Source organism: Endozoicomonas sp. 8E, assembly GCF_032883915.1.
Lineage (GTDB): Bacteria > Pseudomonadota > Gammaproteobacteria > Pseudomonadales > Endozoicomonadaceae > Endozoicomonas_A.
Genome location: NZ_CP120717.1, coordinates 6083930 through 6297500 on the forward strand (window position 1 = coordinate 6083930; position 213571 = coordinate 6297500).

Below are 213571 nucleotides of genomic sequence, written 5' to 3' on the forward strand. Positions count from 1 at the left end.
CACAAATCGAGTGGTTACCGGGTAAAAACAACCATCATTGAGTCAATTTCGTGGCAGTGGCTTTACACCACGAATCTGCTGGTTGCTTACGAGCTGATCCTGACAACCAAAACCTCCCCACTGAGCTCTGGCACTTATTTTTCGGTACCTGTAGAGGTGGTTGTTGCTGTCGGCTGGCTTTTGAAAAGTTACTGGAACCTCGATTCACCCCTGTTTAACCCGATGCAACAACTCAGTCTGAGCAAACAACAAGAGGCGACACTTTTGTTGAAACAGCAGGACCATCCGTTTGCGTCCATCATTACAATCTACGGCTCTGGATATACCCCAACGCAATATCCGCCTCCAGAGTCATCCGGCCAGCAACCCCCACAAACCACTCACCTGCCAATAGGCTCTCACACTAATCCGCTGTATTCTGGCACTGGCGATGGTAATGGGAGTCCTGAACAAATCCTGCATACTTTAGGTTTAAATTGTTTCGTCTACCCCTGTCATGGCGTTTGTCAATTCCGACCATCACCCGAAAGCAGTGGGGCCGATGAGTGGCCACTCAATGATGATGCGCCAATGTCAGGGCATTTGCCTATCTCTTCTGATGACTGGGCTATGGTTAAAGGGTTACTCAATCTACGTGGTCACAGTCTTCCTGGAGAAACCGGGATTTTCTGTACACCTATACCTTCAATAGGGACTTCGGTAGCACAACCAACAAGGCAATCATTCCAATCGGGCCAAAGTCCACCTCATCTTTCCCAGACAAGCAAGTTACAAGCCCCGGAAGCACTTGAAAAGGTTTTACTCACGACATCAAACAACAAAACCTCTCAAACGGACACGCTTGAATTAGCAGCAACTTCACCTTCAGGTTATTTTCCTTTTAAAGGAGATACCCACTGCCGACGTGCCCTGTCGAACCACAAAAGAAAAAAAAATACCGTGCAACAAACCTGTAACCTGACCATTATCGGGAAGAATGGCCAGCAGCAACCATGCAGAAGTAACTGCAAAAATGCCAAGGCTCTGTCATCTCACAAAAGCAAAAGCCATAGCGGGCAAAAAGTCTGTGACGTGCCCCTGGTCGGGGAGGATGGCAAACAACGAACTTGTGGAATTGTCTGCAAGAATGCCAGAGCCCTGACGAATCACAAAAGTAAAGTGCACACGGGGGGAAAAACCTGTAACGTAACCGTGACCATGGAGGATGGTCAGCAGCGGCCATGCGGGACAGCCTGCAAGAATGCTCTATACCTCCTGAAGCACAAAAGAAACGCCCACACCGGGCTACAAACCTGTAGCATGACCATAGTCGGGAAGAATGGCCAACAGCAACCATGCGCAAAAATCTGCAAGAGCGCTCAAGCCCTGTCGGTTCACAAAAGCAAATACCACAGCGGGAAAAAAACCTGTGACGTGACAGAGCCCGGAGAAGATGGTCAGCAGCAGACATGCGGAAAGATCTGCAAGAATGCTCAAGCTCTGTCGGATCACAAAAGCAGAATCCACGGAGGACAAAAAGTCTGTGATATGACCGTATTTTTGGGGAATGGTCAGAAGCGGCCGTGCGGAAAAGTCTGCAAGAATAAACTACGTCTCCTGGAGCACAAAAGAAGTGCCCACGCCAAACAACAAACCTGTAATGCGATCATAGTCGGGAAGGATGGTCAGCAGCAGCCATGCGGGACAGTTTGCAAGAATGCCAGATGCATCTCGGAACATAGAAGAAGCGCCCACACCGGACTACAAACCTGTAGCGTGACCGTGGTCGGGAATGATGGCCAGCAGCGACCATGCGGAAGTGTTTACAAAAGTACCAAAGCCCTGTCGGATCACAAAAGTAGAGTTCACAGCGGGCGAAAAACCTGTAACGTGATCATAATCGGTGAGGATGGTCATCAGCAGCCATGCGGAAGAGTTTACAAGAATCTGGGAACCCTGCAGGATCACAAAAGAAGAATGCACAGCGGGCGAAAAACCTGTAACCAAAAAGTGGTCGGGGAAGACGGTCAGCAACGGCTATGTGGAGGGGTATGTCAGAATGTTCAAACCCTGTCAAAACATAAAAGAATACATCGAAAACGCAAGCCTTTTGATGCAGGCCTCGACAATGATCTCAACCCTTGATCTGATGCCTGCCCTTTCATAAGAAAGACACAAAAACAGACTTGTTTACTTGATCTATCCTTCCTCTCTGTATGCCAGAAAACAAGGATAGAACCATTAAACACTCACTCTTTGTGGCAGCACCGATGTTACTATTTTTGTTGTCTGTCGTCTGTCATGCAGAACGATGGACGGGGCGTTTTACTGTCGAGTTTGAAGAGAATAATGGTTCTCAAAAACAAAACTTTTATATCAGTCGTTACCATCGGACACTAGCAGACACTCCGTCAGACATTGTCGACACTAACGAATACTCAAGATCAACTTCATCGTCCGATGCTAAAAGACACAAACCCGTTGGTTGCGTGGTCAAAACGACGATTATTGAGTCGATTTCGTGGCAATGGCTCTACGCCACGAATCTGCTGGTTGCATACGAACTGACCCTGACCACCAATGACACTCCCCTGCACCCCACCCCTTATTCATGGTTAACTGTAGAGATGGTTGTCGGTTGGCTTTTAAAAAACTATTGGAACCCCGATTCGGGGCGGGTTAACCCGATTGAACAGCAGGCAGTATCTATATCGAGACAGGGGACTCATCCATTTGCGACCATCACTACAATGTTTGGTTCCGGACATAACTCGCCACAATCCCAACCACCAGAATCTTCCGGACAGCAGGCGACACAGACCACCACCCAATCTATAGGTTATTTCACTCATCTTATGCATTCTGACTCTGGCGACGGTAACGAGGGCTCTGAACAACGCTCACATACTTTGAGTTTAAATTGTCTCATACATCCCTGTCATGGCGTTTGTCGATTCCGACCACCTGATGGCAGAGAGGCCGCTGAAAAGCCACTCAATAGTGATGAGCCAAAGTTCGGGCAATTACCTGTTTCCTCTGACGACTGGTTAATAGTCAAGGGGTTATTCAATCTACGCGGTCACAGTCTTCCCGGAGAAACCGGGATTTCCTGTACGCTTACCCATTCAACATCCTCAACGGGGACTTCAGCAACACAACCAACAACAGAATCATTTCAATTAAGCCAAAGCGCATCTCATCTTTTACAGACAGCTGCAATACAAACCCTGGAAGCACCCGACAAGATTATATTCACGACACCAGACAACGAAAGCTCTCAAAAATACGCACTTGAATCGGCAGGCACTTCACCTCCGGGTTGTTTTCCTTTCAAGGGGACTAATCATTGCCAACCAGCCCTGTCGAAAAACAAAATAAAAAACGACACGAGGCAAAAAACCTGTAACCTGACAGTAGTCGGTGAGGGTGGCCAGCAACGTCTATGTGGTAGTATCTGCAAGGATATCAGAGCCCTCTGGAATCACAAAAATAGATACCACACAGCGCAACAAACCTGTAACCTGACCATAATCGGGGAGGATGGCCAGCAACGAACATGTGGAAGTATCTGCAAAAATGCCAGAGCCATGTTGACTCACAAAAACAGATACCACAGCGGGCAAAAAACCTGTAACCGGACCCTGGTCGGGGAAGATGGCCAACAGCGCCCATGCGGAGCCGTATGCAAGAATACACAAACTCTGATTCTTCACAAGAACAGAGAGCATACCGTACAAAAAACCTGTAACGTGACTGTAGTCGGGGAGGATGGCAGGCAGCGACCATGCGGAAGAGTTTGCATGACTGCCAGAGCCTTGTCGGATCATGGAAACAAAGAACACACTGGGCAAAAAATCTGCGACCTGACCGTGGTCGGAAAGGATGATCAAAAGCAGCCATGCGCAATAATCTGCAAGAACAGACTGTCCCTGCTGCAACACAAAAACAGAGTGCATAGCGGGCCACAAACCTGTGGTCTGACAATAATCGATGAAGGTGGACTGCAGAGGTCATGCGGAACGCTCTGTAAGAACTATCTGGCCCTGTCTAATCACAAAAGAAGACACCACTCCGGACAAAAAACCTGTGACATAACCGTGGTCGGGGAAGATGGTCTGCATCGGCCATGCGGAACGGTTAGCAAAAATGCCGGAGCCTTTTCAAATCACAAAAGCAGATTCCATAGGAATCAACAGTCCTGTGCAGTAAGAGTTGTAGGGGCAGACGGCCAGCAGCGGCTATGCCGAACAGCCTGTCATAATGCTCAAATCCTGTCTGAACATAAAAGAATGCATCTAAAACGCAAGCCTGTTGATGCGGACCAGGCCAATGACATCCCCCCCTGATCTGACAACTGCCCCTTCATGAGGAGGACACAAAAACACATTTCTTTTCTTGATCTATCCTTCCTCTCTGTATACCAGAATGCAGGGATAGAATTATTAAACACTCACTCTATTCGGCATCACTATTACTGCTACTGCTACTGCTACTGCTGCTGCCGGTCGCCTGTCAGGCCGAACCATTGGCAGGGCGTTTTACTGTCGAGCTTGAACAGATAACTGTCTCTCAAAAACAAAAATCTTATATAAATAGCTTTCGCCGTATATTGCCTGAAACCCCGAAAGATATTTTCGACACAAACCACTTCGCAAGATCATTTTCATCATCTTATTATAAACGACACAAACAACTCGGTTGCAGGGTAAAAACAATCATCATTGAGTCGATTACCTGGCAATGGCTCTACGCCAGAAAGCTGCTGGTTGCTTACGAACTGGTCCTGACTAGTAAAACCTCCCTTCTAAACTCCAACCCTTATTATTGGCTACCCGTAGAAGTGATTGTCGCTGTCGGCTGGCTTTTAAAAAACTATTGGCCCCCTGATTCTCCGCTTTTTAACCCGATCGAACTACAGGCGGCATCTATGTTGACACAGGATGATCACCGGCTCTCAAGCATCATTACAGTGCATGGCTCTGGAGATAACCCGGAACAATATCAGCCTCCAGAATCATCGGGTCAGCAAGCCCCACAAGCCACTAGTCATCCTGCAGGCTTTTTCACTGGTTTCCTTCATCCTGATTCAGACGGCGGTGACGGAGGTTCTGAACAACAATCACACAGTTTAGGTTTAAATTGTTTCATCCATCCCTGTCATGGCATTTGTCAATTCCGACCATTCTCCGCTGCCAGAGGGGCCACTGAATGGCCTCTGAATTCCGAAGAAAGTACAACAGGCCGCACAGGAGAAACATCCGGACAAAACACACGCCCCCATTCAACTGATGGACACTGCCTGAGCTGCATACATAATTTTGATTCTTTAAATACTGCAGATGCCCGACAAACCCCGCCTTTAGAAACATTGAATAATCCTCCTGCAATTCAACGCCAATGTGCTTCTTGCCAACAGTTTCAGCCCCAGCCTCATCAACCTGATGATGCGCGAATGACCGGGAATGTGCCTCCCACCCCTGATGATTTGATTATAATCAACGGGTTACTCGATCTGGGTAATCATAGTCCTCTCGAAAAAGCCCTGACTTCTTCTACGCTTACCCGTTTCCCTGCTCCGATAGTGGCATCAGAAACACAACAAGCAAAAGCAGGATCAACCGGACTGGGTCAACCCCCTCTTCATTTTGCCCGCACAGGCAGAGTACAAAACAAGGACAAAAGCGGGCAACAAACCTGTGTCTTGACCATAGTCGGGGAAGATGACCAGCCACGGCCATGCGGGACCACCTGCAAGAGTGCTGATGCCCTTTCGGTTCACAAAAGCAGATATCACAGTGGGCCAAAAACCTGTGACGAGATAATGGTCGGGGAAGATGGTGAGGAGCGACTATGCGGAACAATCTTTAAGAATCGCAGTGCCCTGACAAATCACAAAAGGATAAACCACAGCGGGCAACAAATCTGTGACGCGCCAGTGGTTTGGAAGGATGGCCTGCTGCAACCGTACGGTAAGATCTGCAAGAATGCTAAAACCATGTCGAATCACATGAGAGGAAAACACTCCGGGCAACAAACCTGTTCTGAAGCCCCGGGCGGGGTAGACGGCCAGCAGCAGCGGTGCGGGAAAGTCTGCAAGAACAATAGCGCCCTCAGGGATCACAAAAGAAAAGAACACAGCGGGCAAAAAATCTGTGGCGAAACTGTGGTTGGAGAGAATGAACAGCCGGGGCCATGCGGGGTGGTCTGTAAGAATGTAAGAGCCCTGATAGAACACAAAAGAATGGACCACAGCGGGCAACGAACCTGTAGCATGATCGTGGTCGGGGAGGATGGCCGGCCGCAGCCATGCGAAAAGACCTGCAAGAATATTCAAGCCCTCTACTCCCACAGAAGCAAATACCACAGCAGCCAACGAACCTGTGGCGCGACCATGCTCGGCGAGGACAACCAGGAGCGAATCTGTGGAAAGCTCTGCAATAATTCTAAAATCCTGTCGGATCACAAAAGAAGAGTCCATGGCGAGCAGCAAGCCTGTGATTTGACAGTAGACGAAAAAGATGGGAAGCAACGACCATGCGGGAAGATCTTCAGCGATACTCGCACCCTGAGGAATCACAAAAAATATGCCCACAGCGGGCAAAAAACCTGTGATCTAACAGGAGTCGGCAAAGATGGCCAGCCAAGACCCTGTGAAGTAGTCTTCAAAAATCTTCAATCTCTTTCATCTCACAAAAACAGAGTCCACAGCGGGCAAAAAAAATGTGACGTGACCTTGGGAGGAGAGAATGGCCAGCAGCAGCCATGCGGTAGGATCTGCAAGAATGCTCAAGCGCTGTCGGATCACAAAAGAAGAGATCACACCCGGCAACAATCCTGCAATATGATCGTGATCACAGAGGAGGGTCAGCCGCGACCATGCGGGATGCTCTGCAAAAATGCTCAGGAACTGTCGAATCACAAAAGAGCGCACCGAAAACGCAAACCTGCTGATGCCGACCGGAACAATGAGTTCAGTCATCAAGAAGATAAAGTGAATAAGTAAAGATCTGACTCCAGCCCATTCATGAGGTTTTACCCTGTGCAGCCTTTGATTTCTAGCAGAAGGTTTTGATAGCAAAACACGTTTATTTTCTTGATCTATCCTTCCTCTCTTTAAACCGGAAAGCAAGAATAGAATTATTAAACACTCACTCTTTGTGGCACTGCTGTTGCAGCTACTGTTGTTATCTGTCATCTGTCAGGCGGAAGTATTGACAAGAAGTTTCATAATCGAGCTTGAACTGAATGCAGGTTCTCCAAAACAGAACTTCACTATAAAACGTGGCCTGAATACATTGCCGGGTTGCCAGTCAGACATTACTGAAACAAACGGCTATTTGAGATCAGACATACCGCCTGACGACAAACCACACAAACCCGGCAGTTACGGCGTAAAAACGAACCTCATTGAGTCGATTTCATGGCAGTGGCTTTACGTCACGAATCTGCTGATTGCTTACGAACTGATCCTGAGCATCAAAGACACTCAACCGAACTCCACCCCTTATTCATGGCTGCCTGTAGAAGTGGCTGTGGCTGTCGGCTGCCTTTTAAAAGGCTATTGGAACCAGGATTCACTTTTGTTTAACCCGATTGAACGACAGGCTACATCTATGTCGACACACAAGAATCACCCGTTTGCGACCATCATCACAATGTTTGGCTCCGGATGTAACCCATCACAACAGCCGCCGTCAGAATCATCCGGCCAGCAAGCTCCACCAGCCACCACCCGGGTTATGAGCTGTTTCAGCCACCTCCTTTTTCCTGATTCAGGCGACGGTAGTGAACGCCCTGAACAACACTCACACACTTTAGCTTTAAATTGTTTCGTCGATCCCTGTCATGGCGTTTGTCAATTCCGGGCATCATCCACTGGCAGAGAGCCAGCTGAATGGCCACTTGATAATGCGCAGACGCCCGGGATTCCGTCTGCCATCTCTGATGATTTGATCATAATCAATGGATTAATCAGTCTAAGTAAGCCTGAGCTTCTCAAGGAAACCGGATGTTCTTCCACGCCTGCCCACTCCCCCCCAATGGGGACTTCAGAAACACAAGAAACAACAGGATCATCACCATCAGGTCAAAGCCCGAGCCCTCTTTCCCAGAAACGCCCAAAGCAAGCCACAGACGGCAGCAGGCAACTAATCTGTGACCTGACACTGGTCGGTAAGAATGGCAAGCAGCGACCATGCTGGTCGGTCTGCAAGAGTACTCAAGCCCTGTCAGTTCACAAAAGCAGATACCACACCGGGCTCAAAGCCTGTAAGGCAATAGTCGTCGGGAAAGATGGCAAGCAGCAGCCATGCAGAAGGTTATTCATGAATACATACGCCCTGCTGTATCACAAAAGAAGAGACCACACCGGACAACAAATCTGTGATGTAACCGTGTCCGGAGAAGATGGCCAGAAACGCTCATGCGGAAAGACCTGCAAGAATGCTCAACATCTTCTGGATCACAAAAGAATACACCACACCAGACAACAAACCTGTAACCTGACCGTGGTCGGGAAGAATGGCCAAAAGCGACTATGCGGGACGATCTGCAGAAACACTAAAGTCCTGTCGGTTCACAAAAGCAAGTACCACACCGGGCAAAAAACCTGTGAACTGATAGTAGCCGGTGACGATGACCAGTCGCACCCGTGCGGAAAGGTCTGCAAAAATGCTAAAGCTCTTTTGGATCACAAAAGAAGAGCGCACACCGGGCAACAAACCTGTGACGTAATGGTGGTCGGGCAGGATGGCCAGCAACAGCCATGCGGTACAATCTGCAAGAATGCCGGAGCCCTGTCGTGTCACAAAAGCCTCAGGCACAGGAAGCCAGAAATCTGTTACTTAACAGTTATCGGACAGGATGGGCAGCCACAACCATGCGGAAAAGTCTGCAAGAATCCCCAGGTCATGGCGAATCACAAAAGAGCGCACCGAAAACGCAAACCTGTTGATGTCGATCGGAACGATGACCTCAGTCATCAAGAAGGTAAAGTGAATAAGTAAAGATCTGACTCCAGTCCATTCATAAGGTTTGCCCTGTATGGCCTTTGATTTCTGACAGAAGGATTTGATAGCAAAACACGATTATTTTCTTGATCTAATCTTCTATCTTTAAACCAGAAAGCAAGGATAGAATTATTAAACACTCACTCTTTGCGGCACTGCTGTTGCCAATACTTTCGTTATGTGTCCTCTGTCAGGCTGAAGTGTTGACAAGAAGTTTAATAGTCGAGCTTGAACAGAGTGCAGGCTCTCCAAAACATTCCTTCTCAATAAAACGTGACCTGGATACATTGTCAGGCCACCCATCAGACATTACTGACACAAACGGCAACTCAGGATCATACTCACAGTCTGATAACAAACTACACAGGTCCGGTTATTACGAAGCAAAAGCAACCATCATCAAGTCTATCTCTTGGCAATTGCTTTACGCCACGAACCTGCTGGTTGCTTACGAACTGATCCTGACCAACAGAAAAGCTAATCCAGACTCCAATTCTGATTCATGGCTACCTGTAGAAGTATCGTTTGCTGCCGGTTCGCTTTTAAGAAGCTGTTGGAACCAGAATTCACTACTGTTTAACCCCGTTGAACAACAGGCAAAGTCTATGTTGACACAGGGAAAACACCCGTTTGTGACCATCACGACAATGTTTGACTCTGGACATAACTCACCAGAATACCCACCGCCAGACTCTTCCGGCCAGCATGCTCCACAAGCCACCACTCAGGCTGTCTTTTATTTCACTTATCTCTTGCATTCTGACTCTGGCGACGGTGACGAAGCTCCTGAACAACACTCACACACTTTAGGTTTAAATTGTTTCGTCGATCCCTGTCAGGGCGTTTGTCGATTCCGTGTATCTTCCGATAACAGAGAGTCGGCTCAATCGTCGCCTGATGATGTGCGAATGCCCGGGAACGCGTCCGTCACCTCTGATGATTTGGTTATAATCAGCGGGTTACTCAATCTGCGTAATCGTAGTTCTCTCGGAGAAACCGGAATCCCCTTTACACTTAGCCATTTCACACCCCCAATGGGGACTTCAGAAATACTACAAACGGCAACGGCATCGACCCAATTGGATCAAAGCCCACCTTATCTTTCCAAGACAGGTACAAACCTGGCAAGACACAGCGGGCAACGAACCTGTAAGGTGCCCCTGATAGAGGAAGATGGCCAACATCGACCATGCGGCAAGACCTGCAAGAATGCTCGCGCCCTGTCGGTTCACAAAAGCAGATACCATACCGGGCAAAAAACCTGTACCGTGATAGTGGTCAAAGAGGATGGTCAGGAGCAGCTATGCAGGACAATCTGTAAGAATGGTAAAGCCTTGTCAGAGCACAAAAAACGAGACCACACCGGACAACAAATCTGTGATGTAGCCGTGGTGTGGGAAAATGGCCAGCTGCAGCCATGTGGGGCTGTCTGCAAGAATGTGAAAAGCCTGTCGAATCACATAAGAAGATACCACACCAGACAACAAACCTGTGACATAACAGTGGTCGGAGTAAATGGCCTGCAGCGACCATGCGGAAGGTCCTGCAAGAATGCACAAGCTCTGTCGGTTCACAAAAGCAGAGTCCACACCGGGCAACGAACCTGCGCCCTGACAGTCATCGAAAAGGATGGCCAGCAGCGGTCATGCGGGACTCTCTGCAAGAACGCTCAGGCCCTATCGGATCACAAAAGCAGATACCACAGCAGACAGCGAACCTGTGACGTAACCCTGATCGGTGACAATGGTCAACAGCAGCCATGCGGGAAGGCTTGCAAGAATACAAAAGCCCTGTCATCTCACAAAAACAGAGAGCACAGCGGGCAAAAAACCTGCAACACATCCGTGCTGGGGGAGGATGGCCAGCCACAGCCATGCGGGAAGGTCTGCAAAAATGCTTCAGACCTGTCGAATCACAAAAGAATACATCGAAAACGCAAACCTGATGATCTGGACCGGAAGGATGACCTCAGTCTTCAGGCAGATAAAGTGAAATAATTAGCTATCTTATCTGAGCTTTCAAGAAGTTTTGCCCAGTGTAGCCTTTGATTTTTAACAGGCGTTTTTTAACAGAAAAACACACTTATTTTCTTGGTCTATCCTTCCTCTCTGTAAACCAGAACACAAGGATAGAATTATTAAACACTCCCCCTTTGCTTCACTGCTATTGCTGCTACTATCTTTTTCTGTCGCCTGTCAGGGCGAATTGTTGGCAGGATGTTTTAATGCTGAGCTTGAACAGAACCCAGTTTCTACAAGGCAGAACTTTTACATAAAGAGTGATCGTCGTACATTTTCGGAAGACCCTACAGAAGTTGCCCGTACAAACGCCTATGCAGGATCAGATTCGCTGCCTGATGACAAACGGCACAGACCGTTCGGTTGCGAGCTAAAAACAACCATCATTGAATCTATTTCATGGCAATGGCTTTACACCACGAATCTGCTGGTTGCTTACGAACTGATCCTGATTACCAGAGACACTCCCAGGTATTCCAAACCTTATTCATGGCTACCTTTAGAAGCGCTTATAGCTGTCGGCTTGCTTTTAAAAAACTATTGGCACCCCGATTCACCTCTGTTTAACCTGGTTGAACTACAGGCGGCATTTATGTTGACACCGGGGAACCGTCCGTCTGCCACCATCAGTACAATGTTTGGATCTGAACATAACCCGACACAATACCAGCCTCCAGGACCAAACGGCCAGAAAGCCCCACAAGCCACAACCTCTGCTAACGGCTATTTCACTCACTCCATCTATTTTGACTCTGGCAACGGTAACGAAAGCCCTGAACAACGCTCACACACTTTAGATTTAACTTGTTTCGTCCATCCCTGTCATGGTGTTTGTCGATTGCGTACATCATTCGATAGCAGAGAGTCTACTCAATGGCCGCTTAATGATGCGCAAATGCTCGAGAATATACATCTCACCACTGAGGACCTGATTTTAATCAACGGGTTACTCAATTTAGGTAATCACAATCTTCACGATGAAACCGGAATGCCCCATACACTTGCCCATGCCTTAACCCCAATGGGTACTTCAGAAACACAACAAACAACAGGATCATTCCAGTCGGATCACAAAACCGGGCAACATGTTTGTGACAGGACAGTGGTCAGTCAAGATGGCCGGCAGAGGCCTTGCGGTATGATCTCAAAGAATGCTAAAACCCTGTCGTCTCATAAAAGTAGATACCACACCGGCCAAAAAACTTGTGACCTGACTGTGGTCGGGGACGATGGCAGACAGCAACTATGCGGGAAGGTCTTCAAGAATGCAGCAAGTCTGTCGAGTCACAAAGGCGGACATCACACCGATAAAAAAATCTGTGACGTGGCAGTGGCTGGGGAAAATGGTCAACAACGACCATGCGAGAGGCTCTGCAAAAGTGTTCAAGCCCTGTTCGATCACAAAAGAAGAAACCACACTGGGCAACAAACCTGTAACATGACAATCATTGAGGATGATGGCCAGCAGCGGTCATGTAGAAAAGTCTGTAAGAGTTCTAAAAGTCTGTCGAATCACAAAAACAGAGAACACTCCGGACAAAAAACCTGTAACATGACAATGGTCGAGGAGGACGGCCAGCAGCGACCGTGCGGAAAGATTTGCAAGAATGCTCCATCTCTGTCGGTTCACAAAAGCAAATACCACAGTGGGCAAAAAACCTGTTACATAACCTTGGTCACAGAGGATGGCCTGCAGCGGCTATGCGGGAAGGTCTGCAAGAATACTCAAGCCCTGTCGGCACACAAAAGAATGCATCAAAAACGCAAATCCGTCGATACGGAGCAGGACAATGATCTCAGCCTTCAAAAAAGTAAAGTGAATAAGTAATACCCGATCTGATAACAGACCATGAGGTTTTGCACATTGCAAACTTTGCTTTTTAACAGAAGGTTTTAAAAAAAGGTCTTTGACATAACAAAAACGCTTATTTTCTTGATCTATCCTTCCTCTCTGAATACCAGTATACAAGGATAGAATTATTAAATACCTAATCTATGCTACATCGCTTTTGCTGCTACCGTCATTGTCTATCATCTGTCGGGCTGAACCTTTGAGAAGTCATTTTGTTGTTGAACTTGTACAGGATGCTGGTTCTCCAAAACAGAACTTTGCTACAAAGCCTGGGCGGCGTACATTTTCGGAAGACCCGTCAAACATTGCCGACACAGACGGCTATACAGAACCTGACCTGCCACCTGATGACAAACGACACAGAGTGGGCGATTACCGAGTTAAAATGACCAGCATCGAGTCAATACCCTGGCAATGGCTTTATGCCACGAATCTGCTCGTAGCTCACAAGCTGGTGGTGACCATCAAAGACTCCCCTGCGAACTCCAATCTTTATTCATTGTCCGTAGAAGTGGTTGTCGCTGTCAGTTGGCTTTTAAGCAGCTATTGGAAGCCGGATTCATCGCTGTTTAACTCGATTGAACAACAAGAAGCAACATCTATGCTGACAAGAAGAGGGCACCTGCCTGCAACCGTTACCAGAATGTTTGGCTCCAGACATGACCAACCACAACACCCTCCGTCACAATCATTCGGCCAGCACGCTCCAAAACCCACAAGCCAACCTGCAGGCTATTTCACTTATCTCCAGTATTCTGACTCTGCCGACGATAACGAAGGCCCTCAACCTCAATCACACACTTTAAGTTTAAATTGTTACATCTATCCCTGTCATGGCGTTTGTAGATTACGACCATCACCCGATAATACACATTCAATGAGTGCAGAGGCAGCAATTACTAATCCTTCCGGGCCAATCAATGATGCTGCACCAACACTCCGGAGTTCGCCTGTCACCACTGATGATTGGGTTATAATAAAAGGGTTACTCAGTCTGCGTGGTCACAGTCTTCCAGAACAAGCCGGTATTTCCTTTACGCCTTGCCATTCCAACCCCTCAATGGGAAAGTCAGAAGCACAAGAAACAAAAACAGAAGCATTCCAACCGGCCTCAAGCACAACTCATCTTTCCCGGATATCTCCAATAAGAGCGACAGACCAGAGTACGCAACCAACCTGTGAAATGACGGTGGTCGGGGAAGATGGCCTGGAATGGCGATGCGGAAAGGTTTGCAAAAATGCCAGAACCCTGCGGGATCACAGAAGAAAAAACCACACCGGGCAACGAACCTGTGAGGTAAGCGTAGTCGGGGGTCATGGCCAGCTGAGACCATGCGGGAAAGTTTGCAAGAATGCCAAAGCCCTGTCGGCTCATAAAAGCAGAAACCATACCGAGCAAAAAGCCTGTGATGTGTTAGTGTTCAGGAAAAATGGCCAGCAATGGCCATGCGGAAGGATCTGCAGAAATGCTGGTGCCCTGTCGGATCACAAAAGTGGACACCACTCCGGGCGAAGAACCTGTGACGTGCAAGTAGTCAAGGAGGATGGACTGTCGCAGCCGTGCAGTAAGATCTGCAAGAGTACTAAAATCCTCTCGGATCACAAAAGAAGATACCACTCCGGGCAACAAGCCTGTGACCTGAAAGTGATCGGGGAGGATGGTCAGCTAAGGACATGCGGCAAGGTCTGCAATAGTTCACATGCTTTGACGGAACACAAAAGGATACATAGAAGGCGAAAGCATGTAGATATGGATCAGGACAATAACTTCAGTCATGATCTGACACCCAGCCTTCCATAAAATTAATCAGCAGCAATCTTTACCCTTAAATATTGGTTCTTTTTCAAAAGGTTTTTGACAGAAAAACAGGCTTATTTTTTTGATCTATCCTTCCTCTTTGTAGACCAGAACGCAAGGATATAATTATTAAACACATACCCTCTACGTTTCTGCTGTGGACGCTTCTGTCGTTTTGCATCATCTGTCAGGCCGAATCATCGACAAGTCACTTTATTGTCGAGCTTGAACAGAATGCAGACTCTCCAAAAAAGAACTTTGCTATAAATAGCCACCGTCGTACATTACCGTGCAAACCGTCAGATATTGCCGACACAAAAGGCTATTCAGGATCAGATCTGCGACCTGAAAACAAATGCCGCAAGTCTGGCGCTTTTCGGGTAAAAACAACCATCATTGAGACTATTTCGTGGCGACTGATTTACGCCACAAATCTGCTGGTTGCTTACCAACTTATCCTGACCACCAAAGGTCCACCTCTGAACTCCAGCCCTTATGCATGGCTACCGTTAGAAGTGGTTGTCAGTTGGCTTTTGAAAAGCCACTGGAATCCCGATTCATGGCTGTTTAAACCGATTGAACAACAGGCGAGTCAGGGTCTCCCGTTTGCGTCCATCACTATAATGTTTGGCTCTGGACAAAACCAGGAACAATATTCGCCATCAAAATCATCTTGCCAGCAAGCTCCGGAGACAACCACTGCCCGTAAAGCCTCTTTTGCCCCCTCGCGCAATACAGACTATGCCGGCGGCAACGAAGACCCTCAGCAACCCTCACATAGTTTGGATTTAAATTGTTACGTTTATCCCTGTAACGGCGTTTGTCGATTCCGATCATCATCCGATAGCACCGAGCCCCCTCTGTGGACAATGAATGACGGAGAAAGCTCATGCCCCCACTTGGCTGATGGACAATGCCTGAGCTGTATAGGTCATTTGAATCCTCTACACATTACAGACTTCCAGAAAAACTCACCTTTCAAAACATCGAGTGATCTTTCTGAGATTGAACGCCGATACAATTACGACCCACAACCCGTTGGCATTGATAGCGACACTGACGGGGTCGCCATAGACAGGGTCGCCTGTACATCTGACGCCATTGTGCCACTCAACTATGACGCACCAATACCGGGAGAACGGCCTTCCACCGATAATGATTCTGTGCTTGAAGGCTCACTCGAAATGCAGAGCCATCACGGAGAAGACAAGATTATCTTTAAACTTGCCCATTCAGAAACACAAACAACAACCACTGAATCATTCGTATGGAATCAGTACCAACCTCATCACTCACAGACAGCGGCAATGCAACCTGAAGGCCACAACAGGCAAAAAACCTGTGATGCGACTGTGGTCGGGGAGGATCGCAAAGAACGGCCATGCGGGATGATCTGCAAGAATGCTCAAGCCCTGCGACATCACAAAAGAAAAACACACACCGGGCAACAAACCTGTGACCTGACCGTGGTCGGGCGTGATGGCCAGCCGCAGCCATGCGGAAGGCTCTTCCAGAATATTCAATCCCTGGCAACACACAGAAGTAGCCAGCACACAGGACAAAAAACCTGTAAAGTGATCGTGGTCGGTGAGGATGGCCTGCAGCGACCATGCGGGGCGGTCTGCAAGAATGCTAATTCCCTGACGAATCACAAAACCAGAGTCCACAGCGGGCAACGAATCTGTATCGTAAACGTAACTGGGGAGGATGGCCAGCTGCGTCCGTGTGGAGCGGTCTGCAAGAGCACTAAAGCCCGCTCGGATCACAAAAGAACCGTCCACAGCAGTCAACAAACCTGTAACATGACCGTTTTAGGGCAGGATGGCCAGGAGCGGCCATGCGGGATGGTCCTGATGAATCTACATACCCTGACGACTCATAGAAGCTATTACCACACAGGAAAAAAAATCTGTAGCGTGATCCTGACCGAGAGGGATGGCCAGCCGCGGCCATGCGGGATGATCTGCAAAAATTCTCAAGCCTTGTCGGCTCACAAAAGAAGAAACCACACCGGACAACAAACCTGCGATGTCAACGTGGCCGCTAAAAATGGCCAAGCGCGGTCATGCGGGATGATCTGCGAAAACTCTCACGCCCTGATGATTCACAAAAAAAAACATCGAAAACGCAAGCCTGTTAATGTGCAACAGAACGATGACTCAGCGGACAGAAAAAGAAAACCGTACAAGTGACACTCCCCGCCTTGTCGAGGGTGTCGCAAAACTCCAACAGCTTGTTCCCATGCTCAGAGGTCGTCATTCCCGCGAAGGCGGGAATCCAGCGCCAACGGTGGATCTCTGCCTTCTCGGGGATGACAAGGCCAAGGGGGCATCGGGCAGTATGGTTCTGGTGGTGAGTCTGTGTGGATTCCCGCCTTCGCGGGAATGACGAGAATGAAGTCGGGAATGACGAGAATGAAGTCGGGAATGACGGGAGTCAACTCGTTCCCTCGCTGGAGAGGGTTTTGCGACAGCCTCGACAAGGCGGGGAGTGTCACCAGAAGATTTTTAACAATGGAACATGCATATTTAGTGCCCGTCCGTAAACCCTCAAATACTTGAAAATAGCGACTCATAGCCTAATTTAAGGAACGAAGATCTTCCAAAACAGGCCGTTTCCGAACTTATACGCCAGACCATTAATCCACAAATGCAGCTTGGCGAGGTTGATATTTCTGCCATTACATTCAATCTCAGGTCAAGGGTTAAAAACAGTTCGCAGAAATCTATTATAATCTAAAATTATCTTATAAAATCTCAAGCATGGATAAGTGATTAGTGAAGATAGGTGAGGCAGCTCGTTTACTTGGTACAGACCCAATAACACTACGGAAATCGGAAAATACAGGTGAGCTGCTTCCTGCCAGAAAGACCAAAGGCGGAGCTCGTTACTACGACGTGTCTGAATTGATGGGCTACAGTAACGAAGCTGCGCCTACGCTTTGCTATTGCAGAGTATCCGGTCACGACCAAAAGCCAGACTTAGACAGGCAGCAAGAGTGACTGGAAGCCTGCTGTTCTGCAAAAGGTTGGCGAACTCAGGTTATACGAAAAAATGCTTGAGACTTTGCGAGATGTTGTTAGCTCACAAGATTGAACTCAGCCCGACAAAACAACAAGCCGATTATCTTGATAGAGCTTGTGGTTCTCGTCGTCATGCGTTCAATCAACTGTTAGCCCATTTCAATAAAGAAGGCGTTAAATGGTCAAAGAAGGCTGCGAATGAAAAATACCAGGAACTCAGGCTTGAGTTTCCCTGGTATGCCGAAGTCAGCCAACGTGTCACCAGGAACACAATCGACGATCTTCATGACGCCTTTACTCACTTCTTTCGTCGGGTGAAGAAAGGAGAAAAAGCAGGTTATCCAAGATTCAAGAAGCGAGGACTACACGACAGTTTTTCTCTCAGAGAAAAACCCAAGTTTGATGTTGATGGCAGAACACTTCGCATTGAGAAACTGAAAACCCGCATCAAGATGCGCCAGGAGCTGAGGTTCACAGGAACACCCTGTCAGGTGACGATCAGTAAGCGAGCCGGAAAGTATTTCGCTTCTATTTTGGTAGACACTCAGGATTACGACCTAAAAGCACAAAGCAATGAGTCTGTGGGCGTTGATTTTGGCATCAAAGATTTAGCTATTTGTTCGAATGGCAAAACCTTTGCTGCTAATCAGAAACTGAAAGGCTCTCTGAAACGCCTTAACAGGAAACAGAGGGCGTTAAGCCGCAAAACAAAGGGAAACAACCGCTATGTGAAAGCCAAGCGAGCGGTTGCCAAACTGCATTACCGGATAAGTAACCAGCGATCAGCCGTACTACATGAGGTAAGTGATTATCTGACGTCAAGATTCAAAATAATCACCCTCGAAAATCTGAATGTCAAAGGCATGGTAAAAAACCGCAAACTGGCAAGAGCAATCAGTGACGCAGGTTTCGGTAAGCTGAGAGAACTGGTTGAATACAAGGCAGAGCTGCGAGGATGTCAGGTTGTGATTGCAGATCGGTTCTTTCCCAGCTCGAAGAAATGTGCAGTTCATACTTGCGACTACATAAATGACAATCTCACCCTGTCTGATCGTGAGTGGCGGTGTCCAAAATGTAAAACTCTGCATGATAGGGATTACAGTGCGAGTTTGAACCTTGATAATTACGGTCGAGACAGGTTACAGCTCGACGGGGTCGCCCAGACCCTAAACCCTACGCAAGAGTGGAGTTAGACACGATTCGTCGTGCATCCATGTCGACGGCGTAGATAAGTCTACATAATTACAGATTATGTTAGATTTTTAGTAGCGGATGACATTCCCCGCTTGCATGAAAGCATCACTCATAATGAGAAGGTTTTTTCTTTGTTCGATCGTCATACCGAATGGATCAGCAACGGTAAGGCTGTAACCCCTGTAGAGCTTGGCCTCAGAGTCTGCGTATTACAGGATCAGTTTGGCTTTACCCTGCATCATCTGGTCATGGAAAAACAGACGGACGACCAAGTGACTGTACCTATTGCGGAAGGTGCCAAACAGCGTTTTCCCCAGGTATCACAAGTCAGTTATGACAGGGGTTTCTGGTCAAAAGAAAACTCGGTCATAAAATCTGACATAATCTGTAATTATCCAGACTTATCTACGCCGCCACCATGGATACACGACGAATCGCGTATAACCCCACTCTCGCGTAGGCTGTCCCGGTAAAGCCTGCACAGACGTTGGCTCTTTACTCTGGGCATCCTGCTGCTGGTTAACCGGCAACCGGAACGGCCTTCCGACACGATCTCGAAGTCTTACCGCCTCTTCAAATACGGTGTGCACATCTTGACTCATATTGGCCAGCAGGCCAGTGTCAAAAGGCTCCCAATCCAGCCCCCGGGCAACATCAGCACAGGCTTTTTCCAATGAGGCGACCATGGATGTCCCTGAACCATGTTGCAACAGCCTCTTTTAAACGAGGGGGTGAATCACTCAGGCTATAGATTCAACAATATGGCCAGAGAGGCTATGACCCCCAAAGCATTGGTCACTGGGGTTGTTTCCGCTGATGAAGTGGAAACCGGGCTGTTACTGAAAGTCATATTGGTAACAGAAGCAGAGGATTAAGGCTCTGTCGTGCAAACAGCTGAGTCAAAGTAGAACTGACCCTCAACGTTGGTCAGTCCAGTCAAAGCAGTGGCTTTGGAATCATTGATGGGAGTCCAGCTATTCACGATCTGGCAAAGTGTCGGTGCACTGGTCGTTGCCGGGCCGACGGTTGAACTCTCGGTTCTTTGGCACTCACCTGCCAGTGGCAATGGATCAACGGCTTTCAGGGGGAAATCTTCGTTGTCTACTTTCCACAAAGTCATTCCCCCAAAGCGGTTACAGGCCAGTGCCAGATCAAGCTTGTCATCGATAGTTAAAGCTGTCGTTGTGACTCCGATAATGTTACCAGCCATATTAATGAGAGGCGCTTTGCTATAGGCAGACGAGGAGAGACCCTTTAAAGCGAACCCTCCACTTCGGGTTTTAATTCCTGTACGAATTTCGCCACGTGTCTTGCCTTTATTGTCAATAACAACACTGTTTCTGAAGATATTAATATTGCTTCCGGATCCAATTGCAATCTGAGCCAATTCCGAGATTTTGCCCTGGAATGTGTTACCAATTATTTCGAGTTTGTTTGACAGGTTATTGATGTTGCGAAGATTAATGAATATTGCTTTCTCGGGAATCATACTGAGTTTTGTTGTGCGGATGGTTTTACCAATGACGTAGTTATTAGCGAAACGTAAGCCCGGGCTCGGGAGCGGGAGCAAATCACTGGTGGATGCATCCAGATTCGCAGAACAATTAATGTTAACTGCGGCCCGGACAGGGAGATAAAAAACGTTGTTCTCTATAGATAATGTCCGGCTATAGCAGTTTGTGTGGACAATAGCGTCAGTTTGAGTATCTGGATTAACTCCGGTTGGCTGGAAAGTAATGTGTCTTATATGATTGGTTAATGTTTCTCCAAAATTGAATTCGTCATCGTAGTGAACGCCAACCCCGATCATGTATCTACTTGTAAAGTTATCATGAAGCTTGATAACAATTTCAAAACCGTCATCAGCAGCCCCGATGATGTCCTGACCGTTCTTCAACGTTATTGCATTGGCGATAAGATATTCAACAATGGGCTTACCTGTCACGGGGGCAACGGTTGGAGAAGTTGTTTTGGAGGAAAGCAAGATAACAGTGTTCTCGGGAATCTGTTCTATCAACTCACTTAAATCATATGCGGGGTCGGCACTGAGGACAACGCACTGTCGTCCGCTAACAAGATCACTGTATTGGTTAAGCCGTTGAGTAACCCCTACCGTTTGACCTATGAGAGCGTCGCATAATACCGTTGGAGGGAAAGTTGCAGTAGTAGGAGCTTCAGTAGCATTGGTGCTTGAACCATCGGCAATGGATGTAGCGGTATTTACCGGGCAAGCATCACTGTACGACAAGTCCAATGCATCCAGAAATTCTGTTCGCGCAGAGCAATTGGCTGTTAACACACGTGGGTCGGCTTTTTGGCAAAGAAGCTGATTATTGGCGACAGATTCAGTATTCACTTTAGTGCCATCGACATAGCTGTTCACCGCCGTGGTGTTGGCAACCGTTCCACCATTTAACCTCCCCCCCCCGATGTCGGCGCGTGCAAGTTTACCCGAGGTTTCGACCCTGCTGTTCACTGCCGTGGTGTTGGCAACCGTTCCTATAACGTATCCCCCTCCGATGCCGGCGTCTGCATAATCATCCGAGGTTGTGACATGGCTGTTCACCGCCGTGGTGTTGGCAACCGTTCCTCCAGCTCTAACGAACCCCCCCCCGATGCCGGCGTATGCAACTTTACCCGCGGTTTTGACCCTGCTGTTCACCGCCGTGGTGTTGGCAACCGTTCCTGAAACGTACCCACCCCCGATGCCGGCGTCTGCATAAACATCCGAGGTTGTGACATTGCTGTTCACCGCCATGGTGTTGGCAACCGTTCCTGCCTTGTCAACCTGGCCCCCCCCTATACCGGCGCATGCACTCTGACCCGTGGTTTCGACCGTGCTGTTCACCGCCGTGATGTTTGTAACCATTCCTCCACCGTCAACCACGCCCGCCCCAATGCCAGCGTGTGCATTGTCACCCGAGGTCGAAACATGCACATTTTCGGCCCGGATATTACTGACTGTGCCAGTATCATCAACAACACAGGCTGCTAACCCAGTCGGCTTCCCGGAATTTTTTATATTGGCACGAGTAAACTGAAGGTCACTGATGCTGCCTTTCAGAGTGTCAACAAAACAGTTAGACAGGCCGCTGATGGTACGGCACTGCCCATCGTAATCGCCGGTGAATGGATGGGTAACATTGCCAATGGATTGATAGTCTTTAGTGACAACAATATCCGCTATCTGTTGATAGGTACCGTTTAGTGGATGGTCGCGAAGTCGGCCAATCTTGCCCAGGTCTTTTGCATCATTAATCTTTATGGGTGTTGATGCTGTAGTGGCTGTTGATGCTGTAGTGGCTGTTGGTGCTGTAGCGGCTGTTGATGCTGTAGTGGCTGTTGGTGCTGTAGCGGCTGTTGATGCTGTAGTGGATGTTGACTCTTTAGCGGCTGTTGGCACTGTAGCATTATTTACCGGGCAAGCATCACTGTACGACAAGTCCAATGCACCCAGAAATTCGGTTCGCGCAGAGCAATTGGCTGTTAACACCCGTGGGTCGGCTTTTTGGCAAAGAAGCTGATCATTGGCGACAGATCCAATATTCACTTTATTGCCATCGACATAGCTGTTCACCGCCGTGGTGTTGGCAACCGTTCCTCCACGGGAAACCATGCCCACCCCGATGTCGGCGTGTGCATATTTACCCGAGGTTTCGACCGTGCTGTCCACCGCCGCGGTGTTGGCAACCGTTCCTGCCTGGTCAACCAAGCCCCCCCCGATGCCGACGTGTGCATGTTTACCCGAGGTTTCGACCGTGCTGTCCACCGCCGTGGTGTTGGTAACCGTTCCTAAAACGTACCCACCCCCGATGCCGACGTGTGCATAATTACCCGAGGTTGTGACATTGCTGTTCAGCGCCGTGGTGTTGGCAACCGTTCCTCCATATAAAACCCCCGCCCCGATGCCGGCATCTGCATAATCATCCGAGGTTGTGACATTGCTGTTCACCGCCATGGTGTTGGCAACCGTTCCTCCAGCGTTAACCTTGCCCCCCCCGATGCCGGCGTTTGCAAGTTTACCCGAGGTTGTGACCCTGCTGTTCACCGCCATAGTGTTGGCAACCGTTCCTCCATCTAAAACCGCCCCCCCCCCGGTGCCGGCGTTTGCAATCCCGCCCGAGGTTTTGACCCTGCTGTTCACCGCCGTGGTGTTGGCAACCGTTCCTAAAACGTACCCCCCCCCGATGCCGGCGTCTGCATTCCAACCCGAGGTACCGACCGTGCTGTTCACCGCCATGGTGTTGGTAATCATTCCTCCACCGTCAACCACCCCCGCCCCAATGCCGACGTGTGCATTGTCACCCGAGGTGGAAATATGCACATTTTCGGCCCGGATATCACTGACTGTGCCATCGGCAGTACAGGCTGCCAACCCGGTCGTCTTCGCTGAATTTATATGGGTATCAGTAAAGCCAAGGTGACTGATGTTGCCTTGTTTCAGAGTATCAACTAAACAGTCAGACAGGCCGCTGATGGTACGGCACTGCCCATCGTAATCGCCGGTGAATGGATGGGTAGCATTGCCAATGGATTGATAGTCTTTAGTGACAACAATATCTGCTGTCTGTTGATAGGTACCGTCCAGTGGATAGTCGGGATGTCGGCCAATCTTGCCCAGGGTTTCTGCATCATTAATCTTTATGGGTGTTGATGCTGTAGTGGCTGTTGATGCTGTAGTGGGTGTTGACTCTTTAGCGGCTGTTGACGCTGTTGACGCTGTAGTGGGTGTTGACTCTTTAGCGGCTGTTGGCTCTATAACCGCTGTTGACGCTGTAGTGGGTGTTGACTCTTTAGCGGCTGTTGGCTCTATAGCCGCTGTTGACGCTGTAGTGGGTGTTGATGCTGTAGCGGCATTTACCGGACAAACCGATAAATCCAACGCATCCCGAAATTCAGTTCTCGGAGAGCAATAGGCTGTTAACACACGTAGGTCTGCTTTTTGGCATAAAAGCTGATCATAGGTGATAGTTCCAAGATTCTTTTTATTGCCATTGACAAAGCTGTTCACTGCCTTGGTTTTGTCAACCGTTCCGGAAACCTGGCCCCCCCCGATGTCGGCGTCTGCATGGTCACCCGAGGTTGTAACATGGCTGTTCACCGCAGTGGTGTGGGCAACCGTTCCTTCATTGTAAACCAGCCCCCCCCCGATGCCGACGTCTGCATGGTCACCCGAGGTTGTAACATGGCTGTACACCGCCGTGGTGTTGGCAACCATTCCTTTAACCACTCCCCCCCCGATGCCGGCTTTTGCATATCTACCCTCGGTTTTGACATTGCTGTACACCGCCGTGGTGTTGGCAACCATTCCTAAAACCCCCCCACCTCCGATGCCGCCGAATGAACCATAACCCGAGGTTGTGACACGGCTGTTCACCGCCATGGTGTTGCCAACCGTTCCGTCAACCCGCCCACCCCCAATGCCGCCTTCTGCACGCCAACCCAGGGTTTCGACTCTGCTGCTCAACGCTGTGGTGTTGTCAACCTTTCCTCCCCTTTTAACTCCCCCGATGCCGGCCATTCCATTCTTACCCGAGGTTTCGACCCTGCTGTTCATCGCTGTGGTGTTGGCAACCGTTCCGTCAACCCCCCGATGCCGGCGTATGCACGTTCACCCTTGGTTGTGACATGGCTGTTCACCGCCGTGGTGTTGGCAACCGTTCCTCCAGCTCTAACCTGCCCCCCGATGCCGGCGAATGAACCATAACCCGAGGTTGTGACATGGCTGTTCACCGCCGTGGTGTTGGCAACCGTTCCTCCAGCTTTAACCTCCCCCCACCGATGCCGGCGTCTGCAAGCCAATCCACGGTTTCGACCGTGCTGTTCACCGCCATGATGTTGGCAACCATTCCTTTAACCCGCCCCCCCCCGATGCCGGCGTCTGCATAGTGACCCCTGTTGACAATATGAACATCTTTCGCCCGGATATTACTGACTGTGCCAGTACCATCAACAACACAGGCTGCTAACCCGGTCGGCCTCGCGGAATATTTTATATTGGCACGAGTAAACTGAAGGTCACTGATGCTGCCTTTCAGAATGTCAACAAAACAGTCAGACAGGCCGCTGATGGTACGGCACTGCCCATCGTACTTCCCGGTGAATGGGCCCAAGAATGTGCCCCAGGTGGATATGCCAATGGGTTTATGGTCTTTATTGACAACAATATCCGCTGTCTGTTGATACGTACCGTTCAGTGGATAGTTGGGATTTCGGCCAATCTTGCCCAAGTCTTCTGCATCATTAATCTCTATGGGGGCTGTTGACGCTGTAGTGGGTGTAGATTGAGTGGTCAGAGCCAGTAACAGAAATACAGGAGCGATGAACAGGACCGAATAGTGCCGCAACTTAATCATTTTCAGGACTCCTCGGAAAAGTCGATAGGAAGCCTAGTCGCTGTGTTTATAGTTTTCCATTAATAGGTTTAAGGTGTTGCAAGAAAATAGATGGATCTTTTTGTCAATCCTCTCTTTAGTGCTGCTACTCAGGGTATTAGCCATGACTCCTGAGCCGTTCATATACAGGGCAAGGGCGCTGCAACAGCCTCTTTTAAACGAGGGGTTGAATCAGCTCAGGCTATAGATTCAACAATATGGCCAGAGAGGCTATGACCCCCAAATGAGCAGGCTAAATTTCAATCAAAAAATTTTGGCTGTTGTCTGCTGAATCAGATTATTTGTGGGTTTACGGGCAGGCACTATTTACATGATCTAACCTTTCTCTCTGGAAACCACAATGCAAGGATAGAATTATTAGACGTTCACTCTCTGCGGCACCGCTGTTAATTCTACTGTTGCTCTCTGTCGTCTGTCAGGCAGAACCGTGGACAGGACGTTTTACTGTTGAGTTTGGAAAAGATGCAGGCCGTCCAAACCATGGCTTTTATATAAAGTCTGACCTGATTAAATTGCCAGACAACCCATCAGACATTACCGATGCAAACCACTTTGCAGGATCGGTTGAAAAACGACACAGACCTTACGGTTACATAATTAAAGCGGCCATTATTGAGTCGATTTCGTGGCAATGGCTTTATGCCTCGAATCTGCTGGTTGCTTTCGAAATACCCCTGATCACCAAAGACAATCCTCTAAGCTCTGGCCCTGATTCGTGGCCACCGTTAGAAGCGCTTGTCGCTATCAGTTGGTTTTTAAAAAGCTATTGGAGCCCTGATTCCTCTGTGTTCAAGCCAATTGAACAACAGGCAGCCTCTCTGTTGACACAGGGAGATTTTCCGTTTTCGATCATCGCTGCGATGTTTGGCTCTGGAGACAATCCGCAACAGTATCCACCATCAGAATCATCCGGCCAGCGAGTCCCGGCAGCCAGCATCCAGGTTACAGGTTATTTCACTAACCTTTTGAATTCTGGCTCTGGCGACGGTAACGGAGGCTCTCAAAAAGACTCACATACACTGGGTTTAGATTGTTTCGTCTATCCCTGTCGTGGCGTTTGTCGATACCAACCATCATCGGTTAGCGGAGGACTCGTTGAATGGCCACTGAAGTCCGAAGAAAGTTCAACTTCAGGCCCGGTCGCCTATACAAATGACACCGCCGGATCATGGGTTTATGACTGGGTGAGGTTCGATAGCCAGCCTTTCATCACGAGTGATTTTGAGGTCTTTAATGAGAGGCTTGATCCACAGTGTATTCTCGAAGAAGACGAGATGTTCATTACGCTTGACCAATCAGAGATACAACCGACAACCAGTGAATTATTCCGATTGGATCAGAGCCAACATCATCCTTCCGGGACAGGAAAATTAAAAGCCAGAGCTGACAGTGAACAAACAGCCTGTAACGCAATAATAATCGGAGAAGATGGCAAGCTGCGGCCATGCGAGAAAGTCTGCAGTAATGCTCGTGCCCTGTCATCTCATAGAAGCAAATACCACACTGGGCAAAAAACCTGTCAGACGATCCTGGTCGAAGAGGATGGTCAGCAGCGAATTTGCGGGACGGTTTGCAAGAATGCTCGTGCCCTGTCATTTCATAGAGACAAATACCATACCAGGCAACGAATCTGTGACGTAACAGGGATCAGGAAGAATGGCCAGCCTGAGCTGTGCGGGACGGTCTGCAAGAATAGTAAAGCTCTCTGGAATCACAAAAGAAAAAAGCACTTCGAGCAGAAAACCTGCGAACTGACATTGGTCAGGGAGGATGGCCAACAGCAGCAATGTGGGAAAATCTTCAAAAATGCCAAAGCCCTGTCAGATCACAAAAGAAGAATCCATGACGGGCAACAAAGATGTAGCGAGACTGTGCTCGGGGAGAATGGCCAGCAGAGGTCATGCGGGACAATTAGCAAGAATTCTAAAGCTCTGTCAACTCACAAAAGAAGAGCCCATACCAAACAAGTAACCTGCGACGTCAAATTGGTCGGAAAAAATGGCAAACCGCGGTTATGCGGGAAGGTCTGCATAAATGCTCTGTATCTCTCGATTCACAAAAGTAAAGCCCACGGCGGCCAAAGAATCTGTGACGCGACTCTGATCGGAGAGGATGGCCAACTGCAACCCTGCGGAGCGGTCTGCAAAAATCCCGGAGCGCTGTCATCTCACAAAAGTGGGCACCACAGCGGAAAAAAAACCTGTGACCTGCCACTGATTGGGGCGGATGGTCAGCCTCAACCATGCGGGAAGGTCTGCAAGCATGCTAAAGCCCTGACGGATCACAAAAGAAAAGAGCACAGCAGACAACAAACCTGTGACGCGACAGTGGTCGGGAAAGATGGCCAACAGAAGCCATGCGGGAAGATCTGCAAGAATGCTTATGCTCTCTCGGGGCACAAAAGAAAACATCAAAAACGCAAGCCCGTTAATGTGGACGAGAGTGATGATCTCAGCCTTCAAAAAATAAAGTGAATAAGTAATGATCCTTTCAGATATCCGTCCTTTCATGGGGTTTTTCCCGGTGTAACCTTTGGCTTTTAGCAAAGAAACACGCTTACTTTATTGATCTAATACCAAGCGTGCTTTCTAACTCCCGTGATGAGCATGGAGGTTTGAGCCTTAAGACAAGGCGGCGTGAGGAGTCATAGCCTTAGCTATGGCGACGATCGCCAACGCAGGATTAAGGCTCAAATCTTCAGCGCAATAGGGAGTTAGAAAGTTCGATTGGTATAACCTTCCTCTCTGTAAACCAGAATGCAGGGATAGAATTATTAAACGCGTACTCTCTGAGGCTCTACTGTTACTTCTTATTTCGACATCTGTCGTCTATCAGGCAGAACCGAGAACAGAACGCTTTACTGTTGAGTTCGAAAAGAATGCAGGCAACCCAAACCATAGCTTTGCTATAAAGCGCGAACTGAATACATTACCGGGCAAACCTTCAGATATTGCCAACACAGAGTGCTATGCAGGATCAGGTGAAAAACGACACAGACCTGACGGTTACGGAGTTAAAACAACCATTATTATTGAGTCGATTTCCTGGCAATGGCTTTATGCTACGAATCTGCTGGTTGCTTACGAACTGATCCTGATCACCAAAGACCATCTCCTAAGCTCAAACCCTGATTCATGGCTACCGGTAGAAGCGGTTGTCACTGTTGGCTGGCTTTTTAAAAGTTATTGGAACTTCGATTCCTCCCTGCTCAAGCCGATTGAACAACAGGCAGCATCTATGTTGACACATAGCAATCTCCCGTTTGCGATCATCACCGCAATGTTTGGCTCTGGAGACAATCCACAAGATTACCCGCCATCAGAACCATCCGGCCGACGAGTCCCGGCAGCTACCACCCACGGCTCTTTCACCAACCCAATGCATACTGGCTCTGGCAACGGTAATGGCGGCCCTCAACAACACTCACATACTCTGGGTTTAAATTGTTTCGTCCTTCCCTGTCATGGCATTTGTAAATTCCGACCATCACCCGATAGCATAGAACTGGAGGAATGGCTGCTGAATGTCGTGGAAAGTTCAACAAACCACACAGAAGCAACACCCGGGCAAAACTCATGCCCCCATTTGGCTAATGGACACTGCTTTAGTTGCCTGGATCATTTTAATCTTGGTGAACCCTTTGAGCTACAGCAGCATAACATTGACAGCCATGCAGCCAATAGCGACAACCCTTTAGAAAAGGTCGCCCCCGACTCAATGAGAGCATGGGCAGCTCATACGGCTGACGCTACCGTGCCACTCATTGATGAAGAATCAGAGTCCTGGAATGGCTTTTTTCCTCCCGGTGGGACGCCTCCCGAAGTAGCTAAACATTGCCAACAATCCCTTTCAGATGGCAAAAAAGTCTGTGACGTCAAATTGGTCGGGGAGGATGGTCAGCCGCAACCATTTGGAAAGGTCTGCATGAATGCCAATACCCTGTCCCATTACAGAAGAACCAATCATACCTCGCAAGAAACCTGTATTGTCAGAGTGATCGGGAAGGACGGCCAGCCGCGGCCATGCGGAGAGGTCTGTAAAAATGCTCGTGCCCTGTCTTCTCACAAAAGCAGAAAGCACTCCAGGCAACAAACCTGTGACGAAGCAGTGGTCGGGAAGGATGGCCAGCTGCGCCGATGCGGAGCCGTCTGCAAGGATGCTCGAGTCCTGTCGGATCACAAAAGCAGAGAGCACGCGGGGCAACGAATCTGTGGTATGCCAGTGACCGGAGAAGATGGCCAGCGACGACCATGCGGAAAGGTCTGCAAGAGTGCCCGAACCATGTCTTCTCACAAAAGCAGATACCACAGGGGGCTAGAAACCTGCGAAGTAACACGGGTCGGTGAGGATGGCCAACCGCGACTATGCGGGACAGTCTGCAGGAATGCTCAGGCTCTGTCGGATCACAAAAGAAGAGATCATAGTGGCCAACAAACCTGCAGTCTGCCAGTAGTCGGGAAGGATGGCCAGCAGCGACAATGCGGGAAAATCTGTAAGAATGCTCAAGCCCTGTCGGATCACAAAACCAGATACCACTCCGGGCAAAAAACCTGTGACGTAACAGTGATCGCAGAGGATGACCAACCGCAGCCATGCGGGAAGGTCTGCGATAATACCCAAGCCCTGTCAGAGCACAAAAGAAAACATCGAAAACGCAAGCCTTTTGACATGGATCAGGATTAACAGAAGGTTTTTAACAGAAAAACACGCTTATTTTCTTGATCTATCCTTCCTCTCATAAACCAGAATACAAGGATAGAATTATTAAACGCTCACTCTCTGAGGCACCGCTGTTACTTCTACTATTGATATCTGTCGTCTGTCTGGCAGAACCTTGTACAGAACGTTTTACTGTGGAGTTTGAAAAGAATACAGGCTGCCCAAGCCATAGCTTTTCTATAAAGCACGAACCGAATACATTACCGGGCAATCCATCAGATATTGTCGACACAGACGGCTACGCAGGATCAGATAAAAAACGACACAGACATTACGGTTACAGACTCAGAACCACTACCATTGAGTCGATTTCGTGGCAATGGCTTTATGCCACCAATCTACTGGTTGCTTACGAACTGATCCTCATCACCAAAGGCAATCCTCTGAACTCGAACCCTGATTTATGGCTACCGGTGGAAGTGTTTATTGCTGTCGGCTGGCTTTTAATAAGCCATTGGAACCCCGATCCCTTCCTCTTTCTGTTTAACCCAATTGAACAACAGGCAGCCTCTGTATTGAAACAGGAAAATTTTGCGTTTGCGATCATCACTGCGATGTTTGGCACTGGAAAAAATCCACAACAGCACCCGCCATCAGAACAATCCGGCCAGCGAGTCCCGGCAGCGAGCACCCAGATTACGGGCTATTTCTCCAGCCTGCTGTATTCTGGCTCTGGCGACGATAACGGAGGTCCTCAACTGAACTCGCACACTTTGAGTTTAAATTGTTTCGTCCATCCTTGTCGTGGCATTTGTAGATTCCGACCATCACCCGGTAACACAGAGCCACCTGAAAGGCTGCTGAATACCGTGGAATGTTCAATGGGTCACACACAGGCAACACCCGCACAAAGCTCATGTCCCCATTTGGCTGATGGACACTGCTTTAGTTGCATAGATCATCTTGATTCTGGTCAACTATTTGAGCTAAAGGTGCATGACATTGATGGCCATCCGGCTAATAGCAGTAACCCTATAGAAGGGGTCGCTTCAGAAAGGATCGCCCCGGGCCAAATGAGTCCATGGGCAACTCATACAGCTGACGCTACCGGACCACTCAATGATGGATCAATAAACGGGAATAGCTATCTTCCTTTCGCAAGAACGACACATTGTCAAAAATCCCTCTCAGATCAGCAAAGAATCTGTGACGTCAAACTGGTCGGAGAAGATGGCCAGCCTCGACTGTGCGGGAGGATCTGCAAGAATGCAAATACCCTGTTGGCTCATAAAAGGGGATACCACAGCGGACAAAAAAGCTGCGACCAGACACTGGTCGCAGAGGATGGCCAACAGCGGCCATGCGGGAAAGTCTGCAAGAATGCTCAAGCCCTGGCGGATCACAAAAAAAGAGACCATAGCGGGCAACAATCCTGTAATCTGTCAGTAGTCGGGATGGATGGCCAGCAGCGGACATGCGGTAGAGTCTGCAAAAACATGAAGGCTCTAATGAATCACAAAAGAGCTGCCCACACTGGACCACAAACCTGTGACTTAACCGTGCCAGAGAAAGATGGTCAGCCACGACCATGCGGTAAGCTCTGCAAGAATGCTCAAGCCCTGTCGGATCACAAAAGAAGAGACCATAGCAAGCAACAATCCTGTGGTCTGTCAGTAGTCGGGGTGGATGGCCAGCAGCGGACATGCGGGAGAATCTGCAGAAGTACCCAGGCTCTGATGTCTCACAAAAGAGTTGCCCACACTGGACCACAAATCTGTGACTTAACCGTGGCAGAGAAGGGTGGTCAGCCCCGGCCATGTGGAAAGCTCTGCAAGAATGCTCAAGCCCTGTCGGATCACAAAAGCAGATACCATTCCGGGCAACAAACCTGTTATGTAACCATAACCGGGGAGGATGGCCAGCAACAATTATGCGCAAGGGTCTGCAAGAGTGCTCGAGCCCTGTCTTCTCACAAAAGCAGATACCACTCCGGGCAACAAACCTGCGGAACAATACTGGTTGGGGAAGATGGCCTGCAGCGGCCATGTGGCGCAGTCTGCAAGAATGCTCAAGCCCTTTTGGACCACAAAAGAAGAGAACATACCGGGCAACAAACCTGCACTCTGTCAATAATCGAGAAAGATGGCCTGCAGCGACCATGCGGGAAGATCTGCAAGAGTTCTCTGGCCCTGGTATATCACAAAAGAATCTTCCACTCCGGTCAAAAAACCTGTGACGTGAACGTAGTTGGAGGAGATGGCCTGTCAAGGCCATGCGGGAAGATCTGCAAGAATGCTCAAGCCCTGTCTTATCACAAAAGCAGACACCACTGCGGGCAAAAAACCTGCTACATAAAAATGACCGGGGAAGATGGCCAACAACAACTATGCGGAAAGATCTGCAAGAATTCTCGAGTCCTGTCATATCACAAAAGCAGATACCACTTCGGGCAACAAACCTGTGAACAGACAGTGGTCGGGGAGGATGGCCAGCGCTGGCCTTGCGGAAAGGTCTGCAAGAATGCTCAAACCCTCACGAATCACAAAAGAATACATCGAAAGCACAAGCCAGATGATGTGGACCAGGAATAGCAGAAGGTTTTAAACACAAAACACCCTTGTTTTCTTGATCTATCTTTCCTCTCTGTAAACCAGAATACAAGGATATAATTATTAAACGCTCACTCTCTTCGGCATCGCTGTTACTTCAACTGTTGCTGTGTGTCGTCTGTCAGGCAGAACCGTGGACAGAACATTTTACTGTTGAGTTTGAAAAGATTGCAGGCTACCCGATCCAAGGTTTTTCTATAAAATGCGATCCGAATACATTGCCTGGCAAGCCGTCAGGCATTGCCGATACAGACGGCTATGCAGGATCAGATGAAAAACGACACAGACCATACGGTTACAGAGTTAAAACGACCATTACTGAGTCGATTTCGTGGCAATGGCTCTATGTCACGAATCTGCTGGTTGTTTACGAACTGACCCTGATTACCAAAGACAATCCTCTAAGCTCCAGCCCTGATTCATGGCCACCGGTAGAAGCGGTTGTCGCTCTCGGCTGGCTTTTAAAAAGCTATTGGAACCCCGATTCCTTCCTCTTCCTGTTTAACCCAATTAAACAACAGGCAGCATCTGTATTGAAAAAGGAAAATTTTGCGTTTGCGATCATCACTGCGATGTTTGGCTCTGGAGACAATCCACAACAGTACCCGTCATCAGAATCATCAGGCCAGCGAGTCCCGGCAGCGAGCACCCACATTACGGGTTATTTCACCAACCTGCTGTATTCTGGCTTTGGGGACGGTAACCGAGGCCCTCAACAACACTCCCATACTTTAGGTTTAAATTGTTTCGTCTATCCCTGTCATGGCGCTTGCAGACTCCGTACAACACCTTATAGCACAGAGCAAGCTGAATGGCTGCTGAATACCATAGAAAGTTCAACAGGTCAGACAGAAGCAACACCCGGGCAAAGCTCATGCCTCCATTTGGATACTGGCCACTGCTTCAGTTGCATAGATCATTTTAATTCTGGTCAACTATTCGAGCTACAGGCGCATGAGATGAATGGTAATCCAGCTAATAGCGACAACCCTTTAGAAGGAGTCGCCATAGAAGAAGTCGTCATAGAAGGGACCATCCCGGACTGGGTCGCCCCGGGCTCACTGAATGCATTGGCAGCCCAGGTAGCTGACGCTACAGGACCACTCAATTATGTTGGATCATTGCCCAGGTATGGTTTTTTTCCTCCCATAGGAATGCCTCCCTCTGGAACTGCAGATTTACAACAATCCCTGTCAGATCACCAAAAAACCTGTAATGTCACAGTGATCGGGAGGGATGGCCAGTCATATCTGTGCGGGATAGTCTGCAACAGCACCCAACATCTCTCAACTCACAAAAACAAGGCCCATACTGAGCAACACATTTGTGACCTCAAGGTGGTCGGGGAGGATGGCCAGCCGAAACTATGCGGAATGATCTGCAAGAACGTCGCGGCTCTATGGGAGCACAGAAGCAAATACCACAGAGGGCGACAAACCTGTGACATAATCGAAACCGGCGAGGATGGCCAGCATCGGCCATGCGGGAAGGTTTGCAAGAATGCACAAACCCTGTCGTGTCACAAAAAGAGATGCCACAGCGGGCAAAAAGCCTGTGACGTGATAGTGGTCGGGGAAGATGGCCAGCGTCGGCCATGCGGGAAGGTCTGCAAGCATATCCAAGCCCTGTCGTATCATAAAAGAAGGGAACACACCGGGCAACAAACCTGTGACATGACAGTGATTGGGAAAGATGGCCAGCTGCGGCCATGCGGAAAGATTTACATGAATGCTGATAGCCTTTGGCATCACAAAAGAAATATCCACACTGCGCAACAAAAATGTGATATCAAAGTGGATGGAGAATACGGCCAGCCAAGGCCATGCGGGAGAGTCTGTAAGAATGTTCAAGCCCTCTCGGAACACAAAAGAAGCGCACACACACGGCAAAGAAACTGTGACGTGCCCTTAGTCGGGAAGAATGGTCAGCCGCAACCATGCGGGCGGCTCTGCCTGAGTGCTAAAAAATTGGCAGATCACAAAAGAATAGCCCACACCGGACAGCAAACCTGTGAAGTGACTGTGGCCGGGGAGGACAACCAACTGCGGCCATGCGGGACGGTGTGCAAGAATGTTCAAGCTCTGATAATTCACAAAAGCAAATACCACAGGAAGGAGAAAACCTTCGACTAGGAGCCTGACCGAGAATAGCGCCCGTAGCGAGGACGGCAGAAAATTGAGGATGAAAATTCGGTTTTGTGAGGAGAATAGCGAGCTATTTGACGAACAAAAGCGGATTTTCAGACCGATTTGCTGCCGCCGCACGACTGCATGGATGCAGGAGCTAGAGCAACGCAGGAGCAGTTGCCGCGTAGGGCAGTCTATTCTCGGTCAGGCTCCTAGGAGCCCGGTCGCAGAGAATGGCCAACCGGGGGCGAGGGTGGCGAAAAAACGCAGACCTGCTGATGTGGATCAGAACGATGACCTTAGCCCTAAAAAATAAATTGGATGAGTAATGATCTGGTCTGAAATCCGGCCATTCGTGAGGTTGTTCCCAGTGCAACTCAACTTTTAACAGAAGTTTTTAAAAGAATAATACGCTTATTTTCTTGATCTATCCTTCCACTTCTGTAACCCAGAATGCAAGGACAGATTTATTAAACACTCATGCTTTGTCGCACTGCTGCTGTCGGTACCTATGGTCTGTCAGCCCGAAACCTTGACAAGACGCTTTATTTTTGAGCTTCAGCAGGATACAGGTTTTCTAAAACAGAACTTTTCTATAAAGTCTGTCCGGCATATATGGCCGGGCAGCCCGTCAGACATTGTCGACACCAATGGCTACCCAGGATCAGATTCTCAGCCTGATGACACACGACACAGACCTGGCGGTTACAGAGTTAAAACGACCATTACCAATTCGATTTCGTGGCAATGGCTTTATGCCACAAATCTGCCGGTTGCATACGAACTGATCCTGACCTCTAAAAACGCCCCTTTGAGCTCCAGTCCTTATTCATGGCCACCAGTGGAATTGTTTATCGCTTTCGGCTGGTATTTAAAAAACTATTGGTGCCCGGATTCAAAGCTGTTTAGCCCCATAGAACAACAAGAGACGTCGCCGACCCTGACACGGCTAGTTCAACTGTTTGCTGCCATCACTACCATGTTTAGCTCCGAACACAACGCACAACAATATCAGCCATCAGGATCATCGGGGCAGCAAGCCTCACAAACCACTTCCCTTATTACAAACTCTTTCACTCTTCTGCTGAATACTGATTATCGTGACGGTAGCGATTACCCCAAAGGCGACCTGCATACTTTAGGTTTCAATTGTTTCGTCCATCCCTGTCGTGGCGTTTGTCGATTCCGATCATCATCCAATAGCAGAGGGCCTGCTGAATTACCGCTGAATTCTGAAGAAAATTCAACAGACGACACAGAATTAATACCCGGACAAAGCTCGTGCCCTCATTTGGCCACCGGATACTGCTTTAGTTGTCTGGTTCAAACTGATCCTTTAAACACTGCAGATATCCAACAAAACTCGCCTTTCGAAACATTGATTCAGTTCCAATACGATTCTGACCCATTATTTATGCCAGAGATTTGTAGCATTGACGGTGTCCCGACCCATAACTGCAAACCTATAGATAGGGTCGCCTCAGACGGGGCCGCCTCAGACGGGATCGCCTCGGACTCAACAGGTGAAGGAAAAGCTTATACAATAGACCCTGTCGGATGCACTAACAGTGTCGTCAGAATAGACGGAGAGGATGGCCAGCAGCGACCATGCAAAATGCTCTGCAAGAATGTCTGGAGCTTTTCGGTTCAAAATTACAGAGCCCAAAGCAAAAAAAAAACCTGTGAGGAGATCGTCATCGGATGGGATCTCCAGTTGCAGCCATGCGGGGTGGTCTGCAAGACTTCTAAAAGTCTGGCGCTCCACAAAAGAAAAGAGCACACCGGACAACAAGTCTGTGACGCAATCGTTGTCGAGGAAGATGGCCAGCAGCGGCCATGCGGAAAGGTCTTCAGAAATGTTCACACCCTGCTGAATCACAGAAGCAGAATCCACTCCGGGCAAAAAAACTGCGACCTAACAATCATCGGGGAGGATGGGCAGCAGAGGACATGCGGGGCTGTCTGCAAGAATGCTCGAGCATTTTGGGATCACAAAAGCAAAGCCCACTCCAAACAAAAAATCTGTGACGCGGCAATCCTCGAAAAGAATGGTCAGCTGCGGCCATGCGGGACTGTCTGCAAGAATATTCGAGCCTTTTGGGATCACAAATACAAAATCCACACCGGGCAAAAAACCTGTGACGTGACCGTGACCTCGGAGGATGACCAGCCGCGGCCATGCGGAGCAGTCTGTAAGAATTCTCAAGTTTTGTCGGACCACAAAAGGAGTGTGCATAGCAGCCCAAAAATCTGTGACGTAACAGTGGTTGGGGCGGATGGCCAATCACAGCCATGCGGAAAGGCCTGCAAGAGTGTCGGCGATCTGGCGAATCACAAAAGAAAACATCGAAACAACAAGCCCGTTGGTAATAAGCAGGAGAATGATCATGGTCCTTGATACAGGCCCCACCCTTTCATAAGATTTTGCCCGATGCAGCCTTTGACCTTTAACAGAGTTTTTTTAGCCAAAGGTCTTTGACACAAAAACACGCTTATTTTCTTGATCTATCCTTTCTGTCTGTAAACCAGAATGCAAGGATAGAATTATTAAACATTCACTCACTGCAACACTCCTGTTGATGCTACTGTCGTTGTCCTTCGTCATCCAGGCCAGACCTCTGACAAGACTTTTTATTGTCGAGTTTGAACAGGATACAGGCTTTCCAAAACAGAACTTTTCTGTAAAGCCTGATCGGCATACATTGCCAGAGAACATGCCAAATCTTGCTGGGACAAGCGGGTATGCAGAACCAGTTCCGCCCCCTGACAACAAACGACAAAAGACTGACAGCTACAGGCTACGAACCACCTTTGCAGAGTCGGTTTTATGGCAATTACTTTACACCACTCAACTGCTGGTTGGTTACGAGCTGATCCTGATGAGCAAAGGTACCTCCCCATGCTCTGGCTCTGATTCATGGATACCTGTAAAAGCGGTTGTCGCTGTCTGCTGGCTTATTAAAAGCTATTGGAACCCCGGCTCCCCCCTGTTTAATACGATTGGACAACAGGAGACAACATTTATGCTGGCGCAGTCAGATCATCCGTTTGCGATCATCACTGCGATGTATGGCTCCGGGAATAACCAACAACACCAGCCACCAGCATCATCCGGCCAGAGAGCCCCAGAGACAACTATCCACCATAGAGGCTCTTTCATAAGCCCTATATATTCTGACTCTAACGACAGTAACAGAAACCCTCAACAACACTCACACACTTTAGATTTAAATTGCTTCGTCAATCCCTGTAATGGCATTTGTAGATTCAGACCAGCATTCGTTAGTAGAGAACTCGCTAAGTCGACACTAAAAACTCATTCCCAACAAAACCAGCCCTTCGAAACATTGAATTATCCCCCTCCTATCAGACTCCAATATGCTTCTGGCCACCCCTTTCAGCCACAGGCGCATCAACCGCAGACCAATGGCATTGATGGCAATCCGATAAATAACTGCAACAATTCACCCTCAATGGCTACATGGCCCGCATATACTGACCACACGAGACCACTGAACGATAATGCAGGAACGCTTCGGTATACGCCTGTCACTAATGATGACTTGGTTATAGTCAACGGGTTGCTCAATCTGGGTGCTCATAGCCATCCAGAAGCAATCGGGACTTCCTTTAGACTCAATCCTTTAACACCTCCAGTGGAGACATCAGAAACACAACAAACAACAGGATCACCCCAGTTGGATCAAAACCCACCCCATCTTTCCCAGACAGATACAATGCGGGCAATAAACAGCAGGCAAGTAACCTGCGGCGCAACTTTGGTAGGGGACGACGGTCAGGAGCGACAATGCGGGAAGATCTTAAAGAATTCTAATGCTCTGACGGACCACAGAAAAAGAAACCACAGCGGAAAAAAAGTTTGTGACGTAACCTTGTTCCCAGAGGGTGGCCAGCAACAACCGTGCGGGATAGTCTTCAGGAATGCTCAAGTCTTGGTGGACCATAAAAGGAGACACCACGGTGGGCAAAAAATCTGTGATGTAATCGTGTTCGGGAGGGACGGTCAGCAGCGGCCATGCGGGAAAGTCTTCAAGAATGGTCAAACCTTGTACTATCACAAAAGAAAAGACCACAGCGGAGAAAAAAGATGTGATATGACAGTGGTCAGGGAGGATGGCCAGCTGCAACTATGTGGGACAGTCTGCAAGAACGTTCTGGTCCTTAAGAATCACAAAAAAAGAGACCACAGCAGACAAGAAATCTGTCAGGAAACCGTGATCGGGAAGGGTGGCCAGCCGCAACCATGTGGGATCATCTGCAACAATGCGCCGTCTCTATCGCTTCACAGGAGAAGACACCACACAGGGCAACAAACCTGTGACCTGATCATTGTTGGGGAGGATGGCCAGCCGCAGCGTTGCGGGACGGTCTGCAAGAATGCACCATCCCTGTCGGTTCACAAAAGCAGATACCACACAGGGCCACAAGCCTGTAACCTGACTGTAGTCGGGAAGAATGGGCAGCCGCGGCCATGCGGAAAAGTTTGCAAGAATGCTCGAGCCCTGTATGACCACAAAAAAACACATCGCAAACGCGAGCCTGTTGATGAGAAGCAGAACAATGAAATCGGTCCTTGATCTGACACTCTTTTCGTGAAGTTCTGCCCTGCGTGCCTCGGGTTTACAGCAGAGTTTTTTTTAATGAAGATCTCTGATCGAAAAACAAGCTTATTTTCTTGATCTATCCTTCCTCTCTGTAAGCTAAAATGCAGGGATAGAACTATTAAACACCCACTCTTTATGGCACTTCTCCTACTGTTACTGTCGTTGAATGTCATCTGTCCGGCCAAACCCCTGACTAGACGTTTTACAGTCGAGCTTGAGCAGGAAGCAGGCTTTCTAAAACAGAGCTTTTCTGTAAAGCATGACCAGCATATATTGCTGAACAACCCGTCAAACATTGCCGACACAAACGGCTACGCAGAGCCAGATTGGCCTCCTGACGAAAAACAACAAAAGTCTTACAATTTCAGACTGCCCCCCCCCCTTACAGAGCCGATTTCCTGGCAATTACTTTACGCCACTCATCTACTGGTTGCTTACGAACTAATCCTGACGACCAAGGGTGCAGCTCTGAGCTCAAGCTTTTATTCATGGATACCCTTAGAAGCGGCTGTCGCTGTTGGCTGGCTTCTAAAATGTTATTGGAACCCCGATTCCCACCTGTTTAGCACGATTGAACAACAGCAGATAAATCAGGATTACCCATTTATGGCTATCACTCTGATGTTTGGCTCCGGACGTGACCAACCAGGATACCAGCCATCAAAATCATCCAACCAGAAAGCCCCAGCGACAGCTACCCGCCTTACGCGCTCTCTCATCAGACTCCAGAATACTGACGGTGGCGGCGGTAACGGAAATCCTCAAAAAGACTTACACACTCTGGGTTTAAATTGTTTCGTCCGTCCCTGTAATGGCGTTTGTAGATTCCGATCATCATCCGATAGCAGGGAGCCCGCTGAATGGCCGCTGAATACTCACTCCCAATATAACCCGTCTTTAGAAACATTGAATGATTTCCCTGCCATCCAACTCCAATGCGCTTCTGATCAACCCTCTCAGCCGCAGACACAGCATCACGGCGTGGATGGCAACCCGACAAGCTGCAACCATTCACTCACAATGACCACAGAGGCAGCATATACTGGCCACAGCGTGGCACTTAATGGTCATTTACGAATGCCTCGAAATATGTCCATCACCGATGATGACTTGGTCATAATCAACGGGTTGCTCAATTTACGTGGTCATAGTCTTTCAGAAGCAATCAGGATTTCCTTTACGCTCAACCATTTAACATCGCCAGTGGCGACTTCAGAAACTCAACAAACAACAAGACCAACCCAGGTAGGTCAAAACCCACCCCATCCCTCCCGGACAGGAGAAGTACAAGCCTCAGACTACAGCGGGCTGGAAACCTGTGACGCGACCGTAGTAGGAGACGACGGCCAGCAGCGACAATGCGGGAAGATCTTCAAGAGTTTTCACTCCCTGACAGGTCACAGAAGAAGAAACCACGGCGGACAAAAAGTTTGTGATGTAACTCTGTTCTCTGAGGATGGCCAGCGGCCATGCGGGACAGTCTGCAGAAATGCTCAAGCCCTGGCGGATCACAAACTGAGAATCCACACCGGGCAACAAACCTGTGGAGTAATCGTGGTCGCGGAAGATGGCCAGCTGCAAACATGCGGGAAGATCTTCAAGAATGCTAAAGCTCTGACATCTCATAGAAGCAAATACCACACCGGGCAAAAAACCTGTGACACGATCATGGTCAATGCGAATGGCCAGCAGCGACCATGCGGAAGGATCTACAAGAATAACCAGGCATTGTGGGACCACAAAAACAGGGAACACAGCGAGCAAAAAATCTGCACCATGACTGTGGTCGGGAAGGATAACCAGCAGCGGCCATGCGGTAAAGTCTACAATAATGCTCAAGCCTTTTCATCTCACAAAAGCAGAGTGCACAGCGAGCAAAAAACCTGTGATGTGGCCTTGGCCGGGAAAGATGGCCGACCAGAGTTGTGCGGGGCGGTCTGCAAGAACATTGGATCGCTGATGGCACACAAAAGAAAAGGACACTCCGGGCAAAAAACCTGTGCAGTAAGAGTGATCAAAGAGGATGGGCAGCGACGACGATGCGGAAAGGTCTGTGAGAATGCTCAGGTCCTGTCGCATCACAAGGGAATACATCGAAAGCGCAAGCCTGTTAATCCTGATCAGGACGATGGCTTCAAACCCTGATCTGGCACACGCCATTTTATGAGGTTTACCCGATGCAGACTTTGGTCTTTAACAGCCGTTTTTTGACGAAACATCGTAACAGAAAAACACGCCTGTTTTCTTGATCTATCCTTCCTCTTTGTAAACCAGAATGCAGGGATAGAGTTATTAAACACTCATTCTTTGCGGTACTTTTTGTTGCTGCTGCAGTCGTTTTCTGTCATCTGTCAGGCCAAAACTTTGACAGGACGTTATCCAGACGAGTTTGAACAGGATGCAAGTTTTCTAAAACAGAACTTTTCTCTAAGGCGTGAACAGCATACATCGTCGGTCAATATTTCAAACATTGCCGATATAAACGGCTATGCAAAAGAGGATTGGCTATTCGGAATAAAACGACACAAGTCTTTCTATTTCAGAGTGAAAACCAACTTCGCTGGGTCGATTTCATGGCAATTTCTTTACGCCACTCATCTGCTGGTTGGTTGCGAACTGAAACTGACGAGCAAAAATGCATCTCTGTGCTCCAGTCCCTATTCTTGGATACCCATTACAGAAGCAGCTATCACTGCCGTTTGGCTTATAAAAAGCTAATGGAAACCAGTCTCAACGCTGTTTAATCCATATGTACGACATTGTTATTATATATTAGCACAGGTGGATTACCTATTTGTGACCATCACTATGATGTTTGGCTCCGGACATGACCTACCACAAGACCAGTCATCAAAATCATCCACCCAGAAAGCCTCGCAGACAATTAACCACTGCACACACTCTTTCACTGGCACCATAAACCGGGATGATGGCTTCATTCCTCAAGAAGACAGAGCTATTTGCAGCGATTTTTTTGACCGGCGATGCCTTTGGTTTTTAACAGAAAATCTTCAAAAGAAAAACACACTTATTTTCTTGATCTATCCTTCCTCTCTGAATATCAGAACGCAAGGATAGAATTATTAAACACTTACTTTTTTTAGCGCTGCTACTGTCGTTATCTGTCTTCTGTCAGGACGAACCATGGGCAGCACGTTTTATTATCAAACTTGAACAGGATGCAGGTTCTCCTGAACAGAGCTTTTCTATAAAACGTGACCGACGGACATTGCCGGACAGCCTGTCAGAGATTGCCGACAAAAACAGCTATGCAGGATCAACTTCGCCACCTGATAAAAAACGACAAAAATTGTATGGTTCTGCAGTAGCAACGACCCTTTTTTACTCGATAACCTGGCAATGGCTTTACGTCACTAACCTGCTGACTGGTTTCGAACTGACCGTCAAAGACGCGACCCTGAGCACCTTCCCTTATTCGTGGCGACTTTCAGAAGCAGTTATCGTTCTCGGTTGGCTTTTAAAAAGCTATTGGAACCCCGATTCACCGATACTTAAGCCGACTGAACAACTCAATCTGATTGAGCAACAAGAAGTAACATCTATGCTGACACAGCGGGAAAGTTCCTTTGCGACCACCATCGCAGTGCTTGGATCCGGGTATGACCAGACACAAGACCGACCATCAGAACCACCCGCTCATCAGGCCCCTCAAACCACCACCCGCACTAAAGGCCATTTGACTCATCTCCCGAATTATGACTCTGGCGAAGATAACAGAGACCCTCAACAACACTCGCACACTTTAGGTTTAACTTGTTTCGTCCACCCCTGTCATGGTGTTTGTCGATTGCGATCAGCATCCGATGGCAGAGGGCCCGATGATTGGCCGCTGGATTTCGAAGAAAATTCGACAGGCCTCACAGGAGCAACGCCGGGACAAAGCTCATGCTCTCATTCGGCTAACCAACACTGCAATAGTTGCATGGGGTATTTTAAGTCTGAAGAGGTTCCAGATTCCCAAGAAAAATCGCTTTTAGAACTATTGAATGATTGTTCTGGCATTCAGCACCTACTCGATTCTGACCCACTGTCTGAGCTACTGACGTATGACATTGGTGGCAATCCTGCCGATGGCATCGACTCTGTGGACGGGGTCGCCCAAGACGAGGCTACTTGTAGCACTGGCTCTGCCAAGGTATTCCATCATGAATTGCGAATGCCCGGAAATTTAACTCCCACCGCTGATTTTGCGGCCAATAATGATTCACTCTATTTACTTAGTCTTCTCGGAGAAATCGGGGTTTCCATTTCTCATTCTGAAACGCTTGTAGTAACTTCTGAATCATCCCATTCAAATCAGTGCCAGACTGACTTTTGCCAGACAGGCACAGTAGAATCCGAGTCCGATCAAAAAATAAGAGACCACAGCAACCAGATGACCTATGACGTCAACATCGTCAGGGAAGGTGGCCAGCTTCGCCCATGCGGGGCAGTCCGCAAGAACGCCCAGAGCCTGAGATCTCACAAAGGCAGTCACCAGACAGGGAAAAGAACCTGTAACATGACTGTGATCGGTGAGGATGGCCAGCCACATACATGCGGGACGGTCTGGCCGAATGCTAAAACCCTTTATAATCACAAAAGAAGCTTCCACAGCGGGAAAAAAACCTGTCAGCGGACCCTGGTCGGGAAGGATGGCCAGCCGCGGCCATGCGAAAAGGTCTGCAAGAGCGCTACGGCCCTGTCGGATCACATAACCAGAAGCCACAGCGGACAAAAAACCTGTTATCTGACTCTGGTCACAAAGGATGGCCTACAGTATCCATGTGGAGCAGTCTGCAACAGTGCTGCGGCCCTGTCGGATCACAAAAGAAGATGTCACGGTGAACAACACACCTGTGACGCAACCGTGGTCAGGAAGGATGGCCTGTCGCAACTATGTGGGAAGCTCTACAATAATATCGGAGCCCTGAGGAGGCACAAAAGCGCAAACCACAGCGGGCAAAAAACCTGTGACCTGACCGAGGTCAAAGAGGATGGCCAGCGGCGGCCATGTGGGTTGGTCTGCAAAAATATTCAAGCCCTGAGGGATCACAAACGCAAACACCACACCGGGCCACAAATCTGTGACCTGACTGTGATCGGGATCAATGGCGAATCGCAACCATGCAGGAAGGTCTGCAGTAGTAGCAAAAGTCTGGCGGATCACAGAAGAAGAAAACACCTAAAACGCAAGTCTGTCACTATAAAACAGAATCCCGATCAGGATCTTTAATACCCCCCGCACAGGTCAGGCCATTTCGCGGCGACATTTTGTCCGTTGCAACCTTTCGCTTTCAACAGAAGTTTATTAACAGAAAAACTCGCTTACTTTATTGATCTATCCTTCCTCTCTGTAAACCAGAATACAAGGATAGAATTATTAAACGCTCACTCTTTGCGGCACTACTGTTACTGCTAATGTCGTTGTCGATCATCATTCAGGCCGAACCTTTTACAAGACGTTTTGTTGTCGAGCTTCAACAGGATGCAGATTTTACAAAACAGAAATTTTCTATAAAGCCTGATCGGCCTTCATTGCAGTCCAATGCGTCAAACATTGCCTGCTATACAAAACCAGATTTACCACCTGATCACAAACGACACAAACCTGACAGTTACAGGCTAAAAACAACCCTGATTGAGTCGATTTCCTGGCAATTATTTTACGCCACTCATCTGCTGGTTAGTTATGAACTGATCCTGATTAACAAAAGCACTCTTGCGGGTTCCAGCCCTTATTCATGGATACCTGCAGAAGCGGTTATAAGTGTTGGCTGGTTTTTAAAAAGCTTTGGGAACTCTTACTCACCGCTATTTAACCCGATCGAACAACAGGAAACCGGGTCTATGTCGACACCGTTTGCGATCGTCACCGGGATGTATGGCTATGGAAATTACCAACAACAATACCGACCATCAGCATCATCCGTCCAGCAAGCTCCAGGGACAACTACCCAGCCTACAGGCTTTTTTACCAGCCCACTGAATACTAACCATGGCGAAGGTAACGGAGCCCCTGAAGAACGCCTGCACACTCTGGGTTTAAATTGCTACACGTATCCCTGTATGGACGTTTGTCTATTTAGACCATCATCTCTTGGCAGAGAGCCCACTGAATGGCCACTGAATTTGCAAGAAAGCTTGACAAGTCACACAGCAGCAACACCCGGACAAGGCTCATGTCCTCATTTGGTTAATAGCCAATGCCATCAATGTATAGGCTACTTTGATTCTGAAGGGGCTATACATGCCGAAAAAAACTTGCTTCTCGAGGCATTAAAACATCCTACTGACATTCAACTCCCATTAGATTATGCCCAAGTATTCGAGTCACAGGCTCATCAACCAGAGCCCCATGACAGTAATGGCAAGCCAGCCAATAGTTGCAACTATACGAATTTAGCCGTTTATACAACGACCCCTGTCAGGCCACACAATGATGATCTTCCAATGACCTGGAATATGCCCTCCACCACTAATGATTTTACGGGCAATAATGAAGCAATGAGCCTTCTGGGCTTTACCGACCAAACCGGGATTTCCTTTACGTTTTCCCATTCAGAAACACAAAAAACAACCACTGAATCACCTCAATCAAGCCAGAGTCCGGCTCATCTATTACAGCCAGTCACAACACAAGCTCCGGTAGTACCCGAGAATATTACTCCCGGAACGACGCATTGCCAGCAAGCTCTGCCGAATCGGAAAAGAAAAAAAAGCAGTAAGTCACAAACCTGCGACGTGACGGTAATCGGGGAGGATGGCCAGCAGCGGCTATGTGGGGTAGTCTGCAGGAATGCTCATTATCTATCATCTCACAAAAATAGCTCCCACTGCGGACAACAAACCTGTGACGTGACAGTGTTTACTGAGGATGGCCAACGACTGCGATGTGGGTCGGTCTGCAAGAATGCTCGCATCCTTGCGTGTCACAAAAAAAGAATCCATAGTGGGCAAAAAACCTGTAAAACGACAGTATCCGTGGAAGATGGCCAGCGGCAACCATGCGGGAAGATCTGCAAAAGTGCTCAAGCCCTGTCGGATCACAAAAGAACAGCCCACAGCGGGCAAAAAACCTGCAAGGCGTTAGTGGTCACAGGGGATGATCAACAGCGACCATGCGGGAAGGTCTGTCAGAGCGCCAAAGCCCTGACGCTTCACAAAGGCAGATACCACACCGGGCAAAAAACCTGTAACAAGAACATGATCGGAGAGGATGGCCTGTCGCGAATATGCGGGAGAGTCTGCGAGAATGCTATGAAACTGTCGGCTCACAGAAAAAGAGACCACAGCGGACAATACGCCTGTGACAAGATTGTGATCGTAGAGAATGGCCTGTCGCGACCATGTGGGAAGATCTGCATCAATACCATAGCCCTGTCGGATCACAAAAGAAGAAACCACAGCAGGAAACAAACCCGTGACGAGACAGTGGTCGGTGACGATGGACTGCCGCGACATTGTGGGTTGTCCTGCAAGAATACTCAAGCCCTGAGCGATCACAAAAGCAGACACCACACCGGGCAACAATCCTTTGATATAACAGTGAACGGGAAGGATGGCCAGTCGCGATCCTGCGGGACGGTCTACAAGAATGCTAAGCCCCTGAGAAAGCGGAAGAGTGGACACCTAAAGAGCAAGTCTGTCAATCCGAATCAGAACTAAGACCTCAATCTCTAATAACCCAGCGCAAGGCAGGCCAGTTCAGAGATATTTTTTCCCTATGCAACCTTTGGCTTTTAAGAGAGTTTTTCAGAGAGGATCTTGAAGAGAAAAGCATGCCTGTTTTCCTGATCTATCCTAACTCTCTCAGGATCAGAATACAGGGCTAGAATTATTAAACACTCACTCTTTTGGGCACCACTTTTGCTGCTACTGTCGTTTTTTTTCACCGGTCAAGGCGAACCGTGGACAAGTGGTTTTACTGTTGAGCTCGAACAGAGTGCAGGTTCTCCAAACCAGAGCTTTTCTATAAAGCATGACTGGCGCACACTACCGGGCAACCCGTCAGATATTGTTGACTCAGATAGCTGTGCAGAGTCAGATTCACGGTCTGATGAGAAATCACTGAGATCGTGCGGCTACGAGATAAAGTCAAACTCTATTGAGTCGATTTGCTGGCAATGGCTCTACTCCACTCGCCTTCTGGTTGCTGACGCCCTCAAACTGAAAAACAATGATGCCAATTTGGGCTCCAGTCCTTATTCATGGGTAGCTGGAGAAGCGATTATAATTCTCTGCTGGCTTTTAAAAAGCTATTGGAACTCCGACTCACCGCCGTTTAACCCGATTGAACAACAAGAGACGGTATCTTTGTTGACACAAGGAGGTCTTCCGTTTGCAACCATCACTGCGATGTATAGCTCTGGAGATAACCCGGCACAACACCAGCCATCAGCATCACCTGGTCAGAAATCCCCGGAAACATCCACCCACCGAACAGACTATTTCACCGGTCTCCTGTTTTCTGATTCTGCTGGCAGTAACAGAGGCCCTCAGCAACACTCACATACTTTGAGCTTAAATTGTTTCGTCTATCCCTGTAATGGCGTTTGCAGGTTCCGACCATCATTCAATAGCAGCGGCTCCACTCAATGGTCTCCTGATTCAACAGACAGTTCGACAAGCCATACAGAGCCACTCAATTATGATGTGCCAATGCTCAGGCACCTGCCTGTTACCTACGATGACATGGTTATAGTCAATGGCTTACTCACTCTTCGTGATCGTAGTCTTCTCGATGAAAAAGAAATGTTCTGTAAACTTACCCATGTCACCCCTCCGGTGGGGACTTCAGAAACACAACAAACAACAGGAACAGCCCAATTGGGCCAAAGCCCACCTCATCTTTCCCGGACAGGTACAAGACAAACCAACCACACAGTAGAACTAACCTGTGACCTGCCTCTGGTCAGAAAAAATGGCCAACTGAAGTCATGTGGTAAGATCTGCAAGAATGCTAAAACCTTCTCGACTCACAAAAGCAAATACCATAGCCGACAAAAAGCCTGTAAAGAAACCGTGGACGGGGAAGATGGTAAGCAGCGTCCATGCGGGACGGTCTGCAAGAATGCCCCAGCTTTTTGGGCTCACAAAAGCAAACTCCATACCGGGAAAAAAACCTGCGCCACGAATGTGGTCGGCGAAGATGGAAATCAGCAGCCCTGCGGGAAGGTCTGCAGAAATGCTCAATCACTGTCGTATCACAAAAGAAAATACCACACCGGACAACAAACCTGTAACGAGATCCTGGTCGGGCAGGATGGCCAGTCGCAGCCATGTGGGAAGATCTGCAATAATGCTGGAGCATTGACGGCTCACAAGAGCGGATGTCACACAGGGCAAAAAGCCTGTGAAGTAACAGTGACCGGGGAGGATGGCCAGCAACGACCATGCGGAAAGTTCTGCAACAATGCCCAAGCCCTGACGGATCACAAAAAAAGATTCCACTCCAATCAAAAAACCTGTGACGCAACCGTGGTCGGGAAGGATGGTCAGCAGCGACCGTGCGGGAGGGTCTGTAAAAGTGGTAAAGCCCTGTTGGATCACAAAAGAGCACATCGAAAACGCAAGCCCGTTTCATTGAATCGCGACGACGACCTGTGCCATCAAAAGGCAAAGTGAATACAATGTTTGGCTCTGGACACAGCCAATTAAAATACCAGCCAGAAGGATCATCCAGTCAACAAGACCTGAAAGCCACCACCCGTCCTACAGGCTATTTCACTCATCTCATGCATACCAACTCTGGCGATGGTAACAGAGACCCCCAACAACGCCGTCATACTTTGGGCTTAATTTGTTTCGTCTATCCCTGTCATGGCTTTTGCAGTTTCCAACCATCATTTAATAGCAGACGCTACACAGAATGGCCGCTGAATTCCGAAGAAAATTCGACAGGCCAAACAGATTTGCCCGGTGCAGCTTTTGGTTTTTAACAGAAGGCCTTTAACAGAGAGTATTTATCAAAAGATCTTTGACAGAATAACATGCTTACTTTCTTGATCTATCCTTCCTCTCTTTAAACCAGAATGCAAGCATAGAATTATTAAACACTCAATCTTTACGGCACTACTTTTACTGTCGTTATCTGTCGTCTGTCAGGCTGAACCGTTAAAAAAACGTTTTGTTGTCGAGTTTGAACAGGATTCAGCTTATACAGGCAGGTGTTTTTATATAAAGCATGACCTGCATACACTGCCGGACAAGCTATCAGGCATTGCCGGAGCAAAAGGCTATGCAGATTCAGAACTACCGCCTTATAACAAACGACACAGTTCATTCAGTTACGGGTTAAAAACGACCAAAATAGAATCGATTTCCTTGCAGTTGCTTTACGCCACTTATCTGCTGGTAGCCTTCGAACTGACCCTGACCACTAGAGACGTCCCTCTGGGTTCCAACCCTTATTCATGGCTATCGATACAAGCGGTTGTCGCCGCCGGTTGGCTTTTACAAAACTATTGGAGCATCGATTCGCCGCTGTTCAGCTCGATCGAGCAACAGGAAACGAGTCAGAATCACCCTATTGCGGCCATCACTATGCTGCTTGGCTCTGGACATGACCAATCGCTATACCAGCCACCAAAGTCACCGGGGCAGCATACCCCACAACCCATCACACACACTAAAAACTATTTCACTAATCGCCTGTATTCCGGTTCTGGCGGCGGTGACCAGGGCCCTCACCAACACTCGCATAGTTTTGATTTAAATTGTTTCGTTTATCCCTGCAATGGCCTGTGCAGGCTCAGACCCCCAGCTGATAGCAGGGTGTCCGCTGAATCGCCGCTAAATTATAAAGACAGTTTTACAGACCGCAGAGGAGCAGCACCCGAACAAAGCTCACGCCCTCAATATACCAATGCTTACTGCCTTGATTGTGTGGGTCATTTTGATTCTATATACACTATCAATTGCCAACAAAATCCGCCTGTCGAAACATGGGCTCCCACCTCTGGCATACCACTGCAATACATTTCTGGCCAACTCATTCAGCCACAGGCGCACCAGCCAGAGTCTGAGGGCATCAGTGGCAACCCGGCCGACAACTGCAACCATGCAAACTCGACTACAGGGACAACATATATTGACCACACCGATACACTCAATGATGATGTTTCAATGCATGAGCATTTGCCTGTCAACACTGATGATTGGGTTATAGTCAACGCTCTACTGAATCTGGGTGAGCGCGTTCTTCTCGAAAAAAACGGAACTCCATTTACACTTCCCCCTCCCCCAATGGAGACTTCAGAAACACAACAAACGACAACAGAATTATGCCAATTGGGTCAAAACCAAACTTACCATTCCTGGACAGATAAGGCGCAAACTGCAGATCACAGCAAACAAAGAACCTGTAACCTGAGCATAATCGGAAGGGATAACCAACAACGACCATGCGGAGCAATCTGCAAGGATGCTAAAGCCCTCTCGTCTCACAAAAGCAGATACCACACCGGACAAAAGACCTGTCAAGTGACCGTGATTGGTGAGGATGGCCAGCAGCGACCATGCGGATCAGTCTGTAGGAATGCTCGAGCCCTGTCATGTCACAAGAGCAAAATCCACTCCGGGGAACAAGTCTGTGACCTGACCGTGATCAGGGAGGATGGCCAGCAGCAGCTATGCGGCAAAGTCTGTAAAAACTCTCAAGTTTTTTCGTCTCACAAAAGCAAATACCACAGCGAGCAACAAACCTGTGATGTGACCATGGTTGGACAGGATGGTCAACAACGGCCATGCGGGAAGCTTTGCAAACATTCTCGAGCCCTGTCATCTCACAAAAGCAAAAACCACCGCGGGCAACAGATTTGTGGCATAACAGTAGTCGAGGAGGATGGTCATCGGCGGCCATGCGGGAAGCTCTGCAAGAGTTCTCAATCCCTTTCAGATCACAAAATCAGAAAACACAGCGGGCAACAAGCCTGTGACGTGATCGTGGTCGAGGAAAATGGTCAGCAGCAGCCATGCGGCATAGTTTGCAAGAATGCTAAAGCCCTCTCATATCACAAAAGCAGAAACCACTCCGGGCAGAAAACCTGCGAGGTTTCGGTGGTCAGAGAGGATGGCCAACAGCAACCATGTGGGGCGGTTTGCAAAAATGCTAAAGCCCTGTCATCTCACAAAACCAAACACCATCTCAAGCAACCAACCTGTAACGAAACAGTGTTTGGAGAGAATAGCCAAGAGCAATCATGCGGGAAGATCTGCAAGAATGCCAGTGCTCTGTCGGATCACAAAAGAAGACACCATACCGGGCAACAAATCTGCAACGTAACCGTGGTCGGAAAAGGTGGTCAGACGCTGCCGTGCGGGCAGGTCTGCAAAAATATCAGATCCCTTTCGGATCACAAAAGCAGAAACCATACCGGGCAAAAAACCTGTAGCATAATCATGGTCGGGGGGGATGGTCGGCAGCAACAATGCGGGAAGACCTGCAAGAATGCCAGGGCCCTGTCGGATCATAAAAAAAGAGACCACGCCAGGAAAAAAATCTGTGAAGAAACCATAGCCGGGGAGGATGGTCAGCCGCGCCCATGCGGAAAGGTCTGCAAGAGTGCTCAAGCCTTGTCGGAGCACAAAAGAGTGCATCGAAAACGCAAGCTTGTTGATTTGAACCAGGGCGTCCCCTGATCTGATGCCTGTCCTTTCATGAGGTTTTGTCCGGTGCAGCTTTGGTTTTTTAACGGAAGGTGTTTAAGAGAAAACACCCTTACTTTCTTGATCTATCCTTCCTCTCTGTATACCTGAAGGCAAGGATAGAATTATTAAACGCTCACTCTTTGCGGCACTGCTGTTGCTACTGTGGTTGTCTGTCATCTGTCAGGCCGAACCGTTGACAGGACGTTCTATTGTCGTGCTTGAACAGAGTGCAGGTTCTCAAAAAAAGAACGTCTCTATAAATCATGACCGGCATAAATGGACGGGCAGGCCATCAGGCATTGCCGACAAAAATGACTGCGCAGAACTCCATTGGGAACCAAAAAAAAAACGACACAGAGATTACAGTTACGGAATGAAAACCACCTTCATTGGGTCTATTTCGTGGCAATGGCTTTATGCCACAAACTTACTGATTGCCTACGGACTGATCCTGACCAGCGAAGACACCCCTCCAAGCTCCACCCATTCCTTATGGTTTCTCGTTGTCGGCTGGCTGCTAAAAAGTTATTGGAACCCCGATTTATCGATGTTTAACCCTATTGGACATCAAGAGGCGGCATCTATTTTGACACAGGTTGATCACCCGATTGCAATCAACACTATGAAGCCTGGCGATGAACATGACCAACAACAAGGCCAGTCATCAGAATCATCCGGCCAGCAAACCGCACAATCCACCACTCACATTACAGGCTATTCCACCAGCCTACTGTATTCTGACTCTGCCGACGGTGAAGAGGCCCCTGAGCAGTATTCACATACTTTGGGCTTAAATTGTTTCGTCCATCCCTGTCACGGCATTTGTCGATTCCGGCCAGCTTCCGATTCATCCAGTTGCAACGCTACTAATGGGGTCGCCTCAGACTCAACGGGTGCAGGCGTACCTCATGCAACTGACCCTTACGGTCAAGTAACCTGTAACGTGATCCTGATTGGAGAGAATGGCCAGCTGCTGCAATGCGGGAAGGTCTTCAAGAACGCTGAATCTCTATCAAGACACAAAAAAAGATTACACACGGGGCAACAAACCTGTGATGTGACAGTAGTTGGGGAGGATGGGCAGCAGCAGTCATGCGGGATGGCCTGCAAGAATGCTAAAGCCCTGTCGAATCACAAAAGAAGAGACCACTCCGGAGCGCAAACCTGCCCTGAGTGCCAAAAGACCCTGCCAAACGCTCAAGCCCTGTGGGATCACAAAAGAAGAGATCATACCGGAGCGCAAACCTGCCCTGAGTGCCAGAAGACACTGCCAAACTGGAAAGCCCTGCATGTTCACAAAAGCGCATACCACACCGGGCAACAAACCTGCCCTAAGTGCCAGAAGACCCTGCCAAACGCGAAAGCCCTGTATGTTCACAAAAGAAGAGACCATACCGGAGCGCAAACCTGCCCTGAGTGCCAGAAGACCCTGCCAAACGCGAAAGCCTTGTCGGTTCACAAAAGCGAATACCACACCGGGCAACAAACCTGCCCTGAGTGCCAGAAGACCCTGCCAAACGCGAAAGCCTTGTCGGTTCACAAAAGAAGAGACCACACCGGAGCGCAAACCTGCCCTGAGTGCCAGAAGACCCTGCCAAACGCGAAAGCCCTGTCGGATCACAAAAGAAGAGACCACACCAGAGCGCAAACCTGCCCTGAGTGCCAGAAGACCCTGCCAAACGCGATTGCCCTGTCGGATCACAAAAGAAGAGACCACTCCGGAGCGCAAACCTGCCCTGAGTGCCAGAAGACCCTGCCAAACGCGATTGCCCTGTCGGGTCACAAAAGAAGAGACCACACCGGAGCGCAAATCTGCCCTGAGTGCCAGAAGACCCTGCCAAACGCGAGTGCCCTGTCGGATCACAAAAGAAGAGACCACTCCGGAGCGCAAACCTGCCCTGAGTGCCAGAAGACACTGCCAAACGCTCAAGTCCTGTCGGGTCACAAAAGAAGAGACCACACCGGAGCGAAAATCTGCCCTGAGTGCCAGAAAACCCTGCCAAACGCGAATGCCCTGTCGGTTCACAAAAGAAGAGACCACACCAAAGCGCAAACCTGCCCTGAGTGCCAGAAAACCCTGCCAAACGCGAGTGCCCTGTCGAATCACAAAAGCGAATACCACACCGGGCAACAAACCTGCCCTGAGTGCCAGAAGACCCTGCCAAACGCGAAAGCCCTGTCGGTTCACAAAAGAAGAGACCACACCGGAGCGCAAACCTGCCCTGAGTGCCAGAAGACCCTGCCAAACGCTCAAGCCCTGTCGGGTCACAAAAGAAGAGACCACACCGGAGCGCAAACCTGCCCTGAGTGCCAGAAGACCCTGCCAAACGCTCAAGCCCTGTCGGGTCACAAAAGAAGAGACCACACCGGAGCGCAAACCTGCCCTGAGTGCCAGAAGACCCTGCCAAACGCTCAAGGCCTCTCGAGTCACAGAAGGCAACACCGAAAACGTAAGATTGCTGATCTGGTCAAGGACTATGAAATCAGTCCTCCGGCAGATAAAGTGAATAAGTCTGATTACCGGGAGAAACTGTCGGACTAATAGCTGTCAACGCCTTATCAGTCTCTGGTCTTGTGACGACTACAAACTATCCTTCCTCTCTGTAAACCAGAAGACAAGGATAGAATTATTAAACGCTCACCCTTTGCGGCACTGCTGTTGCTACTGTGGTTAACTGTCATCTGTCAGGCCGAACCGTTGACAGGACGCTTTATTGTCGAGCTTGAACAGAGCGCAGGTTCTCTAAAAAAGAACGTCTCTATAAATCATGACCGGCATAAATGGACGGGCAGGCCATCAGGCATTGCCGACAAAAATGACTGCGCAGAACTCCATTGGGAACCCAAAAAAAAACGACACAGATATTACAGTTACGGAATGAAAACCACCTTCATTGGGTCTATTTCGTGGCAATGGCTTTATGTCACAAACCTACTGATTGCCTACGGACTGATCCTGACCGGCGAAGACACCCCTCCAAGCTCCACCCATTCCTTATGGTTTCTCGTTGTCGGCCGGCTGCTAAAAAGTTATTGGAACCCCGATTTATCGATGTTTAACCCTATTGGATATCAAGAGGCGGTATCCATTTTGACACAGGGGGATCACCCGATTGCAATCAACACTATGATGCCTGGCCATGAACATGACCCACAACAAGGCCAGTCATCAGAATCATCCGGCCAGCAAACCGCACAATCCACCACTCACATTACAGGCTATTTCACCAGCCTACTGTTTTCTGACTCTGCCGACGGTGAAGAGGCCCCTGAGCAGTATTCACATACTTTGGGCTTAAATTGTTTCGTCCATCCCTGTCATGGCATTTGTCGATTCCGACCAGCTTCCGATTCATCCAGTTGCAACGCTACTAATGGGGTCGCCTCAGACTCAACGGGTGCAGGCGTACCTCATGCAACTGACCTCTACGGGCAAGTAACCTGTAATGTGATCCTGATTGGAGAGAATGGCCAGCTGCTACAATGCGGGAAGGTCTTCAAGAACGCTGAATCTCTATCAACACACAAAAAAAGATTACACACGGGGCAACAAACCTGTGATGTGACAGTAGTTGGGGAAGATGGGCAGCAGCAGTCATGCGGGATGGCCTGCAAGAATGCTAAAGCCCTGTCGAATCACAAAAGAAGAGACCACTCCGGAGCGCAAACCTGCCCAGAGTGCCAGAAGACACTGCCAAACTGGAAAGCCCTGCATGTTCACAAAAGCGCATACCACACCGGGCAACAAACCTGCCCTAAGTGCCAGAAGACCCTGCCAAACGCGAAAGCCCTGTATGTTCACAAAAGAAGAGACCACACCGGAGCGCAAACCTGCCCTGAGTGCCAGAAGACCCTGCCAAACGCTCAAGCCCTGTCGGATCACAAAAGAAGAAATCACACCGGAGCGCAAACCTGCCCTGAATGCCAGAAGACCCTGCCAAACGCGAAAGCCTTGTCGGCTCACAAAAGAAGAGACCACACCGGAGCGCAAACCTGCCCTGAGTGCCAGAAGACCCTGCCAAATGCTCAAGCCCTGTCGGTTCACAAAACAAAATACCACACCGGAGCGCAAACCTGCCCTGAGTGCCAGAAGACCCTGCCAACCGCTCAAGCCCTGTCGGGTCACAAAAGAAGAGACCACGCCGGGCAAAAAACCTGCGAAGAGACCATAGTCGGGGAGGATGGACAGCCGCGCCCATGCGAGAAGGTCTGCAAGAGTGCTCAAGCTTTATCGGAACACAAAAGAGTGCATCGAAAACGCAAGCTTGTTGATTTGAACCAAGGTGTCCCCTGATCTGGTGCCTGTCCTCTTATGAGGTTTTGCCCTGTGCAGCTTTGGTTTTTTAAAAGAAGGTTTTTAACAGAAAAAAACGCTTACTTTCTTGATCTATCCTTCCTCTCTGTAGGCCAGAACACAAGGATAAAATTATTAAGCACTCAATCTTTGCGGCACTGCTGTTACTGTCGTTATCTGTTGCCTGTCAGTGCGAACCCTTAACAAGACGTTTTATTGTCGAGCTTAAACAGAGTGCAGGCTCTCAAAAAAAGAACTTCTCTATAAATCATGACCGGCATAAACGGACGGGCGGGCCATTAGGCATTGCCGACAAAAATGACTGCGCAGAACCACATTGGGAACCCAAAAAAAAACGACACAGAGATTACAGTTACGGAATCAAAACCACCTTCATTGGGTCGATTTCGTGGCAATGGCTTTATGCCACAAACCTACTGATTGCCTACGAACTGATCCTGACCAGCAAAGACACCCCTCCAAGCTCCATCCATTCCTTATGGTTTCTCGTTGTCGGCTGGCTGCTAAAAAATTATTGGAACCCCGATTTATCGATGTTTAACCCTATTGGACATCAAGAGGCGGTATCCATTTTGACACAGGGGGATCACCCGATTGCAATCAACACTATGAAGCCTGGCGATGAACATGACCCACAACAAGGCCAGTCATCAGAATCATCCGGCCAGCAAACCGCACAATCCACCACTCACATTAGAGGCTATTTCACCAGCCTACTGTTTTCTGACTCTGCCGACGGTGAAGAGGCCCCTGAGCAGTATTCACATACTTTGGGCTTAAATTGTTTCGTCCATCCCTGTCATGGCGTTTGTCGATTCCGACCAGCTTCCGATTCATCCAGTTGCAACGCTACTGATGGGGTCGCCCCAGACTCAAGGGGTGCAGGCGTACCTCATGCAACTGACCCATACGGGCAAGTAACCTGTAACGTGATCCTGATTGTAGAGAATGGCCAGCTGCTGCAATGCGGGAAGGTCTTCAAAAATGCTGAATCTCTATTAACACACAAAAAAAGATTACACACGGGGCAACAAACCTGTGATGTGACAGTAGTTGGGGAGGATGGGCAGCAGCAGTCATGCGGGATGGCCTGTAAGAATGCTAAAGCCCTGTCGAATCACAAAAGAAGAGGCCACACCGGAGCGCAAACCTGCCCTGAGTGCCAGAAGACCCTGCCAAACGCGAGTGCCCTGTCGGATCACAAAAGAAGAGACCACTCCGGAGCGCAAACCTGCCCTGAGTGCCAGAAGACCCTGCCAAACGCGAAAGCCCTGCATGTTCACAAAAGCGCATACCACACCGGGCAACAAACCTGCCCTGAGTGCCAGAAGACCCTGCCAAACGCGAAAGCCCTGTATGTTCACAAAAGAAGAGACCACACCGGAGCGCAAACCTGCCCTGAGTGCCAGAAGACCCTGCCAAACGCGAAAGCCCTGTCGAGTCACAAAAGAAGAGACCACACCGGAGCGCAAACCTGTCCTGAGTGCCAGAAGACCCTGCCAAACGCGAAAGCCCTGTCGAGTCACAAAAGAAGAGACCACACCGGAGCGCAAACCTGCCCTGAGTGCCAGAAGACCCTGCCAAACGCGAAAGCCCTGTCGGTTCACAAAACAAAATACCACACCGGAGCGCAAACCTGTCCTGAGTGCCAGAAGACCCTGCCAAACGCTCAAGCCCTGTCGGATCACAAAACAAAATACCACACCGGAGCACAAACCTGCCCTGAGTGCCAGAAGACCCTGCCAAACACGAAAGCCCTTTCGGATCACAAAAGAAGAGACCACACCGGAGCGCAAACCTGCCCTGAGTGCCAGAAGACCCTGCCAAACGCTCAAGCCCTGTCGGATCACAAAAGAAGAAATCACACCGGAGCGCAAACCTGCCCTGAATGCCAGAAGACCCTGCCAAACGCGAAAGCCTTGTCGGATCACAAAAGAAGAGACCACACCGGAGCGCAAACCTGCCCTGAGTGCCAGAAGACCCTGCCAAATGCTCAAGCCCTGTCGGTTCACAAAACAAAATACCACACCGGAGCGCAAACCTGCCCTGAGTGCCAGAAGACCCTGCCAACCGCTCAAGCCCTGTCGAGTCACAAAAGAAGAGACCACGCCGGGCAACAAACCTGTGAAGAGACCATAGTCGGGGAGGATGGTCAGCCGCGCCCATGCGGGAAGGTCTGCAAGAGTGCTCAAGCTTTATCGGAACACAAAAGAGTGCATCGAAAACGCAAGCTTGTTGATTTGAACCAATGTGTCCCCTGATCTGGCGCCTGTCCTCTTATGAGGTTTTGCCCTGTGCAGCTTTGGTTTTTTAAAAGAAGGTTTTTAACAGAAAAAAACGCTTACTTTCTTGATCTATCCTTCCTCTCTGTAGGCCAGAACACAAGGATAAAATTATTAAGCACTCAATCTTTGCGGCACTGCTGTTACTGTCGTTATCTGTTGCCTGTCAGTGCGAACCCTTAACAAGACGTTTTATTGTCGAGCTTAAACAGAGTGCAGGCTCTCAAAAAAAGAACTTCTCTATAAATCATGACCGGCATAAACGGACGGGCGGGCCATTAGGCATTGCCGACAAAAATGACTGCGCAGAACCACATTGGGAACCCAAAAAAAAACGACACAGAGATTACAGTTACGGAATAAAAACCACCTTCATTGGGTCGATTTCGTGGCAATGGCTTTATGCCACAAAGCTGCTGATTGCCTACGGACTGATCCTGACCAGCGAAGACACCCCTCCAAGCTCCACCCATTCCTTATGGTTTCTCGTTGTCGGCTGGCTGCTAAAAAGTTATTGGAACCCCGATTTATCGATGTTTAACCCTATTGGACATCAAGAGGCGGCATCTATTTTGACACAGATTGCAATCAACACTATGAAGCCTGGCGATGAACATGACCCACAACAAGGCCAGTCATCAGAATCATCCGGCCAGCAAACCGCACAATCCACCACTCACATTACAGGCTATTTCACCAGCCTACTGTATTCTGACTCTGCCGATGGTGAAGAGGCCCCTGAGCAGTATTCACATACTTTGGGCTTAACTTGTTTCGTCCATCCCTGTCATGGTGTTTGTCGATTCCGACCAGCTTCCGATTCATCCAGTTGCAACGCTACTAATGGGGTCGCCCCAGACTCAACGGGTGCAGGCGTACCTCATGCAACTGACACTTACCGGCAAGTAACCTGTAACGTGATCCTGATTGGAGAGAATGGCCAGCTGCGGCAATGCGGGAAGGTCTTCAAGAATGCTGTATCTCTATCAAGACACAAAAAAAGATTACACACGGGGCAACAAATCTGTGATGTGACACCGGTTGGGGAGGACGGTCAGCAGCGGTCATGCGGGATGGTCTGCAAGAATACTATGGTTCTGTCGAATCACAAAAGAAGAGATCACACCGGAGCGCAAACCTGCCCTGAGTGCCAGAAGACCCTGCCAAACGCTCAAGCCCTGTATGTTCACAAAAGAAGAGACCACTCCGGAGCGCAAACCTGCCCTGAGTGCCAGAAGACCCTGCCAAATGCTCAAGCCCTGTCGGGTCACAAAACAAAATACCACACCGGAGCGCAAACCTGCCCTGAGTGCCAGAAGACCCTGCCAAATGCTCAAGCCCTGTCGGGTCACAAAACAAAATACCACACCGGAGCGCAAACCTGCCCTGAGTGCCAGAAGACCCTGCCAAACGCTCAAGCCCTGTATGTTCACAAAACAAAATACCACACCGGAGCGCAAACCTGCCCTGAGTGCCAGAAGACCCTGCCAAACACGAAAGCCCTGGCGGATCACAAAAGAAGAGATCACACTGGAGCGCAAACCTGCCCTGAGTGCCAGAAGACCCTGCCAAACGCGAAAGCCTTGTCGGTTCACAAAAGCGAATACCACACCGGGCAACAAACCTGCCCTGAGTGCCAGAAGACCCTGCCAAACGCGAAAGCCCTGTCGGTTCACAAAAGAAGAGACCACTCCGGAGCGCAAACCTGCCCTGAGTGCCAGAAGACCCTGCCGAACGCGAAAGCCCTGTCGAATCACAAAAGCGAATACCACACCGGGCAACAAACCTGCCCTGAGTGCCAGAAGACCCTGCCAAACGCTCAAGCCCTGTCGCGTCACAAAAGAAGAGACCACACCAAAGCGCAAACCTGCCCTGAGTGCCAGAAGACCCTGCCAAACGCGAAAGCCCTCTCGAGTCACAAAAGGCAACACCGAAAACGTAAGATTGCTGATCTGGACAAGGACAATGAAATCAGTCCTCCGGCAGATAAAGTGAATAAGTCTGATTACCGGGAGAAACTGTCGGACTAATAGCTGTCAACGCCTTATCAGTCTCTGGTCTTGTGACGACTACAAACTATCCTTCCTCTCTGTAAACCAGAAGACAAGGATAGAATTATTAAACGCTCACTCTTTGCGACACTGCTGTTGCTACTGTGGTTAACTGTCATCTGTCAGGCCAAACCGTTGACAGGGCGTTTGATTGTCGAGCTTGAACAGAGTACAGGTTCTCTAAAAAAGAACGTCTCTGTAAATCATGACCGGCATAAACGGACGGGCAGGCCATCAGGCATTGCCGACAAAAATGACTGCGCAGAACTCCATTGGGAACACAAAAAAAAACGACACAGAGATGACAGTTACGGAATGAAAACCACCTTCATTGGGTCGATTTCGTGGCAATGGCTTTATGCCACAAACCTACTGATTGCCTACGAACTGATCCTGACCCGCAAAGACACCCCTCCAAGCTCCATCCATTCCTTATGGTTTCTCGTTGTCGGCTGGCTGCTAAAAAGTTATTGGAACCCCGATTTATCGATGTTTAACCCTATTGGACATCAAGAGGCGGCATCTATTTTGACACAGATTGCAATCAACACTATGAAGCCTGGCGATGAACATGACCCACAACAAGGCCAGTCATCAGAATCATCCGGCCAGCAAACCGCACAATCCACCACTCACATTAGAGGCTATTTCACCAGTCTACTGTATTCTGACTCTGCCGACGATGAAGAGGCCCCTGAGCAGTATTCACATACTTTGGGCTTAAATTGTTTCATCCATCCCTGTCATGGCGTTTGTCGATTCCGACCAGCTTCTGATTCATCCAGTTGCAACGCTACTAATGGGGTCGCCCCAGATTCAACGGGTGAAGGCGTACCTCATACAACTGACCCTTACGGGCAAGCAACCTGTAACGTGATCCTGATTGGAGAGAATGGCCAGCTGCTGCAATGCGGGAAGGTCTTCAAGAATGCTGAATCTCTATCAACACACAAAAAAGGATTACACACGGGGCAACAAACCTGTGATGTGACAGTAGTTGGGGAGGATGGTCAGCAGCAGTCATGCGGGATGGCCTGCAAGAATGCTAAAGCCCTGTCGAATCACAAAAGAAGAGACCACTCCGGAGTGCAAACCTGCCCTGAGTGCCAGAAGACTCTGCCAAACGCGATTGCCCTGTCGAATCACAAAAGAAGAGACCACTCCGGAGCGCAAACCTGCCCTGAGTGCCAGAAGACCCTGCCGAACGCGAAAGCCCTGTCGAATCACAAAAGCGAATACCACACCGGGCAACAAACCTGCCCTGAGTGCCAGAAGACCCTGCCGAACGCAAAAGCCCTGTCGAATCACAAAAGCGAATACCACACCGGAGCGCAAACCTGCCCTGAGTGCCAGAAGACCCTGCCAAACGCGAAAGCCCTGTCGGGTCACAAAAGAAGAGACCACACCGGAGCGCAAACCTGCCCTGAGTGCCAGAAGACCCTGCCGAACGCGAAAGCCCTGTCGAATCACAAAAGCGAATACCACACCGGGCAACAAACCTGCCCTGAGTGCCAGAAGACCCTGCCGAACGCGAAAGCCCTGTCGAATCACAAAAGCGAATACCACACCGGGCAACAAACCTGCCCTGAGTGCCAGAAGACCCTGCCAAACGCTCAAGCCCTGTCGCGTCACAAAAGAAGAGACCACACCAAAGCGCAAACCTGCCCTGAGTGCCAGAAGATCCTGCCAAACGCGAAAGCCCTGTCAGATCACAAAAGAAGAGACCACACCGGAGCGCAAACCTGTCCTGAGTGCCAGAAGACCCTGCCAAACGCTCAAGCCCTGTCGAATCACAAAACAAAATACCACACCGGAGCGCAAACCTGCCCTGAGTGCCAGAAGACCCTGCCAAACGCTCAAGCCCTGTCGAATCACAGAAGGCAACACCGAAAACGTAAGATTGCTGCTCTGGACAAGGACAATGAAATCAGTCCTCCGGCAGATAAAGTGAATAAGTCTGATTACCAAGGGAAACTGTCGGACTAATAGCTGTCAACGCCTTATCAGTCTCTGGCCTTGTGACGACTACAAACTATCCTTCCTCTCTGTAAACCAGAAGACAAGGATAGAATTATTAAACGCTCACTCTTTGCGGCACTGCTGTTGCTACTGTGGTTGTCTGTCATCTGTCAGGCCGAACCGTTGACAGGACGTTCTATTGTCGTGCTTGAACAGAGTGCAGGTTCTCAAAAAAAGAACGTCTCTATAAATCATGACCGGCATAAATGGACGGGCAGGCCATCAGGCATTGCCGACAAAAATGACTGCGCAGAACTCCATTGGGAACCAAAAAAAAAACGACACAGAGATTACAGTTACGGAATGAAAACCACCTTCATTGGGTCTATTTCGTGGCAATGGCTTTATGCCACAAACTTACTGATTGCCTACGGACTGATCCTGACCAGCGAAGACACCCCTCCAAGCTCCACCCATTCCTTATGGTTTCTCGTTGTCGGCTGGCTGCTAAAAAGTTATTGGAACCCCGATTTATCGATGTTTAACCCTATTGGATATCAAGAGGCGGTATCCATTTTGACACAGGGGGATCACCCGATTGCAATCAACACTGTGAAGCCCGGCGATGAACATGACCCACAACAAGGCCAGTCATCAGAATCATCCGGCCAGCAAACCGCACAATCCACCACTCACATTACAGGCTATTTCACCAGCCTACTGTTTTCTGACTCTGCCGACGGTGAAGAGGCCCCTGAGCAGTATTCACATACTTTGGGCTTAAATTGTTTCGTTCATCCCTGTCATGGTGTTTGTCGATTCCGACCAGCTTCCGATTCATCCAGTTGCAACGCTACTAATGGGGTCGCCCCAGACTCAACGGGTGCAGGCGTACCTCATGCAACTGACACTTACCGGCAAGTAACCTGTAACGTGATCCTGATTGGAGAGAATGGCCAGCTGCTGCAATGCGGGAAGGTCTTCAAGAATGCTGAATCTCTATCAAGACACAAAAAAAGATTACACACGGGGCAACAAACCTGTGATGTGACAGTAGTTGGGGAGGATGGGCAGCAGCAGTCATGCGGGATGGCCTGCAAGAATGCTAAAGTCCTGTCAAATCACAAAAGAAGAGACCACTCCGGAGTGCAAACCTGCCCTGAGTGCCAGAAGACTCTGCCGAACGCGATTGCCCTGTCGAATCACAAAAGAAGAGACCACTCCGGAGCGCAAACCTGCCCTGAGTGCCAGAAGACCCTGCCAAAAGCGAAAGCCCTGTCGGTTCACAAAAGAAGAGACCACACCGGAGCGCAAACCTGCCCTGAGTGCCAGAAGACCCTGCCGAACGCTCAAGCCCTGTCGAATCACAAAAGCGAATACCACACCGGGCAACAAACCTGCCCTGAGTGCCAGAAGACCCTGCCAAACGCGAAGGCCCTGTCGGTTCACAAAAGAAGAGACCACACCGGAGCGCAAACCTGCCCTGAGTGCCAGAAGACCCTGCCGAACGCGAAAGCCCTGTCGAATCACAAAAGCGAATACCACACCGGGCAACAAACCTGCCCTGAGTGCCAGAAGACCCTGCCAAACGCGAAAGCCCTGTCGGTTCACAAAAGAAGAGACCACACCCGAGCACAAATCTGCCCTGAGTGCCAGAAGACCCTGCCAAACGCGAAAGCCCTGTCGAATCACAGAAGGCAACACCGAAAACGTAAGATTGCTGATCTGGACAAGGACAATGAAATCAGTCCTCCGGCAGATAAAGTGAATAAGTCTGATTACCAAGGGAAACTGTCGGACTAATAGCTGTCAACGCCTTATCAGTCTCTGGCCTTGTGACGACTACAAACTATCCTTCCTCTCTGTAAACCAGAAGACAAGGATAGAATTATTAAACGCTCACTCTTTGCGGCACTGCTGTTGCTACTGTGGTTAACTGTCATCTGTCAGGCCGAACCGTTGACAGGGCGTTTGATTGTCGAGCCTGAACAGAGTGCAGGTTCTCAAAAAAAGAACGTCTCTATAAATCATGACCGGCATAAACGGACGGGCAGGCCATCAGGCATTGCCGACAAAAATGACTGCGCAGAACCACACTGGGAACCCAAAAAAAAACGACACAGAGATTACAGTTACGGAATAAAAACCACCTTCATTGGGTCGATTTCGTGGCAATGGCTTTATGCCACAAAGCTGCTGATTGCCTACGGACTGATCCTGACCAGCGAAGACACCCCTCCAAGCTCCACCCATTCCTTATGGTTTCTCGTTGTCGGCTGGCTGCTAAAAAGTTATTGGAACCCCGATTTATCGATGTTTAACCCTATTGGACATCAAGAGGCGGCATCTATTTTGACACAGATTGCAATCAACACTATGAAACCTGGCGATGAACATGACCAACAACAAGGCCAGTCATCAGAATCATCCGGCCAGCAAGCCGCACAATCCACCACTCACATTACAGGCTATTTCACCAGCCTACTGTTTTCTGACTCTGCCGACGGTGAAGAGGCCCCTGAGCAGTATTCACATACTTTGGGCTTAAATTGTTTCGTCCATCCCTGTCATGGTGTTTGTCGATTCCGACCAGCTTCCGATTCATCCAGTTGCAACGCTACTAATGGGGTCGCCCCAGACTCAACGGGTGCAGGCGTACCTCATGCAACTGACCCTTACGGGCAAGCAACCTGTAACGTGATCCTGATTGGAGAGAATGGCCAGCTGCTGCAATGCGGGAAGGTCTTCAAGAATGCTGAATCTCTATCAAGACACAAAAAAAGATTACACACGGGGCAACAAAGCTGTGATGTGACAGCAGTCGGAGAGAATGGTCAGCAGCGGTCATGCGGGATGGTCTGCATGAATGCTAAAGTCCTGTCGAATCACAAGAGAAGAGACCACACCGGAGCGCAAACCTGCCCTGAGTGCCAGAAGACCCTGCCAAACGCTCGAGCCCTGTCGGTTCACAAAAGCGAATACCACACCGGGCAACAAACCTGCCCTGAGTGCCAGAAGACCCTGCCAAACGCGAAAGCCCTGCATGTTCACAAAAGAAGACACCACACCAGAGCGCATACCTGCCCTGAGTGCCAGAAAACCCTGCCAAACACTCAAGCCCTGTCGGTTCACAAAAGCGAATACCACACCGGACAACAAACCTGCCCTGAGTGCCAGAAGATCCTGCCAAACGCGAAAGCCCTGCATGTTCACAAAAGAAGAGACCACACCGGAGCACAAACCTGTCCTGAGTGCCAGAAGCCCCTGCCAAACGCGAAAGCCCTGTCGAATCACAAAAGCGAATACCACACCGGGCAACAAACCTGCCTTGAGTGCCAGAAGACCCTGCCAAACGCTCAAGCCCTGTCGGATCACAAAAAAGAGACCACACCGGAGCGCAAACCTGCCCTGAGTGCCAGAAGACCCTGCCAAACGCGAGTGCCCTGTCGAGTCACAAAAGAAGAGACCACTCCGGAGCGCAAACCTGCCCTGAGTGCCAGAAGACCCTGCCAAACGCTCAAGCCCTGTCGCGTCACAAAAGAAGAGACCACACCGGAGCGCAAACCTGCCCTGAGTGCCAGAAGCCTCTGCCAAACGCGAAAGCCCTGTCGGATCACAAAAGAAGAGACCACACCGGAGTGCAAACCTGTTCTCAGTGCCAGAAGACCCTGCCAAACGCTCAAGCCCTGTCGCATCACAAAAGAAGAGACCACACCGGAGCGCAAACCTGCCCTGAGTGCCAGAAGACCCTGCCAAACGCTCAAGCCCTGTCGGATCACAGAAGGCAACATCGAAAACGTAAGATTGCTGATCTGCACAAGGACAATGAAATCAGTCCTCCGGCAGATAAAGTGAATAAGTCTGATTACCATGGGAAACTGTCGGACTAGCTGTCAACGCCCTATCAGTCTCTAGCCTTGTGACGACTACAAACTATCCTTCCTCTCTGTAAACCAGAAGGCAAGGATAGAATTATTAAACGCTCATCCTTTGCGGCACTGCTGTTGCTACTGTGGTTAACTGTCATCTGTCAGGCCGAACCGTTGACAGGGCGTTTGATTGTCGAGCCTGAACAGAGTACAGGTTCTCAAAAAAAGAACGTCTCTATAAATCATGATCGGCATAAATGGACGGGCAGGCCATCAGGCATTGCCGACAAAAATGACTGCGCAGAACTCCATTGGGAACCCAAAAAAAAACGACACAGAGATTACAGTTACGGAATAAAAACCACCTTCATTGGGTCGATTTCGTGGCAATGGCTTTATGCCACAAACCTACTGATTGCCTACGAACTGATCCTGACCAGCAAAGACACCCCTCCAAGCTCCATCCATTCCTTATGGTTTCTCGTTGTCGGCTGGCTGCTAAAAAGTTATTGGAACCCCGATTTATCGATGTTTAACCCTATTGGACATCAAGAGGCGGCATCTATTTTGACACAGGGGAATCACCCGATTGCAATCAACACTATGAAGCCTGGCGATGAACATGACCCACAACAAGGCCAGTCATCAGAATCATCCGGCCAGCAAACCGCACAATCCACCACTCACATTACAGGCTATTTCACCAGCCTACTGTTTTCTGACTCTGCCGACGGTGAAGAGGCCCCTGAGCAGTATTCACATACTTTGGGCTTAAATTGTTTCGTCCATCCCTGTCATGGCGTTTGTCGATTCCAACCAGCTTCCGATTCATCCAGTTGCAACGCTACTAATGGGGTCGCCCCAGACTCAACGGGGGCAGGCGTACCTCATGCAACTGACCCTTACGGGCAAGTAACCTGTAACGTGATCCTGATTGGAGAGAATGGCCAGCTGCTGCAATGCGGGAAGGTCTTCAAGAATGCTGAATATCTATCAAGACACAAAAAAAGATTACATACGGGGCAACAAACCTGTGATGTGACAGTAGTTGGGGAGGATGGGCAGCAGTCATGCGGGATGGCCTGCAAGAATGCTAAAGCCCTGTCGAATCACAAAAGAAGAGACCACTCCGGAGCGCAAACCTGCCCTGAGTGCCAGAAGACCCTGTCAAACGCGATTGCCCTGTCGGATCACAAAAGAAGAGACCACTCCGGAGCGCAAACCTGCCCTGAGTGCCAGAAGACCCTGCCAAACGCTCAAGCCCTGTCGGGTCACAAAAGAAGAGACCACTCCGGAGCGCAAATCTGCCCTGAGTGCCAGAAGACCCTGCCAAACGCGATTGCCCTGTCGGTTCACAAAAGAAGAGACCACACCGGAGCGCAAACCTGCCCTGCGTGCCAGAAGACCCTGCCAAACGCTCAAGCCCTGTCGGGTCACAAAAGAAGAGACCACACCGGAGCGCAAATCTGCCCTGAATGCCAGAAGACCCTGCCAAACGCGAAAGCCCTGTCGGTTCACAAAACAAAGTACCACACCGGAGCGCAAACCTGCCCTGAGTGCCAGAAGACCCTGCCAAACGCGAGTGCCTTGTCGGATCACAAAAGAAGAGACCACTCCGGAGCGCAAACCTGCCCTGAGTGCCAGAAGACCCTGCCAAACGCTCAAGCCCTGTCGGGTCACAAAAGAAGAGACCACTCCGGAGCGCAAATCTGCCCTGAGTGCCAGAAGACCCTGCCAAACGCGATTGCCCTGTCGGTTCACAAAAGAAGAGACCACACCGGAGCGCAAACCTGCCCTGCGTGCCAGAAGACCCTGCCAAACGCTCAAGCCCTGTCGGGTCACAAAAGAAGAGACCACACCGGAGCGCAAATCTGCCCTGAATGCCAGAAGACCCTGCCAAACGCGAAAGCCCTGTCGGTTCACAAAACAAAATACCACACCGGAGAGCAAACCTGCCCTGAGTGCCAGAAGACCCTGCCAAACGCTCAAGCCCTGTCGGATCACAAAAGAAGAGACCACACCGGAGCGCAAATCTGCCCTGAGTGCCAGAAGACCCTGCCAAACGCGAGTGCCCTGTCGGATCACAAAAGGCAACACCGAAAACGTAAGATTGCTGATCTGGACAAGGACAATGAAATCAGTCCTTCGGCAGATAAAGTGAATAAGTCTGATTACCGGGAGAAACTGTCGGACTAATAGCTGTCAACACCCTATCAGTCTCTGGCCTTGTGACGACTACAAACTATCCTTCCTCTCTGTAAACCAGAAGACAAGGATAGAATTATTAAACGCTCACTCTTTGCGGCACTGCTGTTGCTACTGTGGTTAACTGTCATCTGTCAGGCCGAACCGTTGACAGGACGCTTTATTGTCGAGCTTGAACAGAGCGCAGGTTCTCTAAAAAAGAACGTCTCTATAAATCATGACCGGCATAAATGGACGGGCAGGCCATCAGGCATTGCCGACAAAAATGACTGCGCAGAACGACATTGGGAACCCCAAAAAAAACGACACAGAGATGACAGTTACGGAATGAAAACCACCTTCATTGGGTCGATTTCGTGGCAATGGCTTTATGCCACAAACCTACTGATTGCCTACGAACTGATCCTGACCAGCAAAGACACCCCTCCAAGCTCCATCCATTCCTTATGGTTTCTCGTTGTCGGCTGGCTGCTAAAAAGTTATTGGAATCTCGATTTATCGATGTTTAACCCTATTGGATATCAAGAGGCGGTATCCATTTTGACACAGGGGGATCACCCGATTGCAATCAACACTGTGAAGCCTGGCGATGAACATGACCCACAACAAGGCCAGTCATCAGAATCATCCGGCCAGCAAACCGTACAATCCACCACTCACATTACAGGTTATTTCACCAGCCTACTGTTTTCTGACTCTGCCGACGGTGAAGAGGCCCCTGAGCAGTATTCACATACTTTGGGCTTAAATTGTTTCGTTCATCCCTGTCATGGTGTTTGTCGATTCCGACCAGCTTCCGATTCATCCAGTTGCAACGCTACTAATGGGGTCGCCTCAGACTCAACGGGTGCAGGCGTACCTCATGCAACTGACCCTTACGGGCAAGTAACCTGTAACGTGATCCTGATTGGAGAGAATGGCCAGCTGCTGCAATGCGGGAAGGTCTTCAAGAATGCTGAATCTCTATCAAGACACAAAAAAAGATTACATACGGGGCAACAAACCTGTGATGTGACAGTAGTTGGGGAGGATGGGCAGCAGCAGTCATGCGGGATGGCCTGCAAGAATGCTAAAGCCCTGTCGAATCACAAAACAAAATACCACACCGGAGCGCAAACCTGCCCTGAGTGCCAGAAGACCCTGCCAAACGCTCAAGCCCTGTCGGATCACAAAACAAAATACCACACCGGAGCGCAAACCTGCCCTGAGTGCCTGAAGACCCTTCCAAACGCTCAAGCCCTGTCGGATCACAAAAGAAGAGACCACACCAGAGCGCAAACCTGCCCTGAGTGCCAGAAGCCTCTGCCAAACGCGAAAGCCCTGTCGGATCACAAAAGAAGAGACCACACCGGAGCGCAAACCTGCCCTGAATGCCAGAAGACCCTGCCAAATGCTCAAGCCCTGTCGCGTCACAAAAGAAGAGACCACACCGGAGCGCAAACCTGTCCTGAGTGCCAGAAGACCCTGCCAAACGCTCAAGCCCTGTCGAGTCACAAAAGAAGAGACCACACCGGAGCGCAAACCTGCCCTGAGTGCCAGAAGACCCTGCCAAACGCTCAAGCCCTGTCGGTTCACAAAAGAAGAGACCACACCGGAGCGCAAACCTGCCCTGAGTGCCAGAAGACCCTGCCAAACGCTCAAGGCCTGTCGGTTCACAAAAGAAGAGACCACACCAGAGCGCAAACCTGCCCTGAGTGCCAGAAGACCCTGCCAAATGCTCAAGCCCTGTCGGTTCACAAAAGAAGAGACCACACCGGAGCGCAAACCTGCCCTGAGTGCCAGAAGACCCTGCCAAATGCTCAAGCCCTGTCGGTTCACAAAAGAAGAGACCACACCGGAGCGCAAACCTGCCCTGAGTGCCGGAAGACCCTGTCAACCGCTCAAGCCCTGTCGGTTCACAAAAGAAGAGACCACACCGGAGCGCAAACCTGCCCTGAGTGCCAGAAGACCCTGCCAAATGCTCAAGCCCTGTCGGTTCACAAAAGAAGAGACCACACCGGAGCGCAAACCTGCTCTGAGTGCCAGAAGACCCTGCCAAACGCTCAAGCCCTGTCGAGTCACAAAAGAAGAGACCACACCGGAGCGCAAACCTGCCCTGAGTGCCAGAAGACCCTGCCAAACGCGAAAGCCCTGACAGATCACAAAAGAAGAGACCACACCGGAGCGCAAACCTGCCCTGAGTGCCAGAAGACCCTGCCAAACACTCAAGCCCTGTCGAATCACAGAAGGCAACATCGAAAACGTAAGATTGCTGATCTGCACAAGGACAATGAAATCAGTCCTCCGGCAGATAAAGTGAATAAGTCTGATTACCAAGGGAAACTGTCGGACTAGCTGTCAACGCCCTATCAGTCTCTAGCCTTGTGACGACTACAAACTATCCTTCCTCTCTGTAAACCAGAAGGCAAGGATAGAATTATTAAACGCTCACCCTTTGCGGCACTGCTGTTGCTACTGTGGTTAACTGTCATCTGTCAGGCCGAACCGTTGACAGGACGCTTTATTGTCGAGCTTGAACAGAGCGCAGGTTCTCTAAAAAAGAACGTCTCTATAAATCATGACCGGCATAAATGGACGGGCAGGCCATTAGGCATTCACGACAAAAATGACTGCGCAGAACTCCATTGGGAACCCAAAAAAAAACGACACAGAGATGACAGTTACGGAATAAAAACCACCTTCATTGGGTCGATTTCGTGGCAATGGCTTTATGCCACAAAGCTGCTGATTGCCTACGAACTGATCCTGACCGCCAAAGACACCCCTCCAAGCTCCACCCATTCCTTATGGTTTCTCGTTGTCGGCTGGCTGCTAAAAAGTTATTGGAACCCCGATTTATCGATGTTTAACCCTATTGGATATCAAGAGGCGGTATCCATTTTGACACAGGGGGATCACCCGATTGCAATCAACACTATGAAGCCTGGCGATGAACATGACCCACAACAAGGCCAGTCATCAGAATCATCCGGCCAGCAAACCGCACAATCCACCACTCACATTACAGGCTATTTCACCAGCCTACTGTATTCTGACTCTGCCGACGGTGAAGAGGCCCCTGAGCAGTATTCACATACTTTGGGCTTAAATTGTTTCATCCATCCCTGTCATGGCGTTTGTCGATTCCGACCAGCTTCCGATTCATCCAGTTGCAACGCTACTAATGGGGTCGCCCCAGACTCAACGGGTGCAGGCGTACCTCATGCAACTGACCCTCACGGGCAAGTAACCTGTAACGTGATCCTGATTGGAGAGAATGGCCAGCTGCTGCAATGCGGGAAGGTCTTCAAGAATGCTGAATCTCTATCAACACACAAAAAAGGATTACACACGGGACAACAAACCTGTGATGTGACAGTAGTTGGGGAGGATGGTCAGCAGCAGTCATGCGGGATGGCCTGCAAGAATGCTAAAGCCCTGTCGAATCACAAAAGAAGAGACCACTCCGGAGTGCAAACCTGCCCTGAGTGCCAGAAGACTCTGCCAAACGCGATTGCCCTGTCGAATCACAAAAGAAGAGACCACTCCGGAGCGCAAACCTGCCCTGAGTGCCAGAAGACCCTGCCAAACGCTCAAGCCCTGTCGGTTCACAAAAGAAGAGACCACTCCGGAGCGCAAACCTGCCCTGAGTGCCGGAAGACCCTGCCAAACGCGATTGCCCTGTCGGATCACAAAAGAAGAGACCACACCGGAGCGCAAACCTGCCCTGAGTGCCAGAAGACCCTGCCAAACGCGATTGCCCTGTCGGGTCACAAAAGAAGAGACCACTCCGGAGCGCAAACCTGCCCTGAGTGCCAGAAGACCCTGCCAAACGCGAGTGCCCTGTCGGATCACAAAAGAAGAGACCACACCGGAGCGCAAACCTGCCCTGAGTGCCAGAAGACCCTGCCAAACGCGATTGCCCTGCATTTTCACAAAAGAAGAGACCACACCGGAGCGCAAACCTGCCCTGAGCGCCAGAAGACCCTGCCAAACGCGAAAGCCTTGTCGGTTCACAAAAGCGAATACCACACCGGGCAACAAACCTGCCCTGAGTGCCAGAAGACCCTGCCAAACGCGAAAGCCCTGTCGGTTCACAAAAGAAGAGACCACACCGGAGCTCAAACCTGCCCTGAGTGCCAGAAGACCCTGCCGAACGCAAAAGCCCTGTCGAATCACAAAAGCGAATACCACACCGGGCAACAAACCTGCCCTGAGTGCCAGAAGACCCTGCCAAACGCGAAAGCCCTGTCGCGTCACAAAAGAAGAGACCACACCGGAGCGCAAACCTGCCCTGAGTGCCAGAAGACCCTGCCGAACGCGAAAGCCCTGTCGAATCACAAAAGCGAATACCACACCGGGCAACAAACCTGCCCTGAGTGCCAGAAGACCCTGCCGAACGCGAAAGCCCTGTCGAATCACAAAAGCGAATACCACACCGGGCAACAAACCTGCCCTGAGTGCCAGAAGACCCTGCCAAACGCTCAAGCCCTGTCGCGTCACAAAAGAAGAGACCATACCGGAGCGCAAACCTGCCCTGAGTGCCAGAAGCCTCTGCCAAACGCGAAAGCCCTGTCGGATCACAAAAGAAGAGACCACACCGGAGTGCAAACCTGTTCTCAGTGCCAGAAGACCCTGCCAAACGCTCAAGCCCTGTCGCGTCACAAAAGAAGAGACCACACCGAAGCGCAAACCTGTCCTGAGTGCCAGAAGACCCTGCCAAACGCTCAAGCCCTGTCGAGTCACAAAACAAAATACCACACCGGAGCGCAAACCTGCCCTGAGTGCCAGAAGACCCTGCCAAACGCTCAAGCCCTGTCGGATCACAAAAGGCAACACCGAAAACGTAAGATTGCTGATCTGGACAAGGACAATGAAATCAGTCCTCCGGCAGATAAAGTGAATAAGTCTGATTACCGGGAGAAACTGTCGGACTAATAGCTGTCAACGCCTTATCAGTCTCTGGTCTTGTGACGACTACAAACTATCCTTCCTCTCTGTAAACCAGAAGACAAGGATAGAATTATTAAACGCTCACCCTTTGCGGCACTGCTGTTGCTACTGTGGTTAACTGTCATCTGTCAGGCCGAACCGTTGACAGGACGCTTTATTGTCGAGCTTGAACAGAGCGCAGGTTCTCTAAAAAAGAACGTCTCTATAAATCATGACCGGCATAAATGGACGGGCAGGCCATCAGGCATTGCCGACAAAAATGACTGCGCAGAACTCCATTGGGAACCCAAAAAAAAACGACACAGAGATGACAGTTACGGAATGAAAACCACCTTCATTGGGTCGATTTCGTGGCAATGGCTTTATGCCACAAACCTACTGATTGCCTACGAACTGATCCTGACCAGCAAAGACACCCCTCCAAGCTCCATCCATTCCTTATGGTTTCTCGTTGTCGGCTGGCTGCTAAAAAGTTATTGGAATCCCGATTTATCGATGTTTAACCCTATTGGATATCAAGAGGCGGTATCCATTTTGACACAGGGGGATCACCCGATTGCAATCAACGCTGTGAAGCCTGGCGATGAACATGACCCACAACAAGGCCAGTCATCAGAATCATCCGGCCAGCAAACCGCACAATCCACCACTCACATTACAGGTTATTTCACCAGCCTACTGTTTTCTGACTCTGCCGACGGTGAAGAGGCCCCTGAGCAGTATTCACATACTTTGGGCTTAAATTGTTTCGTTCATCCCTGTCATGGTGTTTGTCGATTCCGACCAGCTTCCGATTCATCCAGTTGCAACGCTACTAATGGGGTCGCCCCAGACTCAACGGGTGCAGGCGTACCTCATGCAACTGACCCTTACGGGCAAGTAACCTGTAACGTGATCCTGATTGGAGAGAATGGCCAGCTGCGGCAATGCGGTAAGGTCTTCAAGAACGCTGAATCTCTATCAACACACAAAAAAAGATTACACACGGGGCAACAAACCTGTGATGTGACGCTGGTTGGGGAGGACGGTCAGCAGCGGTCATGCGGGATGGCCTGCAAGAATGCTAAAGTCCTGTCAAATCACAAAAGAAGAGACCACACCGGAGCGCAAACCTGCCCTGAATGCCAGAAGACCCTGCCAAATGCTCAAGCCCTGTCGGGTCACAAAAGAAGAGACCACACCGGAGCGCAAACCTGCCCTGAGTGCCAGAAGACCCTGCCAAACGCTCAAGCCCTGTCGGGTCACAAAAGAAGAGACCACTCCGGAGCGCAAACCTGCCCTGAGTGCCGGAAGACCCTGCCAAACGCGATTGCCCTGTCGGTTCACAAAACAAAATACCACACCGGAGCGCAAACCTGCCCTGAGTGCCAGAAGACCCTGCCAAACGCGAGTGCCCTGTCGGATCACAAAAGAAGAGACCACACCGGAGCGCAAACCTGCCCTGAGTGCCAGAAGCCCCTGCCAAACGCTCAAGCCCTGTCGGTTCACAAAAGAAGAGACCACACCGGAGCGCAAACCTGCCCTGAGTGCCAGAAGACCCTGCCAAATGCGAAAGCCCTGTCGAATCACAAAAGCGAATACCACACCGGGCAACAAACCTGCCCTGAGTGCCAGAAGACCCTGCCAAACGCGAGTGCCCTGTCGGTTCACAAAAGAAGAGACCACACCGGAGCGCAAACCTGCCCTGAGTGCAAGAAGACCCTGCCAAACGCGAAAGCCCTGTCGGTTCACAAAACAAAATACCACACCGGAGCGCAAACCTGCCCTGAGTGCCAGAAAACCCTGCCAAACGCGAGTGCCCTGTCGGTTCACAAAAGAAGAGACCACACCGGAGCGCAAACCTGCCCTGAGTGCCAGAAGACCCTGCCAAACGCTCAAGCCCTGTCGGTTCACAAAAGAAGAGACCACACCAGAGCGCAAACCTGCCCTGAGTGCCAGAAGCCCCTGCCAAACGCGAGTGCCCTGTCGGTTCACAAAAGCGAATACCACACCGGGCAACAAACCTGCCCTGAGTGCCAGAAGACCCTGCCAAACGCGAAGGCCCTGTCGGATCACAAAAGAAGAGACCACACCCGAGCGCAAACCTGCCCAGAGTGCCAGAAGACCCTGCCAAACGCGAAAGCCCTGACGGATCACAAAAGAAAAAACCACACCGGAGCGCAAACCTGCCCTGAGTGCCAGAAGACCCTGCCAAACGCTCAAGCCCTGTCGGGTCACAAAAGAAGAGACCACACCGGAGCACAAATCTGCCCTGAGTGCCAGAAAACCCTGCCAAACGCTCAAGCCTTGTCGGATCACAAAAGAAGAGACCACACCCGAGCGCAAACCTGCCCTGAGTGCCAGAAGACCCTGCCAAACGCGAAAGCCCTGTCGAATCACAGAAGGCAACACCGAAAACGTAAGATTGCTGATCTGGACAAGGACAATGAAATCAGTCCTCCGGCAGATAAAGTGAATAAGTCTGATTACCAAGGGAAACTGTCGGACTAATAGCTGTCAACGCCTTATCAGTCTCTGGCCTTGTGACGACTACAAACTATCCTTCCTCTCTGTAAACCAGAAGACAAGGATAGAATTATTAAACGCTCACTCTTTGCGGCACTGCTGTTGCTACTGTGGTTAACTGTCATCTGTCAGGCCGAACCGTTGACAGGACGCTTTATTGTCGAGCTTGAACAGAGCGCAGGTTCTCTAAAAAAGAACGTCTCTATAAATCATGACCGGCATAAATGGACGGGCAGGCCATCAGGCATTGCCGACAAAAATGACTGCGCAGAACTCCATTGGGAACCCCAAAAAAAACGACACAGAGATTACAGTTACGGAATGAAAACCACCTTCATTGGGTCGATTTCGTGGCAATGGCTTTATGCCACAAACCTACTGATTGCCTACGAACTGATCCTGACCAGCAAAGACACCCCTCCAAGCTCCATCCATTCCTTATGGTTTCTCGTTGTCGGCTGGCTGCTAAAAAATTATTGGAATCCCCATTTATCGATGTTTAACCCTATTGGATATCAAGAGGCGGTATCCATTTTGACACAGGGGGATCACTCGATTGCAATCAACACTGTGAAGCCTGGCGATGAACATGACCCACAACAAGGCCAGTCATCAGAATCATCCGGCCAGCAAACCGCACAATCCACCACTCACATTACAGGCTATTTCACCAGCCTACTGTTTTCTGACTCTGCCGACGGTGAAGAGGCCCCTGAGCAGTATTCACATACTTTGGGCTTAAATTGTTTCGTCCATCCCTGTCATGGCGTTTGTCGATTCCGACCAGCTTCCGATTCATCCAGTTGCAACGCTACTAATGGGGTCGCCCCAGACTCAACGGGTGCAGGCGTACCTCATGCAACTGACCCTTACGGGCAAGTAACCTGTAACGTGATCCTGATTGGAGAGAATGGCCAGCTGCTGCAATGCGGGAAGGTCTTCAAGAACGCTGAATATCTATCAAGACACAAAAAAAGATTACATACGGGGCAACAAACCTGTGATGTGACACTAGTTGGGGAGGATGGGCAGCAGCAGTCATGCGGGATGGCCTGCAAGAATGCCAAAGCCCTGTCGAATCACAAAAGAAGAGACCACTCCGGAGCGCAAACCTGCCCTGAGTGCCAGAAGACCCTGTCAAACGCGATTGCCCTGTCGGATCACAAAAGAAGAGACCATACCGGAGCGCAAACCTGCCCCGAGTGCCAGAAGACCCTGCCAAACGCTCAAGCCCTGTCGGGTCACAAAAGAAGAGACCACTCCGGAGCGCAAATCTGCCCTGAGTGCCAGAAGACCCTGCCAAACGCGATTGCCCTGTCGGTTCACAAAAGAAGAGACCACACCGGAGCGCAAACCTGCCCTGAGTGCCAGAAGACCCTGCCAAACGCTCAAGCCCTGTCGGGTCACAAAAGAAGAGACCACTCCGGAGCGCAAATCTGCCCTGAGTGCCAGAAAACCCTGCCAAACGCGAGTGCCCTGTCGGATCACAAAAGAAGAGACCACACCGGAGCGCAAACCTGCCCTGAGTGCCAAAAACCCTGCCAAACGCGAGTGCCCTGTCGGTTCACAAAAGAAGAGACCACACCGGAGCGCAAACCTGCCCTGAGTGCCAGAAAACCCTGCCAAACGCGAGTGCCCTGTCGGTTCACAAAAGAAGAGACCACACAGGAGCGCAAACCTGCCCTGAGTGCCAGAAGGCCCTGTCAAACGCGAAAGCCCTGTCGGTTCACAAAACAAAATACCACACCGGAGCGCAAACCTGCCCTGAGTGCCAGAAGACCCTGCCAAACGCTCAAGCCCTGTCGGATCACAAAACAAAATACCACACCGGAGCGCAAACCTGCCCTGAGTGCCAGAAGACCCTGCCAAACGCTCAAGCCCTGTCGGATCACAAAAGAAGAGACCACACCAGAGCGCAAACCTGCCCTGAGTGCCAGAAGCCTCTGCCAAACGCGAAAGCCCTGTCGGATCACAAAAGAAGAGACCACACCGGAGTGCAAACCTGTTCTCAGTGCCAGAAGACCCTGCCAAACGCTCAAGCCCTGTCGCGTCACAAAAGAAGAGACCACACCGGAGCGCAAACCTGTCCTGAGTGCCAGAAGACCCTGCCAAACGCTCAAGCCCTGTCGAGTCACAAAAGAAGAGACCACACCGGAGCGCAAACCTGCCCTGAGTGCCAGAAGACCCTGCCAAACGCTCAAGCCCTGTCGGTTCACAAAAGAAGAGACCACACCGGAGCGCAAACCTGCCCTGAGTGCCAGAAGACCCTGCCAAACGCTCAAGGCCTGTCGCGTCACAAAAGAAGAGACCACACCCGAGCACAAACCTGCCCTGAGTGCCAGAAGACCCTGCCAAATACTCAAGCCCTGTCGGCTCACAAAACAAAATACCACACCGGAACGCAAACCTGCCCTGAGTGCCGGAAGACCCTGTCAAATGCTCAAGCCCTGTCGAGTCACAAAAGAAGAGACCACTCCGGAGCGCAAACCTGCCCTGAGTGCCAGAAGACCCTGCCAAACGCTCAAGCCCTGTCGGTTCACAAAAGAAGAGACCACACCGGAGCGCAAACCTGCCCTGAGTGCCAGAAGACCCTGCCAAACGCTCAAGCCCTGTCGGATCACAAAAGGCAACACCGAAAACGTAAGATTGCTGCTCTGGACAAGGACAATGAAATCAGTCCTCCGGCAGATAAAGTGAATAAGTCTGATTACCAAGGGAAACTGTCGGACTAATAGCTGCCAACGCCTTATCAGTCTCTGGCCTTGTGACGACTACAAACTATCCTTCCTCTCTGTAAACCAGAAGACAAGGATAGAATTATTAAACGCTCACCCTTTGCGGCACTGCTGTTGCTACTGTGGTTAACTGTCATCTGTCAGGCCGAACCGTTGACAGGGCGTTTGATTGTCGAGCTTGAACAGAGTACAGGTTCTCTAAAAAAGAACGTCTCTATAAATCATGACCGGCATAAATGGACGGGCAGGCCATCAGGCATTGCCAACAAAAATGACTGCGCAGAACTCCATTGGGAACCCAAAAAAAAACGACACAGAGATTACAGTTACGGAATGAAAACCACCTTCATTGGGTCGATTTCGTGGCAATGGCTTTATGCCACAAACCTACTGATTGCCTACGAACTGATCCTGACCAGCAAAGACACCCCTCCAAGCTCCATCCATTCCTTATGGTTTCTCGTTGTCGGCTGGCTGCTAAAAAGTTATCGGAACCCCGATTTATCGATGTTTAACCCTATTGGATATCAAGAGGCGGCATCTATTTTGACACAGATTTCAATCAACACTATGAAGCCTGGCGATGAACATGACCCACAACAAGGCCAGTCATCAGAATCATCCGGCCAGCAAACCGCACAATCCACCACTCACATTACAGGCTATTTCACCAGCCTACTGTATTCTGACTCTGCCGACGGTGAAGAGGCCCCTGAGCAGTATTCACATACTTTGGGCTTAAATTGTTTCGTCCATCCCTGTCATGGCGTTTGTCGATTCCGACCAGCTTCCGATTCATCCAGTTGCAACGCTACTAATGGGGTCGCCCCAGACTCAACGGGTGCAGGCGTACCTCATGCAACTGACACTTACCGGCAAGTAACCTGTAACGTGATCCTGATTGGAGAGAATGGCCAGCTGCTGCAATGCGGGAAGGTCTTCAAGAATGCTGAATCTCTATCAAGACACAAAAAAAGATTACACACGGGGCAACAGACCTGTGATGTGACAGTAGTTGGGGAGGATGGGCAGCAGCAGTCATGCGGGATGGCCTGCAAGAATGTTAAAGTCCTGTCGAATCACAAAAGAAGAGACCACACCGGAGCGCAAACCTGCCCTGAGTGCCAGAAGCCCCTGCCAAACGCTCAAGCCCTGTCGGTTCACAAAAGCGAATACCACACCGGAGCACAAACCTGCCCTGAGTGCCAGAAGCCCCTGCCAAACGGGAAAGCCCTGTATATTCACAAAAGACAATACCACACCGGGCAACAAACCTGCCCTGAGTGCCAGAAGACCCTGCCAAACGCGAAAGCCCTGTCGAATCACAAAAGAAGAGACCACTCCGGAGCGCAAACCTGCCCTGAGTGCCAGAAGACCCTGCCGAACGCTCAAGCCCTGTCGGATCACAAAAGAAGAGACCACACCGGAGCGCAAACCTGCCCTAAGTGCCAGAAGACCCTGCCAAACGCGAAAGCCCTGTCGAATCACAAAAGCGAATACCACACCGGGCAACAAACCTGCCCTGAGTGCCAGAAGACCCTGCCAAACGCTCAAGCCCTGTCGGTTCACAAAAGAAGAGACCACACCAAAGCGCAAACCTGCCCTGAGTGCCAGAAGCCCCTGCCAAACGCGAGTGCCCTGTCGGTTCACAAAAGCGAATACCACACCGGGCAACAAACCTGCCCTGAGTGCCAGAAGACCTTGCCAAACGCGAAGGCCCTGTCGGATCACAAAAGAAGAGACCACACCGGAGCGCAAACCTGCCCTGAGTGCCAGAAGACCCTGCCAAACGCTCAAGCCCTGTCGAATCACAAAAGAAGAGACCACACCGGAGCGCAAACCTGCCCTCAGTGCCAGAAGAGACTGCCAAACGCTCAAGCCCTGTCGGATCACAAAAGAAGAGACCACACCGGAGCGCAAACCTGCCCTGAGTGCCAGAAAACCGTGCCAAACGCTCAAGCCCTGTCGGATCACAAAAGAAGAGACCACACCGGAGCGCAAACCTGCCCTGAGTGCCAGAAGACCCTGCCAAACGCGAAAGCCCTGTCGAATCACAAAAGAAGAGACCACACCGGAGCGCAAACCTGCCCTAAGTGCCAGAAAACCCTGCTAAACGCTCAAGCCCTGTCGGTTCACAAAAGAAGAGACCACACCAGAGCGCAAACCTGCCCTGAGTGCCAGAAGCCCCTGCCAAACGCGAAAGCCCTGTCGGTTCACAAAAGCGAATACCACACGGGGCGACAAACCTGCCCTGAGTGCCAGAAGACCCTGCCAAACGCGAAAGCCCTGCATGTTCACAAAAGAAGAGACCACACCGGAGCGCAAACCTGCCCTGAGTGCCAGAAGACCCTGCCAAACACAAAAGCCCTGTCGAATCACAAAAGCGAATACCACACCGGGCAACAAACCTGCCCTGAGTGCCAGAAGACCCTGCCAAACGCGAAAGCCCTGTCAGATCACAAAAGAAGAGACCACACCGGAGCGCAAACCTGCCCTGAGTGCCAGAAGACCCTCCCAAATGCTCAAGCCCTGTCGGTTCACAAAAGAAGAGACCACAGCGGAAAGCAAACCTGCCCTGAGTGCCAGAAGACCCTGCCAAACGCTCAAGCCCTGTCGGATCACAAAAGAAGAGACCACACCCGAGCACAAACCTGCCCTGAGTGCCAGAAGACCCTGCCAAACGCGAAAGCCCTGTCGAATCACAGAAGGCAACACCGAAAACGTAAGATTGCTGATCTGGACAAGGACAATGAAATCAGTCCTCCGGCAGATAAAGTGAATAAGTCTGATTACCGGGAGAAACTGTCGGACTAATAGCTGTCAACGCCTTATCAGTCTCTGGTCTTGTGACGACTACAAACTATCCTTCCTCTCTGTAAACCAGAAGACAAGGATAGAATTATTAAACGCTCACTCTTTGCGACACTGCTGTTGCTACTGTGGTTAACTGTCATCTGTCAGGCCGAACCGTTGACAGGGCGTTTGATTGTCGAGCTTGAACAGAGTACAGGTTCTCAAAAAAAGAACGTCTCTGTAAATCATGACCGGCATAAACGGACGGGCAGGCCATCAGGCATTGCCGACAAAAATGACTGCGCAGAACGACATTGGGAACCCAAAAAAAAACGACACGGAAATTACAGTTACGGAATGAAAACCACCTTCATTGGGTCTATTTCATGGCAATGGCTTTATGCCACAAACCTACTGATTGCCTGCGGACTGATCCTGACCAGCGAAGCCCCCCCTCCAAGCTCCACCCATTCCTTATGGTTTCTCGTTGTCGGCTGGCTGCTAAAAAGTTATTGGAACCCCGATTTATCGATGTTTAACCCTATTGGACATCAAGAGGCGGCATCTATTTTGACACAGATTGCAATCAACACTATGAAGCCTGGCGATGAACATGACCCACAACAAGGCCAGTCATCAGAATCATCCGGCCAGCAAACCGCACAATCCACCACTCACATTAGAGGCTATTTCACCAGCCTACTGTATTCTGACTCTGCCGACGATGAAGAGGCCCCTGAGCAGTATTCACATACTTTGGGCTTAAATTGTTTCATCCATCCCTGTCATGGCGTTTGTCGATTCCGACCAGCTTCTGATTCATCCAGTTGCAACGCTACTAATGGGGTCGCCCCAGATTCAACGGGTGAAGGCGTACCTCATACAACTGACCCTTACGGGCAAGCAACCTGTAACGTGATCCTGATTGGAGAGAATGGCCAGCTGCTGCAATGCGGGAAGGTCTTCAAGAATGCTGAATCTCTATCAAGACACAAAAAAGGATTACACACGGGGCAACAAACCTGTGATGTGACAGTAGTTGGGGAGGATGGTCAGCAGCAATCATGCGGGATGGCCTGCAAGAATGCTAAAGCCCTGTCGAATCACAAAAGAAGAGACCACTCCGGAGTGCAAACCTGCCCTGAGTGCCAGAAGACTCTGCCAAACGCGATTGCCCTGTCGAATCACAAAAGAAGAGACCACTCCGGAGCGCAAACCTGCCCTGAGTGCCAGAAGACCCTGCCAAACGCTCAAGCCCTGTCGGTTCACAAAAGAAGAGACCACACCGGAGCGCAAACCTGCCCTGAGTGCCGGAAGACCCTGCCAAACGCGATTACCCTGTCGGATCACAAAAGAAGAGACCACACCGGAGCGCAAACCTGCCCTGAGTGCCAGAAGACCCTGCCAAACGCTCAAGCCCTGTCGGTTCACAAAAGAAGAGACCACACCAGAGCGCAAACCTGCCCTGAGTGCCAGAAGCCCCTGCCAAACGCGAGTGCCCTGTCGGTTCACAAAAGTGAATACCACACCGGGCAACAAACCTGCCCTGAGTGCCAGAAGACCCTGCCAAACGCGAAGGCCCTGTCGGATCACAAAAGAAGAGACCACACCCGAGCGCAAACCTGCCCAGAGTGCCAGAAGACCCTGCCAAACGCGAAAGCCCTGACGGATCACAAAAGAAAAACCACACCGGAGCGCAAACCTGCCCTGAGTGCCAGAAGACCCTGCCAAACGCTCAAGCCCTGTCGGGTCACAAAAGAAGAGACCACACCGGAGCACAAATCTGCCCTGAGTGCCAGAAGACCCTGCCAAACGCGAAAGCCTTGTCGGTTCACAAAAGCGAATACCACACCGGGCAACAAACCTGCCCTGAGTGCCAGAAGACCCTGCCAAACGCGAAAGCCCTGTCGGTTCACAAAAGAAGAGAACACACCGGAGCGCAAACCTGCCCTGAGTGCCAGAATACCCTGCCGAACGCGAAAGCCCTGTCGAATCACAAAAGCGAATACCACACCGGGCAACAAACCTGCCCTGAGTGCCAGAAGACCCTGCCGAACGCGAAAGCCCTGTCGAATCACAAAAGCGAATACCACACCGGGCAACAAACCTGCCCTGAGTGCCAGAAGACCCTGCCAAACGCTCAAGCCCTGTCGCGTCACAAAAGAAGAGACCACACCAAAGCGCAAACCTGCCCTGAGTGCCAGAAGACCCTGCCAAACGCGAAAGCCCTGTCAGATCACAAAAGAAGAGACCACACCGGAGCGCAAACCTGTCCTGAGTGCCAGAAGACCCTGCCAAATGCTCAAGCCCTGTCGGTTCACAAAAGAAGAGACCACACCGGAGCGCAGACCTGCCCTGAGTGCCAGAAGACCCTGCCAAACGCGAGAGCCCTGTCGATTCACAAAAGAAGAGACCACACCGGAGCGCAAACCTGTCCTGAGTGCCAGAAGACCCTGCCAAACGCTCAAGCCCTGTCGGATCACAAAACAAAATACCACACCGGAGCGCAAACCTGCCCTGAGTGCCAGAAGACCCTGCCAAACGCTCAAGCCCTGTCGGATCACAAAAGAAGAGACCACACCGGAGCGCAAACCTGCCCTGAGTGCCAGAAGACCCTGCCAAACGCTCAAGGCCTCTCGAGTCACAGAAGGCAACACCGAAAACGTAAGATTGCTGATCTGGACAAGGACAATGAAATCAGTCCTCCGGCAGATAAAGTGAATAAGTCTGATTATCGGGAGGAACTGTCGGACTAATAGCTGTCAACGCCTTATCAGTCTCTGGCCTTGTGACGACTATAAACTATCCTTCCCCTCTGTGAACCAGAAGGCAAGGATAGAATTATTAAACGCTCACTCTTTGCGGCACTGCTATTGCTACTGTGGTTAACTGTCATCTGTCAGGCCGAACCGTTGACAGGGCGTTTGATTGTCGAGCTTGAACAGAGTACAGGTTCTCAAAACAAGAACGTCTCTATAAATCATGACCGGTATAAATGGACGGGCAGGCCATCAGGCATTGCCGACAAAAATGACTGCGCAGAACGACATTGGGAACCCAAAAAAAAACGACACAGAGATTACAGTTACGGAATGAAAACCACCTTCATTGGGTCTATTTCGTGGCAATGGCTTTATGCCACAAACCTACTGATTGCCTACGGACTGATCCTGACCAGCAAAGCCCCCCCTCCAAGCTCCACCCACTCCTTATGGTTTCTCGTTGTCGGCTGGCTGCTAAAAAGTTATTGGAACCCCGATTTATCGATGTTTAACCCTATTGGACATCAAGAGGCGGCATCTATTTTGACACAGATTGCAATCAACACTATGAAGCCTGGCGATGAACATGACCCACAACAAGGCCAGTCATCAGAATCATCCGGCCAGCAAACTGCTCAATCCACCACTCACATTAGAGGCTATTTCACCAGCCTACTGTATTCTGACTCTGCCGACGATGAAGAGGCCCCTGAGCAGTATTCACATACTTTGAGCTTAAATTGTTTCATCCATCCCTGTCATGGTGTTTGTCGATTCCGACCAGCTTCCGATTCATCCAGTTGCAACGCTACTAATGGGGTCGCCCCAGACTCAACGGGTGCAGGCGTACCTCATGCAACTGACCCTTACGGGCAAGCAACCTGTAACGTGATCCTGATTGGAGAGAATGGCCAGCTGCTGCAATGCGGGAAGGTCTTCAAGAATGCTGAATCTCTATCAAGACACAAAAAAGGATTACACACGGGGCAACAAACCTGTGATGTGACAGTAGTTGGGGAGGATGGTCAGCAGTGGTCATGCGGGACGGTCTGCAAAAATACTATAGTCCTGTCGAATCACAAAAGAAGAGACCACACCGGAGCGCAAACCTGCTCTGAGTGCCAAAAGACCCTGCCAAACACGAAAGCCCAGTCGGATCACAAAACAAAATACCACACCGGAGCGCAAACCTGCCCTGAGTGCCAGAGGACTCTGCTAAACGCGAAAGCCCTGTCAGATCACAAAAGAAGAGACCACTCCGGAGCGCAAACCTGCCCTGAGTGCCAGAAGACCCTGCCAAACGCGAGTGCGCTGTCGGTTCACAAAAGCGAATACCACACCGGGCAACAAACCTGCCCTGAGTGCCAGAAGACCCTGCCAAACGCGAAAGCCCTGTCGAATCACAAAAGAAGAGACCACACCGGAGCGCAAACCTGCCCTGAGTGCCAGAAGACCCTGCCAAACGCGAGTGCCCTGTCGGTTCACAAAAGAAGAGACCACACCGGAGCGCAAACCTGCCCTGAGTGCCAGAAGCCTCTGCCAAACGCGAAAGCCCTGTCGGTTCACAAAACAAAATACCACACCGGAGCGCAAACCTGCCCTGAGTGCCAGAAGACCCTGCCAAACACGAAAGCCCTGGCGGATCACAAAAGAAGAGACCACACCGGAGCGCAAACCTGCCCTGAGTGCCAGAAGACCCTGCCAAACGCGAAAGCCTTGTCGGTTCACAAAAGCGAATACCACACCGGGCAACAAACCTGCCCTGAGTGCCAGAAGACCCTGCCAAACGCGAAAGCCCTGTCGGTTCACAAAAGAAGGGACCACACCGGAGCGCAAATCCGCCCTGAGTCCCAGAAGACCCTGCCAAACGCGAAAGCCCTCTCGAGTCACAGAAGGCAACACCGAAAACGTAAGATTGCTGATCTGGACAAGGACAATGAAATCAGTCCTCCAGATAAAGTGAATAAGTCTGATTACCGGGAGAAACTGTCGGACTAATAGCTGTCAACGTCTTATCAATCTCTGGCCTTGTGACGACTACAAACTATCCTTCCTCTCTGTAAACCAGAAGACAAGGATAGAATTATTAAACGCTCACCCTTTGCGGCACTGCTGTTGCTACTTTGGTTAACTGTCATCTGTCAGGCCGAACCGTTGACAGGGCGTTTGATTGTCGAGCTTGAACAGAGTGCAGGTTCTCAAAAAAAGAACGTCTCTGTAAATCATGACCGGCATAAACGGACGGGCAGGCCATCAGGCATTGCCGACAAAAATGACTGCGCAGAACGACATTGGGAACCCAAAAAAAAACGACAAAGAGATTACAGTTACGGAATGAAAGCCACCTTCATTGGGTCTATTTCGTGGCAATGGCTTTATGCCACAAACCTACTGACTGCCTACGGACTGATCCTGAGCAGCGAAGACACCCCTCCAAGCTCCACCCATTCCTTATGGTTTCTCGTTGTCGGCTGGCTGCTAAAAAGTTATTGGAACCCCGATTTATCGATGTTTAACCCTATTGGACATCAAGAGGCGGCATCTATTTTGACACAGATTGCAATCAACACTATGAAACCTGGCGATGAACATGACCAACAACAAGGCCAGTCATCAGAATCATCCGGCCAGCAAGCCGCACAATCCACCACTCACATTACAGGCTATTTCACCAGCCTACTGTTTTCTGACTCTGCCGACGGTGAAGAGGCCCCTGAGCAGTATTCCCATACTTTGGGCTTAAATTGTTTCGTCCACCCCTGTCATGGCTTTTGTCGATTCCGACCAGCTTCCGATTCATCCAATAGCGGAGCGCAGGACTATGAAGCAAGTTCGACAAACCACACAGGAGCGGCACCCGGACAAAGCTCATGCCCCGATTTGGCTCATTCATACTGTTATAGTTGCAACTCTACTAATGGGGTCGCCTCAGACTCAACGGCTGCAGGTGTACCTCATACAACTGACCCTTACCGGCAAGTAACCTGTAACGTAATCCTGATTGGAGAGAATGGCCAGCTGCTGCAATGCGGGAAGGTCTTCAAGAATGCTGAATCTCTATCAAGACACAAAAAAAGATTACACACGGGGCAACAAACCTGTGATGTGACAGTAGTTGGGGAGGATGGTCAGCAGCAGTCATGCGGGACGGCCTGCAAGAATGCTAAAGCCCTGTCGAATCACAAAAGAAGAGACCACACCGGAGCGCAAACCTGCCCTAAGTGCCAGAAGATCCTGCCAAACGCGAAAGCCCTGTATGTTCACAAAAGCGAATACCACACAGGGCAACAAACCTGCTCTGAGTGCCAGAAGACCCTGCCAAACGCGAAATCCCTGTATGTTCACAAAAGAAGAGGCCACACCGGAGCGCAAGCCTGCCCTGTGTGCCAGAAGACCCTGCCAAACGCGAGTGCCCTGTCGGTTCATAAAAGCGAATACCACACCGGGCAACAAACCTGCCCTGAGTGCCAGAAGGCCCTGCCAAACGCGAAAGCCCTGTCGGATCACAAAAGAAGAGACCACACCGGAGCGCAAACCTGCCCTGAGTGCCAGAAGACCCTGCCAAATGCTCAAGCCCTGTCGGTTCACAAAACAAAACACCACACCGGAGCGCAAACCTGCCCTGAGTGCCAGAAGACCCTGCCAAACGCGAAAGCCCTGTCGGTTCACAAAAGAAGAGACCACACCGGAGCGCAAACCTGCCCTGAGTGCCAGAAGACCCTGCCAAATGCTCAAGCCCTGTCGGTTCACAAAACAAAATACCACACCGGAGCGCAAACCTGCCCTGAGTGCCAGAAGACCCTGCCAAACGCGAAAGCCCTGTCAGATCACAAAAGAAGAGAACACACCGGAGCGCAAACCTGTCCTGAGTGCCAGAAGACCCTGTCAACCGCTCAAGCCCTGTCGGATCACAAAACAAAATACCACACCGGAGCGCAAATCTGCCCTGAGTGCCAGAAGACCCTGCCAAACGCGAATGCCCTGTCGGATCACAAAAGAAGAGATCACACCGAAGCGCAAACCTGCCCTGAGTGCCAGAAGACCCTGCCAAACGCGAGTGCCCTGTCGGTTCACAGAAGCGAATACCACACCGGGCAACAAACCTGCCCTGAGTGCCAGAAGACCCTGCCAAACGCGAGAGCCCTGTCGATTCACAAAAGAAGAGACCACACCGGAGCGCAAACCTGCCCTGAGTGCCAGAAGACCCTGCCAAACGCGAGAGCCCTGTCGGATCACAAAACAAAATACCACACCGGAGCGCAAACCTGTCCTGAGTGCCAGAAGACCCTGCCAAACGCTCAAGCCCTGTCGGATCACAAAAGAAGAGACCACACCGGAGCGCAAACCTGCCCTGAGTGCCAGAAGACCCTGCCAAACGCGAAAGCCCTGTCGGTTCACAAAAGAAGAGACCACACCGGAGCGCAAACCTGCCCTGAGTGCCAGAAGACCCTGCCAAACGCTCAAGGCCTCTCGAGTCACAGAAGGCAACACCGAAAACGTAAGATTGCTGATCTGGACAAGGACAATGAAATCAGTCCTCCGGCAGATAAAGTGAATAAGTCTGATTATCGGGAGGAACTGTCGGACTAATAGCTGTCAACGCCTTATCAGTCTCTGGCCTTGTGACGACTACAAACTATCCTTCCTCTCTGTAAACCAGTAGGCAAGGATAGAATTATTAAACGCTCACTCTTTGCGGCACTGCTGTTGCTACTGTGGTTAACTGTCATCTGTCAGGCCGAACCGTTGACAGGAGGTTTTATTGTCGAGCTTGAACAGAGTGCAGGTTCCCAAAAAAAGAACGTCTCTATAAATCATGACCGGCATAAACGGACGGGCAGGCCATCAGGCATTGCCGACAAAAATGACTGCGCAGAACTCCATTGGGAACCCAAAAAAAAACGACACAGATATTACAGTTACGGAATGAAAACCACCTTCATTGGGTCGATTTCGTGGCAATGGCTTTATGTCACAAACCTACTGATTGCCTACGGACTGATCCTGACCGGCGAAGACACCCCTCCAAGCTCCACCCATTCCTTATGGTTTCTCGTTGTCGGCTGGCTGCTAAAAAGTTATTGGAACCCCGATTTATCGATGTTTAACCCTATTGGATATCAAGAGGCAGTATCCATTTTGACACCGGGTGATCACCCGATTGCAATCAACACTATGATGCCTGGCGATGAACATGACCCACAACAAGGCCAGTCATCAGAATCATCCGGCCAGCAAACCGCACAATCCACCACTCACATTAGAGGCTATTTCACCAGCCTACTGTTTTCTGACTCTGCCGACGGTGAAGAGGCCCCTGAGCAGTATTCACATACCTTGGGCTTAAATTGTTTCGTCCATCCCTGTCATGGCGTTTGTCGATTCCGACCAGCTTCTGATTCATCCAGTTGCAACGCTACTAATGGGGTCGCCTCAGACTCATCGGGTGCAGGCGTACCTCATACAACTGACCCTTACCGGCAAGTAACCTGTAACGTGATCCTGATTGGAGAGAATGGCCAGCTGCGGCAATGCAGGAAGGTCTTCAAGAATGCTGAATCTCTATCAAGACACAAAAAAAGATTACACACGGGGCAACAAACCTGTGATGTGACAGTAGTTGGAGAAGATGGTCAGCAGCGGTCATGCGAGATGGTCTGCAAGAATACTATAGTTCTGTCGAATCACAAAAGAAGAGACCACACCGGAGTGCAAACCTGCCCTGAGTGCCAGAAGACCCTGCCAAACGCTCAAGCCCTGTCGAATCACAAAAGAAGAGACCACACCGGAGCGCAAACCTGCCCTGAGTGCCAGAAGCCCCTGCCAAACGCTCAAGCCCTGTCAGATCATAAAAGAAGAGACCACACCGGAGCGCAAACCTGCCCCGAGTGCCAGAAGACCCTGCCAAACGCGAGTGCGCTGTCGGTTCACAAAAGCGAATACCACACCGGGCAACAAACTTGCCCTGAGTGCCAGAAGACCCTGCCAAACACAAAAGCCCTGTCAGATCACAAAAGAAGAGACCACACCGGAGCGCAAACCTGCCCTGAGTGCCAGAAGACCCTGCCAAACACAAAAGCCCTGTCAGATCACAAAAGAAGAGACCACACCGGAGCGCAAACCTGCCCTGAGTGCCAGAAGACCCTGCCAAACACAAAAGCCCTGTCAGATCACAAAAGAAGAGACCACACCGGAGCGCAAACCTGCCCTGAGTGCAAGAAGACCCTGCCAAACGCTCAAGCCCTGTCAGATCACAAAAGAAGAGACCACACCGGAGCGCAAACCTGCCCTGAGTGCCAGAAGACACTGCCAAACGCGAGTGCGCTGTCGGTTCACAAAAGCGAATACCACACCGGGCAACAAACCTGTCCTGAGTGCCAGAAGACCCTGTCAAACGCAAAAGCCCTTTCGGTTCACAAAAGAAGAGACCACACCGGAGCGCAGGCCTGCCCTGAGTGCCAGAAGCCTCTGCCAAACGCGAAAGCACTGTCAGATCACAAAAGAAGAGACCACACCGGAGCGCAAACCTGCCCTGAGTGCCAGAAGACCCTGCCAAACGCTCATGCCCTGTCGGATCACAGAAGGCAACACCGAAAACGCAAGATTGCTGATCTGGACAAGGACAATGAAATCAGTCCTCCGACGGATAAAGTGAATAAGTCTGATTACCAAGGGAAACTGTCGGACTAATAGCTGTCAACGCCTTATCAGTCTCTGGCCTTGTGACGACTACAAACTATCCTTCCTCTCTATAAGCCAGAATACAAGGATAGAATTATTAAGCACTCAATCTTTGCGGCAATGCTACTGTCATTGTCTGTTGCCTGTCAGTGCGAAGCGTTAACAGGACGTTTTATTATCGAGCTTAAACAGGATGCAGGTTTTACAAACAAGGGCTTTTCTATAAAGCGTGATCTGCATAAACTGCCGGGCAACCCATCAGACATTGCCGACACAAAAGGCTATGCAGGATCAGAATTAGCGCCTGATGACAAACGACACAGATCAGGCAGTTACGGGTTAAAAACGGCCAACATTGAGTTGATTTCCTGGCATTGGCTTTACGCCACTAATCTGCTGATTGCCTTCGAACTGATCCTGTCCAGCAGAGGCACCCCTCTAAGCTACGTACCTTGTTCAAGGTTACCGGTAGAAGCGTTTGTCGCTGTCGTTTGGCTTTTTAAAAACTATTGGAGCCACGATTCACCCTTGTCTAACACGACTGAACAACAAGAGACAAGTCAGGATCACCCGTTTGTGATTTCCACTATGATGCCCGGCTCCCGGCATGACCAACAACAAGGCCAGCTATCGGAATCACCCGGCCAACAGGCCCCACAAGTCACCAGCCAATCGGGAAGCTCTGCCACCAGCCACCTGGACTCTGGCTCTGGTCAGGGTAACGGAGACCCTCAACAACACTCACATACTTTGGATTTAAATTGTTTCATCCATCCCTGTAATGGCGTTTGTAAATTCCGACCAACATCCGGACAAAGCTCACATCCCTTTTTGGTCAACAGATATTCCTATGGATGTATCAGTCATTTTGATTCTGTATACACTAAACATTCCCGACAACACCCACCTTTCTTAATATCCATTAATCCCCCTGCCGCTCAAGTCCAATTTGTTTCCGGCCGACCTTATCAGCCACAGGCGCATCAGCCACAGCCCCTCGGCACTGATAGTAACCTGACAAATAGCTGCAACTCTGGAGACGGGGTGGTTATGAACTCAATGAGTGCAGCCACACCATGTACTGGCTATAACGGGCTTCTTAATGATGATCTGCCAATGCCCGGGCATTGTCCTGCCACCGATGATGATTTGATTATAATCAACGGGTTACTCAATCTAAGCAGTCAAATACAAGCCTCAGACCGCAGCCAGCAATCAATGCGTGACGCGACATTGGCCGGGGAGAATGTTCATCATCGAACGTGGGGGAAGCTCTGCAAGAATGCAGAAACACTGTCTGACCGCAAAAGACGAGACAATACCAGACAACAAGCCTGTCAAGTATCAGTAGTCGATGGGGATCACCAGCCGCGGCCATGCGGAAAAGTCTGCAATAATGCTAAAGCTTTGTCGGATCACAAAAGGAGAGAGCACGGCAGCCAAAAAACCTGTGTCGTAACCGTGGTCGGGGAAGATGGTCAGAAACGACCATGCGGGAAAATCTGCAAGAGTGCAGGCACCCTGTCGGATCACAAAAAAAGAGACCATACCGGACAACAGACCTGTAGCCTGACTGTGGTCGAGAAAGATGGACAGCTAAGGCCATGTGGGACGCTCTGCAAGAATGCTCCTTCTTTAGTGACTCACAAAAGTAAGTGCCATACAGGACAACAAACTTGCAAGGTAACCTCAGTCGAAGAGGATGGCCGACTGCGCTCATGCGGAAAGCCCTTTAACAACTCCTATGCTCTGACGCTTCACAAAAGAAGAGAACACAGCAAGCAAAAAACCTGTGAAGTGGCCGTGGTCGGGGAGGATTCGCAACCGAGGCCATGCGGAAAGGTCTGTAAAAATAATAAAGCGCTTTGGGATCACAAAAGGGTACATCGAAAACGCAAACCTGTTGATGTGGACGGGGGCGATGACTAAATTAGAATGCAGAGATAGAGCAATTAAACACTCATCCTTTTCTGCTCCGCTGTTGCTGCTACTGTCTTTGTCTTTCATCTGTCAGGCCGAACCTTTGACAGGACGTTTTATTGTTGAGTTTGAGCAGGATGCAGGTCCTCAAAACCGGAGCTTTTCTGTAAAGCGTGTCCCACATGCATTGTCCGACAATCCGTCAGACAATGCTGACAAAAGCGTTTATACCGGATCCGTTCCGTCTCCTGATGACAATCAACACAGACCCGGTAGCTACGGGGTAGATACGACCATTATTGAGTCGATTTCCTGGCAGTTATTTTACGCCAATCATTTGCTGCCTGGTTACGAACTGATCCTGACTAACAGAAGTGCCCCTCCGCGCTCCACCCCGTATTCATGGATACCTGTCGAAGTGGTTATCGCTGTCAGCTGGCTTTTAAAAAGCTATTGGCGCCCCCACTCAACGCTGTTTAATCCGATGGAACTAAAAGAGGCACAGCAAAAAGCGAGTCAGAATCACCCGTTTGCTATCATCACTGCGCTGTTTGGCTCCGAGCATAACCAACAACAACACCCGCCATCAGAACCACCCGGCCAGCAGGCCCCGCAAGCCACCACCCAACCTGCAGGTTCTATAATTAGCCCTCGGCACTCTGCCTCTGGCCGGGGTAACCGGAGCCCTCAACAATTCTCTCATACTTTGGGTTTAAATTGTTTTGTCTATCCCTGTCATGGTGTTTGCGGATTCCGAACCTCATCCAACAGCACAGAACCCAGCAAATGGCCAACGAATTCCGAAGACGGTTCCTCAGACCACGCAGCAGTGAAACCCGGTCAAAAAACACCTCCCCATTCAGTCAGTGGATACAGCCCTGATTATTCAGATCATTCTGATTTTGAAAACGCTAAAGATTTCCAACAAATCCGACCTTTCGGAATATGGATTAATCCCCCTGACATTCATCTCCAGTGTGCTTCTGGTCAACCCTCTGAGCACGAGACTGATCAGCACCAGCCCCATGGCATTGATGGCAATCTGAATGGCTGCAACCCTACACGTTCAATGAGTACTGAAGTGGCAAACACTGACCCTATCAAGACAGTCAATGATGATATCCCAATGCGTAGACTACCTGTCACTGCTGATGATTTAGTTATAGTTAACGGTTTACTCAAGCTACGTGGCCAGAATCTTCTCGGAAAAACCGGGATTTCCGGTACGTCTACCCATTCAGAAACACAGCAAACAACCAGTGAATCAACCCAATCAGGTCAGAGCCAACCTGATCTTTTCCAGACAGGCGCAATACAAGCCACAAACAACAGTGGGCAAAAAGTCTGTCATGAGACCATGACCGTAAAGAATGACCAGCTGCGATCATGCGGGAAGGCCTGCAAGAATAATCGAGCTCTGGTTGATCACAAATACAGAGACCACACCGGGCAGCAAGTCTGTGAGGTAATAGAGCCCGGGCAGGATGGCCAGCAGCAGCTATGCGGAATGACTTGCAAGAATGCTAAAGCCCTGTTAAGTCACAAAAGCAGAGGGCACAGCGGGCAAAAAACCTGTGACCGGACTGTAATCGGGAATGATGACCAGCCTCGGCCATGCGGAAAGCTCTACAAAAATGCTCATGCCCTGTCGACTCACAAAAGTAGATTCCACACCGGGCAAAAGGTCTGTGACGTAACCGTAGTTGGGGAAGATGGCCAGCTGCGACCATGTGGAATCATCTTCAAGAATGCTCCATCTATGTCGTCTCATAAAAGCAGAGTCCACAGCGGGCAAAAAACCTGTGACGCGGTCGTGGTCGGGGAGGACACCCAGCTGCGGCCATGCGGGAAGTTCTTCAAGAATGCTCAAGACCTGTCATTTCACAAAAGAAGAGACCACACAGGGCAACAAGTCTGTGATGAGACCATGGTCGTGATGGATGGTCAGCAGCGGCGATGCGGAAAGATCTGCCTGAATGCTCACGCCTTGTCGGTGCACAAAAGACTTCATCGAAAACGCAAGCCCGTGCATATGAACCAGGAGGACTAGTCACTATCTGGCAGCCCTTCATGACGTTTTTCCCAGTGCAACCTTTGCTTTTTGACAGAGCTTTTTAACAGAGCTTTTTGAAAGAAAAACAGCCTTATTTTCATGTTCTATCTTTTCTTTCTATAGACCAGAATGCAAGGATAGAATTATTAGACACATCGTACCGGCTTCACTGCTATTGCTGCTACTTTCGTTGTCTGTCGTCTGCCAGGCCAGACCCTGGACAGGACGTTTTATTGTCAAACCTGAACAGGATGCAGTTTCTCCAGACCATAAGTTTTCTATAAAACCTGACCGTCGCAGATTGTCTCGCCCCTCCTCAGATATTGGCAACACTGACGGTTGCGGAGAAGCGGTTATGCCACCTGATAAAAAACGACAAAAAATTTATAGTTACGAGATAAAAAAGACTCTCATTGAGTCGATTTCGTGGCAATGGCTTTACGCAACAAAGCTGTTGGTTGCTTACGAACTGATCTTGACCACCAAAGACAACCCTCTGGACCCGACCCTTTATCAGGCTGTCGCAAAAATGCTCACCTGCTCCGGGGTGAGAAAGGATTGCTGGAGTTTTGCGACATCTTCTTATTCCTGGGTACCTCTGGAAGCAAGTATCGCTGTCGGTTGGCTCTTAAAAAGCCTTTGGAACTCTGATTCACCGCTATTTAACCCGATTGTACAAAAAGAAGTGAGCCAGAATCGTCCGTTTGCGATCACCATTGTGATGCCTGGCTCTGAACATAACCCGGCAAAACACCAGCATCAGCCATCAGACTCTTCCGGTGAGCAGGCTCCTCAAGTTACCACCCACCCAAAAAGCTCTTTCACGAGTTTCCTCTGCTCTGGCGAGGGTAAAGGAGACCCTCAGCAACACTCTCACACGTTAGGTTTAAATTGTCTCGTCCATCCCTGCCATGGCGTTTGTCAATTTCGACCATCATCCGATAGCAATGAACACGATGAATGGCCGCCAAATTCCTTAGACGATTCGACAGGTCAAACAGGGCAGAACTCACAAGCCTGTCTGGCTAATGGTTCCTGCTTCAGCTGCAGAAGTCATTTTGATTCTATAAACGCTACACACTCAATGAGTGCAGGTGCAACAAATACTGACCCTGCCGGGCCGCTCAATTGTAATGTACGAATGTCCGGGCATTTGCCTGTCACCGTTGATGACCTTGTTATAATCAATGCGCTACTCAGTTTACGTGGTCAAATACGAGCCAGAGACCACAGCACACAACCAATCTGTGACGTGCCCGTGGTCATGGAAGATGGCTTGCAGCGGCCATGCGGGAAGGTCTTTAGAAATGCCCAAGCCCTATCATCTCACAAAAGCAAATACCACACCGGCCAAAAGACCTGTGACGCGCCTCTGGTCCTTGAAGACGGCCATCAGCAGCTATGCGGAACAGTCTGCAAGAATGCTCAAGCCCTGATGAATCACAAAAGCAGATTCCACACCGGCCAACAAACCTGTGACAAAAGAGTAATCGACAAGTACGGCCAGCGTCGCCCATGCGGAAGGATCTGCAAGAATGCTCGAGTCCTGGCATCTCACAAAAGCAGATACCATACAGGGCAAAAAACCTGTGACATGAAACTGGTCAGGGAAGATGGACAGCAGCAGCCATGCGGAACAGTCTGCAAGAATGCTCAAGCCCTGTCGGATCACAAAAGAGGTGACCACAGCGGGCAAAAAACCTGTAACCAGTCAGTGATCGGAGAAAATGGCCAGCAGCAGCCATGCGGGGAGGTTTGCAGAAGTGCTAAAGCCTTGTCGGATCACAAAAGAAGATACCACACCGGGCAAAGAACCTGTGAAGTGACCGTGATCATTGAGAATGGCCAACAGCAATCATGCGGGAAGGTCTGCAAGAATGCTCTAGACCTTTCGAACCACAAAAGAGTTCACCGAAAACGCAGGCCTGTGGATGTGGAACAGGGCGATTAGTCCCTTATCAGGCACCCTTTCAAGCGTTTTTTCCAGGTGCAGCTACCGCTTTTAAGGGAGTTTTTTTGACAACGATTTTTTGACAGAAAAACACCTCTACTTGCTTGCTCTATCCTTCCTCACTTTAGACCAGAAGACCGGGATAGAATTATCAAACACTTATTCTTCAAAGCGCCACTATTGCTACTGTCGCTGACTGTCGTCTGTCAGGCCAAACCGTGGACGGGACATTTTAATGTCGAGCTTGAACAGGGTGAAGGTTCTCCGAGCCATAATTTTTCTATAAAACTTGACCGGGGCACATTGTCGGGCAACCCTTCAGATATTAGCGGCACCAACGGCCACAATGAATCAGGTTTGCCATCTGATGAAAAACGACATAAACAACATAGTTACGGGGTGAAAAAGCCCCAAGTGGGGTCGATTACCTGGCAATGGTTTTACGCAACAAACCTTTTGGTTGTCTATGAACTGATCATGACCACCAAAGACAAGCCTCTATGCACAAACCCTTATCAGGCTGTCGCAAAACTCCGACTACCTTGCTCCAGCGTCGGAACGGGTTGCTGGAGTTTTGCGATCCCCTCTTATTCGTGGATACCATTAGAAGTAATTATCGCTATCTGTTGGCTCTTAAAAAGCTACTGGAACCCTGATTCACCGCTGTTTAGCCCGATTGAACAAAAAGAGGCGGGTCAAAACCCTCCGCTTAAGGACTCCATTATGATGTCTGGCTATGAACACAAGCCACTTCAATATCAGTCATCAGAATCTTCTGGTCAGCAAGCCCCACGAGCTTACATCGACCCTGGAAGCTCTTTCACCAGCTCCTTTTATTCTGACTCTGGCGACGGAGACGGAGACTCTCAACAACATTCACACACTATGGGCTTAAATTGTTTCGTCCATCCCTGTCGTGGCGTTTGTCAATTTCGACCAGCACCCGATAACAATGGATCCGCTGAATGGCCGCCAAATTCCGTAGACTCTCCGGAAGGCGAAATGAGTGCAGGAGCAGCAAATGCTGAACCTGCCGAACCAGTCGACTTTGATGTAACAACACTCGGGGATTTACCTGTCAACGCTGATGACACGATAATAATCAATGGCTTACTCCATCTGAGTGGTCAAATAAAAGCTACAAGCCACAGCGCACAATCAACCTGTGACGAGACTGTGACCGGCGATGTTGGCCAGCCGCAACCAAGCGAAACTGCCTGCAAAAGTGCTTCAACCCTGCCCTCTCACAAAAACAAATACCATACCGGGCAAAAAACCTGTGATGCCACCGTGGTCGGGAAAGATGGCCTGCAGCGGCCATGCGCGAACGTCTGCAAGAATGCCAGAGCCCTGACGTATCACAGAAGCAAATACCACAGCGGGCAAAGAACCTGTGAAGTGACTGTGACCAGTGAGAATGGCCAGCAGCAATCATGCGGGAAGATCTGCAAGAATGCTCGAGCCCTGACCTATCACAAAAGAAGAGACCACTCCAGGCAGCTTACCTGTGAGTTAATAAAGGTCGGGAAGGATGGCCGGGGCCAGCAATGTGAAAAGGTTTGCAAGAATGCTGTAGCCCTATCGATTCACAAAAGAAGATACCACTCCGGACGAGTAACCTGTGAAATGACTGTGATCGGAGAAGATGGCCAGCGGCAGCCATGCGGGAAGACCTGCAATAACCCACAAGCCCTGTGGGATCATAAAAGCAGACTCCACACCGGGCTACAAACCTGCGACACAACAGTGATCGGTGAGGATGGCCAGCCACGGCCATGCGGGTCGGTCTTCAAAAATGCTCGAGTCCTGTCATCTCACAAAAGCTGTTATCACACCGGCAAAAGAACCTGTGACTTGATTGTGGTCAGGGAAGATGGCCAGCCGGGGGCATGTGGGAGGGTCTACAAAAATACCGCAACCCTGTCTTCCCATAAAAACAGAGACCATAGCAGGCAAAAAACCTGTACCTTAACCGTGGTCGGGGAGGATGGCCAATCAAAGCCATGCGGGAAGGTCTGCAAGAATGCTCTAGACCTCTCGAACCACAAAAGAATACACCGAAAACGCAAGCCTGTAGATGTGGAACAGGACGATTAGTCCATTATCTGGCACCCTTTCAAACGTTTTTTTCCAGATGCAACTACCCGTTTTTAACGGAGTTTTTTTGACAACGATTTTTTGACAGAAAAACACCTCTACTTGCTTGTTCTATCCTTCCTCCGTCCTAGCAGCCTGTCGGACTTAAGCGTCCGTAGCGAGGATTGCAAGAAATTGAGGATAAAAATCTCTGTTTCTGAGGAGAATAGCGAGCTATTTGACGAAGAAACAGGGATTTTTAGACCAATTTATTGCAACCGCACGACTGCACGGATGCAGGAGCTAGAGCAACGCAGGAGCAGTTGCCGCGTAGGACAGTCTTAAGTCCGACAGGCTGCTAGACCAGAAGACAAGGATAGAATTATTAAACACTTATTCTATACAGCACTACTATTACTCGTTGACACAGGGGGATCACCCGTTTGCTAACATCACTGCGATGTTTGGGTCCTGACATAACCCATCATTACACCAGCCATCAGAATCATCCGGAATGGGTCTTATGATCGACAGCAACTTCCCGAAGAAGACGATATTTTCTTTACGCCTGGTAGCCATTTAGAAAAACAACAAACCACCGTTGAATCGTCCCAATTGAATCAGAATCAACTTCATCTTTCCAGGACAGCAGCAATACAAATAAATAACGACAGTAGTCAAACGTTATGTAACCTGATCGAAGTCGGTCAGGATGGTCTGCAACGACAGCGCAGAAAGATCTGCAATAATATTCAAGACCTGTCAAATCACAAGAGCAGATACCACACAGGGGAACGAATCTGCGATATGATCGTGGTCGGGGCGGATGGCCAGCAGCGGCCATGCAGAAAAGTCTGCAAAAATGCCGCATCTCTATCGGTTCAAAAAAGAACGCATCGAAAACACAAACCTTTTGATGTGGGTCAAGACGTCAGGCAATGATCTGACACCTGCCCATTCAAGAGGTCTGAGCGCGGCAAATCATGGTTTTTAACAGAGTTTTTTAACAGAAAGTCTTTGACTCAAAAACAACCTTATTTTCTTGGCCTATCCTTCCCCTCTGTGAACCAGAATACAGTGATAGAATTATTAAACACTCACTCTTTGCAGTATTGCTTTTTCTGATACTGTCGTTTTCTTTAATCTGTCAGGCGAAAGCATTGACAGAGCGCTTTATTGTCGAGCTTGAACAGGATGCAAGTTTTACAGATCAGAACCCTTCTATAAAGCCTTATCGGCATATATTGTCGGACTACCCATCAAACGTTGCCGACATAAACAACTATAGAGAACCAGGTTTTCTATTTGATAAAAAACGACGAAAACATTGCAGTTACATACTGAAGGCGCCCCTTATTGGGACTACTTTTTGGCAATTAGTTTACGACTTTCATCTTCTGGTTGGTTACGAGCTAATCCTGATCAACAAAGACGCCTCTCCAGGCACCACCCCCTATTCATGGCTAACAGCAGAAGCGGTTGCAGTTTTCGGCTGGCTTTTAAAAAGCTATTGGAACTCTGGCCCACCGCTTTTTAACCCGATTGAACCACAGGCTGCGTCCATGCTGACACAGAGCGATCACCCTTTTGCGACCCTCAATGCGATGTATGGTTCTGGAAATAACCTGCAACAAAACCAGCCACCAGCAACAGCATCATCATCTGAGCAGCAAGCCCGACAAGTGACTGCTCAGCCTACAAGCTCTTTCACCCGTCACCTGTACTCTGGCTCCGGCGGTGGTGACGGAGGCCCTCAACAACATCATACTTTGGGTTTAAATTGTTTCGTCTATCCCTGTAATGGTGTTTGTCAACTCCGACAATCATCCTATAGCAAAGGGCCAGCTGGGCTCTACTTTGAGCGTCCCTACACGCCAATACCGACTCCAGAGGCGATGAAAGAAATACAAAGCTCATGCCCCCATTTGGCTGATGGACACTGCTTTAGTTGCTTAGGTCATTTTGATCCTGCAGACGATGCAGACCCCCAATCTGACTCACCTTCCATAATATTGAATGATCTCCCTCCCATTCAACTCCAATGCACTTCTGGCCAGCTATTTCAGCCCCGCGTCATTCTCGACAACTATACAGGCAGGATCGCCCCGGAAGGTTTCGCCCCGGACGCAATGAGTTCAGGGACAGCCTTTACAGAAGCTCTTACCGGGTTACCCAGTGATGATGTGTCAATACCCGGGAATGATTGTCTTGCTCCCGAAGAAACACCAGCTAAAGGAGCTACTCATTGCCAACAAGCCTTGTCCGAGCATGAAATAATATACGACAACAAACGAATAATATGCAATATCAGCGTGACCGGAAAGGATGGCCAGAATCATCTATGTGGTACAGTCTGCAAGAATGCTCGATCTCTGTGTATTCACAATAACAAACGCCACAGCGGAAAAAAAATTTGTAACCTGACCGTGGTCGGGGAGGATGGCCAGCAGCGACCCTGCTTGAAGATCTGCGAGAGTGACGTAGCCATGTCGATTCACAAAAGAATCTCTCACAACGAAAAAAAAACCTGTGAACTGACCGTGGTCGGAGAGGATGGCCAACCTCGAGCGTGCGGAACTGTATTCAAGAATACCATGTCCCTGGCAGCTCACAAAAGCAGATACCACAGCGGGGAAAAAACCTGTGAGGTGACAGTGTTCGGAGAAGATGGTCAGCCGCGGACATGTGGGATGGCCTTCAAGAATGCTAAAACTCTGACGGATCACAAAAGCAGAGACCATACCGGACAAATAGTCTGTGATATGACCGTGGTCGGGGAGGACGAACAACAAAGGCCATGCGGGAAGATCTGCAAGAATGCTCTAACCTTCACGTCTCACAAAAACATATACCACACCAGGCAGGTAATCTGTAGCCAAACCGTAATCGGGAAGGATGGCCTGCAACGATCGTGCGGTATGGTCTTCAAAGGTGCAAAAGCCCTGTCCACTCACAAAAGAAGAGACCACTCTAAGCGAAAAATCTGTAACCCGACCCTGGTCGGGAAGGATAGTCAGCATCGGACATGTGAAAGGATTTGCAAGAATACTAAAGCCCTGTCGGAGCAAAAAAGAATTCATAGAAAACGCAGACCTGTTGATGTGGATCTGGACAATAACCTCGATCCTTAATATTTTCGGCAAAGGTCAGGCCAATACGCAGCGACTTTTTGCCCAGTGTTGCCTCTGGTTTTAACAAAGATTTATTAACAGAATATCTTTGACAGAAAAGCAAGCTGATTTTCTTGATCTATGCTTCCTCTCTGTATACCAGAAAGCAAAGATAGAATTATTAGACACTCACCTTTTGCGGCAGTGATGTTTTTACTTCTGACGTTGTCCCTCCCCTGTCAGGCCGAACCTTGGACAAGACGTTTTATTGTCGAGTTTGAACAGGATACTGGTTCTCCAGACCAGGGCTTTTACATAAAACGAGACCAGCACACACTGCCAGAAAATCCGTCAGACACTATCTGTACTTCAGGCCATCCAGGATTTGATTCGCCCACTGATGACATACCTCAAAAATCTTGCAGTTATGGAGTTAAAACAACCATCGTTGATGTGATTTCGTGGCAATGGCTTTACACCACCGATCTGCTGGCGGTTTACGAACTTATCCTGACCACCCGAGACGCTCCTCTGTTCTCCAATCCTTATTCATGGTTACCTTCAGAAGCAATTTTAGTTCTCGGTTGGCTTTTAAAAAGCTACTGGAACCCCAATTCACCGATGTTTAACCCGATTGAACCAAAAGTGGCTCAGCAAGAGGCGAATCAGAATCAGCCGTTTGCGACCATCAATGCAATGTTTGGTTCCGGAAATAACCAACAACAATGCCAGCCATCAGCATCATCCGGTCAGCAATTCCAGAAAGCCTCCAATCACCTTACAGGCTCTTTCAACAGTCTCGTGAATATTGACTATCGTGGCGGTAACGGAGGCCCTCAAGAACAGTCACATACTCTGGGTTTAAATTGTTTCATCTATCCCTGTCGTGGCGTTTGCAGATTGCGACCATTATCTGTCGGCAGTGAACCCACTGAATGGGCACTGAGTTCCGAAGAAAGTTCGAAAGGACAAAGCTCATGCACCCATCCGGTGAATGAATGCCGTTTTAGTTGCATAGGTCATTTTGATCTTGCAGGCGCAACATATTTCCAACAAAAACCACCTGTCGAAATATGGATTAATCCCCGTGCCACTCCTGCCACTCATCTCCAATATAATTCTGACCAACTATTTGGGCTTCAGCCGCATGACATGGATGACAGCTTTATAGACGGGGTCGCCTCAGACGGGGTCGCCTCAGACGGGATCGCCTCAGAAGGAGTGACCCCGGACTCCAAAAATGCAGGAGTCGTCTATACAACTGATCCAGCCAGACCACTCAATTTTGACGTACCAATGCTTGAGAATGTCTGTTTTTCTTCCGGAATTGCTCCTTCTAAAGGAGCTTCACATGGCCAAAAAAACTGCCCGGACCACAAAAGCGAATACCGCAGCGAGCAACCAACCTGCAAAGTAACAGTGGTCCGTGAGGATGGTCAGCAGAGGCCATGCGGGATGGTCTTCAAGAATATTCAAGCCCTGGTGAATCACAAAAGAAGAGCCCACACCGGGCCACAAGCCTGTTATATGACCGTAGTCAGAGAGGATGGCCGGCAGCAACCATGTGGGCAAGTCTGCAAGAATGCTCTATCGCTATCTGTTCACGAAAGCAAAGTACACTCGGGGCAAAAGACCTGTGACGCAACAGTCATCGGAGTGAATGGCCAGAAGCACCTCTGCGGGCGGATCTGTAAAAATGCTGGAGCCCTGTCGGATCACAAAATAAGAAAGCACAGCGGGCAACAAACCTGCGACGTGAGAATGGTCGGGGAAGATGGTCAGCAGCGGCTATGTGGGAAGATCTGCAAGAGTCTTAAGACCCTGTCATATCACAAAAGAACAGATCACGGCAGGCAACAAACCTGCGATGAAATAATGCTCAGGGAGGACGGCCGACAGCAGCCATGTGGGGCGATTTGCAAGGGCTCCAGAGCTTTATCTGATCACAAAAAAAGACACCATAGTGGACAAAAAACCTGTGACATAGCCCTGGTTGGGGACGATGGCCAGCAATGGCCATGCGGGAAAGTCTGCAAGAATATTCATACCCTGACATATCACAAAAAAACAGCTCACAGCAGGCAACAAACCTATAACGTAAAAGTGCTCGGAGAGGATGCACAGCTGCGCTCACTCGTGGAGGTCTGCCAGCGTTCTATAGAGCCCTCGAATCACAGAAGAATACATCGAAAACTCAAGCCTGTTGATGAAGGCCGGGAGGATGACTCCACTCCACAAAAAGGTAAATGAATAAGTAGTATGGATCTGATACCCATCATTTATGAAGGAAACATAAAAACACGCTTATTTTCTTGATCTATCTTTTCTCTCTGTAGCCAGAGAGCAAGGATAGTATTATTAGATACTTAATCTTTGCGGGACTGCTTTTGCTGCTACAGTCACTATCTGTCGTCTGGGCCGAATCGTGGACAGGACGTTTTGTGGTCGAGTTTGAACAGGATGCTGGTTCTCCAAACCCGTGCTTTTTCATAAAGCATGACCGTCAGACATTACCAGACAACCCGTCAGACATTGCCGACACAAACGGCTGTTCAGGATTAGCTTCGCCCCACGATGACAAACGCCAAAAACTTTACAGTTACCGAGTGAAAACGACCACCTCTGAGTCAATTTCGTGGCAATGGCTTTATGCCACAAAGCTACCGCTTGCTTACGAGCTGACCCTGACAACCGATAACACCTCTCTAAATTCCAACTTTTCTTCATGGCTACCCGTAAAAGCGATTATGGCTATCGGTTGGCTTTTAAACAGCTATAGGAAACCCGATTCACTACTGTATAACCCGATTAAACAACAGGCAGCATCTATGTTGACACAGGGGAATTGCCTTTTTGCGTTCATCACAGCGATGTTTGGCTCTGGAAGTGACCAGCAACAATACCAGCCATCCGTATCATCCAGCCAGAAAGCCCCCCAACCCATCACCCGAATTGCTGGTTCATTAACCAACCCAGTGTATTCTGGCTCTGGCGACGGTAAAGGAGATCCTCAACAACACCTGCATACATTGGGTTTAAATTGTTTCGTCTATCCCTGCAACGGGGTTTGCCAATTCCGATCATCATACGATAGCCCAGAACCCACTGAATGGCCGCTGAATTCAATAGAAAGCTCATGCCCTCATTTGACTAATGGATACTGCTTTAGTTGCATAGGTTTTGATCCAGCAAACAAAACATATTCCGAACAACACTCACCTCTTGAAACGTTGAATGAACTCCCTGACATTCAACGCCGATTCGATTCTGAACAATTGACCGAGACACAGGAACTCATGACGAATCATAAAAGCAAATGCTACGTTGGGAACCGGGTATGCAACGAACTACGGGTCGGGGATTATGATCAGCCGCGGCTATGCGGAAGGGTTTGCAAAAATACTAAAGCCCTGTCGGTTCACAAAAGCAGATACCATACCGGGCAAAAAACCTGTGACGTGACCCTGATTGGAGCAGATGGCCAGCCAGGGCCCTGCGGGAAATTCTGCAAAAATGCTCAAGTCCTGTCGGATCACAAAAGAAGAGACCACAGCAGACGTCAAACCTGTGATGTGACCCTGGTCGGGAAAGATGGCCAGCAGTGGCCATGTGGTATGGTCTGCAAGAATGCCCGCTCTCTGACGGAGCATAAAAGCAAATGCCACAGCGGGCAAAAAACCTGTGACAAAACGGTGGTCAGGAAGGATGGCAAACAGTGGCCATGCGGGAGGGTCTGCAAGAATGCTAATGCCCTCTCGAATCACAAAAAAAGAGTGCACACCGGACAACAAACCTGTGATGTGATAGTGGTTGGGGAGGATGGCCAGCAACGACCATGCGGTATGATCTGCAAGAATGCTAAAACCCTGTGGGACCACAAACTAAAACATCGAAAACAAAAGCCTGTTAGTCTGGACAGTAACCCTTGACTTTCCCAACCTTTCACGCTTTTTCCCGGCTGCAACCATTGGCTTTAAAGAGAATGTTTTTGACAGAAAAACATGTTTATTTTCTTGATCTATCCTTCCTCTCTGTATATCAGGGTCCAGAGACAAAATTATTAAACACCTTCTCTTTGCGGCACCGTTGTTGCTGCTACTGTGGCTTTCTGCCGCCTGCGAGGCCGATCCGTGGAAAGGACGCTTTACTGTTGAGCTTGAACTGAATGCAAGTTCAAAACAGCGCTTTTCCATAAAGTCTGACCGGCTAACACTGTCGGGAAACCCGCTAGACACTACCGACACAAAAGGCTATCCAGGATCAGCTTCGTCAACCGATGACAAGCAACACAGACACGCCGGTTCGAACATCATTGAGTCGATCTCGTGGCGATGGTTTTACGCCACGAATCTGCTGATTGCTTTTGAGCTGATCCTGACCACTCAAGACGCTCCTCTGAGCTGCGCTCCTTATTCATCGCTACCTTTGGAAGCGATTATAGCTGTCAGCTGGCTTTTAAAGAGCTTTTGGCATCCCGATTCACCGCTGTTTAAATCGATTGAACAACAGTCGGCACTTATGTTGACAGACGAGGATCTCCGATTTGCAACCATCACCACGATGCTTGGCTCTGGACATAACCCACCCCCCTATCAGGCATCAGAATCATCCGGCCAACCGCCCCCTATAGCCAGTACCCGGGCTACAGACTTTTTCACCAGCGTCTTTTACTCCGGCTCTGCCGATGGCAACGGAGGCTCTCAACAACACCAACACACGTTAGGTTTAAATTGTTTCGCCTCTCCCTGCAATGGCGTTTGTCAATTCCGACCACCATCCGATAGCAGCGATTCAGCTGAATGGCCGCTGAATTCTACAAAGAGTTCGATAGACAACACAGTAACACCCCAACAAACATGTCCTCATCTGCCCCATGGACACTGCCTCAGTTGTATGCGCTATCTTGATCCTGCATGCGCATCAGCCTCCCAGGCATACTCAACTTTGGCAGCATTGGATGAGCTTTTTGAACTTCAATTGCCATTCGATTCTGACCCACTATTTGATCGAGAGGCGTACGACTTTGATAGCAACCCGGCCAATAACTTCAACTCTATTGACTTACTAAATGCAGGAGCAGCCTATGGATCGGATGCTGTAGGAGCACTCAATGATGAAGAGCTGACGCTCAGGAATTTGTCTTTCAAGGTTTATGAATCCCCGGCCACTAATGGGTCACTGGGTCTTCAGAGTCTTGCCGAAGATGCCAGATTTTCCTTGATACTTAACCAATCCCCTCCTCCGATGGGAATTTCAGAAACACAACAAACAACCCATGAATCATTCCAATTGAGTCAAAGCCAGGCTGATCATTCCCCGACAGCTACAGCATCAACCCTTTCAGATCGCATAATCGTCAACGGGCAAACTACCTGTGACTTAATAGTGATCGGGAAGGATGGCCAGCAACGACTATGCGGAAAGGCCTATAAGCGTGCTCGAAGTCTGTCGGAACACAAAAGCAGAGAACATTCCGGAGAAAAAACCTGTAACGCAACAGTGATCGCAGAGGATGGTAAGCAACGGCGATGCGGAAAAGTCTGCAAGAGTTCTCGAGTCCTGTCATGTCACAAGAGCAGAATCCACCCCAGGCTACAAGTATGCGATATGAAGGTGGTCGGGAAGGATGGCCAGCCACAACTATGCGGGAAGGTTTCAACGAGTGCTGTAGCCATGTCATCTCACAAAAGCGAAGCCCACAGCGGGCAACAAACCTGTGATGTGATAATGATCGGAAAGGATAGCCAGCCGCATCCATGTGGGAGGATCTGTAAGAATGCTCAGTCTCTATCAACTCATAAAAACCAACATCATAGTGGGCAAAGGACCTGTCATGTGACAGTAGTCGGGAAGAATGGACAGCTTCAGCCATGCGCAAAGATTTTTAAGAGTGCTCAATCTCTGGCAAGTCATAAATGCCAATATCATTCTGGGCAAAAGACCTGTAATGTGATAACGATCGGCGAGGATGGTCAGTCGCATCCATGTGGGAAGATCTGTAAGAATGCTCAGTCTCTATCGACTCATAAAAGCCAATATCATAGCGGGCAAAGGACCTGTGACGTGACAATAGTCGGGGAGAATGGACAGCTTAAGCCATGCACAAAGATTTTTAGGAGTGCTCTAGCTCTATCGACTCACAAAAGCCAATTTCATAGCGGGCAAAAGACCTGTGATGTGACAATAGTCGCGGAGAATGGCCGGCTGCAACCATGCGGGAAGGTCTGCAGGAATGCTCAGTCTCTGTCGAATCACAAAAGAAAAGAGCATACAGGGCAGCAAATCTGTGACTCAACCATAGACGTAGGGAACAGCCAGCCGCAACCACGCGCCAATGGCTGCAGTAATGCTGAAGCCCTGTTGCAACATAAAAGAACACATCGAAAACGCAAGCACGCTGCTGAGGAGCAGGAAGATGATCTTAGCCGCTACTAAAAATCTAACATAATCTGTAATTATGTAGACTTATCTACGCCTTCAACATGGATGCACGACGAACCGTGTCTAACTCCACTCTTGCGTAGGGTTTAGGGTCTGGGCGACCCCGTCGAGCTGCAACGTGTCTCGACCATAATTATCAAGGTTCAAACTTGCACTGTAATCTCTGTCATGCAGGGTTTTACATTTTGGACACCGCCACTCACGATCAGACAGAGTGAGATTGTCATTTATGTAGTCGCAAGTGTGAACCGCACACTTTTTTGAACTTGGAAAGAACCGATCTGCAATCACAACCTGGCATCCTCTCAGCTCTGCCTTGTATTCAACAAGTTCTCTCAGCTTACCGAAACCTGCGTCACTGATTGCTCTTGCCAGTTTGCGGTTTTTTACCATGCCTTTGACATTCAGATTTTCGAGGGTGATTATTTTGAATCTTGACGTCAGATAATCACTTACCTCATGTAGTACGGCTGATCGCTGGTTACTTATCCGGTAATGCAGTTTGGCAACCGCTCGCTTGGCTTTCACATAGCGGTTGCTTCCCTTTGTTTTGCGGCTTAACGCCCTCTGTTTACTGTTAAGGCGTTTCAGAGAGCCTTTCAGTTTCTGATTAGCAGCAAAGGTTTTGCCATTCGAGCAAATAGCTAAATCTTTGATGCCAAAATCAACGCCTACAGACTCATTGCTTTGTGCTTTTGGGTCGTAATCCTGAGTGTCTACCAAAATAGAAGCGAAATACTTTCCGGCTCGCTTACTGATCGTCACCTGACAGGGTGTTCCTGTGAATCTCAGCTCTTGGCGCATCTTGATGCGGGTTTTCAGTTTCTCAATGCGAAGTGTTCTGCCATCAACATCGAACTTGGGTTTTTCTCTGAGAGAAAAACTGTCGTGTAGTCCTCGCTTCTTGAATCTTGGATAACCTGCTTTTTCTCCTTTCTTCACCCGACGAAAGAAGTGAGTAAAGGCGTCATGAAGATCGTCGATTGTGTTCCTGGTGACACGTTGGCTGACTTCTGAATACCATGGAAACTCCAGCCTGAGTTCTTGGTATTTTTCATTCGCAGCCTTCTTTGACCATTTAACGCCTTCTTGATTGAAATGGGCTAACAGTTGATTGAACGCATGACGACGAGAACCACAAGCCCTATCAAGATAATCGGCTTGTTGTTTTGTCGGTCTGAGTTCAATCTTGTGAGCTAACAACATCTCGCAAAGTCTCAAGCATTTTTTCGTATAACCTGAGTTCGCCAACCTTCTATAGAACAGTAGGCTTCCAGTAACTCTTGCTGCCTGTCTAAGTCTGGCTTTTGGTCGTGACCGGATACTCTGCAATAGCAAAGCGTAGGCGCAGCTTCGTTACTGTAGCCCATCAATTCAGACACGTCGTAGTAACGAGCTCCGCCTTTGGTCTTTCTGGCAGGAAGCAGCTCACCTGTATTTTCCGATTTCCGTAGTGTTATTGGGTCTGTACCAAGTAAACGAGCTGCCTCACCTATCTTCACTAATCACTTATCCCTGCTTGAGACTTTATAAGATAGCTTTAGATTATAATAGATTTCTTCGAACTGTTTTTAACCCTTAAAAAGATTAAGTAAATAAGTAACTATCTGACCTGACCTCCGTTCTTTCGTAAGGTGATCTATCCTTCTTCCCTGTGAACCAGACTTCAGGGATAGAATTATCAAACATACTCTCTCTTTGGTACTGCTTCTGTCGTTTTCTGTCGTCTGTCAGGCCAAAACCTGGACAGGACGTTTCACTATTGGGATTGAACAGAATGCGGGTTCTCCAAAACAGAGCTTTTTTTATAGAGCGTAGCCGACATACACTGCCGCCCCACTCAAACATTGCCGACACAAACAGTTATACAGGATCAGATTCGCCATCGGATAGAAAACGACACAGACATGGCTGTTCGTCTATCATTGAGTCGATTTCGTGGCAATGGCTTTACGCCACGAACCTGCTGGTTGCTTTCGAACTCATCCTGACCAACCAAGACGCCTCCTATGGCTCCAACCCTTATTCATGGCTACCTCTGGAAACGGTTGTCGCTGTCAGCTGTCTTTTAAAAAGCTTTTGGAATCTCTACTCACCGCTGTTTAATCCTATAGAGCAACGGACATTACTAATGTTGACACAAGACCACCGGTTTGCGACTGTCACTACGATGTTTGGCTCTGGGCATAACCCACGACAATGTCAGCCATTAGAATCATCCGGCCAGCCCCCCCTGAAACCAGCACCGGCCCTGCAGATTTTTCACCAGCCTCGTTTATTCTGGCTCTGGGGACGGTGAGAGAGATCGTCAACAACACTCACACACTTTGGGTTTAATTGTTTCGTCTATCCCTGTCATGAAGTTTGTCAATTACGACCATCATCCAATAACAGTGGTTTCGCTGAACTGTCGCTGAATTACGTAAAAAATTCGACAGGTCATACTGAAGCAACACCCGAACAAAGCTCATGCCTCCATCTCGTCGATGAACGCGGCATTAGTTGCTTAGGTTGTTTTGAGCCTGAACACAATCCACATTACCAACCAAAATGGCCTTTCGGAACAGTGTCCAATTTTTCTGACATTGAATTCCCATTCAATTCTGACCCACTATTTGATCAGCAGGCGCATGACATTGATAGCAACCTGAACAATAGCTTCAACTCAATAGACTCAATGAATGCTTTGGCAGCCCACACAATGAATGCTACAGGGCCAATCAAAGATGAAGAACCATCGCTCAGAAACTTGCCTTTCACCGCTAATACATTTTCGGTCATTAATGGGTCACTCAATCCACACAGTCTTCCCGAACAAGCCCGCTTTTCCTTTACACTTACCCGCTTCCCTCCTCCTATGGGAACTTCAGGAACACAACCAACCTGTGATGCAACCATGATCGCCAGCAGCGACGATGCGGGGCAATCTCCAAAAATGCTAAAGCCCTTTCGCAACACAAAAGCAGAGTCCACAGCGGGAAAAAAACCTGTGACGCAACACTGACCGGGGAGGATGGCCGGCAACGACAATGCGGAAATATCTGCAAGAATGCCAGAGGCCCGATGAAGCACAAAAAAAGGCATCTGAAACTCAAGCTTGTTGATATCGGCAAGGACGGTGACGGCCCTTGATCTGATGTCGTCCTTAGATGAGGTTTTAACCAGTGCAGCTTTTTTTTTAATAGAAGGTCTTTAGCAGGAAAGCACTCTTGTTTTCTTGATCTATCCTTCCTCTCTTTAACCAGAATGCAGTATAGAATTATTAAACATTCACTCTCCGCGGCACCGCTGTTGCTGCTAATGTGGCTTTCTATAGTCTGTCAGGCCAAAACGTGGGCAGAACTTTTTACTGTTGATATTAAACAGAATGCTGGTTCTCAAAAACAGAGCTTTTTTATAAATCGTCGCCGCCATACACTGCCGTGCACTTCCTCAGACACTGCCGAGACAGAAGACTACACAGGATCAGCTTCAATACCGGATGACAAACGACACAGATTTGGCGGTTCGACCATTAGTGAGTCGATGTCGCAGCAATGGCTTTACGCCACGAACCTGCTGGTTGCCTATGAACTGATCCTGACAACCCGGAACGTCCCTCTACGCTCCGCCCCTTGTTCATGGCTACCTTTAGAAGCGGTTGTCACTGTCAGCTGGCTTTTAAAAAGCTTTTGGAATCATGATTCACAGTTGTTTAAACCAATTGAACTACAGGCGACATCTATTTTGACACAGGGAGATCAACTGTTTGCGACCATCACTATGATGCTTGGCTCTGAACATAATCCCCGCCAAAACCAGCCAGCTGAATCATCGGGGCAGCATACCCCACAGGCCACCAGCCAGCCTACAGGCTATTTTACTCATCTCCAGTATTCTGAATCTGGCGACGGTAACGGAGATCCACAACAACACTCACACACTTTGGGTTTAAATTGTTTCATCTATCCCTGTCGTGGCGTTTGTGAATTCCGGCCATCATCCGATAGCAGTGATCCTGCTGAATGGCCGTCGAATTCTATAGAAAATTGGCCAGCTCACACAAAAACAACACCCGAACAAAACTCATGCCCCCATTTGGCTGACGGACGCTGCTTTAGTTGCATAGGTCATCTTGATCCTTTAAATGCTGCAGATTCTCAACCAATCTCGCCTGTCGGAACATTGGATGATCTTTCTGACATTGAATTTACATTCAATTCTGGCCCACTATTTGATCAGCAGGCGTATGACTTTGATAACGACCCAATCAAAAGCTTCAGCTTTTTAGACTTGGTGAATTCAGGTGTGGCCTTTAAAACGAATACTAACAGGCTACTCAATGATGAAGTGCTATCGCAAAGAAGTTTATCGTCCAACGCGCTTGAGTTTCCGGTCATTAATGAGTCACTCGATCTACACGGTCTTTCTCAAGAAGCAGGGGGCTCCCTGAAATTCACCCAATTGCCTCCTCCAATGGGAACTTCAGAAACACAACCAAACACCACTGAATCGTCACAATTGAGTCAAAGCACAGCTCTTCATTCCCAAACAGATGCCGCACAAGCTTTTTCGAATCACAAAAGCAGAGTCCTCACCGGGCAAAAAACCTGTAACGTGACCGTGACGGGAGAGGATGGCCAGCCAAGGCCATGCGGGAAGATCTGCAAGCATGCTCGATCCCTGACGGATCACAAAAGAAAAACACATGGCGAGCAACAAACCTGTGACGTGATCGTGGTCGGGGCGGATGGCAAGCAACGACCATGCAATCGAATCTGCAGAAATGCTCGAGCTGTCTGGGATCACAAAAGAAGAAGCCATAGCAGGCAACAAACCTGTGACGTGATCCTGATCGGTGCTGATGGCCAGCAACAGCCATGCAATAAGATTTGCAAAAATATTCAAGCCTTGTCGGATCACAAAAGAAGAAAACATAGAAAGCAAAAAGCCTGTAGCGCAAGCCTGGTCGGGGAGGTTAGCCCGCAGAGTTCCTGCGAGATAGTCTGCAAGAATGCCAAATCTCTGGAGAAACACATAAGAAAGCATCTAAAACGCAAACATGTTGATGTCGATCGGGACGACGACGGCCCTTGAAAAAGCTTTGACAGGAAAGCGCACTTATTTTCTTGATCTATTCTTCCTATCTGTAGTCAGAATGCAAGAATAGAATTATTAAACACTCACTCTTTGCGGCACCTCTGTTGCTTCTACTGTCGCTGTCTGTCGCCTGTCAGTCTAAACCGTGGACAGGGCGTTGCGCTGCTGAGTTTGAGCAGAAAGCAGTTTCTCCAAAACAGAGCTTTTCTATAAAGCCTGGCCGACATACACTGCCGGGCAGCATGTCAGACATTACCGACACAAAAAGCCATTCAGCATCAACTTTTTTGCCGGATGACAAACGACAAAGGCGTACCTGTACGACTATTATTGAATCGATTTCATGGCAATGGCTTTGCGCCACGAACCTGCTGATTGCTTATGAACTGATCCTGACCAGCCGGGACGTCCCACTGTGCTCTCTCCGTTATTCATGGCTACCTTTAGAAGCGGTTGTCACTGTCGGATGGCTTTTAAAAAGCTTTTGGAATCCCGACTCACTACTGTTTAAAAAGAGTGAACAGCAGTCGGCATCTGCGTTGACAGGCGGAAAACACCGGTTTGCAACCATCACCATGATGTTTTGCTCCGGATATGACCCACAACATTACCAGCCATCTGAACCACCGGGACAGTACGCCCCACAGGCCACCATCCAGCCTTCAGGCAATTTGACTCATCAGCTGTATTCCGACTCTGGCGACGGAGGCGGAGACGGAGACGGAAACCCTCAACAACACTCACACACTTTAGGTTTAAATTGTTTCGTCTATCCCTGCCGTGGCGCTTGTCAATTCCGACCATCATCCGATAGCGGCAGCTCCGCTGAACGGCCACTGAATTCCGCAGAAAGTTCAATAGGTGACATTGAAGCAATATCCGAACAATACTCAAGCCCCCATTTAGCTGATGGAGACTACCTCAGTTGGATAGGTCATTTTGATCCTGTAAACACTTCACATTGCCAACCAGACTGGTCTTTCGAAACATTGGTCAATCTTTCTGACACCGAATCCCCATTCGAGTCTGGCTCACCATTTGATCAACAGGCTTATGACATTGACAACAAACCAGCTAATAGCTTTAACTCGATAGATCTATTGAATGAAGGAGCATTCTATAGAAGGGACGCTGTCGGGCCGCTCAATGATGAAGAGCCATCGCTCAGGAATTTGTCTTCCACTACTGATGAATTTCCGGTTATCAATGGGTCATTCGATCTATCTGGCCTTGCTGAAGATGCCAAGCCTTCCTGTACGCAAACCCACTTCCCTCCACCATTGGAAACTTCAGAAACACAGCCAACTACCTCTGAATCATCCCAATTGAGTCAGAGCCCACTACATCTTTCCCGGACGGGCGCAACACACGCTCTTTCGGATCACAAAAGCAAAGTCCACACTGGACAAATAACCTGTGACTTCTTAGTGAACGAGATGAATGCCCAACCACAACTATGCAGGAAGGTCTTTAAGAGTGCTCGATCTCTGTCGACTCACAGAGGCAAATATCACACAGGGCAAAAAACCTGTGACTTGACCGTGATCGGGAAGGATGGCGTGCAGTGGCCATGCGGAAAGGTCTGCAAGAATGCTCCGTCTCTGTCAAGACACAAAAGAGGACACCACACCGGGCAGAGAACCTGTGTTGCCGTAGTGGTTGGCGAGAATGGCCAGCCACGGCCATGCGGGACTGTCTGCAAGAATGCTCAATCTCTGTCGACTCACAAAAGCAGCTACCACTCCGGGCAAAAGACCTGTAACGCGATCCTGGTCGGAGAGAATGGCCAGCCGCAGCCATGCGGGATAGTCTTTAAAAATGCCCAGGCCCTGTTCGATCACAAAAAAAGAGACCATAGCAAGCAACAAACCTGTAAAGTAAACGTGGTCGGGGAGGATGGCCAGCTGCGGCCATGCGGGATAGTCTTAAAAAATGCCCAGGCCCGAGTGGATCACAAAGGAAGAAAGCACAGCACGCAAAAAACCTGTGACGCGCCCATGATCGGTGAAGATGGTCAGCAACGGCCATGCGGAAGGGTCTGCAAGAGTTCCAGAGCCCTGATGGATCACAAAAGAAGCATCCACAGTGGACAAAGAACCTGTGCCGTCACCGTGGTCAAGGAGGATGGTCAGCAGCAGCCATGCGGAGAGGTCTGCAAGAATGCCAAAGTCCTGGCAGATCACAAAAGAAAGCATAAAAAACGCAAGCCTGCTGCAGAGTAAGATAACGAAGACCTCAGCCCTGAAGAAGTTTAAAAAAAATAAGAAACGATCTGATCTGACCTCCGCTCTAGTGAAGGTGTCAGAAAACCTCTGGCTCCAATGCTCCAGAAGGTGTCGCAAAAGTGCTGCGCTTCGCTGAGACTGCGTTAAAAAGTGGCTCAAAATCTGGCTCAAAATCCTCATTACTCGCTGTAAACTGCACTTTTTTGCCACTTTTTGCCTTATCTCAGCTTTGCTCGCTACCTTTGCGACAGCCTCTCCAGCGTGGGAACCAGTTGTTGGAGTTTTTACGACACACTCTGCTACGAGGTGATCTATTCTTCCTCTCTGTGAACCAGACGCCAGAGATAGAATTATTAAACACGCGCTATCTGTGACAATGCTGCTGCCGCTACTGGCGTTGTCTGTCGCCTTTGAGGCCAAACCGTGGACAGGATGTTTTACTGTTGAGATTGAACAGAATGCAGGCTTTCCAAAACAGAGTTTCCCTATAGAACGTGGCCGGCATGGACTGCCGGGCACCCCGTCAGACGTTGCCGACACAAACGGCTATAGAGGATCAGCTTCGCTACCCGATAATAAACGACACATTCTTTTCAGTTTTGAAATAAAATCGACCATTCTCGAGTCGATTTCGTGGCAATGGCTTTATGCCGCAAATATGCTGGTTGCTTATAATCGGATCCTGACCAGTCGGCCCCCCCCTCCCGGCACCACTCTTTTTTCATGGCTAGCTTCAGAAGCGTTTGTAGCTGTCAGCTTGCTTTTAAAAAGCTTTTGGAATCCCGACTCACTACTGTTTAAAAAGAGTGAACAACAGTCGGCATCTGCGTTGACAGAGGGAAAACACCGGTTTGCAACCATCATCATAATGTTTGGCTCTGGATGTGACCCACAACAATACCAGCCATCTGAACCACCGGGACAACAAGCCCCTCAGGCCACCATCCAACCTACAGGCTATTTGACTCATCAGCTGTATTGCTACTCTGACGACGGAGACGGAGATCCTCAACAAGACTCACACACTTTAGGTTTAAATTGTTTCGTCTATCCCTGCCGTGGCGTTTGTCAATTCCGACCATCATCCGATAGCGGCAGCTCCGCTGAATGGCCACTGAATTCCGCAGAAAGTTCAATAGATGACATTGAAGCAACATCCGAACAAAACTCTAGCCCCCATTTAGCTGATGAACACTACCTCAGTTGCACAGGTCATTTTGATCCTTTAAACACTTCACATTGCCAACCAGACTCGTCTTTGGGCATGTTGGCCGCTCTTTCTGACATCGAATTCCCATTCAAGTCTGGCCCACTATTTGATCAACAGCCTTATGACATTGACGACAAACCAGACAATAGCATCAACTCAACAAACATAATGAATGAAGCGTTATTCTGTACAACGGATGCCATCGGGCCACTCAATGATGAAGAGCCATCGCTCAGGAATTTGTCTTCCATCACTCTTGAATATCCAGCTATCAATGGGTCATTCAATCCACGCACTCTTCTCGAAGAAGCCGGGTTTTCCTTTACGCTTAGCGACTTTCCTTTGCCAGTGGAAACTTCAGAAACACAGCCAACCACCATTGAATTATCCCAATTGAGTTGTGGCCCACCACATCTTTACCGTACCGGTGCAGCATGTGCTCTTTCGGATCACGAGAGTAGAGCCCACACTGAGCAAATATCCTGTGACGTGACAGTGACCGTGATGGATGGCCAACCACAGCCATGCAGAAAGGTCTTCAGGAACGCTCGATCTCTGTCGGCTCACAGAAGCAAATATCACTCCGGGCAAAAACACTGTGACTTGACCGTGATTGAGGTGGATGGTGAGCAGCGGCCATGCAGAACGGTCTGCAAGAATGCTCAATCTCTTTCGAGGCACAAAAGCGAACGCCATACCGAGCAACGAACCTGTGTCGCAATAGTGGTCGGAGAGGATGGCCAGCCACGACCATGCCGGACTTTTTGCAAGACTGCTCAAGCTCTGTCGACACACAAAAGCAGATACCACAGCGGGCAAAAAACCTGTAACGCGAAACGGGTCGCAGAGAATGGCCAACTGCAACCATGCGGGATGGTCTTGAAGAATAACCGAGCCCTGTTCGACCACAAAAATAGAGTCCATAGTGAGCCACAAACCTGTAACCTGACCGTGACCGGAGAGGATGGCCAGCCAAGGCCATGCGGGAAGATCTGCAAGCATGCTCGAGCCCTGTTGGATCACAAAAAAAGAAAGCACACCGGACAACAAACCTGTGACGTGACCATGGTCAGGGATGATGGCCAGCAGCAGTTATGCGGGAAGGTCTATCAAGGTATTCGGGCCCTGTCTGCTCACAAAAGCAGAGTGCACAGCGAGCAACGAACCTGCGTCCTGACAGTACCCGGGGATGATGGCCCGCCGCGCCCATGCGGGAAGATCTGCAATAATGCTCAGAGCCTGTCGAATCACAAAAGAAGAAACCATAGAATGCAAAAAGCCTGTAGTACAAGCCCGGTCCAGAAGGGTAGCCTGCAGAGTTCCTGCGAGATACTCTGCAAGAATGCCACATCTCTGGAGAAACACAAAAGAGAGCATCTAAAACGCAAACATGTTGATGTCGATCGGGACGAAGACGAACCTTAAAAAAACTTTGACAGGAAAGCGCACTTATTTTCTTGATCTATCCTTCCTATCTGTAATCAGAATGCAAGAATAGAATTATTAAACACTCACTCTTAACGGCACCTCTGTTGTTCCTACTATCGCTGTCTGTCGCCTGTCAGGCTGAACCGTGGACAGGGCGCTGTGCCGTTGAGTTTGAGCAGAAAGCAGTTTTTCCAAAACAGAGCTTTTCTATAGAGTCTGGCCGACTCACACTGCCGGGCACCGCGTCAGACATTACCGACGCAAAAAGTCATTCAGGATCAACTTTTGCGCCGGATGACAAACGACACAGGCATGGCGTTTTGAGCATTGTTGAATTAATTTCATGGCAATGGCTTTACGCCACGAACCTGCTGATTGCTTATGAACTGATCTTGACCATTCAGCATGCTCCTCTTAACTCAGAGCCTTATTCATGGCCACCTTTAGAAACGATTATCGCTGTCGGTTGGCTTCTAAAAAGCACCTGGAACCCTGATTCACCACTGTTTAACCCGATTGAACAACATGAGTCGAGTCAGGATCAGCCCTTTGCTACCATCACTACGATGTTTAGCTCCGAACATAACCCACCACAATACCAGCCATCAGAATCACCGGGGCAGCAGACCCCGAAAGCCACCACTCAACCTGTGGGCTATTTCACTGATCCACTGTACTTTGACTCTGGTGACGGTAACGAAGACCCTCAACAACACTTACACACTTTAGATGTAAATTGTCTCGTTTATCCCTGTAATGGCGTTTGTCAATTCCGCCCCTCATCCGATAACAGCGGTCCCGCTGAATGGCCGCTGAATTCCGGAGAAAATTCCACAGGTCACACACAAACAGCATCCAGACACAGTTCATGCCCTCATTTTTCTAATGGATGCGGCCTGACTTGCACCTGTCATTTTGTTCCTGTAAATGCTACAGATTCCCAACAAAACTCGACTTTCGGAACATTAGGCGATCTTTCTGATATTGAATGCCCATTCAATTCTGGCCGACAGTTTGACTTACAGGCTTATGACATTGAAAGTAGCCCAACCAACAGCTTCAACTCTATAGACTTGATGAATGCAGGGGCAGACTCAACAACTAATGCGACCGGGCCACTCAATGATGATGCGGCAATGCCCGGCTACTGGCCATCCACCGCTCGTCATTCTGCGGTCGTTAATGGATCATGCTATCTACAGAGCCTTTCCGAAGAAGCCGGGTTTTCCTCTATGCTTCCGCACCTGCCACCACCAATGGGAACTTCAGAAACACAACAAACCAATACTGAATCGTCCCCATTGAGACAACGCCAACCTCATCTTTCCCCGACAGACACTGCACAGGCCCTTTCAGATCTAACAAGCAAAGGCCACACCGGGCAAAAAACCTGTGATGTAAACGTGGTCAGGGGGGATGGCCAGCAGCAACCATGCGGGAAGGTCTTCAAGAATGCTAAAACCTTGTCGAATCATAGAAACAAAGTCCACTCAGGGAAAAAAACCTGTTCGGTAACAGTACTCGGCAAAGATAATCAGCCGCAGCCATGTGGAATAGTCTGCGAGAACTATCAGTTCCTTTTGGGACACAAAAGAAGAGAGCACAGCGGACAGCAAACCTGCTACGTAAAAATAGTCGGAGAAGATGGTCAGCAGCAGCAATGCAGGAAGGTCTTCAGGAATTCTAATGCCCTGTCGATTCACAAAAGAAGCATCCACAGCGGGCAACGAATCTGTGAGGTAATAGTGACCGGGAAAAATGGTCAGCCAAGGCGATGCGGGTTGGTTTGCAGGAGTGCTCATGCCCTGTCGACTCACAAAAGCGATTATCACACCGGACAAAAAACCTGTAAGGTGACCATTGTCGGGGAGGATGGCCAGCAAAGACTTTGCTCATTGGTCTGCAAAAATGCGAAAACCCTGTACTATCACAAATTAAAAGACCACAGCGGGCAACAAACCTGTAACGTAAGCTTGGTGGGAGAGGATGGTCAACGGCAGCCATGCGGCAAAATAAGCAGCAATCTCATCTCTCTGTCGGTTCACAAAAGAAGATACCACAGCGGGCAACAAACCTGTGAAATAACCGTAGTCGGGGAGAATGGTGAGCAGCGACCATGCAGAATGGTCTGCGAAAGCATAAGCGCCCTGTCGGATCACAAAAAAAGAGTCCACCACGAGCAAATTATCTGTGACCTGCCCGTGGTCAGAGAGAATGGCCAGCCGCAGCCATGCAGGGCGCTCATTAAGAATACTAAAGCCCTGTCTAATCACAAAAGAGTACATCTAAAACGCAAGCCTTTTGATCTGGACTAGGTGCTTCAAAGAGTTTGACCTGCCACTGCTTTCATTTTCCTGTTCTATCCTTCCTCATCTTTAAACCAGAATGCAGGGATAGAATTATTAAACACTCATTCTTTGCGGCACTGCTGTTACTGCTATTTTCGTTGTCTGTCATCGGCCGGGCTGAACCGTGGACGGGACGTTTAACTGTTGAGTTTGATCAGAATGCAGATTTTGCAACAAACCAGGGCTTTTCTATTAAGCGTGAACTGAACACATTTTCGGTTAACCCGTCAGAGATTACCGAAACCAGCAGCCTTTCAGAACCAGACGCGCCGACTGATAAAAAACGACAGAGATCTAACGATTACAGAGTAAAAACGGGCCTTATTGAGTCACTTTCGTCGCAGTTTCTCTACACCACTAATCTACTGGTTGCCTTCGAACTCATCCTGACCACCAAAGGCTCCCCTCCGAGATCGCCCCCTTATTCATGGTTACTTGTAGAAGTGATTGTTGCTGTCGTTTGGCTTTTAAAAAGCTCTTGGAACCACGATTCAGCGCTGTATACTCCGAGTAAACGACAAACGCTATTTATATTGACACAGGAGGATCACCCATTTGCAGACATCACAATGATGTTTGGCTCCGGACATAACCAGCAACAGTCCCAGCAGCAATATCAGCCGTCAGAATCATCCGCTCAGAACACCCCACAGGCCAATGCCCAGACTGAAGATTATGTCACCGGCTCCCTTTATTCTGGCTCTGGCGGCGGTAACGGAGGCCCTCAACAATACCTGCATACTGTGGGTTTAAATTGTTTCGTCTATCCCTGTCATGGCGCTTGTCGATTGCGATCATCATCCGGTAACAAAGAGCCAGATGAGTCCAACTTTGAGCAGCCCTGCATACCAACACTGACTTCAGAGACGATAACAGAAATGCAATCCTCTCAATCAGGGGCAACCTGTAGCATTAGCCCTGTCGGGCCACTCAATGATGATGAGTCAATGGCCGCAAGTGCTTGTCTTGTTCCGGAAGGAAAACCTCCCAAAGTAACATCACATTATCAACAAGTCCTTCCCGATCACAAAAGCAGAGTCCACACAGTGCAAAAAATCTGTATGGTAAAGGTGGTCGGGGCAGATGGCCGAGCGCGCCCCTGTGGGATGGTCTGCAAGAATTCTCAAGCTCTATCGGATCACAAAAGGGGGCGGCACAGAGGACGACAAACCTGTAAGGTAACAATAATCGTGAAGGATGGTCTGCAGCAACCGTGCGGGAAGATCTTCTTCAGTAGACATGCTCTTACAAAACACAAAAAAAGCATCCACAACGGGCAACAAATCTGTGGGTTAACAGTCATTGGGGAAAAGGACCAACCGCAACCATGTGGGGTGGTCTGCAAGAATGCTAAAACCCTGTCGACTCATAAAAACAGATACCACAGCGGGCAAAAGACCTGTCACTTTCTCATGGTCGGGGAGAATGGGCAGCAGCGGCAATGCGGAAAGGTTTGCAAGAATGCTCGCATCCTGATGGATCACAAAAGAAGCGCCCACAGCGGACAACAAATCTGTGACTCAGTCTTGTTGAGAGAGGATGGTCAACAGCAGCCATGCGGCAAAGTCTGCAACAATGCCAGAGCCCTGTTTGATCACAGAAGAAGAGCCCACTCCGAGCAAAAAATCTGTGACGAGCCTCTGGTCAGAGAGGACGACCAAACGAAGTCATGCGGGACAGTCTGCAAAAACTCCAGAGCCCTGTCGTCTCACAAAAAAAAATATCACTCCCGAAAATAAACCTGTGACTTGACCCTGGTTGGGAAGGATGGGGGGCAGGGTCCATGCGGGAAGGTCTGCAAGAGTGCCCTGACCCTGTTTGAACACATAAGAGGATGCCACTCATGGAAAAAGACCTGTAACTTTCTAGTGGTCGCGAAGGGTGGCCAGCAGCAGCCATGTGGAAAAATCTACAAGAGTGTACTTTCCCTGGCAATTCACAAATGTTCACATGGAAAACTCAAGTTTTATGATTTGGAGGATGACCCCAGTCCTTGATCTGAAGCTCTCTTTAATGGGGTTTTGCCTGCTGCAACCCTTGCTTTTGACAGAGTTTTTCTAACAGAAGAACTTCAGCAGAAAAACACGCTTATTTTCTTGATCTATCCTTCGCCTTTTAAACCAGAATGCAAGGATAGAATTATTAAACATACACTCATTGCAGCACCGGTGTTGTTGCTACTGTTGCGGTCTGTCTTCTGTCCGGCCGAACCGTGGACAGAACGTTTTTCTGTTAAGCTTGAGCAGAATTCAGACTCTCCAGAGCAGAGCTTTTATAAGTGTGACTGTCGTACATTGCCAGGCAGCCTGTCAGGCACTGACTGCAACACCACTTGTAAAGGTTCCTGTTCGCTACCCGATAATGAACGACACATGACTTTCAGTTTCGAAATAAAATCGACCATTCTCGATTCGGTTTCGTGGCAATGGCTTCACGCCCCCCATCTGCTGGTTTCCTATGAACTGATCCTGACCACCAGAGACACCCCAATGAGCTCCACCCCATATTTATGCCTGACTGTGGAAGTGGTTATCACTATCGGTTGGCTTTTGAAAAGTTACTGGAATCCCGATTCACCATTTTTTAATCCTATTGAACAACAAAGAGCATCTATTCTGACATTTGAGGATCATCCGTTTGCGATCATCACTTCAGCACTCGACTCTGGAGAGAACTCAGCACAATACCAGTTATCAGAATCATCAGGCCAACAAACCAGGGAAAAGCTCACCTTCACTAAAGGCTATTTCAGCAAACTCCTGTATTCTGACTCTGGCAATGGTGACGAGGGCCCTGAACAACACCAACATACGCTGAATTTAAATTGCTACGTCTATCCCTGTAATGGCGTTTGCAGATTCCGACCATCATTATTCGATAGTCGAGAGCTATCTGAACAGCCACTGCATTCCAAAGAAAGCTCATACCCCCATCAGGCTAATGGACACTGCCTGGATTGTATAGATCTTTTTAAACCTGAAAGCGCTGAAGACTCCCTGGAAGAGCCGCTTCTCAAAATACTGAATGATCTTTCTGATATTCAACCCCTATTCACTTCTGACCCACTATTTGATGGCAACTCAATGGACGGGGCCGCCTTGAATGGAATCGCTTCTATAACAAATGCTGCCGGACCATTCAATGATGAATTGCCAATGCCCGGTTATTGGCCTCCCACCGCTGACCATTTAATAGACATTAATGGCTCAATCGATCTATATGATCTTCTCAGAGAGGCCGGTTTTTCCTCAACGCCTGATTATTCAGAAATACCACGATCAACTAATGAATCATCCCAACCGGATAATGGCCAACCTCATCTTTCCCCGGTTGGCGCAACAAATGCTACAAACGACAGAAGGCAACCAAAATGCGACCTGACAACAGTGGGGAAAGATGGGCAGTTGCGGCCATGTGGGGCCATCTTCAAGAACGCTAAATCTCTGGCAGTTCACAGAAGCAGTTACCATACCGGGCAAAAAACCTGCAACGAGATGCTGGTCGGGAAGGATGGCCAGTCGCGGCCATGTGGAGTCGTCTTCAAGAATGCTCAAGCACTGTCGAAGCACAAAAGAAGAGACCACACCGGACAACAAAGCTGTGATATGAGCGTGTTTGGGAAGGATGGCCAGCTGCTACTCTGCGGGAAGGTCTGCAATAATGCCATTGCCCTGATGGATCACAAAAGAAGAGCCCACATCAAAGAATATACCTGTCAGGCAACAGCGGTTGTGAAGAGTGGCCAGTCGCAGCCATGTGGAAAAGTTTGCAAGAGTGTTGAAGCCATGTCGGTTCACAAAATAAGGTACCACAGCGGGCAACAAACCTGCGACGTGACCGTGGCTGGGGAGGATGGCCTGCAGCCATGCGGAAAAGTCTTCAGTAATATCATAAACCTTCTGAACCACAATCGAAGAGATCACTGTGAGCAACAAATCTGTAACCTGACCGTGGTCGGGAAAGATGGCCGGCAGCAGCCATGCGGTAAGGTCTGTAAGAATACTCGTGCCCTGTCATCTCACAGAAGCAAATACCACAGAGGGCAAAAAACCTGTGAAGTAACCGTGATCGGGGAGGATGGCCAGCCGGGGCCATGCGGGAAGGTCTGCAACAGTCCTCAAGCCCTGACCAATCACAAAAGGACACATCGAAAGCGCAAGCCTGTTGATGCGGACCAGAAGGCTGAGTGAGAATAGCGCCCGTAGCGAGGACGTTCAAGTCCGACAGGCTCCTACAAGGGTGATGCCTGTCAGCGTGCCCGGCAATGTTTGCCGGGCACGCTTTATAGAAAAGTTCAGTTTTGGAAAACCTGCATCCAGCTCAAGTTCGACAATAAAATGTCCTGCCAACAGTCCGGCCTGACAGACTCTTGACAACGACAGCAGCACTAACAATGTTGCTACAAAGAGTGGGTGCTTGGTAATTCTAGCCTTGTATTCTAATTTAATCGAGATGAAGGATAGATCACTTCATGAGAGGGCGGTTGTCAGATTAAGGACTGAAGCCATAGCCGCTATCAACAGCTACGTTGTATACGATTCGCCACCTGATGAAAAAGACGCCCCACTGAGCTTCAACTCTTATTTATGGCTGCTTGTAGAAGTGGTTGTCGCTACCGGTTGGCTTTTAAGAAGTTACCGGAATCCCGACGCACCATTGTTTAATCCTATTGAACGACAAAGATAATCTATTTTGACACTGCAGGATAGTCCATTTGCGATCATCACTTCAGCGCTTGGCTCTGGAGGTAACCCGACACAATACCAGTCATCTGAATTATCCAGCCAACAAGCCCCGGAAACACTCTCCTACGTTATAAGCTATTTGGCCAGCCTCCTGTACTCTGGCTCCAGCGGTGGTAACGAAACAACACCAACATACGCTGGATGTAAATTGCTACCTCTATCCCTGTAATGGCGTTTGCAGTTTCCGACCATCATCCGACGGTCAGGGGCTCACTGAAAGGCCTCTGAATTCCGAAGAAAGCTCATCCCACCTTCTGGATAATAGAAGCTGCTTTAGTTGCATAGGTCATTTCAATCCTGCAAATACTGAAGATTCCCGGGAGAACTCGCATCTCGGAATGCATCGTGATCTTTTTGACAATCAATCCCCATTGGTTTCTGACCCAACCTTTGATGACAACTTTATAGAGGGGGACGTCCAAGACTGGGGCTCTCAAGGCGGGGTTATCTTTACGCTTACCTCTTCAGCAACACAACAAACTACCTCTAAGTCATTCCAGTTGGATCGGAGCCAAACTCATCTTTCCCGGACAGTCGCAACACTGGCTAGCAGCCTGTCGGACTTAAGCGTCCGTAGCGAGGATTGCAAGAAATTGAGGATAAAAATCTCTGTTTCTGAGGAGAATAGCGAGCTATTTGACGAAGAAACAGGGATTTTTAGACCAATTTATTGCAACCGCACGACTGCATGGATGCAGGAGCTAGAGCAACGCAGGAGCAGTTGCCGTGTAGGACAGTCTTAAGTCCGACAGGCTGCTAGAGCCGACAGCGCCCAAAAAGCACGTGAATTGACCGTGATCTGGAAGGACGGCCAGTGGCGACCATGTGGAAAGGTCTGCAAAAATGCTCAATCTCTGTCGGTCCACAAAATCAGAGACCACACCGGGCAGCAAAGCTGTGACATGATCTTGCCGGGGAAGGATGGCCAGCTGAGTCTATGCGGGACGGTCTGCAATAATGTCCGAGCCCTGAAGGATCACAAAAGGGCCCATCGAAAACACAAGCCTGTCGACGTGGAACAGAACGATACCTTCGTTCCCTGATCTGACACCCGCCCCCTCTCACAAGGTGATCTATCCTTCATCTCTGTAAACCAGAATGCAGGGATAGGATTATTAAACAATCACTCTTTGCGGCACCACTGATACTGCTATTGTCGTTGTCTGTCGCCTGTAAGGCCGAACCATTGACACGACGTTCTGTTTTTGAGCTCGAGCAGGACGCAGATTCTCCAAAACAGAACTTTTCTATAAAATGTGACCGTCATACATTACCGGGCAACCCTTCGGGCATTGCCAACACCAACGGCTGCAAAGGTTCCGATTTCCCGCCTGATGGAAAACGACACAGACCTTACATTTACCAGATAGAAACAACCCTTATTACGTCGATTTTATTGCCGTTGCTATACGCCACTCACCTTCTGGTTGCTTACGAGCTGATCCTGACTACCCCTCCGGGCTCACTCCCTTATTCGTGGTTGCCTGTAAACCTGCTTGCCGTTATCGGTTGGCTTTCAGAAAGTTATTGCAATCCCAATTCACTGCTGTTTAAAGCCATTGAACGACGGGCAGCTTCCATGTCGACACCGGGGAATCACCCGTTTGCAATCATCACTGCGATGTTTGGCTCCAGACATGCTTCACCACGCCACCAGCCATCAGAATCCTCCGTCCAGCAAGTCCCACATGACGCGACCCAACTTAAAGGCTCTTTAACCAGCTCTCTGAATTCTGGCTCTGGCGGCGGTGACCGGGACCCTCAACAACAGGCGCATACTCTGGGTTTGAATTGCTACGTTTATCCCTGTCATGGCATTTGTCAATTCCGAATCTCATTCGATATCAGAGAGCCCGCTGAATGGTTGCCGAATTTCGAAGAAAGTTCGACAGGCCTGACAGAAAAATCAGGACAAAGCCCATGCTCTCATTTGGCTGATGGCTACTGCCTTGATTGCAGAGTTCATTTTGACCCGACAAACCCTACCTGCTCCCAACAACTCTCGTCGTCAGGAACATTGAACAATCTCTCTGCCATTCAAGTCCAATGTACTTCTGGCCAACTATTTCAGGCCCATGACATTAATGACCACCCTGCCAATAGCTGCAACTACAGAGAGTCAATGGTTGCAAGAGCCACCTGCAGCATTGATCCCACCGGGCCAGTCAATGATGATGTGTCAAAGCCAGTGAATGGAATTAACCATTTCCAACGAGCTCTTTCGGGTCACAAACACAATCACCGTAGCAAGCGACGAACCTGTGACGTGACCGTGGTTGGTGAAGATGGACAGCAACAGCCATGCGGAAAGGTCTGCAAAAGGGCTCAGGGTCTGCCTGAACACAAATGCAAATATCACGACGGACCAAAAACCTGCAACGTGACCGTAGTTGGGCAAAATGGCCAGCTGCAGTCATGCGGGAGGACCTGCAAGAATAGCAGCGCCCTGTCAACTCATAGAAGCAGATTCCACAGCGGGCAACGAACCTGTGACGCGCCCGCAGTCAGAGTGGACGGCCAGCTGAAGCCATGCGGGAAAGTCTTCAAGAATGCTCAATCCATGTATTCTCACAAAAAAAGCCATCACAGCGGACCAAAGACTTGTGACTTCTCCATAGTCAGGGGAGATGTTCAGCAACGGCCATGCGGGAGAGTCTTTCAGAGTGCTCAGGCTCTGGCAACTCATAAAAACAGAGCCCACAGTGGGGAACAAACCTGCAAGGTGATGGTGGTCACAGAGGATGGTCGGCTGCAGCCATGCGGAAAGATCTGTAAGAACACTCTCAATCTGTCATCTCACAAAGGCAGAGTCCACGGTGTTATTCGGACCTGTGATGCGACGCTGATCGGGGAGGATGGTCAACAGCGACCATGCGGAACGGTCTGCAGGAATACCAAAGTCTTGTCAAATCACAAAAGGAGCTTCCACTCCGGACAACAAGTCTGTGACGTGATCGTGATCGGGGAGGATGGTCAACCGCAGCCATGCGGAAAAGTCTGCAAAAATGCTCCCGCCCTATCGCTTCACACAAGAAGGAACCACGGCGAGCTAAAAGTCTGTGAAGCGATCGTGCTCGGGGAGAATGGTCAACAACGGCCGTGCTGGAAGATCTGCAAGAGTGCCCTCGCCCTTTCGGATCACAAAAGGATACATCGAAAACGCAAGCCTGTTGATGTGAAACAGAACGATAAGTTCAGTCCCTGATCTGAGACCTGCCCTTGCATGAGATGATCTATCCTCTCTCTGTAAACCAGAATACAAGGGTAGAATTATTAAATACTCACTCTTTGCGGCACCGCTGTGACTGCTATTGTCGTTGTCTGTTGTCTGTTGTCTGTTGCCTGTCAGACCGAACCCTTGATAAGGCGCTTTATTGTCGAGACTGAACAGGAAGCGGGTTCTCCAAAACAGCACTTTTTTATAAAACATGACCGTCAGGCATTGCCGATACCAAAGTCCTAGTTGGTGCGATCCAGACAGACAACCCAGTTCCCTTCGGGCGCCATCCAGTCAACGACCATTCTGGCAATATCATCAAGCTCCATGCCACTCCAGGCAAAGAAGCGCTTGAGACGTTTACGCCTGGAGTCGAGCTGGGTACCGTGCCCCATAGTTCGGGCAATACGGGACAGGTTGACTGAACCCATCTGGATGAGGCTAAAAATAACCAGCGCAATAAGGTCAATACGGAATTGATGCCAGCCAGGAGAGGTTTTAAGATGCTTTGCCAGTGAATGGGTGTGTTGCACGAAAGGTGACTGCTTGAGGTAATGGGCTTGCAGAATACCTGCTATAGGCCACCTATTCACCCTTTCATATCAAGCTTTGTCTCGAAACTGCCCTGCAGAGACCTGTGACTTAACCGTGGCCGCGAAGGATGGTCAGCTGCAGCCATGCAATGCAATCTGCAAGAATGTTGGAATCTTGAGTAATCACAAAAAAAAGCATCCACACCGGACAAAAAATCTCTTACACTACAGCAGTCGTTAAATATGAACAGAAACGGCTATTTGAAACGGCCTGCAGCAATGTTCAAATCCCTTCGGAGAACAAAAGAAGACATCGAAAACACAAATCTCTTGACGTGGATCAGGACGATGACTTAAACCATTAAGAGCGACAAGCCTCTTTGCGGCAAATTTTTGCCCGCAACTGTCTCTGGTTTTATCAAAAGGTTTTTGACAGTAAAACACACTTATTTTCTTGATCTATTCTTCCTCTCTAAACCAGAACGCAAGGATAGAATTATTAAACACTCGCACTTTGCTGAAACACTGTTAATGCTATTGTGGTTCTTCGTCGTCTGTCAGGCTAATCCATTGAAAAGACGTTTTATTGTTGAGTTTGAACAAGATGCAGCCCCCCAAAACAAAACTTCTCTATAAAACCTGACCGGCATTCATTGCCGCCACCCACGGCCATAGAGGATCCGATTCACCGCCTGATAACACACAACACAAGCCTGACAGTTACGGGGTAAGAACGACCCTGGCAGAGTCGATTTCATGGCAGTTACTTTACGCCACTCACCTGCTGGTTAGATACGAACTGATCATGACCACCATAAACCCCCATCTGAGCTTCAACCCTTATTCATTGCTACCTGTAGAAGTGACTGTCACTGTCGTCTGTATTTTAAAAAGCTATTGGAGCCCCTATTCATCGCTGTTTAGCCCGACTGAACAACATAAGACGACACCTATTTTAATACAGATGGATCGACCGTTTGCGATCATCACTGCAATGTTTGGCTCTGGACATATCCCAACAAAAAATCAGCTATCAGAATCATCCGGCCAGCAGCCCCCACAAGGTACCACCCGCCATACAGGCATGTTAACCAGCCCTCTGAATTCTGACTCTGGCGGCGGCAGCGGAGGTTCTCAAAAACACCTGCATACTTTGGATTTAAACTGCTACGCTGATCCCTGTCATGGCGTTTGTCAATTCCGTCCATCATCCGACAACAGAGAGTCCGCTGAATGGCGGCTGAACTTCGAAGGAAGTTACACAGTCAACACAGAAGCCACACCGGGGCAAGGCTCATGCTCTCATTTGGCTGATGGATACTGCTTTAGTTGCATAGTTCATTTTGACCCAACAAACCCTGCCTATTCCCAACAAGACTTCCCTTTCGAAGCATTGAACAGTTTCTCTGTCATTCAACTCTAATATACTTCTGCCCAACTATTTCAGTCCCATGATGTGAATGACCTCCCTGTCAGTAGCTGCAACCCAACAGAATCAGTAACTGCAGCAGTCACCTTTACAACAGACCTTTCCGGGCCACTCAATGATGATGAGTCAATGTCCGGGAGTGGAACCTGTGATGTAAGCATGGTCGGCGAAGATGGCCTGCAGCGACTATGCGGGACAGTTTGCAAGAATGCTAATTACTTGACTGAATACAAAAGAAAACATAATAAACGCAAGCTTTTTGATGAGAAACAGAAAGGTGACTTCAGTCCTTGATCTGACACTCGCATTTTCAAGAGTTGATCTATCCTTCCTCCCTGTAAAACACGATGCAAGGATAGAATGATTAAGCATATATTCTTTTCAGCAGTGCTGTTGCTGATACTTTCGTTATCTGTCGTCTGTCAGGACGAGCCGTTAACACGACATTTTTTTGTCGAGCTTGGACAGGATTCAGGCTCTCTGAAAAAGAACTTTTCTATAAAACCTGGCAGACCTGCATTGCCGGACAACCCGTCAGACATTCCCGACACCAGCGGCTGTGCAGGGCCCGGTTCATCACCTGATAACAAAAGTCATAAACAAAACAGTTACGAAATAAAAACGACCCTTGTTGAGCCGATTTCGTGGCAGTTGCTTCGCGCCACTCGCCTGCTGGTTGCTTATGAACTAACCCTGATCACCAAAGACGTTCCCCTATGCTCTACACCTTATTCATGGCTGCCCGCAGAAGTGGTTATCATTGTCGGCTGGCTTTTGAAAAGCTATTGGAACGCCGATTTTCCGCTGTTTAGCCCAGCTGAACAAAAAGCGGCATCTCTGCTGACACAGGAAGCCCCTCCGTTTGCTAGCATCACTGTGATGTTTGGCTCTGATCATAACCAGCAACAATATCAGTCATCAAAATCATCCGGGCAGCAAGCCCCACAGACTCCCTCTCACTCTAAAGCCTCTTTCATCAGCCAACTGAATAATGACTATGGCGGCAACAGAGGCCCTCAACAACACTCACATACCCTGGAATTAAATTGTTACGTCTCTCCCTGTCATGGCGTTTGTCAATTGCAACCATCAACCGATAGCAGAGAACCCGCTGAATGGTCGCTGAATTCCGTATCAAGCTCATGTCCTCATTTGGTTATCGGACACTGCTTAAATTGTGTAAGTTGTTTTGATCCTTTATACACGACAGACTCTCAAGAAAAATTGTCCCTTGGATCTTCGAATGATCTTTCTGATGTTCGACTTCCTTTTGATTGTGACCGACTATTTGATGACAACTTTATAGACGGGGTCGCCTCAGACGGGGTCGCCGATACGACCGGCGCTGCCGACTCACTCAATGATGATGCGCCAGTACTCGCGAGCTTTCCTACTATCACCAATGGTTTTGCGGTCATTAAAAAAGCATCTGATCTACAGCCTCCTATTCAAGAAGACGGTTGTTTTATTACGCTTGAGCATTCAGAAAAACAACCAAGATCATCCCGATTGGATCAGAACCTGCCTCATCTTTCCCGGACGGTGTCAAATCAAGCCGCAGCTCACAGCGGACAGAAAGCCTGCAACGCAACAGTCATTGGAAAGGATGACCAACCCCGGCCATGCGGGAAGGTCTGCAAGAATGCTCAAGTCTTGTCGCTTCACAGAAGAATGTACCACAGCGGGCAAAAAACCTGTCATACAATAGTGGCCGGAAAGGATGGTCAGCAGCGGCCGTGCGGGAAGATCTGCAAAAATCTTACATCCCTGCACAATCACAAAAGCAATGCCCACAGCGCACAAAAAACCTGTGATGTAATAGTGGTCGAAGAGGGCAGCCAGACGCGGCCATGTGGAACAGTCTGTAAGAACCCCAAAACCTTGTCAAATCACAAAAGAAGCTGCCACAGCGGGGAAAAAACCTGTGACGTGACATTCGTCTCAGAGGATGGTGAACAGCGACCATGCGGGATGATCTGCAAGAATGCTGCAACCCTGAGCATTCACAGAACAAACGCCCACAGCAGACAAAAAACCTGTGATGCAACAGTGGTCGGTGAGGATGGCCAGCCGCAGTCATGCGGGACAGTATGCAAGAGTGCCAAAAGCTTCTCGGATCACAAAAGAAACTTCCACAGTGGTCGAAAAACCTGTGACGTAAAAATAGTCGGGGAAGATGGTCAACCGCAACCATGCGGGATGGTCTGCAAAAATTTTTTAACCCTTACTAATCACAGAAGAGACGTGCACAGCGGACAACAAACCTGTGATGCAATAGTGATCGGGGAGGATGGCCAGCCGAGGCCATGCGGGTTGATCTGCAGGAATACTCAGATACTGTCCTATCACAAAAGTTTAGAACACACCGGGCAACAAATCTGTGAAGTGACCATAGTCGGGGAAGGTGGCCAACAGCAGCCATGCGGGAAGGCCTGTAAGAATGCTCATGCCCTGTCATCTCACAAAAGCAAATACCACACCAGGCCAAAAGCCTTTGGTGCAATAGTGGTCCGGAATAATGACCGGCACCGGCTTCGCGGGAGGGTCCGCCGTCCTGCTGAAAACCTGTCAGACCACAAGAGAAGACATCGAAAACGCAAGCCTGTTAATGTGGACCGGGACGATGACTGAATCAGAATGCAAGCAAAGAATAATTAAACACCCAATCTTTGCAGCACCGCTGTTGCTGCTAGTGTCATTGTCTGCGGCCTGTCAGGCAGAGCTATTGACACGACGTTTTATTGTTGAGCTGGAAACGGATGAAGGTACTTTAAAACAGAATTTATCTATAAAACGTAGCTGGCAGACATTACCGGAAAACCTGTCAGAAATCGGCAACACCGACACTTATCCAGGATCGGTTTCACCGCCTGATAGAAAACGACACAATCTTTACAGTTATGGGGTAAAAACAACTCTTACTGAGTCGATTTCATGGCAGTTGCTTTACGCCACTAACCTGCTGGTTGATTTCGAACTGATCCTGACCACAAAAGACACACCAATTTGCACCAATCCTCATTCATGTATAGCTTTGGGAATAGTTGTCGTTGTTGATTGGCTTTTAAAAAGCTATTGGAGCCCGGATTCATTGCTGTTTAAGCCGATTCAACAAATGTCGGCATCTATGTTAGCACAGGCAGATCATCCACTTGCGACCATCACTGCGCTGTTTGGTTCTGAACATAACCCACAACAATATCAGTCATCAGAATCATCCGGCCAGCAAGCTTCACGTGCCCCCTCTTACCGTGGAAGCTCTTTCACCAGCCCTCTGAATACTGACTATGGTGACGGTAACAATGGCCCTCAACCACACTCACATACTCTGGGTTTAAATTGTTATGTCTATCCCTGTCAAGGCATTTGTCAATTTCAACCATCTTACGATAGCAGTGGGCTTGCTGAATGGTCGCTGAATCCTCCAGTAAGCTCATGCCCCCATTTGTTTGTTGGATACTGTTTAGATTGCATAAGTCGTTCTGATCCTTTAAACACGACAGATTTCAAAGAAAAGTCGCATTTTGGAACTTTGAATGATCTTCCTGATGTTCAACTCCCTTTCGATTCTGACACACTATTTGGTGGTACTGATGGCAACTCCATAGGCAGGATCACTTCAGAGAGAGCCACCGATACAAAACAAGCTGTGGGACCAATCAATAACCATGTGGCAATGCTCGGGAGCTTACCTTCTACCATTAATGATGGTTCGATCTATAGAGAGGCGACTGATATAAGTCATCACGATGAAATAAACGACGTTTTTATTACGCTTGACCATTTAGAACAACAACCAACATCATCCCAATTGGACCAGAGCCAACCTCATCTTTCCAAGATAGGAGCAATACAAGCCGCAACCCAAATCGAGCAAACAGTCTGTGACGTAACCGTAACCAGAAAGGATGGCTGGCTGCAATTATGCGGGAGACACTACAAGAGTACTCGCGCCCTGTCAGATCACAAAAGAAGAAACCACTGTGGGCAAAAAACCTGTAATGCAATCGTAGTCGGGGAGGACCGCCAGCTGCGGCCATGCGGGACGATCTGCAAGAATCTTGCAGCCCTTTGCAATCACAAACGAAGCAGTCACAGCGAACAAAAAACCTGTGAAGCAATCGTGGTCGGGGAGAACGGCCAGCTGCGGCCATGCAGAACAGTCTGCAAAAATGCCAGAAGCTTCTCGGATCACAAAAGAAACTACCACGGCGGACAAAGAACCTGTGACGTGACAATAATCGGGGAGGATGGTCAACAGCGACCATGCGGGACAGTCTGCAAGAATCCTTTAGCCTTGAGCAGTCATAAAAACAACGCCCACATCAGACAGCAAAACTGCAATGTAATTGTGTTCGGGAAGGATGGCCAGATACAACCATGCAGGACACTCTGTAAGAATACCCGCTCCTTGTTGGAACACAAAAGAAGACAACACAGCGGGGAAAAAACCTGTGATGCAATAGTGGTCGGGGAGGATGCTCAACTGCGACCATGCGGGACGGTCTGGAGGAATGCTCGCGCCCTGTCGGATCACACAAAAAAATACCACAGCGAACAAAAAACCTGTGCTGCAACAATAGTCGGTGAGGATGGTCAACTGCGGCCATGCGGGACGATCTGCAAAAGTGTCCGGGCCCTTTCGGATCATAAAAGAAGCACTCACAGCGGGCAAAAAACCTGTCAAATGACAGTGGTCGGGAAGGATGGACAACCGAGGCCGTGCGGAATGGTCTGTAAGAGCGCTAAAGCCCTCTCGGATCACAAAAGCAGAGCGCACAGCAAACAAAAAACCTGTGACGTAACAGTGGTCGGGATGGATGGAGAGCAGCGGCCGTGCGGCAGGGTGTGCAGTAGTTCTAAAGTCCTGTTTGATCACAAACGAGACATCCACAGCAGGCAAGATACCTGTCACGAGACAGTGGTCAGCGAAGATGGCCAGCTACGGCCATGCGAAAAGGTCTGCAAGAATAATCAAGCCCTGAGGGACCACAAAAAAAGACACCACAGCAGGCAAAGAATCTGCGACGTGGCCGTCGTCGGGGAGAGTGGCCAGCTGCAACCATGCGGAAAGGTTTGCAAGAGCTATAAAGTCCTGTCGGATCATAAAAGAATACATCGAAAACGAAAACCTGCTGATGTGGACCTGGACGATGACTAAATCAGAATGCAAAATAGAATGATTAAACACCCATGCTTTATGGCATCACTTTTGTTACTGTTGTCGTTATCTGTCGCCTGTCAGGCCGAGCAGTTGACAAGACGCTTTATTGTTGAGCCTGAGCAGGTTACGGGCTCCAAACTGTAGCTTTCCTATAAGACGTGACCGGCAAACATTATCAGGAAACCCGCCGGATATTAATGACACAAACAGCTATTCAGGACTAGCTTCACCACCTGATAAAAAACGACACAAACTTTACAATTACGGGGTAAAAACAACCCTGAGTTCCAACCCTTATTCATGGCTATACATAGAAATGGACGGAACTTTCGCTTGGCTTTTAAAAAGCTATTGGAACCCCGATTCGTTGCTGCTTAATCCTATTGAACGACATTTGCTATTTTTAACCATCGCAGCGATGTTTGACTCCGGACATAACCGATCACAATACCGGCCATCAGAATCATCGGGGCAACAGTCACCTCAAGCCAGCATCAACCCAGTAGGCTAGTTGACTCGGCTTCTTCCTGAGTCTGAAGATGGCAACCGAAGCCCTCAACAACACCAACATACGCTGGGTTTAAATTGTTTTGTTTATTCCTGTCATGGCGTTTGTGAATTCCGACCATCAGCCGATAGCAGAGAGCCTGCTGAATGGTCGCTGGACTCAGTAGACAGCTTATGCCCCCATTTGTTCAATCGAGACTGCTATAACTGCATCACTTATTTTGATTATAAAGATCATGCTCAAGCTCTTTCGGCTCACCGAATAAGAGACCACAAAAGGCAAAAAATCTGTGATGAAACCCTGGTCGGGAGTGATGGTCAGCAACGACCATGTGGGAGCATCTGCAAGAATTCAAAAGCCCTGTCGTTACATAAAAAAAGTCATCGAAAACGCCAACGTGTTAATGTGAACCGGGACAATGACTCAGTTCTGAAGAAAGTAAAAAAATAAGCAAGGATCTGGCTCTGGCCCTCTAATCAAAGCCAGTGGTTCTACCGGAGCGGCTCGTGAATACGAAAAGACACAACAAACACACTTATGTTATTGATCTATCCTTCCTCTCTGTATCCAAGAACCCAAGGATAGAATTATTAAAGGCTCACTCCTCGCGGCACCGCTGTTGCTGCTAATTTCGATGTCTGTCACCTGTCAGGACAAACACTGGACAGGACGCTTTACTGTCGGGCTTGAACAAAAATCAGGTTTTGCAAACCAGGGTTTTTCCATAAAGCATAGCCTGAACACATTGTCGGGCAAGCCGTATGTCAGTGCTGATATAAACGGCTATTCAGGACCGGATTCGCTGCCCGATAATACACGACATATTACATTAATTTATAAATTAAACAGAAACATCATTAAGTCAATTTCCTGGCATTTTCTTTGCGCCACTCAGCTGCTGGTTGCTTACAAAGTGACCCTGACCACCAGAGGCGAAACGCTAAGCTTCGCCCCTTATTCATGGTTACCTGCCGAAATGATTGTCATAGTTGGCTGGCTTTTAAAAAGCTATTGGAGGGTTGATTCACCGCTCTTTAATCCAATTCAACAACCTGATGTGATCGAACAACAGGCGAGTCAGAACCACCTGCCTGCGATTATTGTAATGATGTTAAGCTCCGGAAATAAACCATTAAACTACCAGCCATCACAATCTTCCAGCCAGCGGGCCCCTCAAGCCACCAGCCAATCAGTGAGCTATTTCTCTCATACCTTGCATTCTAACTCTGGCAACGGTAACGGAGACCCTCAACAACACCAGCATACGCTAGGTTTAAATTGTTTCGTCGATCCTTGTCATGGCGTTTGTCAATTCCGATCACTATCTGATAACAGAGGGCCCGATGAATGTTTGCAGAATTCCCCGGAGACAGCTCAGGCAGGAGCATCTAACGGACAGAGCTCATGCCCCGATCTGGCCAATAAACCCTACTTTGGCTGTATCGGCTATCTTGATCCCGTAAACGGCAAAGATGCCCGAAAAAACTCGCCTGTTGAAACATTCTGTGATCTTTTTGACATTGAAAATCCATACGACTCTGGAATTATGTTTGATATAAAGGCCTATGACATTGATAACGACCCAGCCAATAGCTTCAACTTTATAGGTTCAATGAGTGCCGAGACTGGCTTTAAAGATGACACAGCTGGAACACTCAATGATGACCCATCAATGCTCAGGAATGATTACGTTCCCCGGGAATTAACTTCGAGTTGTCAGTCAGCGCTGGCGAATCACAGAAGAAAATACCGGAGACAAAAAGCCTGTGACGTGGCCAAGATCGGAAATGATGGCCAAACCCTGTCAGATCACAAAATAAAAAAAGACCACTCCAGACAAAAAATCTGTGACTTTACCGTGATCAGGGAGGATGGTCTGGAAGGACCATGCGGAAGGGTCTGCAATAATATTAATGCCCTGAGGAAGCACAAAAGAAAACATCGTAAACGCAAGCCTGATGATGTAAGACAAGTCGATAGCTTCAGTCTTTGATCTGACACCCACCACTCATAAGGAAAGCACGGATACACACTTATTTTCCTGATCTATCCTTCCTCTCTATAGACCGGAAGCCAGGGATAGAATTATTAAACGCTCACTCTATTCGGCACCGCTGTTGCTGCTACTGTTCTTGTCTGTCATCAGTCAGGCTGAACCATGGACAGGACGCTTTGCTGTTAAGCTAGAACAGAATGCAGACTTTCCAACAGGGCAGAACCTTCCTATAAGACGTGACATTTACACACTCACGGTTAACCTATCAGTCATTACCGTCTCTTACGGCTTTGCACTTTCAGATTTCACCCCCGAATACAGACGACATATATTTTATAGTTCCGGAGTAAAAACACCTCTTATTGAGTCAATTTCTCGGCAGTTTCTTTACGCCACCGAACTGTTGGTTGCCTGCGAACTGATCTTGACCACCAAATTAGCCCCACAAAGCTCGGTTCCTAATTCATGGTTGCCTGTAGAGGTAATTCTCGCTGTCGTTTGGATTTTAAAAAGCTACTGTAATCTTTATTCACCGCTGTTTAGAGTATTTATACAACCAGCGTATTCTATATTAACGCATGGGTATCAACGGCTTGCAGCCATCACCATGATGTTTGGCTCCGGACATGACCAACCACAATATCGGCTATCAGAATCAACCAGCCTGCAAGCCCCAAAAGCCAGCACCCAGCCCACAGGCTCTTTAACAAGCCCCTTGAATTCTGGCTCTGACGACGGTAACAGAGGCCCTCAACAATACCAACATACGTTGGGTTTAAACTGTTTCGTCTATCCCTGCTATGACATTTGCAGATTCCGACCATCATCCGATGGCAGAGAGCTCACTGAGTGGTCGCCGGACTACAAAGAAAGCTCTTGCCTCCATTTGGTTGATGGAAACTGCTTTTGTTGCATAAGTCATTTTGCCCCTTCAGACGCACTCTCCCGGGAATACACACCTTTCAAAATGTGGAACGAACGCCATACCATTCCAGCCATTCAACTCCAATGTGATTCTGGCCAGCTATCTGAGCCACAGCCGTGCGACATTGACGACAACCCAGCCAATAGCTGCAACCTTATCCACTCAACAAGTGCAGGCACAGCTTATACATACAACCCTGCCGGGCAACTAACCTGTGACATGATCCTGGTCGGGAAGGATGGTCAGCAGCGTTCATGCGAGACAGTGTGCCGCAATGTCAGAGCCCTGATGAGTCACAAAAAAAACACCCACAACAGGCAACAAATCTGTAACACGATAGCGGTTGGGAAAGATGGACAGCAGAGACCATGCAGGGCGGTCTGCAAGGATGCCAGTGCGCTATCGGTTCACAAAAGCAAATACCACAGCGGGCCGCAAATCTGTGCCGCAAACGTGGTTGGGCAGGATGGTCAGCAGCGCTCATGCGGGAAGGTCTGCAAGAATACCCAAGCCCTTCTGGACCACAGAGAAAAAAACCACACCGGACCACAAACCTGCGACGTAACTGTGACCGGGAAGGATGGCCGGCAGCAGCCATGTGGGAAGATCAGCAACAATGCTAAAGCCCTGAAGGATCACAAAAGATGTGTCCACTCCGGGCGGCAAACCTGTGACCTAACCGTGGTCGGGAACAATGGTCAGGAGCAACCATGCGGGAGAATCTGCAAGAGTATTAAAAACTTGCAGGATCACAAAAGAAGTATCCACAGCGGGTACAGAATCTGTGAAGAAACTGTGATCGGGAAGGATGGTCAGCAAGGACTATGCGGGACGATCCATAAGCATGCTAAAGCCCTGATGAATCACAAAAGAAGGGAACACAGCGGACAAAAAACCTGCAACGTGGTAGTGGCCGAAGAAGATGGCCTGAAGCGGCCATGCGGCAAAGCCTGCAAGAGTGCTCAAGCCCTGTCGAATCACAAAAGAATACATCGAAAACACAAGACTGATAATGACCTCAGCCCTTGATTTGATGCCCGTGTTTACATGAAGTTTGGCAAGGTACAACCTTTGGCTTTTAACTGCGTTTTTTTAACAGATGATCTTTGACAAAAAACACGCTTATTTTCTTGATCTATCCTTCCTCCCTTTAAACCAGAATACAAGGATAGAATTATTAAACACTCAAACTTCGCTGTACCGCTGTTACTTCTACTGTCGTCTTTTTTCGTCTGCAAGGTCGAACCATGGGCAGAAAGTTTTAATGTTGAACTTGAACATAATGCAGGTTCTCCAAAACAGAGCTTATCAATAAAGCTTGACCGGCATGCAATTCCACAAAACTCTTCAGACATTGCCGATACAAACTGCTATTCAGTACCAGATTCTCCGCTTGACGACAAACGACTCAGACCTGACGGTTTAATAATCATTGAATCGATTTCGTGGCAATGGCCTTACACCACTTATCTGCTGATTGCTTACGAACTGATTCTGATGACTGAAGACAACCCTCTAAAATCCACTCCTCATTCATGGCTACCTTTAGAAGTCCTTGTAGTTATCGATTGGCATTTAAAACGCTTTTGGAACCAGGATTCAGCGCTGTTTAATCCGATTGAATTACAAGCGGCACCTTTGTTGACACAGAGGGGTCAACCTTCAGCGACCATCACTATAATGTTTGGCTCTGGATATGACCAACCACAGCACCAGCCAACAAAATCATCGGACCAGCAAAGCCCACCAGCCACCAGCCAGAGAACAGTTTTTTTCTCTGCTCCCCTGAATATTGACTGTGGCGGCGGTAACAGACATCCTCAACAAAACCTGCATAGTTTGGATTTAAATTGCTACGTCTATCCCTGTAATGGCGTTTGTAAATACCGACCATCACCCAATAGCAGAACACTCGATGAATGGTCGCTGAACTCCCTGGAACGTTCGACAGACCAAGGCGAAAAAACACCCGGACTCAGCTCATGCCCTCATCTGGCGAATGGATACTGCTTTAGTTGCATAGGTCATTTTGATCCTTTAAACACTACAGATTTCCAACAAAAACTGTCTTTCGGTACATTGAGAGGCCTCCCAGACATTCAACTCCAATGTGTTTCTGGCGAACTATCTCTGGCAGGTAATACTGATGGTAAGCCTGCCAATAGCATGACAATGAATGCAGGGGCTGCCTGTACAACTTTCGCCAGCAGGCCACTCTATGATGGCGCACCAATCTTCGGAAATACTTTTCTGCATTCCGAAGCAACCACAGATTGCCAACAAACATTTTCGGCCCACAAAAAAAGAGTCTTCGCCGTAAAAAAGTCTGTGACATGACCGTGGTCATGAAGGATGATCAGCTGCGGCCATGCGGGAAGCCTTACAAAAGTAATAAAGCCTTCTGGACTCACATAAATAAAATCCACAGCGGGCAAAAAACCTGTGACACGACTGTGGTCGGGAAGTATGGTCAGCAGCAGCCATGCGGATCGGTTTGTAAGAATGCTAAAGCTCTTTTGTATCACAAAAGACGCAGCCATAGCGGACAACAAACCTGTACTATGATAGTGGTCAAAGAGGATGGCCAACAGCGACCGTGCGAAAAAGCTTGTAAAAACATTCAGGCTCTCATGAATCACAAAAGAATAGCGCACACAGGACAACAAACCTGTGACGTAAAAGTGATTGGGAAAGATGGCCAGCAGCGGACATGCGAAAAGGTCTGTAAGAATGCTCAAGCCCTCTCGGATCATAAAAGAAGCAGACATAGCGGTCAACAGAACTGCAATGTGGCAGTAGTCGCAGAGGATGGCCAACAGTCGCCGTGCGGGAAGGTCTGCAAGAATGCGAAAGCCCTATCGGATCACAAAAGAAGACATCGAAAGCGCAAGCCTGATCATATGGACTAGTCTTCAATAGGTTTGATCCCGGCTCTTTTTTCGATACCCGCTCTTTCGTGAGGTTTGCCCGGGGCGACCTGTGGCTTTTAACAATAGGCTTTTGACAAAAAACGCGCATATTCTCTTGATCTATCCTTCCTCTACTATAAAATAGGATCCAAAGATAGAATTATTAAACACTCACACTTTGCAGCTCTGGTCTTTCTGCTATTTCTGCTATTGTCGCTGGCTGTCACCAGCCAGGACGAACCTTTGACAAAACAGTTTATTGTCGAGCTTAAACAGGAGGCTGGTTATCAAAACCTGAGCTTTTCTATAAAGCGTGATTGGCACACATTGCCGGGCAGCCCGTCAAGCATCATCGCCACAAACGCATATACAGGATCAGCTTTGCTGCCTGATAAAAAACGACATAGACCCAGCAGTTGCCGGGTAAAAACGCCCCTTATTGAGTCGATTCCGTGGCAATGGCTTTACGCTTCTCAGCTGCTGACTGGTTTTAAACTGGTCCTGACCACCAAAGAAGCCTCTCCGGGCTCCAATTCTTATTCATGGTTACCTGTAGCAGTGGTTTTCGGTTGGCTTCTAAAAAGCTACCGGAATCTGGATTTCCCCTTGTTTAACCCGATTGAACGCCAGTCGGCATTTCTGTTGACACATGGGGATCATCTGTTTTCAGCAATCACTACGGTGTTTGGCTCCGAAAATAACCCTCCACAATACCAGCCATCAGAAGCATCCGGTCTGCAACCTCCACAAACCACTATCCACCTTGCAGGCTCTTTCACTAGCTTTGTTTATTCTCACTCTGCCGATGGTAATGGAGGCCCTCAACAGCACCAACATACGTTGGCCTTAAATTGCTATATTTATCCCTGTAATGGCATTTGCAGGTTCCGACCATCATCCAATGACGGAGAGCCCGATGCATGGTCACTGAATTTCGCAGAATTTTCGACAGGCTCCACAGTAGCAAACCCCGGCCAAGGGTCATGCCCTCATTTGACTAATGGATCCTGCTTCAGTTGCGAAGGTCACTTTGATCCTGTAAGTGCTGAAGGTTCCGAACAAAACCTACCTTTCGAAACATTCATCGATCTCTGTGAAATTCAATATCCGTTCGATTACGGCCAACTATTTCAGGCGTATAATATTGATGACAATCCAGCCAATAGCGGCGCACTGAATACAGGGGACTCTTATACAATTGACGCTACCGGACTACTCAATTACGGTATGCCAATGTCCGGGAATGATTGTCTACATCGCGAAGGAACGCCTCCCGAACAAACTCCACATTGCCAAAAAGCTCTCTCAGATCACAAAGTCAACAATCACACCAGGCAACCAACCTGTAATGCGACAGTGGTTGAAAACGATGGCCAGCTGCGACCATGCGGGACAATCTGCAAGAGTGCTAAAGCCCTGAAGACTCACAAAAGCAGAGTCCATAGCGGGCAAAAAACCTGTAATGTGACAGTAATCGCGGAAGATGGTCGACAGCGGCCATGCGGTCTGGTCTGCAAGAGTTCTTCAGCTTTGACGGATCACAAAAGAAGCGCCCACAGCGGGCAAAAAGCCTGTGACCTGATCGTAGTCGGGGAGAATGGCCAGACGCAGCCATGCGACAAGGCCTACAAAAATATTAAATCCCTGTTGGATCACAAGAGAAGAGACCACAGCGGGCAACAAACCTGTAACCTGACCGTGGTCGGGGAGGATGGCAAGCCGAGACCATGCGGGAAGGTCAGCAAAAATAGTGGAGCACTTTCGTCACACAAATTCAATTTCCACAGCGGGCAACGAACCTGCATAGTAACCGTGGTCGGGAAAGATGGCCAGCAGCGGCCATGCGGGACGGTCTGCAACAATGCTAAAACACTGTCGAATCACAAAAGAAAAGAGCACAGCGGGGAAAAAACCTGTAACTTGACTGTGGTCGGAGAGGATGGACAACGGCGATCATGCGGGGCAGTCTGCAAGAACGCTCGAGCCCTGTCGGATCACAAAAGCAGACATCGAAAACGCAAGTCTGTTCAGGACGATGAAGATCCTTGATCTGGCAGCCACCCTTTCATGAGAATTTGCCCATTACAATCTTTGAGCTTTTAATTGAGTTTTTTAACAGAAAGCATAGTTATTTTCTTGATCTATCCTTCCTCTCTGTAAACCAGAACACAAGGATAGAATTATTCAACACTTACTCTTTACTGCACTGCTTTTGCTGTTACTGCCGTTGTCTTTGGTTTGTCAGCCGGAACCATGGACAGTACGTATTACTGCAGACCTTGAGCAGAGCACAGGTTCTCAAAAGCAAAACTTTTTTATAAAGAGTGACCGCTACACATTGACGGGCATCCCGTCAGGAAGCACCGAAATAAACGACCATACAGGATCAGATTTTCCGCCTTATGATAAACGACATAAACACATCGGTTACGAAGTAAAAACGACTATCATTGAGTCGATTTCATGGCAATGGCTCTACGCTTCTAATCTGCTGATTGCTTATGAACCGATCCTGACCATCAAAGACACCACCTTAAATTCCAATCCTTATTCATGGTTACCTGTAGAAGTGATTGTCGGCTGGCTTTTAAAAAGCTATTGGAACCCCGATTTACCGCTGTTTAACCCGATTGAACAACGAGCGGCATCTATATTGAGACAGGGGGGTCAGCTATTTGTGACCATCACTACAATTTTTGGCTCCGGGCATAACACGTCACAACGCCCGTCATCAGAATCATCCGGCAAACAAGCCCCACAAGCCAATAACATACCTAGAGGCTATTTAACTCATCTTTTGTATTCTGACTTTGGCAACGGTAACGAAGGCCCTGAACAAGAGTCACACACTTTAGGTTTAAATTGTTTCGTCCATCCCTGTCATGGCGTTTGTCAATTCCAACCAGCATCCGATAACAGCAGGCCCTTTGAATGGATGCTGAATTCCGAAGAAAATTCGCCAAACCCCACAGAAGCAGCGCCCGGACAAAGCTCATGCCCTCATTTAATGGAAGGACACTGCTTGAGTTGCATAAGTGACTTTCATTCTTTAAAGGTTACAGACTCCCGACAAATCCTGCCTTTCGATACTTTGAATGATCTCCCCGCCACTCAAAGCCAGCACGCTTCCAGCCAAACCTTTCAGCCTCAGGCTCATCAGCCTGGTGATGCGCAAATGTCCTGGAGTGCACCAGCCACTTCTAATGATTTGATTATAATCAATGGGTTACTCAATCTACGTAAAAATGGTTCTCTCGAAGAAACCTCAACTTCCTCTACACCCACTCATTTGCCCTCTCCATTGGGGACTTCAGAAACACAACAAACAACAGAATCATCGCAATTGGGTCAGAGCCCTCCTCACTTTTCCCAGACAGACACAGCACAAAGCACAAACCACATTGTGCAACGAAGCTGTGACGTGACCACAGACGGGGAGAATGGCCAACAGCAACCCTGCGGGAAGCTCTTCAACAGTATCAAAGCCGTGAACGCTCACAAAAGAAGATGCCACACTGGACAACAAAAGTGCGACTTAATCGTGGTCTGGGAGGATGGTCAGCTGCGGCCATGCGGGACGGTCAGCAAAAATGCTCAAGCCCTGTTGTATCACAAAAGAAAAGAACACACAGGGCAACAAACCTGTGACATGCCCCTGATTGATAAAAGCGGCCAGCGACTTCCATGCGGGAAGATCTTCAAGGGCTCTCAAGCCTTGTCAGCTCACAAAAGGTTTAGCCACACAGGACAACATACCTGTGACTTAACCGTGGTCGGGGAGAATAACCAGCAGCGGCCATGCGGGATGTTCTGCAAAAATGCTCAAGCCCTCACCGATCACAAAAGAAGACACCACAGCGGGCAACAAACCTGTGGCGTAACCCTGATCGGGCAGGATGGCCAGAAGCGGCCTTGCGGGTTAGTCTGTAAGAATGCTAAAGCCCTGTCGTCTCACAAAAGCAGCATCCACAGGGTGCACCAAATCTGTCATACAACAGTGATAAAGAATGGCCAGCCACAGCCATGCGGGGAACTCTGCAGGACAGCTAAAGCTCTGGCAGGACACAAAAGCAGATACCACAGCGGGCAAAAAACCTGTGACTTCATAATGTTCAGGGAGGATGGTCAGCAGCTGCCATGCAAAAAGGTCTGCAACAATGCTCAAGCTCTGTCGTATCACAAAAGAAAAGAACACGGCAGGAAAAAAATCTGTGACATGATGGTGTTCGGGGAGGATAGTCAGCAGCTGCCATGCAGAAAGGTCTATAACAATGTTAAAGCCCTGTTGTATCACAAAAGAAAAGAACACACAGGACAACAAACCTGTGACGTGACTGTGGTTGGGGAAGCTGGCCAGCAACTGCCGTGCGGGAAGACCTGCAACAATATTCAAGTCCTCTTGAATCACAAGAGAGCATGCCACACAGGAAAACTAACCTGTAACTTAACTGTGGCCGGGGAGAATGACCAGCCGCAGCCATGCGGGAAGGTCTGCAACAATGCTCAGGCCCTGACGGATCACAAAAGAAGACACCACAGCGGGCGACAAATCTGTGACGCAACCGTCGTCGGTAAGGATCGTCGGCCAGGGCCTTGCGGGGCAGTCTGCAAGAATGCCAGAACCTTGTCGGCTCACAAAAGCAGGTTTCACAGACAGCAACGGACCTGTCACTTGACAGTGGTCGGGGAGGATGGTCAACAGCGACCATGCGGAAAGCTCTTCAAGGATGCTCAAGCCCTGTCGGATCACAAAAGAATACATCGATAACGCAAACCTGCTGACGGGGACCTGGACAATGACATCAGTCATCAAGAGGATAAAGTGATTAAGTAACGACCTGAATCCAAAGCTTTCATGAAATTTTGCCCTGTGCAGACCTTAGTTTCTGACAGAAGTTTATTAATAGAAAAGCACGCTAATTGTCTTGATCTATCCTTCCTCTCTGTATACCAGAACGCAAAGATAGAATTATTAAACACTTACTCTTTACTGCACTGATGTTTCTGCTACTGCCGTTGTCTGCGCTCTCTCGGGCTCAACCGTGGACAGGGCGTTTTACTGTCGATCTTGAGCAGATTACAGAAAGTCAAAAGAAAAACTTTTTTATAAAGTGTGATCGTCGTACATTGTCAGGAGACCCGTTAGACATCATCGAAAAAAAAGTCTATTCAGGGTCAGATTTTCCGCCACATGATAAACGACATACATCCTTCGGTTACGAGTTAAAAACGACTATTATTGAGTTTATTTCATGGCAATGGCTCTACGCTACAAATCTGGTGGTTGCTTACGAACTGATCCTGACCATCAAAGACATGCCCTTCAATTCCAATCCTTATTCATGGTTACCTGTAGAAGTGGTTGTTGGCTCGATTATAAAAAGCTATTGGAGCCCCGATTCACCACTGTTTAACCCGATTGAACAACAGTCGGCATCTATGTTGAAACAGGGGGGCCAGCCATTTACGACTATCACTACAATGTTTGGCTCCGTAAATAACCCATCACAACACCCGTCATCAAAATCATCCTGCCAACAAGCCCCACAGGCCAATAAAAAACCTACAGACTATTTCACTCATTTTCAGTATTCTGACTCTGGTAACGGTAACCAAGGCCCTGAACAAGGCTCACATACTTTAGGTTTAAATTGTTTCATCCATCCCTGTCATGGCATTTGTCAATTCCGACCAGCATCCCAGAGCAGCGGGTTCGCTGAATGGTCGCTGAATCCCGAACAAGATTCAACAGACCATACAGAAGCAGCACCCGGACAAGGCTCACGCCCTCATTTGACTGATGGACACTGCTTGAGTTGCATAAGTGATTTTGATTCCTCAAACGCTATAGATTCCCGCCAAATCCCGCCTTTTGATACATTGAATGATCTGCCTGCCACTGAGCACCACTTCGATTCTTGCCGACGCTTTCAGGCTTATCAACCCAATGATACAGAAATGCCCAGGATTGTATCTGCTACCGCTGATGACTTGATTATAATCAGCGGGTTACTCAATCTGCGCAAGCATAATCCTCTCGCAGAAACCGTCACTTCCTTTACGATTACCCATTTGCCCTCTCCAGTGGTAACTTCAGAAACACAACAAGCAACAGGATCATCCCAACCGGGTCAGAGCCTGTCTCAACTTTCCCGGACACGCACAAAGCAAATCAAAGATCGCACAGGGAAACGAACCTGTGACACGACGATAGTCGGGAAGAATGGCCAACAGCGCCCCTGCGGGAGGGTCTGCAGAAATGCTAAATTCCTGTCGTTTCATAAAAGCAGATACCACACCGGACTAAAAACATGTAACGTAAACGTCATCGGGCAGGATGACCAGCAGCGACCATGCGGGAAGACCTGTAACGATGCTAAAGCCCTGGCGGATCACAAAAGAAGACAACATAGCGGGCAAGAAACCTGTCACCTAACCGTCGTCGGGCAGGATGGTCAGCCGCGACCATGCGGAAAGATCTGCAAAAATGCTCAAGCCCTGTCGGATCACAAAAGAAGACACCACAGCAGGCAACAAACCTGTCACTTGACAGTGGTCGGGGAGGATGGCCAACGGCGGCCATGCGGGAAGGTCATCAACAATTCTCAAGCCCTGACGGATCACAAAAGAAGACACCACAGCAAGCAACAAACCTGTGATGTAACCGTCATCGGGCAGGATGGTCAGCAGCGTCCATGCAGGACGATCTGCAACAATGTTCAAGCTCTGTCAGATCACAAAAGAAAACAGCACAGCGGACAACAAACCTGTGACTTAACTATCGTCGGGCAGGATGGCCAGCCGCGGCCTTGCGGGGTAGTTTTCAAGAATTTTGGATCCTTGTCGACTCACAAAAGCAGCATCCACAGGGTCCAACGAACCTGTCATTTGATAGTGGTCGGGGATGATGGTCAGCTGCGACAATGCGGAAAGGTCTGCAAGAATTCTAAAGTCCTTTCCGATCACAAACGAATACATCGAAAACGCAAACCTGCTTGTGGTGGCCAGTACAATGACCTCAGTTATCGAGAAGGTAAAATGGGTAAGTAACGATCTGACTCTGGCTCTTTCATGAGATTTTGCTCTGTGTAGCCTTTAATCTCTAACAGAAGGTTTTTAATAGAAAAGCACGCTAATTGTCTTGATCTATCCTTCCTCTCTGTAAACCAGAAGGCAAGGATAGAATTATTAAACACTTACTCCTTACTGCGCTGCTGTTTCTGCTACTTCCGTTTTCTGTCGACTGTCAGGCCGAACCGTGGACAGGACGTTTTACTGTCGATCTTGAGCAGAGTAAAGGATCTCAAAAGCAAAATTTTTGTATAAATCCTGACCACAATACATCGTCGGGCACCCCGTCAGAAATTTCCAAAACAAACCCCTATACAGGATCAGACTCTCCGCCTGAGGATAAACAACATAAAGCCTGCGATTACCGGGTAAAAACGACCATTATTGAATCGATTTCATGGCAATGGTTCTACACCGTGAATCTGGTAGTTGCTTACGAACTGATCTTGACCATCAAAGACAGGCCCTTAAATTCCAGTCCTTACCCATGGTTACCTCTAGAAGTGATTGTCGGCTGGCTTTTAAAAAGCTATTGGAACCCGGAGTCACAGCTGTTTAACCCGATTGAACAACAGGCTACATTTATTTTGAAAAAGGGGAATCAGCGATTTACGACCATCAAAGCAATGTATGGCTCCGTAGATAACCCTCCACAATACCAGTCATCAGAATCATCCGACCAGCACGCCCCACAAGCTACTAACAACCCTACAGGCTATTTCACTCATCGTCTGTATTCTGACTCTGGCAACGGTAACGAAGAACCTGAACAAGACTCACACACTTTAGGTTTAAATTGTTTCGTTCATCCCTGCCGTGGAGTTTGTCGATTCCGACCAGCATCCGATGACAGCGGGCCAGTTGAATGGGTACTGAATTCCAAAGAAAATTCGACAGACCACACAGAAGCAGCACCCGAACAAAACTCACGCCCTCATTTGACGGATGGTAACTGCTTGAGCTGCATAAGTGATTTTGATTCTTCAAACGCTACAGATTCCCGACAAATCCCACCTTTCGATACATCGAATAATTTGCCTGTCAGCAATGATGACTTGATTATAATCAATGGGTTACTCAATCTACGTAAGCAGTTTCCTCTCAAAGATACCAGAACCTCCTTTGCCCTCAACAATTCTGCCCCTCCAACGGGGATTTCAGAAATACAACAAACAACTGGATCATCCCAACCGGGTCAGAACCAACCTCTTTCCCGGACAGCCACAAATCAGACCAGAGATCACAGCGAACAACAAACTTGTGGCGTGACCATCGTTGGACAAGATGGCCAACTGCGGCCCTGTGGGGCAGTCTGCGAGAATGCTAAAGCCCTGTCGTCTCACAAAAACAGCATCCACAGGGTACAACAAACTTGTCACTTGGCGGTGGTCGGGGAGGATGGTCAGCAGCGACCATGCGGGAAGATCTGCTTAAACACTCAAGTCCTGTTAGCTCACAAAAGAAAAAACCACACCGGACTAGAAACCTCTGACGTAACCGTCGTTGGGCAGGATGGCGAGCCAAGACCTTGCGGAGTAGTCTGCAAGAATACCGTATTACCGTCGTCTAACAAAAGCGGCATCCACAGTGTGCAACAAACCTGTTATTTAACAGTGGTCAGGGAAGATGGTCAGCAGCAGCCGTGCAGGACGGTCTGCAAGACTGCTAAAGCTCTGTGGAAACATAAAAGAAGACACCACACCGAGCAACAAACCTGCGACATATCAGTGGTCGGTCAGGATGGTCAGCAGAGGCCATGCGGGAAGATAAGCAGCAATGCCCTGGCCCTGGCGGATCACAAAAGAAGATACCACAGGGGGCAACAATCCTGTGACGTGAATATAGTCGCGAAGAATGGCCAACAGCGACCTTGCGGGAAGGTCTGCAATAATACTCAGGCCCTGAATAATCACAAAAGAAGACACCACAGCAAGCAACGAACTTGTGACGTAACCGTCGTCGGGGAGGATGGCCAACAGTGGCCATGCGGGAAGGTCTGCAACAATGTTCAAGCCCTGTCGTCTCACAGAAGCAGCACCCACCGCGGACAAAAAAACTGTGATATGCCAGTGTTCGGGAAGGATGGTAAGCAGCGACCATGCGGGGCGGTCTGGCAAAATATTCAAGCCTTTTATTATCACAAGAGAAAAGAACACACAGGACAACAAACCTGTAACTTAATCGTGATCGGGTTGAATGGCCAGCAACAACCATGCGGAAAGCTCTGTAAGAATTCTAAAGCCCTGTCAGATCACAAAAGAAGATACCACAGGGGGCGACAATCCTGTGACGTGAACATAGTCGCGAGCAATAGCCAACAGCGACCTTGCGGGAAGGTCTGCAATAATACTCAGGCCCTGATTAATCACAAAATAAGACACCAGAGCAAGCAACGAACTTGTGAAGTATCTGTCGTCGGGGAGGATGGCCAGCAGCAACCATGCGGAAAGCTCTGTAAGATTGCTAAAGCTCTGGCGGATCACAAAAGAATGCATCGGAAACGCAAACCTGCTGATGAGGATCTGGACGGTGACCTCAGTCTTCAAGAAGATAAAGTGAGTAAGTAACCATCTGACCCCAACCCTTTCATGAAGATTTGCCCAGTTCAGCCTTTAGTTTCTGACAGAAGGTTTTTAATAGAAAAACACGCTAATTGTCTTGATCTATCCTTTCTCTCTGTACATCAGAACGCAAGAATAGAATTATTCAATACTTACTCTTTTCTGCACTGCTTTGGCTGCTAATGTCATTACCTGTCGTCTGTCAGGCTGAACCGTGGACAGGACGTCTCAAAGTCGACTTTGAACAGAGTAAAAGATCTCAAAATAAAAACTTTGTTATAAAAATTGACCGTCGTATATTGTCGGAAAACCCGTCAAACATTACTGAAACAAATCGCTATGCAGGATCAGATTTTCCGCCTAATGATAATCGACAGAATCCCTGCGCTTACTGGGTAAAAATGACTACCATTGAGTCGATTTCATGGCAATGGCTCTACGCCACGAATCTGCTGGTTGCTTACGAACTGATACTGACCATCAAAGACAAGCCCTTAAATTCCAATGATTATTCATGGTTACCTGTAGAAGTGATTGTCGGCTGGCTTTTAAGAAGCTATTGGAACCCCGATTCACCCGTGATTAAACCGATTGAACTACAATCGGCATCTATCTTGACACAGGAAAATCAGCCATTTGTGATCATTACTTCAATGTTCGGCTCCGGACATAATTCACCACAATACCTATCATCAGAACCATCGGGCCAACAGGCCCCACAAGCCACTAACTACCCCACGGGCTATTTCACTCATTTTCTGTACTCTGACTCTGGCAATGGTAACGAAGACCCCGAACAAGACTCACACACTTTAGGTTTAAATTGTTTCGTCTACCCCTGTCACGGCGTTTGTCAATTACGACCAGCATCCGATGGCAGCGGGCCCGCTGAATGGACGCTGAATTCCGAAAAAAATTCGACAGACAACACTGAAGCAGCACCCGGTTGCATTAGTAATTTTGATTCTTTAACCGCTAGAGGCTCTCAGCCCCAGACTCATAGGCCTGACGATACGCAATTGCCCGGGAATGTGTCTGCCACCTCTGATGATTTGATTATAATCAGCGGGTTACTCAATCTGGGTAGACATAGTTCTCTCGAAAAAAACGTAACTTCCTTTTCGCTTGCCCATTTCACCACCCCAATGGGAACTTCAGAAACACAACAAACGACAACGGGATCATCACAATTGAGTCAAAGCCCACCTCATCTTTCCCGGACAGGCAAAGTACAAACCAAAGACAAGAGTGGGCGACGAACCTGCCACTTAATTGTGGTCAGGGAGAATGGCCAGTCGCGGTCATGTGGGAAAGTCTGTAACAATGCCCAAGCCCTCACGGATCACAAAAGAAGGCACCACAGCAAACAACAAACCTGTGACGTAACCATCATCAGGCAGGATGGCCAGCCAGGGCCCTGCAGGACATTCTGCAAGAATGCCAGAGCCCTGTCATCTCACAAAAACAGTATCCACAGCGGGCAACAAAGCTGTCACTTAACAGTCGTCAAAAAGGATGGTCAGCTGCAGCTGTGCAGAACGGTCTGCAAGACCACTAAAGCTCTGTCGGATCACAGAAGAAGACACCACAGCAGGCAACAAACCTGCGACATATCGGTGGCCGCGCAGGATGGTCAGCAGAGGCCATGCGGGAAAGTCTGTAATAATGCCCAGGCCCTGACAGATCATAAAAGAAGACACCACAGCGGGCAACGAACCTGTGGCGTAACTGCCGTCGGCCAGGATGGCCAGACTCGGCCCTGCGGGGCGGTTTGCAAGAATGCCAAGGCCCTGACGGATCACAGAAGAAGACACCACAGCAGGCCACAAACCTGCGACATATCAGTGGCCGCGCAGGATGGTCAGCAGAGGCCATGCGGGAAAGTCTGTAATAATGCCCATGCCCTGACGGATCACAAAAGAAGACACCACAGCAGGCAACGAACCTGTGACGTAACTGTCGTCGGCCAGGATGGCCAGACTCGGCCCTGCGGAGCAGTTTGCAAGAATGCTAAAGCCATCACGCAACACAATACTAGATACCACACCGGGCCAAAAACCTGTGACATGATAGTGGTCGGGCAGCTTGGCCAGCCGCGGCTTTGCGGGGTAGCCTGCAAGAATGCCGAAGCCCTTTCGACTCACAAAAGTAAAATCCACAGGGAGCAAAAAACCTGTCACTCAACAGTGGCTGGGGAGGATTGTCAGCAGCGCCCACGCGATAAGGTCTGCAAAAATGCCAGAACCCTGTTAGATCAAAAAAGAATGCATCGAAAACGCAAACCTGCTGACGGGAACCAAAACGATGACCTCAGTCTTCAAGAAGGTGAAGTGAGCAAGTGACGATCTGACTCAATCCCTTTCATGAGCTTTTTCCCTGTGCAGCCTTTAATTGCTGACAGGAGGTTTTTAATAGAAAATCACACTAATTTTCTTGATCTATCCTTCCTCTCTGTATACCAGAACGCAAGGATAGAATTATTAGACACTTACTCTTTACTGCATTGCTGTTTCTGCAGCTGCCATTGTCTGTTCCCGCTCAGGCCGAACCGTGGAAAGGTCGTTTTACTGTCAACCTTGATCAGAGTTCAGGAGCTAAAAAGCAAAACTTTTTTATAAAGAATGACCGTCGTACATTTTTGGTCAATCAGTCAGAAATTATCGGAAAAAACGGCTTTACAGGATCAGATTTTCTGCCTGATCATAAACCCTGCAGTTATGGGGTAAAAACACCCCTCATTGAGTCGATTTCATGGCAATGGTTCTACACCACGAATCTGCTGGTTGCTTACGAACTGATTATGACCATCAAAGGCACGCCCTTAAATTCCAATGACTATTCATGGTTACCTGTAGAAGTGATTGTCGGCTGGCTTTTAAGAAGCTATTGGAACCCCGATTCACCCGTGATTAAACCGATTGAACTACAATCGGCATCTATCTTGACACAGGAGGATCAGCCATTTGTGATCATTACTTCAATGTTCGGCTCCGGACATAATTCACCACAATACCTATCATCAGAATCATCGGGCCAACAGTCCCCACAAGCTACTAACTACCCCACGGGCTATTTCACTCATTTTCTGTACTCTGACTCTGGCAATGGTAACGAAGACCCCGAACAAGACTCACACACTTTAGGTTTAAATTGTTTCGTCTACCCCTGTCACGGCGTTTGTCAATTACGACCAGCATCCGATGGCAGCGGGCCCGCTGAATGGACGCTGAATTCCGAAAAAAATTCGACAGACAACACTGAAGCAGCACCCGGTTGCATTAGTAATTTTGATTCTTTAACCGCCAGAGGCTCTCAGCCCCAGACTCATCGGCCTGACGATACGCAATTGCCCGGGAATGTGTCTGCCACCTCTGATGATTTGATTATAATCAGCGGGTTACTCAATCTGGGTAGACATAGTTCTCCCGAAAAAAACGTAACTTCCTTTTCGCTTGCCCATTTCACCACCCCAATGGGAACTTCAGAAACACAACAAACGACAACGGGATCATCACAATTGAGTCAAAGCCCACCTCATCTTTCCCGGACAGGCAAAGTACAAACCAAAGACAAGAGTGGGCAACGAACCTGCCACTTAATTGTGGTCAGGGAGAATGGCCAGTCGCGACCATGCGGAAAAGTCTGTAAAAATACCCATACCCTGACGGATCACAAAAGAAGACAGCACTGCGGGCAACGAACCTGTATCGTAACTGTCGTCGGCCAGGATGGCCAGCCTCGGCCTTGCGGGGTAGTTTGCAAGAGTGCTAAAGCCCTTTCGTCTCACAAAAGTAGTCTCCACAGAGGGCAACAAACCTGTCATTTAAAAGTGGTCGCAGAGGATGGTCAGCAGCGGCCATGTTGGACGGTCTGGAAAAATGCTCGAGCCTTAGATTATCACAAAAGAAAAGAACACACAGGACAACAAACCTGCGACGAATCAGTAGTTCGGCAGGATGGTCAGCAGAGGCCATGCGGAACGGTCTTAAACAATGCCCAATCCCTGACGGATCACAAAAGAAGACACCACGACAGGCAACAAACCTGTGACGTAGCTGTCTTCGGTCAGGATGGCCAGTCGCGGCCCTGCGGGGCAGTTAGCAAGAGTGCTAAAGCCCTGACGGATCACAAAAGAAGACAACACAGCAGGCAACGAACCTGCAACATAACAGAAGTCGGGGCAAATGGTCAGCAACGGCCATGCGGAAAGATCTTCAAGAATGCCATAACCCTGTTGGATCACAAAAAAAGACATCACACCGGGCAACAAACCTGTAACATAACAGTGGTCGGGGAGGATGGTCAGCCACAACCATGCAGAAAGGTCTGCAACAATAATCATGCTCTGACGGAACACAAGAGACGACAACACAGCAAACAACAAACCTGCAAAGTAACCGTCGTCGAGTTGAATGGTCAGCGGCGACCATGCGGGAAGGTCTTCAAAAATTCTTCAGCTCTGTCGCATCACAAAAGAAAAGAACACACAGAGCAACAAACCTGTAACTTAACCGTGATCGGGTTGAATGGCCAGCTGCTGCCATGCGCAAGGCTCTGCAAGAACGCTAAAGCACTGTCGGATCACAAAAGAATACATCGAAAACGCAAACCTGCTGCTGAGGGCCTGGACGATGACCTCAGTCATTAAGGAGGTAAAGTGAGTGAGTAACGACCTGCCTCCTGCCTTTCATCAGGTTTTACCCTGTGCAGCCTTTTATTTCTAACAGAAGATTTAAATGGAAAAACACACTAATTTTCTTGATCTATCCTTCCTCTCTGTTAACTAAAAGCAGGTCTAGAATTATTAGACTCTTACTCTTTGTTGCAATGCTTTTCCTGCTACTGTTTTTGTCTGTCATCTGTCAGGCCGAACCGTGGACAGAACGATTTACTATTGATCTTGAGCCGAGTACAGGATCTCAAAAGCAAAACTTTTTTATAAAGCGTAACCGTAATACATTGTCGGCCAGCCCATCAGACATTACCGAAGCAAACGGCTATGCAGGATCAGATTCACCACCCGATTATAGACAACACAAACACTTCAGTTACGGAGTAAAAACGAGCATCATTGAATCGACTTCATGGCAATGGCTCTACACCACAAATCTGCTGGTCGCTTACGAACTGGTCCTGAACATCAAAGACACTCCTCTAGATTCTAACCCTTATTCATGGTTACCTGTAGAAGTAGTTGTCGGTTGGCTTTTAAAAAGCTATTGGAACCCCGATTCACTGCTTTTCAACCCGATTGAACAACAGACGGCATCTATGTTGAAACAGGGAAGACAGCCATTTGCGACCATCAATACAATATTTGGTTCCGGACATAATCCGTCAAAATACCCGTCATCAGAATCATCCGGCCAGCAAGCCTCACAAGCCATTACCTGCCCTGCGGGCTACTTTACTCATCTTCTGCATTCTGACTCTGGCAATGGTAACGAAGGCCCTGAACAAGACTTACACACCTTAGATTTAAATTGTTTCGTCAACCCCTGTCATGGCGTTTGTCGATTGCGACCATCATCCTTTAGCGGAGGGCCCTATGAATGGACGCTGAATTCCGAAGAAACTTCGACAGACCACACAGAAGCAGCACCCGGACAAAGCACACATCCTCATTTGCCCTGTAGTTGCAGAAGTGGTTTTGATTCTTTAAACGTTACAGATTCCCGGCAAATCCCGCCTTTCGAAATATTGAATGAACTCGCTGCCAGTCAGTGCCAATATGCATCCTGCCAACCCTTTCAGCCTCAGACTCATCAGCCTGATGATGCAGGAGCGCCCGGGAATGTGACTGCCTCCCCTGATGATTTGATAGTAATCAACGGTTTACTCAATCTGCATAAACATTGCCCTCTCGAAGAAACCACAATCTCCTTTACCCGCATCCATTCCCCTCCTCCAGTGGGGACTTCAGAAACACAACAAACAACAGAGTCTTCACAACAGGGTCAGAACCAACCTCATTTTTACCGGAAAGACACAGTACAAACCACAATGCACAGAGGGCAACGAACCTGCGAGGTGACCATAGTCGGGAAGAATGGCCAACTGCGAGTCTGCGGGAAGGCCTTCAGGAATACTAAAAGCCTGTCGGCACACAAACGCAAATACCACACTGGACAAAAAACCTGTCACTTATTCGTGGTCGGGAAGAATCACCAGCCGCACCCTTGCGGGACAGTCTGCAAGAATGCTCAGGCTCTGACGGATCACAAAAGAAGACACCACACCGAGCAACAAACCTGTATCGTGACTATAATCGGTGAGAATGGCCAGCAGCGACTCTGCGGTAAGGTCTTGGAAAATGCCAGAGCCCTGTCAATGCACAAAAGCAAGTACCACACCGGGCAAAAAACCTGTAACGAAATTGTCGTCGGGCAGGATCGCCAGCCGCGGCCTTGCGGAGCGGTCTGCAAGAATCTCGTAGCCCTGTCGGCTCACAAAAGCAGGTTTCACAAAAAGCAACAAACCTGCCTTTTACCGGTGGCCGGGGGGGATGGTCAGCTGCAGCCTTGCGGGAGGGTCTGCATCAGTTATCAAGCCCTGAAGGATCACAAAAGAAGACACCACAGCGGGCAAAAAACCTGTGACGTAAACGTCGTTGAGCAGGACGGCCAACAGCGACCTTGCGGGAAAATCTACAAGAATGCCAAAGCCCTGTCGACTCACAAAAGCAGCATTCACAGGGAGCAAAAAGCCTGTCAATTAACAATGATCGGGGAGGGTGGTCAGCAGCGGCCATGCGGAAAGGTCTGCAAAAACCCTCAAGCACTGTTAAATCACAAAAGAACACAACACAGTGGGCAACAAACCTGCAGCACAACAGTCGTCGGGAAGGATGGTCAGCAGCGACCATGCGCAGAGGTCTGCAACAATGCCCAAGTCCTGTCCGAACACAAAAGAACACACCACACCGGGCAAAAAACCTGCGACGTAACCGTGGTCGAGGAGGATGGTCGGCAGTGGCCGTGCAGAAAGCTCTGCAAGAGTGCTAAAGCCCTGTCGGATCACAAAAGAACACATCGAAAACGCAAGCCTGTTGATGGGGGCCTGACGATGACCTCAGACATTAAGAAGGTAAAGTGAGTAAGTAACGATCTGACGCCAGCCCTTTCCTAAAATTTTGCCCTGTGAAACCTTTAACTTCTGACAGATGTTTTTTAATAAAAAACCACGCTAATTTTCGTGATCTATCCTTCCTCTCTGTAGACCAGAAGGCAAGGATAGAATTATTAAACACTTACTCTTTGCTGCAGTGCTGCTACTGCCATTGTCTGTCGTCTGTCAGGCAGAACCGTGGACAGGACTTTATACTGTTGAGCTTGAACAGAGCGGTAGTTTTCCAAACCAGAGATTTTCTATTAAACGTGACCGTCTGACACTGTCGGTCACTCCGCTAGACATTGTCGATACATGCGGCTACGAAGAATCAGCTTCGCTCTCTGACAATACACGACACAGACAAACCAACTACGGAGTAAAAGCGACCATTATCGGGTTAATTTCGTGGCAACGGCTCTACGCTAAGAACCTGCTGGTTGCATGTGAACTGATCCTGACCACCAAAGGCACTCTCCTGAACTCCAATTTTTATTCATGGTTACCTCTAGAATTGGTTGTCGGTTGGCTTTTAAAAAGCTATTGGAACCCCCATTCACCGCTGTTTAAGCCGATTGAACAACAGACGGGCCAGATTCGTACGTTTGCAGCCATCACTACAGCGTCTGATTCCGGAGATAGCCCATCACAATCAACATCAGAATCATCCGGCCAGCAGTCCTCACTGGCAAACGCCAGCCCTGCAGGTTCTTTTACCGGCTTCCTTTATTCTGATTCTGTCGGTGGTAATGGAGACCCTCAACAACACCAACATACATTGGGTTTAGATTGTTTCGTCTACCCCTGTAATGGCGTTTGTAGATTCCGACCATCATCCAATAGCAGAGAGCCCTCTGAATGGCTGCTGAATTCCGCAGAAAGTTTGACAGGCTTCGCAGGAATTTCCCCCAAACAAAGCTCATGCCCTCATTTGGTCAATGGATACTGCTTTAGTTGCGTGGGTCATTTTAATCCTGTAGACACTATAGATTCCCCGGGGCGGCTGCTTTTTGGAACGCTCAATGTCCGCCCTGAAATTCAACTCCAATGCTATTCTGGCGCACTATTGTCGGCGCATTACATTGATGGCAACACAGCCAATAGCTACAACTTTTTCGACGGGGTCGCCTCAGACGGGGTCGCCTCAGACGGGATCGCCCTGGACTCAATGGGTGCAGAGGCCACCTTTACAAATGCCACTACCGGGCCATTCAATAGTAAGTGGCTAATGCCAGGGAATGGCTGTCTTCCTCCCGGAGGAACGCCTCCCGGAGGCACTTCATATTGTCAAAAATCCCTGCCAGATCACAATAGCAGAGTTCACACCAGACAAAAAATCTGTGACCTGACTTTAGTCGGGGAGGATGGCCAGAAGCAGCCATGTGGGAGGATCTGCAAAAATAATGAAATCCTGTCAGATCACAAAAAAAGAGACCACACCGGGCAACAAGTCTGTTACGCGAGAATGGTCGGGAAAGATGGTAAGGAACGAGCATGCGGGTTAGTCTGCAAGAATGCCAAAGCCCTCTCAGATCACATAAGAAAAGATCACACTGGGCAAAAACTCTGTGACAAGACCTTGGTCGGAGAGAATGGCCTGCGAAGGCTATGCGGAGTAGTCTGCAAGAACACTAAATTCCTCTCGGATCACAATAGAAGATACCACAGCAGCCAAAAAGTCTGTGATATAAACGTGATCGGGGAAGATGGCCGTCTGCGGCCCTGCGGGAAAATCTGCAGGCATGCCAAAGGCCTGTCATCTCACAAAACCAGGCACCACTCCAGACAAAAAGCCTGTAATGCAACCGTGGTCGGGGAAGATAGCCAGCAGCGGCCATGCGGAAGGGTCTTCAAGAATGCTAAGACCCTGTCGGATCACAAAAGAAGTTACCACAGCGGGTTACAAACCTGTGGCGTAACCGAGATCGGGAAAGATGGTCAGCAGCAGCCTTGCGGGAGTGTCTGCATCAGTTACCAAGCCCTGAAGGATCATAAAAGAAGACACCACAGCGGGCAACAAACCTGTGACGTAAACGTCGTTGGGCAGGGTGGCCAACAGCGGCCTTGCGGGACAGTCTGCAAGAATGCTAAAGCCCTGTCGACTCACAAAAGCAGCATTCACAGGGAGCAACAAACCTGTCAATTAACAATGCTCGGGGAGGATGGTCAGCAGCGGCCATGCGGAAAGGTCTCTAAAAATCCTCAAGCACTGTTAAATCACAAGAGAACGCAACACAGCGGGCAACAAACCTGCAACATAACAGTGGTCGGGAAGGATGGTCAGCAGCGACCATGCGGAAAGGTCTGCAAAAATACTAAAGTCCTGTCGGAACACAGAAGAACACACCACTCCGGGCAAAAAACTTGCGACATAACTGTGGTCGGGGAGGATGGTCGGCAGCGACCGTGCAGTAAGCTCTGCAAGAGTGCTAAAGCCCTGTCGGATCACAAAAGAACACACCGAAAACGCAATCCTGTTGATGGAAGCCTGACGATGGCCTCAGACATCAATGAAGGTAAAGTGAGTAAGTAACGATCTGACTCCAGCCGTTTCATAAAATTTTGCCCTGTGAAAACTTTAACTTCTGACAGAAGTTTTTTAATAAAAAACCACGCTAATTTTCTTGATCTATCCTTCCTCTCTGTAGACCAGAAAGCAAGGATAGAATTATTAAACACTTACTCTTTGCTGCAGTGCTGCTACTGCCGTTGTCTGTCGTCTGTCAGGCAGAACCGTGGACAGGACGTTATACTGTTGAGCCTGAACAGAACGGTGGTTTTCCAAACCAGAGATTTTCTATTAAGCGTGACCGTCTGACACTGCCAGTCACTCCGTTAGACATTGTCGATACATGCGGACATGAAGCATCAGCTTCGCTCTCTGACAATAAACGACACAGACAAATCAACTACGGAGTAAAAACGACCATTATCGGGTCAATTTCATGGCAGCGGCTTTACGCTACAAACCTGCTGGTTGCATGTGAACTGATCCTGACCACCAAAGGCACTCTCCTGAACTCCAATTTTTATTCATGGTTACCTGTAGAATTGGTTGTCGTTTGGCTTTTAAAAAGCTACTGGTCCCCCCATTCACCGCTGTTTAAGCCGATTGAACGACAGACGGGCCAGATTCATACGTTTGCAGCCATCACTACTGCGCCTGATTCCGGAGATAGCCCATCACAATCAGCATCAGCCGACCAGCAGGCCCCACCGGCAAACGCCAGCCCTACAGGTTCTTTTACCGGCTTCCTTTATTCTGATTCTGCCGGTGGTAATGGAGACCCTCAACAACACCAACATACATTGGGTTTAGATTGTTTCGTCTCCCCCTGTAATGGCGTTTGTAGATACAGACTATCATACAGTAGCAGAGAGCCCTCTGGATGGCTGCTGAATTCCGTAGAAAGTTCGACAGGCTACGCAGGAATTTCCCCCAAACAAAGCTCATGCCCTCATTTAGCCAATGGATACTGCTTTGGTTGCGTGGGTCATTTTAATCCTGTAGATACTATAGATTCCCCGGGGCGCCTGCTTTTTGGTACGCTCAATGTCCGCCCTGAAATTCAACTCCAATGCTATTCTGGCGCACTATTGCTGGCGCATAGCATTGATGGCAACACAGCCAATAGCTACAACTTTTTCGACGGGGTCGCCCTGGACGGGGTCGCCTTAGATGGGGTTGCCCTGCACTCAATGAGTGCAGAGGCCACCTCTACAAATGCCACTACCGGGCCATTCAATAATGATTGGCCAATACCTGATAATAGCTGTTTTCCTCCCGGAGGATCGCCTCCCGGAGGATCGCCTCCCGGAGGAACTTCATATTGTCAAAAAGCCCTGCCAGATCACAAAAAAAAAGACAACACCGGGCAAACAATCTGTGACAAGACCTTGGTCGGGGAGAATGGCCTGCGACGGCTATGCGGAATAGTCTGCAAGAACGCTAAATTCCTGACGGATCACAATAGAAGATACCACAGCAGCCAAAAAGCCTGTGACGTAAACGTGATCGGGGAAGATGGCCGTCTGCGGCCATGCGGGAAAATCTGCAAGCATGCCAGAGGTCTGTCATCTCACAAAACCAGACAACACTCCGGACAAAAAACCTGCAGTGCATCAGTGGTCGGGGAAGATGGCCAGCATCGGCCATGCGGAATGGTCTGCAAGAATGCTCAGGCCCTGTCGGATCACAAAAGAAGATACCACAGCGGGTTACAAACCTGTAGCGCAATCGAGATCGGGGAAAATGGCCAAGCGCGGCTATGTGGAAAGGCCATCAAAAATCTTCAAGCCCTTGCGTATCACAAAAGAGTAAACCACACCGGGCAACAAACCTGCAACGTGACTCTGGTCGGGAAAGATGGTCGGCAACAGCTATGCGGCAAAGTCTGCAAGAATGCTAAGGTCCTGTCATCTCACAAAAACAGAGACCACTCCGGGCAAAAAACCTGTGGCGCGAAAGTGGTCGGCGAGGATGGCCTGCAACGATCATGCGGGATGGTCTGCAAGAGTACTAGAACTCTGTCAAATCACAAAAAAAGAATCCACGGCGGTCCAGAAACCTGTAGCGTGACCGTGGTCGGAGAGGATGAGGAACTGCGGCTATGTGGAAAGGTCTGCAATAGTGCTCAAGCGCTGACAGCACACAGAAGGATTCATCGAAAACGCAGGCCCGTTGATGAGGACCAGTAAATGGCTTCAATGAGTTTGATCTGGCACCCATACTTTCATGAAGCTCTGCCTGATGAAGACTCTGGCTTTTAACAGAGTTTTTAACCTGAGGTCTCTGGCAGAAAAACACACTTATTGTCTTGATCTATCCTTTTTCTCTCTATACCAGAATGCAAGGATAGAATTATTAAACACTCAATCTTTGTAATACCGCTGTTTCTGCTATTGTCATTGTCTCTCATCTGTCAGGCCAAACCGTTGACAAGACTTTTTATTGTCGAGTTTCAACATGATTCGGATTCTCCAAACCGGCACTTTTCTATAAAGCGTGCCCGACATGCATTGCCGGACGAACCGTCAGACATAACTGGCACTAATGGCTATAAAGGATCACCTTCGCCGCCTGATCACAAACGACATGACTCTTATGCTTGCAAGGTGAAAACGTCCATTATTAAGTCAATTTCGTGGCAATGGCTTTACGCCACTCACCTGCTGGTTGCGTACGAACTGACCGTGGCCACTAAAGAGACTCCTCCGGTCACCACTCCCTATTCATGGCTATCTGTAGAATTGATTATCACTGTTGGCTGGCTTTTAAAAAACTATTGGATCTCCGGTCCACCCCTGTTCAAGCCGTTCGAACAACATGAGGCAGCATCCATGCTGACAAAGGGGGATCAGGCATTTGCGATCATCACTATGATGCTCAACTCTGGAAATACCCCACAACAACACCAGCCACCAGAATCATTCAGCCAGCAAGACCCACAAGCCACCCCCCAATCTACTGGCTCTTTCAGAAACCCCTTTTATACCGACTCTGGCGGCAGTGACGGTGGCCCTCAGCAACAACTGCATACTTTGGGTTTAAACTGTTTCGTCTATCCCTGTAATGGCGTTTGCAAGTTCCGATCATCATTCAACAGCAGCGAGTCCGCTGAATGGCCTCTGAATTCAGCAGACAGTCCGACAGGCCAACAACTTTATTGTAATGTCCCAACACTCGGGGATTTGCCAATCAGCTCTGATGACTTGGTTATAGTCAATGCTTTACTCAATCTACGTGGTCTTGGTCTTATCGAAAAAACCGGTATGAACTGTGCACTTGTCACACAAACAACGGGGACTTCAGAGACGCAACAAACAACAGCGGGTTCATCCCAATGGGATACGGGCCTGCCTCATCTTTCCCGGGCAGAGACAATACAGACCACAGACGACAGCGCGAAACCAACCTGTGACGTGACCGTGGTCGAGAAAGATGGTCAAAAACGGCCATGCGGTAGGGTCTACAAGAATGCAAAATCCCTGTCGGCTCATAAAAGAAAAGGCCACCCGGGGCAACGAACCTGCGCCATTAGCATGATTGGGAAAGATGGTCAGCAGCAGTCATGCGCGACGATTTGCAGCAATGTTCAAGCTCTGGTGTCTCATAAAAGCAGATGCCACTCCGGGCAGCAAACCTGTGATGTAAAAGTCATCGGAAGGGGTAGCCAAAAGCAGCCATGCGGACGGGTTTGCAAGAGTCCCAGAACACTCTTGGGTCAGAGACATAAATTGCACAGCAGGCAAAAAACCTGCGTTGTGACCGTAACCGGGGAGGATGGTCAGCAGCGGCCATGCGGGACGATCTGCAAGAACTCTCAAGCCCTTTCGAATCACAAAAGAAGAAGTCACACCGGGCAACAAACCTGTGATATATCCGTGGTTGGAGAGGATGGTCAGCGGCAGCCATGCGGGACGATCTGTGGCAATGTTCAGGCTCTGGCGTCTCATAAAAGTAGATACCATACCGGGCTACGAACCTGTGACATCTCCGTTGCCGGAGAGGATGGCCAGCCGCGGCCATGCGGAAAGGTCTGCAACAATTCTAAAGCCCTGTCGGACCACAAAAGAAGACAACATACCAAACAACAAACCTGTGACGTAAAAATAGTCGCAAAGGATGGCCAGCTGCGGCCATGCGGAACGGTCTGCAAGAGTGCCAGAACTCTGTCGGATCACAGACAAAGAGTGCACCGCGAACAAAAAAACTGTGGTGCAAAAGTAGCCGCTATGATTGGCCAGCCAAGGCCATGCGGAAGGGTCTGCATCAGTGCCAGAGCCCTGACGGATCACAAAAGAGTACACCGAAAACGCAAGTCCGGTGACGCGGACACGGAAGATGACCTCAGCCCTCAGAGAGCCAAAGTGAATAAGTAACAAATTGAACAAGAAACAATCTGGATCTGCTCTGACACCCGTCCTTTCGTGAGGGTTAACGACTTTAGCGGAGCGATACGGGACAACCAAAAGACATTGATCGCCTTAAAGAATATCCGACGCTATACATATACTCGCCGGATAGCCCGTAATCATGCTCTTCTGATCCATCAGATGATGCAGAGGCGCCTCAAAGGTTTTTGATAGAAAGTTTTTAATAAAAAAACACACTTATTTTCTTGATCTATCCTTCCTTTCTGTAAACCAGAACGCAAGGATAGAATTATTAAACTCTCATTCTTTGCAGCACGGCTGTCGCTGGTATTATTTTTTTCTTTCCTCTCTCAGGCTGAATCATGGAGAGAGTATTTTATTGTTGAGATTGGACAGGATACAGACTCTCCAAACCAAAGTTTTTCTACAGATCCCAATCGTCGCACAGTGTTGCCTGCCCGGTCAGACATTGTTCATACGAACCTCTATGAAGAATCAAATTCGCCGCCCGATAACAAACGACATATACCAAACGGCTATGGGATTAAAACAACCCTGATTGAGTCGGTTTCGTGGCAATGGCTTTACACCACTCATCTGCTGATTGCTTACGAACTGGTTCTGACAAGGAAAAACGCTCCTTTGAGCTACAACTCCTATTCATGGCTGTCTCTAGAAGTGGCTGCCGGCTGGCTTTTGAAAAGCTATTGGAATCCGGACTCATTGCTGTTTAACCCAGTTAAACAGCAGACGGCATCTATAGTGAAGGGGGATCACTCGTTTGAAAACTTTACCATGATGTTTGGCTCTGGACAGAACGCACAACAATACCAGCCATCAGCATTAATCAGTCAGCAGGTCCCGCAAACTACACACTCTTTATGCGCTTTCAGTAGCCTCCTGTCTGATGAATCTTGTAGCGGTAACGGAGGGCCTCATCAACACTCACATACTTTGGGGTTAAATTGTTTCGTCTATCCCTGTAATGACATTTGCAGATCCCGACCACCATTCGATAACAGAGAGCCAGCTGAATGGCCGCTGAATTCCATAGGAGATTCGACAGGCCAGACTGGAGTATACCCCGAACAAAGTTCATGCCCCTATTTGACCAGTTATGAACACCGCCTTTGTTTCATAGACCATCATGATCTTCCAAACGCTACAGATTCCAGAGAGAACTCGCTTTTCGAATCATTGAGTGATCACCCTGACATTCAACACTTTTGGAATTCAGATCAAGTATTTCAGCCATATCCCTGTTACATTAATGATCCATCTGATCTACAGCATCATCCTGAAGAAGCAGGGATTTCCTATACGCATATCCGCTTCTCCCCATCAACGGAGACTTCAGAAATACAACAAATAACAGAATCATCGTAATTGAGTCAAAGCCAGCCTTATCTTTTCCAGACAGGCACAATTCAAGCCCCGGAATTAACTGATGATGGCATATTCCGAAAGACACTTTACCAACAAGCCCTGTCGGATGACAAAAGTAAAGCCTATATCGGACAAAAAGTCTGCGACATAACATTAGTCGTTGAGGACGGCCAGTCACAGCCATGTGGGGTCGTCTGCAGGAGTGCTCAAGTCCTGTGGTATCACAAAAAAAAGACCACACCGGGCACAAAGCCTGTAAAGTAACCGTGGTTGGGAAGGATGGCCAGCGGCGACCATGAGAGAAAATCTGCAAGAATGACCAACTTCTGTCGAGTCACAAAAACAAAGTCCATACCGGGCGACAGAGCTGCCACGTGATTGTGATCGGAAAGGATGACCAGCCACGACCATGTGGAATAGCCTGTAAAAGTGCTGCAGCTCTGACGACTCACAAAAGAAAACATCGAAAACGCAAGTCTGTTGATGTGTGCCAGATCGATGATCTCAGTCCTTAAAGAGGTAAAAATGCATAAGTAACGATCTGCTTCCAGTCTTTTCACGGTATTTTCCCGGTAAAGACTTTGGTTTTTAACAGAGGGCTTTTAATAGATATAAAATCACACTGACTTTCATGATCTATCCTTCCTCTCTGTAAGCCGGAACCCAGGGATAGAATTATTCAACACACACTTTCAACAACATTGCTGTTTCTGGAGTTGTCGTTTTCTGTCATCTGTCATGCCGAACAGCGGACAGAGCATTCTACTGTCGAGCTTCAACAGATAGCAGCTTCCCCAAAACAGAGCCCTTCCATGAGGCAGGATCGAAATACGTTGCCGGGCAAACCGTCAGATATTGCCGACACATTTGGTTATAAAAGATCCAGTTCGCCGCTTGATAACAAACGACACAAAAATTACGGTTTGACCATTATTGAATCGATTTCGTGGCAATGGCTTTACGCCTCCCATCTGCTGGTTACACACGAGCTGATCCTGACGACAAAAAACGCAGCTTTTAGCTACACCCCTTATTCATGGGTGCCTGTGGGAGTGGTTGTCGCTGTCGGTTGGCTTTTAGAAAGCTATTGGAACCGCAATTCACCTTCATTTAATAGCCCAATTGCACAACAGACAGCACTTATGTTGACACAGGGGAGTCATCAGTTTGCGATTATCACTATGATGTTTGGCAACGGACATAACCAGCAGCAAAACCGGCCATCAGAATCATCAGGCCAGCAAGCCAGTGGAGCCCTCTCCCATCCAGCAGGCTCTTTCGCCAGGCCACTCTATATTCGCCCTGGTGGCGACAATGGACCCCCTCAACAACACATACATACTTTAGGTTTAAATTGTTTCGTCTATCCCTGTCATGGCGTTTGTCAATTCCGACTATCATTGGATACAAAGGATAGTGGAACATTGAGTTTCTTTAAAAGTTCGACAGACCACACTGAAGCACCTCCCGGACAAAGCTCATGCCACAATATAGCGGATGGTTATTGCCTTCCTTGCATGGTTCTTTTTCATCCTGTATACGCTGGAGGCTACCAACAAGAGTCGCTTCTCGGACCAATGCATGCTTATTCTGGCTATCTTCTACTCCCATTTCATCCTGGCCCACTGTCTAAGCCGCAGGCCTATGGTATCGGTGGCAACCCGAGAGGCGGGGTCGCTATAGACGAAGTCGCTCTGGATCCAGTGAGCGCAAGATCTGTCAATACAACAGGCTCTGCCGGTCCACTCAATCATGAAGGGCCAATACCCGGGAATTTGAATTTAAACACTGATGATTTTATGGACATTATTGAAGCATATGATCTACAGAATCTTCTCGAAGAAACCGGGATTTCCTTTACATATGATCAAGCAAGCAGGGTTCAAGCATCGGTAGCACCTGATAATGTCATTTCTAAAACGACAGAGTGCCAACAAACCTTGTCAGATAAAGAAACCCGGAAATTAACCTGTGATGTGACAGTCATTGAGGAGGATGACCAGCAACGGCCATGCGGAAAGGCCTGCAATAGCGCTAAAGCCCTATATCGTCACAAAAGAAGAGCCCATACCGGTCAACAAACCTGTGACGTAGCCCTGGTCGGGGAGAATGGCAGGCCGCAGCTATGCGGATCAGTCTGCAAGAATGTCGTAGCCCTGTCAGAGCATAAAAGAAGATACCACAACGGACAAAAAATCTGTGACCTGACCGCGATTTTAGAGAATGGTCGGCGGCGGCCATGCGGAAAGGCCTTTCAGAATGCACGATTTCTGTCGGATCACAAAAGAAAAGTTCACATGACGCAAAAAACCTGCCACATGATAGTGATTGAAGAGGATGGTCAGCAGCGGCCATGCGGAAGGGTCTACAAAAATGCCAACTCCCTGTCGAATCACAGGCAAAGAGAGCATAACGGGCAAAAAACCTGTAACTCTCTGGTGGTTGGAAAGGATGGTAAGCTTAGGCGATGCGGGACGGTCTACAAGAATTCTAAAACCCTGTCGGATCACAGAAAAAAGCATCGAGAACGCTAAGAGGCTACTGATGTATACCGGTACAATGACCTTAGTTCGTAAGTTCTATAAGTAATGACCCGACCAGACACCCGCTCTTTCAGCAGTTTTTGCCTAGTGCAATCTTTGACTTTTAATTAAAAGTTTTTGACAGAAAAACACACTGACTTTCTTGATCTATCCTTCCTTTCTGTAAACAAAATGCAAGGATAGAATTATTAAATTCTCACTCTTTGCCACATCGCTGTTGCTATTGCAAATGCCGTCCCTGTCTGTCATCTGTCAGGACGAGCCGTGGACAGAACGTTTTATTGTCGAGCTTGTAGAGGACGCAGGTTCTCCAAACCAAAGTTTTTCTGTATGGCAAGACCGGCAAATATTACCGGGCAACCTGTCAGACATTGCCGAGACAAACGGCTATTCAGGATCCTTTTCGATGCCTGATGACAGACGACACAGACCTCTCAGTTACGGAGAAAAAACGCCCCTCATTGAGTCGACTTCATGGCAATGGCTTTATGCCACTCGCCTTCTGGTTAGTTACGAACTGTTCCTGACAACCAGAGATTCCTATCCCAACTTCCACCCTTATTCATGGCTACCGGCCGAGGCATCTATCGCTGTCGGTTGGCTTTTAAAAAACTACTGGAACCCGGATTCACCACTGTTTAACCTGATTGAGCAACAGACGGCATCTATTTTGACACAAGGGGATTACCTGTTTGCAATCACCACTATGATGCCTGACTCCGGAAATGAACAACAAGGCCAGCCATCTGAATCATCCTGCCAGCAAGCCCCAAAAACCACCACCTACCCTGCAGACCCTTTTACCACACCACAGCATCCTGGCTCAGGAGACGGCAACAGAGATCCTCAACAATACTCACATACTTTGGGTTTAAATTGTTTCTTACACCCCTGTCATGGTGTTTGCTGGTTCCGACCATCTTCCGAAAATACACACTCAATGAGTACGGGGGCAACAACTAATGATCAATCCGGGTCACTCAATGATGATGTGCCGATGTTCAGGCATTTTCCTATCACCCCTGATGACTGGGATATAGTCAACGGATTACTCAATCTACGTGGTCATAGTATTCTCGAAGATACCGGGGCTTCCTGTCCCCATACCAATGTCCCGCCCCAATTGGAGACTTTAAAAACACAACAAACAAAAGGATCATCACAAGGGGTTTCAGGCCCACCTCATCTTTCCCAGTCAGGCGCAATAAAAGCCACAGGCTCCAGTTCGCAACCAACCATTGAAGAGAGTATGGTCGGGGAAAATGATCAAAAGCGACCATGCATAAAGGTCCTTAACGATACCAAAGCTCTGTCGGATCACAAAAGCAGAGACCCCACAGAACAACAAACCTGTACCGTGACCGTGATGGGGGAAGATGGCCAGAAGCAGCCATGTGGAACAGTCTGCAAAAATATTAAAGCCTTGAAGGGTCACAAAAGAAGAAACCACACCGGGCAACAGACTTGCAACATATCAGTGGTCGAGCAGGATGGTCTGCAGTGGCCTTGCGGAAAGGTCTGCAACAATTCTCAAGGCCTGAAGGATCACAAAATAAGACACCATAGCGTGCAACGTATCTGTAGCACTACCATAATCGCGGAGAATGGCCAACAGCGACCATGCGGGAAGGCCTGCAACAATGCTCAAGCCCTGAAAGATCACAAAAGAAGACAACACTGCTCACAAAAATACTGCGACGTAACCGTCGTCGGGCAGGATGGCCTGCCACGGTCTTGCGGGGCAGTCTTCAAGAATTCTGGATCACTGTCATGTCATAAAAACAGGATCCACAGTGGGCAACAAACCTGTGACGTGACTGTGGTCAAAGAGAATGGCCACCAGCAGTCATGCGGGAGGGTATGCAAAAATGCTCAAGCCCTGCTGAATCACAAAAGAAGCAAACACACCAGGCAACAAATCTGTCACACGAGAGTGGTCAAGGAAGATGGCCAGCAGTGGCCATGCGGGAAAGTTTTCAGGAGTGCTCAAGCCCTGTCAACTCACAAAAGCAGAATCCATAGCGGGCAACAAACCTGTGACGCAAGATTGGTCAAGGAAGATGGCGAGCAGCGACCATGCGGGACGGTCTGTAAGAGTAAGCAGGCCCTCTCGGACCACAAAAGAAAAAACCACATCGGGAAACAAACCTGCAATGTAGCAGTGGTCGGGAAGAGTGGTCAGAAGCGGCCATGTGGGACGGTCTGCAAGAATGCTCGAAACCTGTTGGATCACAAAAGAGTGCATCGAAAACGCAAGCATGACGATGACTAAATCCGGCCAACTATTTAATAGAGACAGACATAATCTGGATGGCAATCCAGCCAATAACTGCAACTCTGTATGCGAGGTCGCCTCAGACGGAGTCGCCAAAGACTTAATGACCATGAGTGCAGAGGCATCCTATGCAACTGCCCCCGCCGGGCAATCAGGCTGTGACATATCCGTGGTCGGGAAGGATGGTCAGTCTCAACCATGGGGGAAACTCTGCAAGAATGCTCAAGCCCTGATGAACCAAAAAAGAAAACATCGAGACCCTAAGCCTGTTGATGTGGAATCAGGACGATGACTGAATTTGAATGCAAGGACAGAGTGATTAAACTCTTTATCTTTGCTGCACCGCTGTTGCTAATTCTGTCTTTGTCTTTCATCTGCAAGGCCGAACCGTCGACAAGACATTTTGTTGTCGAGCTTGATAAGAATACAGGTTCTCCAAAGCAGAGCTTTTCAGTAAAACCTGACCGGCGCACTCTGCCCTGCAACCCATCTGATATGGCCAACACAGAATCCGATTCACCACCTGATGAGAAACCACACGGACTTAGCGGTTTCGCCTTAAGAACGACCCTTATTGGGTCGATTACGTGGCAATGGCTATACGCTACTAACTTGCTGGTTGGTTATGAACTGATCCTGACCATCAAAGACGCTCCTCTAAGCGCTACCCATTTTTCATGGATACCTGTAGAAGTGGTTATCGCTGTCGGTTGGCTTTTAAACAGCTGCTGGACACCTGCTTTAACGCCGTTTAACCCGATTGAAAAGCAAGAGCTGCTTCAGGATCAGTCCTTTGCGATCACCAATGTGATGTTTGGCTCTGGATATAATCAACAGGAATACCAGCCATCAAAATCATCCGGACAGAAACCCCCAAAGACAACTACCCACTTCACAGGCTCTTACACCAGCCCCCTGAATACCGACTATGGCAGCGGAAACAGAGGACCTCAACAACACTTACATACATTGGGTTTAAATTGTTTCGTCTATCCCTGTCATGGCACCTGTAAACTACGACAGTCATCCGGCAGCAGCGGACCCAGTGGATATCCACCCAATTTCGTAGAAAGTTCGACAGGGCACACAGAAGCAAAATTAAAACCAGACTCATGCCCCCATTTGACTGATAGATACTGCTTTAGTTGTGTAGACTATTCTGATCCTCTAAACGCTGCAGATTCCAACCATAAACTGCCTTTCGAAACAGATCCGCCTACCATTCAAGTCCAGCACCATGCTGACCCGTTTCTTGCACGACAAACAGCGTATAAAATTGATGAAAATTCTGCCAATACCTGTAATTCTGTCGACGAGATCGTCACAGACCCGGTGAATGTATTAGCAGCCTGTACTACTGAACCTGCCAGGCAATTTAGCTGTGTCGAAACTGTGTTCGGGAAAGATGGCCAGCCGAAACCATGCGGGTTGGTCTGCAAGAGTGCTCAGGCCTTGTCAAGACACAAAAGAAGCATCCACAGTGGACAAAAAACCTGTGACTTGACAGTGGTTGGTAAAGATGGCCAGCGGCAACCTTGCGGAAAAGTCTGCAAGAACACTCAATCTCTGTCGTCTCATAAAAGCAGAATCCACAGCGGGCAAAAAACCTGTGACGTAATAATGGTCGGTGAGAATGGCCAGCTTCGAACATGCAAAACAGTCTGCAAGAACGCTCAATCTATATCATCACACAAAATCATATATCACTCCGAACAGCAAATCTGTGAAATAACAGTGGTCTCAGACGCTGGCTATAAGCGGCCATGCGGCTCGGTCTGGAAAAATGCTCATGCCCTGAACCAACACAAAAAAAGAAAGCATACTGGGCAAAGAATCTGTGAGGTGAGCGTGGTCGGGGCGGATGGCCTGCCAGGACCATGCAGGACGATCTGCAAGAACCACAAAGCCCTCACGGATCATAAAAGATGCGCCCACAGCGGACAAAAAATTTGCGACTTCACCATGGCCGGGGAAGATGGCCAGCCACGGCCATGCGGGATGGTCTGCAAGAGTGCCAAAGCCTTGTCTGATCACAAAAGAAGAAATCACAGCGGGCAACAAATCTGTGACGTAACGCTGGTCGGGGAGGATGGCCTGCCGCAGCTATGCGGGAATGTCTGCACGAGCTCCAGAGCTCTGGGGGATCACAAAAGAAGACAGCACTCAGGGCGACAAATTTGTAAAATAATCGTAGTCGGCGAGGATGGCCAACAGCGACCATGCGGAAAGTTTTGCAAGAGTACTCAACACCTGACTGAGCACAAAAGAAGAGAGCACTCAGGGCAACAAACTTGCAACATACCCGTGACCGGAGAAGATGGTCAGCTGCGACCATGCCGGATGGTCTGCAAGAGTGCTACATCTCTGTCAGATCACAAAAAAAAACATCGAAAACGCAAGCCTGTTGATATGAACAAGAACGATAAACTTAACCCTCAAACAAGCAAGTTCTCAAAAAAGCAAATTGAATAAATAATGGCCTGATCCGATAACTGTTCTTTCAAGAGGTTTTGACCGATGCTGCCATTGGTTTTAACAAAAATTTTTTGACAAAAAAACAGGCTTTTTCACTGCCCCTCTTTATTCTGACTCTGACAAGACCTTGATTGGGGTGGATGAACAGCCACGTCGATGCACAAAGGTCTGCCCAGAGCAAGCTTTGGCTATTAACTAAAGGTCTTTATCAGACAAACACACCTAATTTTTTGATCTATCCTTTCTCTCTGTAGGCAGCAACTCAGGGACAAGATTATTAAACACTCATTCCTTTCAGCAACTCTGTTGGTGCTACCATTTTTGTCTTTCATCTGTCAGGCCGAGACATGGACAAATTCTTTTGTTGTCGCGCTTGAGCAGGATAAAGGTTCTCCAAATCTGAGCTTCTCTATAAAGCGTGACCCGCGCGCATTGCCCGGCAATCCGCCAGAAACAGTCGACACAAATAGCCATGTAGGGCCAACCTTTGCGACTAATAAAAAACGACACATATCGGGCAGTTACAGCTTAGCAACGACTCTTATTGAGTCGATCTCATGGCAGTTGCTTTACGTCACTAACCTGCTGTTTGCTTACGAACTGATCCTGACCACCAGAGACCCCCCTATAAGCGCTACCCCTTATTCATGGCTTCCAGCCGAAGTGCTGGTCATTGTTGGTTGGCTTTTGAAAAGCTACTGGAACCCTGATTCACTGCTATTAAATACGACTGAGCAACAGGAGACGAGTCAGGATAGCCCGTTTTCGAGCATCATTATGATGGTTGTTCCTGATCCTGAACAAGGCCAACAACAACGCCATTCATCAGGATCATCCGGTCATAGATCCTCAGGGACAAGCCACTATCATACAGGCTCTTCCTATAGCCCACCGCCTTCTGGCTCTGGCGATGGCAACGGAGGTTATCAGCAAAACCAACATACACTGGGATTAAATTGTCTGGTCTGTAATGGCATTTGCCGCTTGCGACCATTATCCGACAGCAGGATGCGCGCTGAATGGACAATGGATTCACCAGAACGTTCGACAGGCAACACAGTATTTAATGACCTGTCTGACGTTCAACTTCAAGTTACTTCTGAACAGCCGTTTCAGGAGCACTACATTGACTCCCTCCCTTTTGTCGGGGTCGCCTCAGACGGGGTCGCCTCGGGCTCAGTGATTACAGGGGCGGCCTATAACGAGATACCCAATCGTGAAGTACCAGCGCCCTGGAATTTGCCTTCCAGCAATGATTTTACTGGCATTGACGGGCAAATTGACCTTCAGAATCCTCACGAACAAGACGAGTTTTTCATTAACCTTTCCCATTCAGAGACACAACAAACAACCACTGAATCATTCCATTCGAATCGCAACCAAACTAATGTTTCCCAGACAGGAGCAACACAATATATAAACGACAAAAGTATATCAACTTGTAACATAATAGTGGTAGGAGAGGATCGTCAGTCACGGCCATGCGGGGAGGTCTTTCATAGTGCCAAGGCCCTGTCGCTTCACAAAAACAGATACCACACCGGGGAACAAACCTGTGACGTAAACGTGGTCGAAGAGGGTGGCAGGTCACAGCCATGCGGAAGAGTCTTCAAGAGTGCCGAATCATTGTTGTCTCACAAAAGCAGATTCCACAGCGGAAATAAAACCTGTAACGTGATCGTGGTTAGTGATGGCCGGTCTCGACCATGCGGGAAGATCTGCAAGAGTGATCAAGCCCTGTTTGATCACCAGAGAGAGCACCGAAAACGCACGCATGACGATGTGGATAAGAACAATGACTTTCCCTGAACTGACACCCGCTCCTGCATGAGGTTTTGTCTGGTGCAACCTTTGGTTTTGAACACTAGAATGCAAGGGTGGAATTATTAAACACTCTCTCATTGCGATACCGCTGTTGCTGTTACTGTCAGTCATCTGTCAAGCAAAACCGTTGACAAGTTGCTTCATTGTCGAGCATGAACGGGATGTCGGCCCCCTAAACCGGAGCTTTTCTGTAAAACTTGAGCTGAATACATTGTCAGGCAACCCGTCAGATGTTAGCGACCCAGATGACTATACGGAATCAGCTGTGCCGCCTGATGAAAGACGACACAAACCTGTCAATGCCAGGGTAAAATCAACCATCATCGAGTCGGGTTCCTGGCAGTGGCTTTACGCCACTCATCTGCTGCTTGCCTTCGAACTGATCATGACCACCAAAGCCCACCCTCTTGGCTCGAGCCTCTATTCGTGGTTACCTGATGGGGGGCTTGTTGCTTTCGGTTGGCTTTTAAAAAACTACTGGAGCCCCGGTACACAGCTGTTTAGCCTGCCTGAATTACAGGCGGCATCTATGTTGACACGGGGAGATCAGCCGTTTGCTGCGATTACTACAATGTATGGCTCTGCACAGAACGAAAATCAATGCCAGTCATCAGAATCATCCAACCAGCAAAACCCACGAGTCACCACCCAACCTGGATACTCTTTTATCAGTCCTCTTTATTCTGATTCTGGCGGCAGTAACAGAGACCCTCAACAAGACCGACATACTCTGAGTTTAAATTGTTTCGTTTATCCCTGTCATGGTGTCTGCAGACTTCGGCCATCACCCGATAATGCATATTCAATGAATGCATGGGCAACAACTACTGAGTATACCGGGCCACTCATTTATTGCGAGCCAATGCTCGGGCATTTTGTTGCCATCAATTCAATGAGTGCAGGGGAAGCAACTACTGAGCATACCGGGCCACCCATTTATTACGGGCCAATGCTCAGGCATCTGGCTGCCACCCATTCAATGAGTACGGGTGCAACAACTACCGAGCATGTCAGGCCACTCATTTATTACGAGCCAATGTTCAGGTATCTCCTTGCCACCAATGACGATTTGGTTATAGCTGATCGGTTTACCAATCTGGATGGTCGTAGTCCCCCGGAAGACACCAGAATTTCCTTTAGGCACCCCCATTTCACGTTCCCAACGGGGACTTCAGAAACACAACAAACAATGACAGGATCATCCCGATTGAGTCAAAGCACACCTCACCTTTCCCGGACACTTACAGTACAAGCCACAAACCAAAGCGAACAACGAAAATGTGGCGTAACAGTGGTCAGGAATGGCCAACAAAGGCCATGCGGGAAAGCCTGCAAGAATATTCGAACCCTGTCATATCACATTAGAAGAAACCACAGCGGGCAACAAACCTGTAAAGCAACTATGGGCGGGAAGGATGGTCAGGAACAACTATGTGGAAAGGTCTGCAAAAATATCAAAGCCCTATCGGATCACAAAAGAATCGTCCACAGCGAGAAAAAAACCTGTGACGTAACATTAGTCGGGGAAGATGGTCAGCCGCGGCCATGCGGGTTGCTTTGCAAGAATGCTCAATCTCTGTCGTCTCATATAAGCAGATACCACAGCGGGCAAAAAACCTGTGACGTGACCGTGGTCGGGGAGAATGGTCAGCCGCGGCCATGCGGAAAGATCTGCAGGAATGCTGGAAGTCTGGCGGCCCACAAAAGCGGACAGCACACTGGGCGTAGGATATGCGGCGTGATCATGATCGGTGAGGATGGTCAGCAGAGGCCATGCGGGACACTCTGTAAAAGTTCTGGAGCTCTGTCAGCTCACAAAACAAAAGTCCACAGCGGGCAAAAAACCTGTCGCGTGACCGTGGTCGGGGAGGATGGCCAGCGGCAACCATGTGGGACAGTTTGCAAGAATTCTCAAGCCATGTCGAATCACAGAAGAACACATCGAAAACGCAAGCCTGTTGATTTGGATAAGGATGGTGACCCCAGCCCTTAGGTCTTTAGAACCAGCTGGATCTGTTCAGGCGTCGTTTAGGTGCCCTGTTCTGCCTGTTCCCTCTCTTCACTGTCCAGCTCAGACGCCAGCCGATAATCATCACGCCCGCTTTTCTTGGCCACATACATGGCCTGATCGGCAGCCTTTAGCAAAGCTTCGGCGTCGGAGCCGGTATCTTCAGACGTTGCAATTCCGATGCTGGTGCCTACATGCCTGGCCTCGCCATCAAGATCATGGGGCTCACGGATTGTGATGAGAATTTTCTCTGCAATCAGTTTGGCATCCGAAGCTTCCGCCACATCATCCAGAATAATGGCAAATTCGTCCCCGCCCAGTCTTGCCACCAGATCACCTTCACGGACACACTCCAGCAACCTTTGCGAAACACTTTTCAGCAAAAGGTCACCCGCATCGTGTCCGAGGGTATCGTTGATTTCCTTGAAGTGATCCAGATCAAGATACATGACAGCGGTGCTCTTATTCCGCCTTTGACTCCTGGCCAATGAAGTCCCCAGAAATTCCTTGAACAGTGTCCTGTTGGCCAGCCCTGTCAAACTGTCGTATTTCGCCATCAGCAACAGCTGATTTTCCAGTTTTTTACGCTCGGTGATGTCCTGAAATAATAGAACGCAACCCTGCACTTTCTGTCTTTCATTAACAATAGCCGCCATATTGTATTCAGCGGCAAAGCTGCTTCCGGAAAGCGTCCACAGTTGTCTCTCGGATGTTTGAAAGACGCCTCCACCGACCATAGTACTCTCACGTATCTCAGACTCTTGCCACTTTTCCAGAGCTTCTTCCCCTTGAGCGTCGTAGATAAACTGACTGATGTGTTTTCCCAGCAGATTTTCTTCTGTTCCCTCAAGCATGGCGCAGGCGGTTGGATTAATGAAGGAGATCCTGCCATCGGGATCAAGACCGGCAATTCCTTCACCGGCATTATCTAACAGCAGCTTGTTCTTGCGACTGATCCAGCGAAGCTCCCTGGAGACCTGCTCAAGTTCAATCCGCTGTTCTTCCAACTGCAGAAATACCTTAACCTTACCCAACAGGATATCCGGATTGATCGGTTTTGGCAGATAATCAACCGCACCCGCCTGATAACCTTTATTGATATAGGCCTGATCCTTGTTAATGGCGGTCACAAAAATGATAGGAATACTGGCTGTCTGCTTATTGCTGTGCAGCAAAGTTGCCGTCTCAAAACCATCCATGCCCGGCATCTGCACATCCAGAAGGATTACCGCAAAATGATGGTGAAGAACTTCTGACAAAGCCGCTTCACCAGAGTCCACTTTATGGATCTCGGCCCCCAACGGCTTTAGAAGCTTGTTCATGGCCAGCAGATTCTCAGGACGATCATCCACGACCAGAATTTTAACTCTTGGCTTGTCATCCATGACAGCCCTCCTGACTCAGTCAAGTCTCAGGTTTGAAATTCTCGGCTTTTAAACAGATTGCAATATCACCCAAGTCCAGCACATGGTCTACACAACCGGTTGCAATAGCTGACCTGGGCATGACCGGCATATCGGCTGTTTCCGGATTCTGGGCAATAGTTATTCCGCCGGCCTGTTTAACTGCCCTGATACCCTCTGCACCATCTCTATTGGCACCGGTTAATACGACACCCAGCACCTGTGCAGCAAAAGAATCGGCAGCGGATTGAAAGAGGACATCCACCGACGGTCTGGAATGACAGACGGGTTCATCCATGTTCAAACTCAAGGTTTCCCTGTCCTCAATCTGCAAGTGGTAACCACCGGGAGCCAGATAAACATGATTGTCGGTCATCTTCTGCTTGTCATAAGCAATACTGACGGCCAGTGGTGATGTTTTGCCCAGAACGTTTAATAAACCCTCTTCATCACCTGATGCCAGGTGTTTAGTAACAACAATGGGGTAAGAAAAATGGCTTCCCAGCTCCCGGAGCAGGGATTCCAGTGCCGCAAGCCCTCCGGCAGAGGCTCCGATCACCACAACCCCGTCGCTCATCAGATACTCTTCCTGTAGATACGCTGGTCTCGATCCGTTACTTCCAGCTGATTACCGATGGAACTGAAGAGAATATTTTCCCGTTTGCCAACACAGAGCACGCCTCTGGAACACAGGCTGTCAAACAGCAGTTGCAGTACCCGATCCTGAAGCTCCTGATTAAAATAAATGAGTACATTTCGACAGAGAATCAGGTTCATTTCTCCGAATACACCATCCGTCACCAGATTATGATTAGCAAAGGTAATATGCTCAGCCAGTCGTCCATTGAACTTCACAGAGTCATATCCTCTGTGACAGTAATCTGATAACTCTTTCTTGCCCCCTGCCTTCTGGTAGTTCTCTTCATAGAGGGCCATCTCTTTTTCGGGATAGATACCGGTTTTGGCATGACGCAATGCCTGATCGTTAAAGTCTGTGGCGTAGATCTGACTGCGCTCCAGCAGACCCTCTTCATCGAGGAGAATAGCCATGGAGTATGCTTCCTGCCCACTGGCGCAGCCTGCATGCCAGACTTTGATAAACGGGTAGGTCTTCAGAATCGGGACTATGTTTTCCCTCAGAGACTTGAAGAAATCAGGGTTCCGGAACATCTCTGTCACGACCACTGACATATCTTTAACAAAAGCGGCGAAAGCAGATTCATCATGAAGAAACAGTGGAATCAAGTCACTGATGTGCTGAACACCCGACATCTTCATGTGCCTTCTGACACGACGCATTAAGGATGCCCTGGCATAGCTGCCAAACTGATAACCATACTTTTCCTGAACAGCGCTTAGCAGTAGTTTCAGTTCAAAATCCTGATCCGAATCCCCGGGTTCTGTCATTTAAATAACCAGACCTTCATCATTTCAGTCAGCTTGTCGATATTCACTGGCTTGGTCATATAATCATTGGCTCCTGCTTCTATGCACTTTGCCTTATCATCGGACATGGCCTTGGCTGTCAGTGCAATGACTGGCATATTCTTAAGCCGGTCAATTTCACGCATTCTGGTCATGGCTTCATAGCCATCCATCACCGGCATCATGATGTCCATCAGCACCAGCTCAATACCGTCTTCTTCATCAAGTTTGTCGAGGGCATTTTGTCCATTGTCAGCAATGACCACTTCCAGCCCCAGCCCCTGCAAACCCTTGGACAATGCAAAGGTATTACGAAGATCATCATCCACCAGCAGGATTTTATGACCTTTCAGCGACTTGTTATTCAGGGTCCCTGCTGCTGACTTCAATTCAGCGGGAGCCGACTTTTCAACAGAATGGATGAACAGACTGACCTCATCCATCACCCTCTCAGAAGCGTAATCTCCCTTCATAACCAGAGCACGGGTATATTTCTGCAGCTCTTTCTGGTCTTCAGTCGTCAACTCCTTATCAGTATGGATGACGATTGATGGCATATTGTCACCCATCTTTTCCTGAAGTTTCTGTAAAAACGCCAGACCACTGCTGTCGGGTAAATCAACATCCATCACCAGACACTGCCACTGATTCTCTGACATCGACTTTTCGGCTTCTTCAGCGGATGAAGCCACGGCGATGTTCATCCCCTTTTCTGTCAGCATTTTCGCGAGGTGCGATCGACTCTCTGCATCACTGTCCAATAGCAGAGCATGTTGGATATCTTCTGACAGAGCCGTTTCAAGCGTGCTGAAAACCGTTTCCAGATCATCTATAGACACCGGCTTGACCAGGTAACCAACCGCTCCCTGCCGGTCTGACTCGTCAGGATCACGACCTGACACGATATGGACCGGTATATCTTTTGTCACATCATCCTTCTGCAACTGCCTGAGTACCTCTTCACCATCCATATCTGGCAGGCCCAGATCAAGAATAATGGCTATTGGCTGCTCTTTGATCGCTGTCTGAATCCCCTCCTTACCACTGGCCTCCACTAGACATTGATAACCATGACTACCGGAAAGCTGTTTGACGATATCCGAAAAGTGCTCGTCATCTTCAATGATCAGAATATTCTTGCCAGCCTCTGACGTCTTCTTTTTGGTCGGCATCTTTTCAGCTACAGGAGCCGGTTCAGCTTTAGCTTTTTTTTCAGCAGTAGCAGAGGCTATTTTTTGATAACCGTCACTGGTGGTGGATGAATGACTGTCAGCCATGACTTCTCCGCCATCGAGTGAGCAGACAGCATTATCAGGCAGATACACCGTAAACGTTGTCCCTTCTCCTTCAACACTTTCTATGCCGATATAACCACCCAGCATAGAAGACAGCTCACGCGAGATAGCCAGACCCAACCCGGTTCCACCGTACTTTCTGCTGGTGGAGCCATCCGCTTGCTGGAATGCTTCAAACACGGCGTCCTGCTTTTCTTTAGGGATCCCTATCCCGGTATCCCTGACCGCAAAACCAACATAGGTTTCATTACCATGGTCTGTCTTGCGGATTGAGTTAAAGACCCGAATATAGACACCACCCTTTTCCGTAAACTTGAAGGCATTAGACAGGAAGTTTTTGAGAACCTGCATAACCCTCTGGCTATCGGACAAAATCACCCTGGTCGTGCCCGGATCAATATCCACAGCAAAATCCAGTCCCTTGTTGTCAGCCAGAGGTTTGAACAGAGTCCGCATACTGGAGCACAACTCTTCGATATCCATGTCCTCAAGATTGATACTCATCTTCCCGGCTTCAACCTTGGATAAATCGAGAATGTCGTTGATTAGATCCAGAAGTTCCTTACCACCGCTATAGATCACCTGGGCGGATTCAATCTGGTCTTCGTTCAGGTTACCTTCGTCATTATCTGCGAGCATCTGCGCCAGAAGGAGCAATGAGTTGAGAGGCGTGCGTAATTCATGGGACATATTGGCCAGGAACTCAGACTTGTATTTACTGGCCTGTTCCAACTCTTTTGCCTTGTCTTCCAGGGTTTTTCTTGAAAGCTCAATATCCAGGTTTTTCCGTTCAATCTCGGCTTTCTGTTGTTGCAGCAGCTCGGTTTTCTCCTCCAGCTCGGCGTTAGACTTCTGCATTTCCTCACTCTGGGCTTTCAGCTCTTCCTGAGACTCTTCCAGCACTCTGGCGCGGCTTTCCAGCTCATCATTCACTGAGCGCAACTCTTCCTGTTGCTCTTTCATGGCTTCCGATTGCCGTGTGGTCTTTTCGAGCAGCTGATTGACACGAGTACGATACTGGGCAGAGTTAATACCAATAGCGACACTTTCCAGGGCATCTTCCAGAAAGCCTCTCTGCTCACCCGTCAGCTCTCTGATAAGGGCAAACTCCAGCACACCCTTAACTTCTCCTTCATAGACAAGCGGTACGGTAATAATCACTTTCGGAGAAGTACTGCCCAATCCCGATTCAATTTTGATGTAATCTTCTGGGATGCTGGTCAGTTCAATGGCCTGCTTCTCCATAGCCGCCTGCCCCACCAGACCTTCCCCAATCTCGAAACTGTTTTTGCTTTGCTGGCGTTTTTTCCAGGCGTAGGATGCCATCAGCTGCAATCGCTTCTCATCATTCATGACATACATGGCACCCGTCTGCATATCAAGATAGCGGGCAAGGTAGGAAACGATGTTTTTACAGACCTCTGATAACTCCTGCTCTCCCCTCATACAGTTATTCAAGCCTGCCTGACCTTCCTGCTGCCAGCTTTTGCGATCGTTATCACTGATGACATTTCTCAACTTCTCTGTCATCTCAGAAAAGCTGCGACTCAGGTCACTGATTTCATTGTGACCACTGAGCACAGCACCCTGAGCGTAATCTCCCGACGCAACCCGGTTGACCCAGGCCGTGATGCTTCTGATGGGTCTGACCAACCTCCGGGTAATAACCAGTGCAATCAAAATAACAACCAAGGCTGTTATGGCTGTGATATAGATCAGGCGGTTTCTGAACTGAACTACTGAGGCGAAAGCATCCTCTTGGCTCACTTCAGAGATCAGAGCCATAGGCGTGCCGGCTACCTCAATGGCATAAAAAGTTCCCAGAACCCTCTCTCCATACACATTGGTGTAGCTCTTGATATGAAAATTTTGATCGACCTTATGACTGTCGGAGGCTTCTGAATGAAGATCAAGCTCTCCGCCAAAAAGTTCATTCAACTCTGCACCGCTATCAATACCGTGACTTTCATCGTCCATGTCATGGTCATGGATTTCATGGAATACCCCTTCGGCATCAATATGAGCAACCCAGTCTTGCGTCAGGATATTATCTGCTTTCAATATCATGGACTGGCTTGAATCCAAATCTGTACCGTAGCGAATGTAGCCATCCTCGCCAATGAGATAAGATTTCAGTGCATCACTAAACTGGTTTTCACTCTCAAAAATGTTTTGAACATTATGGGCCAGAATCTGGACCGCCAGAAAGCCGATTGCTTTCTCTCCCTCGTCCACCAGCGGCAGAATAAAGAAACTGACTTTCTGATCTCCGATGGGTGGATACGCAGTCACATCAGCATATTTGGGCACCAAATCTTCAAGGCTCTCACGGGCAGCTTTTGCAAATGAGGTATTGGCAAGGGTCCCATTGAAAATGTTCTGGCCCAGATCGTCGTAGGCATTCACGGTGAAGAGAATATTGCCTTCCGTATCCCCCAGAATCAGGTCGGAGTAATCGTAGTAACGTAAAAAGTCTACAAACTCACTGGAGTACTGAGTCAGAATCTGGTTGTAACTGTCGGAATTAATGAACGTTTCCGTTGATTTTCTGAGATCCTTATGACCCTTGATCAGATGCAACAGGAACTCCCGGGCCACCCCGGCCTTGATAAACAGGTTGGTCACTACTGAGTCAAAATAATCATTAATTTGCTGGCTCAATAACTGGTTGACGGTACTCAACTGCTCATAGCGAGTCTGAACTATGGTTTGCTTCCCCTCGCGGTATTCGTTGAAACCGATCACCGTAATGGGTCCGAGCGAGAGAATCATGAACCAGGCAAAGAGTATTACCGACAGACCATGCCTGAATTTTCTTTCAGTTGATTGTTGTGCATCCTGCATTTATCTGGCCATCCCTGCCACTTAAATCCCAAGTATTTACGGTATAATGCACCTACAGCCTGAATTGCCAGACTCCAGTAGTTTATCTCTTATTGCATCGCCTCTTTAAGGTAAAGTTTTAGAGCCGATAAGCAGGGAAATACTACCGGTTATCCAATGGGGCTGACTGACTTTTGTAGACCCACACCGTCTGAGGAAATCAGGAGCGAAGAAATGGATGGAAAAGGTAAACTCCAGCCTCTGCGAACCGGCCCTCTACCCCCGAGGGAAACCGATCACCCAGATAAGGAAAGGAAGGCTCAGGCAGACCATAAAACCGACCCTGTGACAAAATCAATCAAGAGCCCTTCCCGGGAAATAGGCTTAAGGTCTGACAGTCACTACGGCTCATACCCTGAAGATACAAGCCTCCGGGAGCGAGAAATCACTGCTGAAACAGTTAAAATCCAGCCGGTGCCAGATGAGGTAGATGCCAGAAGCCCCTACCAGACCGACCAACTGCTATTTGATAATGCTCTGTCCACTACGATTGACATCCTCCTCCAGCTAGGTCGCTGGAGGATTCCTGTTGCTAGACAGCTACTTTCTCACGATTTCGCTGAAGTTCCTGCTTCTTCAAAGGCTCTAACGAACCCTCTCCACAGGCTAAAACGCTGTGCCCCAACGCTAGTATATTTTTTGCAGCCTGAATATCTGCATTCTCAGAATGACCGCAAGCCACACACTCGAATTTTGCCTGAGTATTTCTGTTTGCCTTCTCAGTGTGACCACAAGAGCTACATGCTTGGCTGGTATATGCCGGATTAACCGCAACCACTTCACCACCTAACCAGCCCTGCTTATACTCAAGCTGCCGTCTGAACTCATACCATCCCTGATCGAGAATGGATTTGTTAAGTCCAGACTTGGCCCTCACATTTTTACCGTGTTTCTCTGCAGTGCCCTTTGCAGACTTGGACATATTCGATACCTTCAGATTCTCAACCACAATCATTGCGTGATTTTTGCTAATTTCGGTTGAGGTTTTGTGAAGGTAATCAGCCCGACAACTGGCTATTTTACTGTGAATGCGGCTAATACGCTGATTTTGCTTTTTCCAGTTTTCGGAGAACTTCACTTTGCGGGAGAGCTTTCTTTGTTCTCTGGCAAGCTGTCTCTCGTGTTTCCTGAAAGCATTAATCGGTTTGTACTGCTTACCGCTGGACAGCGTGACAAACTTGGCAATACCCATATCCAGACCAACCGCTTTTTCAGAAGGGTGAACCGGAGTTGTTAATTCTTGCTCGGTTTGAAAACTAATAAACCAATGGCCTGATTTACGGGTAATGGTGCAATTCTTTATCTCACCTTCTATGTTGCGAGACTTGCGGAATTTTACCCAACCCAATTTACTTGGCAGTTTTACTCTGCGATTTTCAACCTTGCAGTACTTGGAGAACTGCATGATACGAATTGAGTTATGGTGATCTTGGTTTCGCTTCTTGAAGCATGGCTTTTCAAACTGGACTTCCTTGATTTTCCCGGCTTTGAGTTTTGCCAGATCGTCAAAGTGACGTTTCCATGCCGCACCAAGATCATTCAGTTTTTGCTGCAAGGCAACGGCATTTCCCTGAGTAAGAAAGCTCGTTTCTTCGTCTTTTTTCCATACTGGAAGCCACTTGTGCATGGTATAAGATGATGGAATTTTTTCGCCAGACTCCCACTTTTCATTGCAGATGCTCAATGCTTTATTCCAGACAAAGCGAGCTGTGCCACAAAGCTGCATGAGTCTTACATGCTGCTCTGGTGTTGCCTTCAGTCTGAATTTATATGCCTTGAGAATCTTCATTGATGCAATCAGTGTGTTAATCTTTAATGCTTAAATTACATAGCATAAAATGGAATATTAAGCATTAGTATATAAGAAATAAAGAAAGGCCGACACAGTGCTTATACTTTGCACTGCCACATTGTTTTTGTGACAAAGTACAGAAAGAAGGTGCTTGGCGAGTTGCATCTAGCCAGACTCAGAGAAATATTTTCTGAGATATGCGGAAACTTTGAGGCAGAGCTAACAGACTGCAATGGAGAGGCAGACCACGTTCACCTGTTGGTTGAGTATTCACCCAACACGCCAGCCATTGCGAAACTAGTAAACAGTCTGAAAGCTGTTTCATCCAGACGATTAAGGCAGGAGTTTTGTGATATTGCAGGTGCGTACCGAAAGCCGGTTTTGTGGTCAAGATCGTACTTTGCTGGGAGCTGCGGCGGAGCCCCTCTGGAGGTAATTAAACAATACATAGAGAACCAGAATCAGCCCTAAGGGGCTGAATGAAATTCACCTCCCGCCTAGCTCGGCGGGAGCACTCTTTCAAGCGCAGGTAGAATGTTAATTCGCTACCACGCCCATCACTCACGTAACAAACTTCCATTCTGGATTCAATCAAATCGATACCCTGTTCGGCAATTTCGGGCCTATCAGCTACTGGGAATGGGTAAAAAGAACCCTGCGCGCCATGAAATGCTTCAGGCCACAATGAGCCAACTTGAGCAGAAGTTTGTAAATCATAGAGAGGATTTAGTCAGCAAGCGATCACCTCGACACTCTGTCATTGCCTCTGACCTGTTTAATACTCTGGCAGCCATTCAGGTTTTTCTGGGCAAAACAGCTGAAGCAGAAAAAACCATTCAACAAGGCTTTGATTTTTAACCTGACAGTACCATTTTCAGCCTTCAGGATGCCCGGTACGATCTCGGAATTACTGATGAGCGTGTGCTTCAGGACTTCCCTCCCAAGTCACCCTGAAGCTTCTTGTCCAATCAATAAATTGTCTTGATCAGCCAGACCATGATACTGGCCAGGCTGTAAAAAGAGCAGGTTAACAGGGCAACTTCCTGAAGGGACAACCGATCATTCGAAACTTCCATAATGCTTACCTCGTACTTCATAATCGCTATTCAACATTACACTTCTCAGTGTAGCGATCAGAATCGGCGCCCGAATGGCCTGCAAAACGTCAGAAGCCTTATGCTAACAGGGGTCCAGTCTGTTTCGATCCTATCAGTGTCCATAAGCAGGAATAGATGAACGGTCTTTTGATAGTCCAGACTAACTGACCGGCTGTTTTTCGCCAGAAAAGCGTCAGGCTCCCAGATAAGCCTTCTGAACAGCGTCGTCCGCCAACAGCTCATCACTGCCACCTTGAAGCACGATACGACCGTTTTCCAGAACATAACCCCGGTCTGCCAGTCTCAGAGCCTGATTGGCATTCTGCTCCACCAGAAAAACCGTAACGCCTTCTTCCCGGAGGCGTTCAATAATTTCAAAGATCTGCTGGATAACAATCGGTGCCAGCCCCAGACTGGGCTCATCCAGTAACAGCAAATCCGGACTGCTCATCAAGGCTCTGGCGATCGCCAGCATCTGTTGCTCTCCTCCGGACATGGTGCCGCCTCTCTGGTGCAGTCTCTCTTTCAGACGCGGGAAGAGCTCCAGTACATATTCATAGTTTTTACGGAAAGGCTCACCATCCACAAAAAAACCACCCATAGTGAGATTTTCTTCGACGGTCAGTCTGGAAAAAATTCTCCGCCCTTCTGGCACAACAGCAATGCCTGAGCGCATGATTTCGGAGGTAGGGCGACCTGCTAACTCCTGCCCCCTGTAGAGTATGGAGCCAGATTCGGCCCTGGGTTCACCACAAATGGTCATCAGTAATGAAGACTTGCCAGCACCATTGGCGCCTATCAGAGTGACAATCTCACCTGCCGAGATATCTACACTGACGGCATCCAGAGCCTGGATCTTTCCATAGAAGGTTGACACGTTTCGAATGCTGAGAAGTGGTTCAGGTGCTGACATACTGCTACTGCCCTTTATTTATTCTGATTGTTATTTACTCTGACTGTCTTGAGGAGTCATGGAAGATACCAGAAATACGTTCGCAAGACAGCCCGAAGACTCATACACTGACTGGGACTACTACCGGAAGCCACCAGAAATTTGTGACTACCCTTCTCCCAGATAAGCCTTGATCACTTCAGGGTTGTTGCGAATATCTTCTGGTGCACCTGAAGCAAGAGGACGCCCCTGGTTAATGACATAAATCCGGTCAGAAATATCCATAACCAGCTTCATATCATGTTCAATCAGAAGCACAGTAACACCGTGTTGCTGTCGCAGATCAGAAATCAGCTCATCCAGCTCTGCCGTCTCATTGGGGTTGAGACCAGCGGCTGGTTCATCCAGCATCAATAACTCGGGCTGAGTCACCATACAACGGGCAATTTCCAGTCTGCGTTGCTGTCCATAAGCCAGATTACCTGCTTCACGATTGGCAAACCCGGTCAGACCAACTTTATCCAGCCAGAACTCAGCCCTATCCATCGCTTGTTCTTCACTACGCCGATAACCCGGGGTCTTAAACAACCCTGCCAACAACCCTGTATTCAGATGTCGGTGCTGGGCAACCAAAAGATTTTCCAGCACGCTCATACCCTTAAACAGACGTACATTCTGAAAGGTTCTTACAACACCGAGCCGGGCTATTTTATAACCCGGCATCTTTTCGATAGCCTGACCTTTGTATTGAACAGAGCCACCGGTCGCCTTATAAAAACCTGTGAGGCAGTTAAAAACGGTCGTTTTTCCGGCACCATTGGGCCCAATCATGGAAACAATTTCACCCGGACAGATTTTCAGCGCCATCTGATCTACGGCCAGCAGTCCGCCAAAGCGCATACTCAGATCAGAAACGTCCAGTAAACATTCACTCATTCTGATTCCCCATTTACACGCTTTCAGCCAATGATGCTGTCTTGACCGGGCTGTCCGACTCAGACTTGCCCGATTTAATCTTGATATGAGGCCGCTTCATGGGCATCAAACCTTCAGGACGCCATACCATCATGCAAACCATCATCAACCCGAACATCAGCATTCGGTATTCCTGGAATTCACGGGCAAACTCTGGCAAAACGGTCATAATCACAGCGGCAAGAATGACACCGACCTGAGATCCCATTCCACCAAGCACAACAATGGCCAGAATGATGGCGGACTCGATAAAGGTGAACGACTCCGGACTAATAAAACCCTGGCGGGCAGCAAAGAAGGTACCGGCAAAGCCAGCAAATGCAGCCCCTATGGTAAATGCAGACAGTTTGATGGCCGTAGGATTCAAACCCAGTGAACGACAGGCAATATCATCTTCACGCAACGCTTCCCAAGCTCTGCCAATAGGCATTCGAAGGAGTCGATTGATCACAAAAAGCGTGGCAATCACCAGCAACACTGCCAGTATGTACAGAAAAATCACCTTGTACTCACTGCTGTAATCAATACCAAAGTATTCGTGGAAAGGAACATTCCCTTCTTCCTGCGCCCTGCGTCCAAATTCAAGGCCAAACAGAGTCGGTTTAGGAATCTGACTGATACCATTGGGACCACCGGTTAATGTCGTCCAGTTGTTGAGCAGGATTCGAATAATTTCTCCAAAACCCAGAGTTACGATGGCCAGATAATCCCCCCGAAGCCTGAGCACCGGAAAACCAAGAATAAAACCAAAGAAAGCAGCCAGAATACCGCCCAGTACCAGACCGCTCCAGAAGTCGAAACCCAGATATTGATTCAATAGGGCATAACTGTAGGCACCCACGGCATAAAAGCCGACATAGCCCAGATCAAGAAGACCGGCCAGGCCCACCACAATGTTCAGACCCAGACCCAGCATCACGTAAATCAGGGCCAGAGTGGCCAGATCCACAGCGCCCCTGGAAACAAAGAATGGCCAGATCATTAATCCCGCTACTGCAAAGCAGATTAAAAGAGTTCTAGCCTCTTTGTTCCTGGTTGCTTTGGTCAGCTTTTCTGCATTAATAGATGGCAACTGTTGTTTTATTCCGGAAAGCCCCCGATCGATGGGTGCCCTGAACAGCTGGAAGAAGAAGACAGCAGCCACACCCGCTGCTATCCAGTAGAGGGAAGAAGGGTCGGCTAATGTCACCTCAAGTCCAACACCCGAGGGCTCAAGACGAACCCCCATCATCAGGCTGGTTAAAATCAGCAAAACGACTGCCGAGAGTATTGCCGGAGTAAAGCGTAATGATTTCATACTTTTTCAACCTCCGGCTTGCCCAGAAGGCCGGTCGGCCTGAACAGAAGAATCAGAACGAGGAGACTGAAGGCGACAACGTCCTTATATTCCGCACTGAAGTAACCTGCGGTGAAGGCTTCCGTGACCCCCAGAATCAAACCACCCAGCACAGCTCCGGGTATACTTCCGATTCCTCCCAGCACGGCGGCAGTGAATGCTTTAAGACCTGCCATAAAACCGATGTGGGGATTGATTACCCCGTAATACATCCCGAGTAATACACCGGCTACCGCAGCAAGAGCGGCCCCGATCACAAAAGTGATCGAAATAATCTGATGAGTGTTGATACCCAACAGCCCGGTCATGCCAAGATCTTCAGCACAAGCTCTGCAGGCTCGCCCCATTTTTGACTTGGAGATAAACAGAGTCAGGGCCGTCATGGCAATAAACGTCACCACAAAGATAATTAACTGCATGTACGACACAGTGGCATTAAAACCGTCTTCAGGACCAAAGGTCCAGCCACCACTGATCATGCTGGGCATGGCTATATCCCTTGATCCCTGGGCCAGGCGGACATAGTTCTGCAGGAAAATGGACATACCAATGGCAGAAATCAGGGCAATCAGTCGGTTACTGTTTCGCAAGGGTCGATAAGCAACCCTCTCCACCGCAAAGCCATAGGTACTGGTGATAATAATGCTGATGACAAAGGCGGAAACCAGCATCAGTGAAACACTGTCTATTCCCATCATCGCTAACGCGGCCAGTACCGCAAAAGCGATGTAACTGCCAATCATGTAGATCTCACCATGAGCAAAATTGATCATGCCAATAATGCCGTACACCATGGTATAACCGATAGCAATCAGAGCGTACGTACTGCCTATCGTCAGCCCGTTAAGCAGTTGCTGAATAAGGTAAAAACCTGAATCCCCCATTCCACGACCTCGTTTTTTATTTTTGTAAACGTTGTTTTTTCTACTATTTTTTACTTCTCTTCAGAGGGTTTGCTCTGACTCAGCCACAAGAAAGTCTGCGAAATATCCTCCTGGATCTGTCTGGGTCAAAACCCATATATCAGGGCTGAAGATCTATAAAACCCCCTCAATGTCGGGCCGATTCTCTCACACGACAAAGGCTCTTGGTAGGGATGGAACAAAAAAATAGCTGGCGGAAAATTCCCCCATTAATCAGGGCCGTATTGCAACTGAATTCAGCCGTATTACACGAGATTCACTATGAATAAGCAAAACCAAACCGTTAACCTGAGCCTCAATAAGGATTATAAAAACTGGCTGAAAGCTCTGAAACAGAAGGTACTGTCAACCCAGCTCAAAGCAGCGGTTCAAGTAAATTCGACCTTACTGGCTTTTTACTGGGAATTGGGGGAGGACATTGTTCGTAGACAGGCTCAGGCTAACTGGGGCGACGGCTTCCTGAAACAACTTAGTAAGGATTTAATGGCGGAATTTCCTGAAATCAAAGGGTTTTCAGAGCGTAATCTTAAATATATCCGCCAGTGGTTTCTCTACTACTCTGGGCAGCAGGCAATTGGGCAACAGGCTGTTGCACAATTAATGCAGGTACCTTGGGGGCACAATTTGCAAATTATCAGTAAGTGTAAAAGCGTGCCAGAAGCCCTTTATTACGTGAGAAGTACTATTGAGCATGGCTGGAGCCGGAGCGTGCTCACCCATCAGATAGAAAGTGGTCTCTGGCAGCGTGAGGGGCAAGCCATCAGTAACTTTAATACCACCCTGCCAGCCATACAATCTGATCTGGCACAACAAACCCTGAAAGATCCTTACGTGTTTGATTTCCTGAGCTTGACCCAAAACTACAACGAACGTGAGTTTGAGCAGGGTTTGACGGAGCATATCACCCAGTTTTTGCTGGAATTAGGGGCCGGGTTTGCATACGTGGGTAAGCAGTTTCATATTCAGGTGGGGCAACGGGATTTTTATATCGACCTGCTGTTTTACCATATCCGGCTTCATTGTTATGTGGTGATCGAGCTGAAGACGGTAGATTTTGAACCAGAACACGCAGGCAAACTGAACTTTTATATCAGGGCCGTGGACGAACTGCTGCGAAAAGAGGGTGATACGCCCACCATTGGCATCCTGTTGTGCAAGAACAAAGACAAGCTGGTGGCAGAGTATTCCCTCAGTGATATGCAAAAGCCCATTGGCGTCTCGGAATACCAGCTCACTCAATCACTGCCGGAAAATCTGCAATCGCAGTTGCCCAGTGTGGAAGAGATTGAACAGGAATTGAGGGGTGGGAGATGAGTGGTAGTCTATCCGGCGGTATATTTGACATCCTTCTCCAGCTTACGCGCTGCGCAGACAATGTGACAACCTTTCAAAAGCAAATTGCCGTTGCTGTTTTCCCATATGGGACATTTCAGAGCGATAATTCAGTTCCCCAGCTATCTCAGCATGCGTCATATCTTTGATTGCAGAATATTTATCCAGAGAAAACCAGCCAGGCAGTTCTTATTATTTTACTTATTATTGCCATTACCTATTAGACGACAATAACAATATGCCCTTACGATTCAGAGACTTGAATTTTTATAGTTTTCGAATGTGCAACCCTGAACGCCAGAGCTTGGGTAAACATATTTAGCTATTCATTAATACTGAACGTTTGATGTACTCTAGCAGCATCAAAGTCAATCAAATGGTCACTTTTGCTGACTCTTCTGCCAGCCAAAAGTCCAATCTGGTCAAGATATGCCCAACACCCAAACCTCTAACAACCTTGCAGCCTTCATCTGGTCCGTAGCCGACCTCCTGCGGGGCGATTTCAAGCAGTCCCAGTACGGGCGCATCATCCTGCCGTTTACCCTGCTACGCCGTCTGGAATGTGTCCTGGAACCTACCAGGGATGCAGTAGTAGCCCAGTATGAAAAAGTGAAGGTCATGAACCTGCCGGAAGACGGCATGGAAAAGATGTTGCTACGGGCTTCCAAGCTATCATTCTTCAACACCTCACCCATGAACCTGTCGAAGATGGGCCAGGGCGATATCAAGGACAACCTGGAAAACTACGTTCTGTCGTTCTCCAAAGATGCCCGTGAAATTTTTGAGCATTTCAAGTTCGATGAATTTGTCGGCAGCCTGAACGAAGCCAATTTGCTGTTTAAGGTAGTGGGAAAGTTTGCCACCATCGACCTGAGCCCGAAGGCCATCAGTAACCACGAAATGGGCCTGGTGTTTGAAGAGCTGATCCGCCGATTTGCTGAATCCTCCAACGAAACGGCCGGTGAACACTTCACCCCAAGGGACATTGTTGAACTCACCACCTCCCTGGTGTTTATGGAAGACGACGATGCCCTGAACAAGGAAGGTATTATCCGCACTATTTATGACCCTACGGCAGGTACAGGTGGCTTTCTGTCGTCTGGCATGGAATATGTGTACGAGCACAATAAAGATGCTGTAATGCGAGCTTTTGGCCAGGAGTTGAACCCTGAGTCCTACGCCATCTGTAAAGCCGATATGCTGATCAAGGGTCAGGATGTCAGCCGCATCAAACTGGGCAACACCTTGTCGAACGATCACCTCAGTGGCGATCAGTTTGACTACATGCTGTCTAATCCACCATTCGGGGTGGACTGGAAGAAGATCGAAGGCACCATTAAAGATGAGCATGAACACAAAGGCTACGACGGTCGCTTTGGCCCCGGCCTGCCAAGAGTGTCCGATGGTTCTCTGCTGTTCCTGATGCACCTGATCAGCAAGTTCAGGGACATCACGCCAGAGAACCAGAACCCCAGCCGCATCGGCATTATCCTCAACGGTTCACCGCTCTTTACCGGCAGTGCAGGCAGTGGTGAAAGCGAGATTCGCCGTTATATTCTCGAAGCCGACCTGCTCGAAGCCATTGTCGCCCTGCCCACAGACATGTTCTACAACACCGGTATCGCTACCTATGTGTGGGTGCTGACCAATAAAAAGTCCGATGAACGCAAAGGTAAAGTGCAGCTGATTAACGGCGTAAACCTGTGCGGCAAGATGCGTAAGTCCCTGGGCTCCAAGCGGAACATAATGAGCGAAGCTGACCGTCGCATCATTACCCAAAACTTTGGAGCCTTTGCAGAAGCATCCGAAGAAAACTTTGCCGCCAAAATTTTCGACAGTCATAAATTCGGCTACCGTCGTATTACCGTGGAACGCCCACTTCGCCTGTCCGCCCAGATTACTGATGACGCAGTAACGGGTCTACGCTATGCACCCAGGCCGTATAACGCCGTTATGCGCTGGATGGTTGAGGAATTCGGCACAGAGTGTCATACAACCTTGGCAGACAATGAAGAAGCCATTCGCACCAAAATCAAAAAAGACTTCAAAGAACTGAAAGAGAAGCAGATCAAAGAGGTACTGAACGACAAACTCTGGCTGTTCCAGCGGGGGCTGATGGAGAAAGCCCAAACTCTGCAAAATACAGTCGGAACGGTACTGTCCAACGACTTTAACCAGTTCGATAAAGATCTGAAAGCCGCCCTCAAAGCCGCTAACTTGAAGCTGGATGCCAAAGAGAAAAAGCAGTTCCTCGATGCCATCACCCACAAGAACCCCGAAGCCGAGCCGGTGATCAAAAAGGTGCTAAAGGAAGAAGCCCAACCACTGTACGGCACATTCGAATACAAAGGCAAAGTCGTCGAATTCCAGACCGATGGCGACCTGCGGGATAACGAGAACATTCCTCTTGACCCATCAATGCCCACCCATATCCTGATCGAAACTTACTTCAACCGGGAAGTGGCTCCCCATGTGCCCGATGCCTGGATCAATGCCGACAAGTGCGATGCCCAGGATGGTGAGATTGGCATTGTGGGTTACGAGATTCCTTTTAACCGACACTTCTATGTGTATCAGCCGCCCCGTGCGCTGGAAGCGATTGATGCTGATCTGGATGCGGTGAGTGCTAGAATCATGAGTCTGTTACAAGAGGTTCACTCATGAGCAAGCCAAAAAACAACATTAACCTGAGCCTGAATAAGGAATACAAAAGCTGGCTGAAAAGCCTTAAACAGAAGGTGCTGGCAACCCAACTCAAGGCAGCCGTTCAGGTGAACTCCACTCTGCTGAATTTTTACTGGGAACTGGGGGAAGAGATTGTTCGGCGGCAGGTTGAAGCAAATTGGGGTGATGGTTTTTTAAAGCAGCTGAATAAGGATTTAAGCAGCGAATTCCCTGATATTAAAGGCTTTTCCCTCAGCAACATCAAATACATCCGTCAGTGGCACCTGTTCTACCGGGATGAGGTTGAAAAAAGCCAACAGCTTGTTGGCCAATTAACGTCGATTCCCTGGGGACACAACCTGAAGATAATCAGCAAGTGCCAAACAACGGCTGAAGCTCTGTATTACGTGGGCAAAACCATAGAACATGGCTGGAGCCGAAACGTCCTCACTCACCAGATTGAAAGTGGACTTTGGCAGCGGAAGGGACAAGCGCCCAACAACTTCACTGCAACACTGCCTGCCGTCCAGTCCGACCTTGCACAGCAAACCCTGAAAGACCCCTATATGTTTGACTTTCTTACCCTCACTGATAATTACACAGAGCGAGAGCTGGAGCAGGGATTGATTAAGCATATCACTCAGTTTCTACTGGAATTGGGGTCAGGTTTTGCCTACATGGGCAAGCAGTTTCATATACAGGTAGGACAGCAGGATTTTTATATTGACCTCTTATTCTATCATGCACACCTGCATTGCTACGTAGTCATTGAACTGAAAGCGGGTGACTTCAGGCCGGAACACGCAGGCAAACTGAATTTTTATATCAAAGCAGTAGATGAACTGGTACGCAGGGAGGGCGATGCGCCGACTATCGGCATTCTGCTGTGTAAGAACAAGGACAAACTCGTGGTGGAATACGCCCTCAGCGATATTCAAAAGCCTATTGGTGTTTCGGAATACCAACTGACCCAATCACTGCCAGAAAATCTGCAATCGCAACTGCCCAGTATTGAAGAAATTGAGCAGGGACTGGGGGGTGAGTTGTGATGGATGGAAATAGCCTTGAGCGCAAAAAATATGCGGCTTATCTGGAATATAAGGATTCTGGGGTTGAGTGGTTGGGTGATGTTCCTGCTCATTGGACAGTAGGTAGATATAAATTTTGTGCACAGCGAATTGTTGTAGGCATCGCGGAAGCAGCAACCCACGCATATGCAGATGAAGGAACTCCGATCATCAGATCAACCAATATCCGAGAGGAAGGGTTGGATACAAATGGTCTTCTCTACATCAAAGAAGAATTTGCAGAACAGAATGAATCCAAGTACCTGTATGCGAATGACATAATTACAGTTAGAACTGGATTTCCAGGTATTAGCTCTGTAATTCCAGTCGAACTGGATAGGTCCCAATGCTTTACGAATCTCGTTGCTACGCCTAAACAAAAATTTGTTCCAGAGTTTCTAGCATATTTCTTAAACTCTCACACTGGAAAATCTTACTTTGAGCTACTTGGGTGGGGGAGCGCACAGAAAAATATCAGTGTGCCAATTTTACAAAACTTCCCTATTGCATACCCCTCTTATGTTGAACAGAAAGCAATTCTTTCATTCCTCGGCCACGAAACCGCCAAAATCGACACCCTGATCGAAGAGCAGCAATCCCTGATCCGGCTGTTGAAAGAAAAACGACAGGCGGTGATCAGTCATGCCGTCACCAAGGGGCTGAACCCGGATGCACCGATGAAGGATTCCGGTGTGGAGTGGCTTGGGGAAGTGCCGGAGCATTGGACGGTTACCAGAGCGAAATTCCTCTTTGATTTTGTTACCAGTGGTTCACGGGGCTGGGCTGAATACTACTCGGAAGATGGATCACTGTTTTTCAGAATTGCCAATCTGACCAGAGATACCATCGAGCCAAAGCTAGAATCAATACAAAATGTTAATCCCCCTGCTGGAAGTGAAGGTGAGCGTTCACAGATAAAGAATGATGACCTGCTCATTTCAATCACGGCTGATCTTGGTTCTGTTTGTGTGGCAGATAGCTCAGTGTCTGATGGTTACGTTAGCCAGCATGTAGCTTTGTGTCGTCCAGGGCAAAAGGTCATTAACTCAAGATGGCTGGCATATTTTGTGTTATCTGATTGTGCGAAAGAGCAACTGCTTGGCTCTGGCTACGGTGGAACAAAAATTCAATTAAGTCTGGAAGATATTCGAGAGCTATGGGTTTTACAGCCTCCAGAGGACGAACAAATAGATCTAGCTCAATTCGTTGATAAGCAAATGGATAGGTACTCTGAGCTTTCACGGGAAGCAGAGAATCAAATCCAGTTTCTCCAAGAACGCCGCACAGCCCTAATATCCGCCGCCGTCACCGGCAAAATCGACGTCCGTGACTGGCAACCAGCAACAGAACAAAAAGAACACCCCACAGAGGCCACCGTATGAGCAAAACACCCGCTTCATCAAAAGAGCCAGACAACCTGTTCGGCGAAATCAAAGACCTGATACAAAGAGCCAAACAACGGGCAGCGGTGGCACTCAATGCCGAGATAACCACACTCTATTGGAAGGTCGGTCAGCGTATTCAGCAGGAAATCCTGAAGGGTAAGCGGGCAGACTACGGCAAACAGGTTATTTCCGACTTGTCCCGCCAGCTCTCCGGGCAGTTTGGTAAGGGCTGGAGTCCTCAGCAATTGAGACATTGTATTAAGTTTGCCGAAATCTGTGAGGCTGATGAAATTGTCTCTACAGTGTGGAGACAATTGAGCTGGTCACACCTGAAACTGTTGATTTACATTGATGACCCACTAAAACGTGAGTTCTATATGACCATGGCGATTCAGGAGCGATGGTCTGTCCGCACCTTCAGCGAGCGTATGGATTCCATGCTGTTTGAGCGTACTGCCTTATCCCGAAAGCCGGAAGAAACCATTGTTCACGATCTGAAAATGCTGAGGGATCAAGGGAAAGCCGATCAGGATATCGTTCTGAAAGACCCTTACATTCTGGATTTTCTTGAGCTTAATGATACCTACGTGGAAAAAGATCTTGAGGATGCTATTTTGCGGGAAATGGAGCATTTTCTGTTAGAAATGGGTATGGGCTTCACTTTTGTCGCACGCCAGCACCGAGTTCAAATTGATGAAGATGATTTTTATATTGATCTCTTGTTCTATAACCGAAAACTGAAGCGACTGGTTGCTATTGAACTGAAAACAGGCAAGTTTAAAGCTGAGTACAAAGGACAGATGGAGTTATATCTACGCTGGCTGAATAGATATGACCGTCAGCATGGAGAAGACCCCCCTATCGGCATCATTCTTTGTGCAGGTAAGAAGCAAAAGCAAATTGAATTACTTGAACTGGATAAAAGCGGTATCCATGTAGCAGACTATCTCACCAACATACCCTCCAAAGAAATATTGGAAGAGCGCTTTCAGGAAGCCGTCAGCAACGCCCGAAAACGTATTGAGAATAAAACTGAATAGTGGGAATCCTCGAATTGTCTCCGCAGTGTGGAGACAATTCAGCCAGATTGATACATTGTGCAGACACTGTCTGCACAATGCCTGAAGAGTCCCATATCGAGACCTTTAGGTACCATTTTGAGACCGTGAAATATGGATAGCACCACCGAATCGATATTCCAAAACGATATGATCGCCCGCCTGCAAGCCAAAGGCTGGCTGCTGGGCAGTGGTGACCAGTACGACCGGGAAACAGCGTTGTATACCAGCGATGTACTGGATTTTGTCAAGAACACCCAGCCGAAGGAATGGCAAAAGTTCTGCAAAAGCTTTCCGGTGGATTCGGAGCAGCATTTTATCAGCCATTTGGTCAACCAGTTAAAGAAAGCCGATCCCAATGCCATTGATAAGGAGCTTCGCAGCTTTGGCACCCTGGGCGTGTTGCGTCATGGTTTGAAGATTCGCAATGCCCGGTTCTCCCTTTGTCAGTTTATGCCGGAACATACCCTGAACCCCGATACGCTGGCCCGCTATAAAGAAAACCGTTGTCGTGTAGTGCCGGAGCTGGTTTACAGTCCTTATGTCAATCTTGTCCCCCCATCCCAACCTTCCCCCGAGGGGGAAGGCGTCGACGTTCATCTGGCAGAAACCGGTAAAAAATCCAAGGCATGGCGCATTGACCTGGTGCTGTTTATCAACGGTCTGCCCGTGGCAACGCTGGAGCTGAAATCGGAATTCAAACAGGCCATTGAAAACGCCAAACGGCAATATCAAAAGACCCGTCTGCCCAAAGACCCGGAAACCGGCAAGCCGGAACCGTTACTGACCTTTAAACGGGGGGCGCTGGTGCATTTTGCCGTGAGTCAGTACGAAGTGTATATGGCAACCAAACTGGCGGGCAGCGATACCTTCTTTCTGCCGTTTAACAAAGGCACGGCGGAAGGCGGTGCTGGCAATGATATTCCTGAAGATAAAGAGCAGTACGCCACCGAATACCTGTGGAACGAGGTGCTGCTACCCGATAACTTGCTGAATATCATCGGTCGATTTGTGCATTTGCAGATCGAAGAAAAGGAAGACTGGGAAGGCCGCAAGTCGAAAAAGGAAACCCTGATTTTTCCCCGTTATCACCAGTGGGATGTGGTGACCAAGCTGATTGCGGCGGCCAAGGTGGAAGGCACGGGCAACAAGTATCTGGTGCAGCACAGTGCCGGTTCCGGTAAATCCAACTCCATTGCCTGGACCGCCCATCAGCTTTCTACCCTCTACGATGGCGAAGGCAACAAGCAATTCCATTCGGTGATTGTGATTACCGACAGGACCGTGCTGGACGATCAGCTTCAGGACACCATCTACCAGTTTGAACACGCCGACGGTGTGGTGGGGCGCATCAACAAAAAAGAAGGCGACGGCTCCAAGTCGGAGAAACTGGCAGCGGCTCTGGAGAGTGCTCAACCGATTATTATTGTCACCATTCAAACCTTCCCTTATGTATTGGCGGCCATTGAGAACAGTACCAGTCTGAAAGAGTGCCGTTACGCCGTGATTGCCGACGAAGCCCATTCGTCACAAACCGGCTCCACCGCACGCAAGCTGAAAGAAGTGTTGATGGTGGATGGTAGTGATGACGGAGATGAGGACAAAGAACTGTCTTCAGAAGACATGCTGGATGCCACCATTGCCTCACGCCGGGGCAGCAGCAATCTGAACTACTATGCGTTCACGGCGACACCCAAGGCGAAGACACTGGAGCTGTTTGGTCGCCTGCCCAAACCTGATGAGCCTGCTTCCGAGAAGAACCTGCCTGAAGCCTTCCATGTGTACTCCATGCGTCAGGCCATTGAGGAAGGCTTTATTCTCGACGTGCTGAAAAACTACACCAACTACAAGGTGGCCTATCAACTGGCCCAAAAAATAGAGGCCGATGACAAAGAGGTAGACAGCAAAAAAGCCAAGGTAAAACTGAACCGCTGGGTGCGGCTCCATGAGTACAATATTTCCCAGAAGGTGAAAGTCATCATCGAGCACTACAAAGAGCATGTTATGGGCTTGCTCGCTGGTCAGGCAAAGGCCATGGTAGTTACCAGTTCCCGCAAGGAAGCCGTGCGTTACAAGCTGGCGTTTGATAAATACCTCTCAGAACAAAAAAGTTCTATCGAGGTCATGATTGCCTTCTCCGGCGAAGTGGAATTCCATAAGGACGATCCGGACAGCTCTGCCCTGCTGGACCAAAAGTTCACCGAAACCAATATGAACCCAGCTCTAAAGGGCCGGGACATGCGCAAAGCATTCGATAGCGACGACTACCGGATCATGCTGGTTGCCAACAAATTCCAGACTGGCTTTGATCAGCCGAAACTCTGCGCCATGTATGTAGACAAGCCCTTAGGTGGTGTGGAATGTGTGCAAACCTTGTCCCGTCTGAACCGTACCTATCCCGGCAAAGCTGAGTGCGGCACTTTTGTATTGGATTTTGTCAATGAGCCGGAAGAGATTCTGGCCGCATTCCAGCCGTATTACCAAATCGCTGAACTGGCGGATGTGACAGACCCGGATAAAGTATTCGACCTTTACGAAAAACTCCGTGCCAGCGGTATCTTTACCTGGAACGAAGTAGAACAGTTCTGCGAGGCTTTTCTTTCCAAGAGCAAAAGCAATGCAGCGGTGAGCAACATCTGCAAGCCCGCTGTGGATCGCTGGCAGAAGCGATACAGTTCTGCCATTGATGCTTATGTGCGTGCCAAGGAGATGTTCGAACGAACCAAGAAGACTAAAGATGCCGTGTTAATCGCTAATGCTGAAAACAGCTTCAAAGAGTGCAAGCTGGAAAAAGACCGGCTGGAAATCTTCAAAAAGGACTTAGGCACCTTTACCCGTTTCTACGAGTTTATGTCCCAGATTGTGGACTACGACAACAAAGATCTGGAAAAGCTCAGCCTTTATGCTCGCTACCTGCGCCCACTGCTCCGTGAAAAGGTCATTGAAGAAGATGATATTGACCTGGATAACGTGGTGATGAGCCATTACCGGTTGTCCAGGATTCGCCAGCAAGACATTGAACTCAAGGAAGACGCCGAGGGCTATGAACTGGAACCCTCCAGCGATGTCGGTTCAGCCAAACCCAAGGACAAGAAAGAAGAGTTCTTATCCCAGATTGTGGCACGGCTGAATGAGCTGTTTATTACCGACAACCTGACCGATGCTGACTTGATCAACTACGCCTTTACCGTGCGGGATAAACTGGCCGAAAACGAAACGGTGATGAAGCAGATTGAGAACAATACGGCTGAACAAGCACTGCTCGGTGACTTCCCGCAAGCCATTGATGACGCTGTGATGGACAGCAACGAGGCCCAACAGGAAATGATGTTGCAGTATCTTTCGAACCCGGAATTGGCTCGGGGCTTTGCTCGGGTTGTGTTTGATATGTTGAAGGGGTGAGTGAGTGCCCTGCACCAGGAGCCTGACCGAGAATAGACTGCCCTACGCGGCAACTGCTCCTGCGTTGCTCTGGTAGCAGAATGCTGACATTGAATTCGGGCAATATCTCAACTAAGTTTCAGCGGTGTTAAAAGAGGTTCGTGCATGAGCAAACAACAAAACACCGTCAACCTAAGCCTGAACGGCGAGTACAAAAACTGGCTGAAAACCTTGAAACAGAAAGTACTGTCTACCCAGCTCAAAGCCGCTGTTCAGGTGAATTCGACTTTACTGGCTTTTTACTGGGAACTGGGGGAAGACATTGTTCGTCGACAGACCCAAGCTAACTGGGGTGAAGGCTTCCTCAAGCAGCTTAGTAAAGACTTAATGTCAGATTTCCCTGAAATTAAGGGGTTTTCTCGTCGAAATCTTGAGTTAATCAGGCAATGGTACACGTTCTGGTCTGATAACGGGGCAATTGCGCAACAGCCTGTTGCACAATTAACTCAAATTCCTTGGGGGCATAACCAGCTCATCATCAACAAATGCAAAAGTAAACAGGAAGCCCTGTATTACGTTCAGAATACTATCAAACACGGCTGGAGTCGAAGCGTACTCACTCACCAGATAGAAAGCGGCCTCTGGCAGCGAGAGGGACAGGCCGTCAGTAACTTTAGTACCACCCTGCCAGCCGTACAATCTGACATGGCGCAAGAAACCCTGAAAGACCCTTATGTATTTGATTTTCTCGCCCTGACCCAAAACTACAACGAGCGTGAGCTTGAGAAAGGTTTGACTGAGCATATCACCCAGTTTTTGTTGGAATTAGGGGCTGGATTTTCTTTTATGGGCAAGCAATTTCATATACAGGTGGGACAACGGGATTTTTATATTGACCTGCTGTTTTACCATGTCCGGTTAGATTGTTATGTGGTGGTTGAGCTGAAGACGGTAGATTTTGAACCGGAACATGCAGGCAAACTGAATTTTTATATCAGGGCCGTGGACGAACAACTGCGTAAAGAGGGCGATACGCCCACTATTGGCATTCTGCTGTGCAAGAACAAGGACAAACTCGTGGCAGAGTACTCTCTCAGTGATATGCAAAAGCCTATTGGCGTCTCGGAATACCAGCTCACTCAATCACTGCCGGAAAACTTGCAATCGCAACTACCCAGCGTGGAAGACATTGAACAGGGATTGGAAACTAAAAGATGAGACAGAAGCAGACCGACAACTGAACATTTCAGCGTCGGCCTATGCAAGCTATTCCCTGTAATGAAAATACCATCACAGTTACAGTCGACGGTATTTCCCGGTCGGACTCTTATTTTGAAGCCTCAGACTTGGTACCGTCAGCGTGCCATTCGTAAACGACAAAACTGAAGTCTTTCAGGTCTCCCTTGCCATCGAAGGCCAGGTTGCCTGTTGGCGTACTGAAGGTGTTTGAACGCAGAACGTCGGCTACTTCTTCAGGGCTTTCACTCTTCGTCAGTTCCATGCCTTCAGCCATAACCTGAACCGCAGAATAGGAAGGGAATACGAAAGGACCGGATGAATCTTCACCTTTTGCCTCGAAGGCGGCTACCAATTTGGCGTTGGCAGGGTCCTGATCAAAACTCTTCGGCAGTGTCACGAGCAAACCTTCTGAAGCCTGACCGGCAATGGCTGAAATATCCTTGTTGCCCACACCTTCAGGCCCCATGAATTTAGCCTTCAAACCCTTTTCTGCGCTCTGACGCAGAATCAGGCCCAGCTCAGGGTGATAGCCACCGTAGTAAACAAAATCGACATCTTCCTTCTTCAGCTTGGCAATCAGCGCTGAAAAGTCTTTGTCACCTGAAGTAACACCTTCAAAGACAGCTACCTCAATACCCGCTTTTTCAACCGTGTTCTTAACGGCTGTAGCGATGCCTTCACCGTACTGTTGCTTGTCATGGATAACTGCCATACGCTCAGGCTTTATACTCTCTACGATATACTTACCCGCAGTGGGTCCTTGCAGGCTATCGAGTCCGATTGTGCGGAATATCAGCTCATATCCACGACTGGTGATCTCCGGACTGGTGGAGGCGGGGGTGATCATCAGGATACCTTCATCTTCATAGATGTCGGTGGTTGGCTGGGTAGAAGCGGAACATAGATGCCCTACGACAAAACGTATATCATCATTAACGATTTTGTTGGCAACCGCTACGGCCTGTTTGGGATCACAGGCATCGTCATAGACTACCGCTTCCAGCTGCTTACCATTGACGCCCCCCTGTTGGTTGATTTGCTCTACGGCCATCCTGGCGCCGGTGAACTGCATATCACCATACTGGGCTACAGGACCTGTTACCGGGCCAGCCAGAGCAATTTTTATCGTGTCGGCGGCCTGAGCCAGACCGGAAGCCCCTGCTACAGCTGCAGATACCGCCAGAGCGGCCAGAGTTTTGTTCATTTTTCTTATCATGCTTTAGTTCTCTTGGAATGGACTTAATTCCATTTTCTCATTATCTAAATCCTTCTTTCTCTCGAAAAGTTATATTAAGGATTTTTTTCAGTCATAACAGCTTTTTTTCCAAACTTTTTTCTTCGACTTAGGTCTAAATCTATACGAACGTCTTAAGGCGGCAGAGCTATCACAGACCTAGAGTGAAAGCATTCAGCAAGGAAATACTCAAAACAAGGATGTAAGGAGTAGCAGTATGGATACGAAACAACACAATACTCAGGATAATGAACTGAAAACTGGCGAACTGATTATATTGTCACTTTCTTTAGGCAGCGTTCTGGCTTCACTTCACTTCTTTTTGAATGCCATTTTCTGACAACCATAAGTTCAGGAAATCATTATTACGCCATACCGGTGATGAATAATGTTTCATGGTAGAGGTCATGGGAAATGGCCGGGTTTACACCCGGCTCAGGTTATTCAGGGTTTGATGGTTTTAACTCCTTCCGCGGTGCCCAGAAGCAACACGTCAGCAGGACGCATCGCAAACAACCCATTGGTCACGACTCCCACAATCTGGTTGATCTTTTCTTCCAAACCCATGGCGTCAGTAATCTTCAGATTCCATACATCCAAAATGATATTACCATTATCAGTCATAACGCCTTCACGGTAAGCGGGGTCACCACCCAACTTAACCAGCTCACGGGCAACATGACTGCGAGCCATGGGAATAACCTCAACGGGAAGCGGGAATTCACCCAGCACGTCAACCAACTTGCTCTCGTCTGCAATGCAGATAAACTCTTTCGCCACTGCAGCCACAATTTTTTCCCTTGTCAGGGCTGCTCCACCGCCTTTAATCAGATGCAGGCGATTGCTGGACTCATCAGCCCCGTCAATATAAAAGCGCAGTTCACTGATACTGTTCAGGTCATAAACCGGAATTCCGTGCTGTTTCAGACGATCAGCAGAAGCCTCTGAACTGGCTACGCAACCATCAAAACTGTTTCTGTGCTCTGCCAGAGCATCAATAAAGAAATTGGCCGTGGAACCAGTGCCAATACCGATAATCATATCTTCTTCCAGATGAGGGAGAATCCGCTGCAATGCAGCTTCGGCAGTCGCCTTCTTCAGCTCGTCCTGGGTCATGTCTCTACCTTGCGGTCATATACAATGAAGCCGTGGATTATACCCCCAGAAACGATCCCCCGCTGAACTAAATACTTCAAATTTCGTATAACCTTTTGTTACTTGAAAACGATAAAAGATTGTTTCTTGCACACATGCCTGTTTAGAATCAGTCCAACCAAGATAAGTTATTACGAAAGTGAAGTCCCATGCCTCATCAGTACATAAGAATGATACTCGAAGCCAAAGTTTATGATGTGGCGATTGAGACTCCTATTCATGAGGCTCCTTTTCTCAGCAAACGTTTGAATAATCAGGTTTTTCTGAAGCGTGAAGATCTGCAACCCGTATTCTCATTTAAAATCCGGGGCGCTTATAACAAAATGGCCCAGTTAACCGCTGAAGAAAAAGCCCGTGGAGTGACCTGTGCTTCTGCCGGCAATCATGCCCAGGGCGTGGCCATGGCAGCCAAGACCATGGGAATTGAAGCCGTTATCGTGATGCCCGGCACTACTCCTGAAATAAAGTACAAAGCCTGCGAGGCCAGAGGAGCAGAGGTCATCCTTCATGGTGATACCTTTGATCAGGCACTGGCTTACTCCATGAAACTCGTTGAAGAACAGGGCTATACCTTTATTCATCCTTATGATGATCCCTACACTATCGCCGGTCAGGGCACGATCGGCATGGAAATTCTGCGTCAGCATTCCGGTCAGCTCGATGCAGTTTTTGTACCTGTTGGCGGAGGTGGTTTGGCAGCAGGCATAGCGACCTATATCAAATATCTGCGCCCTGATATCAAAGTCATCGGTGTTGAGTATGAAGAATCTGCCTGCCTGAAAGCAGCTTTGGAAGCTGATGAGCGGGTAACCTTGCCCCATGTGGGGATTTTTGCTGACGGTATTGCCGTGGCTCAGATCGGCGAAGAAACCTTCAAGCTCTGCCGGAAATACATTGATGAAGTGGTGACGGTCAGCTCTGATGAAATCTGCGCATCCATCAAGGATATCTTTGATGATACCCGTTCGGTTTGTGAGCCTGCTGGTGCGGCAAGTGTGGCTGGCCTGAAAAAATATGTCAGCGAGACAGGTGCCAGTGATCAGAAACTGTTGGCTATAGCCAGTGGCGCCAATATCAACTTTGATCGTCTGCGTTATGTTTCCGAACGTGCGGAATTAGGTGAGAAGCGCGAAGCGATCATCGCTGTCACCATCCCTGAACAACCCGGCAGTTTCAAAAAATTCTGTGAAACCCTTGGTAAAAGGAATATCACCGAATTCAACTACCGCTTCCACGACCCCAAAAATGCCCGAATCTTTGTAGGTGTCCAGGTTCATCCTGATCAAATGCCCATTGATAATCTGATCCATGAGTTGCAAGAGAAAGGTTATCCGGTAGAGAACTTGACCGACAACGAGATGGCTAAATTGCATGTCCGCCATATGGTAGGCGGCCACAGTAAAGCAGTGAAGGATGAGGTGGTTTATTGTTTTGAATTCCCGGAACGTCCGGGTGCCCTGCTCAACTTCCTGAACAAATTGGGTGACCAATGGAACATCAGTATGTTCCATTACCGAAACCACGGCGCTGCCTATGGTCGTGTCGCTGTCGGTCTGGAAGTACCAGAAATGGAGAGACCACACATCGCAAAATTTCTGACTGAGCTGGACTATTACTACTGTGAAGAAACGGCTAACAAGGCTTATCAGGCGTTTTTGGGGTGATGAACTGCTGAGACCTCGGATTTTCTTGTCCGGGGTTCAACTTCTCTTTTCCACCAGTACTCTCGGGCAGCAAAGTCTTCAGGTGTCTTAAGATAGTATCTTATTTCTTTTTACCAGAGATCAGCTTAATTAATGTGTCCAGCTCCTCAACATCATCTCTTCTGGCATCTAATAACGTTTTGGGGAGTGGCTTTTCATAACTTACTTTTTCCGTTTCTTTTCCTCCTAATAACGGGTGAAAGGCTTTCTTGCAGTCGTCACTGTTAGCAGGTACCGGCTTCTCAAGAATTTTGAGCAAAAGCCCCTCAAGGCAGGGTTTCGACCTCACAAGAGTGATCTTTTTCTGTTGAGCTACTTTTACCTTACTTTTAGGCCAAGGTATATCTGTATCCAACAAAGCGGCTACTCTGTCACAGCAAGAAGAGTTGAGTGTTCCTATAGCGTCTCCTATAACGTTGTCAGGTCCTTTGCCTCCTGCAGACTTTGCAGTGACTTTAGGGTTACCTACACCATAAAGAGATTTAAGATGGTTCAAAAAAGCAGCATCAGCTTGACCTTCGCCAACTATTTTCAGCGTTGCTTTTATAGGTCTTTTCCGTTTCCCTCCCATGATTAGTCAAACTCCGGTATCGCGCCTAAAGCTCCGGAAATATATTTTGCATACAGATTGTCTCTGGCAAGCAGACCTTCAACATCGTCAGCTCGATAGGCGTCAGAAACACCATCATTTTTTTCAATAAGATAGCAATGTTGCATTCTCAAGTTTTTCAATACATCTACGGTATGAGTGTTGAAAAGTAGTTGCGCATTTCTTGTATTTACCGAACTATCTTTAAAGAGGTCGACAATTTCCATGGTGAGTAACGGATGAAGATCGTTATCAAACTCATCAAGAATAGCAACACCACCTGTAGCAAGTGCTTCTGTTATTATGGCTAAAACACAATAGGCACTCTGTGTACCGCTAGACTCCAAAAATATAGGTATCTCGAATGTGCCATCTGCTGTGCTATGTAAGAAAAAAGGGATTGTTTTTTCTATCTCCTTGCCAGTTCTGCTGTTCGTGATAATTTTTTTCTCAAGAATAATATCTGAAATACCCAAATCATATTTTATTAAAAGGGACTTTATTTTTTCAAAAAATCCTGGCTCATCAATATAAAATTGAGTAGCTTCATCAATATTTTCAGAAAGATCACTTCTACCCATAGCCCCAATATTACTTCTGTTTGACCGAAAATATTGGGCAGCAAGCATCATGATGATGCTAGAATCTTCTGAAGTCATCTCGTCTTCATCCAGCAGATGCATAGCATAAGATATAATGGAACAATTATCCGGAACTCTCTCCAGAATTGAAGTTTGAAGTTTCACTCCAAGTTTTTGGCTATTTTTTATATCATACTTTTTGGTTTGATTATTAAATATGCGAGAAACAACATTAGAATACAGCTTTGAAGTTTTTAACTTGAGCGACTCACTAATGACTTTTCCTTCATTTAATTCGATGAAGTATCTAAACTCAAACTCGACTTTAACATCAAAGGATTTAGGAACAACAAATTCTAATTCAATATAGGTATTGGCATCTGCATTTAGGAGATAAGGTATTATCGGAATACCTTTATTCTGCCCAGTAGCCCTGAATGAGTCTGGAATAAACCATGACAGAAAAGCTAAAGGCTTTAATAGATTAGACTTGCCTGCACCATTAGCACCAAGTACAGCCATCACACCAGCAATTTTAGAGCCATTTTCCAACTCATAATCATAGTATGAGTGAGCTGCTTTTTTGTTCACAGTAAAATCCACGTCACATCGATGCAGATAAGACTGGAAGTTTTCAAATGAATATTTTTTTATCACAGTAGACACTTTTAGACAAAAAAAAGCTTTAATTGAGTTATTGTAGCCTCGTATCACAATACTGTCTATGACTTCAAGAGATAGAGAAGAACTGACTCGTAGCCTATTCCAAGCTCAGAGACAAAGCACTGAAAAGCAAAAACCCCGGTCGATTTCTCAACTGGGGTTTTGCTTTATTCAATGCCTGGCGATGACCTACTCTCACATGGGGAAGCCCCACACTACCATCGGTGGGGACCGCCCAGGTGGGGCCGCCTAGGTGGGGCCGCCCAGGTATGTGTCGTTTCACTTCTGTTCAGCCGCACTTCTTTGCCCACAAAACAAAAACCCCAGTCGATCTCTCAACTGGGGTTTTGCTTTATTCAATGCCTGGCGATGACCTACTCTCACATGGGGAAGCCCCACACTACCATCGGCGATGTGTCGTTTCACTTCCGAGTTCGGGATGGGATCGGGTGGTTCCAACACTCTATGGTCACCAGGCAAAACTGGTCGAACCTTGCTTTTGAGCTGGAAGCTTGAAGCTGGAGGCTTGAAGCTGTTCGTCGCAAGCGGAAGGCTCTGGAATCCAAATCTCTTTTTAAGCTGTGTCGTTTCTTCTTGCTCAACACTCTCGTTCACTGTGTACGGCTTCAAGCTTCCAGCTTTAAGCTTTCGGCTGCGCAAATCGCTTTGGCGTTATATGGTCAAGCCTCTCGAGTCATTAGTACGGGTTAGCTCAACGCCTCACAACGCTTACACACCCCGCCTATCAACGTCGTCGTCTTCAACGTCTCTTATGGGCCTTGCGGCCAGGGAAGTCTCATCTTGAAGGGGGCTTCCCGCTTAGATGCTTTCAGCGGTTATCCCGTCCGAACTTAGCTACCGGGCAATGCGTCTGGCGACACAACCCGAACACCAGTGGTTCGTCCACTCCGGTCCTCTCGTACTAGGAGCAGCTCTCCTCAAACTTCCAACGTCCACGGCAGATAGGGACCGAACTGTCTCACGACGTTCTAAACCCAGCTCGCGTACCACTTTAAATGGCGAACAGCCATACCCTTGGGACCGGCTTCAGCCCCAGGATGTGATGAGCCGACATCGAGGTGCCAAACACCGCCGTCGATGTGAACTCTTGGGCGGTATCAGCCTGTTATCCCCGGAGTACCTTTTATCCGTTGAGCGATGGCCCTTCCATTCAGAACCACCGGATCACTATGACCTACTTTCGTACCTGCTCGAGATGTACCTCTCGCAGTCAAGCTGGCTTGTACCATTACACTAACCGCACGATGTCCGACCGTGCTTAGCCAACCTTCGTGCTCCTCCGTTACTCTTTGGGAGGAGACCGCCCCAGTCAAACTACCCACCACACAATGTCCCCGATCCTGATAAAGGACCTGGGTTAGAACCTCAATATTGCCAGGGTGGTATTTCAAGGTTGGCTCCATGCAAACTGGCGTTCACACTTCCAAGCCTCCCACCTATCCTACACAAGCAACATCAAGATCCACTGTGAAGCTGTAGTAAAGGTTCACGGGGTCTTTCCGTCTAGCCGCGGATACACTGCATCTTAACAGCGATTTCAATTTCACTGAGTCTTGGGTGGAGACAGCGTGGCCATCGTTACGCCATTCGTGCAGGTCGGAACTTACCCGACAAGGAATTTCGCTACCTTAGGACCGTTATAGTTACGGCCGCCGTTTACTCGGGCTTCGATCAAGAGCTTCTCCTAAGATAACCCCATCAATTAACCTTCGAGCACCGGGCAGGCGTCACACCGTATACGTCCACTTACGTGTTAGCACAGTGCTGTGTTTTTAATAAACAGTCGCAGCCACCTGGTATCTTCGACCGCCGCCAGCTCAGGGAGCAAGTCCCGTCACCGGCAGCGGCGCACCTTCTCCCGAAGTTACGGTGCCATTTTGCCTAGTTCCTTCACCCAAGTTCTCTCAAGCGCCTTGGTATTCTCTACCTGACCACCTGTGTCGGTTTCGGGTACGGTCCCTTTTGACCTGACGCTTAGAAGTTTTTCCTGGAAGCCTGGCATCAACCACTTCCCCACCTTGGTGGGTTCGTCATCAGTTCTCGGCTTGGTGAACCCGGATTTGCCTGAGTCCACAGCCTACGACCTTAAACAGGGACAACCATCGCCCTGCCGGCCTAGCCTTCTCCGTCACTCCATCGCAGTCAAAAGGGGTACAGGAATATTAACCTGTTTCCCATCGATTACGTCTTTCGACCTCACCTTAGGGGCCGACTCACCCTGCGCCGATTAGCGTTGCGCAGGAACCCTTGGTCTTCCGGCGAGGGAGCCTCTCACTCCCTTTATCGTTACTCATGTCAGCATTCGCACTTCTGATACCTCCAGCCAACCTCCCGATTGACCTTCAACGGCTTACAGAACGCTCCTCTACCGCACCTGCAAAGCAGATACCCGTAGCTTCGGTGAATAGTTTGAGCCCCGTTACATCTTCCGCGCGAGCCGACTCGACCAGTGAGCTATTACGCTTTCTTTAAAGGGTGGCTGCTTCTAAGCCAACCTCCTGGCTGTCTGGGCCTTCTCACATCGTTTCCCACTTAACTATTACTTTGGGACCTTAGCTGACGGTCTGGGTTGTTTCCCTTTCCACGACGGACGTTAGCACCCGCCGTGTGTCTCCCGTGATTGCACTCATCGGTATTCGGAGTTTGCATGGGGTTGGTAAGCCGGGATGGCCCCCTAGCCCAAACAGTGCTCTACCCCCGATGGTGAGACACGAGGCGCTACCTAAATAGCTTTCGAGGAGAACCAGCTATCTCCGGGCTTGATTAGCCTTTCACTCCTATCCACAAGTCATCCCCTGGCTTTTCAACGACAGTGGGTTCGGTCCTCCAATCAGTGTTACCTGATCTTCAACCTGCTCATGGATAGATCGCCCGGTTTCGGGTCTATTCACTGCGACTGGACGCCCTGTTAAGACTCGCTTTCGCTACGGCTTCCCTATGCGGTTAACCTTGCCACAGAAAATAAGTCGCTGACCCATTATACAAAAGGTACGCCATCACCCATTCGAAAATGAGCTCTGACTGCTTGTACGTACACGGTTTCAGGTTCTGTTTCACTC

Annotated in this window: 126 protein-coding genes, 2 rRNA genes and 3 pseudogenes (2 of these 131 cut by a window edge); 106 read left to right on the forward strand and 25 right to left on the reverse strand. The window is 48.8% G+C overall.

Annotated elements, in window-relative coordinates; all coding sequences use genetic code 11:
• From P6910_RS21155 to P6910_RS21190, 8 genes are all read left to right on the forward strand, one after another.
• Positions 1 to 2124: the 3' portion of a hypothetical protein gene (locus P6910_RS21155; protein WP_317143239.1), read on the forward strand. Its footprint begins 210 nt before the window's first position; the window shows 2124 of its 2334 coding nt (coding positions 211-2334); its start codon lies beyond the left edge, outside the window; it ends in the stop codon at positions 2122 to 2124.
• 125 nt (positions 2125 to 2249) lie between these two features.
• Positions 2250 to 4325 (forward strand): hypothetical protein, encoded by a 2076-nt coding sequence (locus P6910_RS21160; protein WP_317143240.1) that lies wholly within the window; start codon positions 2250 to 2252, stop codon positions 4323 to 4325.
• 263 nt (positions 4326 to 4588) lie between these two features.
• On the forward strand, positions 4589 to 6982 hold the full coding sequence (locus tag P6910_RS21165) for a hypothetical protein (RefSeq protein WP_317143241.1): 2394 nt from the start codon (positions 4589 to 4591) through the stop codon (positions 6980 to 6982).
• Between the two features lie 208 nt (positions 6983 to 7190).
• Positions 7191 to 8984: a hypothetical protein gene (locus tag P6910_RS21170; protein ID WP_317143242.1), complete on the forward strand. Its 1794-nt coding sequence runs from the start codon at positions 7191 to 7193 to the stop codon at positions 8982 to 8984.
• Between the two features lie 206 nt (positions 8985 to 9190).
• Positions 9191 to 10984 carry a hypothetical protein gene (locus tag P6910_RS21175; protein WP_317143243.1) on the forward strand — a complete coding sequence of 598 codons (1794 nt, stop codon included), beginning with the start codon at positions 9191 to 9193 and terminating at the stop codon, positions 10982 to 10984.
• A 211-nt stretch (positions 10985 to 11195) separates the two neighbouring features.
• Positions 11196 to 12833, forward strand: coding sequence for a hypothetical protein (locus tag P6910_RS21180; RefSeq protein WP_317143244.1), 1638 nt, complete (start codon positions 11196 to 11198; stop codon positions 12831 to 12833).
• A 196-nt stretch (positions 12834 to 13029) separates the two neighbouring features.
• Entirely contained in the window at positions 13030 to 14658 is a 1629-nt protein-coding gene (locus tag P6910_RS21185) for a hypothetical protein (RefSeq protein ID WP_317143245.1), read from the forward strand.
• Between the two features lie 530 nt (positions 14659 to 15188).
• Positions 15189 to 16847 (forward strand): hypothetical protein, encoded by a 1659-nt coding sequence (locus P6910_RS21190; protein WP_317143246.1) that lies wholly within the window; start codon positions 15189 to 15191, stop codon positions 16845 to 16847.
• A gap of 53 nt (positions 16848 to 16900) precedes the next feature.
• On the opposite strand, the gene P6910_RS21195 is transcribed toward P6910_RS21190, so the two are convergent.
• Positions 16901 to 17230, reverse strand: a complete 330-nt coding sequence (locus P6910_RS21195; protein ID WP_317143247.1) for a hypothetical protein — start codon at positions 17228 to 17230, stop codon at positions 16901 to 16903.
• 202 nt (positions 17231 to 17432) lie between these two features.
• On the opposite strand from P6910_RS21195, the gene P6910_RS21200 reads away from it, so the two are divergent.
• The 3 genes and pseudogenes from P6910_RS21200 to P6910_RS21210 form a co-directional block, all read left to right on the forward strand.
• Positions 17433 to 17657 carry a recombinase family protein gene (locus P6910_RS21200; RefSeq protein ID WP_317143248.1) on the forward strand — a complete coding sequence of 75 codons (225 nt, stop codon included), beginning with the start codon at positions 17433 to 17435 and terminating at the stop codon, positions 17655 to 17657.
• 71 nt (positions 17658 to 17728) lie between these two features.
• Positions 17729 to 18871, forward strand: a complete 1143-nt coding sequence (locus tag P6910_RS21205) for an RNA-guided endonuclease TnpB family protein (protein WP_317143249.1) — start codon at positions 17729 to 17731, stop codon at positions 18869 to 18871.
• Between the two features lie 99 nt (positions 18872 to 18970).
• Positions 18971 to 19234 (forward strand): annotated as a pseudogene (locus P6910_RS21210) (ISNCY family transposase); the annotation flags it as partial.
• Between the two features lie 39 nt (positions 19235 to 19273).
• Here the strand turns inward: P6910_RS21210 and P6910_RS21215 are convergent.
• Positions 19274 to 19558, reverse strand: coding sequence for a hypothetical protein (locus P6910_RS21215; protein WP_317146601.1), 285 nt, complete (start codon positions 19556 to 19558; stop codon positions 19274 to 19276).
• A 15-nt stretch (positions 19559 to 19573) separates the two neighbouring features.
• Here P6910_RS21215 and P6910_RS21220 point away from each other — a divergent pair, with 15 nt between their 5' ends.
• The gene (locus tag P6910_RS21220; protein WP_317143250.1) at positions 19574 to 19747 is read left to right on the forward strand and encodes a hypothetical protein; all 174 of its coding nucleotides are present in this window, start codon (positions 19574 to 19576) and stop codon (positions 19745 to 19747) included.
• On the opposite strand, the gene P6910_RS21225 is transcribed toward P6910_RS21220, so the two are convergent.
• Positions 19744 to 24429: a hypothetical protein gene (locus tag P6910_RS21225; protein ID WP_317143251.1), complete on the reverse strand. Its 4686-nt coding sequence runs from the start codon at positions 24427 to 24429 to the stop codon at positions 19744 to 19746. The two genes, P6910_RS21220 and P6910_RS21225, sit on opposite strands and share 4 nt — an antisense overlap.
• A gap of 172 nt (positions 24430 to 24601) precedes the next feature.
• Positions 24602 to 25228: a hypothetical protein gene (locus tag P6910_RS21230; RefSeq protein ID WP_317143252.1), complete on the reverse strand. Its 627-nt coding sequence runs from the start codon at positions 25226 to 25228 to the stop codon at positions 24602 to 24604.
• 437 nt (positions 25229 to 25665) lie between these two features.
• Here P6910_RS21230 and P6910_RS21235 point away from each other — a divergent pair, with 437 nt between their 5' ends.
• From P6910_RS21235 to P6910_RS21360, 27 genes and pseudogenes are all read left to right on the forward strand, one after another.
• Positions 25666 to 27741: a hypothetical protein gene (locus tag P6910_RS21235; protein ID WP_317143253.1), complete on the forward strand. Its 2076-nt coding sequence runs from the start codon at positions 25666 to 25668 to the stop codon at positions 27739 to 27741.
• Between the two features lie 763 nt (positions 27742 to 28504).
• A complete protein-coding gene (locus P6910_RS21240) occupies positions 28505 to 29950 on the forward strand; it encodes a hypothetical protein (RefSeq protein WP_317143254.1) in 1446 nt (481 codons plus the stop codon).
• A gap of 35 nt (positions 29951 to 29985) precedes the next feature.
• Positions 29986 to 32517: a hypothetical protein gene (locus P6910_RS21245; RefSeq protein ID WP_317143255.1), complete on the forward strand. Its 2532-nt coding sequence runs from the start codon at positions 29986 to 29988 to the stop codon at positions 32515 to 32517.
• Between the two features lie 236 nt (positions 32518 to 32753).
• On the forward strand, positions 32754 to 34667 hold the full coding sequence (locus P6910_RS21250; RefSeq protein ID WP_317143256.1) for a hypothetical protein: 1914 nt from the start codon (positions 32754 to 32756) through the stop codon (positions 34665 to 34667).
• 505 nt (positions 34668 to 35172) lie between these two features.
• Positions 35173 to 37059 (forward strand): hypothetical protein, encoded by a 1887-nt coding sequence (locus P6910_RS21255; RefSeq protein ID WP_317143257.1) that lies wholly within the window; start codon positions 35173 to 35175, stop codon positions 37057 to 37059.
• Between the two features lie 181 nt (positions 37060 to 37240).
• The gene (locus tag P6910_RS21260) at positions 37241 to 39259 is read left to right on the forward strand and encodes a hypothetical protein (RefSeq protein WP_317143258.1); all 2019 of its coding nucleotides are present in this window, start codon (positions 37241 to 37243) and stop codon (positions 39257 to 39259) included.
• A 162-nt stretch (positions 39260 to 39421) separates the two neighbouring features.
• Entirely contained in the window at positions 39422 to 41431 is a 2010-nt protein-coding gene (locus tag P6910_RS21265; protein ID WP_317143259.1) for a hypothetical protein, read from the forward strand.
• Between the two features lie 1084 nt (positions 41432 to 42515).
• A complete protein-coding gene (locus P6910_RS21270; protein ID WP_317143260.1) occupies positions 42516 to 44522 on the forward strand; it encodes a hypothetical protein in 2007 nt (668 codons plus the stop codon).
• A gap of 185 nt (positions 44523 to 44707) precedes the next feature.
• The gene (locus P6910_RS21275) at positions 44708 to 46954 is read left to right on the forward strand and encodes a hypothetical protein (protein WP_317143261.1); all 2247 of its coding nucleotides are present in this window, start codon (positions 44708 to 44710) and stop codon (positions 46952 to 46954) included.
• A gap of 201 nt (positions 46955 to 47155) precedes the next feature.
• On the forward strand, positions 47156 to 48913 hold the full coding sequence (locus P6910_RS21280) for a hypothetical protein (RefSeq protein ID WP_317143262.1): 1758 nt from the start codon (positions 47156 to 47158) through the stop codon (positions 48911 to 48913).
• A gap of 5 nt (positions 48914 to 48918) precedes the next feature.
• Complete coding sequence (locus P6910_RS21285; protein WP_317143263.1) at positions 48919 to 49227, forward strand: hypothetical protein; 309 nt, start codon at positions 48919 to 48921, stop codon at positions 49225 to 49227.
• A gap of 385 nt (positions 49228 to 49612) precedes the next feature.
• Positions 49613 to 51928, forward strand: a complete 2316-nt coding sequence (locus tag P6910_RS21290) for a hypothetical protein (RefSeq protein ID WP_317143264.1) — start codon at positions 49613 to 49615, stop codon at positions 51926 to 51928.
• 163 nt (positions 51929 to 52091) lie between these two features.
• Complete coding sequence (locus P6910_RS21295; protein ID WP_317143265.1) at positions 52092 to 54479, forward strand: C2H2-type zinc finger protein; 2388 nt, start codon at positions 52092 to 52094, stop codon at positions 54477 to 54479.
• A 117-nt stretch (positions 54480 to 54596) separates the two neighbouring features.
• The gene (locus P6910_RS21300) at positions 54597 to 56231 is read left to right on the forward strand and encodes a C2H2-type zinc finger protein (RefSeq protein ID WP_317143266.1); all 1635 of its coding nucleotides are present in this window, start codon (positions 54597 to 54599) and stop codon (positions 56229 to 56231) included.
• Positions 56232 to 56785: 554 nt separating this feature from the next.
• On the forward strand, positions 56786 to 58513 hold the full coding sequence (locus P6910_RS21305) for a C2H2-type zinc finger protein (protein ID WP_317143267.1): 1728 nt from the start codon (positions 56786 to 56788) through the stop codon (positions 58511 to 58513).
• 593 nt (positions 58514 to 59106) lie between these two features.
• The gene (locus P6910_RS21310; protein WP_317143268.1) at positions 59107 to 60564 is read left to right on the forward strand and encodes a C2H2-type zinc finger protein; all 1458 of its coding nucleotides are present in this window, start codon (positions 59107 to 59109) and stop codon (positions 60562 to 60564) included.
• A 117-nt stretch (positions 60565 to 60681) separates the two neighbouring features.
• Positions 60682 to 62571, forward strand: coding sequence for a C2H2-type zinc finger protein (locus tag P6910_RS21315; RefSeq protein ID WP_317143269.1), 1890 nt, complete (start codon positions 60682 to 60684; stop codon positions 62569 to 62571).
• 117 nt (positions 62572 to 62688) lie between these two features.
• On the forward strand, positions 62689 to 64347 hold the full coding sequence (locus P6910_RS21320; RefSeq protein ID WP_317143270.1) for a C2H2-type zinc finger protein: 1659 nt from the start codon (positions 62689 to 62691) through the stop codon (positions 64345 to 64347).
• 1059 nt (positions 64348 to 65406) lie between these two features.
• Positions 65407 to 65682: pseudogene (locus P6910_RS26920) on the forward strand (C2H2-type zinc finger protein); the annotation flags it as partial.
• A 500-nt stretch (positions 65683 to 66182) separates the two neighbouring features.
• A complete protein-coding gene (locus P6910_RS26925; RefSeq protein WP_410493846.1) occupies positions 66183 to 66434 on the forward strand; it encodes a C2H2-type zinc finger protein in 252 nt (83 codons plus the stop codon).
• Positions 66435 to 66548: 114 nt separating this feature from the next.
• Positions 66549 to 68609 (forward strand): C2H2-type zinc finger protein, encoded by a 2061-nt coding sequence (locus P6910_RS21330; RefSeq protein WP_317143272.1) that lies wholly within the window; start codon positions 66549 to 66551, stop codon positions 68607 to 68609.
• Positions 68610 to 68726: 117 nt separating this feature from the next.
• Positions 68727 to 70952 (forward strand): C2H2-type zinc finger protein, encoded by a 2226-nt coding sequence (locus P6910_RS21335; protein ID WP_317143273.1) that lies wholly within the window; start codon positions 68727 to 68729, stop codon positions 70950 to 70952.
• A 114-nt stretch (positions 70953 to 71066) separates the two neighbouring features.
• A complete protein-coding gene (locus P6910_RS21340) occupies positions 71067 to 73535 on the forward strand; it encodes a C2H2-type zinc finger protein (RefSeq protein ID WP_317143274.1) in 2469 nt (822 codons plus the stop codon).
• Positions 73536 to 73652: 117 nt separating this feature from the next.
• The gene (locus tag P6910_RS21345; RefSeq protein ID WP_317143275.1) at positions 73653 to 76040 is read left to right on the forward strand and encodes a C2H2-type zinc finger protein; all 2388 of its coding nucleotides are present in this window, start codon (positions 73653 to 73655) and stop codon (positions 76038 to 76040) included.
• Positions 76041 to 77102: 1062 nt separating this feature from the next.
• Positions 77103 to 77450 (forward strand): annotated as a pseudogene (locus P6910_RS26930) (C2H2-type zinc finger protein); the annotation flags it as partial.
• Between the two features lie 131 nt (positions 77451 to 77581).
• Positions 77582 to 78787 (forward strand): C2H2-type zinc finger protein, encoded by a 1206-nt coding sequence (locus P6910_RS21355; protein ID WP_317143277.1) that lies wholly within the window; start codon positions 77582 to 77584, stop codon positions 78785 to 78787.
• A gap of 117 nt (positions 78788 to 78904) precedes the next feature.
• Complete coding sequence (locus P6910_RS21360) at positions 78905 to 81604, forward strand: C2H2-type zinc finger protein (RefSeq protein WP_317143278.1); 2700 nt, start codon at positions 78905 to 78907, stop codon at positions 81602 to 81604.
• A gap of 1041 nt (positions 81605 to 82645) precedes the next feature.
• Here the strand turns inward: P6910_RS21360 and P6910_RS21365 are convergent.
• Positions 82646 to 83191, reverse strand: coding sequence for a hypothetical protein (locus tag P6910_RS21365; RefSeq protein ID WP_317143279.1), 546 nt, complete (start codon positions 83189 to 83191; stop codon positions 82646 to 82648).
• A gap of 23 nt (positions 83192 to 83214) precedes the next feature.
• Here P6910_RS21365 and P6910_RS21370 point away from each other — a divergent pair, with 23 nt between their 5' ends.
• The 13 genes from P6910_RS21370 (at position 83215) to P6910_RS21430 (ending at position 108571) form a co-directional block, all read left to right on the forward strand.
• Positions 83215 to 84339 (forward strand): C2H2-type zinc finger protein, encoded by a 1125-nt coding sequence (locus P6910_RS21370; RefSeq protein ID WP_317143280.1) that lies wholly within the window; start codon positions 83215 to 83217, stop codon positions 84337 to 84339.
• 117 nt (positions 84340 to 84456) lie between these two features.
• Positions 84457 to 86343 (forward strand): C2H2-type zinc finger protein, encoded by a 1887-nt coding sequence (locus tag P6910_RS21375; protein ID WP_317143281.1) that lies wholly within the window; start codon positions 84457 to 84459, stop codon positions 86341 to 86343.
• 117 nt (positions 86344 to 86460) lie between these two features.
• Positions 86461 to 88935 carry a C2H2-type zinc finger protein gene (locus P6910_RS21380; protein WP_317143282.1) on the forward strand — a complete coding sequence of 825 codons (2475 nt, stop codon included), beginning with the start codon at positions 86461 to 86463 and terminating at the stop codon, positions 88933 to 88935.
• 117 nt (positions 88936 to 89052) lie between these two features.
• The gene (locus P6910_RS21385; protein ID WP_317143283.1) at positions 89053 to 91035 is read left to right on the forward strand and encodes a C2H2-type zinc finger protein; all 1983 of its coding nucleotides are present in this window, start codon (positions 89053 to 89055) and stop codon (positions 91033 to 91035) included.
• Positions 91036 to 91146: 111 nt separating this feature from the next.
• Positions 91147 to 92955 (forward strand): hypothetical protein, encoded by a 1809-nt coding sequence (locus P6910_RS21390; RefSeq protein ID WP_317143284.1) that lies wholly within the window; start codon positions 91147 to 91149, stop codon positions 92953 to 92955.
• Complete coding sequence (locus P6910_RS21395) at positions 92948 to 94996, forward strand: hypothetical protein (RefSeq protein ID WP_317143285.1); 2049 nt, start codon at positions 92948 to 92950, stop codon at positions 94994 to 94996. The genes P6910_RS21390 and P6910_RS21395 overlap by 8 nt, the downstream gene beginning before the upstream one ends.
• A gap of 193 nt (positions 94997 to 95189) precedes the next feature.
• Complete coding sequence (locus tag P6910_RS21400) at positions 95190 to 96950, forward strand: hypothetical protein (RefSeq protein ID WP_317143286.1); 1761 nt, start codon at positions 95190 to 95192, stop codon at positions 96948 to 96950.
• 180 nt (positions 96951 to 97130) lie between these two features.
• Positions 97131 to 99047 carry a hypothetical protein gene (locus P6910_RS21405; RefSeq protein ID WP_317143287.1) on the forward strand — a complete coding sequence of 639 codons (1917 nt, stop codon included), beginning with the start codon at positions 97131 to 97133 and terminating at the stop codon, positions 99045 to 99047.
• A 594-nt stretch (positions 99048 to 99641) separates the two neighbouring features.
• Positions 99642 to 99968: a hypothetical protein gene (locus P6910_RS21410; RefSeq protein ID WP_317143288.1), complete on the forward strand. Its 327-nt coding sequence runs from the start codon at positions 99642 to 99644 to the stop codon at positions 99966 to 99968.
• A 218-nt stretch (positions 99969 to 100186) separates the two neighbouring features.
• The gene (locus P6910_RS21415; RefSeq protein WP_317143289.1) at positions 100187 to 102157 is read left to right on the forward strand and encodes a hypothetical protein; all 1971 of its coding nucleotides are present in this window, start codon (positions 100187 to 100189) and stop codon (positions 102155 to 102157) included.
• Between the two features lie 186 nt (positions 102158 to 102343).
• Positions 102344 to 104386, forward strand: a complete 2043-nt coding sequence (locus P6910_RS21420; protein WP_317143290.1) for a hypothetical protein — start codon at positions 102344 to 102346, stop codon at positions 104384 to 104386.
• Between the two features lie 137 nt (positions 104387 to 104523).
• Entirely contained in the window at positions 104524 to 106065 is a 1542-nt protein-coding gene (locus tag P6910_RS21425) for a hypothetical protein (RefSeq protein ID WP_317143291.1), read from the forward strand.
• Between the two features lie 157 nt (positions 106066 to 106222).
• Positions 106223 to 108571 carry a hypothetical protein gene (locus P6910_RS21430; protein WP_317143292.1) on the forward strand — a complete coding sequence of 783 codons (2349 nt, stop codon included), beginning with the start codon at positions 106223 to 106225 and terminating at the stop codon, positions 108569 to 108571.
• A 69-nt stretch (positions 108572 to 108640) separates the two neighbouring features.
• Here the strand turns inward: P6910_RS21430 and P6910_RS21435 are convergent, their stop codons facing one another.
• The gene (locus P6910_RS21435; protein WP_317143293.1) at positions 108641 to 109783 is read right to left on the reverse strand and encodes an RNA-guided endonuclease TnpB family protein; all 1143 of its coding nucleotides are present in this window, start codon (positions 109781 to 109783) and stop codon (positions 108641 to 108643) included.
• Positions 109784 to 109794: 11 nt separating this feature from the next.
• A complete protein-coding gene (locus P6910_RS21440) occupies positions 109795 to 110079 on the reverse strand; it encodes a recombinase family protein (protein ID WP_317143294.1) in 285 nt (94 codons plus the stop codon).
• A gap of 275 nt (positions 110080 to 110354) precedes the next feature.
• On the opposite strand from P6910_RS21440, the gene P6910_RS21445 reads away from it, so the two are divergent.
• From P6910_RS21445 to P6910_RS21485, 9 genes are all read left to right on the forward strand, one after another.
• A complete protein-coding gene (locus tag P6910_RS21445; protein WP_317143295.1) occupies positions 110355 to 110876 on the forward strand; it encodes a hypothetical protein in 522 nt (173 codons plus the stop codon).
• 267 nt (positions 110877 to 111143) lie between these two features.
• Positions 111144 to 111581 (forward strand): hypothetical protein, encoded by a 438-nt coding sequence (locus P6910_RS21450; protein WP_317143296.1) that lies wholly within the window; start codon positions 111144 to 111146, stop codon positions 111579 to 111581.
• Between the two features lie 521 nt (positions 111582 to 112102).
• Complete coding sequence (locus P6910_RS21455; protein ID WP_317143297.1) at positions 112103 to 113653, forward strand: hypothetical protein; 1551 nt, start codon at positions 112103 to 112105, stop codon at positions 113651 to 113653.
• 107 nt (positions 113654 to 113760) lie between these two features.
• A complete protein-coding gene (locus P6910_RS21460; protein WP_317143298.1) occupies positions 113761 to 115878 on the forward strand; it encodes a hypothetical protein in 2118 nt (705 codons plus the stop codon).
• 373 nt (positions 115879 to 116251) lie between these two features.
• On the forward strand, positions 116252 to 118516 hold the full coding sequence (locus tag P6910_RS21465) for a hypothetical protein (RefSeq protein ID WP_317143299.1): 2265 nt from the start codon (positions 116252 to 116254) through the stop codon (positions 118514 to 118516).
• A gap of 107 nt (positions 118517 to 118623) precedes the next feature.
• Positions 118624 to 120834, forward strand: coding sequence for a hypothetical protein (locus P6910_RS21470; RefSeq protein ID WP_317143300.1), 2211 nt, complete (start codon positions 118624 to 118626; stop codon positions 120832 to 120834).
• A gap of 131 nt (positions 120835 to 120965) precedes the next feature.
• Positions 120966 to 122606, forward strand: coding sequence for a hypothetical protein (locus P6910_RS21475; RefSeq protein ID WP_317143301.1), 1641 nt, complete (start codon positions 120966 to 120968; stop codon positions 122604 to 122606).
• 9 nt (positions 122607 to 122615) lie between these two features.
• The gene (locus P6910_RS21480) at positions 122616 to 122864 is read left to right on the forward strand and encodes a hypothetical protein (RefSeq protein ID WP_317143302.1); all 249 of its coding nucleotides are present in this window, start codon (positions 122616 to 122618) and stop codon (positions 122862 to 122864) included.
• Between the two features lie 171 nt (positions 122865 to 123035).
• On the forward strand, positions 123036 to 125057 hold the full coding sequence (locus P6910_RS21485) for a hypothetical protein (protein WP_317143303.1): 2022 nt from the start codon (positions 123036 to 123038) through the stop codon (positions 125055 to 125057).
• A 24-nt stretch (positions 125058 to 125081) separates the two neighbouring features.
• On the opposite strand, the gene P6910_RS21490 is transcribed toward P6910_RS21485, so the two are convergent.
• Positions 125082 to 125255 (reverse strand): hypothetical protein, encoded by a 174-nt coding sequence (locus tag P6910_RS21490; protein WP_317143304.1) that lies wholly within the window; start codon positions 125253 to 125255, stop codon positions 125082 to 125084.
• 43 nt (positions 125256 to 125298) lie between these two features.
• On the opposite strand from P6910_RS21490, the gene P6910_RS21495 reads away from it, so the two are divergent.
• From P6910_RS21495 to P6910_RS21510, 4 genes are all read left to right on the forward strand, one after another.
• The gene (locus P6910_RS21495; RefSeq protein WP_317143305.1) at positions 125299 to 125553 is read left to right on the forward strand and encodes a hypothetical protein; all 255 of its coding nucleotides are present in this window, start codon (positions 125299 to 125301) and stop codon (positions 125551 to 125553) included.
• A gap of 6 nt (positions 125554 to 125559) precedes the next feature.
• On the forward strand, positions 125560 to 125781 hold the full coding sequence (locus P6910_RS21500) for a hypothetical protein (RefSeq protein ID WP_317143306.1): 222 nt from the start codon (positions 125560 to 125562) through the stop codon (positions 125779 to 125781).
• Between the two features lie 625 nt (positions 125782 to 126406).
• Complete coding sequence (locus P6910_RS21505) at positions 126407 to 126655, forward strand: hypothetical protein (RefSeq protein ID WP_317143307.1); 249 nt, start codon at positions 126407 to 126409, stop codon at positions 126653 to 126655.
• A gap of 143 nt (positions 126656 to 126798) precedes the next feature.
• Positions 126799 to 128817 carry a hypothetical protein gene (locus P6910_RS21510; RefSeq protein WP_317143308.1) on the forward strand — a complete coding sequence of 673 codons (2019 nt, stop codon included), beginning with the start codon at positions 126799 to 126801 and terminating at the stop codon, positions 128815 to 128817.
• Positions 128818 to 129071: 254 nt separating this feature from the next.
• On the opposite strand, the gene P6910_RS21515 is transcribed toward P6910_RS21510, so the two are convergent.
• Positions 129072 to 129422, reverse strand: coding sequence for a hypothetical protein (locus P6910_RS21515; protein WP_317143309.1), 351 nt, complete (start codon positions 129420 to 129422; stop codon positions 129072 to 129074).
• 16 nt (positions 129423 to 129438) lie between these two features.
• Between P6910_RS21515 and P6910_RS21520 the strand changes: the two genes are divergently transcribed.
• The 9 genes from P6910_RS21520 to P6910_RS21560 all read left to right on the forward strand — a co-directional run bounded on the left by P6910_RS21520 (position 129439) and on the right by P6910_RS21560 (position 140413).
• Positions 129439 to 129603: a hypothetical protein gene (locus tag P6910_RS21520; protein ID WP_317143310.1), complete on the forward strand. Its 165-nt coding sequence runs from the start codon at positions 129439 to 129441 to the stop codon at positions 129601 to 129603.
• 564 nt (positions 129604 to 130167) lie between these two features.
• Positions 130168 to 130785, forward strand: a complete 618-nt coding sequence (locus P6910_RS21525; RefSeq protein WP_317143311.1) for a hypothetical protein — start codon at positions 130168 to 130170, stop codon at positions 130783 to 130785.
• A gap of 33 nt (positions 130786 to 130818) precedes the next feature.
• Positions 130819 to 131085 carry a hypothetical protein gene (locus P6910_RS21530; protein ID WP_317143312.1) on the forward strand — a complete coding sequence of 89 codons (267 nt, stop codon included), beginning with the start codon at positions 130819 to 130821 and terminating at the stop codon, positions 131083 to 131085.
• A 66-nt stretch (positions 131086 to 131151) separates the two neighbouring features.
• Positions 131152 to 133422, forward strand: coding sequence for a hypothetical protein (locus P6910_RS21535; RefSeq protein ID WP_317143313.1), 2271 nt, complete (start codon positions 131152 to 131154; stop codon positions 133420 to 133422).
• A complete protein-coding gene (locus tag P6910_RS21540) occupies positions 133415 to 135952 on the forward strand; it encodes a hypothetical protein (RefSeq protein ID WP_317143314.1) in 2538 nt (845 codons plus the stop codon). The genes P6910_RS21535 and P6910_RS21540 overlap by 8 nt, the downstream gene beginning before the upstream one ends.
• Before the next feature lie 112 nt (positions 135953 to 136064).
• Entirely contained in the window at positions 136065 to 136466 is a 402-nt protein-coding gene (locus P6910_RS21545; protein ID WP_317143315.1) for a hypothetical protein, read from the forward strand.
• Positions 136467 to 136913: a hypothetical protein gene (locus P6910_RS21550; protein WP_317143316.1), complete on the forward strand. Its 447-nt coding sequence runs from the start codon at positions 136467 to 136469 to the stop codon at positions 136911 to 136913.
• A gap of 184 nt (positions 136914 to 137097) precedes the next feature.
• On the forward strand, positions 137098 to 138456 hold the full coding sequence (locus P6910_RS21555) for a hypothetical protein (RefSeq protein WP_317143317.1): 1359 nt from the start codon (positions 137098 to 137100) through the stop codon (positions 138454 to 138456).
• 139 nt (positions 138457 to 138595) lie between these two features.
• Positions 138596 to 140413 carry a hypothetical protein gene (locus P6910_RS21560; protein ID WP_317143318.1) on the forward strand — a complete coding sequence of 606 codons (1818 nt, stop codon included), beginning with the start codon at positions 138596 to 138598 and terminating at the stop codon, positions 140411 to 140413.
• A gap of 14 nt (positions 140414 to 140427) precedes the next feature.
• Here the strand turns inward: P6910_RS21560 and P6910_RS21565 are convergent, their stop codons facing one another.
• Positions 140428 to 140739 (reverse strand): hypothetical protein, encoded by a 312-nt coding sequence (locus tag P6910_RS21565; protein WP_317143319.1) that lies wholly within the window; start codon positions 140737 to 140739, stop codon positions 140428 to 140430.
• 142 nt (positions 140740 to 140881) lie between these two features.
• Between P6910_RS21565 and P6910_RS21570 the strand changes: the two genes are divergently transcribed.
• The 21 genes from P6910_RS21570 to P6910_RS21670 all read left to right on the forward strand — a co-directional run bounded on the left by P6910_RS21570 (position 140882) and on the right by P6910_RS21670 (position 178404).
• Positions 140882 to 141721, forward strand: a complete 840-nt coding sequence (locus P6910_RS21570) for a hypothetical protein (RefSeq protein WP_317143320.1) — start codon at positions 140882 to 140884, stop codon at positions 141719 to 141721.
• Positions 141718 to 142293 (forward strand): hypothetical protein, encoded by a 576-nt coding sequence (locus tag P6910_RS21575; protein WP_317143321.1) that lies wholly within the window; start codon positions 141718 to 141720, stop codon positions 142291 to 142293. Before P6910_RS21570 ends, P6910_RS21575 begins: the two co-directional genes overlap by 4 nt.
• A gap of 243 nt (positions 142294 to 142536) precedes the next feature.
• Positions 142537 to 144342 (forward strand): hypothetical protein, encoded by a 1806-nt coding sequence (locus P6910_RS21580; protein ID WP_317143322.1) that lies wholly within the window; start codon positions 142537 to 142539, stop codon positions 144340 to 144342.
• Between the two features lie 178 nt (positions 144343 to 144520).
• Positions 144521 to 147061, forward strand: a complete 2541-nt coding sequence (locus tag P6910_RS21585; RefSeq protein WP_317143323.1) for a hypothetical protein — start codon at positions 144521 to 144523, stop codon at positions 147059 to 147061.
• Between the two features lie 248 nt (positions 147062 to 147309).
• Positions 147310 to 149343, forward strand: coding sequence for a hypothetical protein (locus P6910_RS21590; protein ID WP_317143324.1), 2034 nt, complete (start codon positions 147310 to 147312; stop codon positions 149341 to 149343).
• A gap of 437 nt (positions 149344 to 149780) precedes the next feature.
• Entirely contained in the window at positions 149781 to 151931 is a 2151-nt protein-coding gene (locus P6910_RS21595) for a hypothetical protein (RefSeq protein WP_317143325.1), read from the forward strand.
• A gap of 176 nt (positions 151932 to 152107) precedes the next feature.
• The gene (locus tag P6910_RS21600; protein WP_317143326.1) at positions 152108 to 154267 is read left to right on the forward strand and encodes a hypothetical protein; all 2160 of its coding nucleotides are present in this window, start codon (positions 152108 to 152110) and stop codon (positions 154265 to 154267) included.
• A gap of 182 nt (positions 154268 to 154449) precedes the next feature.
• Positions 154450 to 156573, forward strand: a complete 2124-nt coding sequence (locus tag P6910_RS21605; protein WP_317143327.1) for a hypothetical protein — start codon at positions 154450 to 154452, stop codon at positions 156571 to 156573.
• A 200-nt stretch (positions 156574 to 156773) separates the two neighbouring features.
• Positions 156774 to 159020 (forward strand): hypothetical protein, encoded by a 2247-nt coding sequence (locus tag P6910_RS21610; RefSeq protein WP_317143328.1) that lies wholly within the window; start codon positions 156774 to 156776, stop codon positions 159018 to 159020.
• Between the two features lie 184 nt (positions 159021 to 159204).
• Complete coding sequence (locus P6910_RS21615) at positions 159205 to 161565, forward strand: hypothetical protein (protein ID WP_317143329.1); 2361 nt, start codon at positions 159205 to 159207, stop codon at positions 161563 to 161565.
• A 176-nt stretch (positions 161566 to 161741) separates the two neighbouring features.
• A complete protein-coding gene (locus P6910_RS21620; protein WP_317143330.1) occupies positions 161742 to 163730 on the forward strand; it encodes a hypothetical protein in 1989 nt (662 codons plus the stop codon).
• Positions 163731 to 163940: 210 nt separating this feature from the next.
• Positions 163941 to 165914: a hypothetical protein gene (locus P6910_RS21625; protein WP_317143331.1), complete on the forward strand. Its 1974-nt coding sequence runs from the start codon at positions 163941 to 163943 to the stop codon at positions 165912 to 165914.
• A gap of 441 nt (positions 165915 to 166355) precedes the next feature.
• Positions 166356 to 167294, forward strand: a complete 939-nt coding sequence (locus tag P6910_RS21630; protein ID WP_317143332.1) for a hypothetical protein — start codon at positions 166356 to 166358, stop codon at positions 167292 to 167294.
• Positions 167295 to 167558 carry a hypothetical protein gene (locus P6910_RS21635; RefSeq protein ID WP_317143333.1) on the forward strand — a complete coding sequence of 88 codons (264 nt, stop codon included), beginning with the start codon at positions 167295 to 167297 and terminating at the stop codon, positions 167556 to 167558. It abuts the gene before it with no gap.
• 110 nt (positions 167559 to 167668) lie between these two features.
• The gene (locus tag P6910_RS21640; protein WP_317143334.1) at positions 167669 to 167809 is read left to right on the forward strand and encodes a hypothetical protein; all 141 of its coding nucleotides are present in this window, start codon (positions 167669 to 167671) and stop codon (positions 167807 to 167809) included.
• A gap of 201 nt (positions 167810 to 168010) precedes the next feature.
• Positions 168011 to 169828 (forward strand): hypothetical protein, encoded by a 1818-nt coding sequence (locus P6910_RS21645; RefSeq protein ID WP_317143335.1) that lies wholly within the window; start codon positions 168011 to 168013, stop codon positions 169826 to 169828.
• A gap of 238 nt (positions 169829 to 170066) precedes the next feature.
• Positions 170067 to 172109 (forward strand): hypothetical protein, encoded by a 2043-nt coding sequence (locus P6910_RS21650; protein ID WP_317143336.1) that lies wholly within the window; start codon positions 170067 to 170069, stop codon positions 172107 to 172109.
• Positions 172102 to 172404, forward strand: coding sequence for a hypothetical protein (locus tag P6910_RS21655; RefSeq protein WP_317143337.1), 303 nt, complete (start codon positions 172102 to 172104; stop codon positions 172402 to 172404). The genes P6910_RS21650 and P6910_RS21655 overlap by 8 nt, the downstream gene beginning before the upstream one ends.
• On the forward strand, positions 172401 to 174584 hold the full coding sequence (locus P6910_RS21660; RefSeq protein ID WP_317143338.1) for a hypothetical protein: 2184 nt from the start codon (positions 172401 to 172403) through the stop codon (positions 174582 to 174584). The genes P6910_RS21655 and P6910_RS21660 overlap by 4 nt, the downstream gene beginning before the upstream one ends.
• Before the next feature lie 324 nt (positions 174585 to 174908).
• Positions 174909 to 176396, forward strand: coding sequence for a hypothetical protein (locus P6910_RS21665; protein ID WP_317143339.1), 1488 nt, complete (start codon positions 174909 to 174911; stop codon positions 176394 to 176396).
• A 142-nt stretch (positions 176397 to 176538) separates the two neighbouring features.
• Positions 176539 to 178404 carry a hypothetical protein gene (locus P6910_RS21670; RefSeq protein ID WP_317143340.1) on the forward strand — a complete coding sequence of 622 codons (1866 nt, stop codon included), beginning with the start codon at positions 176539 to 176541 and terminating at the stop codon, positions 178402 to 178404.
• A 35-nt stretch (positions 178405 to 178439) separates the two neighbouring features.
• On the opposite strand, the gene P6910_RS21675 is transcribed toward P6910_RS21670, so the two are convergent.
• The 5 genes from P6910_RS21675 to P6910_RS21695 form a co-directional block, all read right to left on the reverse strand.
• Positions 178440 to 179804: a diguanylate cyclase domain-containing protein gene (locus P6910_RS21675; protein WP_317143341.1), complete on the reverse strand. Its 1365-nt coding sequence runs from the start codon at positions 179802 to 179804 to the stop codon at positions 178440 to 178442.
• A 19-nt stretch (positions 179805 to 179823) separates the two neighbouring features.
• On the reverse strand, positions 179824 to 180399 hold the full coding sequence (locus tag P6910_RS21680) for a chemotaxis protein CheB (protein WP_317143342.1): 576 nt from the start codon (positions 180397 to 180399) through the stop codon (positions 179824 to 179826).
• Entirely contained in the window at positions 180399 to 181229 is an 831-nt protein-coding gene (locus P6910_RS21685) for a protein-glutamate O-methyltransferase CheR (RefSeq protein WP_317143343.1), read from the reverse strand. Before P6910_RS21685 ends, P6910_RS21680 begins: the two co-directional genes overlap by 1 nt.
• On the reverse strand, positions 181226 to 185386 hold the full coding sequence (locus P6910_RS21690; protein ID WP_317143344.1) for a response regulator: 4161 nt from the start codon (positions 185384 to 185386) through the stop codon (positions 181226 to 181228). The genes P6910_RS21685 and P6910_RS21690 overlap by 4 nt, the downstream gene beginning before the upstream one ends.
• 571 nt (positions 185387 to 185957) lie before the next feature.
• Positions 185958 to 187214: a transposase gene (locus P6910_RS21695; RefSeq protein WP_317143234.1), complete on the reverse strand. Its 1257-nt coding sequence runs from the start codon at positions 187212 to 187214 to the stop codon at positions 185958 to 185960.
• Positions 187215 to 187292: 78 nt separating this feature from the next.
• Between P6910_RS21695 and tnpA the strand changes: the two genes are divergently transcribed.
• The gene (tnpA, locus tag P6910_RS21700) at positions 187293 to 187688 is read left to right on the forward strand and encodes an IS200/IS605 family transposase (RefSeq protein WP_317146577.1); all 396 of its coding nucleotides are present in this window, start codon (positions 187293 to 187295) and stop codon (positions 187686 to 187688) included.
• A 168-nt stretch (positions 187689 to 187856) separates the two neighbouring features.
• Positions 187857 to 188075 carry a hypothetical protein gene (locus P6910_RS21705; protein WP_317143345.1) on the forward strand — a complete coding sequence of 73 codons (219 nt, stop codon included), beginning with the start codon at positions 187857 to 187859 and terminating at the stop codon, positions 188073 to 188075.
• Positions 188076 to 188507: 432 nt separating this feature from the next.
• Here the strand turns inward: P6910_RS21705 and P6910_RS21710 are convergent, their stop codons facing one another.
• From P6910_RS21710 to livH, 4 genes are all read right to left on the reverse strand, one after another.
• Entirely contained in the window at positions 188508 to 189227 is a 720-nt protein-coding gene (locus P6910_RS21710) for an ABC transporter ATP-binding protein (protein WP_317143346.1), read from the reverse strand.
• A 147-nt stretch (positions 189228 to 189374) separates the two neighbouring features.
• Positions 189375 to 190142: a high-affinity branched-chain amino acid ABC transporter ATP-binding protein LivG gene (gene livG, locus P6910_RS21715; RefSeq protein ID WP_317143347.1), complete on the reverse strand. Its 768-nt coding sequence runs from the start codon at positions 190140 to 190142 to the stop codon at positions 189375 to 189377.
• A gap of 13 nt (positions 190143 to 190155) precedes the next feature.
• Positions 190156 to 191478, reverse strand: a complete 1323-nt coding sequence (locus tag P6910_RS21720; RefSeq protein WP_317143348.1) for a high-affinity branched-chain amino acid ABC transporter permease LivM — start codon at positions 191476 to 191478, stop codon at positions 190156 to 190158.
• Positions 191475 to 192401, reverse strand: a complete 927-nt coding sequence (gene livH, locus P6910_RS21725; RefSeq protein WP_317143349.1) for a high-affinity branched-chain amino acid ABC transporter permease LivH — start codon at positions 192399 to 192401, stop codon at positions 191475 to 191477. The genes P6910_RS21720 and livH overlap by 4 nt, the downstream gene beginning before the upstream one ends.
• 300 nt (positions 192402 to 192701) lie before the next feature.
• On the opposite strand from livH, the gene P6910_RS21730 reads away from it, so the two are divergent.
• From P6910_RS21730 to P6910_RS21760, 7 genes are all read left to right on the forward strand, one after another.
• Positions 192702 to 193754: a YhcG family protein gene (locus P6910_RS21730; RefSeq protein ID WP_317143350.1), complete on the forward strand. Its 1053-nt coding sequence runs from the start codon at positions 192702 to 192704 to the stop codon at positions 193752 to 193754.
• Positions 193755 to 194201: 447 nt separating this feature from the next.
• Complete coding sequence (locus P6910_RS21735; RefSeq protein WP_317143351.1) at positions 194202 to 196436, forward strand: class I SAM-dependent DNA methyltransferase; 2235 nt, start codon at positions 194202 to 194204, stop codon at positions 196434 to 196436.
• Complete coding sequence (locus tag P6910_RS21740; protein ID WP_317143352.1) at positions 196433 to 197485, forward strand: YhcG family protein; 1053 nt, start codon at positions 196433 to 196435, stop codon at positions 197483 to 197485. Before P6910_RS21735 ends, P6910_RS21740 begins: the two co-directional genes overlap by 4 nt.
• Positions 197485 to 198885, forward strand: a complete 1401-nt coding sequence (locus P6910_RS21745; protein ID WP_317143353.1) for a restriction endonuclease subunit S — start codon at positions 197485 to 197487, stop codon at positions 198883 to 198885. Before P6910_RS21740 ends, P6910_RS21745 begins: the two co-directional genes overlap by 1 nt.
• The gene (locus P6910_RS21750) at positions 198882 to 199928 is read left to right on the forward strand and encodes a YhcG family protein (protein WP_317143354.1); all 1047 of its coding nucleotides are present in this window, start codon (positions 198882 to 198884) and stop codon (positions 199926 to 199928) included. The genes P6910_RS21745 and P6910_RS21750 overlap by 4 nt, the downstream gene beginning before the upstream one ends.
• Positions 199929 to 200060: 132 nt before the next feature.
• Positions 200061 to 203348 (forward strand): type I restriction endonuclease subunit R, encoded by a 3288-nt coding sequence (locus tag P6910_RS21755; protein ID WP_317143355.1) that lies wholly within the window; start codon positions 200061 to 200063, stop codon positions 203346 to 203348.
• A 144-nt stretch (positions 203349 to 203492) separates the two neighbouring features.
• Positions 203493 to 204545, forward strand: a complete 1053-nt coding sequence (locus tag P6910_RS21760; RefSeq protein ID WP_317143356.1) for a YhcG family protein — start codon at positions 203493 to 203495, stop codon at positions 204543 to 204545.
• Positions 204546 to 204654: 109 nt separating this feature from the next.
• Here the strand turns inward: P6910_RS21760 and P6910_RS21765 are convergent, their stop codons facing one another.
• A complete protein-coding gene (locus P6910_RS21765) occupies positions 204655 to 205782 on the reverse strand; it encodes a branched-chain amino acid ABC transporter substrate-binding protein (protein WP_317143357.1) in 1128 nt (375 codons plus the stop codon).
• A gap of 235 nt (positions 205783 to 206017) precedes the next feature.
• On the opposite strand from P6910_RS21765, the gene P6910_RS21770 reads away from it, so the two are divergent.
• Positions 206018 to 206140: a hypothetical protein gene (locus P6910_RS21770; protein WP_317143358.1), complete on the forward strand. Its 123-nt coding sequence runs from the start codon at positions 206018 to 206020 to the stop codon at positions 206138 to 206140.
• A gap of 104 nt (positions 206141 to 206244) precedes the next feature.
• Here the strand turns inward: P6910_RS21770 and rpiA are convergent, their stop codons facing one another.
• Positions 206245 to 206916 carry a ribose-5-phosphate isomerase RpiA gene (gene rpiA, locus P6910_RS21775; protein WP_317143359.1) on the reverse strand — a complete coding sequence of 224 codons (672 nt, stop codon included), beginning with the start codon at positions 206914 to 206916 and terminating at the stop codon, positions 206245 to 206247.
• Between the two features lie 188 nt (positions 206917 to 207104).
• Here rpiA and ilvA point away from each other — a divergent pair, with 188 nt between their 5' ends.
• Entirely contained in the window at positions 207105 to 208619 is a 1515-nt protein-coding gene (ilvA, locus tag P6910_RS21780; RefSeq protein WP_317143360.1) for a threonine ammonia-lyase, biosynthetic, read from the forward strand.
• A 100-nt stretch (positions 208620 to 208719) separates the two neighbouring features.
• On the opposite strand, the gene P6910_RS21785 is transcribed toward ilvA, so the two are convergent.
• The 4 genes from P6910_RS21785 to P6910_RS21800 form a co-directional block, all read right to left on the reverse strand.
• Complete coding sequence (locus P6910_RS21785; protein WP_317143361.1) at positions 208720 to 209229, reverse strand: hypothetical protein; 510 nt, start codon at positions 209227 to 209229, stop codon at positions 208720 to 208722.
• A gap of 2 nt (positions 209230 to 209231) precedes the next feature.
• Positions 209232 to 210419, reverse strand: coding sequence for an ATP-binding protein (locus tag P6910_RS21790; RefSeq protein ID WP_317143362.1), 1188 nt, complete (start codon positions 210417 to 210419; stop codon positions 209232 to 209234).
• A 433-nt stretch (positions 210420 to 210852) separates the two neighbouring features.
• A 5S ribosomal RNA gene (gene rrf, locus P6910_RS21795) occupies positions 210853 to 210968 on the reverse strand.
• A gap of 199 nt (positions 210969 to 211167) precedes the next feature.
• Positions 211168 to 213571, reverse strand: a 23S ribosomal RNA gene (locus tag P6910_RS21800); it runs 486 nt beyond the window's last position.

What these genes read in the sequence shown, in the direction of transcription:
- P6910_RS21160 (WP_317143240.1), top strand. Translation starts at nt 2,250, where the DNA reads ATGTTACTATTTTTGTTGTCTGTCGTCTGTCATGCAGAACGATGGACG.
- P6910_RS21195 (WP_317143247.1), bottom strand. Translation starts at nt 17,230, where the DNA reads ATGAGTCGCTATTTTCAAGTATTTGAGGGTTTACGGACGGGCACTAAA.
- P6910_RS21205 (WP_317143249.1), top strand. Translation starts at nt 17,729, where the DNA reads ATGTTGTTAGCTCACAAGATTGAACTCAGCCCGACAAAACAACAAGCC.
- P6910_RS21215 (WP_317146601.1), bottom strand. Translation starts at nt 19,558, where the DNA reads ATGGTCGCCTCATTGGAAAAAGCCTGTGCTGATGTTGCCCGGGGGCTG.
- P6910_RS21220 (WP_317143250.1), top strand. Translation starts at nt 19,574, where the DNA reads ATGTTGCAACAGCCTCTTTTAAACGAGGGGGTGAATCACTCAGGCTAT.
- P6910_RS21225 (WP_317143251.1), bottom strand. Translation starts at nt 24,429, where the DNA reads ATGAACAGCAGGGTCGAAACCTCGGGTAAGAATGGAATGGCCGGCATC.
- P6910_RS21230 (WP_317143252.1), bottom strand. Translation starts at nt 25,228, where the DNA reads ATGATTAAGTTGCGGCACTATTCGGTCCTGTTCATCGCTCCTGTATTT.
- P6910_RS21240 (WP_317143254.1), top strand. Translation starts at nt 28,505, where the DNA reads ATGTTGACACATAGCAATCTCCCGTTTGCGATCATCACCGCAATGTTT.
- P6910_RS21255 (WP_317143257.1), top strand. Translation starts at nt 35,173, where the DNA reads ATGGTCTGTCAGCCCGAAACCTTGACAAGACGCTTTATTTTTGAGCTT.
- P6910_RS21260 (WP_317143258.1), top strand. Translation starts at nt 37,241, where the DNA reads ATGCTACTGTCGTTGTCCTTCGTCATCCAGGCCAGACCTCTGACAAGA.
- P6910_RS21265 (WP_317143259.1), top strand. Translation starts at nt 39,422, where the DNA reads ATGGCACTTCTCCTACTGTTACTGTCGTTGAATGTCATCTGTCCGGCC.
- P6910_RS21275 (WP_317143261.1), top strand. Translation starts at nt 44,708, where the DNA reads ATGTCGTTGTCGATCATCATTCAGGCCGAACCTTTTACAAGACGTTTT.
- P6910_RS21285 (WP_317143263.1), top strand. Translation starts at nt 48,919, where the DNA reads ATGTTTGGCTCTGGACACAGCCAATTAAAATACCAGCCAGAAGGATCA.
- P6910_RS21305 (WP_317143267.1), top strand. Translation starts at nt 56,786, where the DNA reads ATGTTTAACCCTATTGGACATCAAGAGGCGGTATCCATTTTGACACAG.
- P6910_RS21390 (WP_317143284.1), top strand. Translation starts at nt 91,147, where the DNA reads ATGCTACTGTCATTGTCTGTTGCCTGTCAGTGCGAAGCGTTAACAGGA.
- P6910_RS21395 (WP_317143285.1), top strand. Translation starts at nt 92,948, where the DNA reads ATGACTAAATTAGAATGCAGAGATAGAGCAATTAAACACTCATCCTTT.
- P6910_RS21420 (WP_317143290.1), top strand. Translation starts at nt 102,344, where the DNA reads ATGTTTTTACTTCTGACGTTGTCCCTCCCCTGTCAGGCCGAACCTTGG.
- P6910_RS21435 (WP_317143293.1), bottom strand. Translation starts at nt 109,783, where the DNA reads ATGTTGTTAGCTCACAAGATTGAACTCAGACCGACAAAACAACAAGCC.
- P6910_RS21445 (WP_317143295.1), top strand. Translation starts at nt 110,355, where the DNA reads ATGCGGGTTCTCCAAAACAGAGCTTTTTTTATAGAGCGTAGCCGACAT.
- P6910_RS21455 (WP_317143297.1), top strand. Translation starts at nt 112,103, where the DNA reads ATGTCGCAGCAATGGCTTTACGCCACGAACCTGCTGGTTGCCTATGAA.
- P6910_RS21525 (WP_317143311.1), top strand. Translation starts at nt 130,168, where the DNA reads ATGACCACCATAAACCCCCATCTGAGCTTCAACCCTTATTCATTGCTA.
- P6910_RS21535 (WP_317143313.1), top strand. Translation starts at nt 131,152, where the DNA reads ATGATTAAGCATATATTCTTTTCAGCAGTGCTGTTGCTGATACTTTCG.
- P6910_RS21540 (WP_317143314.1), top strand. Translation starts at nt 133,415, where the DNA reads ATGACTGAATCAGAATGCAAGCAAAGAATAATTAAACACCCAATCTTT.
- P6910_RS21555 (WP_317143317.1), top strand. Translation starts at nt 137,098, where the DNA reads ATGTCTGTCACCTGTCAGGACAAACACTGGACAGGACGCTTTACTGTC.
- P6910_RS21565 (WP_317143319.1), bottom strand. Translation starts at nt 140,739, where the DNA reads ATGTCTGAAGAGTTTTGTGGAATTGCATGCCGGTCAAGCTTTATTGAT.
- P6910_RS21570 (WP_317143320.1), top strand. Translation starts at nt 140,882, where the DNA reads ATGACTGAAGACAACCCTCTAAAATCCACTCCTCATTCATGGCTACCT.
- P6910_RS21575 (WP_317143321.1), top strand. Translation starts at nt 141,718, where the DNA reads ATGACCGTGGTCATGAAGGATGATCAGCTGCGGCCATGCGGGAAGCCT.
- P6910_RS21600 (WP_317143326.1), top strand. Translation starts at nt 152,108, where the DNA reads ATGTCATTACCTGTCGTCTGTCAGGCTGAACCGTGGACAGGACGTCTC.
- P6910_RS21650 (WP_317143336.1), top strand. Translation starts at nt 170,067, where the DNA reads ATGCCGTCCCTGTCTGTCATCTGTCAGGACGAGCCGTGGACAGAACGT.
- P6910_RS21655 (WP_317143337.1), top strand. Translation starts at nt 172,102, where the DNA reads ATGACTAAATCCGGCCAACTATTTAATAGAGACAGACATAATCTGGAT.
- P6910_RS21660 (WP_317143338.1), top strand. Translation starts at nt 172,401, where the DNA reads ATGACTGAATTTGAATGCAAGGACAGAGTGATTAAACTCTTTATCTTT.
- P6910_RS21675 (WP_317143341.1), bottom strand. Translation starts at nt 179,804, where the DNA reads ATGGATGACAAGCCAAGAGTTAAAATTCTGGTCGTGGATGATCGTCCT.
- P6910_RS21680 (WP_317143342.1), bottom strand. Translation starts at nt 180,399, where the DNA reads ATGAGCGACGGGGTTGTGGTGATCGGAGCCTCTGCCGGAGGGCTTGCG.
- P6910_RS21685 (WP_317143343.1), bottom strand. Translation starts at nt 181,229, where the DNA reads ATGACAGAACCCGGGGATTCGGATCAGGATTTTGAACTGAAACTACTG.
- P6910_RS21690 (WP_317143344.1), bottom strand. Translation starts at nt 185,386, where the DNA reads ATGCAGGATGCACAACAATCAACTGAAAGAAAATTCAGGCATGGTCTG.
- P6910_RS21695 (WP_317143234.1), bottom strand. Translation starts at nt 187,214, where the DNA reads ATGAAGATTCTCAAGGCATATAAATTCAGACTGAAGGCAACACCAGAG.
- P6910_RS21705 (WP_317143345.1), top strand. Translation starts at nt 187,857, where the DNA reads ATGGGTAAAAAGAACCCTGCGCGCCATGAAATGCTTCAGGCCACAATG.
- P6910_RS21710 (WP_317143346.1), bottom strand. Translation starts at nt 189,227, where the DNA reads ATGTCAGCACCTGAACCACTTCTCAGCATTCGAAACGTGTCAACCTTC.
- livG (WP_317143347.1), bottom strand. Translation starts at nt 190,142, where the DNA reads ATGAGTGAATGTTTACTGGACGTTTCTGATCTGAGTATGCGCTTTGGC.
- P6910_RS21720 (WP_317143348.1), bottom strand. Translation starts at nt 191,478, where the DNA reads ATGAAATCATTACGCTTTACTCCGGCAATACTCTCGGCAGTCGTTTTG.
- livH (WP_317143349.1), bottom strand. Translation starts at nt 192,401, where the DNA reads ATGGGGGATTCAGGTTTTTACCTTATTCAGCAACTGCTTAACGGGCTG.
- P6910_RS21730 (WP_317143350.1), top strand. Translation starts at nt 192,702, where the DNA reads ATGAATAAGCAAAACCAAACCGTTAACCTGAGCCTCAATAAGGATTAT.
- P6910_RS21735 (WP_317143351.1), top strand. Translation starts at nt 194,202, where the DNA reads ATGCCCAACACCCAAACCTCTAACAACCTTGCAGCCTTCATCTGGTCC.
- P6910_RS21740 (WP_317143352.1), top strand. Translation starts at nt 196,433, where the DNA reads ATGAGCAAGCCAAAAAACAACATTAACCTGAGCCTGAATAAGGAATAC.
- P6910_RS21745 (WP_317143353.1), top strand. Translation starts at nt 197,485, where the DNA reads ATGGATGGAAATAGCCTTGAGCGCAAAAAATATGCGGCTTATCTGGAA.
- P6910_RS21750 (WP_317143354.1), top strand. Translation starts at nt 198,882, where the DNA reads ATGAGCAAAACACCCGCTTCATCAAAAGAGCCAGACAACCTGTTCGGC.
- P6910_RS21755 (WP_317143355.1), top strand. Translation starts at nt 200,061, where the DNA reads ATGGATAGCACCACCGAATCGATATTCCAAAACGATATGATCGCCCGC.
- P6910_RS21760 (WP_317143356.1), top strand. Translation starts at nt 203,493, where the DNA reads ATGAGCAAACAACAAAACACCGTCAACCTAAGCCTGAACGGCGAGTAC.
- P6910_RS21765 (WP_317143357.1), bottom strand. Translation starts at nt 205,782, where the DNA reads ATGATAAGAAAAATGAACAAAACTCTGGCCGCTCTGGCGGTATCTGCA.
- P6910_RS21770 (WP_317143358.1), top strand. Translation starts at nt 206,018, where the DNA reads ATGGATACGAAACAACACAATACTCAGGATAATGAACTGAAAACTGGC.
- rpiA (WP_317143359.1), bottom strand. Translation starts at nt 206,916, where the DNA reads ATGACCCAGGACGAGCTGAAGAAGGCGACTGCCGAAGCTGCATTGCAG.
- ilvA (WP_317143360.1), top strand. Translation starts at nt 207,105, where the DNA reads ATGCCTCATCAGTACATAAGAATGATACTCGAAGCCAAAGTTTATGAT.
- P6910_RS21785 (WP_317143361.1), bottom strand. Translation starts at nt 209,229, where the DNA reads ATGGGAGGGAAACGGAAAAGACCTATAAAAGCAACGCTGAAAATAGTT.